This window comes from Neopoerus faecalis (assembly GCF_029218125.1).
In the GTDB taxonomy this organism is placed as follows: Bacteria; Bacillota; Clostridia; order Oscillospirales; family Oscillospiraceae; genus Oscillibacter; species Oscillibacter faecalis_A.
This window is the reverse complement of record NZ_JARFXX010000003.1, coordinates 1-230,686: the sequence shown is the minus strand read 5'-3', so window position 1 is coordinate 230,686 and position 230,686 is coordinate 1. Positions and strand designations below refer to the sequence as shown.

Genomic DNA, 230,686 nt, shown 5'->3' with positions numbered 1-230,686 from the left:
ATTGATGAGGATTTGAACAAATACTCCAACCTCACCACCGGCAAGGTGTACTGGAACGTTCTGAACAAGGAGCGCCGGGGGGAGTATCTGGGTTCCACCGTGCAGGTGATTCCCCACATCACCAATGAGATCAAGGAATTTGTCTATCGGGTGGGTAAACAAACGGACGCCGACGTGGTCATCACCGAGATCGGCGGCACCATCGGCGATATTGAGTCCCAGCCCTTTCTGGAGGCCGTCCGGCAGATCTCTCTGGAGGTGGGCCGGGAGAACAGCCTCTTTATCCATGTGACGCTGGTGCCGTTCCTGCGGGGCTCCGATGAGCATAAATCCAAGCCCACCCAGCATTCCGTCAAGGAGCTGCAGGGCATGGGCATTAACCCCAATCTCATCGTGCTGCGCTGTGATGAGCCGCTGGAGCCCTCTATTTTCCAGAAGATCGCCCTGTTCTGCAACGTAAAGCCCGACTGCGTCATTGAAAATATCACGCTGCCGTGCCTGTACGAAGCGCCGCTGATGCTGGAAAAATCCAATTTCTCCTCTGTGGTCTGCCGGGAACTGGGGCTGGAGGCCCCTGCGCCGGAGCTGACGGAATGGGAGCAGATGGTGGAGCGCATCAAGAGTGCGGACAAGCACGTAACCATCGGTCTTGTGGGAAAATATGTCCAGCTTCACGATGCCTACCTCTCTGTGGCGGAGGCACTGCGCCACGCTGGCTACGCACTGGGTGCGGAGGTCACGATTCAGTGGATCGATTCGGAGACCATCACTGAGGCAAACGCGGCGGATATTCTGGGCGGACTGGACGGTATCATTGTCCCCGGCGGCTTCGGCCAGCGGGGCATTAACGGTATGATTTTGGCGGCACAGTATGCCCGGGAGCATGGTGTACCTTATTTTGGTATCTGCCTTGGTATGCAGGTCGCTGTCATCGAGTATGCCCGCCATGTGGCCGGGATTGCCGATGCGGACTCCGGCGAGTTCAACGAGATCTGCAAGAACAAGGTCATCGACTTCGTGCCCGGCCAGAGCGATGAGATCGACAAGGGCGGCACGCTGCGGCTGGGGGCCTACCCCTGTGAGATCCAGAGCGGAACAACCATGGAGCGCTGCTACGGAAAGGCGGAGATCACGGAGCGCCACCGGCATCGCTATGAGTTCAACAACGCCTATCGGGAGACATTGACCTCCGCAGGGCTGACGCTCTCCGGCCTGTCCCCGGACGGGCGGCTGGTGGAGACGGTGGAGCTGACGGACCGGCCCTTCTACGTGGGCGTACAGTACCACCCGGAGTTCAAGTCCCGGCCCAATTATCCCCATCCGCTGTTCAAAGGATTCATAGAAGCTGCATTGAGGCATTGAAAAACGCGAAAAAGTGTGGTATCCTCTTTTTAACATTTGAAAACAGGAGGTCCCTATGGCTTCACAAATGATTCTTGTTCTGGATTTCGGCGGCCAGTATAACCAGCTCATTGCCCGCCGCGTCCGGGAATGCAGCGTATACTGCGAGGTCAAGCCCTATACCACATCCCTTGAGGAAATCAAGGCGCTGAACCCCATCGGCATTATCTTTACCGGCGGTCCCAACAGCGTGTATGATCCCGCGTCCCCGCAGGCGGACCCGGAGATTTTCAAGCTGGGGATTCCCATCCTCGGCATTTGCTACGGCTGCCAGCTCTTGGCCCACAATCTGGGCGGCCGCGTTGTGGCGGCCACGGAGGATTCCGCCCGGGAGTACGGCAAGACGGAGACGTATTTCAACACGGACTGCAAGCTGTTCCGTGGTCTGCCTGCCGAGAGCATTACGTGGATGAGCCACGGCGACTATATGGAAAAGGTGCCGGAGGGCTTTTCTCTGGTGGCCCATTCCGAGGCCTGCCCCAATGTGGCTATCTGCGATGAAAGCCGTGGCTTTTACGGCGTCCAGTTCCACCCGGAGGTCAACCATACCCAGCACGGCACGGATATGATTCGCAACTTCCTCTATGAAGTCTGCGGCGCCAAGGGCGAGTGGACCATGGGCGATTACAAGGATATTGCCATCCGCCAGATTCGGGAAAAGGTGGGCGATGGCAAGGTGCTGCTGGCTCTGTCCGGCGGCGTGGATTCCTCTGTAGCGGCGGCGCTGGTGGCTGAGGCTGTCGGCAGTCAGCTCACCTGTGTGTTCGTGGACCACGGCCTCATGCGGCTCAACGAGGGCGATGAGGTAGAGGAAGCCTTTAAAAAATGGGACATCAACTTCGTCCGCGCCAACGCGGAGGAGCTGTTTTTGAGCAAGCTGGCTGGCGTCAGCGAGCCGGAGCGCAAGCGCAAGATCATCGGCGAGGAGTTTATCCGGGTCTTTGAGGCGGAGGCCAAGAAGATCGGGCAGGTGGACTATTTGGTGCAGGGCACTATTTATCCCGATGTTATTGAGTCCGGTACCGGTGATGCTGCTGTCATCAAGAGCCATCACAATGTGGGCGGTCTGCCGGATTATGTGGATTTCAAGGAAATCATCGAGCCGCTGCGGATGCTCTTTAAAGATGAGGTGCGGCAGCTTGGCCGGGAGCTGGGCCTGCCGGAGTATCTGGTCATGCGCCAGCCGTTCCCCGGTCCGGGACTTGCCATCCGCGTCATCGGCGAGATCACCAAGGAAAAGCTGGATACGCTGCGCCTTGCGGACTTTATTTTCCGGGACGAGATCGCCAAGGCCCATCTGGAGGGCACCATGAACCAGTATTTCGCGGTGCTGACCAATATGCGCTCCGTGGGCGTTCAGGGCGATGGCCGGACGTATGACTATACGCTGGCCCTCCGCAGCGTCACCACCACGGACTTCATGACCGCCGACTGGACCCGTATCCCCTATGAGGTGCTGGACCGGGTCTCCGTCCGCATTGTCAATGAGGTGCCCCATATCAACCGCATTGTCTACGATATCACCTCCAAACCCCCCGCAACCATCGAGTGGGAATGAGAAGAAAGTGAATATGATGGGCTGAAAAGCCTTGAAAACACTCACTTTTTGACAACCTCATTTCCTGTTTGATAGCAAAATGATAGCAGATACCAAAGCCGTTTTGTTCGTTCTTGTTTTGGCGAGCGAATGGTTTGCAGGTTTGCTGTCGCATCCAATCTTATATTGAGAGCGAAAAAGGCTCTGCTGACTTTCTGTAAAAGAAAGCCAGCAGAGCCCTTTTTTATTTAGTCAAGAGTATTATTTCTTGCGCAAAACATTTGAAACGGTGGATTGCGAAATATCCAGCATTGCTGCAATGGTTTCTTGATTAATTTTTTGTTTGCAGAGATCTTTGATTACTTCATTTCTTTGAACTGTTGAGGTGATTTCGGGAAGTCGATGAATTGTTTCGGAAACAACTCCAGAAGCAGTTACGGTCTTTATTAAAGTTGTTCCATCATCTAATACAGCTCGTGCAATTTTAGCCCCTGTTTTTTTGTTTGGCTTAAACGCAAGAGAAACAATATTTGCAGCGGTTTTTCCAACTCCTTGAAGATCCACATTCTTGAATACGTTCATTAGATTAGTTGCCATGTATTATCCCTCCAAATTATCAAATTAATATTATAATAATATTAATTTGATAATTTGCCAAGAGCGTCTGAACATCATTTTCCCGTGTGTTCTTTGAGGTCGGCAAGGAGCAGGTCGCTCAATAAAGGACGATATTATAGAAACCCACCGCTAACCCTAATACAACAAAAGGTTGCCCTCTGCGTGGTATACAAAGGCGGAAACTGTAGTATCGATAAGAAGAAAAACCAGTTGTTTTGGACCGGTAAAATAAAGCCTACAGCTCTGTCTAAAGAATATACTGTGGTTTTAGTATATTATCCTGGCAAAAGCCCGAAAGTTTGGGTGGTTGGCGACGAATTGGAAAAACTGGATGATGCTAAGAATGATAAATCGTATTGACTTTATGTGAAGGTTCCTGTACGATAAAAAGAAAATAAGAATTTTGTTTAGGGCTGTTTTTAGCCCCAAGAGATCAGCCCTGTATTATACGGGGCTGATTTTGCTTTTTAGAAAGGGAGATAAAATGGAATACTACGCCCACGTTTCGAATGACGGTTTGCGGTACCAGACAGTTGCGGAGCATCTGAAGGGAACGGCTTCATTGTGCCGAGCGTTTGCGGCGGTGTTTGATGCGGGAGAATACGGCGAGCTGGCGGGCCTTGCTCATGACATGGGAAAATGCACAGAAGGGTTTCAGAATCGCTTGCTGCACGATGGGCCGAAGGTAGACCATGCCACGGCCGGGGCCCTATGCTGTGACAAGTTAAATTTCTTTGCAGCGGTTTGCGTTGCGGGGCACCACACCGGCCTGCCGGATGTTGGCAATCAAAAAATGGACGCCTCATCGGACAGCACCTTCTTCGGCAAGATGAAACGGGGTACAGAGCAGCACTATTTGGAGCAGTGCGGCGAGAGCGGCGTTGTACTTCCGCCGATGTCCCGGTCTGTTCCGCCTGTCAAAAGCAACTTGCAGGCGTCTTTTTGGATTCGGATGCTCTATTCCTGCTTGGTGGACGCCGATTTTCTGGATACCGAGGTATTTATGGATGGAGACCGCGGCCGGGGCGGGTACGATGATATGGGAACGCTTTTGGCGCGGCTGGAAGCCTATATTGCACCGTGGCGGAATCCGAAAACGGAGCTGAATCGTCTGCGGTGCGAAATTTTGAATACCTGTATGGAAGCCGGGAGCAAGCCGAAAGGAGTGTATACGCTGACGGTTCCTACGGGCGGAGGAAAGACTGTGGCCTCTTTGGCCTTTGCTCTACGCCATGCGGCGGCACATGGGATGCAGCGAGTGATTTATGTTATTCCCTATACCTCTATTATCGAGCAAAACGCCCAAGTATTCCGGGATATTTTAGGGGAGGGCAATGTGCTGGAGCACCACGCCAACATATCCTTTGACCTTTCGGACGGTGCGCCGCCGGAGGAGGTGCGCCGGGCGTTGGCCACAGAGAACTGGGATATGCCGGTGGTAGTGACAACAGCGGTGCAGTTGTTTGAATCCCTATATGCCAACCGGTCCTCTAAGTGCCGGAAGCTCCATAATCTGGCCAACAGCGTTATCATCTTCGATGAGGCGCAGATGCTTCCTCTGCCGCATTTGCGGCCCTGCGTGGCGGCCATGGCTTCTCTGGCAGAGCAGTTTCACTCCACTGTGGTGCTGTGCACTGCCACCCAGCCATCGCTGGACGATCTGCTGCGTACTTACGCCCCAAGCTGCCCGGTGACAGAGCTGTGCCCGCAAACGGCGGAGCTGCATGACCGTTTTCGTCGGGTGAAGTTCCGACAGGCGGGAACGCTGACAGACGAGGCGTTGGCGGAGCAGCTCAGCGGGCAGGAGCAGGTCTTGTGTATCGTCAACAGCCGCAAAGCGGCCCAGACAGTTTTTGTCCGGCTGCCAAAAGAGGGCAGCATTCACCTATCCACGCTGATGGTGCCGGCCCAGCGGCAGGCGCTGCTGAACGAAATACGGCGGAGACTGAAGGAGGGGCTGCCCTGCCGGGTGGTATCCACCTCTTTGATCGAAGCGGGCGTGGATGTGGATTTCCCGGCGGTGTACCGGGAGCTGGCAGGGCTGGATTCTGTTTTGCAGGCGGCGGGACGCTGCAACCGGGAAGGGAAGCGTCCGGCTGAGGAGAGCATCGTATCGGTTTTTGAGCGGACGGAGCTGCCGCCGCTGCTGTTCCGCACGGCGGTGGGGGCGGCGCGGGAGGCGCTTGCCGGAGAACGAGACCCCGGTGCGCCGGAGACCATGGACCGTTATTTTCGCAGTCTCCGGGACCTGACCGGAGACGCTATTGACAAACAGCATGTGGTGGAGTCTTTTGAAAAGGGTATTGCGGGCTGTGGACTGCCTTTCCGAACTGTGGCAGAAAAATTTCATCTTATCGATCAGAACACTTACACCGTTTATATACCGTTTGAAGAGGGGAAAGCCCTGCTGAATCAGCTTCAGACCCAAGGTGGCACAAGAGAGCTTTACCGCAAGCTGGGACGCTATGCTGTTTCCGTGTATGAGCAGCACTTTCAGGCATTGTATGTAGCCGGGGCTCTGCTGACGGCCAAAGAGGTCTCGGCTCTGGACCCGGACAGTGCTATTTTGAGCGACATGGATCTTTACGATGAGACCATGGGGCTTTCACTGGAACCGGAGACAGGGAAGGCGAAGTTTGCCTAAAAACGGCAGAAGGACGGGAAACCCGTCCTTCTGCCTGAGATCGAAACCGTTTATGATTATATTTCAATCCACACTGCTTGCAGTGACAAAAGTCACTGTATCATGGAACGTGATAATTGTCAAACTCCACGTAGCACTCTTAACTTTTTATAAACCATTTATAATTATGAACTTGACAATAGGCAGGACAAGGCTTATGATAAAGGCAGATGAAATAGAGAAAGGAGTGATCCGATGGCGATCCAAGTGGAGGTCTGGGGCGATTACGCCTGCTTCACGCGGCCCGAGATGAAAACGGAACGCGTCAGCTACGATGTGATGACGCCCTCGGCGGCGCGCGGACTGCTGGAGAGCATCTACTGGCATCCCGGTCTCAGATGGGTGATCGACCGCATCCATGTGTGCGCCCCTATCCGCTTTACCAATATCCGCCGCAACGAGGTAAAGGACACCATCAGCGCCCGCAGGGTAAAAACGGTGATGGAGCGGGGGTCAGGCGAACTGTATCTGGCTGCACCGGAGAGCATCCAGCAGCGGGCGGCCATGGTGCTGCGGGACGTGCATTACGTGATCGACGCCCATTTCGATATGACGAGAAACGCCGCCCTTAGCGACAACCACGGCAAATTCCAGGACATTATCAAGCGGCGGCTGGAACGGGGACAGTGCTACAGTATGCCCTATTTCGGCACCCGGGAATTTCCGGCCCGCTTCCGCCGCTGTACGGAACTGCCGCCCTGTCCTGAGGAGCTGAAGGGTACCCGGGACTTGGGGTGGATGCTGTGGGATATGGATTACAGTGACCCGGAGAACATCACGCCAAAGTTTTTCCGAGCCAATCTGGTGGATGGTGTGATGACCGTGCCGCTGCCGGATAGCGGGGAGGTGAGAGGATGATTTTGCAAGCGCTGACCCGATACTATGAGGACCTGCTGAGCCGGGGAGAGATCGCCGCTCCTGGCTGGAGCCCCGCTAAAATCAGCTATGCCCTGTGCCTGAATGGGGCAGGAGATCTGGAACAGGTCATTCCCACCATGGAAGAAGTGACCAAGGGTAAGAAAACCGTTTTGCAGCCCCAAACATTTTCGCTTCCGGCGGCGGTGAAGCGCACAGTCGGAATTGACGCCAACTTTCTTTGGGATAACTCTTCTTACCTTTTGGGTGTGGACCAAAAAGGCAAGCCGGAACGGAGCCGGGATTGCTTTGCTGCAGCGGCGCAGAAGCACCATGCGGTGCTGGACGGTGTGGATTCCCCGATAGCCCGGGCAATTTTGACATTCTTTGACACATGGCAGCCGGAGCACGCGGCGGAGCATCCTGCTTTGACCGGACAATTTGAGGAAGTGACTGCCGGGGCAAATCTGCTGTTCCGGGTGGATGGCTGTTATCCCCAAAAGGATGATGCCATCCGGGCAGCGTGGCAGAGCTGCCGGGAGAGCAGCGACCCGGACGCAGTACGGATGCAGTGCCTTGTGACCGGGCGAGAGGACGAAATCACAGCCACGCACCCGGCCATCAAGGGGGTGCGGAACGCTCAGTCCAGCGGCGCGGCGCTGGTATCGTTCAATGCCCCGGCCTTCTGCTCCTATGGCCGGGAGCAGAATTTCAACGCTCCGGTGGGAAAATACGCCGCCTTTGCCTATACGGCTGCTCTCAACCATCTGCTGGCGGATAGGAAGAATGTACAGCTCATCGGCGATACCACCGTGGTCTGCTGGGCGGAGGGAGCGGACCCGGCATACCAGAGCTTTTTCGGGACCGCCTGCTTTGGCGCGGAGACCGGCCTGTCGGATGATGATCTCCGGGCGGCCCTCAAGCGCTTGGCGGAATTAAAGCCCTGCGATGACCTTGGCATCGACCCGAACCGGCCCTTTTACATTCTTGGTTTATCACCCAACGCAGCCCGGCTTTCCGTCCGTTTCTTTCTGCGGGACAGCTTCGGTCGGTTGATGAAAAATGTAAATGCCCACTATGAGCGGCTGGAGATCGTTCGTCCGGCCTACGCGAAAACAAACATACTGCCTCTGTGGGCGATGCTGCGGGAGACTGTAAATCTCAACTCCCGGGATAAATCGCCCTCTCCCGCTATGGCGGGCGCCGCCACCCGGGCCGTTTTTTCCGGTGGACCCTATCCGGCGTCCCTGCTGGAGGCCGTGATGCTCCGCATCCGGGCAGAACGGAATATCACATGGGGCCGTGCGGCTATTATTAAGGCTTATTATCTGAAGAATCCACATAAGGACTGTCCAAAGGAGGTTTTGACTGTGAGCCTGAATGAAGCAAGCACCGATACCGCTTATACCCTCGGCCGTCTGTTCTCGGTCTACGAGGCCGTACAGCAGGCCGCAAATCCCGGTATCAACACCACCATCAAGGATAAATATTTCAACTCCGCGGCGGCGATGCCTGCCGGTATTTTCCCGGTGCTGAACAATCTTTGCCAGAAGCATCTGCGGAAGCTGGACGGGAGACAGCGCGTTTACTATGATAAGCAGATCATGACGCTGAAGGGAATTTTGGGGGAGAGCTATCCTATGCGGATGACCTTGGCCCAACAGGGGAGCTTTGATCTGGGATACTATCATCAGACCCAAAAGCGCTATACAAAGAAGGAGGACGAGAAAAATGTCTGAGCCCATTAAGAACCGTTATGAATTCGTGGTATTTTTCGATGTGGAGAACGGCAATCCCAACGGCGACCCCGATGCGGGCAATATGCCCCGAGTGGACCCGGAGACCGGCTACGGCCTTGTGACGGATGTGTGCCTCAAGCGCAAGATTCGTAATTACGTGGAGATGGCGAAGGAGGGGGAGCCGGGCTACCGAATTTACATTAAGGACGGCGTTCCACTGAACACCAGTGATAAGGAAGCCTGTGCCTATGTCGGCGTGGAGGCAGACAAGCTCAAGGAAGCGAAAAAGAAGGACGAGAAGCTGGATATAAAGCTCCGGGACTTTATGTGCTCCAACTTCTATGACATCCGCACCTTCGGCGCCGTGATGACCACCTTTGTCAAGGGAGCTTTGAACTGCGGTCAGGTCCGGGGGCCGGTGCAGCTTGGCTTTGCCCGCAGCGTGGACCCCGTTCTGCCGCAGGAGATCACCATTACCCGCGTGGCCATCACCACCGAGGCGGACGCGGAGAACAAGGGCACGGAAATGGGGCGGAAATACATTGTCCCCTATGGCCTTTACCGGGTGGAGGGCTATGTCTCCGCCAATCTTGCCCGCAAGACCACCGGCTTCTCGGAAGACGATCTGAAGCTGCTGTGGGAGGCCATTTTGAATATGTTTGAAAATGACCACTCCGCTGCCCGTGGCAAGATGGCCGTTCGGGAGCTGATCGTATTTAAGCACGATACGGAGCTGGGCTGCGCCCCGGCCCATAAGCTGTTTGATTTGGTGAAAGCCGTCCGCAAGGAGGGTGTCACTGCGCCCAGAGGCTATGAGGATTACACCGTGACTGTTGTGGAGGACGAATTGCCCGATGGCGTGACCTGCACGCGGATGGGGTGATCTATGGGGAGGAGGACTGCCTCCAGCTCTCCGGTTTGCAGCATTTCAAGTTCTGCCGCCGGCAGTGGGCCCTCATTCACATTGAGAACCAATGGGCGGAGAATTTCCGCACCACCGACGGGGCAATTCTCCACGAAAACGCCCATAACGGCGATTTTACCGAAAGCCGGGGAAATCTCATCATTACCCGGGATATGCGGATATTTTCCCGGACATTGGGTGTTTCCGGTGCCTGTGATGTGCTGGAATTTCACAGAGGTGAGAACGGAATTCCACTCAAGGGGAAGAAGGGCTTATGGCAGCCCTACCCGGTGGAATACAAGCGGGGACGGCCCAAAGAGACCAGCATGGACGCCCTTCAGCTCTGCGGTCAGGCCATGTGCTTAGAGGAGATGCTCTGCTGCGAGATTCCGAAAGGGGCTTTGTATTACGGTGAGCCCCGCCGCCGCACAGAGGTTGTTTTTACGCCGGAGCTGCGGCAGGAGGTACGGTCGCTCACATCTGAAATGCATGATCTCTACAACCGAGGCTATACGCCGAAGGTCAAACCTACCAAGAGCTGCAATGCCTGTTCATTAAAGGAGCTTTGCCTGCCGAAGCTGATGCGCAGCAGGTCCGTGACGGACTATCTGCGCCGGGAAATGGAGGCAGGGCCATGAAACAACTGCTCAATACCCTTTTTGTCACATCTGAGGATGTGTACCTTTCGTTGGACGGTGAAAACGTGGTGGCCAACCGGGAGGGGGAAGCGGTGGCCCGCTATCCGCTCCACACTTTGCAAAGCATTGTGACCTTTTCCTATTCCGGCGCGTCGCCCGCGCTGATGGGGGCTTGTGCTCGGCGGGAGATTGGATTGGCGTTCTGTACGCCCAGAGGGCGGTTTTTGGCTCGGGTCTCCGGTCCGGCGCAGGGAAATGTCCTGCTCCGCAGAATGCAGTACCGAACGGCAGATGACCCGGCCCAAAGCTGCCGTATCGCTCGGAACATGATTTTCGGCAAGGTCTATAACGCCCGCTGGAGCGTGGAGCGTACCCGCCGGGACCATGGGCCCCGGGTGGACAATGTCCGTTTCGGCGAGGTCTCTGCCCAATTACAGGGGTTGCTGCCGCAGATCGCAGCGGAGACGGATTTGGATAGCCTTCGAGGACTGGAGGGCAGCGGAGCTGCCGCTTATTTCAGTGTGCTGGACAACATGATTTTGCAGGGAAAAGAGACTTTCTATTTCCGGGAGCGGAGCCGCCGCCCGCCGCTGGACCCCTTTAATGCGCTTTTATCCTTTGCCTACAGCCTTTTAAGTCACGATTGTGCTTCTGCTTTAGAAAGCGTGGGACTGGACGCCTATGTGGGTTATCTTCATAGAGACCGCCCCGGTCGGGAATCTCTGGCGCTGGACCTGATGGAGGAGCTGCGGCCCTGCTTTGCCGACCGCTTTGTGCTGACGCTTATCAATAACCGGGTGGTGAAGGCGGCGGATTTCGATGTGCGGGAGAGCGGCGCGGTGTTCCTGACAGACGATGCCCGCAGGACCTTTCTGCAAAGGTGGCAGGAGCGGAAGAAAGAAACCGTTACCCATCCATTCTTAGAAGAAAAAATGGCTTGGGGGCTGGTGCCATACGTTCAGAGTCTGCTGCTGGCTCGGTATCTCCGGGGCGACTTGGAGGACTATCCGCCTTTTTTGTGGAAGTGAGGGGGGATATGCTGGTACTTATTACCTATGACGTCAATACAGAGGACGCTGCCGGGCGAAAGCGTCTGCGGCAAATTGCCAAGCAGTGCGTCAACTACGGACAGCGGGTGCAGAACTCTGTGTTTGAATGTCTGCTGGACACGGCCCAGTGCCGCAGCTTGCAGAACAAGCTCTGCAAAATTATGGACCCGGAACGGGACAGCCTGCGGTTTTATTACTTGGGAAAGAAGTACGAGAGCAAGATCGAGCACTTCGGCTGCAAGCAGACGTATCTGCCGGAGGATACGCTGATTGTGTAGTGCGGGGCGGCAGCGCACATGGTTTTGCAGGGAGGTTCGCACCGGATTTTATGAGAAAATCTGCCCGATAATTTCTTGCTAAGCGCGCTGACAGACGGTGTTTGACAAGAAAACGTATTTCTTTTGTGTGTTAGCGCAAATATGTACGTGATTTTTGTGCACATTTGCTGTCGCGCTCCGCGAGGGGCGCGTGGATTGAAATGCCAATGTCGAGCGCAAGATCGACAGTGTAAATCAGTCGCGCTCCGCGAGGGGCGCGTGGATTGAAATCTATTTATTACGCCCCTCTGCCAGAACAAAATGGTCGCGCTCCGCGAGGGGCGCGTGGATTGAAATATCAGGCCGATGGTCCGCCGTTTGTTTTCAAGGCGGTGTCGCGCTCCGCGAGGGGCGCGTGGATTGAAATATCAGGCCGATGGTCCGCCGTTTGTTTTCAAGGCGGTGTCGCGCTCCGCGAGGGGCGCGTGGATTGAAATCGTGCTTATGCTTTGGTGATGAATGAGTGGTTTCGTCGCGCTCCGCGAGGGGCGCGTGGATTGAAATCGTGCTTATGCTTTGGTGATGAATGAGTGGTTTCGTCGCGCTCCGCGAGGGGCGCGTGGATTGAAATAGATATTTCAGCCACGTATAGAAATCCGAATTGCGTCGCGCTCCGCGAGGGGCGCGTGGATTGAAATAACCGCCTTGCAAAGCCTCTCCGGGAGCAGGCAACGGTCGCGCCCCGCGAGGGGCGCGTGGATTGAAATTCACGGTGGTATGGGGCATTGTAAAGCCCCTGCTTGGTCGCGCCCCGCGAGGGGCGCGTGGATTGAAATGCACAGATCAACATCCAGACGAATGCTTTTTACAGTCGCGCCCCGCGAGGGGCGCGTGGATTGAAATTACGCCCCGGCTTTCCGACTGAAACGCCGCTCCAGTCGCGCCCCGCGAGGGGCGCGTGGATTGAAATGATTTTATCAATATTTCCACCAATAAAGGCGGTAAGTCGCGCCCCGCGAGGGGCGCGTGGATTGAAATTGTATCCTCCTCATCCGCGTTTTCTTTTCTGTGCTGTCGCGCCCCGCGAGGGGCGCGTGGGTGAAGAAGCGATAGACTGAAAAAGTTATCTGCTTTCTCGAATCAGCCAGATGTCTCTTTTTTATCGCTTATTACAGAAGCTGTCTTTAAAAATTTGCGTTTAATATGGATGTATGTTATACTCATTTTGAACTCTTCAATATGTGTAGTATGGCCTTGCTTTCTTATGACAATACAAAATACACTATTTATATTATAGAAGAGGAAGGATAGATGGACGTAGCTTTTGATCAAAATTTAATTGGTAATTATCATAGTAAGTCACAGATTATACGAGTACTCACCGAATCGTGGGTGTTGAATCATATTTACTATCCTCGCTGTGGGTATCACAAAATACTTCACTTTCCGAACAATAGCGCTGTTGCGGATTTTTACTGCCCAATGTGCAAAAGTGAATATGAACTAAAGAGCAAAAATGGCGCTATAGGTCATAAGATCGCAGGTGGAGCCTATGGTGCTTTCATTCAAAGAATTACAAGCGATAATAATCCTGACTTTTTGATTTAAGCTATAATGCAAGCACACTGAGCGTAGAGAATTTGTGGATTGTTCCAAAGCATTTCTTTGTTCCGGAGATTGTCGAGAAACGAAAACCGCTGTCAGCTACAGCAAGAAGGGCCGGATGGACAGGCAGCAACATTTTGTTTGATGAGATTCCGATACAAGGCCGAATCAGCATTATTCGAAACCGTGTGATGCTTGACAAAGAAGCTGTTATTTCTCAAGTGAAGAGGTCAACACTTTTAAGTGCGACCAGCGTTGAGACACGCAGCTGGCTATTTGACGTAGCTATTTGACGTATTAAACTGTGTTAACAAAATTCAAAGTCAAGTCTTTTCGTTACATGATGTTTACGCTTTTGAAGAATATTTATCTGAAAAGCATCCGCAGATCACAATATTCGTCCAAAAGTGCGGCAGCAGTTGCAGATATTGCGCAATCGGGGATTTCTTGAGTTTATTGGATGCGGAATGTATCAAAAAGCAACAAGACAACATCCACTTGAGGTCCTTTGATTTTACCTTAGAGTGGACTATTTGCTGGTGAGATTATTTTCAAAGCCCTATGACTAAAAGGCCCCGGTGAACTTCGTAGAAGTTCACCGAGGCCTTTTTGCCTCAATTTACATGGGCGATGCGTTTGCAAATCCGCTGAATCATATTAAATATCTTACTTTTCGGGCGCTTCCTCGCGGTAATGGGACAACTCTACAAGGTTACCGTCCGGGTCGCGGAGATAGAGGCTGTCCATTTTTCCCAGCGCGCCGGTACGCTCCACAATGCCCTCCAAAATGGGCCAGCCCTTTTCCAGCAGCTCGTCCCGGACCTGCGGGAGCGGCGTTTGGGTGAGAATACATAAATCAAGGCTTCCGTAAGTGGGAACGGCGGCAGCCGGCTGAAATTCGCCCTTTTGCGTGTGAATATTGATTTTCTGGCAGCCGAAGGCAAGCGCGTGGCGGCCGTTCTGCTCAATATGCCGCATCCCGAGAATGTCTATATAGAAATGCAGGCAGGCGTCCAGATTTTGTGTTGTCAGGACCAGATGATCCAGTGCTTTCAGCTCCATCAGGTGACCGCCTTCTGCCGCAGACTGCACAGTCCGGCACCGATGGCTGTGGCGAATGTGGCATTATCCGGAATGATGTAGTGGATTCCATAGAGCTTTTCAAAGGCTGCGAAGTTTGACTTGGCCTGATCCAGCGTGGTCATGGAGCCGGTGACGATTACCGTATCAGCCCTGCAGGCCTGACAGGCGAGGACGGTCATCGTGCCGATGGCCTGCAGCACCAGATTGACCGCGCCGGCGGCCAGATCGGCGGGGGAGGCGTCCTCGGAGAGATCGCCGAAATTGGCGGCGGTCATGTTGGGGTCCAGCGTAGCGGCGGGGTTACGGGCAATGTCCTTAATGGTCAAGTCAACATGATCCAGCTCGCCCCGCGCGGCCAGCTTTTTGATCTGATAGAAGCGCTCCATACCCACCAGTTTGTGGCACAGTCCGCCCAGCGTACCGCCGCCGATGCCGCTGCCGCAGAGATGGCGCACGTTTTTTCCGGCCTCCGCCCACAAAAAGGCGGTGCCAGTCCCCATGGTCACCACTACGCCGGAGGTTCGACCGGACAGCGCCAGCGCACCGGTGCCGCTGGCCTGAAACTCGTCCACCCGGCAGGTGGGGAGACCGAAGATGTCCCCGTCGATATAGCTGGCGCCTACGCCGGTGAGAACAACACGGCGGACGTCCTGCAGGGAAAGCCCATTGCTGCTGAGATAGTTGCCCAGTGCGCCGTACAGGCTGGTGACCTGATCCTCAGCCCGGACACGGAGCATGGAGACCACGCTGCCATCGGTTTTCAGTCCCACAATTTTGGTGGTGGAGCCGCCGATATCAATACCCAAGATTACATCCATGGCGATTTCCTTTCGCGTTGCACCGGAAAAGATTTTGATTCCGCGCGTCGATAAGGATTATGATAGGGGGGCGGGGGCGGCTTGTCAATGTTTATTTGGAAAATACAAACAAAAGAATTGCATTTACGGCAGGGGGACAGTATAATGATAAGCATCTTGACGGTGCGCTTGAGCGCATGGAGGAAACCGAAATGAATGTGACAGACCAGCTGAATATGACCATGCTCTGTGATTTCTATGAGCTGACGATGGGCAATGGCTATTTTGAGGCGGGACTACAGGACCGTATCACCTATTTTGACGTATTTTTCCGGGAGGTCCCCGACCACGGCGGCTACGCTGTCTGCGCGGGACTGGACCGAATCATTGAATATATTTTAGACCTGCATTTTTCGGAGGAGGATATCGCGTACCTTCGGAGCAAGCAGCTGTTCTCCGAGCGCTTTTTGGAGTATCTGCGGAATTTCAAGTTCACCGGGGACATCTGGGCCATTCCCGAGGGCACGCCCATTTTCCCCCACGAGCCGGTCATTACCGTCCGCGCTCCGGCTATTCAGGCGCAGCTTGTGGAGACGTTCCTGCTGCTGACCTTTAACCACCAGAGCCTTGTGGCCACAAAGGCCAATCGCATTACCCGCGCCGCGGAGGGGCGGACGGTGCTGGAGTTTGGCTCCCGCCGGGCACAGGGGACGGATGCCGCTATCTCCGGCGCCCGGGCCGCCTACATCGGCGGCTGTGCCGGAACGGCCTGTACCATTTCCGACCAGCTTTTCGGTGTCCCTGCCGGCGGCACTATGGCCCATGCGTGGGTGCAGATGTTCGATTCGGAATACGAGGCGTTCAAGACCTACTGCGAAGTGTTCCCCACCAACGCCACGCTGCTGGTGGATACCTACAATACGCTGAAGTCCGGCGTTCCCAATGCTATCCGGGCATTCAACGAGGTCTTGAAGCCCAAGGGCATCACCAAATGCGGCATTCGGCTGGATTCCGGCGATATTGCCTATCTTACCCGAGAGGCGCGGCGAATGCTGGACGCAGCGGGCTGGCAGAGCTGCAAAATTTCGGCTTCCAATTCTCTGGATGAGTACATCATTCAGGATATTCTCCGTCAGGGTGCCTGCGTGGATCTGTTCGGCGTGGGCGAGCGGATGATTACCGGCAAGAGCGACCCGGTGTTCGGCGGCGTTTATAAGCTGGCCGCTGTTGAAACGGCGGACGGTACCATCGTTCCGAAAATTAAGATCAGCGAAAATGTGGGAAAGATCACAACGCCCCATTTCAAGAAAGTCTATCGGATTTTTGATAAGGCTACCGGAAAGGCAGAGGCGGATTACATTACCCTCTGGAACGAAACGGTGGATGAGAGCAAGCCGCTGGAGCTGTTTGACCCGGAGGCCACATGGAAGCGGCGCGTCTATACGGACTTTACCGTAAAGGCTTTGCAGGTGCGTATTTTTGACCACGGTGAGCTGGTTTATAACCGGCCGACGCTGCCGGAGATCCAGCAGTATTGCCGGGAGCAGGTGGACACGCTTTGGGACGAGGTCAAGCGGTTTGAAAATCCCCACAATTACTATGTGGATTTGAGCCAGAAGCTCTGGGACATCAAGCAGGACCTTCTGCACAAGGGCGTAAATTAAAAAAACGGAGCACGGGAGCGGATAGATTCGCCGCCCGTGCTCCTGTACTTTTTGTGGGAATAGCAGTTGATGAACCGGGGAAAGTTTGCTATAATCGAAACAAATCTTGGAAAAGGGGTGCTGGTATGGCAAAAGGCATTTATAAAAACAGGGAGCGCACCGAGCGGAGAATTTCCGCCGCTACCAGCATCCTGCTGTGCGCGTTGACCGTTCTGGCGCAGATCGCGGTGACGCTGCTGCTGACCCATTTGCTGAAGGAAAAGGCCAGTTTCGTATACGGCGTTTTACAGTTTATCGGCGCCGTTGTGGCTATTCGGGTCTATCTGCGGACAGGAAGCCCATCCTATAAGTTGAGCTGGATGTGTCTGCTGCTGGCGCTGCCGGTGTCGGGCATGATTCTCTTTTGCGTCTGGGGTGGAACACATCAGGCCAAGCAGCTGAGCCTGAAGCCGGTGCCGCCCATTCCCCAGCGGGAGAGCCAGAGAATGCTCAGCGATATGAATCAGGCGGCCCTGAGCCGCCGCAGCCCTACATGGGGGCGGCTGTCGGCCTATCTTCAAAAACGGGAATTCTGGCTGTACCGGGATACCGCCGCTGCGTATTTCGGTGACGGAGAAGCGTTTTTCCGGGACCTGATTGAGCATCTGCGGCAGGCGGAAACGTATATTTTCATGGAGTATTACATTCTGGCGGAGGGGACTGTCTGGGATGAGATATTTGCCGTTTTAAAGGAGCGGGCGGCCCATGGCGTGGAAATTCACATCATTGTGGACGATTTCGGGACGCTGACCCGGCTTTCGGACGAAATGCTGCGCGCCATGCGGGAGGCCGGTATTGAGGTGGAGGTATTCAACCCGGTCCACAAATATATCAGCCGCATCTATTTTAACTACCGCGACCACCGGAAGATCACGGTCATTGATGGGTACGTGGCCTACACCGGCGGCATCAACATCGGGGACGAGTACGCCAACCGGGTGGAGCGCTTCGGACATTGGAAGGACAGCGCCGTGCGGCTGGAGGGAGACGGTGCGTGGGGACTTGCCGCCCTGTTTATGCAAATGTGGAAGATGCTGGGGCGGAGCTTTCCGAATGAGGATGATTTTTACCGCCCCCGGAGGGAGGGACCGAAGACCGAGGGCTTCTGCCAGCCCTTTGAGGACGGCCCGCTGAATAACCCGGATGACCCGGTGGAGGCGGCCTATGTGCAGCTCATTGCCTCCGCCAAGCGAATGGTGTACCTGACCACGCCTTATTATGCCGTGGAGGAGTCTGTGCAGGAGGCACTGTGCATCGCGGCTGACGCCGGTGTGGATGTGCGGCTGATGATTCCGGAGATTCCGGATAAGAAATTTGTCTATATGGTGGCGGAGACCTATTGGGGAGAGCTGCTGCGCCACGGTGTAAAAATCTATAAATATTCTCCCGGCTTTATCCATGCGAAAAGCGTGATGGCGGACCGAGAGGCGGCGCTGATTGGAACAACCAATATGGACTACCGCAGCTTCCAGCTCCACTATGAGGACGCTGTTCTGTTTTACCACGCGCCGGTGGTGGAGGAGCTACTGGAGGACATGGATAAAATCATGGACGAAAGCCGGCTCTATACGCTGGAGGAATGGGAAAAGCGGTCGTGGCTGCGGCGCACGGCGGCTTCGCTCTTGAAACTGGGCGCCATCTGGCTATAAAGTAAAACTGCTTAACGCACATTAAAAAACAACGCACAGGAGGAGCTATGTCCCGGGAATTGACACCGCAGGAGATTGCAGAGCGCAGTCTCATTAAAACCTATCGAAAATCTATTTGGAATCCGTTTATCGCTGCGGTAAAGCGGTATGAGCTGGTGTCTCCCGGCGATAAAATCGCCGTGTGCATTTCCGGCGGCAAGGATTCTGTTATGCTGGCAAAGCTGATGCAGGAGCTTCAGCGTCACACAGATCGTCCCTTTGAGCTGGTGTTTATGGTCATGGACCCCGGCTACAAGCCGGAAAACCGAAAGCTCATTGAAGATAATGCCGCGCTGCTGGGGATTCCCATTACGATTTTTGACAGCGATATTTTCAATGTCACCGTCAGCGTAGAGAAAAATCCCTGTTATCTCTGCGCACGGATGCGCCGGGGCTTCCTCTATGCCAAGGCACAGGAGCTTGGCTGCAACAAGATCGCACTGGGGCACCATTTTTCCGACGTTGTGGAAACAACGGTCATGGGCCTTTTTTACGGCGGACAGCTGCAGGCCATGCCGCCGAAGCTCCGCAGCAAAAACTTCCCCGGTATGGAGCTGATTCGGCCGCTGTACTGCGTACATGAGGACGCGGTCATCGCATGGAAGAATTACAACCACCTGCAATTTTTGCAGTGTGCCTGCCGCTTTACGGAGGAACGGGACGCCGCCGGTGACGGTGTGGGCCACAGCAAGCGTCAGGAAATCAAATTTCTGCTGCGGGAGCTGCGGAAAAACAATCCCAACATTGAAAAGAGTATTTTTCAGGGCATCAATGGTGTTCAGATCGACACGTTCCCCGGCTTCAAGCACCATGGGGTGTTCCACTCCTTTACAGAGCTCTATGAGCATCCGGACTGGTTTGCGGGCGAGGGGGAGAACGAGGAAAAAGAGCGGGAATTGTAAAAAAATCCTTGCAATTCGCTTGACTTTATGGTATTCTACTATGGCTTAACAAAGGGCGGTCCTCTGCCGTGCACGCGCAAAAGTGCGCCATTGTGCATAAAAAGCGGCATGAACGCCTATTAACAGGAGGAAAAATCCATGGATCTCATTAAGGAATTGAACAAGGAAGCCCTGCAGAAGGAGACCGCCAACGTTCAGGTGGGCGACACCGTCCGTGTCCACGTTAAGGTCAAGGAAGGTTCCCGCGAGCGTATTCAGGTGTTCGAGGGCACTGTCATTGCCAAGAAGCACGGCGGCATTGAGGAAACCATCACCGTCCGCCGCATTTCCTACGGCGTTGGCGTGGAGAAGGTGTTCCCCATTCATTCTCCCTCTATCGACCACATTGAGGTGGTCCGCAACGGTAAGGTCCGCCGTGCGAAGCTGTACTATCTGCGCAGCCGCGTCGGCAAGGGCGCCAAGGTCAAGGAGAAGCTGTAAGCAGCTTTTTGATTCAACAGAAAAGGAGAGGCTTTCGCCTCTCTTTTTTTGTTATAAAAATCCGCCGCAGCCCTTGTGATACGGTATTTTCTTTGCTATAATAACAAACTGAATCTATATGCATTTTGCAGGAACAGGGAAAGGAAGATTTGCCATGCAGGAACAGGAAAAGACCGTAGTCAGGGGCCGGGATATCTATGATTGGATACAGGCGCTTGTAGGGTCTGTGCTGGCAGTGGTGCTGCTGTTTACGTTTGTGATTCGGCTGGTGGGCGTGGATGGGCACTCCATGCTGGACACGCTGCAGGACAATGACCGCCTGCTGGTGGTTAATTCCTTGCTCTATCATAATTATCAATACGGCGATATTGTGATTTTGCGGAAGGACGGCGCCTTTGACAATGAGCCCATCGTAAAGCGGGTCATTGCCGTGGGCGGGCAGACAGTGGATATTGATTTTGATGAAGGTATCGTATATGTGGACGGTGCGGCGCTGGAGGAGCCTTACATCCGGGAGCCGACCTATACTGCTGAGGGAACGGAATTCCCGCTGACAGTGCCGGAGGGCTCTGTTTTTGTTATGGGTGATAACCGCAACGGCTCCAGCGACAGCCGGGATTACCGGCTGGGAACGGTGGATACCCGGTATGTTATCGGCAAGGCGGCGGTCCTGATTTTCCCGGGGCCGGATTCTGAGACGGAAAAACGTGATTTTAAGCGAATCGGAGTGATCTGGTAATGAATATTCAATGGTATCCCGGCCACATGACCAAGACCCGGCGGATGATCGCCGAGCAGATCAAAAATGTGGACGCGGTGTGCGAAATCTTAGACGCCCGCATTCCAATTTCCAGCCGGAACCCGGACGTGGACGAGCTGACGGCGGGCAAGCCCCGCATGGTGGTGCTGAACCGGGTGGATCAGGCGGACCCGGAGGGGACGAAGCGCTGGGCGGAGCATTTTAAGGCCAAGGGCTACGCCGTGCTGGAATCGGACGCCAAAAGCGGTGTCGGTACGGCAAAATTTGCCGGAGCCGTGCGGGAGTTGCTGGCGGATAAGCTCCGGGCCTACGCTGAGCGCGGCATGACCGGCCGTGTGGTGCGGGTGATGATTTTGGGAATCCCCAATGTAGGGAAATCCACGTTTATCAACAAGGTGGCAGGCCGCAAGACCGCAAAGACGGAGGACCGTCCCGGCGTCACCCGCTCGAAACAGTGGGTCCCCATTGACCGCAATTTGGAGCTGCTGGACACGCCGGGCATCCTCTGGCCGAAATTTGATGACCAGAGCGTCGGCATGAATCTGGCCTACACCGGCGCGGTGAAGGACGATATTTTAGATGTGGAAACGCTGGGCTGCCACCTGATGTGCTATCTGGGGCAGCATTATCCCGATGCGCTGAAGGGCGGCTATAAGCTGACTGCTCTGCCGGAGCGGGAGACAGAGGAAAATGACATTGCCTACGGCTACCGTCTGCTGGAGGCAGCGGGAAAAAAGCGGGGCTTTCTTATTTCAGGCGGCGAGGTAGACACGGAGCGCATGGCGAAGATCCTGCTGGACGAGTTCCGCTCCGGCAAGCTGGGACGCTTTACATTGGAGCTGCCGGAATAAAAAAGAGGGAAGACTGCCGCAGGGCAGCTATGGAGTATGGACATGGAGCTTTGGGAGTATGAACGGGCCGCGTGGCGCGAGAGCGCGGAGACGGTCTGCGGGGTGGACGAGGCCGGAGCCGGGCCGCTGATGGGGCCGGTATACGCCGCCGCTGTGATTCTGCCCCGGGAGCTGGACATTCCGGGACTGAACGATTCCAAGAAGCTGACGGAGAAAAAGCGGGAGGCACTGTACGAGATTATCACCGCACAGGCAGCGGCTTGGAGTGTGGCCCGGGTCGAGGCGGCGGAGATCGACGAAATGGACATTCTCAACGCCCGGATGCTGGTCATGCAGCGGGCCATCGACGGACTGTCCCTTCGGCCGGAGCTGGCCCTGATCGATGGGAACCGGGACCACGGCAGCCGGTACGCCATTGAAACGCCGCACTGCCTCATCGTAGGCGGCGACGGGAAAAGCGCCTCTATCGCGGCGGCCTCCATTCTGGCAAAGGTCAGCCGGGACCGCTATGTAGCTGAGGTGTTGGACAAGCAATATCCCCAGTACCAGTTTGCCAAGCACAAGGGCTACGGTACGAAGCTCCACTATCAAATGCTGGACCGGTATGGGCCATGCCCGGAGCATCGGGAAACATTCCTAAAAAAATGGGAGGCGAGGCGCCGTGGGTGAGACCAGCCGGGCCGGAAACCGGGGCGAGGCCGCAGTGGCCCGCTATCTGCGGCAAAGAGACTATACGCTGCTGGCAAGCCAGTGGCGCTGCCGGTTCGGGGAGTTGGATCTGGTGGCCAGGGACCGGCAGGGAACGCTGTGCTTTGTGGAAGTAAAGCTCCGGGGAAGCGGTGCTATCGCGCTGCCCCGGGAATTTGTGGACAGCCGCAAGCAGCAGCGCCTCCGCAGCGCTGCGGAGATGTATCTTTCCCAGCAGGAGTTGGACGCACCTGCCCGCTTTGATGTGGCGGAGGTCTACGAGGAGAACGGACAGCTTCGCATCAACTATATTGAAAATGCCTTTATTTAGTTCCTTGAAGGAGGAGAGCAATTTTATGGAGTATTTCAGCACGCGGGACAAGAGTGTGTCCCTTTCTGCGGCGGAGGCTGTGAAGATGGGGTTGAGCCGCGATGGCGGACTGCTGACGCCCAAGACTATCCCGCAGATCGACCGGGCCTTTTTGGAAAGCCTGATGCCGATGGATTATGCCCATCGGGCGGCAAAGGTCATGGCGCTGTATCTGACCGACTATACGGAGGAGGAGCTGCTGACCTTCGGACAGCGCGCCTACGGCCCGGAGCAGTTTGACGATCCCGCTGCGGCGCCGGTCAGGCGCGTGACGGAGAATACCTATTGTCTGGAGCTGTGGCACGGCCCTACGTCCGCGTTCAAGGATATGGCCCTGCAAATGCTGCCGCAGCTTTTGTCCGCCGCTTTGCGGAAGACCGGTGAAAAGCGAACAGCCTGCATTCTGGCGGCTACCTCCGGCGATACCGGCAAGGCCGCTATGGCCGGATTTGCGGATGTGCCCCAGACCCGGATTCAGGTCTATTACCCCAAGGACGGTGTTTCCCCGGTGCAGGAGGCCCAGATGGTGACGCAGGGGGGCGAAAACGTGGATGTCCGCGCGGTCATCGGCAACTTTGACGATGCACAGTCTGGTGTCAAGCGCATTTTTTCGGATGAGGCCTTGCGGGCGGAGCTGGACAAACGGGGGTATTTTCTGTCCTCCGCGAACTCGATTAACTGGGGAAGAATTTTGCCGCAGGTAGTCTATTATATCTCAGCCTACTGCGATTTGGCGCGGGACGGAGCCATCACCATAGGAGACAAGGTGAATTTCTGCGTCCCCACCGGCAACTTCGGGGATATTCTGGCGGCGTATTACGCTAAGCGCATGGGCCTGCCGGTGGGGAAGCTGATCTGCGCGTCCAACAGCAACAATGTGCTGACGGATTTCCTGCGTACCGGCATTTATGACCGAAACCGGCCGTTCCATACCACGGTCAGTCCCTCTATGGACATTCTGATATCCAGCAATCTGGAGCGGCTGCTGTTTTACTTCACCGGCGAGAACGATGAAGAAGTACGGGGCTATATGGAGGCTCTCGGCAAAACGGGACGCTATGAGGTATCCGATGCTGTCAAGACAAAGCTGGCGGAGGAATTCTGGGGCGGCTTCTGCGGCGAGGAGGAAACGGAGGCCACTGTCGGCGCGTATGAGCGGGAGTATGGCTATCTCATTGATACGCACACGGCTGTGGCGGCACAGGTCATGGAGCAGTACCGCCGCGCCTCCAGCGATAAAACGCTGACGGTGTTTGTTTCCACGGCGTCACCTTATAAATTCTGCGGCCCGGTGCTGACTGCCATCGGGAAAACGCCTGTCGGCAGCGGATTGGAGCTGCTGGACCAGCTTCACGAGGCCACCGGCGTGCCGGTGCCCCAGCGTCTGGCGGCGCTGCGGGGAAAGCCGCGCCGTTTTGATAAGACGGTGGAAAAGCAGGCCATGGAAACGGCGGTGCTGGACTTTTTAAAATAAGACGAACTCAAAATTGAAAGGAGGTGCGCCGTGGCGCTTTATGCCATGGGTGATCTGCACCTGTCCCTGAACAGCAACAAGTCCATGGAGGTGTTCGGCTCCGCTTGGGAAAACTATACGGAGCGAATACACGCCTCACTGAGCCGGCTGAAGGCCGAGGATGTGCTGGTGCTGGCGGGGGATACCTCTTGGGGCATGACACTGGAGGAATCGACAGAGGATTTTCGCTTTTTAGAGCAGTTTCCCTGTCAGAAATATCTCATCAAGGGAAATCATGATTACTGGTGGGCCACCGCGGCAAAGTTCCGCACGTTCTGCGAAAAGAACGGGTTTCACACGCTGTCGCTGCTGCACAATAACTGTGCCTTTTACGGCGACCACGCCATCTGCGGCACCCGCGGCTGGTTTTTGGAGGAGGAACAGAAGCCTCATGACGCGAAGGTGCTGAACCGGGAGCTTTTGCGGCTGGAGACCTCTTTAAAGGCGGCGGGAGACAAGCCTATCTACTGCTTTTTGCATTATCCGCCCATGTATCAGGGGTATCAATGCCCGGAAATACTGGCGCTGCTGGAGCAATACAATGTGGAGCTCTGCTACTACGGGCATCTGCACGGCCCTGTGATTCGCCGCCGGATGGAGGGAAAATACGGGAAAACAGTGTTTTCGCTCATCTCGGGGGACTATCTGGGCTTTGAACCGAAAAAAATTTGCGATTTATAGAAAAAAGACTGGTAATTTCAAAATATTTCTGGTAAAATACAAAAACGTATGGGTGAACACGCCCATGGATATGGGTCATACACCCATGATGAACGGAGGAATAAACAAACATGACTGTTAAGAGCTGCGAAAAACTTGAAAAGAGCATGGTAGCGCTGACCATCGAGGTGGACGCTGCCGCGTTTGAGGCTGCTGTTGAAAAGGCATATCAGAAGATGCGCCGGAAGATCAGTATTCCGGGCTTCCGCCCCGGCAAGGCCCCCCGCAAGATGATCGAGCGGATGTATGGCGCCGAGGTGTTTTTCGAGGAGGCCATCAATATTGCGTTCCCCGAGGCCTATGAGGCTGCTGTTGAGCAGGAGAAGCTGCAGGTTATCGGCTATCCCGCTGTTGAAATGGTGGGCGAGGTCACGAAGGACGGCTTTACGTTCAAGGCGACCGCTCCCGTGTATCCCGAGGTGACGCTGGGCGAGTACAAGGGCCTGAAGGCTGAGAAGCCCGAGGTGAAGGTCACTGCCGCCGATGTGGAAGAGCGCTTGAAGCAGTTGGCTGACCGCAATACCCGTCTTGTCAGTGTGGAGCGCGAGGCCAAGAGTGGCGATACTGCTGTCATCGACTTTGAGGGCTTCAAGGACGGTGTTCCCTTTGAGGGCGGTAAAGGCACCAATCACAGTCTGGAGCTGGGTTCCGGCAGCTTTGTGCCCGGCTTTGAGGATCAGGTCATCGGCATGAAGGCCGGTGAGGAGAAGGACATCGATATCACCTTCCCCGAGAATTACCACGCCGACCTTGCCGGCAAGTCCGTTGTGTTCAAGGTGAAGGTCCACGAGGTCAAGGAGAAGGAAGTCCCCGCCATGGACGATGAGTTCGCCAAGGACGTTTCAGAGTTTGATACCCTCAAGGAGCTCAAGGCCGATCTGAAGAAGAAGATCACCGAGGAGCGCCAGAAGGACGCCGACCGCGTGTTCGAGGAGAACCTGATGACGCAGGTGGCTGAGAATATCACCGCTGATATCCCCGATGTTATGGTGGAAAGTCAGGCACATCAGTATCTTGAGAATTTCAAGGCCCAGATCAGCCGCCAGTTCCCCTATGAGGAATACAAGAAGATGACCGGCATGGATGACGCCAAGCTGCTGGAGGATGCCAAGGAGCCTGCGCTGCGTCAGGTGAAGATGGATCTGGCCACCGCTGCCATCATCAAGGCCGAGAACATCGAGGCATCCGATGAGGATGTTGAGGCCGAGTTCAAGAAGCTGGCCGAGCAGTTCGGCATGGATGTGGACATGGTGAAGAAGTATCTTTCCAAGGAGCAGGTCCACGATCAGATTCTGACCCAGAAGGCCGTGGCCGTGGTGGTGGACAGCGCGACTGCCGAAAAGCCCAAGAAGGCCGCTGCCAAGAAGGAAGATGCTGCCGAGGGTGAGGAGAAGAAGCCCGCCAAGAAGACTGGCAAAAAGGCTGAGGCCGCCGAGGACGAGGAAAAGAAGCCTGCCAAGAAGACTGCCGCGAAGAAGACCGCCAAGAAAGACGCCGAATAAGGGCGAAACTTTTTCTCACAGGAATCACGGTACATTTTACAGATTCGACACATTCTCTCATGGTACCCGTGGTATCATGAGAGAATGGTTTATCAGGCACCTTTACAACCCCACTTGTATATGTGCCGCGTTACAAAAGGAGGTCATCTTTATGAGCTTAGTACCCTATGTTGTAGAGCAGACGAACCGCGGTGAGCGGTCCTATGACATTTTTTCCCGTTTGCTGAATGACCGCATCATCTTCTTGGGTGAGGAGGTCAATGCGACCACGGCAAGTCTGGTGGTGGCGCAGTTATTGTATCTGGAGGCGCAGGACCCGGATAAGGATATCCAGCTTTATATCAACAGCCCCGGCGGCTCCGTTACGGATGGCATGGCGATTTACGATACCATGCAGTATGTCAAGTGCGATGTGTCCACCATCTGCGTAGGCATGGCCGCGTCCATGGGCGCGTTTCTGCTGTCCTCCGGCGCCAAGGGCAAGCGCATTGCGCTGCCGAACGCCGAGATCATGATTCATCAGCCCTCTGCCGGTACACAGGGCAAGGTGACGGACATGGAAATCGATGTGGAGCATTTCCTCCGCATTAAGAAAAACCTGAATGAGATTCTGGCGTCCAACACCGGAAAGACCGCCGAGGAGGTCAAGGCTGCTTCCGAGCGGGACCACTGGATGACCGCGGAGGAAGCCAGGAGCTTCGGTCTGGTGGATAAGATCATCACTGCTAAGAGATAAAAGAGGTAATACCATGAGCGATGAAGGCAAGAAGGCCCTGCGCTGTTCCTTTTGCGGTAAGCGGGAGCAGCAGGTCCACCGTATGATTCAGGGCCCCGGTGTCCGCATCTGCGATGAGTGCGTGCAGCTTTGCATGAGCATTCTGGATGAGGGCTTTGATGGCCCGGAGACCGAACCACTGGAGAATATTCCCGACCAGCTGCCGACACCGAGGGAAATTCGGACGGTGCTGGATGAATATGTCATCGGGCAGGAGGCCGCGAAGGTGGCGCTGTCCGTGGCGGTGTACAACCACTACAAGCGCATTTATTTCGGCGGCGGGGACGATGTGGAGCTGCAAAAGAGCAACATCCTGATGCTGGGCCCCACCGGCTCCGGCAAGACGCTGTTTGCACAAACGCTGGCCCGAATTTTGAAGGTTCCCTTCGCTATTGCCGACGCCACAACCTTGACAGAGGCTGGCTATGTAGGCGATGATGTGGAAAATATCCTGCTGCGACTGCTGCAGGCGGCGGATTTTGATGTGGAGCGCGCGGAGCACGGCATCATTTATGTCGATGAGATCGACAAAATTGCCCGTAAGAGTGAGAACACCTCTATCACCCGGGATGTTTCCGGTGAGGGCGTACAGCAGGCGCTTTTGAAAATCGTGGAGGGTACGGTAGCCAACGTGCCGCCGCAGGGCGGACGCAAGCACCCCCATCAGGAGTTCATTCAGATGAACACCAAAAACATTCTGTTCATCTGCGGCGGTGCCTTTGACGGTCTTGAAAAGATCATTGAGCAGCGGTTGGACCAGAAAACCATGGGCTTTGGCGCGGATATCCAGAGCAAGAAGGAGAAGAACGTCAGCCAGCTTTTGGCGCAGGTCCAGCCCCATGACATTCTCAAGTTCGGTATCATTCCCGAGTTGGTGGGCCGCTTGCCGGTGATCGCGCCGCTGAACGCGCTGCAGCGGGAAGATTTGGTCCGCATTCTGACGGAGCCGAAGAACGCGCTGGTCAAACAGTATAAAAAGCTGATGGAATACGATGACGTTGATCTGGAGTTTACGGATGACGCGCTGAACGCCATTGCAGACAAGGCCATTGAGCGGAACATCGGCGCCCGGGGACTGCGGGCCGTGATGGAGGGTCTGCTGACGAAAATCATGTACGAAATTCCCTCTGACAAAACGGTGGTCAAGGCAGTTGTGACAAAGGACTGTGTGGAGGGGAAGGCGGAGCCGGAACTGACGCACGATTCCAATAAGATCAATTATTCCGTGAAGCTGAATACCGGAAAGTCCGAGGCGCGGAACGAGGCGGATACGCCGATGTCGGCATCTTAACCTGTGTGATACGCACAGCCAACAGGGGGAGGGCGTTGACACGCGGCTTCCCCTGCTTTATTCTCCTGAAAGGAGCGAACTATGGAACCCAATACTTTGAATATTCCCGTACTGGCCCTTCGGGGCCTGACGGTATTTCCACATACAAATCTCACCTTTGACGTAGAGCGCCGCATTTCCATTAAGGCGCTGGAGGTCGCCATGGAGACCGGACAGGAGATCTTTCTGGTGACACAGCGGGAGATCGGCGTGGAAAAGCCAACGGAAAAGGACCTCTACACCATGGGAACGGTCTCCCGTGTGACGCAGATATTGCGGCTGGGAAAAAGCTCTCTGCGGGTCATGGTGGAGGGTGGACGCCGTGCCTGCCTGCGCCGCCTGTGGCAGACGGAGCCGTATCTTCAGGGCCATGTAGAGCTGGTGGAGGAGAACGCCGGTGTAAGCAATACCCCCAGAACGGAGGCGCTGCTCCGGCAGACCTGCGGACTGTTTCAGGATTACGCCCAGCTTGCCGGTAATGTGGCGGAGGAGGTTACGGCAACGGTGCTGGACAGCCAGGACCCGGGCTTTTTAGCGGACTTTATCGCCCAGAACACGGCGCTGCGCTATGATGATAAGCAGGCTATTTTGGAGGAGCTGTCTCCGCTGGTGCGGCTACGGAAGCTCAACGGCTTCTTGGCCCGGGAGCGGGATGTGCTGAGCTATGAGCGGCAGATGGAGGGCAAGGTCCGGGACGAGCTTGCTCAGCAGCAGAAGGAGCAAATTCTGCGGACGCAGATTCGGGTCCTTCAGGGTGAGCTTGGCGAGGACGAGGACAGCGAGATCGACGAGTACCGTCAAAAGCTGGAGAGCCTGAAACTGGAGGACGAGACGCGGCAGCATCTTGAAAAGGAGATCAACAAGCTGGCAAAGCAGCCATACGTCAGTGCGGAGGCGTCTGTGATTCGCAATTATCTGGATGTATGTCTTGAGCTGCCGTGGGGTACATATACTAAGGAGCGCGTCAATGTGGACGCCGTTCGCAGGGCGCTGGACCGTGACCACTTCGGCATGGAGAAGGTGAAGGAGCGGATTTTAGAGAGCATTGCCGTTCGCCAGATGAACCCGGAGGGGAAGGGGCAGATCATCTGCCTTGTGGGCCCTCCGGGCGTGGGCAAGACCTCGATTGCTCTGTCTGTTGCCAAGGCATTGAACCGCAAGCTGGACAGAATCTCTCTTGGCGGCGTGCGGGATGAAGCGGATATCCGCGGCCACCGCAAGACCTATATCGGCGCCATGCCGGGACGTATCGTAGAGGGCATCAGTCGCAGCGGCACCATGAACCCGCTGCTGGTGCTGGATGAGATTGACAAGCTCAGCGGAGATTACCGGGGTGACCCGGCCTCGGCGCTGTTGGAGGTGCTGGACAGCGAGCAGAACCACGCTTTCCGGGATCATTTTCTGGAGGTGCCGCTGGACCTCTCGCAAGTGATGTTCATTACCACGGCTAACTCACTGGATACGATTCCACGGCCTCTGCTGGATCGGATGGAAGTCATTCAGCTTTCCAGCTACACCGATGAGGAGAAAATTCAAATCGCGAAGAATCATCTGCTGCCAAAGCAGATGAAGGAGCACGGACTGAAAAAGGGCGTACTGCGAATCGATGATGAAGCAGTTCGGGCGGTGATTCGGGACTATACTCGGGAGTCCGGTGTCCGTCAGTTGGAGCGGCGTCTGGCTGCATTGTGCCGAAAAGCGGATATGCAGCTTTTAACAAAAGCTGTAAAGCGAGTGACTGTTACAGAAAAAGACCTGCCGAAGCTGCTGAATATGCAGCCCTATCCGCCGACGGTCCATGTGGACCGGGAGGAAATCGGCGTGGTGAACGGCCTTGCATGGACAGAGGCCGGCGGCGAAATTCTGGAAGTAGAGGTCAATGTAATGGAGGGCTCCGGCAAGCTGGAGCTGACAGGAAACCTGGGCGATGTGATGAAGGAATCCGCTCAAGCGGCCTATAGCTGCCTGCGAAGCCGGGCAAAGGCATTGGGTATCGACCCGGATTTCTATAAGAACAGAGATATCCATGTCCATTTCCCGGAGGGGGCAGTTCCCAAGGACGGCCCCTCTGCCGGTATTGCCATGGCGACTGCCATGCTTTCAGTATTGACAGACCGTAAAATTAAGGCCGGAATTGCTATGACAGGCGAAATTACTTTACGAGGCCGCGTGCTCCCCATCGGCGGCCTGAAGGAAAAAACTATGGCGGCGAAGCGGTACGGCATCCGAACCGTACTGATTCCCCAGGACAATGTCCGCGATTTAGAGGAAATCGACCAGACGGTGCGCGCCGCCCTGCGGTTTGTGCCGGTAGAAACCGTGGATCAGGTATTTGACGAGGTATTCTGCCGAGAAGCGGAGAAGAAGGCAGAGGCGATACCGGCCTTCCTTCCGGTGGAAAGCGGCACAGAAGCGGCCCTGCGGCAGTAAGGAGAGGCGATGGCACTGAATTTCAATAAAGCGGAGTTTGTGCGCTCTGCGGGCGAGCCGAAAGATTTCCTGCGGGACGGTCTGCCGCAGTTTGCCTTTGCGGGACGGTCCAACGTGGGAAAATCCTCCGTTATCAACCGTCTTGTGGGCCGGAAAAATTTGGCCTATGTGGGTTCTTCCCCGGGAAAAACGACGCATATCAACTATTTCCGACTGGACGGAAGGGCATATCTTGTTGATCTGCCGGGCTATGGTTATGCAAAGGTGGCCCGCTCGGAAAAGGAGCGCTGGGCGCGGCTGATGGAAACGTATTTCCAGCGGGAGGCGGACGCCATCACCACAGGCGTTCTGATTGTGGACATCCGCCACAGGCCTACGGAAAACGATTTGACCATGCACGATTGGTTCCGCCAGACCGGCTGCCCGGAGATCGTGGTGGCCAATAAGCTGGACAAGCTGAAAAAAAGTCAGGTAGAACCGGCGCTGGCTCTGATTCGGGAAACGCTGGAGCTGACGGAGCGGGATATTCTGCTGCCGTTTTCTGCCGAAAAGGGCGAGGGTCGAGACCAGTTGCTTCGCCTGCTCTCGGATGCTGCTGAAGCGTGATAAAAGAAAAGAGGAACGCGGCTATGGGGCCGTGTTCCTCTTTTTTACCGCATCAATGCTGTAAAAGCAAATGACATTACAGGCTGTATTTTCCACGGGAAAGATACATTCCGGTGGGAGCGTCTTCCAAGACAGTGCCGTGCTCCACAACCTTGCGGCCCCGGAGCCAGACAGAGCGGATGCCGCCTGCGGTGACAAAGCCCTCATAGGGCGTGTAGCCGGCCTTGGAAATGCAGTCCTCGCCGCGAATCACATGGCTGTCGCCGGGATCATAGACCACAATATCACCGTCGCTGCCGGGGGCCAGAATGCCCTTGCGGGGATAGAGACCGTACAGCTTTGCGGGATTTTCGCAGAGAACTCTGCACATCTGCGAAAGCGACAGCTTTTTGGCCGCAACGCCGTAGGAGTAAATCAGCTCGCCGCGGGTTTCCACGCCGGGAAGTCCGCCGGGGATTTTTGTAAAATCCTCCCGGCCCATTTCCTTTTGTTCAAGCGTAAAGGAGCAGTGGTCCGTGGAAACGGTTTGAATCTCACCACGGCGCAGTCCTCGCCACAGCGCCTCCTGATTTTCCTTGCTGCGGATGGGGGGCGCGCAGACATATCGGGCGGCTTGCGAATAATCGGGGTTATAGTAAACGCTGTCATCCAAAAGCAGATATTGCGGGCAGGTCTCCACATACACGGTCTGTCCGCGCCGCCGCGCCTGCTGCACTTCCTTCAAAGCCTCCTCGTTGGTGAGGTGTACGATGACCACCGGGCAATCCGCTGCCTGCGCGATTCGCAGAAGGCGGCTTACGGCCTCGGCCTCCAGATAGGGCGGGCGGCTTTCCGGATGACTGGCGGGGCCAAGCAGCCCCGCCGTTTTTTTCTCGGCAATGATTCCGTCAATGACACCGGCATTTTCACAGTGGACACCGCAGATGCCGCCGAGGTGCTTCAGCTCCTTCAGCGCCCAGTACAGGTCCCGGTCACCCAGCATCATGGCGGGGTAGGTCATGTACATCTTGAAGGAGGAAATGCCTTGGCGGAACATTTCAGGCAACTCTGTGCGAATGGCTTCGTTCCAGTCATCAATGGTCATGTGGAAGCCATAGTCGCAGTACGTCCGGCCATCGGCCTTACTGTGCCAGAGCTCCAGTCCGTGCTGAAGGCTTTCACCCTTATTGGGACAGGCAAAGTCAATGACGGTGGTGGTGCCGCCCCGCAGCGCCGCACGGCTGCCGAAAGCAAAATCATCCGCTGTAGTGGTGCCGCAGACGTCCAGATCAAAGTGGGTATGCGCGTCAATAAAGCCGGGGAACAGGAGACAGCCCTCCACATCCTCAACGCGATCGGCCTTTCCCCAAATGAGGCGGCCAACCTGCTTGACACGGCCGTTTTCCAGAAGAACATCGGCCCGTCTGGTACCCCGGGCGGAAACAACGGTGCCGCCCTTCAGCAGTGTTCGCATAGCATCCCTTCCTTTCGGATTTAAGTGGTATCAGTTTACCACCTTTTTGCGAAAATTACCAGAAGCATTCACGGATATGCGTAAAATATCCGAAACTGCGGACACTATTCCGGAAAGCGAGGGATGCAGTTTGAAGCAGGAGTATCAGACACAGCCGACCGCACGGGATGACCGGGAAAGCGCCGCAGCACAGAACGTGGTGGATTTCGGGTCTGCCATGACAAAAACGCCCCACGGCACAGTCTATACCATGGCGATTATCGGCCAGATCGAGGGCCATACGGCAGCGCCGGCGGGAACGAAAACCACGCAGTATGAGCATATTTTGCCGCTGCTTGCCAAGCTGGAGGAGAGCCGTGAGGTGGATGGCGTGCTGTTTTTGCTGAACACGGTGGGGGGAGATGTAGAGGCGGGGCTTGCCATTGCGGAGCTGATTGCCGGGCTGACCAAGCCGACAGCCGCCATCGTTTTAGGCGGGAGCCACTCTATCGGCGTTCCGCTGGCGGTGGCGGCACAGCGGAGCTTTGCGGTGTCCTCCGCCGCCATGACGATTCATCCGGTGCGGATGAGCGGGACGGTCATTGCCGCGCCGCAGACCTACAGCTATTTTCAGCGGCTTCAGGAGCGCATTGTGGCCTTTGTGGCGAGGCACAGCAGTATTTCGACGGAGAAATTCCAAGCGCTGATGCTGGCAAAGGACGATATGGCGGCGGATGTCGGCAGTGTGCTGTACGGCGAGGAGGCAGTGCGCCTCGGCCTGATCGACCAACTGGGCGGTCTGCCGGAGGGGCTGCGGTGGCTGTATCGGAAAATGGAGGAAATGCGTTGAACGAAGAAAGTGCCCCTTGTCATTTGACAGGGGCATTTTTTCTGCATGAATCGTGTAAGGGGAGCCATGCAGACGCGGCTTTAGCGTCATCGTAAAAAAATATTAGACATTTTATGGAAAATCGGGTAGAATACAGGCGAATAGAGGGGAAGTCCGCAAGGACTGATTTGATAAAACCATGGAGGTATTGAATATGCACTGCACAAAGGATATTACATCCGACCTGATTTGGCTGGGCGGCTCTGACCGCCGACTGGCACTTTTTGAAAATGTCTATCCGATTCCCCGGGGCGTTTCCTATAACGCCTATCTGCTCCGGGATGAAAAGACCGCCCTGCTGGACACGGTGGACAGTGCCATCGCGGACCGCTTTTTTGAAAATCTGGAATACGCGCTGCAGGGCCGGGAACTGAACTATGTCATCGTGAACCACATGGAGCCGGATCACGCGGCAACGCTGGGCGCGGCGCTGGGGTGCCATCCCGAGGCGGTTGTTATCGGCAACGCTAAGACGCTGGGGATGATTCGTCAGTTTTTCCCTATGGAGCTGGAGGGGCGCTTTCAGACGGTGAGGGAGGGGGATACCCTGTCCCTTGGAAAGCATGAGCTGACCTTTGTCATGGCGCCGCTGGTCCACTGGCCGGAGGTCATGATGACCTATGACACAACGGATAAAATCCTGTTCTCCGCAGATGCCTTTGGAACCTTCGGCGCCATAAACGGCAATATTTTTGCCGACGAGGTGGATTTTGAACGGGACTGGCTGGATGATGCCCGCCGGTACTACACCAACATTGTCGGCAAATACGGCACGCCGGTGCAGAATGTGCTGAAAAAGGCGGCAGGGCTGGACATTCACTATCTCTGCCCGCTTCACGGCCCTATCTGGCGGGAGAATATCGGCTGGTTCATTGAAAAATATCAGCGCTGGAGCAGCTATACGCCGGAGGAGCAGGCCGTGGCGATCTTCTGCGGCTCGATTTACGGCCATACGGAAAATGCCTGCGAAATTCTGGCCTCCCGTCTGGCGGAGAAAGGGGTGCGGCACGTGCGGCTGTTCGATGTGTCCCACACCGATGTCTCCGAGCTGGTCAGCGAAGCGTTCCGGTGCAGCCATCTGGTGTTTGCCAGCGCCACGTATAACGGCGGCATTTATACACCGGTGGAAACGCTGCTGTTGGAGCTGAAGGCCCACGCACTCCAAAACCGCACGGTGGCCCTGATTGAAAACGGAAGCTGGGGTCCGGCCGCCGCCCGGCTCATGGCAAAGCATCTGGAGGAAATGAAGGGTATGGAGCAGATCGCGCCGCCCATCACCGTCAAGTCCGCGGTCAAGGAGGAGCAGTACCAACAGCTCCTGTCTTTGGCTGATGCCATTGCAGCGGATATTGCCGCAAAGGCATGAGAAGCGCAGTATGAAAAAATTCCCCGGCTTTTGTTATCAGCAAAAACCGGGGAATTTTTATATCAGTTAAGGTATGGGGCGAAACAGCGGTTTACAGCAGCGTGATTCCGGCGACCTCGCACTTGGCAACGGTCTCATCGTCCCAAAGGCTGGCCTGCACCTCACCGATGTGGCAGGTGCCGATCATCAGCATACAAAGCCGGCTCTGACCGATGCCGCCGCCGATGGTCAGGGGCAGCTCGCCGTTCAAAAGCATTTTGTGGAACGGCAGCTCCGCCCGATCTTCACACCCGGCCAGCTTGAGCTGGCGGGCCATGGATTCCTCATCCACACGGATACCCATGGAGGAAATTTCAAAGGAACGCTCCAGCACGGGGTTCCACATAAGAATATCGCCGTTGAGAGCCCAATCGTCATAATCGGGGGCGCGTCCGTCATGCTTCTGGCCGGACTTCAGCTTGCAGCCGATCTGCATGAGGAACACGGAATGGTGCTCGGCGCAGATAGCGTGCTCTCGCTCCTTGGGCGTCTTGTCGGGCCAGCGGTCCTCAAGCTCCTGCGTGGTGACGAAATACACCTCACGGTCCAGCTTGACCCGCAGGCTGGGGAAGGCCACGTTCAGTGCCTCGCTGGTCTCACACACGGCGGAAACGATGGACCGGACGGTGGACTTCAGATAAGTCTCATTCCGCTCCTCCCGGGAGATAATCTTCTCCCAGTCCCACTGGTCCACATAGACGGAATGGATGTTGTCCAGATCCTCCTCGTCCCGGCGGATGGCGTTCATGTCGGTGTAGAGACCCTTGCCCACATGGAAGCCGTAGCGCTTCAGTGCAAGGCGCTTCCACTTGGCAAGAGAGTGGACCACCTCACCGTCCTTTCCCACACCGGGAATATCGAACTTGACGGGGCGTTCCACGCCGTTGAGGTTGTCATTTAGGCCGGAATCGGAGGCGACGAACAGCGGGGCGGAGACACGGCGCAGGTTTAGGGCGTTGGCAAGGTTGCTCTGGAAGGATTCTTTGATAAAGGCAATAGCGCGCTGAAGTTCATAGTTAGGCAGGGGAGCGGTATACCCCTGCGGAATAACAAGACTGCTCATAGTAAAATTTTCCTCTCTCTCAATTCAGTTTTGCAAGGCCAAGGCACAGACGCCGCAGCGTTTCGTCCTTACCCAGCAGATGGCAGATTTCAACGGCACCGCCGGGGGTTACCAGCTTACCGGCAGCGGCAATGCGGACAGGCCACATCAGCGTGGCATTCTTAACCTCCAGCTTGGCGGCAAGGTCAATAAGGGTATCGTGGATGGCGTCTGCGGTCCAATCGGAGATGGCCTCCAGAGCGGGGATGGCGGCCTCCAGCATGGCCTTGGACACCTCGGGATTTGTTTTAGACTTTTTGTTGGTGAAAAATTCTGCGTCATAATCCGGCAGCGCATCGAAAAAGTCGATTTTTTCGGGGATGTCGGTCAGCTTTTCGCAGCGGGCCTGCAGCAGCGCGGCGATACCGGCGGCGTCAACGGCGGGGTTCTTTACAGCCTGACGGATATACGGCTCCGCAGCCTTGGCAAAGGCGGCAGGGGTCATGCTGCGGAGATAGGTGGCATTGAAATACGTGAGCTTTTCAATGTCGAAGATAGCAGGGGATTTGGAGATACCGGCAATATCGAAGACCTTGACCAACTCGTCTAAAGAGAAAATCTCCTGCTCTGCGTATTCACCCTTGGGCGCCCAACCCAGCAGCGCCACGTAATTCAAGATGGCATCTGTCAGGAAACCCTGCGCCTTCAGGTCCTCGTAGGAGGGGTCGCCGTGGCGCTTGGACATCTTATTGTGCTGGTCCCGCATGACGGGAGAGCAGTGGACATAGGTGGGAATTTCCCAGCCGAAGGCTTCATAAAGCAGATTGTACTTGGGGGCAGAGGACAAATATTCGCTGCCCCGGACCACATGGGTGATTCCCATGAGATGATCGTCCACCACATTGGCAAAATTATAGGTGGGAAGACCGTCCCGCTTCAAAAGGACCTGATCGTCCAGCGTTTTGTTTTCCACGGTGATATCACCGAAGGAAACATCGTGGAACGTTGTGGTGCCCTCGTGGGGGATGCGCTGACGGATGACATAGGGCTTACCGGCGGCCAGATTTGCGGCCACCTCCTCGGCGCTGAGGCACCGGCAGGGGTCCTCTCCGCGGTCAAAATCACCGGCGTCCTCCTCGGATTCCTCCTTCTCGCAGAAGCAGTAGTAGGCCGCGCCCTTTTCTACCAGGAGCTGTGCGTAGGGCAGATACAGGTCCCGGCGCTGGGACTGGATGTAGGGCCCGGTGGGACCGCCGATGTCCGGCCCCTCGTCATGGTCGAGGCCGCACTCCTTCATGGTGCGGTAAATGACGTCCGTGGCACCCTCCACAAGACGACCCTGATCCGTATCCTCAATGCGGAGGATAAACGTGCCGCCAGCGTGGCGGGCAATGAGCCATGTGTACAGCGCTGTCCGCAGATTGCCTACGTGCATATAGCCGGTAGGGGAGGGGGCAAACCGGGTGCGGACCTTCCCGTGGGGAATGCGGGCCTCCATGTCCTCAAAAAATTTCATATCCAGAGCCATGAATGTGACCTCCATGTTAAAATACGTAATTCTACAGTATATATTATCTCTGCTTTTGACAGGAAAGTCAAGAGGACGGATTGCAATTTTGAAAAGGAGATGCTATACTGTACCAGTTAATATGGAACAGCTTGTACATAGGCCCTTCCCCGATACGGGAACGGTGCTTAAATATAGAAAAAGCGAGGCTATGATTATGGAAAACGCAGTAGAGAAAAAGAGAATTTTAAGCGGTATCCAGCCCTCCGGCGACCTGACGCTGGGCTCTTATCTTGGAGCGATTCGCAACTGGGCGGCGATGTCTGATGAATATGACTGCTATTATATGCTGGCCGATATGCATACCATCACCGTGCGGCAGGTCCCGGCGGATTTGCGCCGCCATACGCTGACGCAGGTGGCGGCCTATATCGCCAGTGGTCTGGACCCGGAGAAGAACGTGCTGTTTGTGCAGTCCCATGTTCCGGCCCACGCCCAACTTGGCTGGGTGCTGGACTGCTACACCATGTTCGGTGAGCTGAGCCGTATGACGCAGTTCAAGGACAAGTCTGCCAAGAACGCGGACAATATCAACGCGGGCCTGTTTACCTATCCCGCGCTGATGGCGGCGGATATTCTGCTTTATCAGGCGGACCTTGTGCCGGTGGGCGGCGACCAGAAGCAGCACGTGGAGATCTGCCGGGATATCGCCACCCGCTTTAACGGCATTTACGGCGATACCTTCAAGCTGCCGGACCCGTATATTCCGCAGGTGGGCGCCCGCATCATGAGCCTGACAACCCCCACCAGCAAGATGAGTAAGTCCGATAAGGACCAGAACGGCTGCATCTATATGCTGGAAAAGCCGGAGGACATCATGCGGAAATTCAAGAAGGCTGTGACGGATTCCGATGCCCATGTGCATTTTGACCCGGTGAATAAGCCTGGCGTATCCAATATGATGCAGATTTACTCCGTTGCCACAGGCAAGGATTATGACGCCATCGAACAGGAATTTGACGGCCGGGGCTACGGCGATTTCAAGACGGCTGTGGGGGAATCCGTGGTAGAGCTGCTGCGGCCCATTCGGGAGGAGACGGAGCGGCTGTTGGCGGACAAGGCGTATCTGGAGAGCGTGTACCGCGCCGGCGCTGAAAAGGCGGCCTATGTTGCCAACCGCACGCTGTCCAAGGTCTATAAAAAAGTGGGCTTTCTTGCCCGGTAACAGCGGAGGAACGCATGAGATTTGATATGCAGCTCATGGGGCCGGTGGTGCTGGCGCTGCTGACCGCGTTGGTGGTCAGCTTCCTGATGACACCGGTGGTCAAGAGCTTTGCCTATAAGGTGGGCGCCATTGATGTGCCCAAGGACGCTCGTCGGATGCACCACAAGCCGATTCCCCGGCTGGGTGGGCTTGCCATCTTTGCAGGCTTTATGGTGAGCATTCTGCTGTTTGTGGATATCCGGCTGAACCCCCAGATGCAGAGCATTCTGCTGGGCGCGGTCATCATTGTTGTGCTGGGTGTGGTGGATGATATTATGGCGCTGCCGGCGAAGCTGAAGTTTGTGGTGCAGATCGCGGCGGCGCTGATACCGGCGCTGAACGGCGTTTCCATTCAGGCACTTTCCAATCCCAACATTTTTTCCGGCAATGCCTATTGGGTGCTGGACTGGCTGTCTATCCCCATTACGGTGCTTTGGATCGTAGGCATTACCAATGCCGTGAATCTTATTGACGGTCTGGACGGCCTTGCCAACGGCGTATCGGCCATCTCCGCCGCCACGGTGCTGGTCATCGCGCTGATCTGCTCCGAAACGCAGGTGGCCATCGTCATGGCGGCGCTGGTGGGGGCCTGTGTGGGCTTTCTGCCCTATAACCTGAATCCCGCCAAAATGTTCATGGGGGATACCGGCGCGACATTTTTAGGTTTTATTCTCGCGACCATGTCCATTCAGGGGCTTTTCAAGTTTTACGCGGTCATTTCCTTTGCGGTGCCGTTTTTAATCTTGGGCTTGCCGATTTTTGACACCGCCTTTGCCATGATTCGCCGTGTGGCTCACGGGCAAAGCCCCATGCACGCAGACCGAGGGCATATCCACCACCGGCTCATTGACATGGGCCTGAACCAGAAGCAGGCGGTGGCGACGCTGTATGTGATCTCCGGGATTTTGGGCCTGTCCGCCGTGGTGCTGACTACCGGGGGAGAGGCCAAGGCTATGCTGCTGCTGGTGGCGCTGTGCATCGTGGCGGTGGTGGCGGCCCGTGTGGTGTTTCCCAAGGAGGTCAAGGAGGAGCTGCACGAGGAGCTTGAGGAGCTGACAGAGCACCACCATAGCGAAAAAGAGGATGCGGAGCACGGGGAGGACGTAAATGGATAAACTGCGAATTATGAGCGTGTTCGGCACCCGGCCGGAGGCTATCAAAATGTGCCCGCTGGTCAAAGAGCTGGCTTCCCGGCCGGAGATCGAGAGCCTTTGCTGCGTCACTGCTCAGCACCGCCAAATGCTGGACAGCGTACTGGAGGTTTTTGACATCAAACCGGATTGGGATTTGGATATTATGACGCCCCGGCAGACGCTTTCCACCATCACCAGCAAGTGCCTCACCGGTATGGACGAGGCCATTGACAGCCTGAAGCCGGATATGATCCTTGTCCACGGAGATACCTCTACCACCTTTGCCGGCGCCCTGTCCGCCTTTTACCATCAGGTAAAGGTGGGACACGTAGAGGCTGGATTGCGAACATATGACAAGTATTCTCCCTTTCCGGAGGAAATGAACCGTAAGCTGGTATCCTCCATTGCGGACCTCTATTTTTGTCCCACGGTGAACAACAAAAATAATCTCCTGAAGGAGAACATTACGGAGGGCCTGTTCATCACCGGCAACACAGTGATCGATGCTCTGAAGACCACGGTGCGGGAGAATTATCGGTTTTCTACCGAGGAACTGAATCGCCTGCCCTATGGAGAAAAGAAAATTATTTTAGTTACCTGCCACCGCCGGGAAAATTACGGCGAGCCCATGAAAAACATCATGCTGGCCCTGCGGCAGATCGCGGAGCAGAACCGGGAGGTGGAGCTAATATATCCCGTTCACCTCAGCCCGGTGGTCCGGGAAGCGGTGGATACCTATCTCCGGGGCGCGCCCCGGGTGCACCTTATTGACCCGCTGCCCGCAGACGAGATGCACAATCTCATGGCCCGCTGCTATATGGTCATGACGGATTCCGGCGGCTTGCAGGAGGAGGCCCCGGCATTGGGGAAGCCTGTGCTGGTGATGCGCCGGGAAACGGAGCGGCCCGAGGCCGTGGAGGCCGGAACGGTCAAGCTCTGCGGCGTGGTGCAGGATGACATCGTGACCATGGCGGAGCGGCTGATTCGGGATAAAGCAGCCTACGAAAAAATGGCACATGCGGTCAATCCCTATGGGGATGGCGCGGCTTGCCGCCGCATTGCGGATGATATTTTGTGGTATTTCGGCAGACGGGAGCAGCCTGCTGAGGATTTGGCATAACTGGCAGACACCATCGGCAGAAGGAGGGGCATCGTGGATAAGCGGCGGCTGAAATTCATCACATGGGGCTTTGTGCTTCTCACTGCGGTGATCGTTGCGCTGATGCTGATGAGCAATCTGCGCCGTTCCTCCCGAGTGGAGCTGCCGGATACGGAGAATGACGCGCAGGGAAGTGAAAACGTTCCAACGGAGGGCAGCGCCCTGACGGTGGTGGAGGTCAGGCCGGAAACGGTGCAGGCCGCTATTGAAACGCTGCACCGTCCGCAGGCGTACCGCAGGAGTGTGACGGTGGAATATCTCTGGAACAGCGACAGCGGTACGGCGGAAATGACCACGGCTGTGCTGAATGGGTGGACCCGGGTGGACCGCACACTGGCGGACGGACAGACTCGGCACGTGATTACGGATGGAACGGTCAGCTATATCTGGTATAATGAGGAAAGTGATTTCCATACCGGCGCATCTGCGGATATTTCCGCCGATGCGGAGCAGGCAATCCCCACCTATGAGGAAATATTGGCGCTGCCGCCGGAAACCATCACGCAGGCGGATTACCGCACTGTGTCCGATGTCCGCTGTATCTATGTGGAAACGGCAGAGGATGAGTGGGGCTATACCCAGCGGTACTGGGTCAGCGTGGATACCGGTCTGCTGGTAGTGGCGGAGCGGCTGTATGACGGAGAGCCTGTGTACCGCATGGCGGCGTTGACTGTAGACCAGTCCATTCCCAGCACGTATGATTTTACTCTGCCGGACGGTACAATTCTGGTGGCTGAATAAAACGTAAAACGCTCCCCCGGAAGGTTATGCCTTCCGGGGGAGCGTTTTTGAAGATTGTTTTGGCGTTTTCGCTTAGCCGAACGGCGCGGGGATACCGTCCTCATACAGTGCCCGCTCCGTCAGGACCCATGGGACAGGGTAATCGTGGGGCTCTACGGGAATTTCCTGCCGCAGCAGTTGTTCCCGGCATAGTAGGACCGTTCCTCCCCGGTACTGAGAGAGAAAGTGGTCATAGTATCCACAGCCGTGTCCAAGACGCTGCCCCAGCACATTGCAGGTGACGCAGGGGAGAATGGCAAAGTCAATGGCATCCACCACTACCAACGGCGCATCGGCTGGCGGCTCCGGGATAGCGTGCGCGCCGGGGAGAAGCTGGTGCAGGTCGGTGATCTGCCGGGGCTCCATAATGCCGGGAGCGGTGCACAGCGGCACACAGAGCGTTTTCCCGGAAGATAAAATATGCTCCAATATGGGTCGGGTGTTGATCTCGTGCGCTGTGCCGATAAAGCAGAACACAGTCTGCGCCTCTTGATACTCCGGCATAGCCAGCAGCCGGTGCGCGATGGCTCGGTCGCTTTTTTCCTTGTAGGACGGGCTCAGCTTTTCCTCCAAGCGGCTAATCACAGAGCGAAGCTGCTGTTTTTCTTCCTGACGGGTCATGGCAGGGGATCTTCCTCCTTTTCAGGCTGAACAGCGCCGAAGACAATGGCGCTGCCGCCGTATTTTTTTCGGATGGCATCCATGGCGGACTCCAGCTTTTCCTGTCGGGCGCTCCGCTGCCCGGCGCCGGGGTCAAACAAATCTGCCTGCTCAAAGGTATCCGCCTCCGGGGAAAGGTGAATGGCCGTGACGGTCAGCGCTCGGATGGGATTGGGCGGCGTCCAGAGCGTGTCCGTCAGCGCCATGGCGGTATTGGTCAGGTCCCGGATAAGATGCGTGGGAGCAGAAAGTTGCTTTTGCCGGGAGCGGTCATGAAATTCCGGGTCCCGGACCGTCACATGGACGCCGCCGGCATACAGCCCCTCCCGCCGCAGCCGTGTGGCCACGGAATCCGCCAAAAGGGAAATGCCCGCCCGGACCTGTGCCCGCGTGGTAAGATTTTCCGGGAAGGTGAGCCCATTGCCAACGGATTTTACAGGCTCCGCCGCGAGCCTTGGGCGCACCGGGGCAGTATCGAGACCGTTGGCGTAATCGGAGAGCTGCGTTCCCAGCTTTCCCATCAGCAGTTCCAGTGTATCCCGGTCATAGGCGGCTAACTGGCCGATGGTCCGGACGCCATATTTTCCCAGCAGCTTTTGCGCGGCGCCGCCGACATACAAAAGGTCTCCCACCGGCAGGGGCCATACAATATCCCTCCAGTTTTCCCGGGAGATGACGGTGGTGGCGTCCGGCTTTTTATAGTCGCTGCCCAATTTGGCAAAGACCTTATTGAAGCTGACGCCCACGGACAGTGTTAGTCCAAGCTCCCGCTTTACCCGCTGCCGGATGGTGTCTGCCAGCGCTTTGGCGTCACCGCCGAACAGATGCAGCGTGTGGGTCACATCCAGCCAGCTCTCGTCAATGCCGAAGGACTCGGCAAGGTCTGTGTATTCATCATAAATGGCGTTGACCTTTTTGGAATATTCATGGTACAGCCTGCGGTGGGCGGGGAGGAGCACCAGATTGGGACATTTCTTTTTCGCCTGCCAAATGGTCTCAGCGGTTTTGACACCGCACCGCTTGGCCGGTTCGTTTTTGGCTAAAATGATACCGTGGCGGGAGGCGGGGTCGCCGCATACCGCCGTAGGCACCTCCCGCAGGTCCGGGCGGGAGAGCAGCTCCACCGAGGCGTAAAAGCAGTTCAGGTCGCAATGGAAAATCACGCGCTCCATGAATATCCCTCCTCCCGAATTTGTAAATCCAGTATAGCACATCTGTTCGGATTTGAAAAGAGAAAAAGGAACAGCGGGTTATCGCTGTTCCTTTGAGGTTGCCGATAAGATGATGAACTTCCCCAAACGGTAAGGAAGCGTGTGTGCGGGAAACCCAAGAAGGGTGTCCCGCACTATTTAAATCAGTAAATTTGAGAGCTTTGAAAAAGCTCTCAAATTTATTCAGCGGGGCGAAAAGAATTTTTCGACACGCAAAAAGGAACAGCGGGTTATCGCTGTTCCTTTTATATCTGTGCGAGCAAAACTGTAAGCCGGGTTCTGTATCTGACAGTCATCTATCTCGACGCACCGTTGCCGGTACGCTCAAGCCACCCCGGGAGCGGCCGGGCCGACCGTGGAGCGCGGGGCTCCTGCTCCCATACCGGTGTTGCTCCGAATAGAGTTTACAGCGATGGATACTTTCACGCACCATCGGGTGAGCTCTTACCTCGCCTTTCCACCCTTACCGCCAAGGCGCAGCCTTGGCGGCGGTATATCTCTGTTGCACTTTTCCTGAAGTCGCCTTCGGCGGGCGTTACCCGTTATCCTTGCCCTGTGGAGCCCGGACTTTCCTCACGGAAGGGCCTTTCGCCCCTTCCGCGCGACTGTCTGTTTTCCTCGCGGGTCTATTGTACGCAAAACAGCGGGAAAAGTCAATGGGAAGTCGATCAATAGGAGAGAATCAGTCCCTTGTCCATGGCGTAGAAGCTGGTGAGACCCCGGCAGGGCAGGACCTCCACAGCCTTTACCGGCAGACGGTCCAGGATCGCGTTCCGCAGCCGCTCGGCGCCCTCGGAGTTCTGGCAGTGGGTGATGATCACATGGCTGTCGGCGCAGTTCTTGGCGTCGGCCATCAACTGGGTGATGGCCTTGGCGGTGTGGGCCTCGCCGCGGGCCTTCTTGGCCACGCGAATCGTGCCCTCGGCCGTGGCCTCCGCGACGATGCGGATGCCCAGCGTCTGGAGCAGGGTGCCGGCCAGAGGCGGCATCCGTCCATTATTTACCAGATTATCAAAATGCTCCAGCGTGAAGCAGAGACGGATATTCTTCTGGCAGGATTGAAGCTCTGTGCACAATTCCTCAAAGGGCAGCCCCCGTTCCGCCAGCTCGGCGGCCTTGCGCAGCAGCAGGATCATAGCGCCGGAGGTGGCACGGGAATCCAGCACAAAGATCTTTTTTTCCGGGTGCTCCGCCAGAACCAGATCTCTTGCAGCCATGGCGGCGTTATAGGAGCCGGAAAGCTGAGAGGAGATGGTCACGCAGATCGTTTCCTCGCCCTGCTCGAAGGCCTCGGCATAGGCGGCGGGGGAGGGACAGGCGGAAGAGGAACGGTGATGGGCCAGCTTGCTCAGCAATGCCGGAATATCCAGCTCCGGCGTATCCAGATAGTCCTGACCGCCGACGTGCAGGCACATGGGCGCTACCGTCAGACGGGCGTAAGGGGAATTGAGTTCCCCGGAGATCAGATCACAGCTGCTGTCGCTGACAAGATTCAACATGGTTTGTTGCTCCTTTAAAAATAGTTTTGCAAACTATTTTTACTATATCGGAAATATGAGCGCTTGTCAAGTGCGGGAAGTCGAGGATAAGCGAAAAGTCAGGAATCGTCAGAGGCCGCAGCGGGCGGCGGAGAAGAAATTTTCCGAAAAAAGGCCCGAAGCGAAAATTCGGCGGTTGTACTTTTAAAGGAAATGTGATATAAAATACTGATGAAACTTTGACAGGCGAAAGGAAAGAGAAGCACCATGTCCCGGAACAGCAACGAAAGACGCAAGCAGGGCTTTACCCTGATGGAAATGCTCATTGTAGTGGCGGTGATCGCGGTTTTGATCGCGGTAGCCATCCCGGTTTTCAGCAGCAGCCTGCACAAGTCGCGGGTGGCAACGGATTGGGCGAATGTGAGAACAGCCTATGCACAATTACAAATGGAACTTGTAAACGGAGAGGTTGACCCGGATTATGACCCGAAAAATATCAGTACGGTGTTTACAAGTGTCAAGATAGATGGAGAACCAGTAAAATTGAAGGAGGGAATTTGCTATATTATCTATAGTGAAGGCGACCAGCGCAGAGGCACACATTATGAGATTGTATATGGCTGTAACAAGAGCCATCCTGATTGCATGCTTCAGCTTGGCATAGAGAGTTAAAAATATAAAAGCTGCAATAAATTAGGAGCGTTATATGGATTTTGAAGCATATTTGACCGCGCTGCGGGGGAAGACGGTGAGTGTCATCGGCATCGGCGTATCTAACCGGCCCCTCATCGAAAAGCTGCTGGAAAAGGGCGTGGCTGTGACCGCCCGGGATAAAAAGGAGAGTTTGGGCGAGTTGGGCGCAGAACTGGCCGCGCAGGGCTGCAAGCTGAAGCTGGGGGAGGACTATCTGAAGGACATTCATGAGGATGTCATCTTCCGCACCCCGGGCCTGCGGCCGGATGTGCCGGAGCTGGCCGCCGCCGTGGCAAGGGGCAGCGTCATCACCTCGGAAATGGAGGCGTTTTTTGAGGTCTGCCCCTGCCCGATTCTGGCCGTGACCGGCTCCGATGGAAAGACCACCACCACAACCATTATCTCCAAGCTGCTGGCGGCGGAGGGGAAAATTGTTCATGTGGGAGGCAACATCGGCCACCCGCTGCTGTGCGATACGCCGGAAATGGCGCCGGAGGACGCGGCGGTGCTGGAACTGAGTTCGTTCCAGCTCATGACCATGCAGAAAAGCCCTCATATCGCTGTGACAACGAATTTGGCGCCCAATCATCTGGATGTTCACAAGGACTATCAGGAATATATTGATGCAAAGGCAAATATCTTTACACACCAGTCACCAAAGGATATTGCCGTATTTAATGCCGATAACGCGGACAGCGTGACGCAGGCGGCGAAGGCCGTGGGGGAGGTTCGCTGGTTCTCCCGGAGAAAGCGGGTAGACAACGGCGTTTTCTGCGAAAACGGCGTGATCTACGAGGCGGCGGAGGGGCGCGTAACGCCCATCATGGAGACAAAGGATATTCTGCTGCCCGGCGCGCACAATGTTGAAAACTATATGGCGGCCTTTGCCGCCGTGCGGGGACAGGTGCGCTACGAGACCATGCGGGAGATCGCAAAGACTTTCGGCGGCGTGGAGCACCGCATTGAGCTGATTCGCACCCGGAACGGCGTGCGGTGGTATAATGACTCTATTGCCTCCAGTCCAAGCCGTACCATCGCGGGCCTGAACTCCTTCCCGGAAAAGGTCATCCTCATTGCCGGCGGCAAGGATAAGGGCATCAGCTATGCGCCCCTTGGGCCTGTGGTGAATGACCATGTGAAGCTGCTGCTGCTGTGCGGCAAAACGGCGGGCGTCATCCGGGAGGCCGTGGAGCAGGCGGAAAACTACAAGGGCTTGGAAATTCTGGATGTAGCGGACTACCACGAGGCGGTGTTCATTGCGGATGCGCGCTCCCAGCCGGGGGACGTGGTGATTTTGTCCCCGGCCAGCACCTCCTTTGACCGCTTTGCAAACTTCATGGAGCGGGGACAGGTGTTCAAGGCCATTGTCAACGAGCTGAAATAAAAGACAGCCTCTCCCGCATACGCTGAAAAAAAGCGTATGGGGGTGGGGCAGTGGGACCGGGCTTTTTCTATTACCACCGTGGGCCGGACCGGCGGCAGGTGCGTAAGGCGCTGATTTTTCTGGCGGTGTCCGGTCTGCTGGCTTTCCTTCTTTATGCGGGGGCGCAGCTGCGGCCCCTGCTGGGGAGCCTTGCCACCACCCGGGTCTCCAACGCCGTGAACCGCATTGTCTATCAGGCGGTGAACGAGGCCATCGACAGCGGCCAGATCGCCTATGAGGAGTTGGTGCGCTACGAAAAGGACAACGAGGGCCGCATTACCATGGTCCGCAGCAATATGGCGGCGTTCAACCGCTTACAGGCGCAGATATTGGAGCTGATTCTCGGCCGTATCGATCAGGTATCTGCTCGAGAGCTGTCCGTTCCGCTGGGGAGCCTCACCGGCTCGCCGCTGCTGGCGGGCCGTGGGCCGCGCATTTCCGTGCGGATGGAGTCGGTGGGGTCCTCGTCCGCCCGGTTTGAAAATCAGTTCGAGTCCGCCGGCATCAACCAGACGAAGCACCGCATCATTCTAAGAATCGATGTATACGTCAGCATTCTGCTGCCGGGCTATTCCACCGTGACCCAGGTTTCCAATGAGATCACGGTGGCGGAGACGGTGATCGTGGGTGCGGTGCCGGAGACCTATACCTATTTTTCCACAACGCCCGATGTTTACGAAGACGATGCCAAGGATTACATACTCAACAAAGACTAAGGAGGACGCTCCATGGAATTTCGCACGGAGTTTGCCGATTACAAGGACGAACTGGCCTTTCTGCGGGCCTATCTTACGGAACAGGGGTATCTTTATTATGTTTTAGACGCCCCGGTGATCCCGGACTATGAATATGACCGTTTGAACCGTCGGCTGGAGGATCTGGAGGCGGCGCACCCGGAGGAGATCACGCCGGATTCTCCCACCCAACGGGTAGGCGGCAAAATTCTGGATTCCTTCCAGCCCTACACCCATGAGGTGCCGCTGGAGAGCTTACAGGATGTATTCAACGAGGCGGAGGTCGCGTCTTTCTGCGAGCGGATGGAGGAGGCGCTGGGGCCCAACGCGGAATATTCCGTTGAGCCAAAGGTGGACGGATTGTCCGTGGCGCTGGAATACCGGGACGGTGTGTTTGTCCGTGGCGCTACCCGGGGCGATGGCCGGGTTGGCGAGGATGTGACGGAGAATCTCCGGACTATCCGCTCTATTCCCATGACGCTGCCGGAAAAGCTGCCCCGGCTTATTGTCCGGGGCGAGGTGTATATGGCCCGCTCTGTGTTTGAGACCATCAACGCCAAACGGGAGCTGGAGGGAAAGCCCCTGATGGCCAATCCCCGAAACGCCGCCGCCGGCTCTCTGCGGCAGCTTGACCCGAAAATCTGCGCCCAGCGGCAGTTGGATATTGCGGTATTCAATTTACAGTTGGCGGAGAGCCGGGAGTTCGTGTCCCACGCGGAGACCATTGACTATCTGGCCGCTCAGCGCTTCAAGGTCATTCCCCACAAAACGCTGTGCGGGACGTCAGACATTCAGGCGGAGATTTTCCGCATCAATGATAAGCGGATGGATTACCCCTTTGATATTGACGGTGCGGTTGTCAAGGTGAATAGCCTGTCGGACCGCACAGTTCTTGGCTCCACGGCGAAATTTCCCAAGTGGGCAGTGGCGTATAAGTATCCGCCGGAGAAGAAGTACGCCACGGTGACGGATATTGTGGTGCAGGTGGGCCGCACCGGTGTGCTGACACCCAAGGCGGTGCTGACCCCGGTGCGTCTGGCGGGCACCACCGTGACCAATGCCACCCTTCACAATCAGGATTTCATCACGGAAAAGGATATCCGAATCGGCGATACGGTTTTGGTGCAGAAAGCGGGTGAGATCATTCCGGAGATTTTGTCCGTGGACACGGCGAAGCGCCCGGAGGGGACAAAGCCCTATCTGCTGCCGGAAACCTGCCCGGTGTGCGGTGCGCCGGTGGCGCGGGACGAGGACGGAGCCGCCGTTCGCTGCACCGGCGCGGAATGTCCGGCGCAGCTTCAGCGAAATATCACTCATTTTGCGGGGCGGGATGCCATGGACATCGAGGGCCTCGGCCCCGCCGTGGTGGCACAGCTGTTGGAAAAGGGACTGATCGCCAATGTGGCGGACCTCTATGAGCTTCACGCGCAGGAGGTGGCCCAGCTGGACCGCATGGGGGCGAAGTCGGCGGAGAATCTGATACGGGCCATTGAAAAATCCAAGGCCAATGACCTCAGCAAGCTCATTTACGGCCTTGGTATCCGGCAGGTGGGCGAAAAGGCCGCCGCCGTTCTGGCGCAGCACTTTGGCTCACTGGACGCGCTGTGCGCTGCCTCCGTGGAGGAGCTGACCGCGATTCCGGATGTGGGCGAAATTACGGCCAGGTGCATTGTGAGCTATTTGAACCAACCGCAGGCCAAGGACCTCATCGCAAGGCTGAAGGCCGCGGGCGTCAATATGGAGAGCACAGTGCAGAAGGTGGATGACCGCTTTGCGGGCATGACCTTTGTGCTCACAGGCACCCTGACCCGATTTGACCGGAAAACGGCGGAGAACGAGATCGTCCTCCGGGGTGGCAAGGCCAGCGGCTCCGTGTCGAAAAAGACCACCTATGTGGTGGCGGGCGAGGCTGCGGGCAGCAAGCTGACAAAGGCCCAGCAGTTGGGCGTCCCCGTACTGACGGAGGACGAATTCGCGGAGTTGCTGAAATGAAGCGGCTGTACGCGACACTGAAGCTCTTTCTTGGATGCAGCATCGGTGTATTTTTAGGGAGATGTATCTACCTGTACTTTGATTTTAAGGCCCGCCCGGAGCTGTATGCCATGCAGCCGGCGCCTTGGTATCAGCCCTTGATATTTCAGGGGCTTTTTACGGCAGGGGCGGTTGCTGTGCTTCTGCTGATGATGCGATTGCTCAAGAATAAGGATAAAAAGGGGTGAAGGGGCCATGCGTTCCCTGTTTCGGAAAATACGAGAGGCGAACCGTCCGATCTGTGCCGCCATTGTGGCGGCGGCGGGCAGCTCAAGCCGCATGGGCGGCGTGGATAAGCTGATGGAATTTCTGGATGGGGTGCCGGTCCTGATTCGGACACTGACAGCGCTTCAGAGGGCGGAGTCGATCGACGAGATCGTGATTGCTGTCCGGGAGGACGCGCTGGTGGAGATCTCCGCGCTTTGCAAGACCTACGGCATTACAAAATGCAAAAAGGTGGTGCGGGGCGGAGAGAGCCGGTGCCACTCCGTTCTGCTGGCGGCGTTGGAGACCTCGCCGGATATTCGGCTTTTAGCGGTGCAGGACGGTGCGCGGCCCCTGGTAACGCCGGAGCTGATCGACCAAGTGGTGGCCGCCGCCGCAAAATGCGGCGCTGCGGCCCCGGCAGTGCCGGTGAAGGATACGATCAAGGTGGCAGCGGCAGACGGTGCGGTGCTGGAGACCCCGGACCGCAGTACGCTGCGGGCGGTGCAAACGCCGCAGGTCTTTGAAGCGGAGCTTTTAAAGGCGGCGCTGCAGTCGGCACTGGAGAACAATGTGCCTGTAACCGATGACTGCTCCGCTGTGGAACAACTGGGGAAGGTTGTTTATCTGGTAGAGGGCGACGAGGAGAACATGAAGATTACCACCCCCATTGACCTGACGGTAGCGGAGGCCATTTTGGCAGAGCGGGAGGCGCGGGCATGACAAAGCTGCGAATCGGACATGGCTATGATGTTCACCGGCTGACAGAGGGACGGAAACTGATTTTGGGCGGTGTGGACATACCCTATGAAAAGGGGCTGCTGGGGCACTCCGACGCCGATGTGCTGACCCATGCCGTGATGGACGCGCTGACAGGCGCGGCCCGGTTGGGTGACATCGGCAGACTGTTCCCGGACACGGACCCGGCCTACGCCGGTATTTCCAGCCTGAAGCTGCTGGCGGAGGTAGGACATCTGCTGGCGAAGCGCGGCTTTGCCGTGGTGAATATTGACGCGACGCTGCTGGCGCAGGCGCCAAAGGTTGGCCCCTACCGTGAGCGGATGGCGGAAAATCTGGCAGCGGCGTTGAATATCGACCTGGAGCTGGTGAATGTAAAGGCCACTACGGAGGAGGGCCTTGGCTTTACCGGGGACGGTTCCGGCATGGCGGCGCACGCCGTGGCGCTGCTGGAAATAATCAAATAGCCGCACAGGTGCATATATTGCAAGGAGACGTACATTCGGTACGTCTCCTTTTTTCCACACTGTCATCCAGCAAGGAGAGGAGGAGCAACTGTGGAATATGATTTGATTCTTGCCCGCTCCGTGACCTACGCACAGCGGATGCAGTCGGCTTTGAACCGTATCGGAATTCGCAGTCAGATTTTCCGGGCGCCAAGAGACCTGACGGATCTGGGCTGCGCCTATCTGGTGCGAATCAGTCCCAACGATCTGGCGGCGGCACTGCCGACGCTGCGGCGAGCGGGGCTTGGTCCGCTGCGTATTTATTTGCAGCGGGGCGGGGACTTTCAGGAGGTGAACCTGTGATCTATCTGGACAGTGCGGCCACAACCTTCCAAAAGCCGCCCACCGTAGCCCGGGCAATGACGGAAGCGCTTTCCACCATGGGCTCGCCGGGGCGGGGCGGACATCCGCTGGCCATGCGGGCGGCAGATACGGCGTTTCGGTGCCGCTCGGAGCTGGCGGCGCTATTTAACATGAAGGAACCGGAACGGGTAATATTCACTACAAACGCAACGCACGGGCTGAATATTGCCATCAAGAGCCTCGTTCCTCGCGGCGGGCGGGTGGTGGTTTCCGGCTATGAGCACAACGCCGTGACACGGCCGCTGGCGGCGCTGGGAGCCGATATATCCGCGGCGGATGCGCCGCCCTTTGACCGCGAGACGGCGGTGGCGGCCTTTGAGAGATTGATCGTTCCGGGCATCGACGCGGTGATCTGCAATCATGTATCCAACGTGTTCGGATGCATCCAGCCCATTGAGGCTGTAGCGGAGCTGTGCCGTGACAGGGGTGTACCGCTGATCGTGGATATCTCCCAGTCCGCCGGGATTCTGCCGCTGGACATGGAGCGTTTGGGAGCGGCGTTCATCGCCATGCCGGGGCACAAGGGACTTTATGGCCCGCAAGGCACCGGCATACTGCTGTGCGGCGGAGACGGATTGCCCGCAGCGCTGTTGGAGGGCGGCACCGGCAGCATTTCGCTCAGTCAGGAGATGCCGGATTTCCTGCCGGACCGGCTGGAGGCGGGGACCCACAATATGCCGGGAATTGCCGGACTGCTGGCGGGGGTACGGTTCGTCCGCCGCCGGGGAACGGATAGGATTCTCCGTCACGAGCAAATGCTGACCCGGCGCACGGCGGAGCTGCTGCGGACGCTGCCTGCGGTGGAGGTCTTTGCCGCGCCGGAGGGAAAGCAGCAGGCAGGCGTTTTGTCTTTCCGCGTTAGGGGCAGGGACCCGGAGCTGATCGGAGAAGCGCTGGCAGAGCGGGGAATCGCCGTTCGGGCGGGGCTTCACTGTGCGCCGCTGGCCCACCGCAGCGCCGGGACACTGAATACCGGGACTGTCCGCGTCAGCTTTTCGGCCTTCAACGCACCAGGGGACTGCGAAGGGCTGTATTACGCACTGCGGGAGGCAATCAAAAAATAAATTCTGAACGGAACGTGAATTTTTAACGGTTTTCCTTGAATTTTACAGGGATTTTCTCTATAATGTAAAATACGAATGCCTTATAAAGAGGTGAGGATGCGAAATGGAAGTAAGATTTGCTGAGGTCAGCGGGTGGATTCTTCGGTATCTGCTGTCCATTGAGATATCGGATATACTGGATATTGCCCTTATGGCGTTCATCCTGTATAAGATATTCACACTGGTGCAGAGTACAAAGGCGGCCAGTCTTGTAAAGGGCCTGATGATCTTTCTGGCGGCTCTGGTGGTTTCCTCCGCCCTGCACCTGAATGGCATCAACTATATCATGCGGAGCATGGCGAATTTGGGCTTGCTGGCGCTGATCGTCCTCTTTCAGCCGGAGATTCGGCGGGTTCTGGAGCAGGTGGGCAGCCGCCGCTTCACGGCGCTATTTATTCATGAGGAGACTGTGGGCGCGGTGGAGCAGGCCATCAGTCAGACGGTGCTGGCCTGTACGGAAATGTCACAGACTCGCACCGGCGCATTGATCGTTTTTGAGCGGGAAATGCAGCTGGATGATATGGTCCGCAGCGGCACGGTGCTGGATGCGGCGGTATCCGGCGAGCTGCTGAAGAATATTTTCTTCGTAAAGGCCCCCATGCATGACGGCGCTGTGATCGTGCGCCACGGACGGGTGCTGGGCGCGGGGTGTATGCTGCCGCTGAGCAAGAATGTAAATCTGTCCCGTGACCTTGGAATGCGCCACCGGGCGGGTATCGGCATGAGCGAAAACTCCGATGCCGTGGTGGTCATTGTCTCTGAGGAGACCGGTTCAATCTCCGTGGCCATCGGCGGAATGCTGAAGCGGCACCTTAAACCGGAAACTCTGGAGAACCTCCTGCGGAACGAGCTGCTTCCGCGGGAGGAGGACGATGCGGACAAGCCGAAATTCAATCTGTTGAATCTGCTGAATCTCCTGAAGCCCAGAAAGAACGGAGGTGCGGACGATGATGAATAAGGACCAGAGATTGCGGAATATTTTCTATTTGCTGCTCTCTATTATCGTGGCGGCCGGTATCTGGTATTATGTGGATGAGTCCAGCGGCCGAATCGTGTTTCAGACGGTATGGGATATTCCCATCGAGTATACCGGAGAGGCGACCTTAGCCGATAACGGACTGATGCTGGTGGAGGGAGATGACAGCGGCACCAGCACAACGGTGGATATCACCTATCGGGGCACCCGGCGGCATATTGTGCAGCTGGACCGCTCCAAGGTGCGGGTAACGGCAGACCTATCCGGCATTACCTCCGCCGGTGTGCAGACGGTGAATATCACACCCTCCTATACGGACCGGGGGTTCAACCAGTCCAATACCGCCATTGACAAGCAGAGCATTTATGTCGCCACTGTGAATATCTGTGAGCTGAGCCATAAGGAGGTAGAGCTCCGCTGTGAGCTGACCGGCAATGTGGCGGAGGGTTATTCCGCTGGAAAGGTGCAGCTATCCCAGACCATCATCCAGCTCCGTGGACAGGAGGCGGATATCGAGGCAGTCAGCTATGCCAAGGTGATCTTTGACATCGGCAAGAACGCCAAGGAGACTGTGACCTCCGAGCTGGAGTATCAGCTATATGATGAAAACGGGCAGATCATTGACAAGTCCTCGATTCACACCGAGGCAGGGCAGATTCAAGCCACGCTGCCGGTGTATGTCACGAAAGAGTTGAAGCTGACGGTAGATTTTCAGGAGGCCCCCGGTGCGCTGCTGAAGGATATGGTCTATGCCATCAAGCCGGACAGCATTATGGTTTCCGGTGACGCCACAGTGCTTAACGGTATGGATTCCATCGTGCTGGACAGCTTTGACCTTTTGAGCGTGACTACGGAGAATACAAGCCACAGCTATGCTATTCTGGTGCCGGATGGCTGTGAAAACCTCAGTGGTGTGACCCGTGCCACGCTGGAGATTGGCTATCCCGACAGAGTGACTCAGACATTGACCGCTACGCGGATTCAACTGGAAAACGTACCGTCCGGCCGGGACGTAGAGGTTCTGACCTCGGAGCTTTTGGTGCAGATATTCGGCACTGCGGAGGCGCTTCATCAGGTCTCGGCTGAGGATGTGATTGTTACGGCTGACCTCAGCGATTATGCGGTGGCGTCCGGGACCTACATGGTGCCGGCCAGCGTTAAGGTGGGAGATGGAACCTCTGTCGGTGTTTCCGGGACATATCAGGTGCAGGTCCGCATCCCCGAGGCTCAGAGCTGAGAAAATGTTTCATTCCGCCGCTTCGGACAGGCAATATGCCGCAGCGGAGCGCGCATCATTTAGGAGCGATATCATGACACAAATTGCAACAGTAGAAAAAATCCTTGACGATACCCATGCGGAGATCTCCGTGCCCCGGAAGTCTGCCTGCGGCCATGACTGCGAGGAGTGCGCCGGTTGCGGCGTCAGCGGCGTTTCCGTTTACGCGAAAGCGCTGAACACGGTGGGGGCACAGCCGGGACAGAAGGTGGTGGTGGAGAGCGACACGAAAAAAATGCTCAAGATCGTCAGCTTTGTTTACCTCATCCCGGTGGTACTGTTTCTGGCCGGATACCTTATCACGCTGGCGCTGACGCCCAGCGTGGCTGTGCAGTATACCGTGGCTGTTGCCGGCGCCGTACTGGGTGTTTTGCTGGCCGTGTGGTATGATCGCCGGGTGAAGGCCCGGGGTGGCCTATCCTTTACCATCGTGCGGGTATTTTAATGTTCGGGTATGTAAGGCCGCCGGTGAATGCGCTGCCGCAGGAGGAACTGGAACGGTTCCGGCGGATGTACTGCGGACTTTGCCATACCCTCTCCCGGCGGTACGGGCAGGCGGCCCGGTTCATCCTGAATTATGATTTTACCTACCTTGCCATTTTGCTGTCCTCCGGGGAGGAGGGCCGACGCTCCGAGGCCCGGTGCTATACAAGCCCACTGAAAAAGCGGGCGTATCTGGAACCGGACGCGGCCATGGAGCTGGCGGCGGATGAAAGCGTGATTCTTGCCTATTGGCAGCTGCGGGACGGAGTTGCGGATCACGGCTTGGTCTCCGGCCTGAAGTATCGGGCCGGGGCGGGGCTTTTGGAGCACGCTTATCGAAAGGCTGCCGCGCTGCGGCCGGACTTTGATGATGCCGTTTGCCGGCAGCTTGGGATTTTGAGCGAGCTGGAGCAGGAGAATGACCCCTCTATGGACAGGGCGGCGGACAGCTTTGCCGTGCTGCTGTCCCACGCGGCGGGAGAGGTGACCGACCCGGTGCGGCGGCGAATATTGGAACAGCTTTTATATCATCTTGGCCGCTGGGTTTATCTCATTGACGCCGCAGATGACATGAAAAAGGACATTGCCGAGGGCGGCTACAATCCGGTGAGCCTGCGCTATGGCCTCTCCGATGGCGTTTGGACGCCGGAGAGCCGCCGCGAATTTGCGCTGACGTTGGACCATTCGATTCATCAGATGGCGGCGGCCTTTGAACTGTGGGATTTCGGCGTATGGACGCCGATTTTGCAGGTCACGTTTTATCAGGGACTCTTTCAGGTGGGACGGGCTGTTCTGGACGGTACATTCCACCGGAAAAATATCAGAGAGATTGAGGAAGCTAAATGAACGATCCATATCAGGTTTTGGGCGTATCCAGAACCGCAACCGATGAGGAGATCAAAAAGGCATACCGGGATCTGGCCCGGAAATATCATCCCGATAACTACCATGACAGTCCCTTGGCGGATCTGGCACAGGAGAAAATGAAGGAGATCAACGCCGCCTACGAGGAGATCACCAAGGAGCGCAGCGGGCGGGGACGGTCTGCCGGGAGCACGCAGCAGAGCGGCTATGGCGGCTATGGGTACGGCGGACAGAGCTATTCCGGCAGCGCCACGGTTTTGCAGCAGGTGCGCTACGCAATTCAGCTCGGCGATTTGAACCGGGCAGAGGTGCTGCTGGCAAATTACAGTGACCACAACGCCGAGTGGAACTTCCTTAAGGGTGCTGTCTGTTATCGCCGGGGCTGGATGGACGAGGCAAAGCGCTATTACCAGACCGCCTGCCAGATGGACCCGGGCAACGCGGAGTACCGTCAGGCATTGGACTACATGGAAAACGGCCCCCGACAGGCTTACACGCCAGGCGGAACCACTTTTGGGACGGACCTGTGCGGCAGTAATCTGTGCCTGCCTATGTGCTGCCTGTGGTCACTTTGCAGCGGCAGTGTGCCAATCTGCTGCTACTGCTGATAAATAACGTGTAAAACCGGCGGAAACGTGCTCTGACAGGGAAGAATGACCGTTTGCGGAAGGCGTTTCCCCGTAAAATAGGAGGAATCAGCATGATCAAAAGCATGACCGGCTACGGTCGGGCGAGAGAAGTGCGGAACAAGCGGGATATCACTGTGGAGGTCCGCTCCGTCAACAACCGTTATCTGGACTGTACCGTGAAGATGCCCCGGATGTACAGCTTTGCGGAGGACGCTGTCAAGCAGTGCGTACAGCGGGCAATTTCCCGGGGCAAGGTGGATGTGTACATTACGGTGGATGCCTCTGCGGCGGATGTGGCCAAGGTCACGGTGAACCGGGAGCTGGCGGCCCAGTATGCCGCTGCGCTGGCAGAGCTGTCTGAGGTCTGCGGCACGGAGTCCAAGGTGACGCCGGAGCAGCTTTCCCGGTTCCCGGACGTCCTGACGGTGACGAAGGAGGACGAGGATCTGGAATCGGTGTCCGCGGACCTGTGCGCTGTAGCGGACGAAGCGTTGAAGGCGTATAACGAAATGCGGGCCGTGGAGGGCCGGAAGCTGGCTGAGGATATCGGCAACCGGCTGAGCTATATTGAGACCTATACCGGTCAGGTGGAAAAACGTTCCCCTGAAACGGTTGCTGAGTACCGGGCAAAGCTGACCGCCCGGATGGAGGAGGTTCTGCAAAGCACGGCCATTGACCCGCAGCGTATTTTGCAGGAGGCCGCTATCTATGCCGACAAGGTTGCCGTGGATGAGGAAACGGTGCGTCTTCGCAGCCATGTGGCCCAGCTTCGGACTATGCTGCTCTCCGATGAGCCGATGGGCCGGAAAATGGATTTCCTTATTCAAGAGGTGAACCGGGAATCCAATACCATTGGCTCCAAGTGCTGTGATGTGTCCATTGCACAGGTTGTGGTGGCACTGAAGGCAGAGGTGGAGAAGATGCGCGAGCAGGTCCAGAATGTGGAGTAAGCCATGAAACTCATCAATATCGGCTTTGGAAATTTAGTGTCTCAGGAGCGGCTGGTGGCCATTGTCAGTCCGGATTCGGCACCCATCAAGCGGATGGTGCAGGAGAGCCGGGAGCGCGGAATGCTCATTGACGCGACCTATGGGCGCAAGACCGCTTCCATATTCATTATGGACAGCGACCATGTAATATTATCGGCGCTGCCGCCCGAGCGGTTCAGCCCGAAGGAACAAGAGGGAGAGGTATGACAACAAAAGGGAAGACATTCATTGTGTCCGGCCCTTCCGGCGTGGGTAAGAGCACGGTACTGAAGGCTCTGCTGGAAAAGCGGCCCGACCTGTATTTTTCCGTGTCCGCAACGACCCGTTCACCGCGGCCGGGGGAGTTGGACGGAATCCACTATCACTTTATGGATGTGGACTCCTTCCGCAAATGGATTGCCATGGATCAGTTTTTGGAGTATGCCGAGTATGTAGGCAACTTTTACGGCACACCCAAGCGCTTTGTAGATCAGGCCATGGAAAACGGCCGGGATGTGATTTTGGATATCGAGGTGCAGGGCGCCCTGCAGGTTACCAGCAAGCGGCCGGATACCGTGCGTATCTTTATCGCACCGCCGAGCTGGAAGGAATTGGAGCGCCGCCTGAAGGACCGGGGAACCGATGACCCCGACAAGGTTCAGAAGCGTCTGCTTCGGGCAAAGGTGGAGTTTCAGACTGCCAACACCTATGATTACTTTGTCATCAATGATACGGTAGAGGAGGCTGTCCGGGAGCTGGACGCCATTATCACCGCCGAACACTGCAAGCCCAAGGAGCGAATGGCCATTTTAGGCGAATAACACTCCTTTGACTGATAAAAAAACGCCGCACAGCGGCAGATAGGAAGTAGATTATTATGATGCTGTATCCCGCTATGAGCAAGCTCAACAGTCACGTTCCCAATCGCTATATGCTGGTCAACGTGGTGGCGCGCCGCGCCCGCCAGATCGCCGATGACGCCGATGAGGCCGGTATTCAGTTGGATGAAAAGCCCGTGACGCTGGCGATTCATGAGGTTGCCGACGGCAAGATCGATGCCGGCGACATGGATCTGACGATCTCTGTTGATAACTGAAAAGGCTGATCGGGGGAGGGCGAGGCATGGAGACTGCTGACATTGTAAAGGTCGCGGTCAGCGCCGCGCCCTATTCCATTGATAAGCCCTACGATTATCTGGTCCCGGAGGCGCTTGCGGAGAGCGCGGCCCCCGGTGTGCGGGTTATGGTGCCCTTTGGCCGGGGAAACCGGGAGAGCGAGGGACTGATTCTGACCCGGAGCAGCGGGCCGAAGCTGCCAGGGATTAAAGCGCTTCGTAGTGTGCTTGACGCGGCGCCGGTGCTGGACCGGGCCGGAATTGATTTGGCGCTCTGGATGCGGAGCCGCTATTTCTGCACAATGTTTGAAGCGGTGCGGACAATTCTTCCTGCCGGACTCTGGTATGGCTTTCGGGAGGTCTGGTCGCTGGCTATGCCCCTTGACGCGGCATGGGAGGCGAGCCGGAGCATCCCGGACGCCGGACTGGTGCTGGACCAGTTAGAGAAAAACAAGGGGCGGGCCGAGATAAATCTTCTGCGGGAAGCGCTGGGGGAGCGGGTAGACAAGCCACTGAAGGCTATGAAAAAGGCCGGTATTCTTATCTGCGAAATGGGCGCCAAGCGGAAAATTGCCGATAAGTCTCACCGTATGGTAGAGTTGGCAGTCGATGCGGCAGATGCCCTTGCGCTGACGGAACCGAAGCGCCGCGCCGCGCCCGCGCGGTACGAGGTAGTTTGTCTGCTGGCAACGGCCGGACGGACTGCCGCCGCCGAGATATGCTACTATACCGGCGCATCCCAACGGACGCTGAAGGCCATGGAAAAAGCGGGGCTGATCGCATTTTCCGAGGAAGAGGAATTGCGCGTGCCGGAGGTGGGTGAGGTGGAGCCGGGAAAGCCCATCCGGCTCAACGAGGAGCAGGAGCGGGCGTTTTCCGATATTTGGAAGCGCATCCGCTCAGGGAAACCGTCTGTGACGCTTTTGCAGGGCGTAACGGGCAGCGGAAAAACGGAGGTTTATCTGCGGCTGGTGCAGGAAACACTGGCAATGGGGAAGACCGCTATTGTTCTGGTGCCGGAGATTGTTCTGACGCCTCAGATGATGCGAAAATTCACCTCCTACTTCGGCAATAAAGTGGTAATGCTTCACAGCTCTTTGCGGATGACGGAGCGCTATGACCAATGGAAGCGTATTCGCCGTGGCGAGGTCGAGGTAGTTTTGGGGACACGCTCCGCGATTTTTGCTCCCCTGAAAAATCCGGGCCTTATCATCATGGATGAGGAGCAGGAGGGGAGCTACCAGTCGGAAAACAGTCCCTGCTACCACGCCCGGGATATTGCAAAATATCTTTGCGCCCGGGAAAACGCCGCTCTCGTGTTAGGCTCCGCTACGCCCACGGTGGAAACCGCTTTTGCGGCGGAGAGGGGTATTTACCAAAAGGCGCTGCTTCGCAGACGCTACAACGAGGGCGCTTTGCCGGAGGTCCGCATCGCGGATATGCGGCAGGAGATTCGAGCCGGAAATCCCGGTATGATCAGTGAGCCGCTGCGGCTGGAGCTGGAAAAAAATCTGGCGGCCGGAGAGCAGAGTATTCTGTTTTTAAACCGCCGGGGCAACAGCCGCTACCTACTTTGCGGTGAATGCGGCTATGTACCGCAGTGTCCGCGGTGCAGCGTTGCCATGACGTACCACTCGGCCAATGGCCGTTTGATGTGCCACTACTGCGGCCACTCGCAACCGGAAACGGAAACCTGTCCGGAATGCGGCGGGCGGATGAAGCATATTGGCGCCGGTACGCAGAAGGTAGAGGAGGAACTGCGGGAGCTGTTCCCGGAAGCCGGGATTTTGCGGATGGACGCAGATACCACGGCCGGCGGACATGAGGCGATTTTACGGACCTTTGAACAGGAGCGCGTTCCGATTTTACTTGGAACGCAGATGGTTGCAAAGGGACTGGATTTTGAGAATGTGACACTGGTGGGCGTGCTTTCGGCGGATATTTCTCTATATGTGGATAATTACCGAGCGGCGGAGCGGACATTCAGTCTGCTGACGCAGGTAGTGGGCCGGGCAGGCCGGGGAAATAAGGCGGGACGGGCTGTGATTCAGACCTACACGCCGGAAAACGATGTAATTCAGTGCGCGGCGCGGCAGGACTATGACGCCTTTTACACAGGCGAAATTCGGATGCGCCGCCTGCGGCGCTATCCGCCCTTTGCAGCGCTGTTCACCGTTACGGTTTCAGGGATGGAGGAAAGCCGGGTGTTCCGCGCCGCCGCAGGAATTCGGGACACGCTGCGGCAGTTGTGTCAGCGGCCGGAGCTGTCAGGCGGAGAACCGGAGGTTCTGGGACCCGCTCCCGCGCCGGTGGTAAAGGTCAATAACCGCTTCCGCTATCGCTGTACGCTGGTGGGGCGGAATGATAGAGCAACACGGGAAATGCTTGCTTGGCTGCAAAAGGCATTCGCCAAGGACGGCGCAAACCGTGGACTGCACGTATTTGTAGACTATAACGCGGCAGACTGAGACCTGCCGTTATGAAAAACAGGAGGTGCCGAATCATGGCATTGCGGAAAATCATAGAACAGGGCGATGAATGTCTGACAAAGGTGTGCCGCCCGGTGGAAAAATTTGACCGGCGGCTGCACATTCTGCTGGATGATATGGCGGAGACATTGGCGGATGCCAACGGAGCCGGGCTGGCGGCACCTCAGGTGGGTGTGCTGCGCCGGGTATGTCTGGTGCTGGACGAGGAGAGCGAGGAATTTCTGGAGCTGATCAACCCGGAGATTATCGTGCAAAGCGGCGAGCAGACCGGACTGGAGGGGTGCCTCAGTGTTCCCGGCAAGTGGGGTATCGTGACCCGTCCCAACCGGGTACGTATTCGGGCACAGGACCGGGACGGTGCGTGGTTTGAGGCGGAGGCCGAGGGCCTGACTGCCCGCGCGTTCTGCCATGAGATCGAGCATCTGGACGGACATCTTTTTATTGAGCACATTGATCATTTCCTGACAGAAGAGGAATTGAAGGAATATCTGGAGGATGAGGAATAATGCGAATCCTGTTTATGGGTACGCCGGATTTCGCGGCCGTATCGCTGAAACGGCTGGTGGAGGACGGGCACGATATCTGCGGCGTATTCACGCAGCCGGACAAGCCGCGGAATCGAAACAAGGTCACATTTTCGCCTGTAAAGGAATATGCCCTGTCATGCGGCCTGAATGTTTACCAACCGGTGAAAATGCGGGATGGAACAGCGCTGGAGCTTGTAAAAACGCTGGCGCCGGAGCTGATTGTGGTGGTGGCCTATGGACGCATTCTTCCCCCGGATATTCTGGCGGTGCCGCCTCTTGGCTGCGTCAATGTGCACGCCTCGCTGCTGCCGAAATATCGGGGCGCGGCGCCCATCAACTGGGCCATGCTCAACGGCGATGCCGAGACCGGCGTTTCCATTATGTATATGGCGGAGGAACTGGACGCCGGTGATGTGATCTGTACGGCAAAAACGCCTATTGACCCGGAGGAGGACCTGCCGCAGCTTTGGGCGCGGCTGGCGGAGCTGGGCGCGGAGACCCTGTCGAAGACGTTGCCGCTGTTGGCTGCCGGTACGGCGCCCCGCACACCGCAGGACGGTACACAGGCCACATTTGCGCCGATGCTGTCCCGGGAGCTGTCGCCTATGGATTGGAGCAAGCCGGTAAGGGTTCTGCGCGATCAGGTGCGCGGACTGCTTCCGTGGCCCTGTGCGTCTGCGGAAATTGCCGGACAGTGGTTTAAAATTTATAAAACGGCCCCCGGCAGCGCAACGAGTCAGGCTCCCGGCACTGTGCTTTCCGCAGGGAAAAAGGGAATCGAGATTGCCTGCGGCGATGGGAGGAGCCTTGTAATTACCGAGCTTCAGGCGGAGAGCGGCAAACGTATGAGCGCGGCGGCCTATCTGCTGGGTCATCCCATGAAAATCTGATTGGAGGAGACTATGCCTTACGGTTATTATTACGGCGGTTACGGTGATTTTTTAGCGAACAATATCTACTGTATTTTGCTGATTCCCATTCTGCTTCTGTCCATTTGGGCACAGGCGCAGGTCAGCGGCAATTTCAAGCGCTACAGCGCAATCGCCAATAAACGGCACCTCACAGGCGCGCAGGCAGCGGAGGCGGTTTTGCGGGCGCATGGGATTTACAATGTTTCTATCCGGCCATGCGCCGGAAGCCTGACGGATCATTATGACCCGCGGGATAACAGTATTTCCCTGTCGCAGGACGTTTATAATTCCGCTACCATCGCGGCAGTGGGTGTGGCGGCTCACGAGGCGGGACACGCTGTACAGTACGCCGTGGGGTACGGCCCGGTGAAGCTGCGGACAGCAATCATTCCCGCAACGCAGCTTGGCTCCAAGTTTTCGTTCATTTTGCTGCTGCTGGGTATGATTTTGTATGTTCAGCCTTTGTTTTTGTTTGGAATCGTGCTGTTTTCCCTGACCACGATTTTTCAGCTCATCACGCTGCCGGTGGAATTCAACGCTTCTCACCGCGCGCTGGTCACGCTGGAGGAGCAGGGGATTCTGTATGACGATGAGCTGAACGGTGCGCGGAAGGTGCTGTGGGCAGCGGCGCTAACCTATGTGGCGGCGCTGCTGATGTCGGCCCTGCAGCTTTTGCGGTATGTCCTGATTTTTCTGGGACGGAGCAACAATCGGAGGCGTGACTGATGGGAGCAAGAGAAACGGCCTTGCGGGTCCTGGCCGCTTGCCGGAACAATAACGCATGGGCGGACGCCGCACTGAAGGCCCAACTGAACCGCGACGGTCTGGTGGGCGCGGATGCGGCGCTTTGCAGCCGCATGGTCTATGGCGTAATGCAAAATCAGCTCCTGCTGGATTTTTATCTGGCGGCCTATTGCTCCCAGAAGCCGGACCATCTTCAGCAGCCGTTGACAGAAATTCTGCGGCTGGGGGCCTATCAGATTTTGTTTTTGGATAGAGTGCCGGACAGCGCGGCAGTTAACACCTCTGTGGAGCTGGCGAAGCTGTCCGGGCGCGGACAGGCAGCAGGACTTGTCAACGCCGTGCTGCGTAAGGTATCGCAGAATAAGGAAAATCTGCCGGAAATCCCGCAGCGGGATGAGGTCAAATATCTTTCGATTCGTTATAGCCATCCAAAATGGCTGGTAAAGCGGCTGCTGTTACTGCTGGGACGGACGGAAACAGAAGCGCTTTTAGCGCTGGATAACGGAACACCGCCGCTGACGGTTCAAATCAATCCCCTGAAAACCACTGCGGAGGAGTTGACGCGAGAGCTATCGGCATGGGGCGTTACGGCGAAGCCCCACGCATGGGTCCCTGGCTGTCTGGAACTGACCGGCGTCGGCGACCTCACAACGCTGGAGCCCTTCCGGGAGGGAAAGCTGCTGGTGCAGGACCCGGCGGCCCGTTTGGTATCCCTGATCGCCGGCGTGCAGCCGGGGCAGCGGGTACTGGATGTCTGCGCCGCCCCGGGCGGCAAGTCCTTCAGCGCCGCGTTTGCTATGGGCGATAAAGGCCGAATTATTTCCTGTGATGTACATGGGAGCAAGCTGAAGCGAATCGAGGAGGGGGCCGCTCGGTTTGGACTGACTTCTATTGAGACCGCGGCGAGCGATGGGCGGGTTTTCCGGCCGGAGTGGGCGGACGCTTACGATACCGTACTGGTGGACGCGCCGTGCTCTGGACTTGGAATCATCCGTAAAAAGCCGGATGTTCGTTATAAGCGGGCAGATGATCTTTTTACGTTGCCGGTGGTACAGACCGCACTGCTGGATAGTGCGGCGCGGTACGTTGCCCCCGGCGGTGTGCTGGTTTACTCCACCTGTACGATTCTGCCGGAGGAAAACCAGGACGTTGCGGATGCCTTTCTATCAGAGCACCCGGATTTTGAAAGAACGCCCTTCCGCCTGCCGGAGCCGGTAGGGGAAACGGACGGACAACTGACTCTCTGGCCGCAGCGCCATGGGACGGATGGATTTTACATTTGCCGCATGAAACGGAAGGAACTATGATCGATTTAAAATCACTGACGCAGGAGGAACTGACGCAAGCTCTCAAGGAGATGGGCGAACCGGCGTTTCGGGGCAAGCAGGTGTTCACATGGCTCTATCGCGGTGTTACTTCCTTTGATGAGATGAGCAATCTGCCGAAGGCCCTCAGGGAAAAGCTGAAGGAGCAATGTATCCTGACGGTACCCACTGTGGCCCGGAAGCAGGTTTCAAAGTTGGATGGTACGATCAAATACCTTTGGGAGCTGGCGGACGGGAACTGCATTGAAACGGTTTTGATGCAGTACCACCATGGAAATACCGTATGTGTTTCCAGTCAGGTTGGCTGTCGGATGGGCTGCGCCTTTTGCGCATCTACAATTGCTGGCAAGGTAAGAGACCTTACACCATCAGAAATGTTGGATCAGGTCATTTTCACGCAGAAGGACGCAGGACTTCCAATCAGCAACATCGTACTTATGGGCATCGGCGAACCGATGGATAATTTGGATAACGTACTGCGTTTTTTGGAGCTTGTGAATCACCCGGACGGTTTGAATATCGGGATGCGCCACATCTCTCTTTCTACCTGCGGCGTGATTCCGGGCATTGAGCGGCTGGCGGAGCTGAATTTGCAGCTGACGCTGTCGGTATCTCTCCATGCGCCGGACAGCGAGACCCGGTCGAAGATCATGCCGGTGAACCGGGCCTACGATGTGGAGAAGCTGTTTGACGCCTGCCATCGGTATTTTGAAAAAACAGGGCGGCGGATTTCCTTTGAGTACGCCATGATCGACGGAGTCAATGACCATGACTGGCAGGCGGACCTCATTGCAAAAAAGCTGCGGGGAATGCCGGGACACGTAAACCTGATTCCTCTGAACGATGTGGAGGAAAGCCCGCTGAAGCCATCCCGGCGTGTGGCGGCGTTCCAAAAACGGCTGGAAGCCCATGGCTTGACTGCTACGGTGCGCCGGAGCCTTGGCGGCGATATTGACGCCTCCTGCGGGCAGCTTCGGCGAAAGGAAATGGAAGAACGAAAAAAAGGAGCGGCGGAAGCATGATGAAAACATGGGCCATCACCGATACGGGCCTTGTGCGAAAAGAAAATCAAGACACCTACCGCATTTCCGAAAGCAACCGGGTCTGTGTGGTGTGCGATGGGATGGGCGGCGCTGCCGGCGGGTGTGTTGCCAGCAATCTGGCGGCGGAAACCTATCTTTCGGAGCTTGAAAAGGTTTTGAAGGAGGATATGACGCCGGAGCAGCTGCGGGAGGCATCCGCTTACGCGGTGGCCATGGCGAATCATGCTGTGGAAAAGCGGGCAGAGGCCGATGCGGAGCTTTCCAATATGGGAACAACGCTGGTATCCGCCATTTCCTACTCCGATGGCGTTGTCATCTCCAATGTGGGAGACAGCCGGGCCTATTATGTGACGGAAACGGAAATCATCCGGGTCACAAAGGATCATTCTCTAGTAGAGACCATGGTGGATCACGGGGATATCACCGCGGATGAGGCGCGGCATCATCCCAGCCGCAATCTCATCACCCGAGCCTTGGGGCGGGACACCAATGCCGCCTGCGACAGCTTTATCCGTCCGATGGAAAGCGGCTCCTATATTTTGCTTTGTACGGACGGGCTGGTCAACACAGTCACGGATCAGGAAATGCTGTTTGAGATCATCCACGGCGATAATCAGGAGACCTGTCTGAAGCGTCTGCTGGAGATCGCTAAAAATCAGGGGGCGCCGGATAATGTAACGGCAGTCCTCATGCAGAAATTATAAGAGAGGGGGAGACAAATGGACCAATATATCGGAAAAATGCTGGATAACCGCTATGAAATTCTGGAGCGCATCGGCACCGGCGGCATGGCGGTGGTCTATAAGGCCAAATGTCACCGCCTCAACCGTCTGGTTGCAATCAAAATACTGAAAAGCGATCTGGCACAGAATGAAGAATTCCGCCGCAGATTTAACGCGGAATCTCAGGCGGTAGCGCAGTTGTCTCACCCCAATATCGTATCCGTGTACGATGTGTCCCGGGGCGGCGATACCGAATACATCGTGATGGAACTCATCGATGGCATCACGCTGAAGCAGTATATGGAAAAGCGGGGCCAATTGAACTGGCGTGAGTCTCTGCATTTCATTACGCAGATCATGCGCGGTCTCAGTCACGCCCACAGCCGGGGCATTATTCACCGGGATATCAAGCCGCAGAACATCATGGTCCTGCGGGACGGGAGTGTAAAGGTCGCCGATTTCGGCATTGCCTGCCTTGCGGATTCCGCGCAGACTATGACGCAGGAGGCACTTGGCTCCGTTCATTATATTTCCCCGGAGCAGGCCAGAGGTGACCGGCCAGATGCCCGCAGCGACATTTATTCTTCCGGCGTTGTGCTCTACGAGATGCTGACCGGACGCCTGCCCTTTGAGGGTGAATCCGCTGTATCTGTAGCGATTCAGCACCTCAGCTCGATTCCGCTGGCTCCCAGGGAAATCAATCCCGACATCCCGGAGCAGCTTGAGCTGATCTGCATGAAGGCGATGGCGCCGGATCTTGAGCACCGCTATCAGTCCGCAGACGCCATGATCGCGGATTTGGAGGCGTTTCGCAAGAACCCGGATGTTGAGATGAAGTTTGACCTATCCGACCTGCGGCCCGAGGAAACGGACGAGCCCACCCGGCCCATCCGCACGGTCAGCGGCCATACGGTGACGGTTCCGGTGCGGACAGCAGAGAAAAGCCATGTGCGTCGGAGTGAGGACGATGACGAATCCCCGGCTTCCGGCGGAAAGCGGACGGTGCTGATCGGCGCGGTTGTCATTGCCGCCCTCACGGTGGTATTCCTGCTGTTCAAGAGCATTTTAGGCTCCTTCAGCGCGCCGGCAGTGGATCAATATCAGGTGCCGAATGTGCTGGGGATGACCATTGAGGAGGCCGAGAATGACCCGCGGGTAAAGGGAATTTTTGAGATTGAAAAGGCCGGCTCGGGCTCCAGCGAGGAATATGCCGAAGGGCAGATCATGAAGCAGAGTCCTGATTCCGATGAAACACGGAAGGGCAGCCAGCTTGTGATTCAGGTCTGGGTCAGTGCCGGTGAGGAAACCGGTGAAATGCCGAAGCTGGAAAATAAATCCGAGCAGGACGCCCGCATTTTGCTGGAAAAGCTGAATAAGCAGTATAATCTGGATTTAACGGTGGAGGCGCCGGAGGACCAGCAGCGGTTTTCCGATGAGATCACGGCCGGCTATGTGATTGAGACGAAGCCTGCCGAGGGTGAAACACTGCGGAAGGGCGATACCGTCACGCTGATTATCAGCAAGGGGCCGGAGACAACACCGGTCACGGTACCGAAGTTTGTGGGCCTGAATATTGACGAGACACTGGCGCAGCTCAGCAGTTACGGCCTGACCTGCACGGCCTCGGATGTTGAGGTAGTGGACAGTGATAAGCCCGGCGGGCAGATCGTTTGGCAGAGCTTGGAGCCGACCTCCAAGGTGGATGAGTGGACAACGATTAAATTTCAGGTCAGTGCGGGACTTGCCAACAGCTCTCTGCCCATTACACTGGAGCTGCCGCAGGACGGTGGGGACGTTGTAGAGGTCAAAATCTATGTGGGAGACGAGCCGAACCCGCAGTACAACGAAACGGTTCGGGCCTCTGACGGAACAGTCAGCACAACGCTGTCCGGTACAGGAAAGAAAATGGTGAAGGTCTACTTTGACGGCGTTTTGGACCAGAAGCAGTCCTACGAGCGGACGTTTGGTTAAGCGATGATGACAGGACGGATTCAAAAGGCCCTGAGCGGGTTCTATTATGTGGATACCGGTGCGGAGATTGTTACCTGCCGGGCCAGAGGGAAGTTCCGCAAGGAGGGACTCTCCCCGCTGGTAGGAGATCGGGTAGAGCTGCGGGAGCTTGGAAACGGAGAGGGTTTCATTGAGCGTATTCTGCCGCGAAAAAACGAGTTTGCGCGGCCCGCTGTTGCCAATATTGATCAGTTGGTCATCATTGCTTCAGCAGCCATTCCCAAAACGGACCCGTTTCTGATTGACCGGGTAGCGGCCATCGCCGAGCTGAAGGGCTGTGATGTGACCGTATTGCTGAACAAGTGCGATTTGGACCCGGCGGAGGAGCTGTACGGTATTTATAGTGCTGCTGGGTTCCAAACACTGCGTATCAGCGCGGAAACAGGAGAGGGGTTGGATAAGCTGACTCCGTTGATAACTGGGAAGTTATCTGCCTTTACAGGTAATTCCGGCGTGGGAAAATCCAGCATCTTAAATGCGCTTGAGCCGGATTTTCAGCTCAAAACGGGAGAAATCAGCACTGCGCTGGGGCGCGGCCGCCATACAACGCGCCATGTGGAGCTGTTCCGGCTTAGTTGTGGGGCAGAGGTAGTGGATTCTCCGGGATTTTCCTCCTTTGAAACGGAGGAACTGAATATGGAGCTGAAGCAGCACTTGCCGGAGACCTTCCGGGAGTTCCGGCCATATCTGGGAAAATGCCGCTTTCTGGATTGCAGTCATACCCGGGAGCAGGGATGTGCTGTGCTGGACGCGCTGAAGGCCGGGAATATCCAGGCCAGCCGCCACCGCAGCTATCTGCGGCTTTATGAGGAGCTGAAGCCCTTGCGGGATTGGCAGGAAAAGCGCAGAAAATAAATGGTAAAAGAAGCGGGAGGTGTACAGCACCTCCCGCTTCTTTTATTGCCTGAACCACGGACAGGCATAGTGTATATACTGGCCTGTAAGGAAAGGAGGCGTGGCTGAATGTTTCGGGGCGGGCGGAACTGCATCATAAGCATTTTTGCCGTTTCCATGGGGGCAGGTATCCTGATCGCGGCGATTTTTCCCACGGGATTGCTGATGTTTCTGGTTGCAACGCTGCTGATTGCCAGCGGCTGCGCCTGTTGGCGGCGGTAGAAGGGAGGAGCATTTATGAACATTGTGGTATGGAAAGCACCGAAGGCGATGTGCGGCCTGCTGAGAAAGCTGTTCAAAATCCCGGCATAACGAAGCGGAGCGGTTCATAAAATGCAGTGAAACGCAATGAACAGGAAAGGAAGGGTCGCAATATGGAGCTGGAGCTGAAAAAGGAGTGTCTTGACGTATTTGAAGCGGGGGACCGGCAAACGCTGACGCAGGAGGAGACCGCGGAGACTATCGTGCCGGATTACTGCCCGGATATTGCCAGAATTATATCCGCAGAGGGCTGTGTCTACCTGTATGGGGCGGAACCGTCCGGGACATCCGGCACCGTTCGGGTAACGGTGCTCTATACGCCGGAGGGAGAGAGCGGTGTGCGGACGTTGGAATTTGCAATGCCATTTTCCGTGCAGGGAAGCGATATGGATGACTGTGTTCATGTTGCGGCGGAAACGGAAATCGAATTGCTGGAAAGCCGGATGCTGAACCCGCGAAAGCTGTTTACCCGCTGCAAGTTGGTGACCACGATAGTCGGGTATCGTAAGGCATCGCTGAATATTTCCGAAAATGCGGAGACGGCCCCGGAGCTTCAGGTAGAGCGGCGCTGCTGCGCTCAGCCTGTCTGTGTGCTGCGCCGAATCGAAGAGAAAAACCTGACCTTTTCGGAAACCATGTCGCTGTCCTTAGGCCGGGAGGGCGCGTCAGAGCTGCTTCACAGCCGTGCGTTCGGCACGGTAACAGAGGTAAAACTCGTTGGCAACAAGCTGATTTTCAAGGGTGTTTTCACTGTCAGTGTATTGTACCGCGCCACAGATGACCGTTTGTGCGCGGCTTCCTCGGAGCTGCCGTTTTCACAGATCATGGAGGTCGATTCGACCGGTGACGGGGCGATGGCCTCTGTATGCCTGCAGGTCACCGGTGTGGATGTTCAGATCGATTCCGACGATGACGAGGGGCGGCAGTTGGCGGTCACGCTGTATTATCATGCCATGGCCTTTTTGCGGGAAAATCGGGAGCTTACGCTGCTGACAGATTTATATTCCACGGCCTACGAACTCCGCTATCAGCCGCTACAACTGACGCTTTGCACGTTGTATGACCATACGGTCCGGCGTCAGACGGTCCGCGAGGTGCTGGAGGTAGGCGTGGAGGCGGAAACGCTGCTGTATCTTTATGCGGACTGCGGCGCGGTGTCTGTCAGCCGGGAGGGAGAGACAACGCTGCTGCGGACAGCCGTTACCGTCCGGGCACTGTATCTGGACGAAGGCGGCGCCTGCTTGTCGGCCGAGCGCTGCATAGATGTGAACTGTCCTGTGGAACTGCCCCGTGACTGCACAGTCACGGCCCGGGCAGTCTGCGCCGAGGAGGTGCAGGGTACGTTGGGTGAACGGGGGATTGAGGTGCGCTTCCCGGTGGATTTCCATGTGGAAGCCTTCTGCCGCTGTCAGCGCTCCTGTATTGCCTCTGCCGAGCTGGATGAGAGTACGCCGAAAAACCTCAACGGAGCACCATCGCTGATTTTGCGCTGTGTCGGAAAGCAGGAGTCGGCATGGGAGGTGGCGAAGCGCTACAACACCACCATCGGTGATATTCTCTCCGCAAACCGATTGGAAAAGGAGGCGGACATTCCCTGCGAACGGCTGCTGCTGATACCGAGAAAACGGACATAATATAAAGCAGGCAGCACATTTTGTGCTGCCTGTTTGCTTTTTAATTATTTTCGGAAAAGCGTGAAAGGAATTGCTGCGTCCGAAGCTCCTGCGGATGGTCGATGACCTGATGAGGATCGCCCTGTTCCACGATAAAGCCGCCATCCATAAAGATGACCTGATCCGCCACATCCCGTGCAAAGGCCATTTCGTGAGTGACGATGATCATGGTGGTTTTTTGCTCGGCAAGTCCCCGGATGACCTTCAGAACCTCGCCGGTCAGCTCCGGGTCCAGCGCAGAGGTCGGCTCATCAAAGCAGAGAATGTCCGGGTGCAGCGCCAAGGCCCGTGCAATGGCTACCCGCTGTTGCTGGCCGCCGGAGAGCTGATGCGGATAGTGATTTGCGCGGTCGGCAAGTCCCATCTGGGACAGCAACTCCATTCCGGCGGAGCGGATATCCTCGCGGCTTTCACCGTTGTTCTTTGCCATGAGCTCCCGGGCCAGCGTTACATTTTCAAGAGCCGTGTATTGCGGGAAAAGATTGAAGGACTGAAAGACCATTCCGAAATGGAGCCGCTTTTTCCGAATCTCGGCCTCGGACTGCGCTTGGCGGTCAGAGGCATCAAACAGTACCTCATTTTGCACAGTGATTGTCCCGGTGTCCGGTGTTTCCAGAAAATTAAGGCAGCGCAGCAGCGTTGTCTTTCCGCTGCCGGAGGAGCCGATGATAGACAATGCCTGCCCCTGTTCCAAGGAAAAGCTGATGTCATTGAGGACCTTTGTGTTATTGAAATGCTTCTCCAAATGCTGAACCGTCAGAATTGACATAGCGCGAAGCCTCCCTTATTTAAAGTAGCTGAGCTTGCGCTCAATAAAGCTGAACAGAATTGTCAGCACACCGACAAATGCCAAGTAAAATACAGCGGTGTAGAAAAGCGGCCATGTAATGCCTTTAGACTTCATGAACGCCTCACCGGCCATGGTGATCTCCGTAATGGCAATGACCCGGGCGAGGGAGGTATCCTTGACCAGCGTAATGATCTCGTTGGACATGGGCGGCACAACCCGCTTGACCATCTGCAAAAGCGTGATCTTGAAGAAAATCTGGCGCTTGGTGAGGCCCAAAACCTCACCGGCCTCCCGTTGTCCGGCAGGGACGCCCTCAATGCCGCCCCGGTAGATCACAGAGAAATAGCAGGCGTAATTGATGATAAAGGCCAGTGCACAGGCAAACATACGTCCGTTGCTGAAAACGTTCCATGGATTGTGGTCAAACCACAGGCCGGGGCCGTAAAAGATGATGATAAGCTGCAGCACCAGCGGCGTTCCGCGGATGACCCAGACGATCACATTGGTCAGGGCGCGAATGGGCTTTACCTCTGAAAGCCAGCGGGTAAAGCGTCCCATGGGCCGCTGCCCATAAGACAGGAAGCGGAAAGGGGCCCATTTGCTCATGGAGCCGAAGGCGATAGGCAATCCCAAGGGGAGGCCGAAAAGTAGCGTCAGAAAAAAGAGCTTTGCGGCCTCACCGCAGCCGCGCAGAATAGAAAGTGTGACGGTCCAGAACATGAGATGTATTCTCCTCTAAATTATAATCAGCGGGGAAGGCGAGAAAGCCACCGAAAGGCAGAGAGCATACGCTCTCTGCCTTTTTATGTAATGTGTGGGATCGTTTCCGTTACTTGGTCACAACAACCTGTGCGTTGTTGCAGTAGGCGTTGGAGCACTCCATGGTCTCCTGAACGGCGTCTGTGAGGGTCATGCCATTCCACACCACATCGATGTTTTTGCTGTTCAGCTCAAAGACCTTGTTGTCCCAGTTGATGACAACGAATTCAGGCGTCACGCCCAGCTTTTCAGCTACCAGCTTGGCAAGATCGGCGTCAAAGCCGATCCAGTTACCGTCGGCATCCTGATAATCCATGGGCTCAAATTCGGTGATGCCGATGACCAACGTGCCCTTATCCTTGATGTACTGCACATCGCTGTCGGTCTCGGAAGCAGTAAATTCAGAGGTGGGCTGCTCAACGAGCGCGGCCTGCACGCCATAGGTTTCGGCAATGGTTTGCAGCGTACCGTCGGCATAAGCGTCCGCCAGAACGGAATTGATAAAGGAGGCGAGGTCGCTGCCCTTGCGGCAGCCGACGCCGTACAGCTCCTCGGTGAGCTTCTGGTCGGTGACGGTCAAATTGGGATAGCTGGTTCCTTCGCCTACCATGGCGCCGGCCATCAGAGAGTCGATAATCGCGGCATCCGCCGTACCGGCCTGTACCTCCATCAGTGCCTTGGCCTGAGAGTCTACGGAAACGGTTTTGAAGCCGTTTTCACCGGCAACCTCCTCACCGGCGGAACCGGCCTCCACTGCATAGGTCAGATCGGTAATTTCAGTAGAGGTAGTGGAATCGGCGGCAGGAGCGTCCGTTTTGGCGCCGCAGGCGGCCAGAGACAAAACCATCATAGCCGAAAGAATAAAAGCAGTCAACTTTTTCATGTGTTTTTCCTCCAATTTTGTTGTTCGATTTATTATAGTAGTAGTTTACCATGGTAAATTGATAATGTAAAGAAGCAAGAGGAATAAATTGTGCTGAAAACCGCGATGCACATTTGTCTGATATGAACAAAGGGAGACGGGCTGACATACTTTTTACTGCTGGGACATAGACTGGAGCAAGACTATGGAGTGCGAAAAGGACGGGATGCTATGAATACCTCGATCTATCAAAATATTGCCACCCGCACCGCCGGGGATATTTATATCGGTGTTGTGGGGCCGGTGCGAACAGGAAAGTCCACCTTTATCAAGCGGTTCATGGAAACACAGATCATTCCCAGCATCGACAATGTTTACCGCAAGGAGCGGGCTCGGGATGAGCTGCCGCAGAGCGGCTCCGGCCGGACTGTCATGACAGCGGAGCCGAAGTTTGTGCCGGAGGAGGCAGTGCAGCTTCAGTTGGATGGCGGCGCGGCCTTTTCCGTCCGCCTTATCGACTGTGTCGGCTACATGGTCCCGGGGGCCCTGGGGCAGATGGAGGAGGACCAGCCCCGCATGGTGACAACACCGTGGTATGACCATCCGATTCCCATGACCGAGGCTGCCGAGATCGGAACGCGAAGGGTCATCACCGAGCACGCCACCATTGGCATTGTCATTACAACGGATGGAAGCATCTCAGATATTCCACGGGAGGACTATCTGGAGGCAGAGGAGCGGGTGATTCGGGAACTGCAGGAGATCGGCAAGCCGTTCATCGTTTTACTGAACTGCGTGGACCCAAAATCCGACCGCGCACAGGACATCGCGTTGGATATTGCCGGACGGTACGGAGTCAAGTGTGTGCCGGTGAATTGCCTTCAACTGGACGAGGAGGCTGTGAGCGAGCTTTTAAAGGCGGTGCTTTATGAATTTCCCATGCAGGAGCTGGATATTTTCCTGCCATCGTGGGTAGACGCATTGCCGGGAGACCATCCTCTGAAGGACGGACTGTATGAGGCCATCCGGCAGAGCACCACGGAGCTGCGGCATATCCGGGAAATCAGCAGCGCGGTCAAGCAATTAGGCGAGGACGAAAATATCCGTGAGGCGGCGATTTCGTCTATTGATCTTGGCACCGGCGTCGCAGCTATTCAAATCAGCCTGCCCCGGGAGCGGTTCTACCAAACGCTGTCCGAGCAGTCCGGCTTTGATGTGTCGGATGACGGAGACTTGATGAGCCTGCTGAGTACGCTGGCCGGCGTCAAGGCGGAGTATGATAAGGTAGCGGGGGCCCTGAAGGACGTCCGGGAAACGGGATACGGAATCGTAGTCCCCGGCATTGATGAGCTGAAGCTGGAGGAGCCGGAGATCATGAAGCAGGGAGGACGGTACGGCGTCCGCTTGAAGGCCAGCGCACCAAGCATACACATGCAAGACAGCAAACAGAAGTTTCAAAATCACCAGTCGGCAGAATGGCAGAGTGTTTCTGGTGGATGCTGTAGTTGTGGTATGAGAGTACGGAATCGCCATAGAGCAAGAGGGGCAATTGGCAGAGTGCTCTACCATATCCCAGTGCGGTCGGAATATTCAGATAGTGGGGCGGTTTCGTGAAAATATGGAGGGATCGGATGGATACATTACAAGAAAACAGCGTTATGTTACATATCAACGAGTGTCTGTACCGAAAGGGAATCATCAATGAAGTGCTTTATAATCACGCAAAGGCTGTGATTGTGAAGCGTAGATAGTGAGGAATAGATTCCAAAAAGACAGCAGAGGCGGTGTATCGGTTTGATACACTGCCTCTGTCTGCTTGTTTATTTTTTGTACAGCTACGTTTGTTTCACTTTGCCATTTTATATGCAGCCGTAGGCAACGCCTATAGAAAAGCCTGCCGTCCGGTAACAGGCGGCAGGCTCATATTTGCCGGAAAGAGGAATCAGCCGATAACCTTCAGTGCGCGACCCGCCAGAGCGGCGCTTTGGCCGCGGGTCACGTTGACGCCGAGGTTCAGCAGCCCATCGGCGGTGCCCTTCAGAATGCCGTTCTGCACGGCCCACAGCACCGCATTCAGTGCCTCACCGGGAACATTGGCGGCGTCTTTGAAGTGGCTGAGGTCCACGCTGACGTCCGAGGCAGGGGAACCGGCAGCGACATACAGCGCCAGAAGGACCTGCATTCTGGTAGCGGACTTATCGCCGGTGGCAAGGCCACGCTCAGCAGCCCATTCCAGACCAGCCTGATAGTTGTCCACGCTGACCGCGCCGCAGATACGGCCCGCCACGTTGGAGATTTGGTTTAGTGTCACGCCGCTGTAGAGGTCAAAGACCGTTTCGCTCCGGCCGACCATGATCTCCCGTGCGCTCATGGAGGCAATCTCATTGTAGAAGGTGCTACCGACAGGGACATCCACAAACGTCTTGGCATTGTCGATGATCTTCACATTGGTATCGCCGTTGAGCTTCAGCTCCACGCCGTTTTCCGTGACAACGGAGGTGGGGACAAGGGTCTCATTGCCCTTGCTGTCCACGATGACAGCCACAGCGCCGGGGGTGACCTTTTCCACAGGAATTTCCACCTTCACCGTAGTGTTGGAGGGGACGGTGATCTTCACAGTGGGGGCGTCCTTCGTGTTCTTTTCCATGGGGACCTCCACCGGTAGCGTCATGGAATCGCCGGTCTTATTAGCTTCTTTGGCATCTGCGGTGGACACGGAAGCGCTAATGCTGGTGATGTTGCCGCTCTTGTCGGTCACAGTGGTGCCAGTGGTGCCGCCGGAGGTCTTGTTCGTCTCAGTGACGGTGCCGTTCTTCTTGGTCTCAACAGTAGAGGTGGAACCATCGGTACGCTTCGTGGTCTCCGTCACGGTGCCGGTGGACTTATTGGTCACAGTGGTTGTGGTGGAACCGTCGGAGTTCTTCTTGGTGGTTGTGGTGGTGTTGCTGGAGGAGCCGGAGGAGTGAGACCCGCCGGAGCTGCCGGATGCCTCACGTTCAAGCGTTACTGTGATTTCGCCGGGAGCAGTGGCCGTACCACTCTTGGAAACATAGCCGGAGGCGGAAACGGTGTACTCATAGGTATAGGCAGTATTCAAGGTATAACTGCCATCAGCATTGGGTGTTACAGTGGCATTGGTAGTCTTGTTAATGACGCTTACAACCGCATTAGCGGGGGTTGTTTTGAATGTGATGGTATAATCCGTGAACTGACCCACCTTATAGGTGCCGTTGCCCATATCCTTTGCGGAATAACCGTCTTTCAAGTAAGAAGCGTCAGGCTCTGTGGAGAATGTACCGCCGGAGATGAATTTGTATGCTTCAGTTTTGCCCTCTGTTGCATAAGTTGCAACCGCCTTGGCATTTTTGCTCGTGATGGTAGCATTCTGGATGGAAACGGTAGAGGACCCATAGGGGTAATCGCAGGATTCGATTGCGAGGCCATCGCCGGTACTGTTCCAGCCATTACCGTTGTGCTCAAAATTGCTTTTAGCACCTGTTCCGCTGATCGTACCGCCGGTAATCGTCAGCTTGCCGCCCTTAGCAGCAACGCCGGTATCACCAGAAATGGTTCCGCCGCTGATTTCAAAAGTGCCAGCAGGAACGTACACGCCAACATTGCCGCCAGTTAACGTGCCCTCTGTGATCTTTAAAGCAGTACCGTTAGAAAAATTTTCTCCATTGGCAGAGCCGTTTGTAGAAACAGCGGCACTCTGCGCTGCGGTGATCGTGCCGCCATTGATTTCAACCTTAGCTGTGTCGAAAGCAGTGATTCCATAATAGACGCCATTTGCATCGATTGTGCTATTATTGAAAATCAACGTGCCGGTGTTCCATGCGGAAAGTAAGCCCCGTGCCGTTTCAGATGCGGTTCCGGTAAACTTACCATCGCCGGTCACGGTAACGATACCACTCTGGACGACCAGAACCGTTTGACCGTTTTCACTGGCGGTAACCGTTTTTCCGTTCATATCAATGGTAAAGTTTTTCCCGTCATTTGCAATGACTTGATTACTATTAAAATCATTCAGCAGGGTGATGGTCTCACCATCCTGAACGGCTGAGACAGCATCGGCCAGAGTGGCATACGTCTTGTTCCCAACCTGGGCAACAGGGTCGGTAACATCTGTACCGGTCTGGCCACCTTTGTAAGCAACGCCTGCAACGGGCTTGACCTTTATGTTGTTACCAGTACCATCCTTAGTAGAAATGTAAAGGTTCTCGATCGTGCCGCCGTTATAGGTAAATGCACCGCCATAGCCGCTATCATATTCCACATACAGGTTCGTGACTTCGCCGCCGGTCATCGTAAAGCCGCCGGGATTATTGGCAGACCACTCATTAGCATTGACAAAAATATTGCCGATGGTGCCGCCGTTGATAGCGGTCAGAGCGCCGTTAGCGTTTGCGCCAATCCACAGGTCGGCCGCATACTTCGTATAGCTGTTCTGCCAAGCATTGCCAACTTCATTGCCGGTAATAGAACCGGAGTTCATCTCAAATTGAGAGTTGCTGGTCATATAGACACCGGCAACATAGGTACTGGTCTTGCCGCCGGTAATAATTGCGCCGTTCACAATGACCTTACCTGCGTTACAATAGACCACAGCGCCATGCTTCTTTGCGTCCAGAGTGATTGCGCCCAGCGTCAGGGTTTTGTCCGCAGTTTCCAAATCCACCAGACTAAAGCCCTTAAACGCATCGGACGCAACAATAGAACCGCCAGTCAGGGACACCGTGTTCTTGATAACCAGCGGTGCGTCGATGGCGATTTCGCCAGAAACCGTGATGGTATCGCCGTCGCTTGCATTGTTGATTGCATTAACAAGCTCTTCAGAAGTGCTGATAGTTTTTTCAGCCTGTGCGACCAACACAACTTCGCCGTTTGCCTCCTGCGGAACAGCTTCGTCCTCTGTCTCCCGCGGCTCGGCCACCGTTTCCACGGCGGGCTTATCGTCCGACTCGTCCGCCGGAGCTTCCTCTGCCAGTGCTGCTGTCGGAAGCAGTGACAGCGCAAGAGAAAGCGCCAGCAAGACTGACAAAAATTTCCGTTTTATGAAAAGACTCCTCCCAAAATATTTTTCATACTTTTCTGCGAAAAGCATGAGCAGTCCATGGACTGCTATTCTCCCTCTCCTTAAATTGTAATAAAAAGAGGGGGCTGTCTATAGACCCATTCTGCATCGGATTTTTCCAAAAGCAAGGGACGTTCGATTTTTTCAGCACCATTTTAATAAAAAGTTAAAAATTCCCGGCATATCGGTGTTTTTTCGGAAAAGGGACCTTATGCGCTTTGGGTAGAGGAACATATCCAGTTGTTCAGCTCCACATTTATACACGATTCAAGGCCTCTACGAGTAAAAGCTCCCCAATCCTGACGGAGAAGGGAGCTTTTACATTTAAGCCACGGTGTTTACTTTTTCAATTTCATGCTGCCGATAGAGCTCCTATCAACGAAAATATCTATCGGACAATTCAGCCATCCATAATTTCATCCAAAATGGCGGCCACATGGATTTTTACGGTGTCCAAGCAAGGAACAGGCGAAATATTGTCATTGAGGATCAATGGCAATTCTGTACAGCCCAGTACCAATCCCTGAATCCCGCTTTCCTTTGCCATCTGCTCTGCGATAGATACCAAACGTGATTGTGTTTCGGGCAGGACTTTTTCATAAACCAATTCCTCGTAAATCTTTCCATGAATGAAATCCATGTCATCTTCGTTTGGAATCTCCACTTCAATGCCGCGCTTACGAAAAGCCGTTTTGAAAAACTCGTTTTTCATTGTGAAACCGGTGCCGAGAAGCCCCACCTTTTTATAGCCGCGCCGTGCGGCTTCCTGTGCTGTAGCTTCCACAATGCTGATCAACGGAATGGGGCTGCGGGCCTGTACTTGGTCGAAAATCAAATGCGCGGTGTTAGCGGTGAGTACGGCAAAGTCCGCGCCGCTGGCAGCCAATCTCTGAATAGGGGCCAGTGTAAAATCCACTAACTCATCGTAGCGTTTTTGGTCGCACAGTTCTACCCACTTAAATAAATCAATACTCTCAATTGACATATCGGGGAAGAAGTCACGCCCAACCCGCTTCTGTACGCCATATACAATATCGTGATAGTAGGAGATTGTAGATTCAGGGCCGATGCCTCCTACAAGGCCAACTTTTTTCATAATAATGCCTCCATTGAATTACTGTTCGTTGGATTTTTCCAGCATGGGATACGCCCCTTTACCAGAAGCCTTGACAATCACAGCGCCCACGATAAAGCCGATAATGCAGGGCAGCAGCCATGCAAATCCATAGGAGGACAGCGGCAATGCCGCGTACAAGGACTCCAGCGCAGGAATATGAATGTTCGTAATATTGCTGCCATTCATAGTAACAACAGCTTCATAGATGCCGATTAAGCTGGCCATCAGGACAGTGCCCTTCCATGCACCGTGATTGGGCACCAGTTTTCTGGCGCAGCCCAACAGGGTAAGAATGATTGCAATGGGATAGATCAGGACAAACACAGGGTAAGTATATGTGATAACCTTTGCAACACCCATGGTAGCCAGCAGGAAACCGAGCACATCGTAAATCAAAATACAGGTCTTGAGTTTCAGTTTGCCATGCGTTAATGTTTCCGTCAGCTGAGCAATGGTAGTAATGACACCAATGGTAGTGGTCAGGCAGGCCAGTAAAATTCCAACACCCAGAGCAGCGGTTCCAACGCGTCCGATACATTTTTCCACCAGAGCGACCAGCAGGGCAGTTTGATCCATAGAGGAATCAAACATACCGGAGCCGGTAGCACCTAAATACAGCAGACCGCCATAAACAATCAGCAAACCAATTAGCGCAACGATGGCAGCTTTTGTAACGGCCTTGGTGCGTGCAGACTTTTCTTCATAGCCTTTAGACTTAATGGAAGCAATGAAAGTACCTGCAATCACGATGCCAACAGCTACATCGCCGGTCTGATAGCCCTGCAAAAAGCCGTAAGTAAAATTGCCGGTGTGGCCGGTGTCAACCGGCGTACCGATAGGGGCAAATACAGATGCGGCCACAATGACTAACAGAATAACCAGAAGGAACGGCGTGAGATACTTGCCGATAATGTCAATAAACGAGGATTTGCGAGTGGTGAAAATCCATACCAGAACATAGTAGCACAGCAGCCCGATAAGCTGGGCCACTCGATTTCCCTGTAATATGGGGAATACGCTGAACAGGCCCGTTTCAATTCCAACACCGCCTTGACGGGGAATGCCGCAGGTTAGAATAAAAATTACGAAAAATACCATATAGGCACTACAAAACCAGCCTGATACGGGGCGGCACAGCTGTTCAAATCTACCGCCCATGTTATCCACAGCAACAATAGTAGCAATCGGCAGTAGAATACCTGACAGCATCAAGCCCATAATAGCAGCTGGCCATCCGCTGCCGGATACTACGCCAACTAACGGGGGAAAAATCAGATTGCCTGCCCCAAAGAACACTGCAAACAGTGCAAATCCGACCACAAGGGCATCTTTTGTTTTTTTACTCATACATGGTCCCTCCTCAATTTTCTCTTGATGTCCATTGAGCTTCTTGGCGCGCCTTTATTGTGAAGCTCTTTCTGTTTGTTACTCTATCATGACCATAATCCTGCTGTAACTGGAATATTTTTTTGAGTTTTCAGAAGATTTTAAGATACTCTGTCAAAACGCTTTTTTTCATGTATACTGTACTATGGTAAGATTTAAAATGCTTATGTGGAATAAAATGGGGAGGGTGAACTCATGTGTAGATCAGCGTCTCTTTTTACATTTTGTATTCAAGGTTGGCAGGGGAAGCTGCCTTGTATGCTGTATTCCGCTGGAACCGATCAAGACTACCCTACAATTATTTTTGCCCATGGCTTTCCGGGACATGAAAAGAACGCAGCCCTTGCTCAGCTATTGCGAAAAGCAGGCTTTCATGTTCTGATCTTCTATTATGGCGGCTCATGGGGCAGTGAGGGGGTGTTTTCTTTCGCCGGAAGCATTCGGGATACTTTGGCCGTAATTGATTACCTGATGGCAGATACGAACTATCATATTGATAGGCGTCATATCTTTCTTCTTGGACATAGCTATGGTGCTCCGGTGATTGCCCGCGCCATGGAGCAGCGTCCATCCATCTTTGGAGGCATTTTTTTAATGCCCTATGACCTTGGCAGGGCCTATCTGATGAGTCGAACAAACAGTAAGGTATCAAAGGGCTTAATGCAGCTCTTACAAGAGGGAGCTGAAATATTACCGGATACTTCCAGTGAGCAGCTTTATCAGGAAATACAAAAACAGCCCGATAATTATTCTTATTTTCCCATGGTTAAATTTCTCTCACAAAAGCCAATTTACTGGGCCAGCTGCAAGAATGATGAGCAAGCTCCGGAAAATGTTCATACCCGTCCTTTTATGGAGCTCCTGAAGAAATATCCCCGTAATCGCATTTTGTGGCACAGCTATGACACAGATCACTATTTTTCCGATATGCAGGAGCGTTTGGCACGTGAAATCGCCTGCTTTATCGAAAAAACGATGGAGCAGGAGGGCACTTCGTGGTTAGAGCCATCAGTGTTTCGGGAACGGTTATGCCAAATGATTGCCACAGAGTTTCAAACGATAACCAGCAGTCAGGCGGCATCGCGATTCCATATTAGTGAGCCTTATTTTTGTTCCATTGTGAAAAAATCTACCGGGACAACTTTCAGTGCACTTCTTTTAAAGCAGCGCATGAGTCTTGCGGTTCAACTTTTAGAAACCGGGGCTATGCCAGTCACAGCAATCGCAGAATATCTTGGCTACAGTGACCCGGCCTATTTTGAAAAAGTATTTAAAAAATATTATCAGCAGTCACCTTCGGACTTTCGGCGTGTTGATACCGAAGCAGCAAATGCTTTACTTAATTCTACTTCCTAATATTTGCAGGCTACAAAAGGCACCCATACTACTGAAAAAAGTCTTACCCTCCCAGCTTGTGTACTGGGAGGGTAAGACTTTTATGCGCCGCTAACTTTGGTAGTTACATTTAATGCTTACATTACAACTGCACAAGCAGTTTTTTCAGCGTATCCGGATGCATAGCCGGTGTATCCTTTAATGGAAACTCCAGACCGAGCTGTTCGTATTTTTCTATGCACAGCTTGTGGAACGGTAAAAATTCCAGTTTTTCAAAATTGGGATAGCTTTCCGCCATGGCTTTTATACGGCGCAGATGGTCAAGGCTATCAGTCAGTCCCGGAACAACCACATGGCGAATCCACAGCGGAATATTTTTTGTTGCAGTTAGCTGCAAAAAGCACTTGACTTGGTCAAAATCCGCTCGGCAGTTTTTAAGATAATCGGTTCTCGTGAGGAATTTCAAATCGCACAGCACCAAATCGGTATGTATGAGAACCTTTTCCGCCTGAACAAGATTGCATACACCGGAGGTATCTAATGCAGTATGTACACCGTGCTCGTGCAGCTTGGCGAAAAACTCTGCGACAAATTCCGCCTGCATCAGTGGTTCTCCACCTGTTACCGTCACACCGCCGCCGTTTTTCCAGTACGGTTGAAACCGCAGCGCTTTGCATACCAGTTCATCTACATTAGTCGGTGTGCCGCCCTCGGTCCGCCATGTGTCGGGATTGTGACAATACACGCACCGCAGCGGGCAGCCCTGCATAAACACCACATAGCGTACGCCGGGTCCGTCCACCGCTCCAAGGGACTGAATAGAATGAATGTTTCCAATCATTGTATGCCGATTTCCTTTCGTTGCATCAGGAAGGAGCGGGAGCATCCACGAGAGGGAATGGCCGTTCACTTCGTAAGCGAAAAATCAGATGGCCTCATGGAAGGTACGCGAAATGACCTCTCTTTGCTGCTCATGACTCAACTTATAGAAGTTCACTGCATAGCCGGAAACGCGGATGGTCAGGTTCGGGTACTGCTCCGGATGCTCGTAAGCCGCCAGCAGCATTTCACGGTTGAGTATGTTTACATTCAGGTGATGTGCATTTTGCGCGAAGTAGCCGCCCATGATGGCAACCAGATTGTTCACCTGCTCCTCACTGGTCTTGCCAAGGGCTCCCGGTGTGATGGAGAATGTGTTGGAGATACCATCGCGGCAGTAGGTGTAACTTAACTTTGCCACCGAATTCAGCGATGCCAGTGCGCCGGAAACATCACGTCCGCTCATCGGGTTTGCCCCTGGTGCCAACGGTTCGCCATGACGTCGGCCATCCGGCGTATTACCAGTCTTTTTACCGTACATGACGTTGGAGGTGATAGTCAGAATAGACAGTGTGTGGATCGCGTTGCGATACAAAGGGAACTGCGTGAGCACCTGATAGAATTTCTCTACCTGCTCACAGGCAATCTGATCCACACGATCATCATCGTTGCCGAACTTTGGGAAATCCCCATCAATCTCAAAATCGACGATGATACCGTTCTCTGGATTGCGGATGGGCTTTACCTTGGCATATTTGATTGCGGAGAGAGAATCTGCCATACAGCTCATGCCCGCAATGCCGAATGCCATCAAGCGGCGGACTTTGGTATCATGCAGTGCCATCTGGCTTTTCTCGTAAGCATACTTGTCATGCATATAGTGGATGGTGTTCATCGCGGAAACATAGGTTTTTGCCAGCCACGGACGGTAGATATCCATGCGGCGCAGAACTTCATTGTAATCCAGTATGTCGCCCTCCATGACGGGCATTTCAGGACCGACCTGATCAAACTTGTTCTCGTCACGGCCACCGTTAATTGCCATCATCAGCAGCTTTGCAATGTTGGCTCGTGCACCAAAGAACTGCATATCCTTGCCGACGCGCATTGCGGAAACGCAGCACGCGATAGCGTAATCATCGCCGTAGTACGGACGCATGACATCATCGTTTTCATACTGAAGCGCATCCGTGTCGATAGATACCTTTGCAGCGAACTTTTTCCAGTTCTCCGGCAGGTTTTCACTCCACAGAACAGTCAGATTGGGTTCTGGGGCAGCGTTGAGATTATATAGGGTATTCAGTATACGGTAGCTGTTTTTCGTGACCATGTGGCGGCCATCCTCACTAATACCGCCGACAGCTTCAGTGATCCACATCGGGTCGCCGCCGAACAGCTCGTTGTACTCTGGAGTACGCAGATGACGCGCCATACGCAGATGCAGCACGAAATCGTCCATGATTTCCTGCGCTTCACTCTCAGTCATCAAACCAGCTTTGATGTCGCGCTCGAAATAGATGTCGAGGAAAGTGGAGGTACGACCAAGGCTCATCGCGGCACCGTTCTGCTCCTTAATTCCAGCAAGGTATGCAAAGTAAAGCCATTGAACGGCTTCTTTGGCATTCTCTGCCGGATGGGTAATATCAAAGCCATAGGAAGCGGCCATTGTAATCATGTCATTGAGCGCCTTGATCTGGTCGCTCAGCTCCTCCGCACAGCGAATCTCTTTTTCGGTGGTGGGAACTACACCAAGAGAGTCTTTATCTTTTTGCTTTTCCTCAATTAAGCGGTTGACGCCGTACAGCGCCACACGGCGGTAGTCGCCGATGATGCGCCCACGGCCGTAGGCGTCCGGCAGGCCGGTCAGCAGACCGACATGACGGGCTTCACGAACATCCTTGGTGTAAGCTGAGAATACGCCATCATTGTGGGTCTTGTGGTACTTGAACTCCTCCTCAATTTTGGGAGAAACCTCATAGCCATACTGTTTGCAGGCATCACGTACCATACGCATACCGCCAAACGGATTGCACGCGCGCTTGAGCGGCTCGTCGGTCTGAAGGCCGACAATCACTTCATTGTCCTTATCAAGATAGCCCGGACCGAATGCCGTGATAGTAATAACGTTTTCGGTGTCGATATTGCGTACACCGCCCTTTTCACGCTCCTCAACAAGCAGCTTGTCAAACTTTTCACGTAGTGCGGTGGTACGTGCGGTAGCCGGAGCGAGAAAAGCACCGTCACCGTCATAGGGGGTATAGTTTTTCTGAATAAAGTCGCGGACATTGATCTCGTTTTGCCAATCTCCGCTGTTAAAATTGTTCCATGCGTTCATATATTTTCCTCCTATTTCGATTTCGGCTGTCCTCTTTTGGGTAACAAAAAAGGACAGCATCGCATAATTTGCGACACTGCCCAGACGGTCGGCATAGAGATGCAGTTACCCTGCATCTGATTACGAAACTCCCTGCTCCCCGGTGGTTTGCAATCCACCTTGCCCGTCAGTTGCAGGAAATATGTCTTTTTTAAAATAACATACTTTTGATAAAATACGCAACTGCCGAAAGTAACAAAAAGTTTGCCCCGAAATCCTATAGAAGCTGTAGCGTCTTTTTTATTTGCTCAAACGTGGAATAGAGGAAAGGTTAAACAGAGCGGAAATCACTGCACTTCTATCAAGCACAACATAGTATTATGGCTACGCTCCATTTTGAGCATTTCTTGACGCATGGCCAGCCCGGGACGCTGCAATTTCAGCATTGATTTCATCCAGCGACATATCCGCCGTGCCATTCTGCTGCGCGGCTTCACTTAGACTTTGCATGGCGCGGATCGCCCGGTCAGCTCTGCATTCCTGCTTGTGTAGCGTCATGGAAAAGGGAACACCATTTACCCACTCATACACTCAAAATTGCTTTTAAACTGATGATTTTGTAGTGAAGGGGAAATTTTCGCCATTTTGGCTTGACTTGAATAATTTTGCGATTATAAATCGCAAAATTATTGACTATTATATTTTTGCGCGATATGATGTAGCCAAATGGAGGTGGTCGAATGATTGACAGACCGACTTATACGGAAAAAATCATGGCCTACACGGATGCGCCCTTCGTGAAGATTCTGACTGGTGTGCGCCGCTGCGGAAAATCCACGATTTTGAAGATGATCATGGATAAGCTGCGGGAGCGTGGTGTGCCGACAGAGCAGATCGTCAGCTACCGCTTTGATTCCATGGAATATGAGGATATGACCGCAAGGCAGATGTATGCGGAGTTAAAAGGCCGCCTCAGCCCTAACGGAAAAACCTATTTCTTTCTGGACGAGGTACAGGAGCTCAAGGACTGGGAAAAGGTGGTCAACTCCCTGCAATCGGATTTTGATGTAGATTTGTATGTGACCGGCTCCAATTCCAGAATGATGTCCTCGGAGATCTCCACTTACCTGACCGGCCGATATGTGGCATTCCGCATTTTCACCCTGTCATTTGCGGAGTACCTTAAATTCAAGCGACAGTATGCCGAGGTTGGAAATCCCCGGCAGGAGTTAGCGGACTATATCCGCCTTGGCGGCTTTCCAGCGACCCATTTGCAGAACTACTCTCAGGACGAGATTTACACTATTGTCCGTGACATTTATAACTCCACCATTTTCTCTGACATTGTAAAGCGTAATCAGGTTCGCAAGATTGACCAGTTGGAGCGAGTGGTGAAATACACTTTCAACAATGTAGGGAATACCTTCTCTGCCAAATCCATTTCGGACTATTTGAAGGCGGAGCACCGCACACTGGACAATGAAACCGTATACAGCTACCTTGAGAAGCTGGAGAAAGCCTATTTGCTCCATCGCTGTTCCCGGTATGATTTACAAGGCAAGGAACTGCTGAAAACGCAGGAAAAATTCTATCTGGCAGATACTGCTCTGCGCTACAGCGTCTTGGGCTACAATCCGGACACAGTGGCCGCAAGCTTGGAGAATGTAGTTTATCTGGAGCTGTGCCGCCGGGGGTACGCGGTGAATATCGGTAAGACGAATGATGGTGAAATCGACTTCGTGGCTACCCGGCAGAACGAAAAGCTGTATGTGCAGGTCACGGAGCGAATCTCCACCGAAAGAACCGAGCGCCGGGAGTATGATCGCCTACTGGACATTCGGGATAATTACCCTAAGTATGTGCTTCGGACAGATGACTTTGCCGGCGGCAATTATGAGGGAATCCAAACCATGCATGTGGCAGATTTCCTTTTGTCGGATGCGTTTTGATATAATTTGATATAGCGGTAATACCGCCTACGAAAGTGATTATAAAGAGAAAAATAAGGGCCGCTTTGCGGCCCTTATTTGAGACTGTCGATAAAGTGGTAAATCCTCCGCAACGGTAAGGAAGGGTGTGCGCGGGAAACCCAAGAAGGGTGTCCTGCGCCATTGAAATCCTTAGTTTTCAGAACTTTTATGAAGTTCTGAAAACTTGTTCAGCGGGGAGAAAAGACTTTTTCGACACGCTGAAATAAGGGCCGCTTTGCGGCCCTTTATTTTTTTGATGGAGGAATGTCGAGCGTAGTTTTCATTTGTCCGGTAAGCTGGTACTTTTCGATATGTTTTAAGTACCGCATAAGACAATCCTCTTGCGGAGCTGATGGTGCAGCCTCTGATTGTGGGAAGGTTTCCGGCAGTTTCAACCCTATGTAACAATATGGGGATGGCCCTTTGCGCGAGCGGTGAGGGCGTTTGTAAATGAACTTAGACTTGGAAATTTCTCTGAATTTTTTGTTGAACTGAATTTTGCTGAATTCAGTTTTTCGGCCATTCTGCGTGACTGCAAGAAACTGGCAGTAGCTTTGATAGACTTCGTGCGTGTCACAACAGCAGTCATTCTGCTTCTGGCAGAGTTGGAAGAAAGCGCGAATACACGCGGTTTCTGCTAATGGGGGAGGCGTCCGCTGCACATCAAAGGGGGCGGGATCAGAGATTTTCTGGTCTTTGAGTGTCTTAAGTTTCAGACCATAGGGGATCAATGTATTATAAATCCAAGTCGCATCGGTAGAATTAAGCTCTATAGGTTGGGAGGCGGCTGACTCCGTAAGGGAGAAGTCAAGTATATGAGCCTTTAGTTCTTTTTTATGAAGATATTCCATCGTACTGCTTTTATCTGTAACACATACGATGCACAGCCGGTTATTGTAGTGTTGCAGCGGAGCAAAATCGGATTTGATGGAGATGTGCTTGCCATCAATCAGATTCTGAAGTGTTGGTAAATTACCATTAGAGGGAAGAACGTCGTCCACAAGGACTGTACATTTTCCAGTGCTCTGAGCAAGGAATAGAGAATGCAGATGCGTGGGCTTTGTGATTTGATTTAATGTGGGACAAATGCGCTGTTTGGATTTAGCATAGGGTTTGAAGCTGATATGGGATGCTGTGAAACTAAGTGTTTCAGAAAGGAAAGACTGTAGTGCTGCTTTGTGCGCTTTGGCGTACAGCACAAAAAAACGTATACCATCCGTTAGCGCGGCTTCGGTTAGAAAACTGCAAAACTGGTCTACCAGAGATAAGTTGTTCCCGCAAAGTATATTCAGAAAAGCAGTGATGGAGGGTGAAACTCGACAGGTTTCATCGAGGACAGAAGATGGGAGGCGTTTTGCCTGATAACCAACAGCGGCGTAAGAATTATATGAATCCACCTGCTTGAAGCGGTCTGAATGCGGGTCATAATAAATGGAATGCAGAGTGTAATGGCATTTAGATTGAAAATTCAGGGTATTAGATGGGATAACCTCCTCTGGTTTTACTGTGTGAATTTGAAATGCACTGTCTGGATTTGCTTTGTAGCGCCGCATTAAATCAGAAAAGTACTTCTTCAGAAGTTTCGTTGGAATAAGACTTGCAGATTCAAACAATACCGTCAAAGACGCCAGTTCCAGTACAGATTGAAATTCATTTAGCTCATTAAAAAAATAAAGGTTCTTTTCGGTAGATAACGTAAAAAAGTTCGGTTTTTCTAAATTAGCTGCAATACGCGGTGCATACATTTTAAGCTGATTCATGATGGTAGTAGTGCTATCGTAGGGGTATTTTTCAATCAAAGAGTGTAGGGCATAAAAGAGTTGCCTAAATTCAGGGCAGTCTATATAAGGAAGATTGCAGACATTTATAAGAAAATATCGAAATCCTTTTAGACTAAGTAGGTTGCTTTTTTTTGACAATTCATAGGGATATGAGTAGACGGTATGAATGCTGCCATTGGAAGGATGACGGTAAAAAAATAAAAAAGGATATTCGAGTGCTGGAGGGCAAAAACTGACTTGGCAGAGGGTCAAATAGTTATCGCGTGCATTACAAAAAGTTGTCCATAAATTTACTGCAAGTTCAAAGGCTTGCTGCGGGGTCATAATTGAAACGAAGTTCTTTTCAGGCTGTTTGTAAAAGGCATGTAGATCGTCCATCACAGAGAAAAAACGGTTGGTAAGCGACTGCCGGTTATCCATAAAATATCCTCCCCAAAGCGTGTACCATAAATATAAGTGTACCATAAAAAATGTAAAAGTAGATAGAAATATATGAATAGCTAAGTGGGAACATAATAAAATCAGTGGGCAGTTGGACTTTTTAGATAGTGTAAAAAAACCGAAACACGTGGCTTTTGTAAATTTGTACATCCCCATCAACAGGTCGATAACGCACGCACATGATGCGGCGAATCGATAGTCGAGGGGGCGCCCCATTTAATGGAAACCCATGAAAGAATAGCACTTGACCGTAATCAAAGAGTAGCGCTTCTGCTTCACGTTAATCAACGGCTCTACCAAAAGGGCGAGATTAGCAAGGCTGTTTATGAAGCGGCGAAAGAAAAAATATTGTCAATAAAATGATGAATGCAAGATTAGGTAAACTACAATGGAAAACAGAGCTATATAATTAGATACAAATAAATTAACAGTGTAGTAAAGAGAGGAAACGGATTGTCCGACAAATTCCTCTCTTGCTGTCAGCAACAAGGAGGATAAGAAATGAAGAAAGAAAAAGCGGACAGAAAAATCAGTGTAAGACTAAATGATGAAGCAAATAAGAAAGTGATTGATGCGGTTAATAAAGGCATCAGTAAAAGTGAATTTATAAACAATGCAATTATTGGATGCAATACAACCAATATAGGCGAGTTAAGAACAGCGATGACTCATATATGCAATATTCAAACAGAACTTGAACTGATTACCGATATGACTACCAAAAATGAGATTAGAAAGGAGCTTAATGGACTATGCCATGCCTTAAGATAGTCCCCGAAAGCTATGTAAACTCTGATGCTCTTGATTGCCTGGTACACAAGTACATTTATCCAAAATCCCATACGATCGGGGGCCTCTCTGTTGATCCTGCTCATGCAGCGGAGCAGATGAAACTGGTGAAGAAGCTTTGGCTTAAAGAAGATGGTTGCCAGCTCCTGCATTTCATCCTTGCCTTCAATCCTTGGGAATCTGAGCGGATCAAAAGCGCGGGTGAGTTGATGCCATTGGCTTACGAAGTTTGCGGCTATTTTGCCATTGATTTTCAAGTTATTTTCGGCATCCACTTTGGTAAGACCGGACTTTGGCACATCCATTTTGTTGTCAATTCGGTCAGTTTTGCAACAGGAGAGCGACTTTTGCGGAAAAATTCTATATATTTATCATATAAATACCATATTCAAAGCTGCCTGCCAGATGGTAGAAGCATCCCTATCTATTATAACTGAGTAGCATAGAATCTCTCTGTATAATTTATAAAACACCTCATTTTTTGATTTATAAGTTATATCTTATAAAAAGCTATAATTCAATTGAATTTTCATTTGTATTGTGCTAAAATTAAGACAATACAGAAGGGAGGTATACCCAATGATCAAACGAGAACTCTACATGAGCCGTATCCGGCCATTTATTGGCGGTGAATTGATTAAGGTGATGACTGGTATCCGACGCAGTGGAAAGTCTGTCATGCTGGATTTAATAAAAGAGGAATTGGTAGAGTCTGGAATTGATTCAGCGCAGTTTATTTCAATCAATTTTGAAGATATGCGCTATGCGTATCTGTGCAACGCTCAGGTGCTGCATGAGGAAATATTGCACCGTGCCGAAACAATTCAAGGCAAAGTCTATTTGTTCTTTGATGAAATCCAAGAGGTTAAGGACTGGGAAAAGTGCATTAACTCTCTGCGCGTTGCGCTGGATTGTGACATCTATATCACAGGTTCCAATGCCAAACTGCTATCCGGTGAACTGGCAACCTACTTGGGTGGACGGTATGTAGAGTTTGTAATCTACCCGTTTTCCTTTGCTGAATTTCTGGAACTGTATCGACCAATCGCACCACAGGCATCAATCCAACAGTGTTTTCAAAAGTACCTGCTTTCTGGAGGAATGCCATATCTCGCAAATCTCCGCTATGCAGAGGAACCGTCCCGTCAATATTTAACAGATGTGTTCAATTCCGTGCAACTCAAGGATATTGTCCAGCGCAATAAGGTACGGGATGTTGATTTGTTGGGGCGGATTTTGGCCTATGTGATGGCGAATGTGGGGACAACCTTTTCTGCTACATCGCTGTCCAAATTTTTCAAAAATGAGCAGCGTACCGTTGCCCCGGAAACGATCCTGAACTATATCAAATACTGCTGTGATGCGTTTCTATTCTATCAGGTAAAGAGACAGGACTTACAGGGCAAGCAGATCCTTGCTTCTAATGAGAAGTATTATATTGCCGATCATGGCATCCGCGAAGCTGTTTTTGGCGGCAATATGCGGGACATCAATCTCATTTTGGAAAATATCGTGTATCTGGAACTGCTGCGCCGGGGCTACACAGTAACGGTTGGAAAATATGGAGACAAAGAAGTTGATTTTGTTTGCGATAAACACGGCGAAAAGCTCTATGTGCAAGTGACCTATCTGCTGGCCTCAGAGGAAACAATCAATCGGGAGTTTGGCGTTTACGATAACATCAGAGATAACTACCCTAAATATGTTGTGTCTCTGGATGAGTTCGACATGAGCCGCAATGGGATTAAGCACCGGAATATTAGGGATTTTCTTCTGGCGGATAAATGGGAATAAAGAATGGACGCAGGGAACGTCCCTGCGTCCATTTCATTAACTTTGCGAATTGATTTGCCGCAGAATGAAGTCCTGCACGGCAACCTTTGGAATCCGCCATACCCTGCCATTCCGGTACGCTTTGAGCTTGCCGGTGCTCAGCAGTTCATACATGGCGTTGTATCCGATTCTAAGGATTTCGCAAGCCTCATCTACGGTGAGAATCTCCTGATACTCTTCCAGCATTTATTCTCCCTCCTGACAGCAGCAGCCACCACTGCGGAGGGGACACAACGCTGAATCAGCCACGCAGACTTCACATAAGCATTTGGAAGGCACAGAATTGTTCCTTTGCCGAGTCGGATACAACTTACGGTCATACAGATCTTGTTTTTCAATCTGCTGCATGATAGCAGTTTCCGAGCGTTGAAGGATTACGGCCATCTCTGTAATTCCCACGTTATCGAAAAACATTTCAGATAGCTTTCCCTTATCCTCTTCGCTCCAGCATTCTCCGCGCCGTTCCAATGAAGCAGGGGAGTGGCGCATATTGATGACAGCTTCTCTGAACTCGTCTTGATTCATCATAAATAAATCAACTCCTTTATCATTCTTGATTTATTATGATGTTCGTTGATTATTGCCGATTTTACCTCAGAGTTTCATTTGCCATGTGCATAGAAAAGCGCCAAATAATTCTCCCAAGAAACACGACCTGTCACTCAGCTATCAGAGTGAAATCGAGGTTGTTTTTCTGTTTAGTATAGAGATTCAAGGAATGCAGAAAGGGTACTGCTTACAACAGAAATATCATTTGTCTCGTGATCCCAAAACACGACGGATTTATCTTTCAAGGAATAGCAGATATAATTGCCAAATGGGTCAATTCCAAAAGGCACCAGATTGGTGTCAGAAATAACACTTAAAGCTACAAAAGCAGAATCCGTATCAGATTCGTTACGATTGAAAGAAAGTATAGCGCCAAGGACTTTTTCAACGCTTCCCACCATAAAATTATATTTTTCTGGAGTTGCTGCGTTTGCTTCAATGATAAGTTCTTTCAACTCGTTTGGAAAAGAAATATGACGTTCGTTTTCAATTTCGGTAAATACATTTGCGTCTGCTAATTCAATTTTATATTTCCATTGGATATTCATATTTATCCTCCTATCTACAATCTGAGCCGCCGCCCCAAATGCTTCGTCCTCCAGTATGACGACAGACACTGTGATCGTTTGCATCTACGAGTTGCATTTTACCAGGAATCTCATTGTGATGCCAGGTTAATCCAGAAACTCGAGGTTCGCCATTTTTTATTTGTTCCAACTGGCGAGGTGTAAATTGTTTTGCCAATTCAGGATCTTGTTCGATTCTCTTTGCCAACTGTTGTGTGCAGTATTTGAACTGCTCTGTATCAGATGCATTTCTCAATTCCTTTGGCAAGCGGGTATCGAATTTGCTATCAAATACAGGAAAAATACCTTCTACTTTTTCGCCATTAAGCATAAATGTATGTTTTCGATATGTGACATCTGTACCAGGGTATGTTTGCCCCTCCAATCCTTCGTTAATAGTTGGAATATGACAAGGCGATTTCACTTCTTTGCTGCTGTTTTCAAAGGCTTTCGTTTTATTATTTACTTCATTTGATGCCTTTGTCAATTCTTGGACTTCTTTAATTTCAAAGGGATTCATCACATCACCTCTCTCTTGAGAAATTTCCGCCACGTATCCAAATATTCTGATGGTTTGCCAAAGCGTTCAATTTGCTCACGCAAGATACACTCAACAGCAACATTTTGATCTTGTTCATTCAAGTCAGCCAGCGCAGAATTATTTGCATATACCAGCACATTCTTCCATTCTTCGATAGAATCTGCTTCTTCAGCCTCCTTTTCAACAGAAGGGGAGTAGATTAAATCGTATATTACAGGGCTGATATCACCTAAGGTACACGAGCCATTGAGTCTAAGGGCTTTAAGTGCAGAGATTTTCGTGTGAGACGGAATATCCATGCCGATTATCCATGCAGACAATTCGCTGAGATTCATGTCGAGTCTTTCGCCAGCGGTCTTATTTAGCAGGTTCTGAATAAGCGCCGTTGCTCTGTTACAAGAGAAAGTGGTGCAGTTTTGGGCTTCTCTCTGATAACGATGTTCCTCTCCACGGAATTTTCCTATCTTACAGAGAACTGGTTCAAGCCAGTCATTCTGGTAGACCACTGCAACCCCCTTCGGCAGCTTAGCGATTTCATCTAACTGATTGTCTCTAAGACCTGCGGATTTGCCAGCGAGTCTACGATCCTGCTCGTCAGGAAGTCGCATTATGATTTTGGTGTTAGTGTTTCTGATTGCAGAAATATCTACAGCACTCGGTGACTGATCTGCAATAATAAATCCCTCGCCGTAAGTCCTCATCTCTGCAATAGCATTGGAAAGCATTTCAACAGATTTGCCAGCAATATTGGATCCTTCGGGGTTTTGTTCAGTGGATGTCCTTTTAAGAATGTTATGTGCTTCTTCAAGAACCGTGACATGATGCAATGGAATATTCATGTCGTTACAAGTAGACATTCTATGCTCACTTAGCCTCATAATTAGGATTCCCATAATAAGAGACTTCGTTTCAGTAGAACCTACACGACTAATATCTATGATCACTTTTCCATCAAACAGTTCAGTATTATCAACTTCGTTTGCTGCGAAAATCTGTCCATTTAGTCCGTTGGTGAGTGACTTAATTCTTGTTACGAGAGAGCCGGTATAGTTGCTTTTCACTTCTTCTGAATATGCAGAGTGCTGAATTACATCTACAAGTTCTGTGAGCAGGTCGCCAAAAGTAGGGAACAAGTTATCCGAATATTGGTTAGTAGAATCTGAGAGTTCCCATCCGCAGGATTGGTATGCCTGAAGAATGGCATCCTTCAGGACAGCGGGCATCGCAGCGTACATTGACCAGCACACATTAAAAATTTCAACAAGACGGTCAATATGTTCAAGAATGTGGATGCCTTTAGGAAATTTAAATGGGTTAATCCGAAGCAAGTCTGTAAACTGCGGGTTGGTTCCCAGAACTCGGACATCAGGCGAATTTCCAAATACATTCTTATATTCGCCTTTTGCCGGCTCGATAATCAGATAGTTTATACCAGAGTTATCAAGTTGACGAACGATTTCATATACTGTGTTACTCTTACCAGAACCGGTAGATCCTGTAATAAATGTGTGCATTGCAAGGCTGTTTAGGTTCAACGATACCTTGTTGTTGCATACGTTACCCATATTGAAAATATTGCCAAGGTTAATGGCGGAAGATTGTTTCGTTCTATCGTAGGTTACAATCTCTTTTCCAAAATCAGTATGTTCAATAACAGGCAGACCACAAACAGAATGTCTTGGCAATCCCATGTGAATTGCCAACTCATTGCCACTGACCAAAGAACAAGGTGTTACTTCGATTTCTCCAGCGACTCCATTATAGCGAAAAACAGGGTGAATGAAATTCTTTACATACTGCCCAATTAACTGAGTTTTATCTTTTTGGTACTCGCCCCAGGAATTGATTGCAGCGATTTCTACGCCGGAGTTCTCACCACGCATCAATGCCTTATATGTCGATGCAGCCACTTCGGCGGCGTACTGATCATCAGAGAGGAAGTATGCCGCACACTCATACATGCCCAAACTCTCAAATTCATCAATACGCTTTAGTTGTTTATTGATTCTTTCAAGCGTATCTTCAATGGATTTGTCATGGAGCGTCAGCGTCATGCCCTCAGAGATCCCTTTGGTATAGCCCTCTGTCTTAGAAATCCCGTAATTTACGGTATCGGTAGTTCCATCACTGGAACCTTTGACTGTTGAAAAGCTATTTGTAACGGATTCGTTTGTAGAAGTAGAATCAGATACAGTTTTACTGATTGCAGAACTTAACATTCCGAGTCCGCCAGAAACAACGCCACCAACCGCCAAACTACTTAGACCACCTGTTGGTATGGCAAGAGCTGCACCAAGGATGGATGCGGCAGCTGCAACTCCCTTGATCGTTTTGCCAGCAACGTTTTCACTGGATACAGAATGGGATGTAGATGAACCGCTTGTCTCTGACTGAGTTTTCGATTCGGACCAGTTATCAGTATGTGTTTTGGCACTGCTGTTTCCCTTGGTCTCTGCCATGGAATAGTTAGAGGCATTATTGCTTACATAGTTGACTTGGGTGCTTGCAAACGCAGATAATTGCGTATAAACAGCTTCATAGCCCTTTCTCAGTTCTCTCAGTTGGGCTTGTGTGGTACTATTTGCAATGATGATCCCGGTGTATTTTTCACCCTGCATGGACAACACCAGTTTTTCAAGTCCCTGTACGAAGTTTTGGTTTGTGGCACCATCATGCGCCTTATTGTTAGCAACGCAAGAAACGGCAGAAATACTCTTGGCTTTGATTTTGTCAAGTATTGCTTCCATATCCTCGACAGTATAATCGTCAAAAGTTTTTATGCCGGGGAATTGACCCTTCATTGCGTTTTCTACGGTGTTTTTCAGGGAACTTATGGTTCTATATTCGTCCAGAGATCGAACACCCATATAGAAATCTGTTTTGACACCATCACTATCTATGATGATGAAAACCGCACTATCAGTAATGGACAATGCGTTGAATACGCTTGCAAATTTGTAAGTAGCCAATTCGTCTTTTTCATAAACCATTTCTGTGATTTTGAAAAAGCGAACATTGTCTCGTATATTTGATTCCAGTACGCTCTTGCTCAATGGAACGATTTCCATGTTGGAAAGTTCTGAAACATAATTCTTTAGAACCACATCATCGACGACTTTTAAGGCTGCTTGATAGCCATCGGCAATATTTGTATATGATGGAGTGGGGACAGACGGGCTATTATGTACGTTCTCTGGAAGATTCTCCATTATGCATCCCCCTTATCGCTGACAATCAGCGCGATACCGGCGGCTGCAACAATAACACCACCAATAGTCAAAACGGCATGAGAAGTGCAGATACCTGCAACTGCTGATACGGCGCCCACGGCGGTGACGCCCACTCCGATCTGCTTCTGAGTGATGTGGCTTTGATATGGAGTATGATTTGTCTCAGTACGAATTTTATTTGCCTTTTCTTTGTAAAGAAAACGTACCATACTCTTCAGCAAGTCGATTCGTTCTTTAGAAAAGCAATTTACAACAGTGACCATTTGCTGATTGAGATAATCTTCATTCCAAGAAGAAACATCAAAGTTTAGAACTTCTCCATCGTGGTCTGTATAGATGTTTCCCATCTTTTCGGTGGCGTAGCGTTCCATTTCATCGAACTGTGCCGCGGTAGGGTCTACTAACAGACTATCCTTCAGCATGATGCGGACACGCATCATTTTACCGGATTGGACCGCTTCCATAAATTCATTCGTTATAGCCATGACGAGCCTCCTGTCTATTATCCTTATAAACTTTTGCCGCTTTAAGAATTTCTCTTGCAGCACGTTCCATATCGTCAACATTAGTTGCTTTCCAAGTGCGTCGTGAACTGACCTCGACCATAATATCCTGAATTATACCACCTTCATTTTGGAGTACCCTCAATGCCTTTTGACGCGCTTCTTTGGCTTGAGGAGATACTCCTCTGTTAATCGATGGCGAGGCGGATCGTGATGAAGACAGCGGACGGGTAGATTGCTCTGTCCTCTTTTTCCGTATTTTTGCCGCTTCAGTTTCCAGAACTTTGGAGACAACTTTTTTCAAGTGATCGATCCGTGTCTTAGAAAAATTAGTGACCAACCGTACTAATTCTTCATTCATTACATCTCGATTCCACTTGGATATGTCATTTTCAAGATATTCGCCATCAAACTGGGTAAATAGATCCGGGAGATGACCGCTTGCGTAAGAAAGCATTTCATCGAACTGGGCGAGGGTCGGATCGACCACAAAGGAATCCTTGAGCATAATCCTTGTCCGTAGCAGATTTTTATCTGCTACGGATGCTTTGAATTCTTGTGATACCATATGATAACCTCATTAAATATCCAGAATCGATTTTGTCTTGCTCTGGATTTCTTCAAGCCATTTCAGCTTAGACTGGGATTCGCGGATTCTGCGCTCAACATCCTTTTGATCGTTAGCGCAATCTTCCAGTTCTTTTAATTTGCACTCCAGCACATTGTCAAGTTCGTCAAACTTCTTTGAAAATTCATTCTTGATTCTCTTAGTTTGCTCTTTTGCATATGCAACTGCGTTATTACTGTTTTCATAGAGCTGTTCCTGAATTGGAGCAAAGAAGCGTTGGGCGAGTTTTTCACCATCGATGTAGGTGTGTTCGACCCAATCGTAATCGTCAACGATATCGTAATCCACATTGAAATTTGTGCCAAATTTTTTGTTGACCCAACGTCTGAAGCCGAAGATTTCCTTATATTCCCTGTGATTTCCAACAACTTCCCAATTCTTTTCCGTTGTTTCAGCATCACTCAAGAGAACCTCGACATTGGACAAACCGGAAATGTCACCAGCCATCAATTCAAATGGATCGATGGAAATATTACCAACATTTACATCCTGAGCCAGTTCGGAGAGTTTCTTCCTATATTCTTCAAGAAGGTCCGCCGCACTCTTGTAAATATAGTTCCCAATTAGTTCTTCAAGTTTGACTTTGATCTCTGCCTGAAGGTTATCTGCAAATCTTGCGAACTGTCTGCACATTTCTTCAGCTTCGCGCTTGCTCATTTTGACATCACTGGAAGTAAGTTGCTTAGTTATTTTTTTCTGGGCAAACACGATTACATTATCTGCTCTCTTACAAATTTCGCTGTCATAGTTGATTTGCTCGATTCTGCTCTTAAAACGCTTCGCATCTTCGCCGCTGGCAAGTTTCTTCTTGATGATTTCGATATTGGCGAGAATTTCCTGCTGTTTGTCCTGGTTTGCAACAATTTCCTGCTTCGTGGTTTCAAAAGATTTGGCGCTTTCGAGACGCTTAGAGAAAGTATCAACGATGTTCTTGATTTTTGCGGTTTTAGCGTACTTCTGGACATACATCTTAATTGCCATTTCAATAGGAACAATACCGCAATGAATCAGAGCTTCTTCATTGATATCATGGTTGTTTCTTGCATTCGCAAGGCGGGTCTCCATTTCACCGCGCACGGAAGGGGTAAGCGGTGAAAATTTTTCAAAATGCATCTCAGGATTTCGATTGAACTTGCGGACCTTACCCTTAGCCTCATATACCTCATCATCGTCATCATCGTCGCTTTCAGCTAAAATGGTCCTGATGTTGAGTGCGGTGAGAGCAGAAGCGGGATAAATGTTTGCATTTTCAATGCCGTTATCGCGCAGGTAATCACGAACCTTTGTGATAGCCGCCTCAATGCTGTCTTCACCCTTTTTGAAGTCATCCAGCTTGTTTACTACAAAGATAAAGCGATCACGAGATTGCTTTCCGCCAACCTTCATGCTGTCAGCAACATGACTAAGCAGGTTGTAGTCATCATTTACAGCAAGCTGAGTTGCATTCAAGATATACAGAACGACAGTTTTGGAGGATTCGGAGAGCATACGGTAAGTTGCCGCTTTATGTTCCGGGTCTCTCGAATTGTTCGGACCGGGAGTATCTACAAGAACAAGAGAGACATCCTCAGCTGTGACAAATGGAATGTTACCTTCAACATGGATTTTAGAGACTTCAGGATTACTATTCAAGGAATCCATGATTTCAAAGGTCAGTTCCGGATGCGTCTGGATCAGATTACCGCTACTGTCATAGACTTTAGCCATAAAATGGTCAGCATCGTTGTCCTTGATTTCTGTAATGGTTGCAGTGCAGGCTTCCTGCTTTGCAGGCATAAGTTTCTGGCGGAGAAGCGCGTTGATTAAGGTGGATTTGCCGGCACTCATTGTTGCAACAACATTCACTTCAAAATCGCTGCTCTTTGCCATATTAAATGCTTTGACCACATCGGGTTGTTTAAGTTCATCAAAAGGTCCAGCCTGAATTTTATCGAAGATATCATCGATGGCAGCTTCTTTATCAGAGACTTCCTTGGCGGGGATGTGTTCCAGTTCAATGTTTAAGCCCTTTTTCTTTGCTTCACGAGCCATTGCTTCAACATCTTCATAGTCAAGAATCGTGCCGTGAAATTTGATTTTAAAATCACGACTGCTGCATTCCTCAAAGAGAATATCAGGCAATTCCTCAATCCATTCTTGGAGTCGGCGGTCGCCAAAATTCAGGCGGCTGTTCTGCTTTGGTGCCGCACCATCGATTGTAATGGAGGTTTCCAGACGATATGGGTTATACTTGATAAAAATTTCTCTCATTGTATAATCACCTCATACTGTTAATAATTTCTTCCAAATGTAAAATACCGGAATGGAGCAGGAGCTGATGGCTTTCCTCATCAGATTCGATGGTCACAGCGGCTTTTATTTTTTCGGGATAATATTTGTCGAGTTGGTATTCAGGCTTTTTCATTTTTCTGGACATCCGCTCAAGTTCATCCTGTTCATCTGCGTCAAGCGGCTCAGAAAAGATGTTCATCTTGGCAAGATATGCGGCGTAAGAAGACACGGGCACAACATACGGATTTTCAAAGCCAATGATCTTCAAGTCTTCGACGACTGCCTTTAGAGTCCCTTCAATAGAATCTTCATTTTTCCTGAAACGGTCCAACTTATTCACAACAAACAGAATATTGCCGTGATACTTTTCTGAGACGAACAGCAAATGCTTGCGATCATCATCGGTGCCGATATTTTCGCCGTTTAATAAATAAATTAGTAAGTCGCCGTTGGTGTCACAGATAATTCTATCGGTCAGCTGTTGGTGTTCAATGTTCTGAGAAGAATTCACACCCGGAGTATCAATAAGCCATATTCGCTTTGAAGATGTTTTTATTGTTCGGAAGTAAGTGCCTACCGTGATTTCAGAAGTCTGATTGTTGATATTATCATCCATTAGGGTATGGTAGTCAGCATCCAAGTCTAAAAGATAGTCCAATTCATAACATAAGTTGTCTTCAAAAGGCTTGTTGACAATCTTATGTATTTTGGCAGTGCAGGCGTCGTTTTGGGTCTTGTTTACCTTTTTCCCAACGAGTGCGTTAAGAAGCGTGGACTTACCGGCACTCATGTTTGCTGTGATAATAACTTTTATCGGTTCATTGGTAATGAACTTTCTATTCATATCCCAACAGGATTTCAAATACTGTATCTGTTCAATTCCTTCAGTAGAAATAGTGGGATCATACAGAGAATCGAAAACTTGACGGAGTTTCTTTTGATACCGCTTGTGATAAACGGCAGATAATTCGGAAAAAATCTTTTCACTTTTTTCCTTATCTCCGTATGCACAGATGAAAATACAATCAATAATCAGGCAGTAGCGATAGGAAAAGAACTTAAACGGGCGAAACTTCGTGGCTAATACAGGTTTTGTATTGCGCTGTAGATCGAAGTTATCATATTTGTAGCTGTTCTTAGTACCAAGAAACTTCTTGATATATAGCTGCAAGGTTTGATTAGCCCAAGGGTCATTGGCGGAATATTTCTGGGAGAAGTATTCCAGAACATTAAGGTATTTGACCTTGTAACTCTCTTTTTCAATTAAGAGAGGATGATTTTCAAGCATTTGTGACGTCTCTAACATGATTGAATTCAAAGTGTGTCACCTCGTGGTAATTACAATCTTTTTGTCTGATTCGTTTAGGGATTTTCTGAGAAGCGAACCATAATAAGCAAACCCAGCCATCGGGTGTTATACATCAGACGGTGATTATATACGCCCCCTGACTCCGCAACCACATTTCAACGCCCTTGCCGAACACCTCCGCTGAGATCGTCCAGCCATCTGCATCTTCGCTGATGACCTTAGCGGTAGGGAGGCGGTCAAGTACCGCTTCCAGAGACGGTCCAGTGTAACGGAACTTGATCCGCTCCAGCTTGCCGCCGTACATGAACTGTACCCGTTTACGGAACTCGCCCTCCTCAAACCGTCCGGCATAAGGGACATGAAAATGCTCGTCCAAGACCTTAAAACTGCGGATGCGGTCGATTCGATAAATCGTAGGAAAAAGGTCATCCGGATTTTCAAAATTATCTTTGTTTTCAAGGAAAGCAGTCAGATAGAAGTAATACTCAGAAAACATGATTCCGACCGGCTGTACTCTCCGAGTCACCAGTTTCGGTGCTTTCATGCGCTCGTACTCAATCTCCATGACCCGCTGTTCTTTCACAGCCTGTCCGATCTCCCATAAACCGTTCAAAATACTTTTGCCGTGATGTGGTTCAATATAGTGCAGCTTTTCATTACCTATCAGCAGCTTTACCGCCTGACGCTGCTCCGGAGGAACGGCACAGTCTACCAGCTTGTCCAGAATCGGCAGCATTTCATCCCGCCGCATGGAGCGGCTTTCCAACAGAATTTTGCAGACAGCCAAAATCTCGCTGTTCGTTAAGCCGGATGGAACGCTGCTCACCATCCGATAGCCGCCGTGTCTACGGTCATAGATAATCTCCTGCGACAACCCTTTTTCCATCAGGAAGCACCGCAGAGACTCCATATCCCGTTGGATACTCCGTGTTGTGACGCCGTACTCGCTGGCAAGGCCTTGCTTGTTCAGCGTCTGTCCGGATATGAACCTCGCATAGAGGTCTAATAAGAGGGCCGACTTTGCCTCGGCAGACTGCTGTTCCAAGGTCATTCACCCTCCCCATTGCACTTTTACTTAGTTTTTTATATCTGTTAAATATAATAATATGATTGTAAAATCATGTCAACTGCTGTCGCCATCGATTACCATATTACCGAGGTGACGGTATGAATAGCAAATTCGAGATGGAATATCTGCAAGTGGGTCTTAAAATTGCATATTATCGAAAGCTGCGTGGTTTGACACAGGAAGAACTTGCAGAGCGGATCGACCGTACCCCGGCATTTATCGGCCATGTAGAAGCGCCCAACATCAAGAAAGCTGTTTCCCTGGATACGCTCTTTGCGATTTCGTCCGTACTGGATGTTCCTGCCTATAAGTTTCTCATGTTTGATGATTGATCCTCCGCTCCGGCACCCATGCGAAGATACAGCGTCCACAATCGCCTTTTCGGGAGCGGCCCGGGCGGAGAATTTACCCGGTATTTTTCCCCGCGCAATCGCGCGTAGGCATGGGGCCGAAGTTTCTTGGAGGTTAGCTTCAGTATAGCAAGTCATGTGGACACTCAATGTCACTTTGCAAAAAAACTCGGAATTTTTAGAAAATCGTGTCGAAATTTGAACAAGATAGCCAGAAAGGACTTGATGGAAATGCCATCAAGTCCTTTTCACTATTAAAAAATGGTCATTCAACTAATTTGACAGAGGGATACTAATGGGTAGAACACGGCATTGCTTTTTCTATCATGAGGGCGATAGATATTAGCGGCGCCAGAAAGAAGCCTTGACTTATCATAGCTTGAGCCATTTAATCAGCATATCTTTTAAGTGTGGAAGGAGCATTTCACTATGAGCAAAACTAATACCCCTTTTCGCTATGACTATGTTGGCAGCTTTCTTCGCCCTGCCGAGTTGAAGCAGGCTCGGGCGGATTTTCAAGGCGGCAAGATTGGAGCCGATGAGCTGAAGGCGGTGGAGGATCAGGCAATCCGAGAACTGGTCGCTAAGCAGCAGGGAGCCGGATACCATGTAATCACCGATGGCGAGTTCCGCCGCGCTACATGGCACCTCGATTTCATGTGGGGTTTCCATGGTGTAGGCCACAGCCGCACGGAGAAGGGCCTGCCGTTCCATGGTGAAAACGCGATGCTTGATGATACTTACCTCACCGGAGAAGTCGGCGTAGACAGCCATCCCTTTGTGGAGCATTTCCGGTTTGTCAAGGCGCTGGAAGACGAGAACACTGTGGCCAAGCTGACGATCCCTGCACCCGCTCAGTTTCTGGAGCAGATGGTCATGCCCTTTGCAATGGAAAATACCAGCAAATACTATCCCAATACCGAAAAGCTGGTAGAGGATTTGGCAGCGGGCTATCGTAAGGTCATCGCTGATGTTTACGCTGCTGGCTGCCGTAACCTGCAATTCGATGATTGCAGTTGGGGAATGCTGGTGGCCCCCAAGGCTTGCATGATTTTTGATACGGATGAAAAGGGGCTGGAAGCAATCAAGGAACAAATGCTTACCGCTAACAATCTGGCTATTGAGGGTAAGCCGGAGGATATGGTGCTCAACACTCATGTCTGCCGGGGCAATTTCCATTCCACCTATGCCAGCTCTGGCGCTTATGACAGCGTGGCTAAGACCCTTCTGGCTCGTGAGAACGTGAACGCCTACTATCTGGAATTTGATGACGCTCGCAGCGGAGGCTTTGAGCCTTTGGCTGCTGTCAGCGGTGAGAAGAAGGTGGTGCTGGGCCTCATTACCACCAAGCGCCCCGAACTGGAGGACAAGGCTGCGGTGATTGCCCGTATCCATGAGGCGACCAAGTACATTCCTCTGGATCGTCTGTGCCTGAGTCCTCAGTGCGGTTTTGCCTCCTGCGAGATTGGCAACAAACTGACAGAGGCACAGCAGTGGGCTAAGCTGGCGTTGGTAAAGGAAATCGCCGAAGAGGTCTGGGGCTGATTTGCCATCCATGTTTCCAGCAGCATTGCATAACAAAAGGTCCGGCTGTGAGCAGTTGACCACAAAACGGATTTTGAAAAACAAATAATGGGGCAGTTGACAGACAAAGGCTGCTGAAAAAGAGGTATGTGTCTTAGGCACATACCTCTTTGACTTGATAGATGCGACATGGTAGATTTTTAGATTGAAAATTAAAAATTATTTCACCTGTGTGCAATGTGCAAGGATATAGGAGCACATATTGATTACCTATTTATTCTATGCAATGCAGATAACTGCGTTGATAGCTTGCATCAAATGCTCTGCATGATTCTCTTTGAGGATTTTTCCTGAATGCCTTTGGCGCTGGGGCTATGGATTGCTGCATTGTGCCAAAATATAAATTTGGCCTTTCACATAGGATTTTGAGCGATTATAATGATGCTTATTGAACCAACCGCAAAGCGGTTGATCTCTGTAACTGCTGCCGCAAAATTTCGACAACAGAATCGCACACAGATTCCACAGAAAAGAAAGGAAGCATATATTTGTGGATACGAAAACAGCAGCAAAAAAGACATTTCGAGGAGAACTGGCACTGGTGGTAGCGGTGCTTGTCAACAGCTTTGGCGTTGTGCTGATGCTGTACTCTGGGGCGGGAATCTCCGCCATTTCCAGCGTTCCCTACGCTTTTTCCGAGGTGTTCCCGGTGCTGACGCTGGGCACATGGACCTATCTCTTTCAGGGAGTACTGGTGTTGAGCCTTATGGTGCTCCGGCGGCAGTTTGTGCCCTCCTATCTTTGCAGCTTTGTAGTGGGCTTTGTGTTTGGAGAACTGCTGGATATCCACGAGGCTTGGATCGGCCTTCTTCCCACGGGGCTGCCATTTAAAATCATCTATTTTATCGTCAGCTATCTGCTCATCAGTCTTGGCATTGCCCTATCTAACCGCTGCGGACTCCCCATTGTCCCTACAGACCTTTTTCCTCGGGAGCTGGCTCAGATTACCCATATTTCCTATGCCAAAATCAAGATTGCCTTTGATGTGATCTGCCTTGCTACTACTGGAATTCTGACCCTTGGCTTTCTGGGGCATCTGGATGGCCTCGGTATTGGCACCATTCTCGCTGCTTTTACCATGGGGAAAATGGTGGCAGTGTGCGGTGATCTGTTTGACCAACGTTTTCAGTTCAAGACCTTCCCAGCGCTGGCTCGACTCCGTGGCGTGAAAGCGGAATAGTGGTTTCCACGCGTACAAAATTTTGAGCCTGTCCTGCATTGCCGCACTTCCGCAGGACAGGCCCTTTGTCTGTTCATGGGGAGTGTGTGGGATGACATCTTATGCACTTATGAGCAATGTGTAGACAAGAACCGCAGACATAGGAGATGATGTGAATATGACATTTCATGTCGAAAAGAGTACGTTTTATGCAAAACGGTTGAAAAGCTGGGGAAACATGGTATAATCAATAAAAATTCCACCATAGGGCTAAAGTGGTTTGCGCTTTAGTCTCTGAAGGACGAAAAAAGAGGGCAGCACCGTGAAAAAGGACTTGACAGCAGCTTTCTCGGCGCAATATACTGACAGCAGAGCAGAGCAGAGCAGAGCAGGGCAAGTAAAACTCTGCGCTTTTTTGCTGCCCGGAATTATTTTGTAATAAAAGACACCCACTGATATGGATATCCATGCCAGTGGGTGTCTTTTATTTATATTTTAGCCTGTGAAAACAGGCGGAACATAGGAGGTAAGAAGATGAAACGGAGAATATTGGCAAGCCTGCTTTCACTTGTCATGACACTAAGTCTACTACCAGCAACGGCGCTGGCTGAAGGCGAAATAATGACCGTTTCGGAGGACACGGAAGCAGTTGGGAAGCCAGAGGAAGTGACTGAGCCCACGCCGCAGGCTGGCGATGGGGGAAATACCATCGAGACTACGAGAAATGGGCAGCTTGATTTGGCTGAGGGCTCCATTGTCATCTCTGCGGACGGTTATACGCAGGGCGAGAGTGCTCTGGTTGAGTATGGTGGTGACTATACCATCACGCAGACGGATAGCACCACTGCGAACACGATCACCGTCATGGGTGGTACGCACACGATCACGCTGAACGGCGTGAATATCGACGTGTCCGGTATGCATGACGGTGCCAACGCGAAAAAGGAGAACGCCTGCGCATTTGGTATCCAAGGCGGCGATGTGACGCTGACTCTGGAAGGCGAGAATGTGTTGAAGTCCGGTTTCACATGTGAAGGCTATGTGGATAAATATAGTCTTCTTTGTGCGACTGGCTGGGTTTGCGCCGGACTGTCTGTGGCGGAAAACGCATCGGTTACCATCAAAGGTAACGGTTCTTTGGATGCTACAGCAGGTGGCAGTGACGGCATAAAAATTGACAACAAAACTATTTACTGGGCCAATGCTGGCAAAGCGGCCGGTATTGGTGTAAGCTGCCGCTATTCCAATTACTCGCTTTTGGAGGCAACTGCGGGTGACATTACCATCGATAGCGGTACAGTCAACGCTACCGGTTCCAGTTACTCCGGCGGATACGGCGGCCCCGGCATTGGCGGCGGCAGCAACGTCAGCAATATCACGATTAACGGCGGTACTGTTACAGCAACATCCAATGTTGTGGGTAGCGCCGGTATTGGCAGTTCGTATGGACACGCAGCAAAGAAGCATATTGTTATCACTGGTGGTAAAGTAACCGCTACCGGCGGCAGTGCCGGTATTGGCGGCGGTGCGTATGCTGCGGCAGATGTTACGATTAAAGGCGGCAACGTAACAGCCAAAAGTACGGTTTCCGGCGCAGGCATCGGCAGCGGCGGCGGTGCTTACAATGGCAGCGCTAATACGGAAAAAGAGACAACCGTCACTATTTCCGGCGGTACTGTTACAGCCACCGGCTCTGAGTATAGCGCAGGTATCGGCGGCGGCGGTACAAGCACGAATGCAGCTCCTGGCGGCGGCCGTCCCAGCGGTATTATCACCATTTCTGGCGGTACAATTACAGCCAAGGGCGGCAAGTATGCCCCCGGTATCGGCAGCGGCTCACTGGGCGAAAAGGCTGTGAAAAATGGGAGCACGATTGATACACTGCCGGTCAGCGGCAAAATGGAGACCATCACCATTTCCGGCGGTACGATCACTGCTGTGAATGGCACCGGTTATAGCGGAACACCGTACACGCTGAACGATGGCACGGGAGCAAAGTCTTTCGGTGTTGGCATGGGTGAGAACCCGAGTGAAGACGCCAAGTTCAAGTTCGCAAATTGGAAGCTCCAGACCGCTGACGGTGATGCCGTTCAGCTTATTGCAGTGGCGGAAACTTCCGGTCTGAAGCGCAACGGCAAGGATTATACGCCCGCAACGCTGAATATCAGCGGCACGGCATATTACCTGCTGCCGGAGGGCTGCTATAACACTGGTACGGGCAGTGCAGAAGTAGTCATTCCTTCTGATGCAGTGACCAGTACAGTGACGAACTTGATTACTGCTTTGAAGAACATTGATCCCAACGAGGGCAGTTTTACTCCGGAAGAAGTAGAAGCAGTTCGCGGCTATGCTGCAACCTACAACAGTTTGTCTGAATCTTTGCAGTATTATGTGGATCAGCAGACCGAGGGACACACGCTTGCTGAAATTCAGCAAGCATTCGAAGGTAAGGTCGATGCGAAAGTTACCCTTAAAAACGGTGACGAGACTTTTAAAACCGAGACGCTGAAGTACGGTGGAGAGTATGACCTCAGTGGTATTGTTCCGACCAAGGCAAACTACAAGTTTGCCGGTTGGTATTTTGGTGATACGGATATGACAAAGGGCGATAGCTGGCCGTATCTGTCCGACACCACGCTGGAAGCAAAGTGGGTCAGCGAGATTGAAGGCAGCGGTACGCAGAATGATCCGTATATCATCAAGTCCGGTGCAAACCTTGCTGCACTGTCTCACATTTCTCTGTATGTCTGGAACGGCACGAAAAACGTATGCTATGGCACAGCAGAAGAATTTGCTCTGTTCGGCAAAACCGGTGTTACAGAAGTAAACAGAACTGCTTTGATGTCAGCTTATTATAAGCTGGGTGACAATGTTACACTGACCACGGCAGACAAGTTCTATGGCATTTCCGGTTTTAAGGGCCATTTTAACGGCGACGGCCATACGATTACGCTGAAGATTGATACTACTAATATTGTTGAGAGTTCGGACAAGAATGAAAGCGGCAATGAAGTAGCCGTTGGTGCGTCCTCCAAGCGCGGCAAGCTGAAGCTGACTATTGGCGAAAGCACGGTATATGTCAATATCAACATGGGTGTTTTCAACAGTGCTACCGGTGCATGGATTGAAAACTTTACGACCAGCGGCTCGGCAAAGGTATTGACCAACAGTGCGTTTACCGGCGTTGTGATTGGTGAGTCCTACGGCTGCACCATTAAGAATATTACCAATGAAGCCACTCTCGAACTGGGCGCTACGGATAATACCTCGTGGGCCGGCGGTATCGCCGGTATGGTCGGCAGCGCCAATCCGACGAGTTTTGTGGATTGCCACAACACTGCTGCGATCAAGGGCGGCACATTCAACACGAGCATGGGCAACAGCTCTGCAGCCGGTATCTGCTCCTATCAGAACGCATCGGCAACTTATGAAAACTGCTCGAACAGCGGTGCGCTGATCGCAGAACGCAATATGGAAGCAAGCGGTCGTTACAGCAATGCAGGCGGCATCGTCGGCCTGGCTACCGGTGCGGTAACTGCAACTTTCAAGAATTGCAGCAATACTGGTGCGATCAGCTCTCAGGCACAGTCGAACAATGTGGCGGCTGGTATTATTGTGGTAAACGGCAGCAATACTGTAATTGCCCTGGACTCCTGCAGCAATACAGCTGTAATTACGGCTAAGCTCGGTTATACCGGTGCGCTGGTTTCGTGTAAGAGCGGTACCAGCGGTATGCCGACTTCCGCAGGGTATACGAATTGCACCCACGTCATGAAGGGCGCGGGTTCGACGGACTATACCTTTGGCAGCACCAAAGCAATGGCTGCCGAGGAAGGTCAAGTTGTCCTGACAATTCCGGTTGAGAACAATGCGGATAACTTCTACGCAGCAGACCACTATGTAAGTGCAAACGGTGAAAAGGTTGCAGATATTGCAAGTGCGGATTATCAGTATATTTACAACGATTTTTCCCATAACGGCAATATCATGGAAGACAGCTATCCGTTCCAGACGGAAGCCACCGCATATGTGATCAACACGGCTGAGGATTATACGAATCTTGTGAAAGCGCTTCAGGGCGATGCGGATGCACAGAACGCCGTACTGGGCAATCGTTTCGGCAACGAAAGCACGGACGCAAAGAAAGTGGCACTGTCCAACATCTATGTCAAGGTCAACAATAATATTACGTTGACCGATCTGGATGCAATGGGCATCGGTTCAGACGCGCGTACATTTGGTGGACACATTCTGGGTCAGGGCCATACGATCACGTATAATCTGTCCAGTGATGCACTTTCTGAAGCACAGAGCTCCAGCTTTGGCTTTGTTGGTGTGTCGGATGGTGCAGAAGTAAAGGATCTTAACTTTGCGGGTAATGTAAATATTACCGTTGCGCCTGAAAACAGCAAAAATGTTTATTTTGGTGCAGCAGTTGTGAGTGGCAGTGGTGCAACAATCACAAATTGCCATTCGACTGTGAACTATACGGTTTCGCGTACTTCTACCGTCATGAATGCAACCGGCGGCTTCCTTGAAGTTGGCGGCCTGCTGGGTATACAGGCTTCGGCAACGGTTGAAAATTCTACGTATACAGGCAGCATTACGGTTACCTCGCCGAAATTTGCTCGTGCTGGCGGCATCGCAGCTGAGTTTGCAGGTACGATGAAAAACTGTGTTGTCAAGGGTAATATTTCTGCAATGCTGCAATATGACTCGGCATTGCCGACCTTCGGTGAAAGTGCATATGCTGGCGGCATGGCAGGTCTGGTAAGCTCTAACAGTACTTTCGAAAACTGTGTTGCAGTCGGCAGTATGAAGGCTGAAAATACCTGTAATAGTGCAAACGTCGGGATCTATGGCTGTGCATATGCTGGCGGCCTGATTGGTAATGCAACAGCAGTGGTAACGGTTAAGGACAGCATGGCATTGACAACGCAGCAGGCTGATGCGGCTAAGGGTCCTGCATCGAAATATGCAGGCAGCTTTGCAGCTCAGATGACCGGTGCAGATTTGACACTTTCCGGCACTAACTGGTACGTCAAGACGGCTGATGCTGCCGAAGTTTCCGATGCGACGTCCATTGATACCACGGTGCTTAACGGCAAGACCTATGGCGACGAGACCACCATGAAAGTTCCCACTGGTGTGATCATGAAATCTGATTACACGGCTCTTGAGGGCTCCAAAGTTTCCTTCATCAAGGCTACTGAGGAAAGCAAGACCGGTACGGTTAAGCTGGTCTACGGCGGTCAGGAATTCTTCACCACGGAGATCACTGTCGCGAAGAAGGATTTGACCAATGACAGTAAGGTTGTCATCACCGGGATTAACAGCGTCTATCCCAACGCTGACGATGCTGCTGCCGCAAAGGATAACATCAGCGTGTTCTACAACGGCACAAAGCTGGTTGGAGGCACGGATTACACCGTGACACAGGATACGGCTAATAGTAAGTTTACCATCAGCTTTATCGGTAACTATACCGGTTCTGTGGAAAAGCCTTACACCGTTGACATTGGTGCGCTCGTAGTCACAGCCACGGATTACAACGGCACCTATGACGGTAAGACTCACAGCATCATCGTCAAGGCCTCTGAGGGCGTAACGGTAAAGTACGGCGAGGCAAAGGCTACTTATACTCAAGACAGCATTGCCAAGAAAGATGCTGGTACTTACGTTGTCTATTGGAAGGCAACTAAGGATGATAAGGAAATCACCGGCTCCGCTGTGATTACAATTAAAAAAGCTCTGCTGATAATTAAGGCCGATGATAAGTCAATGACCGTTGGCGGAACAATGCCCGAGTTTACTTACACGCAGACGGGTCTGGTTGACGATGATGGCTTGAAGGCACCCAAATTGACCTGCACGGCGGATGGTTCTGTCGCAGGCACCTATTCTATCGTTCCCAGCGGCGCGGATGCGGGAAGCAACTATGAGATTACCTATGTGAACGGTACGCTGACCATTTACAGCCGTTCTTCTGGCGGTGGTTCTTCTTCCAGTGGCAGCAGCTACACGGTGTCCGTTCCCAGCACCAAGAACGGCGATGTGACCGTCAGCCCCAAGAACGCCTCCAAGGGCGATACTGTGACCATTACCGTCAAGCCCGACAGCGGCTATGAGTTGGACACCCTGACTGTGAAGGACGCCAGCGGCAATAAACTCAAGCTGACCGATAAGGGCAATGGCAAGTATACCTTCACCATGCCCGGCGGCAAGGTTACTGTTTCCGCTGAGTTTGTCGAGGAGCAGGCGGCTTCCATCTTTGCAGACGTTCCCGCCGACGCTTATTATGCCAAGGCTGTGGAATGGGCTGTGAAGAAGGGCATCACCAACGGCAAGGCCAACGGCCTGTTCGGCTCCAACGATCCCTGCACCCGGGGCCAGATCGTGACCTTCCTGTGGCGCGCCGCCGGTTCCCCCGCGCCCAAGGGCACGGCCAAGGTCCCCGGCGACGTGCTCCCCGGCAGCTACTGCTACAACGCTGTTGCATGGGCTATTGAGAACGGCATTACCAACGGCTTCGCGGACGGTACGTTTGGTGTCAACAATACCTGCACCCGTGGACAGAGTGTGACGCTGCTGTACCGTGCGCTGGGTAAAGCACCCACCACGGTGAACGGTTTCACCGATGTGGCGGCTGACGCTTTCTGTGCCGATGCTGTGGCATGGGCAGTGGAGAGCGGCGTGACCAACGGTACGTCCGCCAACACGTTCAGCCCCAACAATGGCTGCACCCGCGCTCAGATCGTTACGTTCCTCTATCGCGCCAAGAACTGACTCTCCGCACAGGCAGCGGGAGACCTTACCCGAGGTCTCCCGCTGTTTTTCTGCTTTTTCGGACAGATTCATAGAAAATTTCCTATATTTACCCGGTAGGGTACTTGCATGTTCCGGGCGGGGGGAGTATGCTATAGGTATCAATCGGCCCTGCAGCGGTAGCGGGGCATATATTTTATACTAACGGGAGGATGTAGTATGAAACGAAAATTTCTATCAATTTTGCTGACGCTGGCAATGGCCTTGACGCTGCTGCCGACAGCGGCAATGGCGGAAGGAGAGACGGCGGAAGTGCCCGCGGGCGGCGAACCCACGCCGGTGGAAGCACCTGCGGCGACCAAGGTTGCCAAGGTTGGCGAGACCGAATATGCGACGCTGGCTGAGGCTGTTAATGCGGCGAAGGATGGCGAGACCGTCACGCTGCTGGCTGATGTGACCGAATTGGAAACAATTAGCATCACAGGCGGCAAAAATGTTGATTTAAATTTGAACGAGAAAAACATTACTTTTAAGGCGGACAATTACTTCCTTGTAGATAATGGTGCACTGAATGTTACTGGTAAAGGAAATATTACTTCCAGTCATGGTAATGATGATAACAAATGGCTGCCCACTATTTTTGCTTATGGCACTAGTACCGATACAGCGGACTATTCTGTTGTGACGATTGGAAAGGATGTAGTGATTGACAATCAGGGCAGTTACGGCCTTGCTATCTGGCATAAAGACTATAAGGCTTATGGCGCGAAGGTGATTGTGGAAGGAACGGTAAAATCCACTTATGGATTTACTGTGACCGGAAACGCTAAAGCCACGCAGGGTAATATTCCCGAAATCACGGTAACGGAAAGCGGTAAAATTGTGAGTGCGGATGGTGCTGCAATTTATGCTGCTGGCTATGGCACTTATAATATCGCCGGTACACTGTCTGGTACCGAGTTTGGCATTGAAATTCGTGCCGGTAAGTTAAATGTCGAAGATACAGCTAAAATTTCGGCTACCGGAAATTTCAGCGACCCTGTTCCCAATGGCAATGGTTCCACAGTTACGGGTGCAGCTATTGCTGTCTCGCAGCATACAACCAATCTGCCCATTGATGTGAACATTAAGGGGGGAGAGATTTCAGAGACTGGAACAAATGGCCATGCACTTTACGAAATAGATACTGTTAAGGACGAAAAGGCTGAGAATGTTGCAAAAGATGTTTCCATAACGGTTTCTGGCGGCTCTTTCAACGGTAACGTATATAGCACAAATAATAAACTCTCCATCACCGGCGGTGCGTTTACCGACCTTGCCAATGCGGTCAAGTATGCTGCTGACGGCGCGACCATCAAGCTGGCTGATGATGTGAACGGACAGGTGGTAATTCCGGCTGGAAAAAGCATTACGCTTGATTTGAATGGACATAAGGTTACAGCTCCAACAGATGGTAAATACGATGCTATCATTAACAATGGTACACTGACCGTCACAGATTCTAAAAAAACCGGTGAAATCTACTCTGGTAAGAATGCCGGTATCGGTGTTGGCGCTAACTCTACAACAACCATCGAATACGCAAAGGTTACCGGTCAAGAAGGCGCCATTGGAGGAGACAAAACCGTTGTTGGTGCAACTGTTACTATCAAGGATGGTGTATTTACCGGTATCGATAATGCAGTTGTAATTTTCAATGGTACAAAGAGAGAAGGTGGGGCCAATGAGATTACAATCAATGGTGGCACCTTCAACGGCACAATTCAATCTAGTGGTTATGTAGCTTGCGGTATCTATGCGCCGTGGAAAGATAATATCACGGTTAACGGCGGTACATTCAATATTACTGGCGGTGCCGGCATTGTTGCACGTGGTGGACAGGTGACCGTTAATGGCGGTGTGTTCAATACCACCGGTAACGTGACCGGTAAGGTCGGCGATTCCCGTGTTGTGGTTCCGTGCGCCGCACTTGTTTTTGATAGCGAAGCAGGTTACCCGGGTATGAGCGATGACTCTAAGATTTCTGTTACAGGCGGCAATTTCAAGTCTGATGTTGATGCCGTTCAGGTAATTCAAAAAGAGGACGACAGCAATAAACGCATTGCCATCTCTGGCGGTTATTTCACCTCCGACCCGACTGCATATCTGGCTGAGGGTAAGGGCCTTGTGACCAGCGATCAGAGTGCTTTCGCTTACAAGGTTGGTGACAGGGATACCGATGTTGAAACCGCTGTAACTGCCGGTGAGGCCACTGTGACGATCCCCGCTGGCGTTGCTGGCATTACTGAGAACACTGTGAAGAACGCTGCCAAGGCTGCTGATACCACCAAGACCTTGACCGACACGGTGGCTGCCTCTGGCATGACCAACGATCCTGCCGTAGTCGGCACCAAGAAAGTCGCTGAGGCTGCACTCACTGCAAAGGGCATTCCTGTAAATAGCGGTGACACCGTCACCGTTGTGGTTCAGCCCTATCTGGAAGTGAACGTCAAAAGTGCTGATGCTGGCAAGCTGACCCTCGAGATCAGTGCCAAGTACAATGTGGTAGCCACTACCGACGATCCCACAACTATTGCCACGGCCAGGACCGCCACACTCAAGTCCGGCGTACCGCTGTCCATCAATAAGCCCATTGAACTGACTATCGCTTTGCCTACCGACTTTGCCGAAGCAAACGGCAGCATTTATGTCCAACACAAGGGCTATGAGTACACTGCGACTGTCAATGCTTCTGGCACAACTGCTACCTTTATCAACCCCCACGGCTTCAGCACCTTTACGGTGACTTCGACGGCTTCCGCCATTGCTGAGGTTGACGGCACCAGCTACACCGATCTCCAGAAGGCTGTGGACGCTGTAGCCAATAATGGCACCATTACGCTTCTGAAAGATACCTCCGCAAACGCTGTTGTCAGCCGTGCGGTGAAGTTCACGCTCGATAAGAATAGCAAGTCTTTCACCGGCGCGATTACTGCTGGTTCTGGCTATAACCTGTCCGTGGACGGCGATGTCTATACCTTTACTGTCAGAAGCTCTTCCGGCAGTTCCAGCGGTTCCAGCTCCTCCTCCAGACGCTATGACGTCTCCGCGCCCTCTGTCAAGCACGGCGATGTGACCGTCAGCCCCAAGAGCGCCTCCAAGGGCGATACCGTGACCATCACCGTCAAGCCCGACAGCGGCTATGAGCTGGACACCCTGACCGTGAAGGACGCCAACGGCAGCAAGATCAAGGTGAAGGACAAGGGCGATGGCAAGTTTACCTTCACCATGCCCGCCTCCAAGGTGACGGTTTCCGCGGAATTTGCTGAGATCAAGACGCTGGACTTCGCGGACGTTTCCACCGACGCCTACTACTATGAGGCCGTGAAGTGGGCCGCCAAGAAGGGCATCACCGGCGGTACCGGCGACGGCACCTTCAACCCCAACGGCTCCTGCACCCGCGCCCACATCGTCACCTTCCTGTGGCGCGCCGCCGGCTCTCCCGCGCCTAAGAGCACGGTGAGCTTCGCGGATGTTCCCGCAGGCAGCTACTACGCCAAGGCTGTGGCCTGGGCTGTGGAGAATGGCATCACGCTGGGTACCGGCGACGGCACCTTCAGCCCCAACGCCACCTGCACCCGCGCGCAGAGCGTGACGTTCCTGTATCGCGCACTGGGCACCGCGCCCACCACGGTGAACGGCTTCACCGACGTGACGGCCGATGCTTTCTATGCTGACGCAGTGGCCTGGGCCGTGGAGAGCGGCGTGACCAACGGTACGTCCGCTTCCACCTTCAGCCCCAACAACGGCTGCACGAGAGCACAGATCGTTACGTTCCTCTATCGTGCCTATCAGGGCAAGTAAGAAATAAGCTTACAATCAACAAAGGGCCTCCCATTCGGGAGGCCCTTTGTTGATCTATATAAGTGTAAGTCAAATAATCAATCTCTGTTATTCTTTTTAGTCACAGTGTTTTCTGCAGTGTGAACAGTCCCCACAGCAGCCGTTTCTATCGTTGCAATTACAGCCTTTTTGCCAGCCTCGGAATGCCGCAACTGCCGCAGCGGCAATAACGAGGAGTAAAACCCAGTCACGTATCCGCATCACAGGATACCTGCCAGAGTATAGACAATAAAGGCCGTGATCCAAGCCACACAGCACTGCATAAGCACAACGCCTACCGTTTTCAGGGTAGAACCAAATTCCCGACGAATGGTAGCCACTGCTGCGATACAAGGAGTATACAGCAGCGTGAACACAAGAAAGCTGATGGCGGAACGGCTGGCAAACAACGTTGTAAGTGCCGCACCACCCAACAGGACTTTCAGCGTGCTGACAACGGATTCCTTGGCGATAAAGCCGGAGATCAAGGAAGTGGCGCAGCGCCAATCCGCAAAGCCAAGGGGAGCAAATGCCGGAGCAATCCATCGCCCAATCAAAGCAAGAAGGCTGTCGGCACTGTCGCTCACAACGTTCAGTCGGGTATCAAAGCTCTGAAGGAACCAGATGATGATCGTCGCCAGAAAAATTACGGTAAACGCCCGCTGCAAAAAATCCCGTGCCTTTTCCCAAAGCAGCAGAGCAACACTCTTGAGACTCGGGAGGCGATAATTGGGCAGTTCCATGACAAAGGGAACTGGCTTACCGCGAAATACTGTCTGATCCATGATAAGAGCGGCAACAATGCCGATCGTGATACCCAGCAAATACAGTGACATCATCACCAAGGCCTGATACTTCTGGCAAAAAGCAGCGGTGAAGAAGGCATAAATGGATATTTTGGCAGAACAGCTCATATAGGGTGTCAACAGAATTGTCATTTTCCGGTCCCGGTCTGAGGAAACAGTTCGGGTAGCCATGATGGCTGGTACAGAGCAGCCGAAGCCGATCAGCATTGGCACAATGCTGCGGCCGGACAATCCAATTTTTCGTAAGGGCTTGTCCATCACAAAGGCAACACGAGCCATATAACCTGTATCCTCCAGAATTGACAGGAAGAAGAACAGCGTCACAATAATGGGCAGAAATACCAGTACGCTGCCGACGCCGGCAAAAATACCATCGATAATCAGGCTATGTACCACAGGATTAATACCATAAGCCGTTAAAGCATGATCTGCCACAGTAGTTAAGGCACTGACTCCAACCTCTAACCAATCGGATAGCCGCTGCCCAATAACATGAAAGGTGAGATAGAAGGTCACGAGCATGATTGCCAGAAAGGTTGGAATAGCGGTATACCGACCGGTAAGGATCCGGTCAATTTTCATAGAACGGGCATGTTCCCGACTCTCGTGGCATTTTACAACGGATGCTTCTACTACTCCTTCAATAAAGCTATAACGCATATCCGCCAGAGCGGCATTGCGATCCAGACCCGTTTCGGCCTCCATCTGGACAATACAGTGCTCCAAAAGTTCCTTTTCGTTTTCATCCAATCCCAGTTGATCGGCTAAATCGTCACCGCCCTCAATCAGCTTGGCGGCACAAAACCGTGCTGGGATGCCGATACGGTCGGCATGATCTGCAATCAGATGCACGACCGCATGAATGCAGCGGTGGACAGCGGAAGTTTCTGAGCAAAAATCTGTAACTTTAGGAAAAACTTTCCTGCGGGCCACAGTTATTGCCTGATCTACCAGTTCACTAACGCCCTCGCCCTTAGCCGCAGCGATAGGCACCACGGGAATCCCGAGGGCACTGCTCATCTTTTGTACATCAATAGAGCCGCCGTTGGCGCGCACCTCGTCCATCATGTTCAGCGCCAGTACCATAGGGACTCGCAGTTCCAGCAATTGGAGCGTTAAGTACAGATTTCGCTCAATGTTGGTGGCATCCACGATGTTAATGATACCGTCTGGCTTCTGGTTAATGATGAAGTCCCGAGTAACGATTTCTTCCTGTGTATAAGGCCGCAAAGAATAGATGCCCGGCAAATCAACCACAGAGCAACCTTTTTCATCCCGCATTTCGCCCATTTTTTGATCGACTGTAACGCCGGGGAAGTTACCAACATGCTGATTAGAACCGGTAAGGGCGTTGAATAATGTGGTTTTTCCGCAATTTTGATTACCAACAAGTGCAAAGGTCATTTGGCATCCTCCTCCACTTCGATTTTTTGAGCCTCCTCTACCCGGAGAGTTAACTCATAGCCTCGGACCTGAATTTCAATCGGGTCACCCATAGGAGCAATTTTCTGTAAGGCCACTTTTGTGTGAGGAATCAGCCCCATATCCAACAACCGGCAGCGCAGAGCACCATCACCGCCTACTGCGGTAATGGTGCCGGAGGCGCCCACCTTTAATTGATTTAGCGTCATATATATTATTATCCCCCATCTGCTCGTTTTCGACATACTGATGGTATCATTCCTGCTATAGTATGTCAATACAACTTATGGTTCACTGCATTGTCACGGACATCAGGGAAATAATGAAATAAACACAAAGTAATGTGATGGCTGCGAGAACCAGCCTGATTGTATTGTCCCTGTTAACACCTCACTACTCTAATAGGTACGGGAATGGGCAACGATAACAGAACTTTATACGTATTACCCAGTTGAGAAAGTTTGGCATTCTCAACTGGGTATGTTTTTACCTTTACAACGTAAAAGCACCGGATTTCAATTAGATACTATCATAATGGCACCGGAGACGCTTCGGCGATCTTGCGTATCATAGGGCAGCGGATCGCAGGGCGTTTTCGGTGAAATTTTGAGAAAGAAGGTACTTAAAAATGGCAGCCAATGTCGAGACGATGATGTATGTGCGGGAGAAACCGTGGCACGGTCTGGGAGTGGAGGTATCCGAAGCACCCAACAGCGAGGATGCTTTGCGCTTTGCGGGATTGGATTGGAATGTCCGTCAGGAAAATGTGTTCAATTCCAGAGGCGGCGTCATCAAGGGCTTCAAAGCCAACGTGCGGGACAGTGATGACAGTGTGCTGGGTGTGGTGGGAGATCGTTACAAGGTGGTGCAGAACCGGGACGCTTTCAAGTTTACAGACGAACTGATTGGCACGGATGTCCGCTACGAAACCGCAGGCTCTCTCCGGGACGGTAAGCAGATCTGGCTTCTGGCTAAAATGCCGGAGCAGCAGATTGCCGGTGATGCCGTAGAACCCTATCTCTGCTTTACCAGCGCCCATGATGGCAGCAGCGGCGTCCGGGTCTGCATGACGCCGGTGCGGGTGGTTTGCAACAATACTCTGAACGTGGCGCTGGCAACCGCCAAGCGCACCTGGTCTATGCGGCATACGGAAAATGTGCATGAGCGCCTGAATGAAGCACGGGACTGCCTGTTCCGTGCGGAGGATTATATGGACGGGCTGGCGCAGTATGCGGATATGGCGGCCAATAAGACCATTCAGGATGATGAGATTAGGAAAATCCTGAACGAACTCTTTCCTGTTACGGACAAAACCTCCGAGCGGGAAAAGGCTACCATCGACAAAATCAAGGACGAGTTTATGGTCTGTTACTTCGCCCCGGATATCAGGAGGTTCCGTGGAACTGCTTGGGGTGCGATCAACGCCATCAGCGATCTGGTGACACACAGTATGCCCCACAGGAACACAAAGACCTATCAGGAAAATACTTGGAACAAGGTAATGAGCGGCCATGTCCTGTTGGACAGAATGGCCGCTCTTTGCATGAAATAAAGGAGGGAGCGCACTATGCGAGGAATCCAGAGAGTATCTACCAAAGGCATGAGCCGGGAAGAATGGCTCATGCGGCGCAGGAAAACAATCGGCGGCTCTGACGCTGCCGGGATCGTGGGCTTGTCCAGATGGACAAGCCCTTTTTCTGTCTGGGCAGATAAAACCGGACGGGCAGCGGAGAAAGAGGACACCGAAGCCATGCGGCAGGGCCGGGATTTGGAGGACTATGTGGCCCGCCGCTGGATGGAGGAAACCGGCAAGCGGGTCTACCGTCTGCCTGCCATGCTGTATCATCCGAAGTATCCCTTTGCACACGCTGACGTAGACCGGATGGTCATGGGCGAAAACGCAGGCTTGGAGTGCAAAACCACCTTTCCCTTAGACCTGAAACAGTTTAACGGTGTCGAGTTCCCGGTACAGTATTACGCGCAATGCGTTCACTATCTGGCAGTTACCGGGACAGACCGTTGGTATCTGGCAGTTCTGGCCTATGGCCGTGGGTTCTTTACCTTTACACTGGAACGCAATCAGGCGGAAATTGATGCGCTCATGGCTGCCGAGACAGACTTCTGGAAGCTGGTAGAGCAGGATACACCCCCGGATGCAGACGGTTCCGAAGCAACTTCCGCAGCGCTGCGGGAAGTCTATCCCATCAGCGAACAGACCACCGCAGACCTGTTCGGACGGGATACCGTTCTGAGGGAGTATATGCGGCTGAAAGAGGATAAAAAGGCACTGGATACCCGAATCGGAGAAATTGAGAATACCATCAAGGCAGACATGGGCGAAGCGGAAAGCGGTTCCTGCGGTCTGTTCCATATCAGTTGGAAGTCACAGTCAAGGCAGACTTTTCAGGCGAAGGCATTTGCCAAGGACCATCCCAGCATTGATTTGGCACCGTACTACAAAAATACAAACCTCCGTCCCTTTAAGGTAACGGAGGAGAAAGAGGCAGGTTAAAATTATGAGTAACGATATGATTCAGAAAGCCACGGCGCAGCCTGCGGCAAAAGCAGAAGCCAAGGCATCTATGCAAGCCTACATCAAGCAGATGCAGGGGGAGATCAAAAAAGCCCTCCCGGCAGTCATGACGCCGGAACGCTTTACCCGCATTGTACTTTCGGCCCTTTCCACCAATCCTAAGCTGGGGCAGACCACTCCGCAATCGTTCCTTGCCGCTATGATGACAGCGGCCCAGCTTGGCATGGAGCCAAACACGCCTTTGGGACAGGCGTATCTGATCCCATTTTATAACAATAAAACGCATTGCAGCGAATGCCAATTCCAGTTGGGCTACAAAGGGCTGATCGACTTGGCCTATCGCAGCGGAGAGGTCAGCATCATTCAGGCACAGGTGGTCTATGAACATGATAGCTTCAACTATTCCTTTGGCTTGGAACCAGTGCTGAAGCACATTCCAGCTGCCTCTGACCGTGGGGAGCCGACCTATGTCTATGCCATGTTCCGCACCAAGGAGGGCGGCTTCGGCTTTGATGTAATGAGCATGGATGCTGTCCGCACCTTTGCACAGCAGTACAGCAAGTCTTTTTCTTCCGGCCCATGGCAGACGAACTTTGAGGAGATGGCGAAAAAGACGGTTTTAAAGAAAGTCCTGAAATACGCCCCGCTGAAATCAGACTTTCAGCGGGGCTTGGCCTTGGATGGCACCATCAAAACGGATGTCGGGGAGGATATGTATGCTGTTCCCGGCACAGTGCTGGAGGTGGACAGCGAGACAGGCGAAGTCACAGAAGTTGGGCCGGAAGCATGATTCTGAAAAAAATCTCCAAAGAGACAATGCCTGTCCACAGCAGTTGCTACATTATACATAGGAAGGGGTGTCAGCGTTGAATTTGCCAGTACAAGTAGATCAGAAACAGCTTATGGATGTGCTGCTGAATGTGGCAACTGTCCGCCCGGTGTTTATCTGGGGCGCTCCCGGCATTGGGAAATCCGCCATTGTACGGCAGTTTGCGGCGGATGTGGGATTGGAGTGCGTTTCTCTGCTGGGCAGTCAGTTAGCCCCGGAGGACATCATCGGCGTGCCGCAGATCGTAGAGGGATGCAGCATATTTTGTCCGCCCCGGAGCATTGCAAGAGAGGAACCGTACTGTCTGTTTCTGGATGAGCTGAACGCCTGTTCCCACGAGGTACAGAAAGCATTTTATTCGCTCATTCTGGAACGCCGTATCGGAGAATACCGTCTGCCGGATGGATCTATCGTCATTGGCGCTGGCAACCGTGCACAGGACAATGCCATCACTCGGCCTATGTCCTCGGCGCTGGTGAACCGGATGTTCCATGTGGAGCTGACTGCCAATAGCCGTGTCTGGCTGGAATGGGCGGCGCAGAACGGTATTCACCGGTTCGTCTATGATTACATCTGCTCCCGCCCGGATCATCTGTGGGCACAGCCGCCCAAGACCGAGGAACCGTTCTCCACACCCCGAAGCTGGGAAATGCTCAGTGACATTCTGCACAGCTACGGAGAGGACATCCCGGAAAGCACCTTATCTCTGTGTGCTTATGGCTGCCTCACTGCCGCTCACGCTACGCAATTTATAGCTTATGTCCGGCAAGTCCGCAGCAAGTATTCCCTAAAGAAAATTCTGGATGGGACGCAAAAATGGCCCGGCAAGCCGGAGGAACGGGATGTGCTGTATTTTCTCGCTCAGAGCTTCCGCAGTCAGCTGATCAAGGAACTGCCGGAATCCCGTAGCAAACTGAGCGGGGAAAGTATGGCATTGGTGTTCCGGGCAAAAGAGCTGTTGATCGAATTGGCGGAGATCAGCTTGGAAATCGCCCAAATGACGATCACACCGGAGGACGGGACAGACCTGCCAAACTGGTTTGTAGTAGAGGCCGCTAAGGACATTCCCCGTCTTCTGAGAAAGCGGGAGTGATTTATGAAGCACCCCAAGCAATCCAATCAGGGCAGTGCCATAGACGCTGCTCTTGCGAAGATTGGGGCTTCTCCGCTGGTGGGTCTGGCGGAGGAGATCCCCCACATCCATATGGATAACAGCTGCCCCATGTCAAAGGATGATTGGGGGTATGTCACCAGCACCGGTCATATCTTCCTGAACCCGCGCAAGGATGGGACGATGGGGGAATGGACGTATGTGCTTGCACATCTCATGCTGCACTTAGGGTTGGGACATTTACAGGAAAACCGTATCCATGATCCGGTATGGCAGCAGACGTGTGACATTGCGGTGACACGGTTTTTACTGGACGGTAAAATCGGAACGCCGCCGATGGATGTCAGCGGTATTCTGAATACTGCTGCCGCAGATGAAGAAAAGCTGTATCATCGGCTGCTTGTGGAACCGGACAAGCGCCTCGGATCAAATCTGAGTCTCATGTCACATGGCAGGCCGGATATGGTCTGGGATGGGGTAAGCCGCTTCCGTGACTTTGAAGCCGCCTTTGCCGATTCCCTCAGACGTTCCCTGCGGGAATCCATTCAGTTAGCCGGTGGGGTGATGAAAGCGGAACAGAAAGCGCGGAAACACAACAGCACCGGCTACCATAGAGCAAAAGAGTGGTTTGTCAGCAGCTATCCGTTGCTGGGGGCCGTTGCCGCCGGTTTTCAACTGGTGGATGATCTGGCCGTTGTCCAGCGGATGCGTGTCCCCATTGCGGCAGTCAATGCACACTTGCAGGAGATTTACGTCAATCCCGGCTGTCGGCTGTCTTTTGAGGAATGGAAGTTTGTCCTCGCACACGAATTTCTCCACGCTGCCCTGCGGCATGATATACGACGGGAAGGACGTGATCCTATTTTATGGAATGTAGCCTGCGACTACATCATCAACGGCTGGCTGGTGGAAATGAACGTGGGGCAAATGCCGGAAGGCTTGCTGTACGATGAACACTTTAAAGGAATGTCCGCAGAAACGGTCTATGATAAGCTGTGTGAAAACATCCGCTATTACCTAAGCCTTGACCCCAAGGACATTATTTATAGCAGCGACAACGATTGGGAAACGCAGAACGGCGCGGAGGTCGATTCCTTTTACCGCTCCGCAATCCAGCGTGGCCTGGACTACCATCAACAGCACCGACGGGGGACGCTGCCCGGCAGCTTTGTAGAGGAAGTCCGGGCCATTCAGCAGCCGCCGATCCCATGGGATGTGCAGCTTGCCCGCTGGTTTGATGAACAGTTTCGGCCTTTGGAACCTCGGAGGACTTACGCCCGATTAAGCAGACGGCAGAGTGCGACACCGGACATTCCCCGTCCGGCGTGGTTTCTCCCTGAGGAGCAGGCAGAGCAGCGGATATTCGGTGTTCTGCTGGACACGTCTGGCTCTATGGAACGGGGGCTGCTGGCTGCGGCATTGGGCTCCATTGCCAGCTATGCAGAATCACGGGACGTACATCATGTTAGGGTACTGTTCTGCGACGCTGCCGCTTATGACCAGGGGATCATGGCCCCGGATGAAATTGCCGGAATGGTGAAAGTTCGGGGTCGAGGTGGGACAAAGCTGCAACCGGGAATCGATCTGCTGGATACGGATGCTGCTTTTCCGAAAGAAGCGCCGCTGCTTGTTATTACGGATGGGGCCTGTGACCGGCTGAACCTCCGTGGACGCAATCATGCTTTCCTGCTCCCCGCCGGAAACAGGCTGCCCTTTACGCCCCACGGACCGGTGTTCCGGCTGAAATAAATAATCTGCTGCGGCTCCGGGTCATACCGGGGCCGTTTTTATTAGGAGAATGAACTATGAGAAAAAACGCAAATGAGATCATCTTTGACGAAATCATCGTACTTGGCACACCGGCCCTGTTTACCGACTGGCGTGTGGACAGGGCCAGCGTTCCCACAGATATGAAGATGTATGAAGTCCGCCACGCGGACGAAGATTGGGGTGATCCCTGCCAGTTGGCAAGAGGCATCCTTGTTGACTTCTACGGAACCATCCTGACCTTGCAGCCGTTGGCCTTGCCCGCCTGCGGTTATCTGAACTTCGACAGCAGTAGGGATTGGGGCTACATAGATGATGATCCTTGTGCCACAGTTGCGGAGTTCCGCAGCAAATACGCCGGGAAGGCGGAATAAACCATGCACAGCACAATTTATGAATTTTCAGAGCAGCCGATTTCAGAGAGCCGGAGGGCTACCATAGACAGTCTGCCGGAATGGTTCTTCCAGACTGTGGCCGACTCGGCAGCGGATACGGACGAAATTACGAGAGCAGTCCAAATCCGTTGTTTGGAGCAGCACTTTGGCGACCTTTGTATAAGGGACGGAGATCAGCTGCGATTCGTCCACGATTTCAAGGCACGATATTTCCGAAACAGTTATCCCTATTTTATGGCGGCAGTACGGGCTTTGGCAAAGGCGTCCTACGATATGTTCAGCAGCATTATGCCTGCCCCGGCTTTCCATGCGGCGCTCAATAGTGTCACGGAAAGCTACGCAGACCGCTTCGGCTTCTACGTCTATGACTCTGACCACGCCGAACTGCTTCCTATGGATGCCTGGCTGCGGACGGCGGATTTGTCAAAACCATATTTTGTGGGCAGTGTGATAGATTACCATGGTTGGATGAATACAACCCATCAATGCGGATGAAAGAGAGAAATGCGTATGAACGTATGTCTGCCGAATATGGCGATACCTGTTGAGGAACAGCACCTTACAAATATGCCGCTTTTTGGTTCAGAGAAAAGAAATGCTGCAATGCTTGAAATTGATGGGAGGCTAACGGTGTTGATTTCGACAAAGAAGCATATTCATTTTTGATAAAGTGGATAGCAGGGGAGAGGTGATTGAAAAATTGCGTTTCTTATAGTATGATATATGAACAAACAGAAGTTACGGAGGCTACCTGTGGATATTTATGAAATACGAAATGCCTTAACTTCAGGAAAGACTATTTATGATCTTCCGCTGCGCGTTACATACTATGCCCGCGTTTCCACAGATAAGGACGAGCAATTACACTCGTTGTCTGCACAGGTCAGCTACTATACCGATTTTATCCAGCGTTGCCCAAACTGGACATTTGTTGAGGGGTATGTGGACGAAGGACTCAGCGGCACCAGTGTAAAAAAGCGGGAACGTTTTTTACGGATGATCGAAGATGCCCATGAAAAGAAATTCGACTTCATTGTGACAAAAGAGATCTCCCGATTTTCCCGCAATACGCTGGATAGCATCCGCTACACGCAGGAATTGCTTCAATGCGGTGTAGGCGTCTTTTTTCAGTCGGACAATATCAATACCTTGATGCCGGATGCGGAGCTGCGTTTAACTATCATGTCCAGTATCGCACAGGATGAAGTACGCAAGATTTCAGAGCGTGTGAAGTTCGGCTTCAAACGTGCCATTGAAAACGGTGTGGTGTTGGGAAGCAACCGAATTTGGGGCTATCGGAAGCAGGATGGAAAGTTGGTGATTGACGAGACAGAGGCGGAGATCGTCCGTTTGACTTTTGATCTGTACGCCAATCAGTATATGGGTGTCCGGGCGATCGCTAATTATCTGACAGACCACGGCTATAAAAACAGCAACGGCAGAGGCTTTTCCTTTAGTACAGTCCGGGGGATTCTCAGCAATCCAAAGTATAAAGGCTGGTACTGCGGAGGAAAAACCAGTAAGATTGATTACAAGCTGAAGAACGTCAAATATTTTTCACCGGATGAGTGGATCATGTATCGGGATGAAGAAAATGTGCCGCCTATTGTGACGGAAGAACTGTGGGACAAGGCGAATCGCCTGTTGATGCGCCGGTCAGAGAAGCAGAGTGCCAAGGATAAAAGCTGCTACCAGAACCAGTACCCATACAGTGGGAAGATTATCTGCGGCATCCACAAGACGCCTTACTATCGAAGCCTCTACCGCTACAAAAGCGGCAACAAAGAGGTGTGGCAGTGTCAGGAATATGTAAAAAACGGCAAGAGTGGCTGTGAAATGCCAATCCTTTACACAACTGAAATTGACGATATTTTGCGCCAATCGTTAGAGGAAGTTGCCAAGTACAAGTCAGAGATCGTAGAAGAACTGATCCGTATTTACAATTCCGTTGACACGAAAGATAAAATTGAAGCGGAAACTACGAAATGCAAGGCAGAGATGGACACTATTTTGCAGCGAAAGGACCGGCTGTTGGATTTAAGCATCAGTGGGAACCTGTCGAATGCGGAGTTTGCTGCCAGAAATGAACGTTTCAATGCGGAACTGAAAACATTGGAAGATCGTCTGGCAGAGCTGGAGAAACAGCGACAGGATGATCAGGACCGAGTTCAGTATACCAGAGCATTAAAGCAGATGATTTCCAGAGAGCTTGATTTCTCGGAAGGGTTTACAGTTGGCCTCGTAGATGCCTTGCTGGATTACATGGAGGTTATGGGGACAGAGGATAAGAAAGTGGTTCATGTTACTGTCTATCTGAAAGGTATGCCGGAGCAGCAGAATTACGTGATAAAAAGGTCCAAAGGAAAGACTTCGGTTTGTACCAGAGCATACACATGATTCGGGCAGATATTGAAACGGCGGTCAGCCCTATTATGGGGAATGAAAAGCAGTCCGAGGACATGGTGAACTATCTGCTGCAGGAGTTTGAGGGAGACACCAGTAAGATCTGGCAATCCAACATCTTCGGCCGCAGCTTTCACGAGGTCGTCAGCGACGATCTGCAGACCAAGTTGAAGCGAATGCCGGAGGACGCAAGAAAGAAGCTGCAGGAGACACTGACCCGCATTATCAACGAGGGCAGCGGCGGCCTAATCTGTATCATTCTGTAAATTTCAAGAGACGGGGGCGATGAGCTCCCGTCCTTTTTTTAACTTCATAACGTCATGGTCACAGATGGGAAAGCTGTTGACCGTAATGGGATTTCATGCTACAATAAAATCGTTTTATTATGAGTAAGTGCGTTCTGCCGAAGGCCGGGGAACGCGAGGGAGGAATCTTGATGTGGATTGCGGATCAATGGCAGGATTATGAGCTGCTGGACTGCGGCGGAGGAGAAAAGCTGGAACGCTGGGACAAGCAGTATTTGGTGCGCCCGGACCCGCAGGCCATCTGGGAAACGGATCATCGCCATCCCGCATGGAAAAAGGCAAACGCCAGATATCTCCGATCTCAGACCGGCGGCGGACACTGGGAGAAAAAAACACTGCCGGAAAGCTGGCAAATTCACTACGATGAGCTGACCTTTCAGGTAAAGCCCATGAACTTCAAGCATACGGGCCTGTTTCCCGAGCAGGCGGTGAACTGGGATTTTGCTATGAATAAGATTCGCAATGCCGGCCGGCCTATCCGGGTGCTGAACCTGTTTGCCTATACCGGCGGCGCTACCGTGGCCTGCGCCAAGGCAGGGGCCAGCGTGTGCCATGTGGATGCGGCAAAGGGTATGGTGGCATGGGCCAAGGACAATGCGCGTCTTTCCGGCCTGTCAGACGCACCGATTCGTTGGATCGTAGATGACTGCGCGAAATTTGTGGAGCGGGAGATTCGCCGCGGCAAGACCTATGACGCCATCATCATGGACCCGCCCAGCTATGGACGCGGCCCCGGCGGCGAGGTCTGGAAGTTGGAGGAGAGCCTGTATCCCTTTGTGAAGCTGTGCGCCGGTGTTTTGTCGGACAAGCCGCTGTTTGTCCTCATCAATTCCTATACAACAGGGCTGGCGCCCAGTGTACTTGGGTATCTGCTGCATCTGCTGGTAGCCGAAAAATACGGTGGCACGGTGAGCTGGGACGAATTGGGGCTGCCGGTGTCTGCTACCGGTATGGCGCTGCCCTGCGGCGCAACAGGAAGATGGTTCTCGGAGTAAGCGGATATCCTCGGAGAAAGGAGATGCTATGATAAAAATCAAGAACAAAAAGTTGAGGTTTGTCATCACGTTTTTGGCTGTGCTGCTTTCGGCCCTGCTGCAAACCTTTGTGATTGAGAGCTTTGTTCAGACTGCGGGCCTGCTTTCCGGCGGCTTCACGGGCGTTGCGATTTTAATTGACCGGGTGGCCGCGCTTTTTGGCGGCGCTATTTCGACTTCTGTGGCGCTGGTGGCCTTAAATCTGCCGGTGGCATTCCTTTGCTATCGCAGCATCAGTCCGCGCTTTACGCTTTTTTCCTGCCTTCAGGTCATACTGACCAGCTTGTTTCTAAAAATCCTGACCTTCCCGGCAATTTTTGATGACATTCTGCTGAACGCGGTCTTCGGCGGCTTTTTAATGGGTATCAGCGTTGTCCTTGCCCTGAAGGGCAATGCCTCCACCGGCGGCACGGACTTTATTGCCCTTTACGTTTCCAACAAAACGGGAAAGTCCATCTGGTCTTATGTATTTGTGTTCAACGCCTGCATCCTGTGCGTATTCGGCTTTTTGTTCGGCTGGCTGTATGCGGGATATTCCATTCTTTTCCAATTTATTTCCACGAAAACCGTGGAGGCGTTCCACCACCGCTATGAGCGCCTGACCCTGCAGGTCACGACCAGAAAAGCGGAGGAGATCATGGCGGCGTATATTAAGGCGTGCCGGCATGGCATTTCCTGCGTCAACGCCATCGGCGGCTACAGCCATGAGCCGATGAACGTACTGCATACGGTGATCTCCAGCTATGAAGAAAGCGACATCGTTCATCTGATTTTACAGGTGGACCCCCACGCTATTATCAACGTGCTGCGGACGGAAAATTTCTACGGCGGTTTTTACCGGGCTCCGCTGGATTAAATTATAATCAAATGAGGTATCCGCTTCATGGATATGATCGAAACAAAAAATTTGGCGTTCGCCTATCCGGCGGATGAGGGAGAAACACAGACCCTTGCGCTGCGCGACGTCAGCGTTACTATTGAAAAGGGCAGCTTTGTGGTGGTGCTTGGACACAACGGCTCCGGCAAATCCACATTTGCAAAATGCCTCAACGCGGTGCTGCTGCCCTGCGGCGGCAAGGTGTACGTAGAGGGCATGGACACGCAGGACGAAGCCCTGCTTTTGGAGATTCGCCGCCGGGTGGGAATGGTGTTCCAGAACCCGGATAACCAGATCGTTGCCAACGTTGTGGAGGAGGATGTAGCCTTTGCCCCCGAGAACTTAGGTGTCCCGACGGAGGAGATTCGCCGCCGGGTCGATGCGGCGTTGGCAGCGGTGGATATGACCGCGTTTACCACCCATGCGCCGCACCTGCTCTCCGGCGGTCAAAAGCAGCGGGTAGCTATTGCCGGCGTCATTGCAATGGAGCCTGCCTGCATCGTGCTGGATGAGGCCACGGCTATGCTGGACCCCGTTGGCCGGCAGGAGGTTCTCTCCGCCGTGCATAAGCTGAACCGCGAAAAGGGAATTACCGTGGTGCTTATTACTCACCACATCAACGAGGCGGAGGACGCCGACCGCGTGATCGTAATGGATGACGGTCAGGTGGTTTTGGACGGCGGGCCGCGGGAGGTTTTCACGAAGGTGGAGGCTCTGCGCTCCATGGGCCTGACGGTTCCCGACACCATTGACCTGCTGGACCGGCTGCGGCGGGATGGCGTTGCCGTTCCGCCGGATGCTCTGACCGTGGAGGAATGCGCGGATGCCATTGCGGCGGCGCTTGGGAAGAAGTAATGGAGGACAGGGCATTGGAACCGATCATTCAGGTAAAAAATCTGACACATACCTACGGCGCCGGAACACCCTTTCAGCGAAATGCCGTAGACCACATGAGCTTTGAGGTGCAGGAGGGCGAATTTTTAGGAATCATCGGACATACCGGCTCCGGAAAATCCACTCTGATTCAGCATTTGAACGGTCTGCTTCAGCCTACAGAGGGGCAGATATTGCTCCATGGGAAAGATATCTGGACAGAGCCGAAAAAGATTCGGGACGTTCGCTTCCGCGTGGGACTGGTTTTCCAGTACCCGGAATATCAGCTCTTTGAGGAGACAGTTTACAAGGATATCGCCTTCGGCCCTGCCAATCAGGGAAAAACCGGTGAGGAGCTGGACCATGCCGTGCGGGAGGCTGCTAAACTGGTGGGAATCCGAGATGAACAGCTTGAAAAATCCCCCTTTGAGCTTTCCGGCGGTCAGAAGCGCCGGGTCGCGCTGGCGGGCGTTTTGGCGATGGAGCCGGAGGTTCTGGTGCTGGACGAGCCCACTGCGGGTCTCGACCCGGCGGGCCGTGAAAATCTGATGGCAAATATCCGGGACTATCACCGCAATAAGGGTAAGACGATCATTCTGGTGAGCCACAGTATGGATGAGATTGCACAGAATGTTGATAGGATTTTAGTTCTGAAAAACGCTCATGTATTGATGCAGGGCACATCGGCAGAGGTATTTGCCAGAGGGCAGGAGCTGCTCTCCGCTGGTTTGGATGTGCCGCAGATCACGCGCATTGCCATGGAGCTGAAGGAACGCGGCCTGCCTGTTGACCCGGCCGTTTACACTGCCGATGCATTGGAACGGCAGCTTCTGGCTTTAAGAGGGGAGGGGGCGGAATGCTGAAGGACATTACACTGGGGCAATATTTCCCGGGCAATACCGTGGCACACCGGCTGGACCCCCGCACTAAAATTTTACTGGTCACGCTGTACATCATTGCGCTGTTCAGCGCCAAGGGCCTGCTTGGATACATGGTTATGGCGGCCACGCTGGCCGTGTGCGTGAAAATATCCAAGGTCGGCTTCAAGTCGCTGGTGCGCGGGCTGAAGCCGCTGGTGGTCATTATCGCCTTTACCGGTATCCTGAATATTTTCTTCACACCGGCTGAAACGTATCTTCTGGAATGGGGCATCCTTCGCATTTCGGAAAAGGGCATCCAGAATGCGCTTTTCATGGTTGTCCGCATTATGCTTCTGGTCATGGGTACGTTTTTGATGACCTACACCACCAGCCCCATTCGGCTGACGGACGGATTGGAGTCGCTGCTGGGGCCGTTGAAAAGGCTCCGGGTGCCGGTTCACGAGCTGGCCATGATGATGGCCATTGCTCTGCGCTTTATCCCGACCTTGATTGAGGAAACGGATAAGATCATGTCGGCACAGAAGGCACGAGGCGCGGATTTTGAAAGCGGAAATATCTTTCAAAAGGCCAAGGCCCTTGTTCCAATTTTAGTGCCGCTGTTTATCAGCGCATTCCGCAGGGCCGATGAGTTGGCAACGGCCATGGAATGCCGCTGCTATCATGGCGGCGATGGCCGCACAAAGCTGCACGTTCTGAAATACCAGCGGCGGGACTATATCGCTCTGGCGGGCGGCGCGGTCATTCTGGCGCTGGTGGTAGTCCTGCGGAGGCTGGGCGCCTAAAAACAGAAAAACTCTGTAAACACAAATTCTGTAAAGGGAAAATGCTTTGCGTGAAAGGAGCGGTCTTATGAAGAAAAACTGGTTTCAGATCCTATCTCTGGCACTGAATGTAGTGCTGCTGATCGCCCTGTTTGTGACCCGGGCGGAGCTGGTGAATACGCGGACGATCCTGAAAAGCAATTTGGACGGTATCGCGTGGCGGCTTTCCGATATGGATGATCGGATCACGAACCTGTCCGCAAAGCAGCGGGAGCAGACGGAGGATCTGTCGGATTTTTCCTTTGAACCCACCGGTCTTGACCCGGAAAACCATACGCTGCAAGCCGACATGAGCATCACCCTCCGCCGCTGGACGGCGGACACGGAGGTGGCGCTGCTGATCACCCAGAACGGCCAAACCGCGGAACTGCCCATGACCGGGGCGGACGGCGTGTTCACCGCCCCGGTGAGCCTGCCGGTGGAGCAGACCGGAGAAGTGTCCTTTGCGATGAACATCACCGCCGGCGGTCAGACCAGCCGGGAGGAGGTCACCAGTTACAGTGACCTTGCCATGCTGCTGCCGCTGATGAGCAACAGCAGCAGTCTGAGCGGTCATGTTTATGAAGATGGAATGTTCCGTATGGGCATGGATATTGATATAGGGCTTGAAAGACAGTATGGCGCGAGGGTAATTGATTCTGTCTTTCAGGTGCTGAAAAACGGAGAGACCGTCCAGACCTTTCCGGCAAAGATTTTGGAGTCCACCTTCAGCAGCGATCCCGATGTGGCCTACTATACTCCGGACACGGCGGATGAAAGACTGGAAATTTCCTGCCAACCCTCCGATACCGTTGAAATCCATCTGCTCTGCAAGGACAGCTTTGGTCTCTCCTATGATTTTACCGTCTGCACCTATGAGATCGATCAGGATGGGACGATGGCGGAAGAGGTCTGGCCGGTCACAGATCACAACGTGCGCGTTTTCTGGGAAAAATAACACGGCTGATGCCGCTAAAGGAGCCAATATGCGTAATATCGCACTGAAACTGATGTATAATGGGACTGCCTACCACGGCTGGCAGGTGCAGAAAAACGCGATTACCGTCTGTGAAACGCTGCAAAGGGCGCTGGAAAAAATCACCGGCGCGCCGGTGCACCTTACCGGCTGCGGCCGTACGGATGCCGGCGTTCACGCGGAGCGGTACATAGCAAATTTCCGGACGGAAAGCCGGATTCCGCTGGAGCGCCTGCCCTTTGCCATCAACACCCATACGCCGGAGGACATTGCTGTCAGTGAGGCGCTGGAGGTGGCGGAGGATTTCAATGCCATCGGCTCCTGTTTGAAAAAGGAATATACCTACCGCATTTATAATTCCCGAATCAAGAACCCATTTTATGTCAACCGTGCGTATTTTTATCCGAAGCGTCTGGACGAGGGATTTTTGAACCGTGCGGCCCATCAGTTTGTGGGGACGCATGATTTTGCCGCCGTTCGGTCTGTGGGAACGGAGACGAAGACCACCGTCCGCACGATTTACTGGTGTGATGTGAAGCGCAGCGGCGAGCTGCTGGAGCTGAAGGTCTGCGCGGACGGATTTTTGTATAACATGGTACGGGCCATCACCGGGACGGTGCTTTACGCCGCAGAGGGGAAATTTCTGCCGGAGGACATCCCGGCTATTCTGGAAAGCCGGGACAGGACGCTGGCGGGGCCGACTGTCCCGCCCGGCGGACTGTATTTAACGAGACTATGGTACGAGGATGAGCGACTCAATGGCTGATACAACGAATGATATCTGGAATGACCGTGACGGGGAGCGGGAGGCGCCACCGAAGCGGCACATTCTGCGAAATTTTCTGATATTTCTGCTGGTGCTGATTGTGGTGCTGGGCGTTGTGCTGGCAGCCGCATGGCGGGACGGTACAGGCTTTGACGTTCTGCGCCGGTATTTTGCCTATGGTACAGTGTCGGGAGCAGGAGATAAGACCGGTTTTCAGTTTGACGCTGACAACAGCAACCGCTTTGCGGAAATCGGAAACGGTGGACTTGTAATTCTATCCGACACCTCCATCCGCCTGTTAAGCGCGGATGGCAGCGAGCTTTGGAGCGCCAATATCCAGATGAGCGCCCCCGCGCTGACCAGCGGCGGCGGGCGTGTTGTAGCCTATGACGTAGGCGGAACGGAGTTGTTCGTCCTTGACGGAAGCGGCGTGCTGCTGGATCAGACCACAGAGGACCCAATCGTTGCCGCAAATCTCAACGGCAGCGGAATGCTTGCGCTGACAACTGAAGCCAGCGGTACGAAGGGCCATGTGGAGGTGTACAGTGCTGCTCTGCAAAAGCTGTTTGATTTTAACGCCCATCGCCGCTTTGTTGCGGATGCCTGTGTGACGGAGGACGGAAAATATCTGGCCGCTGTGACCATGGGACAGGCGGACAGCGTATTTGTCAGCAATGTTGTGATTTATGATCTGACACAGGAGGACCCCATAGCGGAGTACAGCGTTCAGGACGGCCTGGTTGCCGCCATGCGTGGAAAGGGGAGTCAAATCCTCACGGTTTCAGATACCTGTCTGACCGCCGGAAACGCGGCCGGAGAGATTATTGGGACCTACAGCTATGCCAATGAATTTCTACGGGAATACGATCTGGGCGGTGAGGATTTTGCGGTTCTGCTGCTGAACCGCTACCAGTCCGGCAGTGTAGGCCGGCTGGTCACGGTAGCATCTGACGGAGAGGAGATCGCCAGTCTGGATATTTCCGAGGAGGTCCGTGATATTTCCGCTAATGGCCGGTATCTCTCTGTGCTGTACGCGGACCGCCTTGTGGTTTACAACCGTGACCTTCAAATCTATGCAACGCTGCATGGCCCGGAGCGCACCCGTGATATTCTGACCCGTGATGACGGTTCTGTTTTAATGATTGCAGCGGACTCCGCAGAGCTGTTTTTGCCATAACAGGCAGAAATTTTCAGGAAGTTTACAAATTGTTTTCAAGCGGAAAGGTAGGCAAGACCCATGACTCCTGCTATAATAATTGACGTTATCATTGCGGCAATCCTGATTGCCGCAGTGTTGATTGGCGCCCGCAAGGGACTCTTTCTGTCATTGGCGGGAATCATGATTTTTCTGCTGGCTCTGGTGGGTGCAAATATCGGAGCCAAATCCCTGTCCGTTCCATTGGCAGATCAGCTTACACCCAAAATTCAGGAACGAATTGCAGTGCGCGTTGAGAATACGCTGCAGGAAAAAAATCAGCAAAGCAACGAGAGCTTGGAGCAAATGCTGCCTGACAGTCTGAAAAGCATTCTGGAGCATACCGGGCTGCTGAATAAGCTGAAAGATGTTCTTGGGCAGAGTGCCAAGGGGACGATTGCTGAGATCAGCAGTGCCATTGCCGCTGCAATAGCCCGTGAGCTTGCAGAGACATTTTTATATGGCATTTTGTTCCTGCTGCTGTTTTTGGCACTTTTAGTGCTTTTGTGGCTGGCGGCTCGGGGCATCAACCTGCTATTGAAGCTGCCGGTTCTCAGCGGCATGAACGCTCTGGGCGGCGGAATCGTGGGGCTGGTGCAGGGAGTGCTGATTGTTGGCCTTTTGATCTGGCTGGCGCCCAGATTGGGAATAGAGCTGCCGACAGACGGAAGCTATCTGCTGCGTTTGTTCTCGGCAGTGCTTCGGTAAAAAATACGCCGATTACGAAACATTTTCCGCCGGTTTGGTAGGGCGGTACGGAGGTAATTATGCAGCCTACACTTTGTTCCAGATGTAAAAAGAATATTGCCACGGTTTTTATTACCCGGATGGAGGGCGATAAGACCGTCAACGAGGGTCTGTGCCTGAAATGTGCGAAGAACCTTGGTCTGCCGCAGGTCAATGACATGATGCAGCGTATGGGCATCACGGACGACGACTTGGACAATTTGAATAACGAAATGATGCAGGCCATGGATTCCATCGAAAACGCGGAGGAGCTTCCCGGCGGCGATACGGATGAGGAAGATGCCGGAAAAACGGCGACGTTCCCATTTCTGAACCGCCTGTTCAATAACGGCGGCGAGCCGCCTGCACCCACCGGTGAGACCTCCACGGATGATCATGCCGACCGCCGGGAGAAGCGGGAGGGGAAGCCCTCCGGCAAGCGCAAATTTTTAGAGAGCTACTGTATCTCCCTGAACCGCAAGGCCAAGGAGGGAAAGCTGGACCCTGTTATCGGCCGCGCCGAGGAAATCGAGCGGGTCATCCAAATTCTGAATCGCCGGCAGAAGAACAATCCCTGCCTCATCGGCGAGCCGGGCGTTGGCAAGACCGCTATTGCCGAGGGTCTGGCCCAGCGCATCGTGGCGGGGGATGTGCCCTATAAGCTGCGGGAAAAGGAGGTCTATCTGCTGGACCTGACCGCGCTGGTGGCCGGAACGCAGTTCCGTGGCCAGTTTGAGCAGAGAATGAAGGGACTGATCGACGAGGTCAAAAAGCTGGGGAACATCATCCTCATGATTGATGAGATTCACAATATCGTGGGGGCCGGAGATGCCGAGGGCAGCATGAATGCCGCCAATATTCTCAAGCCGGCGCTGAGCCGCGGCGAGATTCAGGTCATCGGTGCGACAACGTTCAATGAGTATCGGAAGTCCATTGAAAAGGACAGCGCATTGGAGCGCCGTTTCCAGCCGGTAACGGTCAATGAGCCATCTATTGAAGATTCTATCAAGATTTTGAAGGGACTTGCCCCGAATTACGAGGCGTATCACGGTGTCAAAATCTCCGATGGGATTTTACGTCAGGCCGTGCTTCTGAGTGAACGCTACATCACGGACCGTTTCCTGCCGGACAAGGCCATCGACCTGATCGATGAAGCTTGCTCCGACCTGAACCTGAAGGACCCGGATATTTCCCGGCGTATGCAACTCCGGCGGGAGATCGACGATTTTGAAAAGGAACGCACTATGCTGGAGGAGCAGGGCGCACAGGATGGCATAGAGCCGGATTACGAGCAGATCGCGACCCTGAAAAGCAAAATTCTGCAGCGGCGCACGGAGCTGAATACACTGCTGCTGAAGGGTGACCCCCAGCTCAGCATGGACAATCTGGCCCATGTTATCGAGCTGTGGACCAAGATTCCCGCCTCCAAAATTCGTGAGGAGGAATTTCAACGGCTCAGCCAGTTGGAGCAGAGATTGAAATCCCATATCATCGGGCAGGATCAGGCCGTGGAAGCGGTGGCAGCCGCCGTGCGGCGTAATCGTGTGGGCATTTCTCCCAAGCATAAGCCCGTCAGCTTCATTTTTGTCGGCCCCACAGGCGTTGGCAAGACAGAGCTGGTCAAGCAGTTGGCTGTGGACCTGTTTAACACGCCGGATGCGCTGATTCGTCTGGATATGTCCGAGTTCATGGAAAAGCACTCCGTTTCAAGAATCGTAGGCTCTCCGCCGGGCTATGTCGGCTATGACGAGGCCGGACAGCTGACGGAAAAGATACGCCGCAAGCCCTATGCGGTCATTCTGTTTGACGAGATTGAAAAGGCGCATCCCGATGTATTGAATGTGCTGCTGCAAATTTTGGATGACGGTGAGATTACGGATTCTCACGGCCGCAGAGTGAATTTTGAAAATACCATCATCGTCATGACCTCCAATGCCGGCAGCGGCAATCAGGATGGCGGCACCGTCGGCTTTAACAGAAGCCAGACGCAGCAGGATGCCGATAAGGCTATGAAGGCGCTGCAGCAATTCCTGCGTCCGGAGTTTATTAACCGTGTAGACGGCGTTATCACGTTTAACCGTCTTTCCAAGGAGAATTTCAAGGCTATCGCAAAAATTATGCTGAACGAGTTGGTGACCTCTCTTGGAGATAAGGGCATCACCTTCACCTATGGTGACAGCTTGGTGGAGTTCCTTGTTGAAAAGTCCTATTCCATAACCTACGGTGCCCGCAACCTCCGCCGGACGATTCAAAAAAAGCTGGAAGACCCCATGGCTACCAAAATTATCGACAGCTATGAGCATCCTATATCCAAAATCCATGTGGCTGCGGAAAATGACGCAATTCAGTTAGACGCGCTGTAAGAAGGGGGAGAGCGGCGTGAAGCTGTTTCGGAAAAATATTGAACCAAGCTGCACCTATTGTCAGCGCGGCCAGCAGATCAATGAAACGGACGTTATGTGCGTGAAGCATGGCATTGTTGCGGCGGAACACCACTGCCGGAGCTTCAAGTATGATCCGCTGAAGCGTGTGCCGCCCCGTCCGGCGGTTCTGGATACGGCCAAGTTGAAGGAAGAAGATTTCTCATTGTAAAAGAACAGGCATCCGGTATGGATGCCTGTTTTTACAGAAAGGCGGCGTCATGAACATCACACGTATCTGCACGCTCTATTTCAGTGCCACCGGCAATACGGCCCGCGTTGTCAATTTGCTGGCTGAAACCATGGCAAAGCAAATGAATATTCCGCTTGCAAATTTTTCTTTTACAGGTGCTTCAGATCGTGAAAAGGATTACAGCTTTACAGAAAATGATGTGGCTATCATAGGTGCTCCCACCTATGCGGGGAAGCTCCCAAATAAAATCCTGCCGGATTTTCGAGATAAGCTGCACGGAAACGGCGCTTTTGGAATTGCGGTTGTGACCTTTGGCAACCGGGCCTACGATCATTCACTGGCAGAGCTGTGCTCCGTTATGGCGGAAAATGGCTTTCGCACTGTGGCGGCCGGGGCCTTTGTCGGACAGCACGCTTTTACTGATAAGTTTGCAGCGGGAAGGCCGAATTGGAGCGACCAAGCAGAAATCAAGGATTTTGCCAAGCGTATCGTTGAAAAGTTCAACTGCTTAACGGAGCCTGTCACGCCGATTACAGTTCCCGGTGATGCCGCAGCGCCGTATTATGTTCCAAAGGGGACGGACGGTCTGCCGGCAAAATTCCTGAAAGCAAAGCCGAAAACTGATCCCGCAAAATGCTCAAGCTGCGGTGCCTGTGCCCGGTTGTGCCCCATGGGGGCTATTGACCCTCATGATGTATTCAGCGTTCCGGGAACCTGCATTAAGTGCCAGCGCTGCGTCCGCAGGTGTACGAGACACGCCAAATATTTTGACGATCCAGCGTTCTTATCTCATGTAGCCATGTTGGAGCAAAATTACGCAGAGCCAAAGGAAAACGAGACGTTTCTGTAAAACTATAAAGGCTCTGACCGCACACTAAGCCGGTGTGCGGTTTTGCTTTTCCGTATATTCATTATAGGTGCACGAAATCGATACAAAACAATGTGACTTCCGGCAATTATTTTGGAAAAACCGAAAATATGGACCGTTTCGCTTACTCCCGCATAGCCTGAAAATGAAATCAATTCGGGAGGAATATTGCTATGGCACAGGTCACAAATTTCTTTTTAGGCGCCAACAGTGGAAGCGGCTTTCAAAATCTTTTTTCGGAAATCTTGGATGTAAATGACACGTTTGATCTGATGATTTTAAAGGGCGGCCCCGGTGTTGGAAAGAATACGTTCATGCGTGAGATCGGGCGGACAATGGAGGCCGCCGGGGCGGATGTGGAATACCTATGGTGCTCCGGGGACCCTGACTCTCTGGATGGTGTGGTGATTCCGTCCATTCGCTGCGGGGTCTGTGACGGTACCAGTCCGCACGTTATGGAGCCGCGGTTTCCGGCGGCAGTGGACCGCTATGTGGATTTGGGCCGCTTTTATGACATCTCCGCCGCAAAGGCGCAGGCAGAGGAGGTAAAGCGCCATACGCATGATTATAAGGAGGCATATATCCAGGCCTATCGCTGCCTGAAATCAGCACGGCAGGTCGAACTGGATACCCTGGCAGAGGTTGGAAAAATCGTTGACTGTCAGCGAATGCTGCGGCGGATGGCGGGCATTATTGCGCGGGAACTGCGAGGCCACGGAAGCGGAAGTGGAAAAATCACCAAACGCTTTTTGGGGAGTATTACCCACAAGGGTGCCATCTGGCGCTTTGACAGTGTTGATACGCTGTGCCCGCGTGTCTACGAGTTCGCGGACCGTTACGAAACGGCGGGCGGCTTACTGGAGATTATTCAGGCAGAAGCCGTGCGGCGAAACTACGATGTGATCGCCTGCATGGCCCCGGAGAATATCACACGGATGGAGCATTTGCTGATTCCTGAACTGGGTTTGGCGTTTGTTACTTCAAGACCGGGGATGGAATATGTGGGAAAGCCCTGCCGCCGGATCCGACTGGATGCGCTGGCACATCCAGAAAATAAGGCTCGTCTCCGCTTTCGCAGACGGATGGCCGATGTGCTCCGTGAAGAAGGCGTTGCCGCGCTTCAGGAGGCAAAGGCGGCCCATGACCGGCTGGAGAGCGTTTATAACCCCTATGTGGATTTTGACGGTGTCCGGGCACAGGCGGCGCTGGAGGCCGGACGTCTGCTGAGCTGGATGCAATAGGGGAGGGCATAACAGCGTTTATTTTCTCTTAATAACGAAAAGGCTGCACAGAAATAAATCTGTGGCAGCCTTCAGCGTGTCGAAAAAGTCTTTTCTCCCCGCTGAACAAGTTTTCAGAACTTCATAAAAGTTCTGAAAACTAAGGATTTCAATGGCGCAGGACACCCTTCTTGGGTTTCCCGCGCACACCCTTCCTTACCGTTGCGGAGGATTTACCACTTTATCGACAGTCTCAAGGCTGCACAGAAATAAATCTGTGCAGCCTTTTCAGCAGTATTTCAGTTCAGAAAATCCTTCAGCTTTTTGCTCCGGCTGGGATGGCGGAGCTTCCGCAGGGCCTTTGCCTCGATCTGGCGGATACGTTCGCGGGTCACGTTGAACTCCTTGCCGACCTCCTCCAGCGTGCGGGTTCGACCGTCCTCAATGCCAAAGCGCAGCTTCAGGACCTTTTCCTCACGGGGCGTCAGCGTGGAGAGGACGTCCATCAACTGCTCCTTCAGTAGCGTAAAGGAAGCGGCCTCACTGGGCTCACTGGCACCCTCATCGGGAATGAAGTCACCCAAATGGCTGTCCTCCTCCTCGCCGATAGGCGTCTCCAGAGATACCGGCTCCTGCGCAATCTTCAAAATCTCCCGTACCTTATCCACAGGCATATTCATCTCTGCGGCAATTTCGTTAGGCGTGGGATCGTGGCCCAGCTCCTGAAGGAGTTGCCGGCTGACGCGGATGACCTTATTGATCGTCTCTACCATGTGTACGGGAATGCGAATCGTCCGCGCCTGATCGGCAATGGCCCGGGTAATAGCCTGCCGAATCCACCATGTTGCATAGGTGGAGAACTTGTAGCCCTTTGTATAATCAAACTTCTCAACAGCCTTGATAAGGCCCAGATTGCCCTCCTGAATCAAATCAAGGAACAGCATTCCGCGGCCCACATACCGCTTTGCGATTGAAACAACCAGACGCAGGTTTGCCTCTGCCAGCTTTTGTTTTGCCTTTTCACCGGCCTTGCGGTCAGCCTTCCATGCGGCAATTTCTTCCTCTGTAGCAGAGACCGGCTCCCCGGCAGAGCGCTGCTTTTCTACTTCATCCAGCTTTTCGGCGGCTTCGGCGCCTTTGCTCATGGCCTGAGCCAGAACGATCTCCTCATCCGGGTTCAGCAGGGGGACCTTACCAATCTCCTTGAGATACATCCGCACGGGATCGTCAATGGAAAAGCTGCTGACAAGAGAATTGGGGTCAACCAGCTCTTCCTCCTCCACATCGGCGATTTCCTCAGCAGCAGGCTCGTCATCAGGGAGGTCCGGCAGCAGGTCTTCCTCCGTACCGATTTCGATATTCAGCGCTTCCAGAGAGTCATAGAGCTGATCCATCTGTTCGCTTTCCAAATTCAGATCGTCCACAGCCTCCATCAGCTCTGAGGAGTCCAGACGTCCCTTTTTCTTGCCCTGTGCCAAAAGCTCACGCAGCTTTTCCTGACCAGCCAGCCAGCTTGCAGCGGGAAGTGCTGCCACCTGCTTATCGTCCAAACGAAGAATACCGGCCTTCTTGGCCTCCTCATCCGTCATGAGCTGGGGGGGCTCCTGCTGAACAGCAGTGGATTTTGCTGCTTTGCCGCTCTTGCGGGCAGTGGGGGCCTTTGCGGCCTTTTTTCCATCGGCCGCGGCCAAAATGGCGTCCGCCTGAGCCTTCAGCTCCTTGGGCGTCAATACTTTTTCTTCAGACATATTGTGTTCCTCTCTTTTTGTTCTTGTATTTTTCGACAGCGGCCAAGAGGGGATCCTCCTGTGCCGTTCGTTTGTCAGCTTCTTCGTTGATAACGTTTATGTAATCCTTCAAGGCCTGCGCGGCATTGGAAAGCGACACCGGCTCCTGACAGACCGCAGTAAGATGCTCCGTTTCCTCCTGTGTAAATTCCTCTCCCAAGGAGGCAATCATCGGCCTCTTTCCAGCGGCATGGACCTCCCACAGCCTTTGAAATGCACGTCCCAGCAATGGGGAGGAAAAACGTTCGGGCACGAGCGGAATGTGATCGGAGAATAAGGTATCATCCCACAAAAGGAGGCGGAGCACACCTTCCTCTGCCCGGGCCGATCTCATGTTATCATAGTGGATTCTGCGCTCTCTCGGCTGAAGCGAGACAGCCGGATTCAAATCCTTGCGAAGCTCCGCCCGCTTTTCCTTGGAGGCCCGGCGCCGAAATGCCTGCTTTACCTCTAATGCCATGGCGTCCTTTGTGATTCCGGCAGCCTCCGCCGCCCTCGCCGTGTAGATTTCCCGCTCCACAGCGCCGGGGAGGGAAGCCAAGAGCTCACTGACCTCGCCGCAGTAGGCAATACGAGCTTCATCGCTGTGCAGATCATATTTTCCGGCAATTTGCGCCATGCGGAACTCAATTCCGTTTTCACTGCCGTTCAGCAGCCGCTCAAAGGCATCCGCGCCCTGAAATTTAATAAAATCATCTGCGTCCTGCTTGACGTATTCGCCATCGACCAGACGGCGGGGGAGCTGTAATACCTTGACGCTGAATTCGGAGCCGTTGAGCAGATCCAGCGCCCGCTGGGTGGCCAGTTTGCCCGCGTTATCGTTGTCATAGCAGAGAACAAGCTCCCTGGTAAAGCGGCTCAAAAGCCGTGTCTGCTCTATCGTCAGCGCCGTTCCCATGGAGGCCACGGCATTATCAAACCCGGCCTGATGCAGCGTTACGATATCCAGATTGCCCTCACAGAGAATAATATTGGGACGCTTTGACTTTTTTGCCAGATTCAGGCCATATAATACACGGCGTTTGGAGTACACCAGCGTTTCCGACGAGTTCATATATTTCGGCTCGGACTTGTCCAGCACACGGCTGCCGAAGGCGACCACATCGCCGCGGGTATCAATGACCGGCAGCATCAGGCGGTTGCGGAATTTATCATATAAGCCGCCCTTTTTATTCTGCACCACAAGTCCGGCACTCAAAAGCTCCGCCTTGGTGTAGCCCTTTTGCGTCATGGCGTTCAGCAGAACGTCCCATTCGTCCAGCGAGGCGCCCATGCCGAATTTCACGGCAGTGGATTTTCGTATTTGGCGCTTGTCAAGATACGCCTGTACCGCTTGACCCTCCGGCTGCTGCAATAGCTGATAATAAAATCTGGCGGCGTCCCGGTTCAAATCCAAAAGGCGCTGCCGCCTGCGGCCGGCCTCCCGGTCACCCTCTTCCTCGGGAACCTCCATACCGGCGCGCTTGGCCAAAAAGCGCACCGCCTCGGGGAAGGAGAGGTTTTCCTCCTCCATAATGAAGTTGATAACGCTGCCGCCCTTTTTGCAGCCAAAGCAATGGTACATCTGGCGGTCCGGCAAAACGTGAAAGGAGGGGGTCTTTTCATTGTGGAAGGGGCAGCAGCCCCAATAGCTCCCGCCCTTGGCAGTCAGCGGCACATAGCTGCCGACGATATCCACAATGTCGCTGCGAGCAACCAGCTCGTCCATAAAGCTCTGGGGAAAGGCCATGCCAGACCTCCTTTCTAAATCGTTTTCCCTGTGTTATTTCAACGGATATTAAGTTATACCCCTTGCACTTCAAAAATCCTCTTTTTTTTCGAAAATTTTTGACTGATTTTGAAATTTCCGCTTTACAGTGTGTCTTTTGGGGCTGTATGATAGGGATAAGTACCACGGCATAAAATGCGAAGGGGAACAGCACAATGGCAATCTGGCTTTGGCTTGCCAAAATGGACAGGCCGCTTTCGGAAAATGAATATCACGATATGCTGGAACTGCTTCCGGAGGACAGACGCCTGCGTTTGGAGCGTATCCCAAGGGAAAAGCATCAGGAGGTTCTGTGCGCCTATCTGCTGCTGCGGCTGGCCCTGCATGACCGCTATAGCTGGCGAACATTGCCTGTAATCTCAACGGAGGCGTCCGGGAAGCCGTACTTTCCTGCATACCCGGAGGTCCACTTCAGCCTCAGCCATACGGCGGGGGCGGCCGCTGTAGCCGTGGCCGACACACCGGTGGGAGTGGATATTGAGCATATCCGCCCTGTCAGCGTCCGCACGATGGAGCGCATTGCGGGGGTGCGGACACAGGAGGCTTTTTTTAGATGCTGGGTGCGGCGGGAGGCCCGGGTAAAGCGCGCAGGCGCTGGAATCGTGACGATGATGAAAACGGAAACACCGCTGAGAGCAGGGGAGTCTTACTATGAGATATCATCCTTTCCGGGATATGCCGCAGGCGTAGCCACAGGGGAACCGGCTCCGCCCCAAAAGATACAGCGTTTACATCTGGATGAGCTTCTTTGAAAGGTAGTATCTTGACTTTTGGACCGAACACGATATAATAAAACGGTAATTGATCGTGTATTCTCATAGACTTTGATAGGAACATGAGGGAGGTAGCATTGACATGACATATTCTCTTGAGGTAGCCGGTTTAAAACGGGAGCTTCCCATCTGTAAGGTAACAGATGATCTGTACATTGGCGCTTTTATCTGCTTTGGCGATGCCGAATTGACAGTAGCCTGTGCACGGGAGCTTTTGAAGCTGGTTCCCGCAGACAGCTATGATTATATGTTTACTGCGGAGGCAAAAAGCATTCCGCTGATTCACGAAATGGCCCGCCAGTCCGGCGCGAAGAAGTATTTCCTTGCCAGAAAAAGCTCCAAGGTTTATATGAAGGACTCGATTTGCGTGGAGGATCAGTCTATTACCACTGCCGGACTTCAGCGGCTGTATCTGGGGCGGGATGACGCCGCGCTGCTGCATGGAAAGCGGATTTTGCTCATGGATGATGTGATCTCCACCGGCGGGTCCCTGAAAGCAATGGAGGCACTGGTGGAAAAGGCCGGCGGCATTGTCACCGGCAGAATTGCCGTTCTTGCCGAAGGCGCAGCTGCCAAGCGCACGGATATCAAGTTCTTGGAAAAGCTGCCGGTCTTCAATGCGGACGGTACTATCAAGGAATAAAGCGCTTTGATAAAATAAAAGACTCTCCCGGAGCTTGATCCGGGAGAGTCTTTTGCTTATTTGGAGATACTCTTACAAGAGATAGCTGTATTCCTTCAGCACCGTGCGGATTAACAGGGCAATATCAGGCGGCAGGCGGTCATCCGAGGCAGGGTCTGCCTCGAATACCTTACCCTCCAGCCGAATCAGTACCTTTCCACCGCCCAGCGGCAGGAATCCCTGATTTTCCTGGCTCTCATCAAATCCGCTCCGGGTCAGGAACAGGGTGAATTTATCCCGATAGGGCGCGGAGTCATAGGGGCAGAATACCGCGCAGTTGCCGCACTCATTGCACATACGGTCCACATGGAGAATTTCGTGCCGCCCACCCGGGAGTTCGATGACCACATTGGCCCGGTTCGGGCACACATCAGCACAGACCTGACAGACGGTATTGCAGTGCAGACAGCGGTTTCCCTCGCAGCCCACTGTGGGCGGAGAAAGGATTCCTTTTTTGGAAATTGCTTCTTCCCGGGTCACGTGGGCGTTTTCCGGGACACTGAGCGTATGAGGTGCACCGATTACAATATCCGCAAAGCGCTGTGCATCGGCGATTCCCTCTACCACAGTGGCAGGGCCGCGCATGGCGTCACCGCCCACATAGACATTCTCCAAATTCGTACAGAAGCCGGGGATGTCCTTAGCGTTTACCGCGATTCCGTTTGCGGTAAACAGTTCGCCTTCGACCTGCTCACCAACGGCGGCAATTACCGTATCGCAGTCGAACTCCATGAGCTCGCCTGTCGGAAGCGGGCTGCGGCGGCCCTTTTCATCCGGTGCGCCCAAGGTCATCCGCTCACATTTCAGCCTGCCGTTTTCCTGTGCAACAGGAGCAGCCAGCTCTAAAAAACGAACGCCATCGGCCATTGTCAGTTCCAATTCCTCGGCATCGGCGGGCATATACCGTTTTGTGCGGCGGTAAACCAGCGTCGCGGACGCTGCCCCTGAGCGAATCGCCGCTCGGGCCGCATCCATCGCGGTATTGCCGCCGCCGATGACCGCCACATGGCCCAAGGAGACCTTTTTCCCGGCCTTTAAATCCCGCAGCCATTGAATGACAGGGACAACGTTGCCGGGGATATTCAGTCTCCCGGCCTTTCCGGCACCCACCGCAAAGAAAATGTGGGTATATCCGGCGACGTTCAGCTCCGCTACGGAGGGAGCCGGTGTATTCAGCCGAATTTCCGCACCGTAAAATTGCATCAGGGCAATATCCTTTTCAATGGCAGCCTCACTGATACGGAAGCCCGGAATCACCTGCATCGGCACACCGCCCAGCCTGCTGCTCTTTTCAAAGACCGTGACCGGGATTCCTGCTCGGCCCAGAAAATATGCTGCGGCAATACCAGTGGGACCACCGCCGATAATAGCGGCCTTCCGTCCGTCGGTGACCGGCGCAGGCTTTTTCAAAGAACGCATCAATGCGTCATATCCGTTTTCCGCCGCCACGAGCTTCGTTTCCCGAATATGAACGGATTCATCATAGTAATTTCGAGTACACTTTGTCTGGCAGCGGTGGGCACAAATGGTTCCTGTGGTGAAGGGGAGGGGATTTTTCTCCGTAATGAGCGTTAGCGCCTCCGTATAGCGGCCGGTACGGCACAGCTCTATATACTCCGGAATATCCTGCCGAATAGGGCAGCCGCCCTCACAGGGGGCAGTGAAGCAGTCCAGCAGAGGGACCTTCTCCGTCAGCTTCCGGCGGGGGAGAGGCTTGATGTCCTTCAGGTGGTATTTATCGTGCCGGGCTGAGCGGGCCAGTTCATTCACAGCCAGCGAATCCACGCCGCTGAACGGCTCGAACGGAAAACGTTCCAAAATTTCCCCGATTTGCGTAAAACGCTGGTAGCCGCCGGGCTTCAGCTCCGTTGTCGCCATGGTGATAGGCCAGATGCCGCATGCAAACAGCTTGTCAATGTTGAAAGCATCCGCACCACCGGCATAGGAAAGGCGGAGCTTTCCGTCAAACTCCCGGCTGATCCGCGCCGCCATAGCTGTTGTCAGCGGGTAGAGGCTCTTTCCGGCCATGTACATCTCTTCGCTTGGCAGCTCACCGGCCTTTACGTCCACCGGGAATGTATTGCTGAGCTTCAATCCAAACTCCAAGCCGCGTTCCGCAGCCAGCTTTTCCAATCGGCGGAACATGGGAACCGCATCCTCGTATTGCAGGTCCTCCTTGAAATGATGGTCATCAAAGGCGATATAGTCATAGCCCATTTCATCCAATATGGAGCGTGCCGTTTCATACCCCAGCAGGGTAGGATTGCACTTGACAAAGGTATGCAGTCCCTTTTCCGTGATGAGATAGCTCGCAATGCGCTCAATCTCCTCCGGCGGGCAGCCGTGGAGCGTGGAAAGGGTAACAGAGCGTGAAATATGGGGAGAGATCGTATCAATATAGTCACTATCCTCCGGGAACAGCTCATGGAGCACCGCAATGCACTCTTGAAAGACAGGCGTTTTGGCAGCGTCCATCATCCCGCTTAGGAACATATCGACCTTTTCACCCTTGATGCCCTCTAAATCATAGCCCACAGACATATTAAACACAAAGCCGTTGGCATCGCCCAAGCCGTATTGCTTGGCAAGCATTTTGCAGGCGCACCAAGCCTTGACATATTCCGCAAAGGCCTGTGGGACCGTCAACTCCGTGGACCACTCGCAGTTATAGCATTCGTCCTCTGCCAGAATGCAGGGGCGGTTGATGCAGGCGGCCAACTCCGCGCCATCCATTTTCTGAACGGTTTTCAGCTCAAAGAACCGGGCTCCTGCAAAATACCCCGCTATGATGTTCTGTGCCAGTTGGGTATTGGGACCGGCGGCAGGACCGAAGGGCGTTTCAATGGTCTCACCAAAAATGGGCAGCATTTTCCCGCTGGGATGAAATGGCCGCTGCACACCGAACACGGAACCGTCCCGGGCATATTCCGCAGATATCCATGTCATCAGTTGGCGAAAGGGAATTGGGGTCATTAACTCAGACATATTCACACCTCGTTTCGATTTTCAGTACGTGCGGTGGTTCAGCTCCCCCCAGAGCTTTTTGGCCGCCTCTAAAATATGCGCGTTTTCCACTTCCTCATCCACGCCCACAAGCTCCCGGTCCAGCATCAGGACCCTTCCGTTGGCGATGGTAGTCTGGCACTGCCGCCCCGTCATGCCGAAAATCATGTGACCGTCAATATTTTCATCGGAAAACGGCGTAAACGGCTTATAGTCCATCACGATGATGTCCGCCGCCGCGCCGGGCTTCAGCACACCGAGCGGCGTCTCAAAATACCGGGCGCCGATTTTGGCGTTGTTTTTGAACAGCATATCCGTGACCTCGCACCAGCCCACGTTGGGAAGACAGGCATTATGCCGCTGTGAGCAGAGGGCGACTTTCAGGGACTCCAGCATATCATTTGTATAGGCGTCCGTTCCCATTCCCAGCAGGATTCCGTGCCGGTAAAGCTGGAGTACCGGAGAAATGCCAACAGCATTTCCCATATTGCTCTCCGGATTATTTACAACCATGGTATCGGTCTCCCGGATGATCTCCATCTCGGCGGTGTTCACATGGATACAATGCCCCAAAATCGTTTTCGGACCTAAAATGCCGTGATCCTGCAAGCGCTGCACCGGGCGGCGGCCGTAATTTTGCAGACTGTCATAGACATCGTTCATACCCTCGGAAACATGGATATGATAGCCGGTGCGGCCGTTGTTGGCCTCTACCATGCGGTCGAAGGTCTTATCGGAAAGGGTAAACAGGGCGTGTCCTCCGAACATAGCAGCCAGCATGGGATTTTGTTCCTTTTCACATTCCGCGATAAAATCCGCATTTTCCTGTATCGCCTGCCGGCACTTTTCTTCTCCGTCCCGGTCGCTGACCTCATAGCATAGACACGAGCGCACGCCGAAGCGCTTTGCGCTTTCGGCAATGGTATGCAGGGAGCCGGGAATCTCGCCGTAGCTTGCATGGTGGTCGAAAATTGTTGTAACGCCCTGCTTGATGCAGTCCATATACAGGGCATTGGCGCTGGCACGGGTGCCCTCCAGCGTCAGGTGGCGGTCAATGGCCCACCATGTACCGTCCAGTACCTCATAGAAATTGTTGGGATTGTTGCCGGCAATGGAAAGCCCGCGGGCTAAAGCAGAGTAGATGTGCGTATGGGCGTTGATGAACGCCGGCATGATGACGCCGCCCTTGGCGTCAATGATCTCCGCCTGCGGGTACTTGGCGCGCAGCATAGTTTCCTCGCCGACCTCGGTGATTTTTGTACCCTCGTAGGCAACAGCGCCATGCTCATAATAGCCGAGGCTCTCCGAATCCCGGGTGATGAGCCTGCCGTTTGTGACCAGAGTCATTTGCTTTTCCCCCTTTTAAAAATTAACAGCAAATAAAAGAAAAGGGCGCTCCGATTTATAATTCGGAACACCCGCCGCACGCAAAGGAGACAGGTGTCAGCCCGTGCGCGAGGCACTCCGTTGCAGCCGTCATTCTTTGCTTCTTCACTTGTATTTTTATTGTAAGGGATGGATGGACAAAATGCAAGGAAAATCTGCTGGCAGCGCTGATAGCCCCCGGGAGCTATAGCTCCCGGGGGCTGTTTATGAAATTTTACATAGCAAAGTCTGCCATTGCTCTGTATCCAGCCCGTTTGTAAGCGATAAAGCGTAGGAATAGCCGCCCCGGCTCCAGATTGCTAATGTGAATACATTATTTTCACCCTTCAGTGTAGCGGTTCCGTCATCCAGCGTCAAGGCTTCAGTGTTCGGATAATCCGTGTAATCCCCGGAAACATCCTGCTCGCCGGCTGCCATGCGGAACAGGACCTTCTGCTCGCCGCAGGTATATTCCACCTGTGCCATTTCTCCCCAGTAGGCGCTGTAGATCACATCTTCCGGCACAAAGGGAAGGAGACCCGTCAGATCCGGCACGGCAAAGCCCAGAGTCTGGGATAGTTCTTCAAGGGAGGTGGCTTCTTCAATGCCGTTGACTGGGGAGGTGACTGCCGAGCCGGGGGCGGCAGATTCAGGCCGCCTTTGGGGCAGCGTATAAATACCGGTGATGAGCAGAGCAAAGCAGGCGGCTGCCGCCAGATATTGCTTCAGGTGATGGAGCCGCAACACCTTTTTATCGGGAGTCAGGTCGGCGGTTTCTATATTCTTTAAAATACGCTGCCGCATTTCCGGCGTCACTTCAATACGGTCCATAAGCTCATCATACTTCAAAGTCATACGCCTCCTTCAGCAGTTCCTTCAGCTTACCGCGCCCACGGCTGAGGTCAGAGCGGATCGTTGCCTCTTTTCGCCCCAGAATTTGACTGATCTCCCGGGTGGAGTAGCCCTCCCGGTAAAAAAGGTGGATAACCTCCCGGTACTGCACCGGCAATGCCTGCACAGCGTCCCAGATAAAGGAAAGGTCCTCCCGCTGCTCCGCTATCAGTTCCTCCCGCAGCTCATCCGTCTGCCGCAGGCTGTTGTATTTCAGACGATTTTTGCAAAGGTTGCCCGCTACCCGCAGCAGCCATGCCTTTTCGTGCTCGTCACTCTCAAATACCGGCCGGGTCTTCAAAAATTGAATCAGCGTATCCTGCAGGACCTCCTCGGTATCGCTCTGATTGTGAAGATAGGAGTAGGCATAACGGAGAATAGTATCGCCATAAGTGTCCAGAATTTGTGCCGCCTGCTGGCTGATAGAGACAGTTTCGACAGGCTTTGCATCCTCCTTCGGTGCAAACAGTCGGGCAGCGGCCATTCGGAACAGAGAAAGCCAATCAATAGCAGGGAACAGGGGGAGACAACCCTCCACAGCATTCACTCCTTTGCGCTTGCGGCGAACCGTAAGCCGCTCACTGAATTTGTGCGGCCAGCTCAGACATTCCCTCGGCAGAGAGACCGGCACTGGCAGATACAGCGTAAGTATATCTGTCTTTTGCCCAAATAGCAAGATTCACGGCATCGTCATTACCCTTCAGCGTGACCTCCCTATCGCTGACAGTGATGGTATCGGATTGAGCGTAGTCATTGTAGTCGCCGCTGATGTCCCCATCACCGGGAGCCTTGCGAATCGAAAGCTCATCGCCGCTTTCGTTTTCATAGGTGATCTCCAGCAGTCCTCTCTCCGTCAGGGCCTGAATATAGGAGAGGGCATACCCGTCGGGAAGCTCCGGCAGCGTCACATCAAAGCCGACAGTGGCCTCGGCATCTTCAATAGAAGCATATTCCGTCCAAGTCCAAGGATTCGGAATCTGGGCGTTTTCTCCGCCGATTACAGTATCCTCAGCTTCTGTCTGCTGGGTATCCTTTGTGCTGTCCTGAGCAGGGGCCTTGCTGCCGCAGGCAGCCAGAGACAACGCCATGGCGGCGCAGAGAGCAAGGGTCATCCAATACTTCGTGTGTTTCATGTTCAAAATTCCTTTCTGATATTCAGTGGCGGTGTTTTCGCCGTTCTGCTCTATAAACAACCGGACAACCCAAAATGTTGCAGGGAATTTTAAAAAATTTAAACCCGGGAGCAACAGCTCCCGGGTTTCATAGCCTTGAGATAGAAGAACAGATTTTTACTTTGTACCGAAGATGCGGTCTCCGGCATCGCCGAGGCCGGGAACAATATAGCCCTTTTCGTTCAGATGATCGTCCAGCGCGCCGGCGTAAATGTCCACATCGGGGAAAAGCTCCTGAATGTGCTTGATGCCCTCGGGAGCCGCCACCAGAACCATGAGCTTGATGTGCTTGCAGCCCCGCTTCTTCATTTCGCCGATGGCCTCAGCCGCAGAGCCGCCGGTGGCCAGCATGGGGTCCACGATCAGCACGTCGCGCTCGGCAACGTCCTTGGGCATTTTGCAGAAATAGGGATGGGGCTCCAGCGTTTCCTCATCGCGGTACATACCGATATGGCCGACACGGGCGGAGGGGACCATCCGCAGCACACCGTCCACCAGACCGAGACCGGCCCGCAGGATGGGGACCACCACGAATTTGCGGCCCGCCAGCGTGGGGGCCTCCATCTCGCAGATCGGTGTTTCGATGTGCTTGGTGGTCATGGGCAGATCGCGGGTGGCCTCATAGGTGATGAGCATACCGATCTCGCTGACCAGTTCCCGGAAATCCTTGACGCTGGTGTTTTTGTCCCGCATAATTGTCAACTTGTGCGCGACAAGGGGATGATCCATAATGACTACTTTACCCATAATTCTGTTCTCCTCTATATAAAAATTATGAAATCACTGTATAGTGACAGGCTTCTTTTTCAACATATCCGCCTGCGGTGGGCGGAGATAAAAAACCGCAAGCTCCTGTGCGGATACCATTTTCCCCTGCGACGCCAGTGCTTTGGCCTCCAGCGCTACAGAGACAGCGTTTTGGAGCAGCAGATGGGGCGGGGCCAACCGGCAGGGAAGTCCATTCTCCGTAAAGCATGTATGTGCAAGGCACGCACCGTCACCCACAAGCGTAATAGAACGCTCCGCGCCGCGCAGCTCCTCTGCAAGCTCACTGAGAGAAATCGCGCGGTCAGGCGTTAGACGGGTAAGTACGCCGCCCTCGGCGGAAAAGGTCGCATTGTAGACCTGTGACCGGCGGGCATCCATGGCACAAACTACCAATCCATCGGCAAAGGCCACATTCCGCGCCATAGCTGCCAGCGTGGATACGCCAATGGCAGGCTTGTCCAGTGCCAGCGCCAGTCCCTTTGCGGCAGCCACGCCAATGCGGATGCCGGTAAAGGAGCCCGGCCCCACCGCCACGGCAATAGCATCCATATCCGTCGGCTTCAAATCGGCATTTTTTAAAATATGCTCCACAATCGGCATCAGCGTCCGGCTGTGAGTCAGCCCGGTATCCTGATAACCGGAGGTTAGAATGCGTCCATTCTCGGAAACGGCGGCAGACACCGCCCGGGCCGAGGTTTCCAGCGCCAATATTTTCACAGAAGCTCCACTCCTTCAACGGTAATGCGCCGGGTCATATCATCCACACGCTCAATGCGGACCTGAATGGCGTCAGCAGGCAGGGCGTCCGCAATGTTCTCGCTCCATTCCACCGCGCAGACACCGCCCCGGGACAGATAATCCTCCCAGCCGATGTCAAATAAATCCTCCGCACTGGTCAAGCGGTACATATCAAAGTGGAACAGCGGCAGCCGCCCACCCTCGTATTCATTTACAATGGTAAATGTGGGACTTGTGACCCGCCCCTGATAACCAAGCCCGGCGGCAAGCCCGCGGGTAAACGCGGTTTTTCCCATGCCCAGTCCGCCAAAATAGGCAACAACGGAGCCGGGAGAGAGTGCGGAGCCAAGGCGGGCGCCGACAGCCTCCGTTTCTTTCGGGCTGTGCGTGTAAAATTCCATAAGCGTCCTCCTCTGCATAAGCTATTATATTATAGCACACTTCCGTAAATAAGCAAAACAATTTTCTCAAAGTTTACACGCCTGCTTTTGTGTGGTATACTAATAAAAATTTACGGACAATCACAGAACTGTACACGCAGACTGTAAACGGCACAAGGAGAAACGAATGCTCAAGCGAATAAAAGAATCAATCATAGAGGTCATACAGGGCGCAGACCTGATTTTGCTGGGTCTTTGCTGCACCGCGTCGCTCTATGGCATCGCTATGATCTTCAGCGCTACGCGGTACAACGAGGATAACCGTAAAGTCCTCGTCCAGACAGCGGCGCTGCTCATCGGTATCGTGGTGTATTTTGCCATATCCATGATCGATCTGGAGCTTTTGATGAAGCGCTGGAAGTGGATCGCGGCCTTCAACGCCGGTTTTATTCTCCTGCTGCTGACACCCTTTGGCCGGGAGCAGGACGGCAACCGGGCATGGCTGAAATTTCCATTCCTGCCGGTCAGCATCGGCCCGGCAGAGGTGGTTAAAATCACGTTTATTATTCTTCTGGCTTGGCAGTTTCAATGGCTGTTAGAGGAAAAACGCGATTTGAAGTCCTTCTCATCGGCTTTTATGGCGGCGGGACACGCCTTTGGCATGGCCGGACTGTATTTCATCGTATCCCGCGACATGGGAAACGCCATGATGTTTGTATTGATTTTCGTGGTGATGGCGTTTGTCTCTGGCTTTGCCCTGCGCTGGTTCGTTTTGCTGGGGGCGGCCGGAACGATTGGCGGTATTGCGGTCTGGACGCTGGACCTGCTGCCAAGCTATATGAAAAACCGTTTTCTTGTTCTTTTTGACCACAGCTACGATGTTCAAAATCAGGGCTACCAGCAGACCCGCAGCCTTTTGACTATCGGCGGCGGCGGCTTCTGGGGACAGGGGTATCTCCACGGCACACAGACACAGGCGGGAACCGGCTCTATTCCCGCACGGCACACGGACCTGATTTTCGCCGTGATTGGAGAGGAGCTTGGCTTTGTCGGCGCCACGCTGGCGATTTTGATTTTGGTGTCCATCATCATTCGCGTAGTGATCGTGGGGCGGCGGTCAGGCTCTATGTTCCACACCTGTGTCTGCGTGGGAATTGCCTCCATGCTGGCCTTTCAAATGATCATCAACATCGGGATGTGTCTGTTCATCATGCCGGTCATCGGTCTGACGCTGCCGTTTTTCAGCTATGGTGGCTCCTCCATCGTTACGCTATTTGCTGCCATGGGTTTTGTCTCCGGTATCAAAATGCGTACCGTGGTCCGGCGGAGGCCAGGGCGTCCCATCGGTTCAGCCTATTGAATCAAGCCGGAACAGGTTGTCCTGTTCCGGGTTTTACCATCTGTGTCTTCGGCGTAAGCGCGCATAATTTCCATTTGCCAGAAAACACTATTCCCGTATCAATCTGACAGGAGGTATACGGGAGCATGAAGCAATACGCACAGCGCGGCACCGCCTTATCCTTGGCGGTACTGCTTTTGGCCGGCAGCGCACAAGCACTGTTTGGCAGGGGAAAGGAAAAAACGGAGCCGGTGGCGCCGGAAAATGCGCCGGCAGCACGGGATTTGGAAATTCAGACCTATCGCGGCATTCCGTATCAGGGACGTCTGGAGGCAACTGCTCCTAATGGAGATGACTTAATCTATTCCGTTGCGGCACAGCCGAAAAAGGGAACTGTGATGATAGACGGAGCGGATTTTGTCTATACACCGAAGGAAAACGCTCTCGGTGCCGACAGTTTCACCTATACCGCCGCCGATTCACAGGGCGCGGTTTCCCAGCCGGCAACCGTAACGGTGACCATCGAGCGTTCCCGCTCCGGCGTTACCTATGCAGATACGGACGCATCCACTGCCGCCGCCGCGCAGTATCTTGCGGAGCAGGGAATCTTCACTGGGGCAAAAATCGGAGAGAATTGGTATTTTGAGCCGGATCGCACCGTCAGCCGGGAGGAATTTCTGGCCATGGTCATGGAAACCTCTGGAGCAGAGGTCACGGACGTTACTATGACCGGCTTTCAGGATGACGCGGCGATTCCCACTTGGGCAAAGGGCTATGCCGCTGCCGGTGTGGCAGATGGCATCATCAAGGGAAAGACCTCCGCAGGCGGGGCAGTGTTCTCCGGCGCTTCTCCGATTTCTTACAGCGAAGCGGCAACTGTCCTCAACCGCGTTTTGAACCGTGGGGACATCGAGCTTGAGGTGTGGTACGCAGATCGGGAAGCAGTTCCTTCATGGGCGGCGCAGGCCGTTGGAAACATGGAGGCGCTGAACGTCCTCAACACAGGCAGCTTCGGAAGCAGTGCATTGGAGGAACCGGTCACTCGCGGGGCCGCCGCACAGATGCTCACGGCCACCAGCACCTTGCTTCAGGGAGAAAAGTCTGACGGAATTTTAGGCTGGCTGAAATAAGACGGTATACCGGTTTTCAACAGGGGATAGCAGCTGCTTCCCTTGGCGAAAACCGGCTTCTTTTTCCAGATATGGGATTGTATTCGTGCGAAGATTGTGCTAAACTATTACGGCTTATAATAAAATTTATCACTTCCACTGTCATCCGAGCGGAAGCATGAAATTGAAAGGTTCTGGTTTTCAATGAAGATTGTTGTTTTGGCCGGCGGTATTTCCACAGAGCGCACCGTCTCTCTGGTTTCCGGCACCTGTGTGTGTCAGGCTTTGCGCCGGAAAGGACATCAGGCGATTTTGGTGGATATGTTCATGGGACTTGAAAATGCCCCAGCGGATTTGAGTACGTTATTTGACGCTCCGGATGGTCTTTGCCCCGATGTGAAGATCGCAGTGGAGGCTCCTGACTTGGAGGCTGTCCGGCGCGGGCGGCCGGATCAGAGTCCCAGCCGACTTGGCCCTCACGTACTGGATATCTGCCGCTTGGCGGATATCGTCTTTTTGGGACTTCACGGGCAGGACGGGGAGGACGGCCGCATTCAGGCCACACTGGACCTGCTGGGCGTACCATATACGGGTGCTGGGTACTTAAGCTCTGCTATTGCCATGGATAAAATTGTCGCGAAAGAGATGATGGACGCCAACGGTATTCCGAATCCGAAGTGGCAGGTGTTGACATATACAGAGGACGAGATTTCTCATCTGGCCAAAATACTGCCGATGCCCTGCGTGGTAAAGGCGCCTACCGGCGGTTCCTCCTTAGGCGTGTATTTGCCGAAGGACCGCACCGAACTGGCGGACGCGCTGCGGCAGGTCCGCGCTTACTGCGCCCGTGTGCTGGTGGAGGAACGGATCTATGGCCGAGAGGTGACGGACGCCGTGCTGGGTGAACGTTATCTGCCGGCAGTTGAGTCTTTCCCCGCAGTCGGAAATTTCGATTACACGGCAAAATATCAGGTTGGCGGTGCCAAGGAGGTCTGTCCGGCAGAACTGACAGAGGCCGAGGCAAAGGCTGTCGGTGAAATGGCAATGCGTGTCCATAAGGCGCTGGGCCTTTCCGTTTATTCCCGGACGGATATGATTTTGGATAAGAATGGACAGATTTGGTGTCTGGAGGCCAACTCTCTGCCTGGAATGACGCCCAACAGCTTTGTCCCCAAGGAGGCGGCGGCTGTCGGGATTTCCTACGATAACCTGTGCGAAGAGATCGTTGAGCAGTCTTTGAAGATCAAGAGGAGATAAGCTATGCAGCCAATGACAGTAACGGAAATCGCAGCCGTGGTCAGCGGCGTATGGTGGAACCCGTGTGAGCAGGTGCCTGCCATATCCGCCGTTTCCACAGACAGCCGGAATATCACGCCGGGGTGCTTATTTCTGCCATGGGTCGGTGAGCAATTTGACGGTCACAATTTTATTGACGCGGCGCTGGACGCCGGCGCTGCCGGCTGTCTGTGCGCCAAACTGCCGCAGGATATCCGCCCGGATAAATTTTACATCAAGGTGGCGGATACCCGCCTTGCGCTGCGGGACATGGCCTCCGCTTATCGGGACAAATTCGATATTCCCTTTGTTCAAATTACCGGCAGCGTCGGAAAAACCACAACAAAGGAAATGATTGCCGCTGTCCTTGGCGCAAAGCTCAACGTACTGAAAACGCCGGAGAACTTCAACAACGATATCGGTACGCCCCTGACGCTGTTCGGGCTGTCTCCCGAGCATCAGGCGGCGGTCATTGAAACGGGCATGAACCACTTCGGTGAAATTGAATATTTAGGCGCTATGGTGCGCCCGGACATTGCCGTCATCTCCAATATTGGAGATGCCCATATTGAATATCTCGGCAGCCGTGGGGGCATTTTAAAGGCAAAATGTGAGATTTTTGAGCACCTGAAGGACGATGGCATCGCCATTCTCAACGGGGATGACGCCCTGCTGGATACCGTGACCCTGCCGCAGAGGATCATCCGCTGCGGGCAGAGCGAGCATTGTCAGGTCCGTATCAGCGACATTTTAGACCACGGCGTCAATGGCATCACCTGCACTGTGACCTCGGAAAAGGATGTGTACCACCTGAATATTCCCGCCCCCGGCGAGCACATGGCTTATGCGGCCTCCATCGCTGTTGCCGTGGGAGAGGCGCTGGGGCTCAGTAAGGAAGAAATCATCCGGGGCGTTGCGGCATATGCGCCCATTGGCTCCCGGATGCACATTCTCCGTCTATCCGATGGCCGGGTCCTGCTGGATGACTGCTACAACGCCAACCCGCAGTCCGTATCGGCGGCGCTGGAGGTTCTGGCAAGAACAGAATGTGAGCGCCGTGTGGCGGTCCTTGGTGATATGGGCGAGTTGGGAGACCTGACAGAGCAGGCGCATTTCAATGCCGGAGCTCTGGCGGCTATGCTGGGAATCGATTTTGTGGTGGCCATCGGCTCAAAGGCGGTCAAAATAGCGGACGGTGCCGCCATGGGCGGTGCGGAGGTCCTGCATTTTGCCACCCGTGAGGAGGCTATGCCGACACTGCGTGAGCAGCTTCAGCCCCATACCACTATGCTGATCAAGGCCTCCCACGCCATGCACTTTGAAGAAATCGTGAAAGAATTACAGATGATATGATCGATATACAAGTAAATGGTTTGGTAAAGTCCTTCGAGGTCGGCCAAAATATTTTAGACGGAATCACCTTTCAAATCGATCAGGGCCAGCGTGTCGGCCTATTGGGCAAAAACGGAGCGGGAAAGTCCACGCTGTTCAAGATACTGACCGGGGAGCTGGAGTATGATGAGGGAACGGTGACCATTGCACCGGGCCGCAGAATCGGTCTGATCTCTCAGATTCCGGTCTATCCTGATGGCTATACGGTAGAAGATGTGCTTCGCTCCGCCTTTGATCGGCTGCATACGCTGGCCGCCGAAATGGAAAGCCTTGCGGAGCGGATGGCGGCAGGGAAGAACGATCCCGCGCTTTTGAAGCGCTACGGAAGTCTGGCGGAGCGCTTTGAGGTTTTTGGCGGCTATGATACGGACGTTGCCATCAGCAAAATCGCCAACGGCCTCTCCATCCCGGACGATATGCGGGGACGTTTATTCGACCGCCTTTCCGGCGGTGAAAAGACCCGCGTCAATCTGGGGCGTCTGATTTTGGAGGATACGGACATTTTGTTGCTGGATGAGCCCACGAACCACTTGGACCTCCACGCAACGGAATGGCTGGAAAATTACATTCAGAAGTTTCACGGCACCGTTGTGGCAATCTCCCATGACCGGTATTTCTTGGACCGATCCGTGACCCGCGTTATTGAAATTGAAAACGGCAAGGCGGAATTTTATTCTGGGAATTACAGCTTTTACGCCGTGGAAAAGGAGCGCCGCTATCAGGAGCGGATGAAGCAATACGAAAAGGAACAGGCCAAGATCGCCCAGTTGGAAAAATCAGCGGAGCAACTTCGGTTGTGGGCGTTTCAGGGTATGGACAAGACCTACCGCCGTGCAATTTCCATGGAGCGCCGCATTGAGCGGATGCGTACAACGGCAAAGCCCACAAAGGCCCGTAAAATGGATGCCCGCTTTACCGCCGCTGAGTTCCACGGCGACGAGGTTTTGGGAATCCGGAACCTTTCCAAGTCCTTTGGGGCAAAGAAACTCTTTGAGGGCATTTCCTTAAAGGTAGAGGGCGGAGAACGCATTGCCCTCATCGGTGACAACGGCACGGGTAAATCCACGCTCATCAAAATGATCGTGGATGAAACCTACCCGGACAGCGGCCGTATCCGGCTTGGCCCACAGGTCAAGCTGGCCTATCTGCCGCAGATCATCCACTTTGACCACCCGGACTGGAATTTGGTGGAAAATATGATGGCGGCCAAGCGGGGGCTTTCGGCGCAATCGGCCCGGAATCGGCTTGCGGCCTATGATTTTAAGGGTGAGGATGTTCTCAAGCCGGTATCCGTTTTGTCCGGCGGTGAGCAGAGCCGCCTGCAGCTGTGTATGCTCATGGACGATGAGATCAACTTCCTGATTTTGGACGAGCCTACAAACCACTTGGATATTGCCTCACGGGAGTGGATCGAGGAGGCGGTGGAGGCCTATGACGGAACGCTTTTGTTCGTCAGCCATGACCGCTATTTTATCAATCGCTTCGCCACCCGTATCTGGGAGGTGGCAGATGGAACCATTACCGATTATCCCATGGGCTTTACGCAGTACCGGCAGGTAAAGGCACAGGAGGCAGCAGAAAAACAGGAAACTCAAAAGCCTGTAAAGGAAAAAACAAATACGGAAAGGCCTGCCCGCGGCGACCGTGCACAGCAGGCGGCAAAGAAGCAGCTTACCATCTGTGAGCGGGAAATTGCCAAGGCTGAGGAAAAAATCGCGGCCTTGGACGCTGAAATGGAGGCCAACGCCTGCGATTATGAGAAGCTGAACACGCTTGTAGCGGATAAGGACGCCGCGCAGGCGGAGTTGGACGCGCTGTATCAGCGCTGGGAGGAATTGAGCGAAGCGGCTGGTGAAGTCTGAGAGCAAAAGGAGTGAAGATATGCGGGATGTTCTCTGCATTTATTATTCCCGAACCGGGAATACCAAAAAGGTAATGAAAGCCATCGCGTCCGAAATGGACGCGGAGCTGGTGGAGCTGACCGACGGAATTGAGCGCTCCGGTTTGCGCGGCTGGCTTCGCAGCGGTCTGGATGCAGTTAAAAAGGATTGCCCGGAGGCCGCTGCCATTGAAACGGAACGAAAGTTGGAAAATTACCGGCTGGTCATTATCGGCACGCCGGTATGGGCCGGACGGTGCAGCAGCGTTGTCCGCAGCTTTTTAAAGCAGCACGGAAAGGAGCTGAACCGGGTCGCATACGTGCTGACCCGCAGCAGCGACCGCAAAAGCGAGGATGTTTACCGTCAGATGGACCTTTACACGGCACAGCCGCATCGGGTGGCAACATCACTCCGAGTAGGCCATGTGGGCCATACGTTCTGGCAGGAGGAATTTTTGCGGCAGCTCCGGGAGCTGTTGGAGTCAAACGGATAGCCGCTCTCTTTTTCCTGATTTAAAATTTGAGAAAAGGAGAGCACACTATGCTGGAAAAATTAAAGGCACTGGAGCTGCGCTATGAGGACCTGCAAAATCAGTTGGGAGACCCAAAGGTTTACAGTGATTCCGAACGGCTGCGGCAGGTAAACCGGGAGCTGAAGGAGCTGTCGCCGATTGCGGAGACCTACCGGGCTTATATCGCGGCTGACAGCCGCAAGAAAGAATCCGAGGAACTGCTCCACGATCCCGATTTGAAGGAAATGGCACAAGAAGAACTGTTAGAGGCCAAAGCCGAGCTGGAGAGCCTGAAGGAAAAGCTTACCATTCTTTTACTGCCGAAAGACCCGGATGACGGACGGAATGTTGTTTTGGAAATCCGGGCTGGGACCGGTGGGGAGGAAGCGGCGCTGTTCGCGCACTCCCTTTTGCGGATGTACACCATGTATGCCGAAAGCCGTGGCTGGAAGCTGGAAATCGCCAGCATCAATGAAACGGAGCTTGGCGGAGTAAAGGACTGCTCCGCTGTGATTGAGGGTGAGGACGTATATTCCAGACTGAAATTCGAATCCGGTACGCACCGCGTCCAGCGGGTACCGGTAACGGAGTCAAACGGAAAGCTCCAGACCAGTGCCGCCACGGTGGCGGTACTCCCGGAAATGGAGCCGGTGGACGTTGAGCTTAATCCGGCCGATATTGAGATGCAGGTCTACCGCGCCAGCGGAGCTGGCGGACAGCACGTAAATAAGACTTCCTCCGCCGTGCGGCTTATTCATAAGCCCACCGGCATGATTGCCGAATGTCAGGAGGAACGCAGCCAGTTCCAGAACCGTGAAAAGGCCATGCGGCTGCTGGCCTCCCGGCTGTATGAGGCGGAGCGGGAAAAGCGGGAGAGTGCCTATGATGCGGAGCGCCGCAGTCAGGTTGGCAGCGGTGACCGTTCTCAGCGGATACGCACATATAATTTTCCGCAGGGCCGGGTCACGGATCATCGAATTGGCCTGACGTTATATAAAATCGATTCCATCATGGATGGCGCACTTGACGAGCTGATCGACGCTCTGGTCACAGCCAATCAGGCTGAGAAGCTGAAGCGCGGACAGCAGGATACTATTTGATAGATATACAAATTGATTCGAGGCGATTGATATGCATACACGGTATTTTGACCTGCGGGACACCAAGGGTCAGCAAAAGGTCATTGAGGATCAGATCTCAGCGGCAGCCGACATTTTGCGGCAGGGAGGCTTGATCGGTATTCCGACGGAAACCGTCTACGGTCTGGGTGCAAACGCTCTGGACGAGGACGCTGTCCGCAAAATCTTTGAAGCCAAGGGACGTCCGCAGGATAATCCCCTGATTATCCACATTCCGGGGCCGCAGTGGCTTCCGCGCTACTGCGAGGATGTTCCTCCGCTTGCCTATACGCTGGCGCGTAAATTCTGGCCCGGACCGCTGACAATGATTTTAAAGCGGAAAAAAATCATTCCGGATGCTACCACGGCTGGGCTTGATACCGTAGGCGTCCGCTGCCCGGACCATCAGGTAACACTGGCGATCATTCGGGAGTCCGGCGTCCCGATTGCGGCGCCCAGCGCCAATACCTCCGGCCGCCCAAGCTGCACCACTGCGGCGGACGTCATGGAGGATATGGAGGGCAAAATCGACGCCGTGGTGGATGGCGGCCCCTGTCAGGTGGGCGTGGAATCCACCATTATCGACTTGACCTGTGAGCCGCCCCGCCTCCTGAGACCCGGCGGACTGCCGCTGGAGGCGTTGGAGGATGTGGCCGGTCCTATCGCAGTGGATCGCGCCGTGACCCAGCAACTAAAGGAGGGTGAGCAGCCGAAGGCACCAGGCATGAAGTACCGTCACTATGCGCCCAAGGCCCCGGTCACCGTTGTTACCGGCCCGGCAGCCTCCTCGGCCCGAACGATTCAGCATCTGGCACAGCCGGGAGATGGCGTCATCTGCTTTGACGAATTTGCGACGCTTTTTGACCAGCAGGTTGTGGAGCATCTTGGCCCCAGTCAGGACAAGCGTATTCAGGCACAGCGTGTTTTTGATGCCCTGCGTGCCTTTGACAGCAAGGATGTGCCGCAAATTTACGCGCAGTGCCCGGACAGTCAAGGGCTTGGCCTTGCCATCAGCAACCGTTTGAAAAAGGCGGCTGGCTTCAAAACCATCGCTGCTGAGGAACGGAAGGTCATTCTGGGCATTACCGGCGGCACCGGCTCCGGAAAGACCAGCGCTCTGAACGCAATTCGCGATTTGGGCGGTACGGTCATTGATTGTGACGCCGTATATCATAAGATGGTGGCCGAAAATCAGGAGCTCCGCCATGCCATTGAGGTCAAGTTCCACGGCGTGTTCAATTCTGATGGTTCCCTGAACCGTAAAAAACTGGGTGAGCTGGTCTTTGAAAACAAAGAGCGGATGGAGCAACTCAACGAGGTCATTTATCGTTTTCTTGTCCCCGAGGTCCAGCGCTTGTGTCAGGAGGGCGGCGATCTGGTAGCAATCGATGCCATCAACCTGGTGGAAAGTGGTGCAGATTCAATCTGTGACAAGACGATTGCCATTACAGCGCCCATGGAGCTGCGCGTTCGGAGAATCACGGCGCGGGACGGTATTGATGAGCGGTATGCCAGGATGCGGATATCCGCGCAGAAATCCGACGAGTTCTACCGCGGAAAATGCGACTATGAGCTCAGCAATACTGCCGAAACCGCCGAAGCGTTCCAGAGTGCGGCACAGATATTCTTCCAGCGTTTGATTGAGGAGCTGCGCGAGGAAAAGGACGATTGAGCTTAACAAGGAGGATTCGATATGTCTGATACCAATAAGGAATTGAAGGAGCGGCTGCTGAGCAGTCGCAAAAACGGCTTTGACCGTATTGACGCCGCGGAGCTGGCAGCGGTCAACGCATACTGTAAGGACTATATGGCGTTTCTGGACGCCGGAAAAACGGAGCGGCTCTGTGCGGCCGAGGCTGTTCATCTTGCAGAGCAGGCGGGGTATCGTCCCCTCAAGCGGGGCGAGGCACTGAAGCCCGGAGACAAGGTGTATGTCTGCAATCGTGGAAAAAGTGTGCTGCTGGCCCACATAGGTACGAAGCCCATCAGCAAGGGTGCACAGATCACAGCGGCCCACATCGATTCTCCCCGGCTGGACTTGAAGCCCAATCCGCTGTATGAGGATACGGAGCTTGCGTATTTCAAGACGCACTATTACGGCGGTATCCGCAAATACCAGTGGGTTACGATTCCCATGGAGCTTCACGGCGTTGTTGCCCTGACGGATGGACGCACGGTTACGGTCAACATCGGCGGCGATGACGGTGATCCAAAGCTGGTCATCACCGATCTGCTGCCCCATCTCGGTCAGGAGCAGAACAAGAAAACGCTGGCTGAGGGCATCATGGGTGAGCAGCTCAATCTGCTGCTGGGGAGCAAGCCGATATCCGGCGAGGGCTCTGACCGCGTCAAGCTATCGGTCATGCAGCTTTTGAATGAAAAGTATGGCATCACCGAGGATGATTTCACCTCTGCCGAGCTGGAGGCCGTTCCCGCCGTGAAGGCAACGGAAATCGGCCTTGACCGTTCCATGATCGGTGCTTACGGCCATGATGACCGCGTCTGCGGCTACGCCGCGCTGCGGGCACTGCTGGACATGGATAAAACGCCTGTCAAGACATCTGTATGCGTTCTGGCGGACAAAGAGGAGATTGGCTCTGACGGTGTAACCGGTATGCAGTCCGCCGCCTTCGATACCTTTATGGAGGACCTGTGCGAAGCGCAGGGGGCGGCGCTCCGCGTGTGCCTTGAAAATTCCTTCTGCCTCAGCGCGGATGTAACGGCGGCGTATGACCCGAATTTCGGCGATGTTTACGAGAAGAAAAACGCCGCCTATTTGAACTACGGCATCGGCCTTTGCAAATACACCGGCGCCCGGGGCAAATCCGGTGCCAGCGACGCCAGCGCCGAGACCGTGGGATATGTGCGGGGCATTTTTGAGCGGGCAAACGTGATCTGGCAGATTGCGGAGCTTGGTAAGGTAGACGCCGGCGGCGGCGGCACCGTGGCGATGTATATGGCAAACCGCAACATTACAACGCTGGACGCCGGCGTGCCGGTGCTGGCCATGCACGCCCCCTTTGAGGTTGTCTCCAAGCTGGACTGCTATGAGACCTACAAGGGTATGAAGGCAATTTACGAGGCTGAATAAAATAGTTTTTTATAAACAAGCAAACAGGAGGGAGTTTCCCTCCTGTTTGCTGTATAAAGACGGTTTTGAGCAATCTGCCCATATCAAAAGAACAGATGGAAAAATTTTCAAGCAAAGGAACGAGAGATTATTCAAATATTGTAGTTGCAAGTCCTCGAAAAAGCTGGTAAAATAAAATCCGTCGAAGACAAATGGCCATAGGAGGCGGACGAAATGGCAAGAAAAATCAAATATTATCTGGTTGCGGCAGATGCGCTCCCCGAAATTTTTATTCGTGTGGCAGAAGCAAAGTGCATGATGCAGACGGGCGAGGCGGATACGGTGGGAGCAGCCACCAAAATGGCTGGCATCAGCCGCAGCGCTTTTTACAAGTATAAGGACGCGGTCCAGCCCTTCAATGATATGAAATCCGAGCACATCATCACCTTTTATACGCTGTTGAAGGATGTCTCCGGTACGCTTTCAGGTGTGCTGGGAATCTTTGCCGATTCCGGAGCAAATATTTTGACTATCAACCAGAGTATCCCGACAAACGGCTGTGCCGCTGTTACAATCTCAGCCGAGACCTCGGATATGGAAAAATCTCTGGAGCAGTTGATCGCAGAGGTTTCCGGGCTTGAGAACGTGATCAAATTTGAGGTTTTGGCCGGATAAGGGGAGAACGATTGGGGAGAACGATTTATGATCAAGATTGCAATTCTGGGACTCGGTACAGTCGGTACCGGCGTTGTAAAGGTGGTGGAAGCCAACGCCGACTCCATTCAGCATAAGCTGGGGCAGCCAATGGCAGTTAAAACGGCACTGGTCCGCCGTTTTCGCAGCGGCCCTTATCAGGAGCTTATGACGGATAACTTCCGTGAGATCGAGTCAGACAGTGAAATTCAGGTGGTTGTGGAGACCATTGGCGGCGTGGACGCAGCCTATGACTATACCCGCCGGTGCCTTATGGCCGGGAAGCACGTTGTTACCGCCAACAAGCAGCTGGTAGCCGAGCATGGCTGTGAGCTGCTGGAACTGGCACGGCAAAATCATGTCAACTATTTGTTCGAGGCCAGTGTTGGCGGCGGCATTCCCATTCTGCACCCGCTGACGCAGTGCATGGCCGCAAACCGCATTGATGAGATTTACGGCATTTTGAATGGCACCACAAACTTTATCCTTACCAAGATGGTCAAGGAGGGCGCGCCGTTTTCCGAGGTTTTGAAGCTGGCTCAGGAAAAGGGCTATGCCGAAGCAGACCCCACCGCCGATGTTGAGGGCGTTGATGCCGGACGGAAGATCTGCATTCTGGCCGACCTTGCCTTCGGTCATCAGGTAAGTCCCAATCAGGTCCCGATGGAGGGCATCACCAAGCTGGATCTGAAGGATGTGGAAATTGCGCAGCGCCACGGTTATCAAATTAAGCTGCTGGGCCGCTGCCTGCGGCTGGAGGGTGGCCATCGGACCGCTTATGTGGCGCCTCACCTCATTTCTCAGGAAAATCCCGTGTCCGATGTCAATGACGTTTTCAACGCAGTTGTTGTGCGCGGCAACGCCACCGGCGATGTCATGTTCTGCGGCAAGGGCGCCGGTGAACTGCCGACGGCTTCTGCCTGTGTAGCCGATGTTATGGAATGCATTCAGGAGCAGCGGCATCGCCCGGAGATTGGCTGGAGTCCCGATGAATCGGGCTTTGTCTCTCCTTTGGAGTTGAAGGACCGCTGGTATTTCCGCACAGATATGACCCTTTCTCAGCAGGAGCTTCCTCACGGTGCTCAGGTGTTGGAGAGCAGTGCCGGTACCGCTTTCATCACAGATTACATAACAGGCCATGAGGCACAGGCGCTGAAAGCAAAGCTGTCTGCACCGGCCTGTCTGCGGGTGCTGGACTGATTCCCCAATTTGCCTGATTTGGCGTATGATGGGGTGGACCCTGCCCTTCGGGGCAATCTGAAGCTGAGAGGGAACAACCATGAGTTTGATCGTACAAAAATTCGGCGGCAGCAGTGTGCGGGACGCGGAGCGTATCCGCAATGTTGCCGGTATTATTGCAGAAACCTATTTGCAGGGCAATGATGTGATTGTTGTCCTGTCTGCTCAGGGCGACACAACAGATGACCTGATTGCCAAGGCGAAGGAGGTCAATCTCCATCCATCCAAGCGGGAAATGGATATGCTGCTTTCCACCGGGGAGCAGATATCCGTTGCCCTGTGCGCCATGGCGCTTGAAGCAATGGGATTGCCGTGTGTATCCTTGACCGCGTGGCAGGTCGGGATTCAAACCACGAAGGTCCATTCCGATGCCAGAATCAAGAAAATCGACACGGAGCGAATCAAATCGGAGCTTGACCAACATCGAATCGTACTGGTGACGGGCTTTCAGGGCGTTGACCGCCTTGGCGATGTGACAACGCTGGGACGCGGCGGCAGCGATACCAGCGCCGTGGCACTGGCAGCGGCCTTTCGGGCCGATTTGTGCCAAATTTACACGGATGTGGACGGCGTTTATACCACCGACCCGCGCATCGTCCCCAACGCGAGAAAGCTGGATGAGATCACCTATGACGAGATGCTGGAGCTGGCATCACAGGGCGCAGGCGTGCTCCACAACCGCAGCGTGGAGCTTGCAAAAAAGTTCCGGGTAGATTTGGAGGTTCTTTCCAGTCTGGAAAGGAAACCCGGAACAAAAGTGAAGGAGGTCACAAAAGTGGAAAAAACCACTATTGCCGGTGTGGCAAAGGATACAAGTATTGCCCGGGTCGCTCTGATCGGTTTGCAGCATAATCCGGGCGTTGCGTTTCAGGTGTTTGATCTGCTGAGCAAGCACAATATCAATGTGGACATCATTCTTCAGTCCATCGGCCGCGAGGATACCAAGGATATTTCCTTTACCGTTCATAAAAAGGACCTTGAAGAGGCCGAAAGCATCCTGAATGAAAACAAGGAGGCTCTGCGCTTTGACCATATCGAAACCGACAGCCATATCGGAAAGGTTTCCATCGTCGGCGCGGGTCTTATGACCAACTGCGGCATGGCGGCCCGTATGTTCGAGGCGCTGTATGAGGCCGGAATCAACATTCAGATGATCAACACCTCTGAAATTCGCGTTTCCGTTCTTCTGGATGAGGATGACATTGATTTGGCCGTGCGGGCGATTCACGCGAAATTTTTCGATGATATCTGATAAAATCAAAAGAACACGGGGAGAACACATAGCCTCCCCGTGTCTCTTTAAGTTACAATATATGCCGCTAAGCGGCGGAACGGAGGAACGTATGAACGCGATCGTAACGGTAATCGGTAAGGATAAGGTGGGAATCATTGCCACCGTGTGTATCAAACTGGCGGAGCTGAATGTCAATGTATTGGACATTTCCCAGACGATTCTCAACAATAAATTTACAATGGTCATGGCAGTGGACGCCGGTGCAGCGAACGTCAGCTTTGATAAGCTGTCTGAGGCATTGAAGGCTCTTGGCGATGATATGGAGCTGTCTATCCGGATTCAGCGGGAAGAAATTTTTGACGCCATGCACAGAATTTAAGGAGGGAAGATCATGCTCAATCAAAAGGAAATTCTCTCCACCATTGCCATGATCGACCAGCAGCATTTGGATATCCGCACGATCACCATGGGCATTTCACTTTTGAGCTGCTGCGATCCCGACGCCAAAAGGGCCTGTGATAAGATTTATGAAAAAATCACCCGGTACGCGGAAAAGCTCGTAAAAACGGGTGAGGACATTCAGCGGGAATTTGGGATTCCCATCGTCAATAAGCGTATCTCCGTAACACCGATTGCATTGGTTGCCGGGGCCAGCGAGGCAGAGGACTATGTTCCGTTTGCACTGGCGCTGGACCGTGCGGCCAAGACCTGTGGCGTCAACTTCATCGGCGGCTATTCGGCTCTGGTGCAGAAGGGGATGACACTGGCGGATGAAAAGCTGCTTCGTTCTATTCCCGAGGCTTTGGACCGCACGGAGTTGGTCTGTTCCAGTATCAATGTCGGTTCCACTCGGGCCGGTATCAATATGGACGCGGTGAAGCTCATGGGCCAGATCATCAAAGAGACCGCCGCACGAACGGCTGACCGGGACGGATTAGGCTGCGCCAAGCTGGTGGTATTCTGCAATGCTGTGGAGGACAATCCCTTTATGGCCGGTGCTTTTCACGGTGTAGGCGAAGCGGAAAAGGTTATCAACGTGGGCGTTTCCGGCCCCGGTGTTGTATACCACGCCTTGCAGTCCGTCAAGGGAGAGCCGCTGGATGTGGTGGCGGAAACCGTCAAGAAAACCGCATTTCAGGTCACCCGTATGGGCCAGCTCGTTGCCAAGGAGGCCAGCCGGCGGCTGGATACGCCGTTTGGAATTGTTGATTTGAGCTTGGCGCCTACTCCGGCTGTTGGAGATTCCGTTGCCCGGATCTTAGAGGAAATGGGATTGGAGGTCTGCGGCACCCACGGCACCACGGCGGCGCTGGCACTGCTGAATGACGCTGTGAAAAAGGGCGGTGTTATGGCGTCTTCCTCCGTTGGCGGTCTTTCCGGCGCGTTTATCCCCGTCAGCGAAGACGAGGGCATGATCGCCGCTGCCAATGCGGGGACGCTCTGTGTGGACAAGCTGGAGGCCATGACCTGTGTCTGCTCTGTGGGCCTTGATATGATTGCTGTTCCCGGCGATACGCCTGCCGAAACCATCTCCGCCATCATCGCTGACGAAGCGGCCATCGGCATGGTGAATAATAAGACCACCGCTGTCCGTCTGCTGCCGACGCCCGGCAAGAAAGTGGGGGATACCGTGGAAATGGGCGGCCTGCTGGGCAGCGCGCCGGTCATGCCGGTGCACAAGGAGTCCAGCACTGAATTTGTCAATCGCGGCGGACGTATCCCGGCTCCGCTCCACAGCCTGAAAAACTGAAGACTGAAGTAAATATGGAAAGCAGCGGCGGTATGAAGTCTCATACCGCCGCTGCTTTTGAGATGTGTTTCTTCGAAAGACAGGGGAGTGATAACCCCCAATTTATACTTGTTTGCAGCAATTATTTCGTACAGCAGAAATACGCGATTGACCCATCAACATGAAAATCGATTGCTTTATATAGGCGGTTCAAAATATTCCGCAGTTGTTCTTCTGTTTGAAAAGGAGGCGTAAACCAGCCCTTCTTTGAAAAAATATTTCCTACAAGCCAATCGGTAATCCTGGATTTGCCTTTTATATAAAAGCAAGCGATGAATTTCCCTTCGGGCTTCAAAACACGCCATGTTTCACGGAATGCTGCTTCCTTATTGGGAAATGCGTGAAAACCGTTCATGCTGACAATGACATCAAAGGCTGCATCATCCATTTGCAGATCTCCAACATCCCCCTGAACACACCTGATATGCCCACAGCCGTTCAACCTTTTTTCAGCTTGCTCAAGCATATCGGTGCTGTAATCAAGGCAGGTAATATGAGCGTTTTTGAGGGAGGCTCATTTTTGCTCCGTGAACACGGCTGTTCCAACGGGCACATCTAAAATTGTTCCATCAAAATCATCCGGTATGTATGAAAGAACTTTATGTGCGATTTCATTATCATCCGTTCCGCTCCAAAATACCTTTGCATATAATCTGCTAAAAAAATTTCTCTGTGTAAGAACGTTATCATATATATTTTTCGACGATTGATACGCTTCTTTTATTTGATCTGCCATATAGCTCTCCATCAAAACCGATTTGTTTGAGCAGACTGCGAAATATAAATTCTTACACCTGCTGTTCCGTAAATTTCTGTTTGTCCCGATTGATCTGCTTTTGATAGCGGTCCTGCTCGGAAAAAACGCAGCCGCAATACTTCTGCATATAGAAGCCAAGCTCCCGGGCCCGCTGATTGCCAACCCGGAAATTCGGGCGGAAATCCCGATAGAGAAATTCCACGCCATATTGCTTTGCAAACGCCTCTGCCGCAGCCTTAATACCATCATGGTCCTGATAGAGACTGGCCAGCAGGGTAGAGGTAAAAGCCTCATAGCCATGCTCTGCGGCAAATCGCGCAGTTTTCTCAAGGCGATGCCGATAGCAGTATGTGCAGCGATGGTCGATGTCATCGGCCACGTGCTCTACAAACGTCCGCAGACCGTATTCCTCATCTACAATGACACGCATTCCGATGGTGGGCGCATACGTGAGCAGGCAGTCCCGCCGGGCCTCGTACTCCTTCCACGGGTGAATATTGGGATTATACCAGAACGCGACAGGCTCAATTCCCTCAGCGCGGAGGGGATCAATACAGCTCAAAGAGCAAGGTGCACAGCAGGTGTGCATTAAGATGGTTTTCATGCTTTTTTCTCCTTTGTACAGGTTCTTTTTTTCACAGTATAGCATAGTTTTTTATCAGTGAAAACCCCCATAAAACCGATTTCTTAACGGAAAATTCACAAAAATTCAATATTTTTTACATTGCGGATTCTGCCGAAAAAACGTAACATAGTATTATTGAAAATTTACTCTGGGGCAGGGTGCCCCGGTTCTGAGGGGGTCTCTTTTTGCGTTTGGGGCTGGATGTTGGCTCCACTACCATTAAGTGCGTGGTATTGGATGACCAAAACAACTTGCTATACAGTACATATGAACGGCATTATAGCCATATTGTAGAAAAATCAGCGGAGCTGCTGCGGCGTGTTGCGGAGCGCTTTGGCCCGAAGGCCATATTTGCCGTTTCCGGCTCTGCCGGAATGGGCATGGCGGACAGCGTGAAGGTTCCTTTTGTGCAGGAGGTATTTGCTACCCGTGTGGCCGCAAACCGCTTGGCACCGGGGACGGACGTCATCATTGAATTAGGCGGCGAAGACGCTAAGATTCTTTTCCTGACACATGGTCTGGAGGTCCGTATGAACGGCTCCTGTGCCGGCGGCACCGGCGCATTTATTGACCAGATGGCGACCCTCCTGAAAATGGGTGCCGATGAAATGGACGCCGCCGCGCAGACAGCCGAAAAGACCTATACTATCGCGTCCCGCTGCGGTGTATTTGCAAAAAGCGATATTCAGCCGCTTATCAATCAAGGGGCAAAGCCTGCCGATATTGCAAAGAGCATCTATCAGGCTGTTGTCAACCAGACGATTGCGGGACTTGCTCAGGGACGTCCTATTCAGGGAAATGTCCTGTATCTGGGCGGTCCGCTGACCTTTTCAAAATGTCTGCGTCAGAGTTTTGATGAGACGCTGAACATCACAGGTACCTGCCCGGAAAACAGTCTGCTGTTCGTTGCCATGGGCGCGGCGTTTTACGCAGAGCAGAGCATTGACCTGCTGAAAACAGCCGAACTGCTGGAGAAAAAAGGCGTATCCGAGACCTATCGCTCCCAGCCGCCGCTTTTTAAAAGCAAAGCGGAGTATGACGAATTTCAGGCCCGCCATGCCAAGGCGGCAGTACCGCAGGCCACATTTCCTGCAGAGTATGACCGGCCTGTACACATCGGTATCGATTCCGGCTCTACAACAGTGAAGGTTGTTGTTATTGACGAAGCCGCCAATCTCCTGTTCACGGATTACCAACCCAATCAGGGCGATCCCATTTCACTACTGCAAGCGGTTTTACTGCGGCTCTACGAGCAGCATCCGCACCTGAATGTTGCCTCTGTCACCACTACCGGATACGGCGAGGACTTGGCAAAGGCCGCATTCCACGCCGATTTCGGTGTTGTAGAGACGGTCGCGCATTTCACGGCTGCCAAGCATTTTCTGCCGGAGGTGGATTTCATCATCGACATCGGCGGACAGGACATGAAGTGCTTCAAAATTGAAAATGGCGCTATCAGCGATATTTTTCTGAATGAAGCCTGTTCCTCCGGCTGCGGCAGCTTTTTACAGACCTTTGCACAGGCATTGGGCTATGACGTAAAGGAATTTACAAAGCTGGGGCTGTTTGCCGACCGGCCCGTTGACCTTGGCAGCCGGTGTACGGTATTCATGAACTCCAGTGTGAAGCAGGCACAGAAGGATGGCGCCTCCGTTGAAAATATTTCGGCGGGATTGTCGATTTCCGTTGTAAAAAATGCCATTTATAAGGTCATTCGGGCATCTTCTCCCGAAGAGCTTGGCCGCCATGTTGTAGTGCAGGGCGGAACCTTCTACAATGAAGCCGTACTCCGGGCCTTTGAAAAGGAAATGGGGCTGGAGGTCATCCGCCCGAACATCGCCGGATTGATGGGTGCCTACGGTGCCGCACTCTATGGTGCCCAAAAATCCGTAAAGGGAAAGTGCAGTACATTATTGACGCCGGAAGAGCTTCAGAGCTTTCACCGCGAGACTGAAAGCCGCGCCTGCGGCCAATGCGGCAACAACTGCCAGTTGACCATCAATACCTTCTCCGATGGCGGCCGCCTTATCAGCGGCAACCGCTGTGAGCGCCCCATCACCGGAAAAAAAGAGCAGGGCGAATGGAATCTTTACGAGTATAAGCGGAATCTGATTTTGGGTTATAAGCCCGGTGAAAACCGGCGGGGACGTATTGGTCTGCCGCTATGCCTGAATTTCTGGGAGCTGTATCCGTTCTGGTACACGCTTTTCACCAAGCTGGGCTTTCAGGTGGTACACAGCCCCATGTCTTCCCGGAAGCTGTATCTGGAGGGGCAGGGCAGTATTCCCAGCGACACGGCCTGTTTTCCGGCCAAACTGGCCCACGGGCATATCGAATTTTTGTCCAAACTGGGAGTAGATGCCATTTTCTATCCCTGCATGACCTACAATATTGATGAGGAGCTGGGGCAAAATCATTACAACTGCCCGGTGGTCGCCTATTACCCTGAGGTACTGGCCGGTAACTGCGATTGCCTGAAGAATACACGGTTCATTTATGACTATGTGGGCATTCACCGTCCGAGAGACTTTGAAAAGAAAATCACCGCTATTTTAGAGCGGGAGTTCGGTCCCATCCCTCACGGCGAGATCAAAACGGCGGTAAAGGCTGCCTACGCGGAATACGCTCACCATATGGAGCAAATTCGGCAGAAGGGTGCGGAAATCATTGCCGCCGCCCGGAAAGAGGGCCGGCGAATCATCGTTCTGGCAGGCCGGCCCTACCACGTGGACCCGGAGGTAAACCACGGCATTGACACGCTTATCACACAATTCGGCGCGGCGGTCATCACGGAGGATTCCATCTCGCAGTTGGAAAAGCCGTTTCAGACTACAGTGCTCAACCAATGGACCTACCACGCCCGGCTGTACGCGGCGGCGAAGTACTGCTGCTCCCAGCCGGATATGGACTTGGTACAGCTCGTCAGCTTCGGCTGCGGCGTGGACGCCATTACAACGGATGAGACGCGGGAGATTCTGCGGCAGGGTGGCAAGCTGTATACCCAACTGAAAATTGATGAAATCACAAACCTCGGCGCAGTGCGGATTCGCCTGCGGAGCCTGTTCGCGGCACTGGATGAGCATAAGGAGACCTGACATGGAGCAGAAATATCCCCGGTTTACGCCGGAAATGAAAAAAACACATAAAATTCTGATTCCCAATATGGCACCGGTACAGTTCCGCATTCTGGCGGCCAGCATGGAAAACCACGGCTATCAGGTAGAGCTTTTGGGAAACTGCGGTGAACGGGTCGCGGAGCTTGGACTGAAATACGTCCATAACGATACCTGCTATCCGGCGCTACTGGTCATCGGCCAGTTTTTGGACGCACTGGATTCTGGCAAGTATGATCTGGACCACACCGCCCTCATCATCACTCAGACCGGCGGCGGCTGCCGGGCCTCTAATTACATCTTTCTGCTACGAAAGGCGCTGGAAAAAGCCGGTTATGGAAATATTCCCGTTCTCAGCCTGAATTTTTCCGGGTTGGAAAAGGACAGCAGTATGCCGATGGATGTGAAATTCATGCGGCAGGCATTGTCCGCCATTTACTATGGCGATCTGCTGATGACGCTCCGCGCGCAGACAGAACCGTATGAGCTGGAAAAGGGTGCAGCCGAACGGCTGCAAAACAAATGGCTGGACATTCTTTGCGACCGTGTCCGCCATGGCAGCGGCTACTCCGGCCGGGAAATGCGGAGCACCATGCCGAAAATTGCGTCTGAGTTTGCGGCAATTCCCGTCAAGCGGATTCCAAAAGTGAAGGTCGGTGTGGTAGGGGAGATTTATGTCAAATACTCGCCGCTTGGAAACAATGACCTTGAAAAGTTTCTGGCCGCTCAGGGCTGCGAGGTAAATTTGCCGGGACTGATGGGCTTTGTGCAGTATTGTGCCTATAATATGGCGGAGACTGTCCGGCTTTACGGCGGATCGATAATAGAGAAGACTGCCGCAGAAGCGGCTCTATCGGTGATTGCCGGAATGGAAAAGGTCATTATCAAAACGCTGAAGGACTATGGCTACCATGCGCCGCTGCCATTCAAGGAGTTAATTCGTCTGCCGGAGCAGTCCCACACTATTGGCATGGGCTGTAAAATGGGCGAGGGCTGGCTGCTGACAGCAGAAATGCTGGAGCTTGTACAGTCCGGATATGAGAATATTGTCTGTGCACAGCCATTCGGCTGTCTGCCAAATCATATCTGCGGAAAGGGTATGGTGAATAAGATTCGGGAGCTGTACCCGGAGGCCAACATCACGCCCATTGATTATGACCCCAGCGCCACGCGCGTTAATCAGGAAAACCGTATCAAGCTGATGCTGGCAGTGGCCCGGGAACGGCTGCCAAAATTTACAGGCGGATCCCCGAAGGCCGCTAAGGAGGATACTGCGGCAGAAAGGCAGCTTCAAAAACCGCTCTGCGCCAATGTATAAGAAAAACACACCGCCTGATAACAGGTGGTGTGTTTTTTATAAGGGATCGAATACCATAAATTACAGGGCAGTCCCTTTCTTCGGCGTATACAATTTTTGCATATCTACGCCCTCCAGCGTCAATAAAAAGCGCTTTTTATCCACGCCGCCGGCATAGCCGGTAAGGCTCCCATCCGCCCCCACAACACGGTGGCAGGGGATGATAATGGAGATTGGATTGTGGCCTACCGCTCCGCCAACAGCCTGTGCCGCGGCAGAAACACCCTGTGCCTGTAAGGCGTGCGCCAGTTCCCCATAGGTAGTCACCTCACCATAAGGAATTTGCAGCAGCAGCTTCCAGACTGCCTGCCGGAAATCGCTCCCCTTGGGAGCCAACGGAGGCAGGGCAGGGAGGGGACGTTTTTCAAAATATGCGTCTAACCAATCCATGATCTGGCGAAACACCGGCAACTCCGCATTTTTAGTTACATCAGCGCCTAATGTGGCGGCAAAATATTTTTGCCCCTCCATCCAAAGCCCTACTAAAGCAGTTCCATCAGACGCCAGAAAAATGCTGCCGAGGGGAGAGGAATATTCCGTCAAATACATAGGTGTTCCTCCTGAATAGAATATTTGTTCGATTTTCATTATAAGTGATATGAGCGACACTTGCAAGAGGAAAAAATGCGTGATAAGATAAAAATGTAAAAATATTTTTGAACAGGGAGGACATCCTATGCTGCTGGCAGTCGATATTGGCAATTCGACCATTTCAATCGGTCTTTTTGATTCAAAGGGTATCTTGCAATTTCTATCGTCACTGGATACGGACCCGCGCAAAACGGCAGATCAGATCTGCGTGGATTTGATGAATCTATTTCAATTATACCGTTTCCGTTATGAGGACGTTACCGATTCCATTTTGTGCAGCGTTGTCCCGCCGCTGAATTTTATGACTGCCAAGGCTCTGACTCGGCTGCTTGGAAAGCCGCCTATGGTCATCGGCCCCGGCGTTAAAACCGGGTTAAATATCCGGCTTGCAGTGCAAAGTCAAGTGGGCGCTGATATTGTTGCGGACGCCGTTGCCGCATTGGAGAGCTTTCAAGCGCCGATCATCACCATTGACATGGGAACGGCTACCACCATCGGTGTAATTTCAGAAGGACGAACCTATGAGGGAGGAATGCTGCTGCCGGGGGTCAACGTCTCCTTGGAGGCACTGAGCCGCCGTGCTGCCCAGCTTCCCGCCATCTCTCTGCAGGCACCCAAATCGCTGATAGGGAAGTCAACAGAGGATTGTATGCGTTCAGGCATCGTTTATGGAACCGCCTCCATGCTGGATGGAATCATTGACCGTATCCGTGAGGAATTTCATGGAAAAGAGGTCAGCATCGTGGCCACAGGCGGCAGTGCGCCGTTTATCGTGAAGTTCTGTCATAACCCGATCGTTTATGATAAAACCTTGCTGATGAAGGGTCTCTGGGCGATTTATAAAAAGAATCAATAAAAGCCAAACGCCCCATTTATCATGGGGCGTTTGGCTTTTATCTCATTGTTCCTTTTGCCGCTTTTTATCAAGCTCCTGAATATGTGACAAGGGGTTTGCCTTTGCGGCAACACGCAGAGCCTCATTGTCAATGTGCGTATATATCTCCGTAGTGTTCAAGTGATCGTGTCCCAAAACCTCCTGAACCGCACGGACATCTACGCCGTTTTGCAGCATCAATGTGGCGGCCGTGTGACGCAGCTTATGCGAGGAATACTGCGAAGCGTCCAATCCTGCTTCCAGCAGCCGCTTTTTCACCATCGCGTGCACATTAGAGCGGCTGATGCGCTCGTTTCTGGTAGAGAGAAACAGGGCATTGGCATCTCGACCGCTAATGGGCCTCCGTACCGCCAGATAGCGATTCAATGCGTCCTGACAGGCTTCATTCAAATATAGAATACGCACCTTATTGCCCTTACCCAAAACGCGCAGCGTCTCGCCTTGGATATCCTGTATATTCAATCCGACCAATTCGGAAATACGCAGGCCGCAATTCAGAAACAGCGTTAAAATCGCATAATCCCGCTCCTGATTTTTGCCATCAACAGCCTTGAGCAAATCAATACTTTGGTCTAAGGTCAGATACCGCGGGAGTTCCTTTTTCAGCTTCGGAGAATCCATGTCCTTGACTGGATTTTCACGAAGCTGGTGTGTTTTATTGGTCAAATACACATAAAATGACCGAATTGTGGCAATTTTACGGGCTCTGGATGCCGCATTCAGGCCATAATCAGATTTCTGACTGTTCTGAAACCGAATGCGATCTCGGCTGAGGTACGTCATATAGCTGTAAATATCCGTCAGAGTGATACTGCCGACAAAGGCCAAATCAATATCCAAAATATCAATTTCATCCAATGGTTTTCCCGCAAGCGACGGATTGCGAAGCTGCTTCATATAGCGAAAAAAATTGCGAAGGTCCAGATAATATTCATCAACGGTGCGCTGTGAGTGTGCCTTGATGTTCTCATGATAAGAAAGAAAATCCCGTAAAATCTGTGGTGCGTCTGCGCGATAGTCTGACATATTTATTGGCAGATAAGCCAGAGGTGTGTTTCTCCTCTTTTAAATTGAACAAAATTTTTATTTTGTTCAATTATTGAATAGCTTATCTGCGGCCTCCCTCTGTGGTTTCTTAAAATAAATTTTAGCCGCTTCAGCTCTGAATATGATCCGGCAATGCTCCGCCCTTCAATTCCTGTAGCATTTCCTCCACGATTTCCACAGCCGTAACAATCATAATGTCGCAATGCCCAGTCAACTGAAGTACCTTTGCAGACGGTGTTGTATCATCCGGAATAAATTTCTTTTTCAGCAGCTCCGCACACCGCAGCGCATCAAAACGCCCCGAAAATCGCTTTTGCAGCTCCTTTGCCTGCGCCATAGCGCGCTTCTTGGCCTCCACCGCATTTTCCGTATCGGTCTGTGTCAGCAGGTCAAGCACCATGATTGCACCGGTCAGTGCGCCGCAAAGCTCACCCGTCCCGGCACCGGCTCCAAACCCGCTTGCAATCGCCAGACATTGCTTCTCAGATAAACCCGCAACATCTTGAAATGACATCAAGACGGACTGTGCGCAATTATAGCCCTTTTTGTGATACTGATACGCCAATTCACAACGATTCATATAGGTTCCCTCTCTTTTTCTCAAACTCTCAAGCTAATCCGACAGCTTTCGTGCCAGCTCCATCAATTTACGCAGACGGTGATTTAAGCACGATTTGCTGATGGGCGGGTCAAATTCCTCCGCCAGCTCCGAAAGGCTCAGTTCGGGATATTCAAGGCGCAAGGCCGCTGTCTCCTGCAGCTTGTCCGGTAATTGTTCCAACAGGTCGCACGCTTGCAGCCGCCGGATTGCCTCTAATTGCTCCTGCGCTGCCTCCACCGCCTTATCCAGATTGGCGCTGTCACAGTTGAGCCGCCGATTCACGCTGTTGCGTAGATCCTTTTCCAGCTTTGCAGACATAATATTCATCGCCGCCACAGGCGCACCAATCATCGTTAAAAAATCTTCAATTTGGTCGCTCTGCTTAAAATATGTAATTGAACTGCCATTTCGGCTCAGACTTTTCGGCGGATAACCGCATTCCACCAAAAGAGATTCGATTTCCCGGCTCACCTGCAAATGTGAGGTTGTCAACTCCAGATGATAGCGCTTCTGCGGGTCTGTGATGCTGCCGCCGGCAAAAAATGCTCCTCGTAAAAATGCCGCCTGATCGCACGCCTCCTCCATAAACGCAAAATTGATATGCAATACCAAATTCTGCTGCGGATCGTATCCCAATACATTGATGATATGGTTCAGCTTTCGCGGGTCTGTGATTTGAAAGATTCGCTTCCCCTCTGTCTGCTCCTTGTCCGGCTGGCGGTCAAAGCTCAACCCGAATGCCCGCCGGAACAGCTTCGGCAGCCGCTCGGCAAAATTGGGATTCTCCGTAATAACTCGCACCTCTGTTGCGCTGAACGTGTTGCAGTACAGCAAAATGCCATAAGCTTCCGCACGGGCGCAGCACAATTTTTGTACCGGCAGGCGGCAAAGCTCGTTTTTTGTCTCATAGGAAAAGGACATAGCAGCTCCTTCAGTCTTATCGGTTCATATCCCGGTGGTTTTCCCGGACACGATAGCCCAATTTCTGAATATTTTCAGCCAACGCATGAGTCATTGCAACAGAGCGGTGATGACCGCCTGTGCAGCCGACCGCAATCACAAGCTCGGTCTTCCCCTCCTCCGCGTAGAGCGGTAAGGAAAACACCAGCAGCTCCTGCAGCTTTTCCATGTACTCCTTCGTTTGCTGGAAGGAAAATATATAGTCCGCGACCTCACGGTCCAAACCGGTTTTTTCTCTCAGCTCCGGGATGTAATAGGGATTTGGCATACAGCGGACATCAAATACCAGATCGGCCTCCATAGGCAGACCGTATTTAAATCCAAAGGAAATGATGCTGATGTTCATTCCGCCCTTTTCCGATGTGCCGTTTCCGAAATTCCGCAGCAGCTCCCCCCGGAGCTGCGCTGTGGAAAGATGCGTGGTATCTATGATATAATCCGCACGCTGGCGCAGCGGCTTCATCAGCTCACATTCCGCCAGAACAGCCGCCTCCAAGGAAGCGGTCTGCTTCATCAGTGGATGGCGCCGACGGGTCTCCTTATAGCGCTTGATGATCGTTTCCGGGGATGCCTCCAAAAACAGCAGGCTGCACACACTGCTGCTGTGCTTGAGCGAATCCAGAACGGCAAACAGCTCCGTTGGGCTATTGGCCGTGCGGACATCGTATACCAGCGCCACCCTGTCATAGCGGCGACTGCCCCCGGCGCAGAACTCTGCAAATTTCAAAATCATGGCGGCGGGCATATTGTCCACAATATAAAAGCCCATATCCTCTAAAAAAGAGGCGGCTCGGCTTTTTCCCGCACCGGAAAGGCCCGAAATAATCAGAATCTCCATAAAACCACCGCTTATCCTACGATCTTTACCTCGGGCTCCAAATGCACCCCGGTCTGCTCGAATACACGCTGCTGGACTTGGGAAATCAACTCTGTCATATCCGCAAAGCTGGCGCCGCCGCGATTTATCAGAAAGCCTGCGTGCTTTTCGGACACCTGCGCGCCGCCGACCGTCAGGCCCTTCAGCCCGCATTGGTCGATCAGCGTCCCGGCAAAGTACCCCTCCGGCCGCTTAAACGTGCTTCCGGCGCTGGGCCACTCCAACGGCTGACTGCCTTTCCGCTTACGCATCAGTTCCCGCATGGTATCCCGAATCGTTTTTTCCTTGTCCGGACGCAGCCGCATGGTCGCGGACAGCACAACGGCCTCCGGGCATTCTGACAGAATGCTGTGCCGATAGCCGAGCTTCAGTTCCTCGTTCGTCAGCGTCTTGACGCCTTCCTCCGGGAACAAAATCCGCACACAGGTCAACACCTGCTTCATTTCTCCACCATAGGCGCCGGCGTTCATGCATACGCCGCCGCCGACAGTTCCCGGAATGCCATGCGCGAATTCCAAGCCTGACAGCCCTGCCTTGCAGGCAAAATCTGCGGTTTTTGCCAATGTTGCGCCTGCCTCCGCCGTAATGGTGTTTGGTTCGTTTCCCAACTGAGCCTTGTTCATATACGCGGAGGTGTCAATCACCAGCCTGTCCAGCCCTTCGTCTGGGACAAGCAGATTAGAGCCATTACCGATAATCAAAGGCTTTGTACCGCACTCCATCGCAAAATTCACCAGCAGCACCATTTGCGCGCCATCGCTGGGAAACGCCATTCGCTTTGCCGGCCCGCCGATGCGAAACGTTGTATGCCGGCTCATCGGCTCCTCAGCAATGACCTTCATCTGCGGTATATATTTTTGAAGCAGATCATCCAGCTTTTCTGCCCAGTCCATAAAATTGCCTCCTTAAATCGCATTTCCCAATGAAGCCGCTCCGATCATCCCGGCCTGCCCGCCAAGCGCCGCTGTTACAATCTGCGGATAGCGCCCTGCATGGCCTGTATAGCATTTTTGCCTTACCGCTTCGCGGACAGGCATCAGCAGTAAATGCTCAGGTGCGCCGGAAATTCCGCCGCCAATGGCGATAACCTCCGGGTCAAATAAATTTGCCAGATTGGTCAGCCCCTCGGCAAGATAATTTCCATAGGTTCTGCACAGCTCCAATGCTGTCGAATCCCCCATCTCTGCCGCCTGAAATACTGCACGGCCATCCATGCCGCCACTTTTTCCGGACAGCTCATGCAGGATGCTGTCCGGATGTTTCTCCATAGCGGCGTATGCCATCCGAATTAGTGCCGGAGCCGAGCTGTACGCCTCCCAGCACCCACAGCGGCCACAGCTACAGGGAAAACCGCCTGCCTCAATTACCATGTGTCCGATTTCCCCGGCCATGCCGCTGCCAGAATAGAGTCTTCCATTCAGGATAAAGCCGCCGCCAATGCCCGTTCCCAGTGTCACCATGATAAAGTTCTGCGTTTCGCGGCCGCTGCCGTAGAGCCATTCCCCTACCGCGGCGCAGTTGGCGTCATTTTCAAGATAGATAGGCAAATCAAAATACAGGCGAAGCATCGCCGCCAGCGGAACACCCGTCAAAGGCAGATTGCAGGTATAAAGAATTTCTCCGTTTTTTACGGCTCCGGGAATACCGATACCAATGGAACCGATGTCCGATACCGCAGCATGGGCGGCATCCAACGCCCTTTCAATCAAAGCTGCCAGCTTGCGGACAAATGCCTCCGGGCTTTCAAAATTCCCCACGGGTATCTGCTCCTGTGACAGCAATCGGGCGCTCTCGTCTACGATTCCGGCGCGGAGATTGGTCCCTCCGACATCAATTCCGATATTCAACGAGGAACACCTCACATCACTGCTTTTCCTGTGTTGCCTGACTTCCCATATCCGCCCGCAGATCGACCCGGCGGGCCAATTCCTCCGCAGCATTATAACCGTAACGGCGGTGGCGGTTATTCATGGCCGCCACCTCAACAATACTGGCCAGGTTCCGTCCGGGACGGATCGGCACCGTCACGCAGGCCACCTGCTGTTCCAGAATATCAATGAACCGATCCTCAATTCCAAGGCGGTCATAGAACTTTGTGCTGTCCCATTGCTCGAATTCCACCACAAGATCGATCTGGGACTCTGGCATAACAGCCCGCATACCAAATAGCTGCCGGACGTCAATTACGCCGATACCGCGAAGCTCAATGTAGTTACGAATTACCTCCGGCGCCGTTCCAATCAGTTGGTCGGAAATTCTGCGAATCTCCACTGCGTCATCCGCCACCAAGCGGTGTCCGCGCATGATAAGCTCAATGGCCGCCTCGCTTTTGCCAACGCCGGAATCGCCGGTAATCATAACACCCTCGCCGTAAATGTCCAGCAGAACACCGTGCCGCGTAATGCAGGGGGCCAGCTCTTTGCTGAGATATTCCATAGCATGACTGGTGAAATCCGCAGTCCGCTCCTTTGTCCGAAGAAGCGTCCTGCCGTGATTTTGAGCATATTCCAGACACTCCTGTGGGCATTCAAGGTTGCGCGCCAAAACGAAGGCCGGAATCGTATAGGAGAACAAATCGTCAAACACCTTGGCTCTGCGCGTTTCACTCATTTTCATGATGTACGTCAGCTCTGCCTTGCCCATGACCTGAATGCGGCGGGCATCAAAATAATCAAACAGCCCGAGAATCTGCAGATCCGGCCGGTTGATATTGGTAGACTCTATCCGGTCCGTGTCATAGGTATCACCCTTATTTAAAATCTCCAGACCGAAATGCTCCACAAATCTTGCAAGGCTGGTGCCCTTCTCACTCATAGCGCTTAATTCCTTTCTTCTCTATGCTCAGATAATAAAATATGCCCCTGCACGGCAGTATGAATTAACTGCTTATATTATAAACGATTTCTCTTTACTGTGCAACACCTGTACATGGTTCATTCCCTTTCAAAAAAATCGATTTTTTTGAAAATTTTCCTTGCATTTTCATTTCATATCTGCTATGATACTACTTGTGCTTGTATGTGAAGCATTCAATACGCAACAGCAAGGAGGTGCAACGGATGGCAAAGTGTGAGTTCTGCGATAAGGGTGTAACGTTCGGTATTCAGGTCTCCCACTCTCATCGGCGTTCCAATCGTACATGGAAGCCCAATGTGAAGCGTGTGAAGGCAATCGTAAACGGTTCCCCCCGCCATGTTTATGTTTGTACCCGGTGTATGCGTTCCGGTAAGGTCACCAGAGCGATCTAATGTACGGATAAAGCGCCCGGACTTTTGTCCGGGTGTTTTTCTATTTTAAGGTATTATCATGAATCATTTTTGCCCCTGCAAAAATACAAGCTGCCGCTGTCACCCCTCCAATCATATATATGGTTGCTCCCCATGTATCGAAAAGGAACTGCGAAAGCACGAAATTCCAAGCTGCTTTTTCGACCTCGTCATTTCCCCCGGCGAACAGGTCAGTGATTGCTCCATGGAGGCTTTTGCCGAGCGCGTGCTGACATTCAATAAAAATAAGACCACCGAAAGCGAATAAATCGCTTCGGTGGTCCTTTTATTACAGCCAAGTTGTTTCTGTCAGCTCATCCTTCTTTGCCCGGCACATCAGGCTGCTCACCACATCCTGAACCACTCTGCCGTGGTATAGAACCTCATAAATACTGCGGCAAATCGGCATCTCCACGCCCTCGCGCTCTGCCAACTGGTGAATGCTTTCAGCCGCATAGTAGCCTTCTACCACTGCGCCGATCTCCGTCATGGCCTCCTGCGCGGATTTACCTTCGCCAATCAGAATACCCGCCCTTCGATTCCGGGAATGCATGGACGTACAAGTAACGATCAGATCACCCATACCGGCAAGACCGCCGAAGGTCTGGCGGGTGCCGCCCAGTTTTTCTCCCAGCCGGGTCAGCTCTGCCATAGCCCGCGTCATCAGCAGCGCTTTAGTGTTGTCCTGATAGCCCATGCCATCGCAAACGCCGCAGGCGAGAGCGACCACATTTTTCATAGCGCCGGACAGCTCTACACCCACGATATCCTCACTGGTATAGACTCGGAAATATGGATTCATAAAGGCGTCTTGTACCATTCTGGCAGTGGGCATATCCCTACAAGCGGACACGCAGCCAGTAGGCTGCCGAATACTTACCTCCTCTGCGTGAGAAGGGCCGGAAAGCGCAGCTACTTTACAGATATTTTGCGTGACATCCTCCAATATCTGACTCATCCGCAGATTGGTGTCCCGCTCAATGCCCTTGGAAACGCTGACCAGAACCGTTTTCTCCGTCAAATAGGGCGCGATTTTTTTTCCGGTCTCCCGTACCGCGAAGGATGGTGCCGCACATACAACCAGCTCCGCTCCAATCAGGCAATCAAGGTCTCCGCCGATGTGCAGCGCGTCCGGAAGCCGAACGCCCTTCAGCTTGGAATTTTCCCGGCTCTCCGCCATTTGCGCAGCCTTTGCCGGATCATGGGACCACAGGGTCACGTCATGTCCGTTGTCGCAAAGCACCATGCTCAGAGCCGTACCCCATCCGCCGCTGCCAACTACAACCGCTTTCATATTCGCCCTCCTACGTCTTCTTCCGATGAAAACTGAGCTTATTCTCATTTCCTGCCAACAGACGCCGGATATTGGCCCGGTGCATCCAGATAATCAGGCCGCCAAGAATAAACCCAAGCACCACGATCATGGGGACCGGATAACAATACCAGCTAATAAACGGAAAGCTCGCCCCGGCCCAAAGAGAGCCGAGGGAAACATAGCGTGTCAGCAGCGTCAGCAGCAAAAAGCCGCCCCAGACCACAATCGCTACCCGCCAGTCGATCATAATAGCGATAGTACCGCCGGAAAGAATGCCCTTACCGCCCTTGAAATGAAACATACATGGGAACACATGACCCAGCAGGCAGAAAAGTCCGCTCCAATACTTCGCAAAGGTCAGCCAGAGTATCGTTGTATCCTCGGCCGAAATGAAATCTGTATAGCCATGGCGAAACAGCCATTGCCCCACCAGTAGTGCAATGACCGCCTTCAGGACATCACACAAAATCACCACAAGAGTCAGCGGCCCGCCGAAGGTACGGAAAAAGTTCGTCAGTCCCGCATTGCCGCTGCCGTGGTTCCGCACATCATCCCGCAAAATGTATTTGGAAACGATCACCGCTCCATTGAAGCAGCCGCAGAAGTATGCGAATACTGCGGTCAGGAGCAGTAAAAGCGGAAAGGGCATTATTCCATTTTGAAACAATCCCGGCATCGTTACTCCTCCTTGTCGCCCTTTTCCCGGATGGACAGAATAATCGGCGTTCCCTCAAGGCTGAAGGTACTTCGAATGCAGTTTTCAAGATACCGCTGATAGGAGAAATGGAACAGCCGCCGGTCATTGCAGAACACCACAAAATGCGGCGGCTTTACGCCGACCTGCGTCATGTAATAGATTTTCAGGCGGCGGCCCTTATCCGTGGGGGGCTGCACCCGGGTCTGTGCGTCTGCCAGAACCGTATTCAGCATACCCGTGGTCACGCGGAAGGCCGACTGATTTGCCACGTAATCAATCAAATCAAACAGCTTTTCCACCCGCTGCCCGGTCTTGGCAGAGATGAACAAAATCGGCGCATAGGTCATGTAGGCCAAATCCCGACGGATGTCCTCTGTCATCCGGGCCATGGTCTTGTCATCCTTTTCCACAAGGTCCCACTTATTCACAACGATGATGCTGGCCTTGCCCGCCTCGTGGGCCATACCGGCTACCTTTGTATCCTGCTCCGTGACGCCCTCGGTGGCGTCGATCAGGATGAGACATACATCCGCACGGTCAATGGCCATTGTGGCCCGCAGAATGCTGTATTTTTCAATGTCCTCATCCACCTTGGAGCGCTTTCTCATGCCGGCGGTATCAATAAATACAAAGCTCCCTTTTTCGTTGGTAAAGCGGGAGTCAATGGCATCCCGGGTTGTTCCGGCCACATTGGAAACAATGACCCGTTCCTCGCCCAAAATCTTATTCACCAGAGAGGATTTTCCCGCGTTAGGCTTGCCGATGACAGCCACCTTGATGGCGTCATCATCTTCCTCCACTTCCTCCTCCGGAGGGAAATATTCCACACAGGCATCCAGCAAATCGCCGGTGCCATGTCCGTGGACCGCCGAGACCGCAATGGGGTCGCCCAGTCCCAGATTGTAAAATTCATAAATATCCGGGCTCTGGCCCTGATCCACCTTATTGACCGCCAGCACCACAGGCTTTCCGCAGCGGCGGAGCATGGAGGCAACCTCCTGATCCGAAGCGGTCATGCCCGTCTTAACATCACAGAGGAACACAATGACCGTTGCGTTGTCAATGGCAATCTGAGCCTGCTCCCGCATGAACGCCAAAATCTGATTGTCCGTCCGGGGTTCAATACCGCCGGTATCGATCAGCGTGAATTTCCGTCCGCGCCAATCGCTCTCACCGTAGATTCGGTCTCGTGTAACGCCCGGAGTATCCTCCACGATAGATAAACGGCGCCCAATGATTTTATTGAACAGCATGGATTTTCCCACATTGGGACGCCCCACAATGGCAATAATAGGCTTTGACATAAGCTACTCCTTCTTCGGTCCCTCAAAATGGTGCCAGCGCATACAATGCGCCGCACCGCTAATGAAAGTCCGTGCTTTTAACTACTGTTATATGATATATTATATCCGCGCCGCACAAAGATAGCAAGCAAAACAAGCGCTCTTGTGCAGCAGGATTTATCCGATCAAGGTCTTCAAAAATTCCAAACGCAAAAGTAAAGGAGGGAAGAAACCTCTTCCCTCCTAAAGCAAGCATTTTGGCTTTTACTTCGCCGCTACAGACTTGACAACCTTGACCTCACGGCCGTTGTAGCTGCCGCACTCCTGGCACATTCTGTGAGGCAGATGCAGAGCACCGCACTTGGGGCAGGCAACGAGGCCGGGGACTGCCAGCTTCCACACGGAGCTACGTCTCTTATCGCGTCTTGCTTTGGATACTTTTCCCTTAGGTACTGCCATTGTGACACCTCCTTGATCTACAAAGGCCGCGGCCTTATTTATACTTTATTTGTTCTCTAAAAGCTTTGCAAGGACCGCTAAACGCGGGTCTACTTCCTTTTTGCAGGAACACGGCCCGACATTCAGGTCGGCGCCACAGCGAGGACAGAGTCCCTTACAATCTTCAGAACACAGAGTCTTCGTGTCCATTCCAAGGATAAACGCCTCGCGGGCCAGCTCACCGGCATCCACCTGACCATTCTCTAATAGAACAATCTCGTCATTTTCCTCATTCTGAAGTTCCTCTGCTAAAATGCACGTATAAGGAACTGTTTTCTCCTGAAGAAAGGACTTGCCGCAGCGGTCGCAGACAGCATCCAGTGTTGTATGCGCCGCAAGCTCCAGATAAAGAACCTCCGCTCGGTTTCGTACCGCGCCTTCCACAATGACGGGCCGACTGATCGGATATCTGCCTCCGAAATTCAAATCGGACAAATCCAATTCAAATCGGAAATTCAGTTCCCCTCCGGGCGTATGCAGAATGGATTTAACGTCAATGAGCATAAGTCACCTCGTAATGACACGTTTAGTATTATAATGGATTGTCTGAGCAATGTCAAACATTTTTTTCTTTTTTCTTCATTTTTTTACCCTGATGCAAAGAGCCGCTTTTCCCCGCTTCACATTCTCGGCTCGAATGCTTTACAACCATATCCGATTTGAGTAAAATAGAAGAAAAATCGTTCAGAACACGGAGGCCCTGTATGCAGGAATTTGTAATCGGAAAAAATGACGCCGGACAGCGGTTGGATCGCTTTGTCGCAAAAAACCTGCCGCTGCTCCCCCCCGCCCTGCTGCAAAAGTACATTCGCTTAAAGCGCATCAAGGTCAACGGTAAGGGCTCCAAGCGGGACGTCCGTCTGGAGACCGGGGATACCCTGCAATTATACATTAATGACGAGTTTTTTGACAAGCCCAATGAGGAAAATTTGTTTCTCACCGTATTCAAGCCGCAGTTGAATATTGTCTACGAGGACGAAAATCTGCTGCTGGCGGATAAGCGGCCCGGTATGTCCGTCCACGCGGATGAAACGGAGAAGGTCAACACCCTCATTAACCACATTCAGGCTTATCTATACCAAAAGAAAGAATGGAATCCCAAGCGGGAGAACGCTTTTGCCCCGGCCCTGTGCAACCGCATTGACCGCAATACCGGCGGAATCGTCATCGCCGCAAAAAATGCGGAAACACTTCGCATTATCAACGAAAAAATCAGAAACCATGAGCTTGAAAAAACCTACCTCTGTATCACAGTGGGACGCCCCAAACGCGCAGAAGGAAAAATCGAAGGCTTTCTTTTGAAGGACGAAGAAAAAAAAGAGGTCCGCTTTTTCCATAAGCCGGTCCCCGGCGGAAAAACCGCCGTGACGCTGTATCGGACCCTTGCAAGCTACGGTGAGCTATCCTTGGTGGAGTGCCGTCTCTTAACGGGGAGAACGCATCAGATTCGCGTTTCCATGGCGGAAATCGGCTGTCCGCTGCTGGGTGACGGGAAATATGGCCGCGGCGATGTAAATAAGCGGTATCACGAGACCCGGCAGGCGCTTTACTCCTATAAGCTCCGCTTTGCGTTCCAGACAGACGCCGGTATTTTGAACTATTTGCAGGGAAAGGAATTTACCGTAGAGAACGTTCCCTTCGTCGAAAAATATTTTCCGCAAAGCACCTGAAAAACTTTTTTGTGAAAACGCCTGACAAAATCAGGCGTTTTCCTTGACATTTCAAGGTTTTTCTTATATCATTCTGAAGTGCCGAATTTCAAAGAAACAGGGTCCCCCCTTAACAGAGAGAAGAGGCGGAATTTTTCTGGCCGCAATGCTGAAAATAAAGCGGAAGCGGTCGATAGAAATGGGGGAGGATACATGTCCAAAGAGTTGATTCGCCTGCGGGATCTCTGCATGGCTTTCGACAACGAGCAGGTTCTCGATCACATCAATCTGTACATCAATGATAAGGAGTTCCTCACGCTTCTCGGACCCAGCGGGTGCGGAAAAACCACCACGCTGCGTATTATCGGAGGTTTCGCGATGCCTACATCGGGAGACGTCCTGTTCGATGGCGTGAGGATTAATGACGTTCCGCCCTATAAGCGGCAGATCAATACGGTTTTCCAGAAATACGCCCTGTTCCCGCACCTGAATGTATTTGAAAATATTGCTTTCGGCCTGCGGATGCAAAAGCTGCCGGAGGCTGAAATCAAGCAGCGGGTCATGGAAATGCTGGAAACCGTGAGCCTGAAGGGCTTTGAGCACCGCCGCCCCGATGCCCTCTCCGGCGGCCAGCAGCAGCGGGTGGCCATCGCCCGGGCACTGGTGAACCGTCCGAAGGTACTGCTGCTGGACGAGCCGCTGGCCGCTCTGGATCTGAAGCTCCGCAAGGATATGCAGATCGAGCTGAAGCGGATTCAGCAACAGGTGGGAATCACGTTTATTTATGTGACCCACGATCAGGAGGAGGCCCTCACTATGTCCGATACCATTGTGGTCATGGACAAGGGCTCCATTCAGCAGATCGGAACGCCCGAAGATATTTATAACGAGCCGAAAAACGCTTTTGTGGCGGACTTTATCGGCGAATCCAATATTATTGACGGTATCATGCTTCAGGATGATCTGGTGCAAATGTACAGCAAGACTTTCCCCTGTCTCGATGGCGGCTTTGCTCCCAACGAACCGGTGGATGTAGTTATCCGTCCAGAGGATATTGATATTGTCCCTGTGGAGCAGGGGCAGCTCACTGGCACGGTTACCAGCGTGACCTTCAAGGGGATGCAGTATGACATCATCGTTGACTTCAAGGGCTTCAAATGGCTGATTCAAACAACGGACCACTCCCCTGTCGGCTCCCGCATCGGCATCAAAATCGACCCTGACGGTATCCATGTTATGAAGAAAAGCGCCTATTCCGGTATGTTTGGCGATTACTCCTCCTTCTCCGAGGAATATGATGAGTTGGACGACGCAAGTCTTGCGTCGGATGAAGAGGAGAGCGGGGATGAAGAATAACCGTCTTTCCCGCTTCGCCATCCCCTATGTGATCTGGATGGCGCTGTTCGTGGTGGCCCCCATCATCATGGTGGTCATTTACGCGTTTTCCGCCTCTGTCGGCGGTTTTACGCTGGATAACTTCGCCAAAATGGGCACCTACACCGTGGTGTTCACCCGCTCCTTCAAGCTGGCCCTCATCGCCACCGCCATCTGCGTGCTCATCGGCTACCCGGTCTCCTACATGATGAGCAAGGAAGGCCCCCGCTTTCAGCGGTTGGCCATGGTGCTGATTATGCTGCCGATGTGGATGAATTTTCTGCTGCGGACCTATTCATGGATGGCTATTCTCGAAAACAACGGCCTTTTAAATCAGTTATTCCGCAAAATCGGCGTTATTGCACTTTATAACAGCATCTTCGGTACGGACATCAGCTTCTTTCGCATGATCAATACACAGGGGGCTGTTGTGCTGGGCATGGTATATAACTACCTCCCTTTCATGATTTTGCCCATTTATTCCGTAATCGTAAAGCTGGACCGCAATCTCATTGAGGCAGCCCGGGATTTGGGCGCCAACTCCGTTCAGGTGTTCCGACGGGTGATCCTGCCCCTGTCCCTCCCCGGTGTGCTCTCCGGCATCACCATGGTATTCGTCCCCTCCGTGTCCACCTTTGCCATCAGCAAAATGCTGGGCGGCGGCACGGAAATGCTGCTGGGTGACCTCATCGAACAGCAGTATATGGGCGGCGCGTACAATCCCTATCTGGGCGCGGCCATCTCCCTTGTGATGATGGTGATCGTGGTCATCTGCATGGTGGTCATGAACCGCTTCGGCGAGGGCGAAGAACAGGCGGTGATGATGTGAAGAAGAATAATAATTCGTTTCTGGACCGCCTGTTTATGGCGCTGGTGTTCGTGTTCCTCTACGCGCCCATCGTGCTGCTGATCGTCTTTTCCTTTAACTCCGGCAACAGCAACATGGTCTGGAAGGGCTTCTCCCTCCATTGGTACACGAAGCTCTTCCGCAACCGGATCATCATGCAGAGCGTGTACACCACCCTGCTGGTGTCCCTGCTGGCCACCATCATCGCCACTGTGGCCGGGACCTTCGCCGCCATCGGCTTCTACGCCATGCGCCGCCGGGTCCGGAATCCGCTGATGACCGTCAACAACATCCCCATGATGAACGCGGATATCGTCACCGGTGTTTCCATGTGCCTGCTGTTCGTGGCGTTTTTCAGCGGTTGGGGCAGCTTTGCCTCCTGGTTCAACACGTTGGGGCTGTTCCGGCTCCCCACCCACCTGACCATGGGCTTCGGGACGCTGCTCATCGCCCATATCACGTTCAACATTCCCTATGTGATTCTCTCTGTCGGTCCCAAGCTGCGGCAGATGGACCGCAATCTGGTGGACGCGGCTATGGACCTCGGCTGCACATGGATGCAGGCTTTCCAAAAGGTCATCATCCCGGAGATCAAGCCCGGCATCGTCTCCGGCGCGCTGACTGCCTTTACCATGAGCATTGATGATTTCGTCATCAGCTATTTTACTGCCGGTTCCTCTGCCTCTACACTGGCTATGACCATTTATGGTATGACCAAAAAGAAGGTAACGCCTGAGATCAACGCTATTTCGACACTCTTATTTGTCACGGTGCTGATCCTACTGGCGGTCATCAATCTGCGAGAGGCCCGGCAGGAGCGCAAACGCATAGCCGAAGCGGCCCACAAATAAAATTTCATGGCAGACGCCTTGAAATATAAATAATTTACTGGAGGAATGATCAATTGAAAAAAGCATTAGCCTTGACTTGTGCCATGACCATGGCGGCAAGCCTGTTCCTGACCGGATGCGGCGGTAATAGCAACAGCTTTACCAGCAGCACAGATTCCAATTCGGATTCCAATTCCGGCGGCAGTAACGGCAGCGGCAAGCGTGTTGTGAATGTTTGTAGCTGGGGTGAATACATTGACGAGGACTTGATCTACAAATTCGAGGACGAGACCGGCATCAAGGTCAACTACCAGACCGCCGAGAGCAATGAAGCCCTGTACTCCCTGCTCAGCATCGGCGGCGCGGATTACGATGTCATCGTCCCTTCTGACTATATGATCGCCCGTCTCATTGACGAAGGTATGCTGGCAGAGCTGAACTACGACAACATCCCCAACTATGAAAAGATCGGCGAGCAGTACAAGAGCCTGAGCTTCGATCCCGAGAACAAGTACACCGTTCCCTACACCTGGGGCACCCTGGGCATCATCTACAATTCCACCATGGTGGACGGCGACATCGACAGCTGGGACGCCATGTTCGACGAGAAGTACGCCGACAACGTCCTGATGATCCGCAACTCCCGGGACGCTTTGGCTGCGGCACTGCTGGACCTCGGCTATGATATCAACACCACCGATGAAGCTCAGATTCGAGAAGCCTATGAGCTGTTGGCAGACGCCAAGAGCAAGGGCGTATACCAGTCCTTTGTCATGGATGAGGTGTTCGGCAAAATGGAGGGCGGCAACGCCGCTATCGCCATGTACTATGCCGGTGACTACCTGACCATGCTGGACAACAACCCCGATCTAAAGTTCGTGGTTCCCAAGGAGGGCAGCAACTGGTTTGTGGACGCTATGTGCGTTCTGAAAACCGCTCAGCACAAGGAGGAGGCCGAGGCGTGGATCAACTTCATCGCCTCTACGGAATCCAATCTGGCCAACATGGACTACATTGGCTATGCTTCCCCCAATCTGGAGGCTCTGGAGGGTTATCCCGCTTACTACGAGGAGACCTACGGCGAGCCTCTGGACGAGGAGCGCTATGAGATCATGGCCGCTCCCGATGACGTGCTGGCCCGCTGCGAGCTGTATACCAACCTCCCCGCCGACACGCTGACGCTGTACAACGATCTCTGGACGGAGCTGGGTATTTAACAGAAACCGCAGTCCCGCCGACGCGGGACGGAAAGGAACTAAGTATGATTGAAATTGGCGCGAAGCTGACCGTTGAAAAGACGGTCACCCCGGAGCTCACCGCACAGGTGGCCGGTTCCGGCTTGCTGCCGGTGTTCGGCACCCCCTTTATGACGGCTATGATGGAAAATGCCGCAGCCGGCGTCCTCCAGCAGTATCTGGAGGAGGGCAAGGGCAGCGTGGGCACCCATCTGAATGTCTCCCATGACGCCCCCACCCCCGTGGGTATGAAGGTCTGGGCGGAGGCTGAGATCACCGCCGTTTCCGAAAACGGCAAGATGATCGACTTCGCCGTAAAGGCGTGGGACGAGAAGGGTCCCATCGGCGCAGGCACCCACACCCGGGCGATCATCACCAATGACCGCTTCCTCAGCAAGTGCAACAGCAAGCTGGATAAATAAACAAATTAAAAAAATCAGCCCCGTAATCCACTAAGGATACGGGGCTGATTTTTTATTGATTCAACGAAAAAAAATTGTATCAGAACAGTGTGATCTGACTGGTATCTGCCATACCGGCAAAGGCGCCAAGCGCCTTTAGCTGCTCAATATGCGTTTTGGAGAGCTTATTGCAGCACATGGAAAATTCTTCGATGGAGATGAACTCCTTCCCTTTCCGCTTCTCCACTGTGTCAATGGCCGCCGCTTCACCTAAACCATGTACGGTGACAAAGGGCGGCAGCAGTCCGTTTTCCGTTACGATAAACTTTGTTGCATCGGACTTGTAGATATTGATGGTGTCAAAGTGGAAGCCCCGGAGATAAAACTCATAGCACACCTCCAGCGTGGTCAGCAGATTCTGCTCAACAGCCGTGGCATCCTTATTGTTTTCAATTTCCCGAATCTTCTTTTTAACCGCCGCCATACCGGCGCAGCAGTATTCCGCGTCAAAGGCCTTGGCTCGCACGGAAAAGAACGTCGCATAAAACGCCAGCGGCTCATGGACCTTGTACCACGCAATGCGGAACGCCATCATTACATAGGCGACTGCGTGAGCCTTGGGGAACAGATAGCCGATTTTGGCAAGGGATTCGATGTACCACTCCGGCACCTCATGTTCTCGCATGGCGTCCTCCCAGCCCTCGTCAAAGCCGCCCTTCTTTACCTTTCCCTTTCGGACCTTTTCCATGATCTTAAAGCTCATTTTGGGGTCCAGTCCCTTGGATATAAGGTAAAGCATGATATCGTCACGGCAGCCCACCGTTTCCAGAACGCTGGCGGTGCCGCTCAAAATCAGTTCCCGTGCATTTCCCATCCACACATCGGTGCCGTGAGAGAAGCCGGACAGCCGCACCAGCGTATTGAAGTCCTTCGGCTGCGTGTCCATCAGCATCTGCCGGGTGAAGCGCGTGTTGAACTCCGGAATTGCCACAGCGCCAGTAGGCCCGAGAATTTCATCATTTTCATATCCCAGCACCTTACTGGAGGTGAAAATTGACATGGTATCCGGGTCATCCAGCGGAATCTCGTGTGGGTCCACGCCGGTAAGGTCCTGCATCATACGCACCATGGTCGGGTCATCGTGTCCCAGCATATCCAGCTTCAGGATATTTGCCTCCATGGAGTGATATTCAAAGTGCGTTGTAATGGTATCGGAATCATCCGCATCCGCCGGGTGCTGAACCGGGCAGAAATCCTCCATATCCTTGTCATCCGGGACAACCACCAGACCGCCGGGGTGCTGGCCGGTCGTCCGGCGCACACCTACACAGCCAAGGGTCAGGCGGTTTTCCTCTGCCCGGCTTGCCACAATGCCGTTTTCCTCCAGATACTTCTTGACAAAGCCATACGCCGTTTTTTCCGCCAACGTACCGATGGTTCCTGCCCGGAACACCTGTGTCTCACCAAACATTTCAATGGCATGTCGGTGCGCCCGCGCCTGATATTCGCCGGAGAAGTTCAGATCGATATCCGGCACCTTGCCGCCGCCGAAGCCCAAGAAAGTTTCAAACGGGATATCAAAGCCGTCCTTTACGTACTTTGTGCCGCACACCGGGCACTCCTTATCCGGCATATCTGCTCCGCAGCCGTAGCTGCCATCCAAAATAAACTCACTGTTTTTGCAGTTAGGGCAGCGGTAATGGGGCGGCAGCGAATTGACCTCAGTAATGCCGGACATATAAGCCACCAACGAGGAACCGACGGAGCCACGGGAGCCCACCAGATAGCCGCACTCATTGCTGCGCTGCACCAGCTTTTGCGCAGACATATACACCACATCGTATTTTCCAAGAATGCCGCCCAGCTCCACGTTCAAGCGGTCCACAATCAACTGCGGCGGATTCTCGCCGTAAAGCCGATGGACCTTCTCCCATACCAGACGGTTCAAATCCTCCTCTGAATTTTCAAGGCGCGGCGGGAACAGCTCCGCCGGCAGCAGCTCAAAGGTCTCGATCTGATCCGCAACCAGACGGGTATTGGTGATCACCACCTCATACGCCTTTTCCTCACCCAGATAGCTGAACTCCTCCAGCATCTCCTGTGTGGTTTTGAAATAGATTGGCAGCGGCTCATTGGCGTCCGGGAATTTTTTAGAGGCCAGCAGGATATGCCGGTACACCTCGTCCTCCGGCTCCCGGAAATGAACGTCGCCCGTAGCACAGACCGGCTTTCCAAGCTCCTCACCCAGCCGGACAATGGTGCGGTTAAACTCCCGCAGGTCCTCCTCGCTTCTGGCATCGCCATTGCGAAGCATGAATGCATTATTGCAAAGAGGCTGAATTTCCAAATAATCATAAAACGAGGCGATGCGTTTCAGCTCATCCCAATCCTTATGGTCCGTCACCGCCCGGAACAGCTCCCCGGCCTCACAGGCAGAGCCGATGATTAAGCCTTCCCGGTGCGCTATCAGTTCGCTCTTGGGAATAGTGGGTACCCGTTTAAAATACTTCAGGTTGGACGCTGAAATTAACTGGTAAAGATTTTTCAATCCCACCTTGTTCCGCGCCAAAATGATGATATGCTTCGGGAACCGGTTTGACTTACTGCCAAGGGGCCGCAGCTTCTCCATTTCCTGATTGATGGCCTGCAAACTATGGATTCCCCGCTCATGGAGCATTTTCCAGAACGGAATCAACATATACCCCACTGTTGCGGCATCGTCGCTGGCACGGTGGTGGTTAAAAGCGGGCAAGTCAAGGTGCTCCGCCACAATATCCAGCTTATATTTAGAGAGCTCCGGCAGCAGATTTTGCGCTAAAATCAAGGAGTCCACATAGGTCGGCTCAAAGTCCAGACCAACCTTTTTACACCCCGCACGGATAAAGCCGATATCAAATTCCGCGTTATGCGCCGCCAGCGGCCGCCCGTTGACAAATTTCAGGAAATCCGTCAATGCCTCCTTCAGCTGCGGCGCGTCCTTCAGCATTTCGTCTGTGATGCCGGTCAGGCCGATGATTTCCGGCGTTAAGCGGCGGTTGGGATTTACAAAGGTCTGGAAGCGTTCGGCGATCTCACCGTTTTTCAGCACCACCGCACCGATCTCCGTGATAGCCTCCCGGTCTACCTTGAGACCTGTTGTTTCAATATCGAAGCAGACGAACTCGTCCTCCAATTTGCAGTCCTGATGCCCGTGCACAGCGATTCGGTCATCCACATTATTGATAAAATAGCCTTCTACGCCGTAAAGTATTTTTATTTTATCCCCTGCTGCGTGCCACGCATCCGGGAAGGATTGGGCCACGCCGTGATCCGTAATGGCAATGGCGGGATGTCCCCAGCGAATCGCCTCCTTGATGACCTCCTTTGTATCCGTCAGCGCGTCCATATTACTCATTTTGGTGTGCAGGTGCAGCTCCACACGCTTGACCGGCGCCGTGTCCTGACGCTCCTCATGCTGGATGATATTGATATGATAAGGATTGAGCTGAATGTCCTTACCGTCCCATGTTGGCTCCATCTTCCCCTGAACGCACAGCCACATTCCCGGATTGATTTTCCCGTCCAGCGCCTTTGCGTCCTTATCTGTCAAATTTTTATGAATCGCAACTGAACTGGTGTAGTCTGTCATTTCCACATGAAGACGCCACATTCCCGGCCGGCGGGTCTCCGTACATTCGGCAGAGAACACCTTCCCTGCCACCGTGGCGTTGCCCATTTTCAGGTCCAGTGTTTTCATCTCTACAGGCCGCGTTTTAATGGTATTCCCCATTAAAACCGCCCCCACCGCGGCTCCCCCGCCGTGACTCCCGGACGCCGGTGCCGCTTTCTGCCGGTCTGCGGGAGCTGCTTCTTTCAGTGTTGCATGAATATCGACTGCGTTGAAGCTATAGTCATTGCGAATCGCGGAAATCAGCTCATCAATATCCGAAGCCTCCAAAGCGGTCTTTACTGTCACCGCCAAATCAATGGCCCGTGTTTCTCTTTGGATGCAGGCTGTGGTGATTGCTGCGCCCAGCAGCTTGAGCCGCAGCTCTGAGGACAGCTTCAGCTGCGAAAATAATTCAAAAAACGGTATCTCTTTCGACATGGGGACCTCTTTCGTTTACAGCTTCTCAATTTCTTTCATTAAGGCATCTACAAGCTGCTCCTGCGGCACCTTGTAAAGTATTTCTCCCTTTCGGAATATCAGACCCTCACCGTCTCCGCCGGCAATGCCGACATCGGCGGCAGACGCCTCTCCCGGGCCATTGACCGCGCAGCCCATCACCGCGACTGTAATATTCTTCTTGCAGCCCGTAAGGCGCCGCTCGACCTCCTCCGCCATGGGAATCAAATCAATTCGTGTGCGGCCGCAGGTCGGGCAGGCAATCAGATTGACGCCATCTCTCCGCAGTCCGGCAGCCCGGAGTATCCTCTGCGCGGCGTAAACCTCCTCAACGGGGTCCGCCGTCAGCGTGACACGCATCGTGTCTCCGATGCCCATACACAGTAATCCGCCAATTCCCATGGCGGATTTTATCATGCCCATAGCCGGCGTACCGGCCTCGGTAACGCCTAAGTGCAGGGGATAATCTGTCTGCTGGCTCAAAAGCGTGTAGGACCGCATGGTCAAAGGCACATCGGAGCATTTGACCGAAATGCAGATATCATCAAAGTCATAGCGGTTCAGCAGCTTTACATGGCCCATGGCGCTCTCCACCAGTGCCTCCGCAGTAACGCCGCCATACTTGGCCCGCAGGCTCTTTTCCAGAGAACCGCCATTGACACCGATACGAATGGGAATCCGCTTTCGGCGGCAAGCCTCCGCCACAGCCTTGACCCGCTCCTCCCCACCGATGTTGCCGGGGTTGATGCGCAGTGCATCGATTCCCCGCTCGGCGCACATGATCGCCAGCTTATAATTAAAGTGGATGTCCGCAATCAGCGGAATCGTGATTTGCTCCTTGATACGGTCCACCGCCATAGCCGCTGCCTCATCCGGCACCGCAATGCGGATGATCTCGCATCCGGCGGCCTCCAGCGCGTGAATCTGCGCCACGGTAGCATCAACCTGATCCGTTTTCGTATTGCACATGGACTGGATGGTAACCGGAGTACCGCCGCCCACCGGCACGGACCCCACCATCAGCTTCTTTGTCATCTTGAATATCCTCTTTTCAGTCATTTCAACAGCCTGAATACATCATGAAATGTTACCAGCAGCATAAAGCCCAGCAAAAGCGCCATGCCCGCCGCATTGACAGCCGCCTGAAATCTCTCGGGTATTTTTCTATGGAAGACTTTGATAGCAACAGCATCCACCAGCAGGAACAGAATCCGCCCGCCATCCAGCGCCGGCAGCGGGAGAAGATTCATCACCGACAGGTTTACCGCAATCAACGCCGCAAAATAGGCAATACTCTCCGCCGCGGCTAAGAGTCCATTTTCATTATTGCTCTCCGCCTCCTGCTGCGCCTCTGAGCCGACATTTTGAATGGTTGTCACGATGCCCACCGGGCCGCTGAGGTCATTCAGTCCGGCATTTCCCTGAACGAGTTGTACGAGACTGAACCAAACCAACTGAACAAAGTCCTTCGCCTGATTCCAACTATACGAAAGCTTGTTCCACGCGGTCGCAGTGATCGCCTGACGTCCCACATACAGTCCAAAGCCCTGATAGGGCTTGCCCTGCTGGTCCGTACAGGTCTGCCGGAGAAGTTCCTGCACCGTGATATGCTGGCCGTCCCGAATGACCTCAATATCGGCCGTATCGCCGGAATAGCCCAAAAACATCTGCGCGTCGCCGCTGAAATAAGTGCGCCAGCCGTTGACCTTGTAAATCTGATCTCCGGGCATCAGTCCGGACGCACCGGTCTGCGTGACCTCCGGCGCCAAGTTCGCTATGCTGTCTACCCAAAACACCTGCGCGCTGCTGAACAGAATTGCGATAATCAGCAGTCCGGCAATGAAATTCATAAAAGCACCGGCGGCCAAAATCACCAGCTTTTTTAAAAAGCCTTGCCGGACAAAGGAGCGGGTGTTACCGGTATCCTCATCCTCGCCCTCCATGGCGCAGTAGCCGCCGATGGGCAGAAGCCGAAGCGAATATAGGGTCTCGCCCTTTTGCCTTTTCCACAGTGCGGGACCCATGCCGATGGAAAACTCATTGACCTGCACGCCGCAGAACTTCGCAGCCAGAAAATGTCCCAACTCGTGCACGGCAATTAAAATTCCAAAAATCAGAATTGCTGCAAGGATATAGACAATGCTCATGCATGACTCCTTGAATACGCGGATTTCAAGGCAGCTCGTGCCTCCCTGTCCGCTGTCAGAATATCCTCCAAAGAGGGGCTTTGCACCGTAGGAACCATCGCCCTGACCTCAGCCACCAAATCGGAAATATCGTAAAAGCCGATTTTTTGCTCAAGGAACAGGCGAACAGCCTCCTCATTGGCGCCATTCAAAATCGCGCAGGCTGTACCGCCCTGTTCCGCCGCTTCCTCTGCCAGACGAAGACACGGAAACACCTCCCTGTCCGGCTCCATGAAGGTCAGCGGCGGGCTGTTCAGCAAATCCAGCGGCGGCGCCGGATTTTCTCCCCGCTTCGGATAGGTCATAGCATAACGAATCGGCAAACGCATATCCGGCGTCCCCAACTGCGCCAAAACCACTCCGTCACAAAATTCAACCATGGAGTGAACAATGCTCTGCGGATGCACCACAACGGAGACCTGACGCAAGGGCAGGCGGTACAGCCGCATGGCCTCAATGACCTCCAGCCCCTTATTCATCAATGTGGCGCAATCAACGGTGATTTTCGGCCCCATGGTCCAATTCGGATGCCGCAGAGCATCCTCACGGGTCTTTACTGCCGCTTCCTCCCGCTTCATGCCCCGGAACGGTCCGCCGGAGCAGGTCAATATCAGCCGCTTGATCTCACTGCGCTCCGCGCAGCCCTGCAAGCACTGAAAAATAGCGGAATGCTCGCTGTCCACCGGCACGATTTCCGCGCCGCAGCGCTCCGCCTCATCCATAACCAGCTCTCCGGCACAAACCAGTGTCTCCTTATTTGCCAGCGCGATACGCTTTCCCGCATGAATTGCCGCCAGCGTTGGCTTCAGACCCACAACGCCCACCACTGCGGTCACGACCGTGTCCGCCTCCGGCAGTGCGGCAGCCTCAGATAGCGCCTCCAAGCCGCCCCGTACCTTGATGTCAGTATCCGCCAGGCGCATAGTTAGCTCTCTTGACGCGCCTTCGTCTGTCATTACCGCCAGCTTTGGGCGAAATTTCCGGCACTGCGCCTCCATTCGCTCCACATTGGTATTAGCGGTCAGGGCCGCAACACGCAGGCCGAGCTGTTCCGCTACATCCAGACTTTGACGTCCAATGGAGCCGGTGGAGCCGAGTATTGTAATCGTATTTGTCATAGCTTATCCCCTATGCCTTACAGTCCGCCCGCGCAAACAAACAGATAGAGCCACGGAGCAATAAACAGCGTGGAATCAAAGCGATCCAGCATTCCGCCGTGGGTCAAAAACAGGTGGCTGAAATCCTTGATACCGGCCTCGCGCTTGATGAGGGACATGGAAAGATCACCCAACTGCCCCACCACGTTTGCCAGCGCACCATACTGCGCCAACTGCAAATAATTCGGCGCGTAGCTAAGCCATGCATGGGCCACTGCGCCCCAAAGCACCAGCCCCAGCGCGCCGCCCAGCACACCGGCAATGGCACCCGCCCATGTTTTGTGCGGGCTGACCGCCGGCGCCATTTTGCGCTTTCCGAACAGCATTCCGCCATACATGGAAAGGCTGTCCCCGATAAACGCCACGCAAAACGGCAGCAGCACGTACATTCTGCCATATTCCGGATCCATCCGCAGTAGAAAAATGCTGCTGTACATCATGGGGAATACAATGCCGCCCACAATGGCGGTGGCCACATCAGCAAAGGGCATAGCGTTTGGCTTTCCATATCCCTTGACCGCAATGAAAAACAGGAACGTTACCAGCGTCAGCGGCTCACACAGAATGCGGATCATCCCGATGGACTGATACCCGTCATAAAACTGCCATGTATGTTCATCGTAAATGACCCATTCCAGAACAACAGCCGCCAGAATGGTGGCCGCATAGACGCACTTCGGCACCTTCTTTCCTGCCGTGTGCAGCAGCTCATAGGCGGCGGCGGCAGAAATGCCGCATACCACGATCAGCGTGGCCCAGCTTGGACACAGCAGAAACGCCGCCAGCAGCAGCGGCAGACCAACAATGACAACCAGCCATCTTTGCAACATTGAAAATCAGTCCTTTCAACGCCTGTAAGGGCTTATTTCTTCACACCGCCAAAGCGGCGGTCACGGCTCTGATAGGCCGCAATGGCCCGATCCAGCTCCGCCTCGTCAAAATCCGGCCACAGCGTATCTGTATAATAAAATTCCGAGTAGGCGCATTGCCAGAGCAGGAAATTGCTCAGCCGCTCCTCTCCGCTGGGCCTGATGATCAGCTCCGGGTCCGGGATGCCGGCAGAGTCCAGATAGGAAGAAAATACCGCCTCATCAAGCTCCTCCGGCTTCCGCGTCCCTGCCGTGCACTCGGCGGCAAACCGCCGAACCGCCCGCAGAATCTCATCCCGGCCACCGTAATTCAGGCAGACATTCGCCTGAAAATCATCGCGGGACAGATGCTCTGTAATTTCATCCGTCTCATGGGCCAGCGCCCGCAGCTCCGGAGCAATGGGTGTCATATCTCCGAAGAAATGGAGCCGGATATGGTCACGCTCCATGGTATCCACCGCCTCCAGCAGATACTTTTTCAAAAGCGCCATAATGGTGGAGACCTCCGTTTCGGAGCGCTTCCAGTTTTCCGTGGAAAAGGCGTATACCGTCAGATACTTGACGCCGATATTCTTGCAGTAGGTAGCTATTTTGCGGAATGTCTCCGCTCCCGCCTTATGACCAGCGGTACGGGGCAGTCCGCGCTTCGTGGCCCAGCGGCCGTTGCCATCCATAATGATAGCGATATGGCGAGGTGGGTCACCAACCCACCCCGCCGTATGTGTTCCAGTTCGTACCTCAGCCATCAGATCTCCATCAGTTCCTTTTCCTTGCGGGCAAGAAGCTCGTCGATTTTCTTGCTGCTCTCATCCGTCAGCTTCTGGAGGTCCTTCTCCATCTGCTTCAGATCGTCCTCCGTGATTTCGGACGCCTTTTCCATTTTCTTGAAGGCATCCATAGCGTCCCGGCGGATATTGCGAATCGCCACCTTGCCGTTTTCGGCATATTTGCGAATCTGCTTAACCAGTTCCTTACGGCGCTCCTCCGTCAACTGCGGGAAATTCAGGCGGATATTGCGTCCGTCATTCTGCGGGTTGATACCGAGGTCGGAGTTCAGAATTGCCTTTTCAATGGATTTCAGCGCGGAATTATCCCAAGGGGAAATTTGCAGAATACGGGGGTCCGGCGTGGAAATCGCGGCGATCTGCTGAATGGGCGTCGGCGTGCCGTAATAGTCCACCGTAATGCGGTCCAGCACAGCGGCGTTGGCCCGGCCAGCCCGGACAGATGCAAAATCCGCAGCGGCAGAGTCGATGCTCTTGCTCATCTTTTCCTCATAAATCTTGTATTCGTCCTTCAACATGGCGTGTTCCTTCCTTTCTCATTCCTTTACGATGGTTCCGACCTTTTCGCCGCATACTGCCCGGATAATATTTTCCGGGTCCTTCAGAGCAAACAAAAGTACGGGAATATGGTTGTCCATAGAAAGCGATGTCGCAGTTGTATCCATGACCATCAAATGCTGTGCCAGCACATCGTCATAGGAGATGCTGTCATACTTCACCGCAGTGGGGTCCTTGACCGGGTCGGCGCTGTAAACACCGTCTACGTTTTTGGCAAGCAGAATCACATCTGCGTCAATTTCCGCAGCCCGCAGCACAGCCGCCGTGTCTGTGGAGAAATAGGGATTGCCGGTGCCAGCGCCGAAAATGACCACGCGGCCCTTTTCCAGATGCCGGATAGCCTTGGAGCGGATGTACGGCTCCGCGATGGAGCGCATTTCAATGGCGGTCTGCACCCGGACGGGGATTCCCTTCTGCTCGCAGACATCCGCCACGGCCAGACAGTTCATAACGGTCGCCAGCATTCCGATATGGTCAGCGCGGCTGCGCTCCATTTTGCCGCCGCCGCTGTTCTTGGCGCCCCGCCAAAAATTGCCGCCACCGACAACAAGGCCCACCTGAACGCCCATGTCCAGACATCTCTTGATCGCATCGCACACCTGACCGATCACCTCAAAATCCAGACCGGAGTGCTTATCTCCCGCCAGCGCCTCGCCGCTGATTTTCAGCAAAACACGATGATAAACCGGTTTTTCCATATTGCCCTCCTATGGCATATAATCTTATCGTTTATTTTACCTTATTTTCCGCCGTTTGGAAAGGGGGTAACGGAAGATTTTCACAGGAAAATTAAAAAGTGCTTTTTCCTTGAAATTCCGCCTTTTTTCACGCCGCAACCGATAGTTGACAATCGGGTGGTAGCAAAGCACAGCCCTGTATGGTATACTGAGGGCAGAATTTCACCTGACATTCCGATACAAGGAGGACCCTATTATGACGTTGGGACAGCGCATCTGCCAATATCGAAAACAATTAAATATCTCTCAGGAGGAGCTTGGTGACCGGCTGGGCGTCAGCCGCCAAGCAGTCAGTAAATGGGAAACGGACCTATCCGTCCCGGACATGAATAATCTCTTAGCGCTTGCCCGTGAGTTCGGCATTTCTGTGGCAGAGCTGACGGAAACGCCGGAGAAAACCGATACGGATGAAGCTGACAGTGTACCGCCTCTGCCGATTCAAGCCCCTGCCAAAGGCCGTTCCACATGGAAAAAGGTCCTAATTGCTATTTTCGTTCTCTTTATTTTATTCTTGGCTGGGTTTTTACTAAATCCCCGAAACACCGAGCAGTTCACTGCGGGCACCGCTGAAGAAACCACGAACATTGCAGATCTGGTAAAAAGCCCGACCACAGACTTCGCTCTGGTTTTGGATTGGACGGAAACCGGGGACTTTTTACAGCTTGGTGAGCAAACCGGTACCTATCCATTTGAAACGCCGCTCCCACAGGACGCGAAAATGGTTGTCACAAAGGAGGACAACGGAGCAGAGCTCCACACTGTTGACTGTCTGGACGAGGCCGGTATCCGTTTGACCTACTCTCATCTGGATGGCCAGCCGGACACAATTTTAAAACTGGAAACCGATTACAAGGAACTTTCCACACCCCGGGGCATCCATGTAGGCAGTACCAAGGCAGAGGTTGTGGGCGCCTACGGAACCGACTTAGTATACTGTGTCAAGGAAGATGGAAGTAACCTTCTCGCAGCGCACAATTACTTTTACGCCTATCAGCCCAAGGATGCCTATTCCAATAGCATCTGCTTTTTCATGGAAGATGGTCTGGTAGCGGGTATCCGGGTGGAGAATATGCTGGATGCCGGGAACGAGGCCTACTCCGTCAACAACATTACCCGCTTCCCTATCCAAAGCAGCGGCGACCCGGATTACTCCAACCGTCAGGATATCTATCAGGAACCGATTGACACCACCCGAAGGGTCTATATCGCGTGGAACCAGCTTGTGACCAATGAAAACCTCTCTGCCGAGGAACAATATGCCTATCGTCGAGATGTCTTTACCAACCTGCCGGATATGGATTGGCAGGAGTTCGGGGAACTGGGCAGTACGATCGATAATTTTACCACATCGGAGGCCTTCATGTCATGGCTGGCTGGCCAGGAGAGCTATTCTGACTCCGAAATACTTCGCATTCAATGGGGCTGTACCGCGAAGGGATTGGATGGAGCCTATTCAGAAAGCTATGATGAAATTCTCTGCAGCGCCCTTTTCTATGATCCAGTTACTTACGCAAAGATGCTGGCCTATCCGAATGTGATGGATGATAAAACCAGATGGCATGCCATTACAGGAGCCGTTTTTTACGGAGAGCTATTTCCGGAAAAAGAAGCAGATGCCGCAGAGACTCTGGACGCTGTGATTGACACCAACGCCCTGACTGCGGAAGAAAACGCTTGGGCTAAGCTACTGCGGTACTATCTGGCTACCCCCAGTAAAGATGGCGGCTTCGGAGATTATCCCAAAACACCGGCAGAACTGGAAAGCCTGCAAAATGGGTAACACACAATAGGTCCTTTCAGCGCAGGGCCAATAAACAGGGAGCAGAAGATAAAATCTTCCGCTCCCTTGTTTATTTTATATAAATCCTACAGTGACATCAAAACGCTCTTGTTTTTGGCTATCTCGATAACGTCCCTGTCCCGCAAGCTGTTCAAATATGTCTGGGTGATTTGGATATTCTCGTGACCCAAAAGGCGTGAAATCGTATAGAGGTCAGTTCCCATCTTGATTTGCTGTTGCGCGAAAAAATGCCTGCAAGTATGGGGTGATGTCCGAATACCCTCTATCCCCTCTCCATAACGCTTTACGATATGCTCAACAGCGCTATTCGTCAACTGCCGTCCATGCGCAGAAAAGAAATAATCCTCCCTGTTTTTCAGGGTAAAATAATCCTCTGTCACAGCGTCATATTTCATCAGAGCCTTGCGGAGGATTGGCGTAATAGGAACTACCCGCTGCTTGTGATTCTTCCCCTGAATAATAATGAAATCCTCATGAATGTCCGGCTTCTGGATACAGCAGAGTTCCCAACAGCGTATCCCGGTTTCAAACAGGGTGGTCAAAATCGCCTTGTCCCTCACATGGAGGAAATCATAGCCCCGGCATGATTGAAGCATAGAGCGTACATCAGCAGGGTCAAAAGCCATAATGACCGCCTTATCCTGCTTGCACCATTTGAAATTCTTCTTCGTATTAAAGCCGCCGTATCCTTCCTCATAGCAGTATTGGATAAACGCCTTTGCTACTTTCAACAGGCCATTGATATAGCTTCCCTTTTTCCCTTTGCCGCTCAGATAGAGAGAAAAACGCCGAACAACTGCAAGGGACACATCTTCTATCTCTGAAATCTTCGCTTCTTCCTCACAAAAACGCAGAAAGAGATTGAGGTTATTTCGGTAACTCCTAATGGTCTTAGGGGTATACTTCCGAACCTCAATCTCTATCAGATATTCCTTTGCCGCCACACCGATTTCCATACGGATTCCTCCTCATGTATATCGCAACTGGAGGATGAATGTATGTCACAGCTCAGGTCCTGTATGTCACAACTGGCAAATATGCAAATCCGTCAATCCGCTGCGGCGCAACGGTTTCAGTCATTCTCCCAGTTATGCCAGACGTTCTGGACATCGTCATTGTCCTCCAGCATATCAATGAGCTTCTGCATATTCTTCAGGTCGCCCTCATCCGTGAGGGTGATGTAGTTCTGGGGCACCATGGCAATGTCGGCGGAAAGGAACGTATAGCCCTTATCCTCCAGCGCCTTGACCACCGCATTGAAATCGTCCGGCTCACAGCGGACCTCCATAACCGGACCATCCGCCTCAAAGTCACCGGCACCAGCCTCCAGCGCATCCATCATGACGGTGTCCTCGTCCAACTCCTGATCCTCGTTGTCAATGACGACGACGCCCTTCTTGTCAAAGCTCCAAGACACACAGCCCTGCGCGCCCAAATTGCCGTTGCACTTATCGAAAGCATGACGGACCTCGGGGGCGGTACGCTGACGGTTATCAGTCAGTGCGTCCACAATGACAGCCACGCCGCCGGGGCCATAGCCCTCGTAGGTGACGGACTCAAAGTTCTCCGTGCTGCCGGCGCCCAGTGCCTTGTCGATGGTACGCTTGATATTGTCATTAGGCATATTAACAGCCTTTGCCTTGGCAATCACCGTCGCCAGACGGGAGTTGTTGGCGGGATCGCCGGAGCCGCCGCCCTCCTTCACAGCCACAATGATTTCCTTGGCAATTTTGGTAAATGCGGCAGAGCGCTTGGCATCGGCAGCGCCCTTGGTCTTTTGAATATTATGCCATTTAGAATGTCCGGACATGGTTAATTTTCTCCTTTAACAATGTATTGAATGACTTCCTTATGGGAAGTGGATTTAAAAACAGCAAGCTGTGAAAATTCGTTTTTCAAGTAAGCAACCAGCTTGGCACAAACCGGGTCCTCTGTTGGGAAATGGCCTGCATCGATTAGGTTGATACCCTTGGGTACAGCGTCCAAAAACTGGTGATACGTCAAATCCGATGTAACAAAGGTATCACACCCGGCGGCGATCACCGTATCAATATAATCACCGCAGGCACCGCCGCCTACCGCTACACATTGAACGGGCCTGCTCCCGGCATAGCGAACGCCGTTTGCCCCCAGTGCCTCACACACCGTATCTGCAAAGTCTGATAACTTTATAGCATTCTGCAAATGTCCCATGCGGCATAGATGGTCCGCATCTCCCGGCAGAGGTCCGGGGTCCTCGATTCGCAGCGCCTCGGCCAGCGCATCGTTTACGCCACCGGGGGCAATATCCAGATTTGTATGCATGGATATAACGGAAATATCTGCCTTGACCAATCTTCGCAGCAAATGCCCCAGATAGCGGTCCGGCCGCAGGGATTGCAGCTCCTTCTCATGCCAGCGGACATTCATCAACGGATGGTGAGAAACGATCAATTGACAGCCCTTTTCCTCTGCCTCGGATACAACTGCCTCCGTAACGTCAAGCGCAACCAAAAGCCGCTGCACACTCTGTTTCGGATTCCCCTCCAGATGACCCACATTATCCCACGCCATCGCAAGTTCCTTCGGCGCAAGGCGGAACAGCGCTTGTTCAATTTCACTTACAGTTGGCACAGCGCCACTCCTCTCTTGCACGAAGCAAAGCCGCCAAAATCTCCCGCAGCTCTCTCGTCTTTTTCGCATCAGCACGGCCGGAGCGCTTTGCACCGGCCAACGCCATCAGCGTCCGCACGATTCTTTCGATCAGATACCGATCTGCCAGCGGATCGTGCAGCAAGCAAGCGCCGCCCCATATCTGACTGAAGGACAACTCCATTTTCCCTGCCTTCGCTTCCATCACCGTATATAGGGTGCCGCGATCCTGCACCAGCGCCTCCCGCGTAATCATAAAACCGTTATTCGCAAGATAGGCGCGCACAAGCTCCTCGTGTGTCTGAGGCTGTAACAGCAGTGTGTGCTGTCCGTCCGCAGTCCATGGAGCCCCCTTTAAAACGGAGAGCATGGTCTCGCCCCCCATTCCTGCGATGACAACGGTATCCACTTCAGTCCGCCGGATGCCGGAAAGGCCATCACATAAGCGGTAGTCAATCCGCTCCACGCCGTAAAGCGCCCCGGTGGCCTTCGCACGCTCCAAGGGGCCCTTTCGCAGATCACTGGCAATAGCGCCGCGAATACTCCCTCTTAAAAGGAGCCATGTGGGAAGATAGCCATGGTCGGTGCCGACATCCGCAAGATAGGCGCCCTCCGGCACCCAATCAGCGATTAAGCGGAGCCGGGGCGGCAGTCCCAATGCGCGCACGACGTTCCTCCCCTTTCTCTGATTGCACAGTTACAGGACGCATACGGTCTCTCCCGTATGCGTCCCAAGCAGCGCAAAAATTACTGTGCCTTATTGGCTTCCTCGTTCACCAGCGCCAGCAGTTTATCCACATCAATGCCGTGGACCATGCAGGCCTCCTCAACAGTCTCGCCGCGGGAAGAGGGGCAGCCCAGACAATGCATACCAATAGACAGGAAAATGGGTGCGGTCTGGGGTGCAACATCCAGAATATCACCAATAATGGTGTCCTTCGTTATGCTGATCATAAAATGATCCTCCTATCGTGAAAATTAGCAAAAATATTATAAACAATTTTCTCGTGAAATTCAATAGAAAATTACAGAAAAAATAAGCAATTCAGAAAATTTCACTTCAAAATCCGGCAACGTGCAAGCAAAATTTGAAAAAATCAGTAAAGGAACATCGCGTCGCCGAAGCTGAAAAAGCGATACCTTTCCCGAACGGCCTCCTCGTAAGCGGCTAAAATGTGCTCCCGCCCGGCAAAGGCCGACACCAGCATGATGAGCGTACTCTCCGGCAGATGGAAATTCGTTATCAGCCCATCCATCACTTTAAAGCGGTAGCCCGGATAAATATAGATATTTGTCCAGCCGGCTTTGGCCTCCATGTGTCCGTCCTCTGCCGCCCACGATTCCAGCGTCCGGCACGATGTCGTTCCCACGCAGATGCAGCGCCCGCCGTTTGCCTTTGTGCGGTTGATGAGGTCCGCCGTTTCCTGCGAAATCACACAGTATTCACTGTGCATTTCATGGTCGGTGATCTCATCCTCCTTTACCGGACGGAACGTCCCCAATCCGACATGAAGCGTCACATAGCCGATGCCAACGCCCTGCGCCGCGATTTTTTCCAACAGCTCCGGTGTAAAATGCAGTCCCGCCGTGGGGGCCGCTGCGCTGCCAAGCACCTTGGAATACACAGTCTGATACCGCTCCTGATCCTGAAGCTCCTCCTTGATGTACGGCGGCAGAGGCATCTTACCAAGGTGTTCTAAAACCTCAAGAAAAATTCCCTCATAATCAAAGCGCACCAGCCGGTTGCCGTCCGGCAGAACCTTTGTGACTTCCGCAGTCAGCTCACCGTTGCCAAAGGATAGCCGTGCTCCCTCGCGCAGATGCCGCCCGGGCCGCACCAGACATTCCCAAGTCTTATCCCCCCGGTCAATGAGCAGCAGAATCTCGCACGCACCGCCGCCGGGCATCCGCTGGCCCAGCAAGCGGGCCGGCAGCACTCTGGAATTATTCAAAATCAGGCAGTCGCCGGATCTCAGAAAATCCGGCAACTCATAAAAATGATGATGCTCCCATGCGCCGGTATTCCGATCCAGCGTCATAAGTCTTGAGCCGTCCCGCCGCTCCAGAGGTGTCTGTGCAATCAGTTCCTGCGGCAGTTCATAATTAAAATCACTTGTTTTCATCGTTTCACTCCTCACTCAATGGTGATATCCGTATAATAAAATTTCAGAATTTCCCGATAGGAATAGCCCTGTTCCGCCATGGCCTTTGCTCCGTACTGGCTCATGCCGAGATTATGGCCGCTGCCGGTACCTGTAATGGTAAACAAACCGGCGGCGGAGGTCTTTGCTGTTGTTTCGCCGCTGACCTCAGAGACACCGGATGCCGACAGAACTGCCGCCTGCTTTTCCAGCTCGGAGGTTGTTCCGCTGCCGCTGAGCACATTGACCCCCTCCAAGGAATCAAGGCGCGTACTGCTATTATTCACATAAATACCGCTGTTTACCGCGCCGCCGCCATTGATCGTAAAGCGCTGGCTTTTTACGGATTTATTGTAGGTACTGGAATAAAAAACCGTCCGGCACACTTCGCCCTTTACGGTCACATCGCCCTGACTGCCCTCAAACGTTACCTTGCTGACATTTCCAAGCGGGGTGAATTCCGCCACATAAACATTCTTCACTGTGCCAATGGAATATCCCTTTTGCTCCAATATCCATGTCAGCTCATCCGCAGTGTAGGTCACAGACCAATTATAATTGGGAATATTAGTCAGCGCTTCGTAGGGGTCCTGCTTCCCTCTCAGATACGGAATGTCCGCGTTCCAGACATTCCCCGCATCCTCGGAAGCGCCGCCATTGGATGCACAGTAAACCGCCGTATCAACGGGCGTACCGTTGTAGTACAGCATCTCTCCCTCCGTATTTTCCACGGCCTCGTCCGTCTGCGCCGTGGCCCGGTTGCGTCCGTAATAGACCTGACAGTCCGTTCCGGCGCAGACATCAAAGCCCAATGACGGATGCCGCGTCTTTGCGGCATAGGTACGGGCGCAGACAGCCTGCGCTTCCAGTGCCTCCAAGGGCCAATCCTTATCCATTTCGTAGGGCACAACACCCTTCACGTAATCTTCGATATCCACTACGTTAATTACCGTCAGTGTGCCGTTGTCATTGCAGCGGTACTCAAACCCGCCGGGATATTTATAGCCCTTGCACCATGTCTCTGTGTCCCGCCCCTTGGGACGGACACCAAAGCAATAGCCGCTTTCATCAAACCGAAACAGCACACTTCCGCTGCCGGTCTCCGTCACAACAACGCCATTCCCCGAGCCGGTCACCCGCATGGTAATGGTGGTCTCATCCGTTTCATCCAAATAGACAAAATGCCTACTTTCATCGTAATAGCCAAACTCATAGCCGGAACCCACCGCGTTTTCCAAATTCGCCGCCTCAAGCGCCGTGGAACCCCAGCGAATACCGACTTTCAGAATATTGTTCATCAGCGCCGAAGCGGAAACCGCCGATGCACTGAACAATGTGATGACGAAAAGCAGGGATAGCAACCGTTTTTTCATAAAACCTCCCAATGGTGAATATCTTGACGATAGATAAGGCAAGTGTTAGTATATAGACAAACGTCCACGTGTCAAACACACGCAGAATTTTAAATCATAAGTATTATAATACAGCTTTGCCCTATATTCAACCGCATTCGCTGATTTTTGAACAGGCATCGGAAGGGAGCTTTTTATGACAAACAAAGAAAAATTTAAAGTAGGCGTCATTGGCGCCACCGGTATGGTGGGTCAGCGCTTTGTCACACTGCTGGAAAACCATCCGTGGTTCCGGCTCACCGCTGTTGCCGCCAGCGCCAAAAGCGCTGGCAAAACCTATTGGGAGGCCGTTGGCAGCCGCTGGTCTCTGGACATCCCCTGTCCGGAGGAGGCAAAGGACATTCGGGTACTGGACGCCGAGGCCGATGCGGAAAAGCTGGCTGCCTCCGTGGATTTCTGTTTCTGCGCCGTGGATATGAAAAAGGAAGAGATCCGGGCATTGGAGGAGCGCTACGCCAAGCTGGAATGTCCCATTGTTTCCAATAATTCCGCCCATCGCTGGACTGATGACGTTCCTATGGTCGTGCCGGAGATCAATGCCGACCACATCGCTATTATTGACGCGCAGCGCAGACGCCTTGGCACAAAGCGCGGATTTATCGCGGTGAAGTCCAACTGCTCCCTGCAAAGCTATGTCCCCGCGCTCCACCCCTTGATGAAATACGGGCTTGACCGCGCTCTGGTCTGTACCTATCAGGCCATTTCCGGTGCCGGTAAAACCTTTGCCACTTGGCCGGAAATGGTGGATAATGTGATTCCGTACATCGGCGGTGAGGAGGAAAAAAGTGAGCTGGAGCCGCTGAAGCTCTGGGGACATATCGAGGGAGATAAAATCGTCAAGGCGCAGGGTCCTTCTATCACCGCCCAGTGCTTCCGGGTCGCCTGTCAGGACGGGCACATGGCCGCGGTCTTTATGAAATTCAAGGACGGTCACACGCCCTCCATGGAGCAGATCAAAGCCGATTGGGCCGCCTTCCGCGGCCCGGCACAGGAGCTGGAGCTCCCCTCCGCCCCCAAGCAGTTCCTGCACTATTTTGCGGAAGAAAACCGTCCGCAGACCAGACTGGACCGTAATCTGGAGCACGGCATGGCCGTATCCATCGGGCGCCTGCGGCCTGACACGCAGTATGACTATAAATTTGTCTGCCTCTCTCACAACACGCTGCGCGGCGCTGCCGGCGGAGCGGTACTGTTGGCTGAGCTTCTCTGTGCAAAATGTTATATTCAAAAGCTGTAAAGGAAAAGAACTATATAGCTACAAAAGCGGATGTCAAGGTGTTGACATCCGCTTTTTATAGGATCATCAGTGATTGGAAGGAGATTGAACGCTATGAAGCAAGCTCTCTTTACAGGTGTTGGAACCGCCATTGTCACGCCCTTTAAAAACGGTGCGGTCAACTTCCCCGCTTTCGGCAGGCTGATCGACCGCCAGCTTGCGGGAGGTGTCCACGCCATCATTGTCTGCGGCACTACCGGAGAGGCGGCCACTATGACACAAAAGGAGCGGCTGGAAACGATACAATACTGTATCGACCGTGTTGCAGGCCGCATCCCCGTCATTGCGGGTGCCGGGGCCAATTCCACAGAAGTCGCCCGTGAAAACGCCAAGGCTGCGGAACGCTTGGGGGCAGACGGGCTGCTGATGGTGACCCCCTACTATAATAAGGCTACCCAGCAGGGCCTTCTGCGGCATTACCAGGCCATTGCCGATTCTGTTTCCACGCCTATGATCCTTTATAATGTACCCTCCCGCACCGGGGTCAATATTCAGCCGGAGACCTATGCGGAGTTGGCGCAGCATCCTAATATTGCCGGTGCAAAAGAAGCCTCCGGCAGCCTCAGTCAACTGCAAAAGACCATGCGGCTCTGCCCGGAGGATTTTTCCATCTGGTCCGGCAACGATGATGAGACCGCCGCCATCTGTATGCTGGGCGGTGCCGGTGTTATCTCCGTGGCGTCCAATGTCCTCCCTGCCGAAATGTGCCGCCTGACAGCACTCTGCCTCGCTAACGACTTTGCCTCCGCCGGAAAGCTGCAACTAAAGCTGAAGCCCCTCTGCGACGCACTGTTCTGCGAGGTAAATCCCATTCCTGTCAAGACTGCGCTGAATCTCATGGGACTGGAGGCCGGAGAACTCCGCCTGCCGCTTTGTCCTCCCACGGCTGCCAGCACCGAAAAAATCAAGCTGGCACTTTCCGCATGGAATTTGCTGCCTGAAAGCAATTAGCCTTATTTTTTCCCAGGAAAACCGCCCTGCCCGATAACGGGCAGGGCGGTTTTTGCAACATTTTTCTGTTTTTTGTCAAATCAAGCGGTATAGGCCCGATGGAATACCTTTTTACCCTTTTTGATGACCACACCGTCACCGGCAAACTGCTCCTGGTCAAATGTCACATCAATGGAGGTCACCTTCTGATCGTTGACCGCTGCGCCGCCCTGCTGAATCAGACGCCGTGCCTCACCATTGGAGCTGCACAGCCCGCAGGCCACCAGCAAATCAATGGCGTTAATTTTTCCATTGGTAAACCGTGCCTCCGGCAACTGGGTCGCAGGCATATTCTCACTGCTGCCGCTGCCGCCGAACAGAGCACGGGCAGCCTCCTGTGCCTTGTCAGCCTCAGCCTCGCCGTGGACCAGCTTCGTCAGCTCATAGGCCAAAAGCTCCTTGGCCTGATTCAGTTGACTGCCCTCCCACTTGTCCATGGCGTCAATCTGCTCCAGAGGCAGGAACGTCAGCATCCGGATGCACTTGAGCACGTCGGCATCGCCCACATTCCGCCAATACTGGTAAAAATCAAAGGGCGTGGTCTTGTTGGGGTCCAGCCAAACGGCGCCGCTGGCGGTCTTGCCCATCTTCTTGCCCTCGCTGTTCAGCAGAAGCGTGATGGTCATGGCGTAGGCATCCTTGCCCAGCTTGCGGCGAATCAGCTCCGTGCCGCCCAGCATATTGCTCCACTGGTCATCACCGCCGAACTGCATATTGCAGCCAACCGTCTGGAACATATGATAAAAGTCATAGGACTGCATAATCATATAGTTGAACTCCAAAAAGCTGAGGCCCTTTTCCATCCGCTGCTCATAGCACTTGGCCCGGAGCATATTGTTCACAGAGAAGCAGGCGCCCACCTCCCGCAGCAGGTCGATATAGTTCAGCTTCAGCAGCCAGTCCGCATTATTGAGCATCATAGCCTTGCCGTCGCCAAACTCAATGAACCGTTCCATCTGCTTTTTGAAACAGTCACAGTTGTGCTGAATCGTCTCCGGGGTCATCATGGAACGCATATCCGTCCGGCCGGAGGGGTCGCCGATATAGCCGGTGCCGCCGCCAATCAATGCGATCGGGCGGTTGCCCGCCATCTGGAGCCGCTTCATCAGGCACAGCGCCATAAAGTGTCCCACATGGAGAGAATCGGCCGTGGGGTCAAAGCCAATGTAAAACACGGCTTTGCCGTTGTTCACCAGCTCCCGAATTTCCTCCTCATCCGTGACCTGAGCAATCAGCTTGCGGGCCTTCAGTTCCTCATAAATCTGCATTGTTTTTCTCCTTTTCCAATTTCATTTCGGACAGAGATAAAATAAAGCCCCCTGTCCCTTGGGACAGAGGGCGTAAATACGCGGTACCACCTCTGATTCGCCGTTTCCTCACGGAAACCGGCCTCACGCCGTGCCAACACACGGCAGCGCGGTAACGGGCGCACCCGGAGCACGCCTACTTGGCCATAGCCGTTCAGGTGCCAGCTCCACGGTGTATTTCAGCGGCCGCTCTCTCCCCTTTCCACCATCAACAGGGGCTCTCTTGGCAGAACGTATCCGCATACTTCTCCGTTTCATTGCTGTAATGTGCTCATTGTAGCGTATCGCTGCGGAAATGTCAACCCATTTTCCCCGCTTACGGCTTCCAGACGCCGTATATCTTCAAGAAGCGGATGTCCTTATATTCATAGGTGGATAGAGGCCGGTCATCCGCATCATAGCTGTGGGCCGCGATGAGGATATTCTCCGCCGATGCCGGACGCCCCACAGCCACAACCACCGGTGTATGGCGAAAGCTCTCCCCATCAAAGGAAAGCTGTATCACGTCGCCGGGACGCACATCTTCCATGTCACAGGGGCGGGCCACCGGTCCCGCAGAGCGCTCTCCGCGCGTAAGAAAATTATAGAGGTACGGCACGCCGGTCCATGCCGGCGCTTTTTGGCTCGAGTCAATGTAATACCACCCAAAGGTCGGCGTAAAGTTCATCACACCGCTGCCGGCATAAATGCACTGGGATGCAAAATTGGTACAGTCTCCCCCTAATCCCTCGTAGTCATAAAAGGCCGGATTTCTGCCATACGCCCAGCGGTGCGCGTACAATACGGCGGCCCGCCGGTCATAGAGCGCAAAGCGCAAGGCGGACGCCCCCTTTCCTTTCCAGCCTATGCGGCTCGGTAAAAAGCGTGCGCGGATAACCGCGCACGCTTTCGTTTATTCATTTGATGACTATCTCTGCGGTGCTGTCGGTGATCCGGGTCCAGCAGGGCTCCAGCCACACGCAGTCCGCCGCGCAGTCCTTCAGGCCAAAGGTCTCAAAGTACCGCCCCTCCTCTTTCGCGGCTTTTTCGGCGGCCTCGTAAGATTCCAGCTCCGCGCCGGAGATTTCGCCCAAGATCATGGGCGAGCTGGATACTCCCCGCTGATTGATGTCATGGGCCGTGCCGTCCTCGTCATAGAAGCAGCTTTTCCAGATCTGGTAATGCATCGTTTTCTCCCAGCGATACCCGGCGCTGAAAGACACCACCCAGCCGGCATTTCGCTTCTCCGCCCATTCCAGTCGGACGCCTTGGGGTGGGTTCTCGATCGTGCCCTTTGCCAGATCTACCTTCACCCGCTCCTGTCCCTTGTCGATCCAGGAAGCCCCGGTGACGTGGAGGGTCAGGTGTTCCCCTGTAGAGAAATAGGGGCTGTCCAGCCAGACGGAATCCGTGGAGGGATCGTCCGGGTTTCCGGTGGCGGAAATGCCGTTGACGATGCCGTTGAACCTCTCTCCCCGCTCGTTTTCCAGATAGAAATTCAGCTCCGTCAGCCATGCGGTGTTGGCGGGGTCATAGTCGAAGTTCAGCCGCAGGTGGGTGGGATAGATCTCCGCCTCCGTCAGCGTTACGGATTGGCCGTCCAACAGGAATGTCTCTCCCACATTAATGACCGTACCCTTGGCAGTATATGTGGGATCAAATTCCAGTTCAAAGGTAAAGGTGGCCAGAATTTCATGCTTTTCTTTCTGGCTGTCAGACAGCAATTCATCGCCGTAATCTCCGAAAGCCTGTTCCGGTATAGGCGCGCCGCTTTCATCATATTGGTCCTTTTCATCGTACACGCCGAAGGTCATGGTCAAATGGTCCGGCACATCCCGGTCTACAAAGTTGATTTGAAAATCGATTAGGTCACCGTTTTCCACACCGTAGCTGCTGAGGGCTGTGGAATATCCTCCCTGTTCCCCCGGCACCGTCAGCTTCGGATGGTCCAAGTCCAGATGTTGATATTCATCGGACGCGATAGAGAAAAACACATCCACCTGCTTTCGATCCACAATCAGATACTCGACACGGGCAGTAATCCCGTTTTGAAACTGTGACAGCTCCATGGGCTGTACATAATCGTTTTCCACGGCGGCGGACAGACTGGGCGACCAGCTTACCGCCTTTGCCAAGGCCGAAAGGACCGGAATACGGCCGCAGGCTCTTGCAAACGGCATCGACAGGTTCACCAGCAGCACAAACGCCGCAAAGCAAGCCGCAAAACCGCCAAGGGAGGTCCTTAAAATCCGCCGTTTTTTCTGTAAAGCATTTTTCCTATCCAGTGCTTTGCTTACCGTATCATTCAGTGCTTCCGGGGTCTGTTCCAGCTCCGCCAACAGGGCGGTGTACTCATCCATGCGGTTCATGCCTGTCCCTCCTCTCCCAGTTCCAATTTCAGCAAGGCCAGCGCCCGTTTCTGGCGGGTGGCCGCGGTTCCCTGCGGAATGTTCAGCGCGGCGGCGGTCTCCGCCTGCGTATATCCGGAGAAAAAGCGCAGAATCACCACGCTTCGTAGCTCCTCCGGCAAGCGGCGTATCGCCTCCTTCAGCGGCAGATGCTCATAGGCGTCCGGCCCGGCAGAATCCGGCAGCGCGTCCTCTCCGCCGAGATGAAAAAAGCTCCGGCGGCGCAACTCGCTGCTGCAGGTGTTGATCAGGATACGGGTAATCCATGTTTCAAACAGCTCCGGCTGCCGCAGGTGCTTGAGTCCTTGCAACGCACGGCAGATTGCTTCGGAAACCGCGTCCAGCGCGTCTGCCTCGCTTCCCAGATACAAGTAAGCCGTTCGGTACAGCCGCGCCTTGATTGCTTCCGCCCGGGTAGCAAATTCCTGTTGGTCCACAGCCTCCCCTCCTTTACTCTCTTTTATCTATTAGACGCAGGAGCTTGTCATTTTGTTTTCCCATAACAATAATTTTTTTAAAAGAGCGCAAAAAACCGGCAGCGCCATCAGCCTGCCGGTTTTTACGCTCTTGGATGCGCCTTCTGATATACATCCTTCAGTTGGTTTTTGATCACATGGGTATAGATCTGGGTGGAAGAAATATCCGCATGACCCAGCATTTCCTGAATGGCCCGGAGGTCTGCACCGTTTTCCAACAGATGCACCGCAAATGAATGGCGCAGGGTGTGGGGCGTAATATCCTTTTGAATGCCTGCCTTCTCCTGATAGTGCTTAATGATCTTCCAGAAGCCCTGCCGGCTCATGCGTTCACCGTTCATATTGACGAACAGCGCCGTTTCCTCGGTGTCCGCGATGAGCTGGGGCCGAATCCCCTTGATATAATCCTGAAGCGCTCGAATCGCCCCGTGATAGAGCGGGATAATGCGCTCCTTTTTGCCATTGGAGCAACGGACAAAGCCCGCCGCCAAATTTAAATCGCCGATGTTTAGGGCAATAAGCTCACTGACCCGGATGCCTGTGGCATACAGCAGCTCAAGCATGGCATGATCCCGAAAGCCCTTGGCGTCCACACATTCCGGCTGCTCCAAAAACAGCTCTACCTCTCTGGCCGTTAAAATCTCCGGATATTTCCGCTCCACCTTGGCAGCGGCCACACCCTGCGCGGGACTGCTTTTCATCTCACCGCTGGCCACCATATAACTATAGAAAGATTTGATTGAGGCCAAAAAGCGCGTTACAGACGCGGCCGATTTTCCCCGGCCCAGCATCCAGTCCATATAGCCCTGTACGTGCTCACGCTCCGCCTGACGAAGATTTTTCCCATAACGGTTATGGAGGTACTCGGCAAACTGAGTCGTGTCCCGCAGATAAGAGCTGACCGTATTTTGTGAGGACTTCTTTTCGTCGGACAAATACGCCCCGAACGCAGCGATGTCATCCATACCTGTCAACTCCTCTCTCCCTAAATTCCGTTTGCCAACAGCAAACGGAGCAGCCCCGACGACAATCGGATATCCAAAAGAATCCCAAAGCAGATTGCCCCGGCCACACACGCCAAACGAAGCCACCAGCGATGGCCATAAACCGCCGTAAAGGAATGCCCTCTCCCAAAGGACATTTGAAACAGCTCTACTGAGGACTGCCACGCCGGAACGGCCAGCAAAAAAAAGCAGGTGACTGTTACAAAGCAGCGCAGTCCGAAAAGCCCCAGTGCCAGCAAAATCCCTTGTCCGCCGAACGCGGCAAACAGGCAGCCCGCCGCATATCCCGGAAAGAACCCGGTCAGCAGTGCCCCTATCGGCAAAAGTCCGGTTCCAACCCAACTGAAGCCGCAAAGCAAAGCAAATAAGGGACTGCGTACATATGCCGCCGACATGGAACAAATGCCAGAAGCAGTTAATGTATGCCGGCCTGCAAGGGACAAATAATCCTTCAGATACACAGACAACTCCGAACCCGTTTTTCCGGCGGTTTGTCCCGCATACAGACAGCCCGCCGCCGTTCCTAACAGGAAAAAGACTGTCAGCAGCAAGCTGTATCGCCAGTTGGGCGTTTTCTCTGCCCGTAGCCGTTTCAACCCGCATCACCTCATCCCAAGGTATGCACATGGGACAAGATTTATGTTTGGTTGACGTAAAACTCTTCTTCTAAACTATAGTTCAAATTACAGAATTTCGCAAGGCGTTTTCCTTAAAAAGCCTCTTTTTGTAAATTATGCCAAAATGTTATGTAAACCGCATTATGTAAACTTCGTAAAATCGAGTGGTAAGTGCCCGCTTTGACAACAAGAACTGCAAGATATAGTGTCTATACAGCATCATACCGCGCTACATTTGCGTGCCGCCGCTATTCGACGCCGTTTTCCTTCCTTTTCGCCCATTTCAGTGTGGGCGCTTCTTTTTGTTAGATTTTACCAATCGCTTTCCGCTGCGTTTTTTCCGGCCGCGATTTGGCAGGGCTGCCAGTACACCGCCCAGCAGGACTGCGCCCAGCAAAATGATACCCTTCCCTGTCGGACCCTCCCAGTTGAGCAGGCAGAGCAGCAATAACACAACCACGGTCAGCCCCGCATTCAGCAGGCTGCCTGCAGCGCCGACTCGCTTCCCTGCCATCATGCCGCCAATAAGCGAGGCGCAAGCCGCCCCAATCGCCAACGTTAAAAATAGTTGTTCCTCGCCCAGAACACCGCGCACCGTCAACAGCGTCAGCAGCAAAATTCCGCCTCCATAGAGCGCAAGTGTCAGGCACAGACTCAGCAATATTCCCTTCCATTGCAGTGGTCTTTTTTCGGACATAAAATAATCCCTCCTCCGAAATATGCTTCACTAACAGCATATTCCGGTGGAGGGATCGCTTATGACGTTGTTTGGACTTTCTTTAGTCTTTCTTTTCCTCGGCAGCCTCAGCCGTGGGAGCCTCCACAGCAGGAGTCTCGTCCTTCTTCTCAGCCTTTTCAGCTTTCTTGTCCTTCTTCTCGGCAGCAGGCATATCGCCGGTCTGGACACCCACCTGAGACACTGCCCACTTGGTCAGCTCCATGCGGACCCGATCCTCGCTGGTCTCAATGATGATGGTGTTGGGATTGACCATTACGATCTTACCGACAATGCCGCCGATGCTGGTGATCACATCGCCCTTCTTCAGTCCGTCACGCATAGCCTGTGCCTGCTTTTTACGCTTGTTCTCCGGGCGAATCATAAAGAAATACAGCGCCGCGAACATCACTACCAGCAGAATAATGCTTTGATCCATGTCCTCAAAATCTCCTTCGAAAAAATCAGATAATGCTATTATACCAAAGATACCACTATTTGCAAGTCTTTTTCGCTCAGCCGCAGATCATGCCCGCTTTTCCAGCTTTCCGCTGTACCGCTCCCGGAACTGTGCAAAGCAGCCCTGATCCAATGCCTCCCGAATTTTGGCCATCAGTTCATTATAAAACCAGAGGTTATGCAGCACCGCAAGCCGCAGTGCCAGAACCTCATCCGCCTTGAACAGATGCCGCAGATAGGCTCTGGAATGGCTGCGGCACACCGGGCAGCCGCAGCTCTCGCTGATAGGGCGTTCATCCGTGATATACTTTTCATTCATGATATTTACGGTGCCTTCCCACGTAAACAGCTTGCCATGGCGGCCATTGCGGGAGGGCATCACACAGTCGAAGAAATCCACGCCCCGGCTCACCGCCTCGATAATGTTGCTGGGCGTACCGACGCCCATCAGATAGCGAGGTTTTTCCTTGGGAGCATACGGCTCCACAACATCGATCATCTCATACATGACCTCCGCAGGCTCCCCTACTGCCAATCCGCCGATGGCGTAGCCATCGCAGTCCAGCTTGGCGATCTCCTGCATATGCCATGCCCGGAGGTCGGCAAAGGTTGCGCCCTGATTGATGCCAAACAGCATTTGCTGTGGATTAACGGTATCTGGCAGGCTGTTGAGCCGGTCATGCTCCACCTTGCAGCGCTGGAGCCATCGAAGCGTCCGCGCTACCGACGCCTTGGCGTACTCGTAACGAGCCGGATTTTCCACACATTCATCAAAGGCCATGGCAATGTCGCTGCCAAGATTCGATTGAATCTGCATGGACTCCTCCGGTCCCATGAAAATACGATGTCCGTCAATATGGCTGGCAAAGGTGACGCCCTCCTCCTTGATCTTCCGCAGAGAGGCCAGCGAAAACACCTGAAAGCCGCCGGAGTCCGTCAGAATCGGGCCATCCCAATTCATAAATTTATGGAGGCCGCCCATCTGGCGCACCACCTTGTCGCCGGGCCGCAGATGAAGGTGATAGGTGTTAGACAGCTCGATTTGACAGCCGACCGCCTTCAGGTCCAGTGCCGACACGCCGCCCTTGATAGCCGCCTGTGTACCGACATTCATGAATACCGGTGTCTGCACCGTGCCGCCGTGGGCACAGGAAAATTCGCCGCGCCGCGCTTTCCCCTCTGTTTTCAATACCTTGAACATGGTCACGTTCCTTTACTTTTTTACATAGTATTTTTATTATAATATAATTCTAACCGCTATGCAAGCAAGACCTGATTCATTCCAATAGGAAAAGCCCCTTTCGGCATAACCGAAAGGGCCTTTTTGTTTGATAAGTCGGAGCAGTGCGCCGCACAACCTTTACGCATTCGCAAGATAATCCAACGCGAACTGCGCCTCAAAGGCCGCGCCGCGAACCAGAATATCCTCATCCACAGTATACTGAGCCTGATGGTTGGTATGCGTAATGCCCTTTTCGGCATTGCGGCTGCCGATAAAGGCAAAGAATGTCGGCGTACCCGCCGGCACCAGTTGTGCAAAGTCCTCGCCGCCCATCATCGGCGGCAGATTGCCAAGGGCCTCGTTTCCAAAGAGCTTGACTACCGTGTCATGGGCCACGCGGTTCATCAGCGAATCGCTGTTGACCACGGCGGGAGACTTATACTCATAATTCAGCGTTGCCTCCGCGCCGAAGGATGCCGCTGTCTGCTCAATGATTCGGCGCATCTGGCCCTCGATCTGAGGCGTTCTGGTAAAGTAACGGGTTGTGCCCTGCATCCATACGTGGTCAGAGATCACGTTGAACTGGGGACCACCGGCAAACTCACCGATGGTCAGCACCTCCGGGTGCAGCGGATCGTTCATTCTGGAAACGCACTGCTGCAAATTGTTGACGATGGCGCAGCCAATGGAGATCGCGTCCATTCCCAGATGCGGCTCACCGCCGTGGGAGGAACGACCATTGACATCAATGGAAAATAAATCCGCACCCGCCATGCGGTTCCCCGCGCTCACATCAATGAGCGGCGCGTCCAGCGTCCCCCATACGTGAGCGCCCAGCAGGGCGTCCACATCGTCTGCCGCGTGCTCGGCCGCCATCCACTTTGCCCCGCTGGCATTTTCCTCGGATGGCTGGAAAATCAGCTTCACGCCGCCGCAGAGCTCATCGCGGTGGGCCTGCAATATTTTGGCCGCACCCAGCAAAATCGCCATGTGGGAATCGTGACCGCAGGCGTGCATAACGCCCTCGTTCTGAGAAGCAAACGGCAGGCCCGTCTCTTCACGAATTGGCAGTGCGTCCATATCAGAGCGGATTCCCAGCAGCTTGCCCGGCTTGCTGCCGCGAATCACCGCAGTCAGTCCATAGCAGTTCTTCATGTGGTGAATCTCCGTGATGCCAAGGGCTTCCAAATCCCGTACCAACTGCTCACTGGTGTTCTTTTCCTGCCCGGAAAGCTCCGGGTGCTGATGATAATAGCGCCGGCGGTCAAGGATATAGCCCTCCGCCTGTTTTGCTGTTTCTAAAACATTCATAGGTATCCCTCAAATAAAGCAGGAGCGGCATCGGTAGGATGCCGCTCCTGACAGTCAAATTACTTCGCGTTCGCAGCCAGATAGTCAACGGCAAACTGCGCCATCAAAGCGGTACCCTTAGGCAGCAGCGTTTCGTTTACATCGAATTTCTCGTGGTGGTTGCAGTACACCATGCCATTCGCCTCGTCCCGGCAGCCGATAAAGCCAAACACAGCGGGAATCTCTGCGGCATAGTTTGCAAAATCCTCGCTGCCCATCATCGGCGGCATATGGTAGAGCGTTTCCTCGCCAAAGAGCTTCTTCACGGCGTTCTGTGCAATCTCCGTCAGGTCATCGTCATCATTGATGACTGGGTTCACCACATGAGCATACTTCAGCTCCGCAGTCATGCCGAGGCCCTTGGCGGTATTCTCCACGATGCGGCGCATGGCCTCCTCGTGCTTATCGAGGAAGTACGCCCGGGTGACGCCCTCCATCGTCACATAGTTGGCGATGGCATTGTAGCGGTTACCGCCAGAAATGGTGCCAATGGTCAGCACCACAGGATCCAGCGGATCACTCTCGCGGGAAACATACTGCTGCAGATTATTGATGATGGCAGCAGCGCCGGTGATGGCATCCTTGCCCATGTGCGGTGCAGAAGCGTGGGAGGACTCACCGTGGACCTCCACTGTGAAGCGGCCGGAATAGGCCATACGGGGACCGGCAGTCACATCAATATAGGGCATATCCAACGTGCCCCAAACGTGCTGGCCGAAAATAGCGTCCACGCCCTCCAGTGCGCCCTCTGCGATCATCTGCTTGGAGCCCATCACGTGCTCCTCGGCAGGCTGAACGATCAAACGGACATCGCCGCAGAGCTCGTCCCGGTGCTCCTGCAAAATCTTCGCAGCACCCAGCAGCATGGCGATATGCGTATCGTGGCCGCAGGCGTGCATCTTTCCCGGCTCACAGGAGGCAAACGGCAGGCCCGTCTCCTCCTGAAAGCTCAGCGCGTCGGTATCGGTCCGCAGGCCAATGGTCTTGCCGGGCTTGCCGCCGTGAATGGTGGCCACGAGGCCATAGCAGGTCTTCATATCCCGAATATCGGTGATTCCCATGTCCACCAGATCCTGATGGATATGCGCCCGGGTCTCCTTTTCCTCGCAGGTCAGCTCCGGGTGCTGGTGATAATAGTGGCGGCGATCCACAATATAGGGCGCTGCCTCCTGTGCCAATGCTTTGATATCCATAGAGCTACTCCCCTGCCCTTACTGCGCGGTCTCGGTCAGATAGTCAACAGCGAACTGGGCCGCCACGGCAGCACCGCGATGCAGGATATCCTCCACAACATCGTACTTCTCGTGGTGGTTGCTGTACATATAGTCCCAATCCTTGTTGTGGCTGGCGACGAAGCCATAAATATAAGGCAGACCGTCCTTGCCGAACCAAGAGAAGTCCTCGCTGCCCATCATCGGCGGGATTTCAACAAGGGTATCCTTGCCGTACAGCTTAGTAACAGCCTCGCGTGCGATGCGGTTGAGCTGCTCATTATCATTGATAACAGGCTCGGTCATGTAGGTATAGGTCATGGTAGCCTTGGCGCCGAACGCGGCAGCGGTGCACTCCACGAGCTTACGCAGCTCGTCCTCCACCTGCGTGCCCTTCAGGAAGGTACGGACAGTTCCCTCCAGCGTGGCATGACCGGCCAGCACGTTCCAGCGGTTGCCGGCGTTGACCGTGCCCACCGTGATGACCAGAGGATTGAGCGGATCATTCATACGGGAAACAAGCTGCTGAATGGACTGCAGAATGGAACTGGACACCATCACGGCGTCAATGCCGTTGTGGGGAGCGGAGGCGTGAGAGGACTTGCCCTCCACCTCAATGACAAACTTGTGGCAGCAGGCCATGATGTTGCCAATGGGGAACGCAATGTGGGGCGCATCATAGGCACCCCAGACATGGACACCGTAAATGGCGCTCACACCGTCCATGGCGTTTTCCTTCATCATATCCAGAGCGCCGGTAGCAACCTCCTCTGCGGGCTGGAACACCAGACGCACATCACCACAGAGCTCGTCCTTCACATCGTTGAGAATCTTTGCGGTGCCCAGCAGCATGGCCATGTGGTTATCATGACCGCAGGCGTGCATCTTGCCCTCATGCTTGGAAGCAAAAGGCAGGCCGGTTTCCTCTTTCACGGAGAGGCCATCAATATCGGCGCGCAGAGCAACCGTCTTACCCGGCTTGCCGCCGTGGATGGTGGCGATCATGCCGTAGCAGTGTTCCATTTCCTTGATGTCCGTGATGCCCATAGCCTCGAGGTCCTTATGCAGAGAAGCACGGGTCTCCTTCTCCTCATTGGACAGCTCCGGGCAGGTATGGTAATAGCGGCGGCGCTCAATGATGTAGTCATTATACTTGTCAGCCAATGCTTTGATATCCATAATGCAGGTTCCTTTCTAAATTTTATAAATCAATTATACCTGTCATCTCACAAGATGCAAGGCTTTTTTAAAAAAACTGCTCAGCGAATCGCCGAGCAGCTTTTGCAGGGAAAACTATTTTTTACAGCATTCCAGCGAAGACACCGGCGATAATCACGGACGTGATCGTGACCGTGGTGAAGCCGCCGACGATCATGGGCGGGAACATCTTGCTCATCAGGAACTCCTTCTCCTCGGGAGTCTTGGCCAGAGCGGTGCAGGTAGCCTCCGTGATGACGGCGTTGGGCGGGAAGCCGTACAGAGCGGTCAGTGCAGTGGCAAAAGAGAGCAGGAAGGACATCTTCAGGACCTTTGCAACAATGAAGCACAGGACAGCCATGCCGGCAACACCCACAACGATCAGGAGGATCATGGGGCCGATGATGCTGGCCAGCATATCGGGGGTGCAGTCCTTCAGACCATCGAACACATACATCATCAGAGCGAACATGATGATGCCGTAGGAGTTGCCTTTGTTCAGAACGTTCTCATCAAGGAAGCCGATCGTAGTGAAGATAATACCCAGAATCAGGGCATACACAGCGCCGCTGATCTTCATGTTGATAACGGGGATCACGATGGAACCCAACTGCGTGGCGAGCCAGCCAACGAAGCCCAGCTTCATCAGCATGACGACGGTGCTGTTCCAGTTAGCGGGAACCGGGGGCAGCAACTTCTTCTTGGCAGCCTTGGCGGTGCCATCCTCCAGCTTGCCGTTGACAGCGTCAACGCCGTCGGCAGCACCCTCGATCTTCAGCTCGCCGGAACGATAGCCCTTCAGCAGCTTCTTGCCCTCCAACTGGAGGCAGACAGCGGTGAGGGGATAACCGGCAAAGCCCTGCACGCAGTACATGGTGATGGCGAACACGGCAGCCTCGGTAAGGCCCTTTTCGTTTGCAGCATTCATCATAGTCGTAGCAGCCACGATGCCGCCGGTCAGAGGAGGCAGACCGGCAATGACGAAGTCACGGCCAATGATGCCGGGCAGGATGCCCAAGCAGAGGGCGCACATACCGGCAAGGCCGGCAAGGCAGACCACGATGGTCTTCCACTGAGCGACCAACTGCTTAACGGAAATAACGGTACCCATGTGGGTGATCAGCAGGTAAATACCAACGGTGCTGCCGAAAGGAATCAGCATAGAATCGCTGACCAGCGTGGTAGGAAAGATCGTCCAATAGCCTACCAGCATTACGGCTGCGGTGACGAAAACAGAGGGGACCCATGCCTTCGTCAGGTTCGAAACTGCTTCACCGATGAAATACACGATGCCGCAGATAACGAACGCGAGCATAAAGTTGTACATTAACATTCTCCCTTTCTCTAAATCGTTTAAGCCAACAAAGCTCCTCCTCAAGAACTCTATCAGTTTAATGTTCAAAAGATACCACAAAATATGCCATCCGTCAATATGTATATTAACAATTTATGAACACGGGCATTCCATTTTTTTGATAACTGCATCCATACCGCCCTCTTCACATAATATGTATGCGCGGCCTATATAAAAATGCGGTCCCGCTATTGTGCGGGACCGCATTTTCTTGTATTGTCTTGACAAAGGCAACCCCCGGCTATGCCGGGGGAGAAAAAGAGCTTATAGCGAGGGGCGGAGTAGACAAGAAAAAGTCTCCAAGTTAGAGTGAATGAAAGGTTTGCCGACCAAATTCACAAAA

Annotated in this window: 207 protein-coding genes, 1 other RNA gene, 4 pseudogenes, 1 CRISPR repeat array, 1 riboswitch and 1 other annotated feature (1 of these 215 cut by a window edge); of the genes and pseudogenes, 127 read left to right on the top strand and 85 right to left on the bottom strand. The window is 53.3% G+C overall.

All coding sequences use genetic code 11. The annotated features are described in order from the left end of the window. Window positions 1-1,362: the 3' portion of a CTP synthase gene (gene pyrG, locus PY311_RS05370; RefSeq protein WP_286147651.1), read on the top strand. Its footprint begins 234 nt before the window's first position; the window shows 1,362 of its 1,596 coding nt (coding positions 235-1,596); the start codon falls outside the window, past its left edge; it ends in the stop codon at window positions 1,360-1,362. A gap of 55 nt (window positions 1,363-1,417) precedes the next feature. Beyond that, window positions 1,418-2,959 (top strand): glutamine-hydrolyzing GMP synthase, encoded by a 1,542-nt coding sequence (gene guaA, locus PY311_RS05365; protein WP_286147649.1) that lies wholly within the window; start codon window positions 1,418-1,420, stop codon window positions 2,957-2,959. Window positions 2,960-3,199: 240 nt separating this feature from the next. Here the strand turns inward: guaA and PY311_RS05360 are convergent, their stop codons facing one another. Next, complete coding sequence (locus tag PY311_RS05360) at window positions 3,200-3,535, bottom strand: hypothetical protein (protein ID WP_286147648.1); 336 nt, start codon at window positions 3,533-3,535, stop codon at window positions 3,200-3,202. 84 nt (window positions 3,536-3,619) lie between these two features. Here PY311_RS05360 and PY311_RS12775 point away from each other — a divergent pair, with 84 nt between their 5' ends. From PY311_RS12775 to PY311_RS12625, 10 genes and pseudogenes are all read left to right on the top strand, one after another. Next, window positions 3,620-3,916, top strand: coding sequence for a type II CBASS E2 protein (locus PY311_RS12775; protein WP_491066565.1), 297 nt, complete (start codon window positions 3,620-3,622; stop codon window positions 3,914-3,916). 124 nt (window positions 3,917-4,040) lie between these two features. Next, window positions 4,041-6,200, top strand: a complete 2,160-nt coding sequence (gene cas3, locus PY311_RS05355) for a CRISPR-associated helicase Cas3' (RefSeq protein ID WP_286147646.1) — start codon at window positions 4,041-4,043, stop codon at window positions 6,198-6,200. 234 nt (window positions 6,201-6,434) lie between these two features. Continuing rightward, the gene (gene cas5c, locus PY311_RS05350; RefSeq protein WP_286147644.1) at window positions 6,435-7,097 is read left to right on the top strand and encodes a type I-C CRISPR-associated protein Cas5c; all 663 of its coding nucleotides are present in this window, start codon (window positions 6,435-6,437) and stop codon (window positions 7,095-7,097) included. After that, window positions 7,094-8,833, top strand: a complete 1,740-nt coding sequence (gene cas8c, locus PY311_RS05345; protein ID WP_286147643.1) for a type I-C CRISPR-associated protein Cas8c/Csd1 — start codon at window positions 7,094-7,096, stop codon at window positions 8,831-8,833. Before cas5c ends, cas8c begins: the two co-directional genes overlap by 4 nt. Beyond that, window positions 8,826-9,716, top strand: coding sequence for a type I-C CRISPR-associated protein Cas7/Csd2 (gene cas7c, locus PY311_RS05340; protein ID WP_286147642.1), 891 nt, complete (start codon window positions 8,826-8,828; stop codon window positions 9,714-9,716). Before cas8c ends, cas7c begins: the two co-directional genes overlap by 8 nt. Continuing rightward, on the top strand, window positions 9,713-10,375 hold the full coding sequence (gene cas4 / locus PY311_RS05335; protein WP_286147641.1) for a CRISPR-associated protein Cas4: 663 nt from the start codon (window positions 9,713-9,715) through the stop codon (window positions 10,373-10,375). The genes cas7c and cas4 overlap by 4 nt, the downstream gene beginning before the upstream one ends. Next, window positions 10,372-11,403, top strand: a complete 1,032-nt coding sequence (gene cas1c / locus PY311_RS05330) for a type I-C CRISPR-associated endonuclease Cas1c (protein ID WP_286147640.1) — start codon at window positions 10,372-10,374, stop codon at window positions 11,401-11,403. Before cas4 ends, cas1c begins: the two co-directional genes overlap by 4 nt. Before the next feature lie 8 nt (window positions 11,404-11,411). Beyond that, complete coding sequence (gene cas2, locus PY311_RS05325) at window positions 11,412-11,702, top strand: CRISPR-associated endonuclease Cas2 (RefSeq protein WP_286147639.1); 291 nt, start codon at window positions 11,412-11,414, stop codon at window positions 11,700-11,702. Between the two features lie 169 nt (window positions 11,703-11,871). Continuing rightward, window positions 11,872-12,787: a CRISPR direct-repeat array (repeat unit 33 nt; unit sequence GTCGCGCTCCGCGAGGGGCGCGTGGATTGAAAT). Between the two features lie 205 nt (window positions 12,788-12,992). Beyond that, window positions 12,993-13,579, top strand: a pseudogene (locus PY311_RS12630) (DpnI domain-containing protein). Between the two features lie 4 nt (window positions 13,580-13,583). After that, window positions 13,584-13,798, top strand: a pseudogene (locus PY311_RS12625) (hypothetical protein); the annotation flags it as partial. Between the two features lie 154 nt (window positions 13,799-13,952). Here PY311_RS12625 and PY311_RS05315 read toward each other — a convergent pair. Then, window positions 13,953-14,348, bottom strand: coding sequence for a VOC family protein (locus PY311_RS05315; RefSeq protein ID WP_286147636.1), 396 nt, complete (start codon window positions 14,346-14,348; stop codon window positions 13,953-13,955). Further along, entirely contained in the window at window positions 14,348-15,187 is an 840-nt protein-coding gene (locus PY311_RS05310) for a BadF/BadG/BcrA/BcrD ATPase family protein (protein ID WP_286147635.1), read from the bottom strand. Before PY311_RS05310 ends, PY311_RS05315 begins: the two co-directional genes overlap by 1 nt. A 191-nt stretch (window positions 15,188-15,378) precedes the next feature. Here PY311_RS05310 and PY311_RS05305 point away from each other — a divergent pair, with 191 nt between their 5' ends. From PY311_RS05305 to yihA, 15 genes are all read left to right on the top strand, one after another. Beyond that, a complete protein-coding gene (locus PY311_RS05305) occupies window positions 15,379-16,830 on the top strand; it encodes a nicotinate phosphoribosyltransferase (RefSeq protein ID WP_286147634.1) in 1,452 nt (483 codons plus the stop codon). Window positions 16,831-16,955: 125 nt separating this feature from the next. Further along, on the top strand, window positions 16,956-18,518 hold the full coding sequence (cls, locus tag PY311_RS05300; protein ID WP_286147633.1) for a cardiolipin synthase: 1,563 nt from the start codon (window positions 16,956-16,958) through the stop codon (window positions 18,516-18,518). Window positions 18,519-18,565: 47 nt separating this feature from the next. Beyond that, window positions 18,566-19,459 carry a tRNA 2-thiocytidine biosynthesis TtcA family protein gene (locus tag PY311_RS05295; RefSeq protein ID WP_286147631.1) on the top strand — a complete coding sequence of 298 codons (894 nt, stop codon included), beginning with the start codon at window positions 18,566-18,568 and terminating at the stop codon, window positions 19,457-19,459. Window positions 19,460-19,597: 138 nt separating this feature from the next. Further along, window positions 19,598-19,939 carry a 50S ribosomal protein L19 gene (rplS, locus tag PY311_RS05290; RefSeq protein WP_286147630.1) on the top strand — a complete coding sequence of 114 codons (342 nt, stop codon included), beginning with the start codon at window positions 19,598-19,600 and terminating at the stop codon, window positions 19,937-19,939. Window positions 19,940-20,093: 154 nt separating this feature from the next. Continuing rightward, the gene (gene lepB, locus PY311_RS05285) at window positions 20,094-20,678 is read left to right on the top strand and encodes a signal peptidase I (protein WP_286147629.1); all 585 of its coding nucleotides are present in this window, start codon (window positions 20,094-20,096) and stop codon (window positions 20,676-20,678) included. Then, window positions 20,678-21,550: a ribosome biogenesis GTPase YlqF gene (gene ylqF, locus PY311_RS05280; protein ID WP_286147627.1), complete on the top strand. Its 873-nt coding sequence runs from the start codon at window positions 20,678-20,680 to the stop codon at window positions 21,548-21,550. The genes lepB and ylqF overlap by 1 nt, the downstream gene beginning before the upstream one ends. Before the next feature lie 42 nt (window positions 21,551-21,592). Beyond that, on the top strand, window positions 21,593-22,219 hold the full coding sequence (rnhB, locus tag PY311_RS05275) for a ribonuclease HII (RefSeq protein ID WP_286147626.1): 627 nt from the start codon (window positions 21,593-21,595) through the stop codon (window positions 22,217-22,219). Next, window positions 22,212-22,568: a YraN family protein gene (locus tag PY311_RS05270; RefSeq protein WP_286147625.1), complete on the top strand. Its 357-nt coding sequence runs from the start codon at window positions 22,212-22,214 to the stop codon at window positions 22,566-22,568. Before rnhB ends, PY311_RS05270 begins: the two co-directional genes overlap by 8 nt. A 25-nt stretch (window positions 22,569-22,593) precedes the next feature. Beyond that, on the top strand, window positions 22,594-24,081 hold the full coding sequence (gene thrC / locus PY311_RS05265) for a threonine synthase (protein ID WP_286147624.1): 1,488 nt from the start codon (window positions 22,594-22,596) through the stop codon (window positions 24,079-24,081). 30 nt (window positions 24,082-24,111) lie between these two features. After that, the gene (locus tag PY311_RS05260; protein ID WP_286147623.1) at window positions 24,112-24,801 is read left to right on the top strand and encodes a metallophosphoesterase; all 690 of its coding nucleotides are present in this window, start codon (window positions 24,112-24,114) and stop codon (window positions 24,799-24,801) included. A 110-nt stretch (window positions 24,802-24,911) separates the two neighbouring features. Next, on the top strand, window positions 24,912-26,342 hold the full coding sequence (gene tig / locus PY311_RS05255) for a trigger factor (protein WP_286147622.1): 1,431 nt from the start codon (window positions 24,912-24,914) through the stop codon (window positions 26,340-26,342). Between the two features lie 151 nt (window positions 26,343-26,493). Then, window positions 26,494-27,078: an ATP-dependent Clp protease proteolytic subunit gene (locus tag PY311_RS05250; protein ID WP_286147621.1), complete on the top strand. Its 585-nt coding sequence runs from the start codon at window positions 26,494-26,496 to the stop codon at window positions 27,076-27,078. Window positions 27,079-27,091: 13 nt separating this feature from the next. Then, window positions 27,092-28,408 (top strand): ATP-dependent Clp protease ATP-binding subunit ClpX, encoded by a 1,317-nt coding sequence (gene clpX / locus PY311_RS05245; RefSeq protein ID WP_286147620.1) that lies wholly within the window; start codon window positions 27,092-27,094, stop codon window positions 28,406-28,408. 81 nt (window positions 28,409-28,489) lie between these two features. Beyond that, window positions 28,490-30,877: an endopeptidase La gene (gene lon, locus PY311_RS05240; RefSeq protein ID WP_286147619.1), complete on the top strand. Its 2,388-nt coding sequence runs from the start codon at window positions 28,490-28,492 to the stop codon at window positions 30,875-30,877. 9 nt (window positions 30,878-30,886) lie between these two features. After that, the gene (gene yihA / locus PY311_RS05235; RefSeq protein WP_286147618.1) at window positions 30,887-31,483 is read left to right on the top strand and encodes a ribosome biogenesis GTP-binding protein YihA/YsxC; all 597 of its coding nucleotides are present in this window, start codon (window positions 30,887-30,889) and stop codon (window positions 31,481-31,483) included. Window positions 31,484-31,559: 76 nt separating this feature from the next. Here the strand turns inward: yihA and hydA are convergent, their stop codons facing one another. After that, window positions 31,560-32,936 (bottom strand): dihydropyrimidinase, encoded by a 1,377-nt coding sequence (gene hydA, locus PY311_RS05230; protein ID WP_286147617.1) that lies wholly within the window; start codon window positions 32,934-32,936, stop codon window positions 31,560-31,562. Window positions 32,937-33,012: 76 nt separating this feature from the next. Here hydA and PY311_RS05225 point away from each other — a divergent pair, with 76 nt between their 5' ends. After that, complete coding sequence (locus PY311_RS05225; protein WP_286147616.1) at window positions 33,013-33,765, top strand: ClpP family protease; 753 nt, start codon at window positions 33,013-33,015, stop codon at window positions 33,763-33,765. Window positions 33,766-33,958: 193 nt separating this feature from the next. Further along, window positions 33,959-35,170: an FprA family A-type flavoprotein gene (locus tag PY311_RS05220; protein ID WP_286147615.1), complete on the top strand. Its 1,212-nt coding sequence runs from the start codon at window positions 33,959-33,961 to the stop codon at window positions 35,168-35,170. A 91-nt stretch (window positions 35,171-35,261) separates the two neighbouring features. Here PY311_RS05220 and asnA read toward each other — a convergent pair whose 3' ends face one another. Further along, a complete protein-coding gene (asnA, locus tag PY311_RS05215; protein ID WP_286147614.1) occupies window positions 35,262-36,272 on the bottom strand; it encodes an aspartate--ammonia ligase in 1,011 nt (336 codons plus the stop codon). A 19-nt stretch (window positions 36,273-36,291) separates the two neighbouring features. Further along, the gene (gene gltX, locus PY311_RS05210; RefSeq protein WP_286147613.1) at window positions 36,292-37,779 is read right to left on the bottom strand and encodes a glutamate--tRNA ligase; all 1,488 of its coding nucleotides are present in this window, start codon (window positions 37,777-37,779) and stop codon (window positions 36,292-36,294) included. A 196-nt stretch (window positions 37,780-37,975) separates the two neighbouring features. On the opposite strand from gltX, the gene trpS reads away from it, so the two are divergent. The 4 genes from trpS to PY311_RS05190 are packed head-to-tail and all read left to right on the top strand — an operon-like array spanning window position 37,976 to window position 42,055. Then, window positions 37,976-38,983, top strand: coding sequence for a tryptophan--tRNA ligase (trpS, locus tag PY311_RS05205; RefSeq protein ID WP_286147612.1), 1,008 nt, complete (start codon window positions 37,976-37,978; stop codon window positions 38,981-38,983). 14 nt (window positions 38,984-38,997) lie between these two features. Beyond that, window positions 38,998-40,137, top strand: coding sequence for an MraY family glycosyltransferase (locus PY311_RS05200; RefSeq protein WP_286147611.1), 1,140 nt, complete (start codon window positions 38,998-39,000; stop codon window positions 40,135-40,137). Continuing rightward, window positions 40,130-41,275: a non-hydrolyzing UDP-N-acetylglucosamine 2-epimerase gene (gene wecB / locus PY311_RS05195; RefSeq protein WP_286147610.1), complete on the top strand. Its 1,146-nt coding sequence runs from the start codon at window positions 40,130-40,132 to the stop codon at window positions 41,273-41,275. Before PY311_RS05200 ends, wecB begins: the two co-directional genes overlap by 8 nt. A gap of 33 nt (window positions 41,276-41,308) precedes the next feature. Beyond that, a complete protein-coding gene (locus PY311_RS05190) occupies window positions 41,309-42,055 on the top strand; it encodes a hypothetical protein (protein ID WP_286147609.1) in 747 nt (248 codons plus the stop codon). 72 nt (window positions 42,056-42,127) lie between these two features. Here the strand turns inward: PY311_RS05190 and PY311_RS05185 are convergent, their stop codons facing one another. From PY311_RS05185 to PY311_RS05170, 4 genes are all read right to left on the bottom strand, one after another. Continuing rightward, entirely contained in the window at window positions 42,128-42,715 is a 588-nt protein-coding gene (locus PY311_RS05185) for a 5-formyltetrahydrofolate cyclo-ligase (RefSeq protein WP_286147608.1), read from the bottom strand. Further along, window positions 42,712-43,926, bottom strand: a complete 1,215-nt coding sequence (locus tag PY311_RS05180) for a DNA polymerase Y family protein (protein WP_286147607.1) — start codon at window positions 43,924-43,926, stop codon at window positions 42,712-42,714. Before PY311_RS05180 ends, PY311_RS05185 begins: the two co-directional genes overlap by 4 nt. A gap of 291 nt (window positions 43,927-44,217) precedes the next feature. After that, window positions 44,218-44,586, bottom strand: an RNA gene (gene rnpB / locus PY311_RS05175) — RNase P RNA component class A. Between the two features lie 47 nt (window positions 44,587-44,633). After that, window positions 44,634-45,464: a DegV family protein gene (locus PY311_RS05170; RefSeq protein WP_286147606.1), complete on the bottom strand. Its 831-nt coding sequence runs from the start codon at window positions 45,462-45,464 to the stop codon at window positions 44,634-44,636. Window positions 45,465-45,710: 246 nt separating this feature from the next. Between PY311_RS05170 and PY311_RS05165 the strand changes: the two genes are divergently transcribed. The 29 genes from PY311_RS05165 to PY311_RS05025 all read left to right on the top strand — a co-directional run bounded on the left by PY311_RS05165 (window position 45,711) and on the right by PY311_RS05025 (window position 72,108). Continuing rightward, window positions 45,711-46,115: a type II secretion system protein gene (locus PY311_RS05165; protein ID WP_286147605.1), complete on the top strand. Its 405-nt coding sequence runs from the start codon at window positions 45,711-45,713 to the stop codon at window positions 46,113-46,115. Window positions 46,116-46,149: 34 nt separating this feature from the next. Then, window positions 46,150-47,520 carry a UDP-N-acetylmuramoyl-L-alanine--D-glutamate ligase gene (gene murD / locus PY311_RS05160; RefSeq protein ID WP_286147604.1) on the top strand — a complete coding sequence of 457 codons (1,371 nt, stop codon included), beginning with the start codon at window positions 46,150-46,152 and terminating at the stop codon, window positions 47,518-47,520. A 50-nt stretch (window positions 47,521-47,570) separates the two neighbouring features. After that, window positions 47,571-48,275: a sporulation protein YunB gene (yunB, locus tag PY311_RS05155; protein ID WP_286147603.1), complete on the top strand. Its 705-nt coding sequence runs from the start codon at window positions 47,571-47,573 to the stop codon at window positions 48,273-48,275. 12 nt (window positions 48,276-48,287) lie between these two features. Next, window positions 48,288-50,285: an NAD-dependent DNA ligase LigA gene (gene ligA / locus PY311_RS05150; RefSeq protein ID WP_286147602.1), complete on the top strand. Its 1,998-nt coding sequence runs from the start codon at window positions 48,288-48,290 to the stop codon at window positions 50,283-50,285. Continuing rightward, on the top strand, window positions 50,282-50,512 hold the full coding sequence (locus PY311_RS05145) for a hypothetical protein (protein ID WP_286147601.1): 231 nt from the start codon (window positions 50,282-50,284) through the stop codon (window positions 50,510-50,512). Before ligA ends, PY311_RS05145 begins: the two co-directional genes overlap by 4 nt. Window positions 50,513-50,519: 7 nt before the next feature. After that, window positions 50,520-51,251, top strand: coding sequence for a 2-C-methyl-D-erythritol 4-phosphate cytidylyltransferase (gene ispD / locus PY311_RS05140; protein WP_286147600.1), 732 nt, complete (start codon window positions 50,520-50,522; stop codon window positions 51,249-51,251). Then, entirely contained in the window at window positions 51,248-51,733 is a 486-nt protein-coding gene (gene ispF, locus PY311_RS05135) for a 2-C-methyl-D-erythritol 2,4-cyclodiphosphate synthase (RefSeq protein ID WP_434059929.1), read from the top strand. Before ispD ends, ispF begins: the two co-directional genes overlap by 4 nt. Before the next feature lie 90 nt (window positions 51,734-51,823). Next, entirely contained in the window at window positions 51,824-52,075 is a 252-nt protein-coding gene (locus PY311_RS05130) for a putative Se/S carrier protein (RefSeq protein WP_286147599.1), read from the top strand. Then, window positions 52,072-53,199 carry an aminotransferase class V-fold PLP-dependent enzyme gene (locus PY311_RS05125; protein WP_286147598.1) on the top strand — a complete coding sequence of 376 codons (1,128 nt, stop codon included), beginning with the start codon at window positions 52,072-52,074 and terminating at the stop codon, window positions 53,197-53,199. Before PY311_RS05130 ends, PY311_RS05125 begins: the two co-directional genes overlap by 4 nt. Window positions 53,200-53,302: 103 nt before the next feature. Next, complete coding sequence (gene cdaA, locus PY311_RS05120; protein WP_286147597.1) at window positions 53,303-54,196, top strand: diadenylate cyclase CdaA; 894 nt, start codon at window positions 53,303-53,305, stop codon at window positions 54,194-54,196. Continuing rightward, complete coding sequence (locus tag PY311_RS05115; protein WP_286147596.1) at window positions 54,186-55,451, top strand: CdaR family protein; 1,266 nt, start codon at window positions 54,186-54,188, stop codon at window positions 55,449-55,451. Before cdaA ends, PY311_RS05115 begins: the two co-directional genes overlap by 11 nt. 73 nt (window positions 55,452-55,524) lie before the next feature. Then, window positions 55,525-55,935: a SoxR reducing system RseC family protein gene (locus tag PY311_RS05110; protein WP_286147595.1), complete on the top strand. Its 411-nt coding sequence runs from the start codon at window positions 55,525-55,527 to the stop codon at window positions 55,933-55,935. After that, entirely contained in the window at window positions 55,935-56,819 is an 885-nt protein-coding gene (locus PY311_RS05105) for a DUF5685 family protein (RefSeq protein ID WP_286147594.1), read from the top strand. Before PY311_RS05110 ends, PY311_RS05105 begins: the two co-directional genes overlap by 1 nt. Next, window positions 56,816-57,445, top strand: a complete 630-nt coding sequence (locus PY311_RS05100; RefSeq protein WP_286147593.1) for a J domain-containing protein — start codon at window positions 56,816-56,818, stop codon at window positions 57,443-57,445. Before PY311_RS05105 ends, PY311_RS05100 begins: the two co-directional genes overlap by 4 nt. A 92-nt stretch (window positions 57,446-57,537) precedes the next feature. Then, window positions 57,538-58,416: a YicC/YloC family endoribonuclease gene (locus PY311_RS05095; protein ID WP_286147592.1), complete on the top strand. Its 879-nt coding sequence runs from the start codon at window positions 57,538-57,540 to the stop codon at window positions 58,414-58,416. Window positions 58,417-58,419: 3 nt separating this feature from the next. After that, window positions 58,420-58,662: a DUF370 domain-containing protein gene (locus PY311_RS05090; RefSeq protein WP_286147591.1), complete on the top strand. Its 243-nt coding sequence runs from the start codon at window positions 58,420-58,422 to the stop codon at window positions 58,660-58,662. Next, window positions 58,659-59,255 (top strand): guanylate kinase, encoded by a 597-nt coding sequence (gene gmk, locus PY311_RS05085; protein WP_286147590.1) that lies wholly within the window; start codon window positions 58,659-58,661, stop codon window positions 59,253-59,255. Before PY311_RS05090 ends, gmk begins: the two co-directional genes overlap by 4 nt. A 56-nt stretch (window positions 59,256-59,311) precedes the next feature. Next, window positions 59,312-59,530 carry a DNA-directed RNA polymerase subunit omega gene (gene rpoZ / locus PY311_RS05080; protein WP_286147589.1) on the top strand — a complete coding sequence of 73 codons (219 nt, stop codon included), beginning with the start codon at window positions 59,312-59,314 and terminating at the stop codon, window positions 59,528-59,530. Window positions 59,531-59,556: 26 nt separating this feature from the next. After that, window positions 59,557-62,016, top strand: a complete 2,460-nt coding sequence (priA, locus tag PY311_RS05075) for a replication restart helicase PriA (protein WP_286147588.1) — start codon at window positions 59,557-59,559, stop codon at window positions 62,014-62,016. 35 nt (window positions 62,017-62,051) lie between these two features. After that, complete coding sequence (gene def / locus PY311_RS05070; RefSeq protein ID WP_286147587.1) at window positions 62,052-62,543, top strand: peptide deformylase; 492 nt, start codon at window positions 62,052-62,054, stop codon at window positions 62,541-62,543. Next, the gene (gene fmt / locus PY311_RS05065; protein ID WP_286147586.1) at window positions 62,543-63,454 is read left to right on the top strand and encodes a methionyl-tRNA formyltransferase; all 912 of its coding nucleotides are present in this window, start codon (window positions 62,543-62,545) and stop codon (window positions 63,452-63,454) included. Before def ends, fmt begins: the two co-directional genes overlap by 1 nt. Before the next feature lie 12 nt (window positions 63,455-63,466). Beyond that, window positions 63,467-64,201, top strand: a complete 735-nt coding sequence (locus tag PY311_RS05060; protein ID WP_286147585.1) for a zinc metallopeptidase — start codon at window positions 63,467-63,469, stop codon at window positions 64,199-64,201. Continuing rightward, the gene (gene rsmB / locus PY311_RS05055) at window positions 64,201-65,526 is read left to right on the top strand and encodes a 16S rRNA (cytosine(967)-C(5))-methyltransferase RsmB (protein WP_286147584.1); all 1,326 of its coding nucleotides are present in this window, start codon (window positions 64,201-64,203) and stop codon (window positions 65,524-65,526) included. The genes PY311_RS05060 and rsmB overlap by 1 nt, the downstream gene beginning before the upstream one ends. Further along, window positions 65,523-66,566, top strand: a complete 1,044-nt coding sequence (rlmN, locus tag PY311_RS05050) for a dual-specificity RNA methyltransferase RlmN (RefSeq protein WP_286147583.1) — start codon at window positions 65,523-65,525, stop codon at window positions 66,564-66,566. Before rsmB ends, rlmN begins: the two co-directional genes overlap by 4 nt. Next, window positions 66,563-67,291, top strand: coding sequence for a Stp1/IreP family PP2C-type Ser/Thr phosphatase (locus PY311_RS05045; protein WP_286147582.1), 729 nt, complete (start codon window positions 66,563-66,565; stop codon window positions 67,289-67,291). Before rlmN ends, PY311_RS05045 begins: the two co-directional genes overlap by 4 nt. Window positions 67,292-67,306: 15 nt before the next feature. Continuing rightward, window positions 67,307-69,280: a Stk1 family PASTA domain-containing Ser/Thr kinase gene (gene pknB / locus PY311_RS05040; RefSeq protein WP_286147581.1), complete on the top strand. Its 1,974-nt coding sequence runs from the start codon at window positions 67,307-67,309 to the stop codon at window positions 69,278-69,280. Window positions 69,281-69,283: 3 nt separating this feature from the next. Further along, the gene (rsgA, locus tag PY311_RS05035; protein ID WP_286147580.1) at window positions 69,284-70,174 is read left to right on the top strand and encodes a ribosome small subunit-dependent GTPase A; all 891 of its coding nucleotides are present in this window, start codon (window positions 69,284-69,286) and stop codon (window positions 70,172-70,174) included. 108 nt (window positions 70,175-70,282) lie between these two features. Beyond that, complete coding sequence (locus PY311_RS05030; RefSeq protein WP_286147578.1) at window positions 70,283-70,435, top strand: hypothetical protein; 153 nt, start codon at window positions 70,283-70,285, stop codon at window positions 70,433-70,435. Between the two features lie 152 nt (window positions 70,436-70,587). Then, window positions 70,588-72,108, top strand: a complete 1,521-nt coding sequence (locus PY311_RS05025) for a DUF3794 domain-containing protein (RefSeq protein WP_286147576.1) — start codon at window positions 70,588-70,590, stop codon at window positions 72,106-72,108. A gap of 40 nt (window positions 72,109-72,148) precedes the next feature. On the opposite strand, the gene PY311_RS05020 is transcribed toward PY311_RS05025, so the two are convergent. From PY311_RS05020 to PY311_RS05010, 3 genes are all read right to left on the bottom strand, one after another. After that, complete coding sequence (locus PY311_RS05020) at window positions 72,149-72,916, bottom strand: amino acid ABC transporter ATP-binding protein (protein ID WP_286147574.1); 768 nt, start codon at window positions 72,914-72,916, stop codon at window positions 72,149-72,151. 15 nt (window positions 72,917-72,931) lie between these two features. Continuing rightward, the gene (locus PY311_RS05015) at window positions 72,932-73,657 is read right to left on the bottom strand and encodes an amino acid ABC transporter permease (RefSeq protein WP_286147572.1); all 726 of its coding nucleotides are present in this window, start codon (window positions 73,655-73,657) and stop codon (window positions 72,932-72,934) included. Between the two features lie 109 nt (window positions 73,658-73,766). After that, window positions 73,767-74,579 (bottom strand): transporter substrate-binding domain-containing protein, encoded by an 813-nt coding sequence (locus PY311_RS05010; protein WP_286147571.1) that lies wholly within the window; start codon window positions 74,577-74,579, stop codon window positions 73,767-73,769. A gap of 210 nt (window positions 74,580-74,789) precedes the next feature. Here PY311_RS05010 and spoIVA point away from each other — a divergent pair, with 210 nt between their 5' ends. Continuing rightward, on the top strand, window positions 74,790-76,172 hold the full coding sequence (gene spoIVA, locus PY311_RS05005) for a stage IV sporulation protein A (protein ID WP_286147570.1): 1,383 nt from the start codon (window positions 74,790-74,792) through the stop codon (window positions 76,170-76,172). Window positions 76,173-76,500: 328 nt separating this feature from the next. Here spoIVA and PY311_RS05000 read toward each other — a convergent pair whose 3' ends face one another. The 3 genes from PY311_RS05000 to PY311_RS04990 all read right to left on the bottom strand — a co-directional run bounded on the left by PY311_RS05000 (window position 76,501) and on the right by PY311_RS04990 (window position 82,096). Further along, window positions 76,501-79,590 carry an S-layer homology domain-containing protein gene (locus PY311_RS05000; protein WP_286147569.1) on the bottom strand — a complete coding sequence of 1,030 codons (3,090 nt, stop codon included), beginning with the start codon at window positions 79,588-79,590 and terminating at the stop codon, window positions 76,501-76,503. A 442-nt stretch (window positions 79,591-80,032) separates the two neighbouring features. Then, window positions 80,033-80,728 carry an aspartate/glutamate racemase family protein gene (locus PY311_RS04995; protein WP_286147568.1) on the bottom strand — a complete coding sequence of 232 codons (696 nt, stop codon included), beginning with the start codon at window positions 80,726-80,728 and terminating at the stop codon, window positions 80,033-80,035. 18 nt (window positions 80,729-80,746) lie between these two features. After that, the gene (locus PY311_RS04990) at window positions 80,747-82,096 is read right to left on the bottom strand and encodes a branched-chain amino acid transport system II carrier protein (RefSeq protein WP_286147567.1); all 1,350 of its coding nucleotides are present in this window, start codon (window positions 82,094-82,096) and stop codon (window positions 80,747-80,749) included. Between the two features lie 297 nt (window positions 82,097-82,393). Here PY311_RS04990 and PY311_RS04985 point away from each other — a divergent pair, with 297 nt between their 5' ends. Continuing rightward, the gene (locus PY311_RS04985) at window positions 82,394-83,491 is read left to right on the top strand and encodes an alpha/beta fold hydrolase (RefSeq protein WP_286147566.1); all 1,098 of its coding nucleotides are present in this window, start codon (window positions 82,394-82,396) and stop codon (window positions 83,489-83,491) included. 121 nt (window positions 83,492-83,612) lie between these two features. Here PY311_RS04985 and pflA read toward each other — a convergent pair whose 3' ends face one another. Next, window positions 83,613-84,311 carry a pyruvate formate-lyase-activating protein gene (gene pflA, locus PY311_RS04980; RefSeq protein WP_286147564.1) on the bottom strand — a complete coding sequence of 233 codons (699 nt, stop codon included), beginning with the start codon at window positions 84,309-84,311 and terminating at the stop codon, window positions 83,613-83,615. Between the two features lie 84 nt (window positions 84,312-84,395). After that, window positions 84,396-86,624: a formate C-acetyltransferase gene (gene pflB, locus PY311_RS04975; protein WP_286147562.1), complete on the bottom strand. Its 2,229-nt coding sequence runs from the start codon at window positions 86,622-86,624 to the stop codon at window positions 84,396-84,398. A gap of 71 nt (window positions 86,625-86,695) precedes the next feature. Beyond that, window positions 86,696-86,808, bottom strand: a riboswitch (ZMP/ZTP riboswitch). Window positions 86,809-87,343: 535 nt separating this feature from the next. Here pflB and PY311_RS04970 point away from each other — a divergent pair. Then, window positions 87,344-88,552 carry an ATP-binding protein gene (locus tag PY311_RS04970; protein ID WP_286147561.1) on the top strand — a complete coding sequence of 403 codons (1,209 nt, stop codon included), beginning with the start codon at window positions 87,344-87,346 and terminating at the stop codon, window positions 88,550-88,552. Window positions 88,553-88,818: 266 nt separating this feature from the next. Here PY311_RS04970 and PY311_RS04965 read toward each other — a convergent pair whose 3' ends face one another. After that, window positions 88,819-90,774, bottom strand: coding sequence for a hypothetical protein (locus PY311_RS04965; protein ID WP_286147559.1), 1,956 nt, complete (start codon window positions 90,772-90,774; stop codon window positions 88,819-88,821). Between the two features lie 240 nt (window positions 90,775-91,014). On the opposite strand from PY311_RS04965, the gene PY311_RS04960 reads away from it, so the two are divergent. The 4 genes from PY311_RS04960 to PY311_RS04945 all read left to right on the top strand — a co-directional run bounded on the left by PY311_RS04960 (window position 91,015) and on the right by PY311_RS04945 (window position 93,378). Further along, window positions 91,015-91,158, top strand: coding sequence for a hypothetical protein (locus tag PY311_RS04960; protein ID WP_286147558.1), 144 nt, complete (start codon window positions 91,015-91,017; stop codon window positions 91,156-91,158). Window positions 91,159-91,296: 138 nt separating this feature from the next. Further along, entirely contained in the window at window positions 91,297-91,566 is a 270-nt protein-coding gene (locus PY311_RS04955; protein WP_286147557.1) for a hypothetical protein, read from the top strand. Continuing rightward, window positions 91,548-92,021: a relaxase/mobilization nuclease domain-containing protein gene (locus tag PY311_RS04950; RefSeq protein ID WP_286147556.1), complete on the top strand. Its 474-nt coding sequence runs from the start codon at window positions 91,548-91,550 to the stop codon at window positions 92,019-92,021. The genes PY311_RS04955 and PY311_RS04950 overlap by 19 nt, the downstream gene beginning before the upstream one ends. 142 nt (window positions 92,022-92,163) lie before the next feature. Then, entirely contained in the window at window positions 92,164-93,378 is a 1,215-nt protein-coding gene (locus tag PY311_RS04945) for an ATP-binding protein (protein WP_286147555.1), read from the top strand. Between the two features lie 36 nt (window positions 93,379-93,414). Here PY311_RS04945 and PY311_RS04940 read toward each other — a convergent pair whose 3' ends face one another. From PY311_RS04940 to PY311_RS04895, 10 genes are all read right to left on the bottom strand, one after another. Continuing rightward, window positions 93,415-93,603 (bottom strand): helix-turn-helix domain-containing protein, encoded by a 189-nt coding sequence (locus PY311_RS04940; RefSeq protein ID WP_286147553.1) that lies wholly within the window; start codon window positions 93,601-93,603, stop codon window positions 93,415-93,417. Further along, on the bottom strand, window positions 93,604-93,945 hold the full coding sequence (locus PY311_RS04935) for a hypothetical protein (RefSeq protein ID WP_286147552.1): 342 nt from the start codon (window positions 93,943-93,945) through the stop codon (window positions 93,604-93,606). It lies immediately after the preceding gene. Window positions 93,946-94,115: 170 nt separating this feature from the next. After that, the gene (locus PY311_RS04930) at window positions 94,116-94,514 is read right to left on the bottom strand and encodes an SMI1/KNR4 family protein (protein ID WP_286147551.1); all 399 of its coding nucleotides are present in this window, start codon (window positions 94,512-94,514) and stop codon (window positions 94,116-94,118) included. A 10-nt stretch (window positions 94,515-94,524) separates the two neighbouring features. After that, window positions 94,525-95,052 carry an HNH endonuclease gene (locus PY311_RS04925; protein WP_286147550.1) on the bottom strand — a complete coding sequence of 176 codons (528 nt, stop codon included), beginning with the start codon at window positions 95,050-95,052 and terminating at the stop codon, window positions 94,525-94,527. Then, on the bottom strand, window positions 95,052-98,282 hold the full coding sequence (locus PY311_RS04920) for an ATP-binding protein (RefSeq protein ID WP_286147549.1): 3,231 nt from the start codon (window positions 98,280-98,282) through the stop codon (window positions 95,052-95,054). Before PY311_RS04920 ends, PY311_RS04925 begins: the two co-directional genes overlap by 1 nt. Beyond that, the gene (locus PY311_RS04915) at window positions 98,282-98,788 is read right to left on the bottom strand and encodes a hypothetical protein (protein ID WP_286147548.1); all 507 of its coding nucleotides are present in this window, start codon (window positions 98,786-98,788) and stop codon (window positions 98,282-98,284) included. The genes PY311_RS04920 and PY311_RS04915 overlap by 1 nt, the downstream gene beginning before the upstream one ends. Further along, window positions 98,772-99,374 carry a hypothetical protein gene (locus tag PY311_RS04910; protein ID WP_286147547.1) on the bottom strand — a complete coding sequence of 201 codons (603 nt, stop codon included), beginning with the start codon at window positions 99,372-99,374 and terminating at the stop codon, window positions 98,772-98,774. Before PY311_RS04910 ends, PY311_RS04915 begins: the two co-directional genes overlap by 17 nt. A 12-nt stretch (window positions 99,375-99,386) precedes the next feature. Beyond that, window positions 99,387-101,684 carry a dynamin family protein gene (locus PY311_RS04905; protein WP_286147545.1) on the bottom strand — a complete coding sequence of 766 codons (2,298 nt, stop codon included), beginning with the start codon at window positions 101,682-101,684 and terminating at the stop codon, window positions 99,387-99,389. A gap of 7 nt (window positions 101,685-101,691) precedes the next feature. Further along, the gene (locus PY311_RS04900; RefSeq protein WP_286147544.1) at window positions 101,692-103,023 is read right to left on the bottom strand and encodes a dynamin family protein; all 1,332 of its coding nucleotides are present in this window, start codon (window positions 103,021-103,023) and stop codon (window positions 101,692-101,694) included. 103 nt (window positions 103,024-103,126) lie between these two features. Beyond that, window positions 103,127-104,065, bottom strand: a complete 939-nt coding sequence (locus PY311_RS04895) for a helix-turn-helix transcriptional regulator (protein ID WP_286147543.1) — start codon at window positions 104,063-104,065, stop codon at window positions 103,127-103,129. 116 nt (window positions 104,066-104,181) lie between these two features. Here PY311_RS04895 and PY311_RS04890 point away from each other — a divergent pair, with 116 nt between their 5' ends. From PY311_RS04890 to PY311_RS04870, 5 genes are all read left to right on the top strand, one after another. Beyond that, window positions 104,182-104,415: a helix-turn-helix domain-containing protein gene (locus PY311_RS04890; RefSeq protein ID WP_187013406.1), complete on the top strand. Its 234-nt coding sequence runs from the start codon at window positions 104,182-104,184 to the stop codon at window positions 104,413-104,415. Between the two features lie 447 nt (window positions 104,416-104,862). Further along, the gene (locus PY311_RS04885; protein WP_286147542.1) at window positions 104,863-105,978 is read left to right on the top strand and encodes a 5-methyltetrahydropteroyltriglutamate--homocysteine S-methyltransferase; all 1,116 of its coding nucleotides are present in this window, start codon (window positions 104,863-104,865) and stop codon (window positions 105,976-105,978) included. A gap of 529 nt (window positions 105,979-106,507) precedes the next feature. Then, window positions 106,508-107,197 (top strand): DUF6198 family protein, encoded by a 690-nt coding sequence (locus PY311_RS04880; protein WP_286147541.1) that lies wholly within the window; start codon window positions 106,508-106,510, stop codon window positions 107,195-107,197. A gap of 513 nt (window positions 107,198-107,710) precedes the next feature. Continuing rightward, on the top strand, window positions 107,711-113,962 hold the full coding sequence (locus PY311_RS04875) for an S-layer homology domain-containing protein (protein ID WP_286147540.1): 6,252 nt from the start codon (window positions 107,711-107,713) through the stop codon (window positions 113,960-113,962). A 198-nt stretch (window positions 113,963-114,160) separates the two neighbouring features. Next, complete coding sequence (locus tag PY311_RS04870; RefSeq protein ID WP_286147539.1) at window positions 114,161-117,784, top strand: S-layer homology domain-containing protein; 3,624 nt, start codon at window positions 114,161-114,163, stop codon at window positions 117,782-117,784. A 239-nt stretch (window positions 117,785-118,023) separates the two neighbouring features. Here the strand turns inward: PY311_RS04870 and feoB are convergent, their stop codons facing one another. Then, on the bottom strand, window positions 118,024-120,012 hold the full coding sequence (gene feoB / locus PY311_RS04865) for a ferrous iron transport protein B (RefSeq protein WP_286147538.1): 1,989 nt from the start codon (window positions 120,010-120,012) through the stop codon (window positions 118,024-118,026). Beyond that, the gene (locus PY311_RS04860) at window positions 120,009-120,239 is read right to left on the bottom strand and encodes a FeoA family protein (protein WP_286147537.1); all 231 of its coding nucleotides are present in this window, start codon (window positions 120,237-120,239) and stop codon (window positions 120,009-120,011) included. Before PY311_RS04860 ends, feoB begins: the two co-directional genes overlap by 4 nt. Before the next feature lie 419 nt (window positions 120,240-120,658). On the opposite strand from PY311_RS04860, the gene PY311_RS04855 reads away from it, so the two are divergent. The 23 genes and pseudogenes from PY311_RS04855 to PY311_RS04745 all read left to right on the top strand — a co-directional run bounded on the left by PY311_RS04855 (window position 120,659) and on the right by PY311_RS04745 (window position 142,223). Further along, entirely contained in the window at window positions 120,659-121,582 is a 924-nt protein-coding gene (locus PY311_RS04855) for a DUF932 domain-containing protein (RefSeq protein ID WP_286147536.1), read from the top strand. 15 nt (window positions 121,583-121,597) lie between these two features. Beyond that, window positions 121,598-122,542 carry a YqaJ viral recombinase family nuclease gene (locus tag PY311_RS04850; protein ID WP_286147535.1) on the top strand — a complete coding sequence of 315 codons (945 nt, stop codon included), beginning with the start codon at window positions 121,598-121,600 and terminating at the stop codon, window positions 122,540-122,542. Window positions 122,543-122,546: 4 nt separating this feature from the next. Further along, window positions 122,547-123,353, top strand: coding sequence for a recombinase RecT (locus PY311_RS04845; RefSeq protein WP_286147534.1), 807 nt, complete (start codon window positions 122,547-122,549; stop codon window positions 123,351-123,353). A gap of 82 nt (window positions 123,354-123,435) precedes the next feature. After that, entirely contained in the window at window positions 123,436-124,485 is a 1,050-nt protein-coding gene (locus PY311_RS04840) for an AAA family ATPase (RefSeq protein ID WP_286147533.1), read from the top strand. Between the two features lie 3 nt (window positions 124,486-124,488). Further along, complete coding sequence (locus PY311_RS04835; RefSeq protein WP_286147532.1) at window positions 124,489-126,252, top strand: vWA domain-containing protein; 1,764 nt, start codon at window positions 124,489-124,491, stop codon at window positions 126,250-126,252. A gap of 56 nt (window positions 126,253-126,308) precedes the next feature. Next, window positions 126,309-126,644 carry an LPD28 domain-containing protein gene (locus PY311_RS04830; protein WP_286147531.1) on the top strand — a complete coding sequence of 112 codons (336 nt, stop codon included), beginning with the start codon at window positions 126,309-126,311 and terminating at the stop codon, window positions 126,642-126,644. Between the two features lie 3 nt (window positions 126,645-126,647). Beyond that, complete coding sequence (locus PY311_RS04825) at window positions 126,648-127,160, top strand: hypothetical protein (RefSeq protein ID WP_286147530.1); 513 nt, start codon at window positions 126,648-126,650, stop codon at window positions 127,158-127,160. 15 nt (window positions 127,161-127,175) lie between these two features. Continuing rightward, window positions 127,176-127,331, top strand: coding sequence for a hypothetical protein (locus tag PY311_RS04820; RefSeq protein ID WP_286147529.1), 156 nt, complete (start codon window positions 127,176-127,178; stop codon window positions 127,329-127,331). An 87-nt stretch (window positions 127,332-127,418) separates the two neighbouring features. Then, on the top strand, window positions 127,419-129,062 hold the full coding sequence (locus PY311_RS04815) for a recombinase family protein (RefSeq protein ID WP_286147528.1): 1,644 nt from the start codon (window positions 127,419-127,421) through the stop codon (window positions 129,060-129,062). Continuing rightward, window positions 129,050-129,334: pseudogene (locus PY311_RS04810) on the top strand (sporulation stage IV protein A); the annotation flags it as partial. The gene PY311_RS04815 and the pseudogene PY311_RS04810, both read left to right, overlap by 13 nt. Window positions 129,335-129,504: 170 nt before the next feature. Continuing rightward, a complete protein-coding gene (locus PY311_RS04805) occupies window positions 129,505-130,368 on the top strand; it encodes a class I SAM-dependent methyltransferase (protein WP_286147527.1) in 864 nt (287 codons plus the stop codon). Between the two features lie 28 nt (window positions 130,369-130,396). Next, the gene (locus PY311_RS04800; protein ID WP_286147526.1) at window positions 130,397-131,263 is read left to right on the top strand and encodes a YitT family protein; all 867 of its coding nucleotides are present in this window, start codon (window positions 130,397-130,399) and stop codon (window positions 131,261-131,263) included. A gap of 27 nt (window positions 131,264-131,290) precedes the next feature. Next, on the top strand, window positions 131,291-132,139 hold the full coding sequence (locus PY311_RS04795; RefSeq protein ID WP_286147525.1) for an energy-coupling factor transporter ATPase: 849 nt from the start codon (window positions 131,291-131,293) through the stop codon (window positions 132,137-132,139). Window positions 132,140-132,153: 14 nt separating this feature from the next. Then, a complete protein-coding gene (locus PY311_RS04790) occupies window positions 132,154-133,020 on the top strand; it encodes an energy-coupling factor transporter ATPase (protein WP_286147524.1) in 867 nt (288 codons plus the stop codon). Beyond that, window positions 133,014-133,820 (top strand): energy-coupling factor transporter transmembrane component T family protein, encoded by an 807-nt coding sequence (locus tag PY311_RS04785; protein ID WP_286147523.1) that lies wholly within the window; start codon window positions 133,014-133,016, stop codon window positions 133,818-133,820. The genes PY311_RS04790 and PY311_RS04785 overlap by 7 nt, the downstream gene beginning before the upstream one ends. 67 nt (window positions 133,821-133,887) lie before the next feature. Then, complete coding sequence (locus PY311_RS04780; protein ID WP_286147522.1) at window positions 133,888-134,796, top strand: hypothetical protein; 909 nt, start codon at window positions 133,888-133,890, stop codon at window positions 134,794-134,796. A gap of 28 nt (window positions 134,797-134,824) precedes the next feature. Beyond that, window positions 134,825-135,580 carry a tRNA pseudouridine(38-40) synthase TruA gene (truA, locus tag PY311_RS04775; protein ID WP_286147521.1) on the top strand — a complete coding sequence of 252 codons (756 nt, stop codon included), beginning with the start codon at window positions 134,825-134,827 and terminating at the stop codon, window positions 135,578-135,580. Next, window positions 135,573-136,757, top strand: a complete 1,185-nt coding sequence (locus tag PY311_RS04770) for a DUF5711 family protein (RefSeq protein ID WP_286147520.1) — start codon at window positions 135,573-135,575, stop codon at window positions 136,755-136,757. Before truA ends, PY311_RS04770 begins: the two co-directional genes overlap by 8 nt. A 60-nt stretch (window positions 136,758-136,817) precedes the next feature. After that, entirely contained in the window at window positions 136,818-137,483 is a 666-nt protein-coding gene (locus PY311_RS04765; RefSeq protein WP_286147519.1) for a CvpA family protein, read from the top strand. 59 nt (window positions 137,484-137,542) lie between these two features. Further along, window positions 137,543-139,864 carry an ATP-dependent Clp protease ATP-binding subunit gene (locus PY311_RS04760; protein WP_286147518.1) on the top strand — a complete coding sequence of 774 codons (2,322 nt, stop codon included), beginning with the start codon at window positions 137,543-137,545 and terminating at the stop codon, window positions 139,862-139,864. Window positions 139,865-139,880: 16 nt separating this feature from the next. Continuing rightward, a complete protein-coding gene (locus tag PY311_RS04755; protein WP_286147517.1) occupies window positions 139,881-140,093 on the top strand; it encodes a hypothetical protein in 213 nt (70 codons plus the stop codon). 49 nt (window positions 140,094-140,142) lie between these two features. After that, a complete protein-coding gene (locus PY311_RS04750) occupies window positions 140,143-140,964 on the top strand; it encodes an EFR1 family ferrodoxin (protein ID WP_286147516.1) in 822 nt (273 codons plus the stop codon). A 191-nt stretch (window positions 140,965-141,155) separates the two neighbouring features. Continuing rightward, window positions 141,156-142,223, top strand: coding sequence for a hypothetical protein (locus PY311_RS04745; protein ID WP_286147515.1), 1,068 nt, complete (start codon window positions 141,156-141,158; stop codon window positions 142,221-142,223). 278 nt (window positions 142,224-142,501) lie between these two features. Here PY311_RS04745 and rpoD read toward each other — a convergent pair whose 3' ends face one another. Together rpoD and dnaG are read right to left on the bottom strand one after the other, a co-directional pair. Next, on the bottom strand, window positions 142,502-143,950 hold the full coding sequence (rpoD, locus tag PY311_RS04740) for an RNA polymerase sigma factor RpoD (RefSeq protein WP_286147514.1): 1,449 nt from the start codon (window positions 143,948-143,950) through the stop codon (window positions 142,502-142,504). Continuing rightward, the gene (gene dnaG, locus PY311_RS04735) at window positions 143,943-145,718 is read right to left on the bottom strand and encodes a DNA primase (RefSeq protein WP_286147513.1); all 1,776 of its coding nucleotides are present in this window, start codon (window positions 145,716-145,718) and stop codon (window positions 143,943-143,945) included. Before dnaG ends, rpoD begins: the two co-directional genes overlap by 8 nt. 194 nt (window positions 145,719-145,912) lie before the next feature. Here dnaG and PY311_RS04730 point away from each other — a divergent pair, with 194 nt between their 5' ends. Beyond that, window positions 145,913-146,509, top strand: a complete 597-nt coding sequence (locus PY311_RS04730; protein ID WP_286147512.1) for a 4'-phosphopantetheinyl transferase family protein — start codon at window positions 145,913-145,915, stop codon at window positions 146,507-146,509. A gap of 103 nt (window positions 146,510-146,612) precedes the next feature. Then, window positions 146,613-147,173, top strand: a complete 561-nt coding sequence (locus PY311_RS04725) for a phosphoribosyltransferase family protein (protein WP_286147511.1) — start codon at window positions 146,613-146,615, stop codon at window positions 147,171-147,173. 72 nt (window positions 147,174-147,245) lie between these two features. On the opposite strand, the gene ygfK is transcribed toward PY311_RS04725, so the two are convergent. From ygfK to tsaE, 8 genes are all read right to left on the bottom strand, one after another. Continuing rightward, window positions 147,246-150,197 (bottom strand): putative selenate reductase subunit YgfK, encoded by a 2,952-nt coding sequence (gene ygfK, locus PY311_RS04720; RefSeq protein ID WP_286147510.1) that lies wholly within the window; start codon window positions 150,195-150,197, stop codon window positions 147,246-147,248. 21 nt (window positions 150,198-150,218) lie between these two features. Further along, complete coding sequence (gene ssnA, locus PY311_RS04715) at window positions 150,219-151,562, bottom strand: putative aminohydrolase SsnA (protein WP_286147509.1); 1,344 nt, start codon at window positions 151,560-151,562, stop codon at window positions 150,219-150,221. A gap of 243 nt (window positions 151,563-151,805) precedes the next feature. After that, window positions 151,806-152,429 (bottom strand): hypothetical protein, encoded by a 624-nt coding sequence (locus PY311_RS04710; protein ID WP_286147508.1) that lies wholly within the window; start codon window positions 152,427-152,429, stop codon window positions 151,806-151,808. Beyond that, entirely contained in the window at window positions 152,419-153,009 is a 591-nt protein-coding gene (locus PY311_RS04705) for an RNA polymerase sigma factor (RefSeq protein ID WP_286147507.1), read from the bottom strand. The genes PY311_RS04710 and PY311_RS04705 overlap by 11 nt, the downstream gene beginning before the upstream one ends. A gap of 40 nt (window positions 153,010-153,049) precedes the next feature. Further along, a complete protein-coding gene (locus PY311_RS04700) occupies window positions 153,050-153,604 on the bottom strand; it encodes an LptM family lipoprotein (protein ID WP_286147506.1) in 555 nt (184 codons plus the stop codon). 156 nt (window positions 153,605-153,760) lie between these two features. Next, window positions 153,761-154,390, bottom strand: a complete 630-nt coding sequence (upp, locus tag PY311_RS04695) for a uracil phosphoribosyltransferase (RefSeq protein WP_286147505.1) — start codon at window positions 154,388-154,390, stop codon at window positions 153,761-153,763. A 33-nt stretch (window positions 154,391-154,423) separates the two neighbouring features. Beyond that, a complete protein-coding gene (gene tsaB, locus PY311_RS04690; protein WP_286147504.1) occupies window positions 154,424-155,128 on the bottom strand; it encodes a tRNA (adenosine(37)-N6)-threonylcarbamoyltransferase complex dimerization subunit type 1 TsaB in 705 nt (234 codons plus the stop codon). Continuing rightward, entirely contained in the window at window positions 155,125-155,550 is a 426-nt protein-coding gene (gene tsaE, locus PY311_RS04685; protein ID WP_286147503.1) for a tRNA (adenosine(37)-N6)-threonylcarbamoyltransferase complex ATPase subunit type 1 TsaE, read from the bottom strand. The genes tsaB and tsaE overlap by 4 nt, the downstream gene beginning before the upstream one ends. 166 nt (window positions 155,551-155,716) lie before the next feature. On the opposite strand from tsaE, the gene PY311_RS04680 reads away from it, so the two are divergent. The 14 genes from PY311_RS04680 to PY311_RS04615 all read left to right on the top strand — a co-directional run bounded on the left by PY311_RS04680 (window position 155,717) and on the right by PY311_RS04615 (window position 172,139). Beyond that, a complete protein-coding gene (locus PY311_RS04680) occupies window positions 155,717-156,889 on the top strand; it encodes an FtsW/RodA/SpoVE family cell cycle protein (protein WP_286147502.1) in 1,173 nt (390 codons plus the stop codon). Window positions 156,890-157,014: 125 nt separating this feature from the next. Next, a complete protein-coding gene (locus PY311_RS04675) occupies window positions 157,015-157,998 on the top strand; it encodes a cadherin-like domain-containing protein (protein WP_286147501.1) in 984 nt (327 codons plus the stop codon). A 183-nt stretch (window positions 157,999-158,181) separates the two neighbouring features. Continuing rightward, window positions 158,182-159,234 (top strand): D-alanine--D-alanine ligase family protein, encoded by a 1,053-nt coding sequence (locus PY311_RS04670; protein ID WP_286147500.1) that lies wholly within the window; start codon window positions 158,182-158,184, stop codon window positions 159,232-159,234. Window positions 159,235-159,237: 3 nt separating this feature from the next. Then, on the top strand, window positions 159,238-160,605 hold the full coding sequence (locus tag PY311_RS04665) for a UDP-N-acetylmuramoyl-tripeptide--D-alanyl-D-alanine ligase (protein ID WP_286147498.1): 1,368 nt from the start codon (window positions 159,238-159,240) through the stop codon (window positions 160,603-160,605). Continuing rightward, complete coding sequence (abc-f, locus tag PY311_RS04660) at window positions 160,602-162,506, top strand: ribosomal protection-like ABC-F family protein (RefSeq protein ID WP_286147497.1); 1,905 nt, start codon at window positions 160,602-160,604, stop codon at window positions 162,504-162,506. Before PY311_RS04665 ends, abc-f begins: the two co-directional genes overlap by 4 nt. A gap of 19 nt (window positions 162,507-162,525) precedes the next feature. Then, complete coding sequence (locus PY311_RS04655) at window positions 162,526-163,017, top strand: flavodoxin family protein (protein WP_286147496.1); 492 nt, start codon at window positions 162,526-162,528, stop codon at window positions 163,015-163,017. A gap of 47 nt (window positions 163,018-163,064) precedes the next feature. Continuing rightward, window positions 163,065-164,135, top strand: coding sequence for a peptide chain release factor 1 (gene prfA, locus PY311_RS04650; RefSeq protein WP_286147495.1), 1,071 nt, complete (start codon window positions 163,065-163,067; stop codon window positions 164,133-164,135). A 31-nt stretch (window positions 164,136-164,166) separates the two neighbouring features. Further along, complete coding sequence (locus tag PY311_RS04645; protein ID WP_286147494.1) at window positions 164,167-165,825, top strand: L-threonylcarbamoyladenylate synthase; 1,659 nt, start codon at window positions 164,167-164,169, stop codon at window positions 165,823-165,825. 21 nt (window positions 165,826-165,846) lie between these two features. Next, window positions 165,847-167,244 carry an aminopeptidase gene (locus tag PY311_RS04640; protein ID WP_286147493.1) on the top strand — a complete coding sequence of 466 codons (1,398 nt, stop codon included), beginning with the start codon at window positions 165,847-165,849 and terminating at the stop codon, window positions 167,242-167,244. 213 nt (window positions 167,245-167,457) lie between these two features. After that, window positions 167,458-167,898: an ACT domain-containing protein gene (locus tag PY311_RS04635; RefSeq protein WP_286147492.1), complete on the top strand. Its 441-nt coding sequence runs from the start codon at window positions 167,458-167,460 to the stop codon at window positions 167,896-167,898. Window positions 167,899-167,925: 27 nt separating this feature from the next. Then, a complete protein-coding gene (locus PY311_RS04630) occupies window positions 167,926-169,116 on the top strand; it encodes a homoserine dehydrogenase (protein ID WP_286147491.1) in 1,191 nt (396 codons plus the stop codon). A gap of 79 nt (window positions 169,117-169,195) precedes the next feature. Next, entirely contained in the window at window positions 169,196-170,407 is a 1,212-nt protein-coding gene (locus PY311_RS04625) for an aspartate kinase (protein WP_286147490.1), read from the top strand. Window positions 170,408-170,498: 91 nt separating this feature from the next. Then, window positions 170,499-170,768 (top strand): ACT domain-containing protein, encoded by a 270-nt coding sequence (locus tag PY311_RS04620; protein ID WP_286147489.1) that lies wholly within the window; start codon window positions 170,499-170,501, stop codon window positions 170,766-170,768. Between the two features lie 12 nt (window positions 170,769-170,780). After that, window positions 170,781-172,139: a PFL family protein gene (locus PY311_RS04615; RefSeq protein ID WP_286147488.1), complete on the top strand. Its 1,359-nt coding sequence runs from the start codon at window positions 170,781-170,783 to the stop codon at window positions 172,137-172,139. Between the two features lie 121 nt (window positions 172,140-172,260). Here the strand turns inward: PY311_RS04615 and PY311_RS04610 are convergent. The 3 genes and pseudogenes from PY311_RS04610 to PY311_RS04600 form a co-directional block, all read right to left on the bottom strand. Further along, window positions 172,261-172,674 (bottom strand): annotated as a pseudogene (locus PY311_RS04610) (class I SAM-dependent methyltransferase); the annotation flags it as partial. An 18-nt stretch (window positions 172,675-172,692) separates the two neighbouring features. Further along, the gene (locus tag PY311_RS04605) at window positions 172,693-172,914 is read right to left on the bottom strand and encodes a hypothetical protein (RefSeq protein ID WP_286147487.1); all 222 of its coding nucleotides are present in this window, start codon (window positions 172,912-172,914) and stop codon (window positions 172,693-172,695) included. 52 nt (window positions 172,915-172,966) lie between these two features. Beyond that, a complete protein-coding gene (locus tag PY311_RS04600) occupies window positions 172,967-173,539 on the bottom strand; it encodes an epoxyqueuosine reductase QueH (RefSeq protein ID WP_286147486.1) in 573 nt (190 codons plus the stop codon). Window positions 173,540-173,745: 206 nt separating this feature from the next. Between PY311_RS04600 and PY311_RS04595 the strand changes: the two genes are divergently transcribed. Next, complete coding sequence (locus PY311_RS04595) at window positions 173,746-176,655, top strand: acyl-CoA dehydratase activase (RefSeq protein ID WP_286147484.1); 2,910 nt, start codon at window positions 173,746-173,748, stop codon at window positions 176,653-176,655. Window position 176,656: 1 nt separating this feature from the next. Next, a complete protein-coding gene (locus PY311_RS04590) occupies window positions 176,657-177,991 on the top strand; it encodes a 2-hydroxyacyl-CoA dehydratase (protein ID WP_286147483.1) in 1,335 nt (444 codons plus the stop codon). Window positions 177,992-178,051: 60 nt separating this feature from the next. Here the strand turns inward: PY311_RS04590 and PY311_RS04585 are convergent, their stop codons facing one another. After that, window positions 178,052-178,579 (bottom strand): methylated-DNA--[protein]-cysteine S-methyltransferase, encoded by a 528-nt coding sequence (locus tag PY311_RS04585; RefSeq protein ID WP_286147482.1) that lies wholly within the window; start codon window positions 178,577-178,579, stop codon window positions 178,052-178,054. 127 nt (window positions 178,580-178,706) lie between these two features. Here PY311_RS04585 and PY311_RS04580 point away from each other — a divergent pair, with 127 nt between their 5' ends. After that, entirely contained in the window at window positions 178,707-179,477 is a 771-nt protein-coding gene (locus tag PY311_RS04580; protein ID WP_286147481.1) for a type III pantothenate kinase, read from the top strand. A gap of 42 nt (window positions 179,478-179,519) precedes the next feature. Here the strand turns inward: PY311_RS04580 and PY311_RS04575 are convergent, their stop codons facing one another. From PY311_RS04575 to hprK, 7 genes are all read right to left on the bottom strand, one after another. Continuing rightward, window positions 179,520-180,374: a tyrosine-type recombinase/integrase gene (locus PY311_RS04575; protein ID WP_491066564.1), complete on the bottom strand. Its 855-nt coding sequence runs from the start codon at window positions 180,372-180,374 to the stop codon at window positions 179,520-179,522. Window positions 180,375-180,672: 298 nt separating this feature from the next. After that, a complete protein-coding gene (locus tag PY311_RS04570) occupies window positions 180,673-181,143 on the bottom strand; it encodes a C-GCAxxG-C-C family protein (RefSeq protein ID WP_286147479.1) in 471 nt (156 codons plus the stop codon). Between the two features lie 33 nt (window positions 181,144-181,176). Beyond that, window positions 181,177-182,085 carry a DNA-binding protein WhiA gene (whiA, locus tag PY311_RS04565; protein WP_286147478.1) on the bottom strand — a complete coding sequence of 303 codons (909 nt, stop codon included), beginning with the start codon at window positions 182,083-182,085 and terminating at the stop codon, window positions 181,177-181,179. Window positions 182,086-182,101: 16 nt separating this feature from the next. Further along, window positions 182,102-182,962, bottom strand: coding sequence for an RNase adapter RapZ (gene rapZ, locus PY311_RS04560; RefSeq protein WP_286147477.1), 861 nt, complete (start codon window positions 182,960-182,962; stop codon window positions 182,102-182,104). An 11-nt stretch (window positions 182,963-182,973) separates the two neighbouring features. Next, on the bottom strand, window positions 182,974-183,894 hold the full coding sequence (murB, locus tag PY311_RS04555; protein ID WP_286147476.1) for a UDP-N-acetylmuramate dehydrogenase: 921 nt from the start codon (window positions 183,892-183,894) through the stop codon (window positions 182,974-182,976). A 12-nt stretch (window positions 183,895-183,906) separates the two neighbouring features. Continuing rightward, entirely contained in the window at window positions 183,907-184,848 is a 942-nt protein-coding gene (locus tag PY311_RS04550) for an ROK family protein (protein WP_286147475.1), read from the bottom strand. A gap of 16 nt (window positions 184,849-184,864) precedes the next feature. Beyond that, on the bottom strand, window positions 184,865-185,815 hold the full coding sequence (gene hprK / locus PY311_RS04545) for an HPr(Ser) kinase/phosphatase (RefSeq protein ID WP_286147474.1): 951 nt from the start codon (window positions 185,813-185,815) through the stop codon (window positions 184,865-184,867). Between the two features lie 245 nt (window positions 185,816-186,060). On the opposite strand from hprK, the gene rpmB reads away from it, so the two are divergent. Both rpmB and PY311_RS12620 read left to right on the top strand, forming a co-directional pair. Then, entirely contained in the window at window positions 186,061-186,249 is a 189-nt protein-coding gene (rpmB, locus tag PY311_RS04540) for a 50S ribosomal protein L28 (protein ID WP_286147473.1), read from the top strand. Window positions 186,250-186,307: 58 nt separating this feature from the next. After that, window positions 186,308-186,535, top strand: coding sequence for a DUF6485 family protein (locus PY311_RS12620; RefSeq protein ID WP_350309698.1), 228 nt, complete (start codon window positions 186,308-186,310; stop codon window positions 186,533-186,535). 21 nt (window positions 186,536-186,556) lie between these two features. Here the strand turns inward: PY311_RS12620 and PY311_RS04535 are convergent, their stop codons facing one another. The 5 genes from PY311_RS04535 to PY311_RS04515 all read right to left on the bottom strand — a co-directional run bounded on the left by PY311_RS04535 (window position 186,557) and on the right by PY311_RS04515 (window position 190,564). Further along, window positions 186,557-187,561: an NAD(P)H-dependent glycerol-3-phosphate dehydrogenase gene (locus tag PY311_RS04535; RefSeq protein ID WP_286147472.1), complete on the bottom strand. Its 1,005-nt coding sequence runs from the start codon at window positions 187,559-187,561 to the stop codon at window positions 186,557-186,559. Window positions 187,562-187,571: 10 nt separating this feature from the next. Next, window positions 187,572-188,258 carry a glycerol-3-phosphate 1-O-acyltransferase PlsY gene (gene plsY, locus PY311_RS04530; protein ID WP_286147471.1) on the bottom strand — a complete coding sequence of 229 codons (687 nt, stop codon included), beginning with the start codon at window positions 188,256-188,258 and terminating at the stop codon, window positions 187,572-187,574. 2 nt (window positions 188,259-188,260) lie between these two features. Beyond that, entirely contained in the window at window positions 188,261-189,583 is a 1,323-nt protein-coding gene (gene der / locus PY311_RS04525; RefSeq protein ID WP_286147470.1) for a ribosome biogenesis GTPase Der, read from the bottom strand. A gap of 243 nt (window positions 189,584-189,826) precedes the next feature. Then, entirely contained in the window at window positions 189,827-190,021 is a 195-nt protein-coding gene (rpmF, locus tag PY311_RS04520; RefSeq protein ID WP_286147469.1) for a 50S ribosomal protein L32, read from the bottom strand. A gap of 45 nt (window positions 190,022-190,066) precedes the next feature. Further along, on the bottom strand, window positions 190,067-190,564 hold the full coding sequence (locus PY311_RS04515; protein ID WP_286147468.1) for a YceD family protein: 498 nt from the start codon (window positions 190,562-190,564) through the stop codon (window positions 190,067-190,069). A 200-nt stretch (window positions 190,565-190,764) separates the two neighbouring features. Here PY311_RS04515 and PY311_RS04510 point away from each other — a divergent pair, with 200 nt between their 5' ends. The 6 genes from PY311_RS04510 to PY311_RS04485 all read left to right on the top strand — a co-directional run bounded on the left by PY311_RS04510 (window position 190,765) and on the right by PY311_RS04485 (window position 196,417). After that, on the top strand, window positions 190,765-191,730 hold the full coding sequence (locus PY311_RS04510) for an RluA family pseudouridine synthase (protein WP_286147467.1): 966 nt from the start codon (window positions 190,765-190,767) through the stop codon (window positions 191,728-191,730). Window positions 191,731-191,922: 192 nt separating this feature from the next. Further along, a complete protein-coding gene (gene potA, locus PY311_RS04505) occupies window positions 191,923-193,065 on the top strand; it encodes a spermidine/putrescine ABC transporter ATP-binding protein (RefSeq protein WP_286147466.1) in 1,143 nt (380 codons plus the stop codon). After that, the gene (locus PY311_RS04500; protein ID WP_286147465.1) at window positions 193,055-193,912 is read left to right on the top strand and encodes an ABC transporter permease; all 858 of its coding nucleotides are present in this window, start codon (window positions 193,055-193,057) and stop codon (window positions 193,910-193,912) included. The genes potA and PY311_RS04500 overlap by 11 nt, the downstream gene beginning before the upstream one ends. Window positions 193,913-193,947: 35 nt before the next feature. After that, entirely contained in the window at window positions 193,948-194,781 is an 834-nt protein-coding gene (locus PY311_RS04495; protein ID WP_350309700.1) for an ABC transporter permease, read from the top strand. 53 nt (window positions 194,782-194,834) lie between these two features. Next, window positions 194,835-195,977 (top strand): ABC transporter substrate-binding protein, encoded by a 1,143-nt coding sequence (locus PY311_RS04490; protein WP_286147463.1) that lies wholly within the window; start codon window positions 194,835-194,837, stop codon window positions 195,975-195,977. Window positions 195,978-196,021: 44 nt separating this feature from the next. Next, window positions 196,022-196,417 carry a thioesterase family protein gene (locus PY311_RS04485; RefSeq protein WP_286147462.1) on the top strand — a complete coding sequence of 132 codons (396 nt, stop codon included), beginning with the start codon at window positions 196,022-196,024 and terminating at the stop codon, window positions 196,415-196,417. A gap of 79 nt (window positions 196,418-196,496) precedes the next feature. On the opposite strand, the gene PY311_RS04480 is transcribed toward PY311_RS04485, so the two are convergent. The 8 genes from PY311_RS04480 to pyrH are packed head-to-tail and all read right to left on the bottom strand — an operon-like array spanning window position 196,497 to window position 206,754. Further along, window positions 196,497-200,483 (bottom strand): PolC-type DNA polymerase III, encoded by a 3,987-nt coding sequence (locus PY311_RS04480; protein WP_286147461.1) that lies wholly within the window; start codon window positions 200,481-200,483, stop codon window positions 196,497-196,499. A 15-nt stretch (window positions 200,484-200,498) separates the two neighbouring features. Then, entirely contained in the window at window positions 200,499-201,560 is a 1,062-nt protein-coding gene (gene ispG, locus PY311_RS04475) for a flavodoxin-dependent (E)-4-hydroxy-3-methylbut-2-enyl-diphosphate synthase (protein ID WP_286147460.1), read from the bottom strand. Further along, window positions 201,557-202,648, bottom strand: coding sequence for a M50 family metallopeptidase (locus PY311_RS04470; protein ID WP_286147459.1), 1,092 nt, complete (start codon window positions 202,646-202,648; stop codon window positions 201,557-201,559). The genes ispG and PY311_RS04470 overlap by 4 nt, the downstream gene beginning before the upstream one ends. Next, entirely contained in the window at window positions 202,645-203,805 is a 1,161-nt protein-coding gene (locus PY311_RS04465; RefSeq protein WP_286147458.1) for a 1-deoxy-D-xylulose-5-phosphate reductoisomerase, read from the bottom strand. The genes PY311_RS04470 and PY311_RS04465 overlap by 4 nt, the downstream gene beginning before the upstream one ends. Window positions 203,806-203,822: 17 nt before the next feature. Next, window positions 203,823-204,674 carry a phosphatidate cytidylyltransferase gene (locus PY311_RS04460; RefSeq protein ID WP_286147457.1) on the bottom strand — a complete coding sequence of 284 codons (852 nt, stop codon included), beginning with the start codon at window positions 204,672-204,674 and terminating at the stop codon, window positions 203,823-203,825. A 32-nt stretch (window positions 204,675-204,706) separates the two neighbouring features. Continuing rightward, entirely contained in the window at window positions 204,707-205,459 is a 753-nt protein-coding gene (gene uppS / locus PY311_RS04455) for a polyprenyl diphosphate synthase (RefSeq protein ID WP_286147456.1), read from the bottom strand. Continuing rightward, a complete protein-coding gene (gene frr / locus PY311_RS04450; RefSeq protein WP_286147455.1) occupies window positions 205,459-206,016 on the bottom strand; it encodes a ribosome recycling factor in 558 nt (185 codons plus the stop codon). Before frr ends, uppS begins: the two co-directional genes overlap by 1 nt. 18 nt (window positions 206,017-206,034) lie before the next feature. Next, window positions 206,035-206,754 (bottom strand): UMP kinase, encoded by a 720-nt coding sequence (gene pyrH, locus PY311_RS04445; protein WP_286147454.1) that lies wholly within the window; start codon window positions 206,752-206,754, stop codon window positions 206,035-206,037. Between the two features lie 235 nt (window positions 206,755-206,989). On the opposite strand from pyrH, the gene PY311_RS04440 reads away from it, so the two are divergent. Then, on the top strand, window positions 206,990-208,573 hold the full coding sequence (locus PY311_RS04440) for a helix-turn-helix domain-containing protein (RefSeq protein WP_286147453.1): 1,584 nt from the start codon (window positions 206,990-206,992) through the stop codon (window positions 208,571-208,573). Between the two features lie 86 nt (window positions 208,574-208,659). On the opposite strand, the gene PY311_RS04435 is transcribed toward PY311_RS04440, so the two are convergent. The 7 genes from PY311_RS04435 to PY311_RS04405 all read right to left on the bottom strand — a co-directional run bounded on the left by PY311_RS04435 (window position 208,660) and on the right by PY311_RS04405 (window position 214,739). Then, complete coding sequence (locus PY311_RS04435) at window positions 208,660-209,550, bottom strand: tyrosine-type recombinase/integrase (protein WP_286147451.1); 891 nt, start codon at window positions 209,548-209,550, stop codon at window positions 208,660-208,662. A 116-nt stretch (window positions 209,551-209,666) separates the two neighbouring features. After that, window positions 209,667-210,404 (bottom strand): YebC/PmpR family DNA-binding transcriptional regulator, encoded by a 738-nt coding sequence (locus tag PY311_RS04430; protein ID WP_286147450.1) that lies wholly within the window; start codon window positions 210,402-210,404, stop codon window positions 209,667-209,669. Between the two features lie 2 nt (window positions 210,405-210,406). Next, on the bottom strand, window positions 210,407-211,207 hold the full coding sequence (locus PY311_RS04425) for a Nif3-like dinuclear metal center hexameric protein (protein ID WP_286147449.1): 801 nt from the start codon (window positions 211,205-211,207) through the stop codon (window positions 210,407-210,409). Then, complete coding sequence (locus tag PY311_RS04420) at window positions 211,191-211,892, bottom strand: tRNA (adenine(22)-N(1))-methyltransferase (RefSeq protein ID WP_286147448.1); 702 nt, start codon at window positions 211,890-211,892, stop codon at window positions 211,191-211,193. The genes PY311_RS04425 and PY311_RS04420 overlap by 17 nt, the downstream gene beginning before the upstream one ends. An 80-nt stretch (window positions 211,893-211,972) precedes the next feature. Next, window positions 211,973-212,179, bottom strand: coding sequence for a DUF1858 domain-containing protein (locus PY311_RS04415; RefSeq protein ID WP_286147447.1), 207 nt, complete (start codon window positions 212,177-212,179; stop codon window positions 211,973-211,975). 143 nt (window positions 212,180-212,322) lie between these two features. Beyond that, the gene (gene queA, locus PY311_RS04410) at window positions 212,323-213,348 is read right to left on the bottom strand and encodes a tRNA preQ1(34) S-adenosylmethionine ribosyltransferase-isomerase QueA (RefSeq protein WP_286147446.1); all 1,026 of its coding nucleotides are present in this window, start codon (window positions 213,346-213,348) and stop codon (window positions 212,323-212,325) included. 11 nt (window positions 213,349-213,359) lie between these two features. Further along, entirely contained in the window at window positions 213,360-214,739 is a 1,380-nt protein-coding gene (locus tag PY311_RS04405; protein ID WP_286147445.1) for a SpoIID/LytB domain-containing protein, read from the bottom strand. A gap of 175 nt (window positions 214,740-214,914) precedes the next feature. Here PY311_RS04405 and asd point away from each other — a divergent pair, with 175 nt between their 5' ends. Both asd and dapA read left to right on the top strand, forming a co-directional pair. Next, window positions 214,915-216,015, top strand: a complete 1,101-nt coding sequence (gene asd, locus PY311_RS04400; RefSeq protein WP_286147444.1) for an aspartate-semialdehyde dehydrogenase — start codon at window positions 214,915-214,917, stop codon at window positions 216,013-216,015. A gap of 93 nt (window positions 216,016-216,108) precedes the next feature. Further along, window positions 216,109-217,005 (top strand): 4-hydroxy-tetrahydrodipicolinate synthase, encoded by an 897-nt coding sequence (gene dapA / locus PY311_RS04395; protein WP_286147443.1) that lies wholly within the window; start codon window positions 216,109-216,111, stop codon window positions 217,003-217,005. An 80-nt stretch (window positions 217,006-217,085) separates the two neighbouring features. Here dapA and tyrS read toward each other — a convergent pair whose 3' ends face one another. The 13 genes from tyrS to PY311_RS04330 form a co-directional block, all read right to left on the bottom strand. Further along, window positions 217,086-218,312, bottom strand: coding sequence for a tyrosine--tRNA ligase (gene tyrS, locus PY311_RS04390; protein WP_286147442.1), 1,227 nt, complete (start codon window positions 218,310-218,312; stop codon window positions 217,086-217,088). Window positions 218,313-218,375: 63 nt separating this feature from the next. Further along, window positions 218,376-218,618: a binding site (T-box leader), on the bottom strand. Window positions 218,619-218,667: 49 nt separating this feature from the next. Further along, complete coding sequence (locus PY311_RS04385; protein ID WP_286147441.1) at window positions 218,668-219,168, bottom strand: amidase domain-containing protein; 501 nt, start codon at window positions 219,166-219,168, stop codon at window positions 218,668-218,670. A 79-nt stretch (window positions 219,169-219,247) separates the two neighbouring features. Further along, on the bottom strand, window positions 219,248-220,699 hold the full coding sequence (locus PY311_RS04380) for a DUF4179 domain-containing protein (RefSeq protein WP_286147440.1): 1,452 nt from the start codon (window positions 220,697-220,699) through the stop codon (window positions 219,248-219,250). Beyond that, the gene (locus PY311_RS04375; RefSeq protein WP_286147439.1) at window positions 220,696-221,175 is read right to left on the bottom strand and encodes a sigma-70 family RNA polymerase sigma factor; all 480 of its coding nucleotides are present in this window, start codon (window positions 221,173-221,175) and stop codon (window positions 220,696-220,698) included. Before PY311_RS04375 ends, PY311_RS04380 begins: the two co-directional genes overlap by 4 nt. 122 nt (window positions 221,176-221,297) lie before the next feature. Beyond that, window positions 221,298-222,179 carry a site-specific tyrosine recombinase XerD gene (gene xerD, locus PY311_RS04370; protein WP_273482392.1) on the bottom strand — a complete coding sequence of 294 codons (882 nt, stop codon included), beginning with the start codon at window positions 222,177-222,179 and terminating at the stop codon, window positions 221,298-221,300. Window positions 222,180-222,199: 20 nt separating this feature from the next. Beyond that, window positions 222,200-222,769 carry a hypothetical protein gene (locus tag PY311_RS04365; protein ID WP_286147438.1) on the bottom strand — a complete coding sequence of 190 codons (570 nt, stop codon included), beginning with the start codon at window positions 222,767-222,769 and terminating at the stop codon, window positions 222,200-222,202. Between the two features lie 349 nt (window positions 222,770-223,118). Continuing rightward, on the bottom strand, window positions 223,119-223,451 hold the full coding sequence (locus PY311_RS04360) for a hypothetical protein (protein WP_286147437.1): 333 nt from the start codon (window positions 223,449-223,451) through the stop codon (window positions 223,119-223,121). Window positions 223,452-223,614: 163 nt separating this feature from the next. Continuing rightward, window positions 223,615-223,989, bottom strand: coding sequence for a preprotein translocase subunit YajC (gene yajC / locus PY311_RS04355; protein WP_273482344.1), 375 nt, complete (start codon window positions 223,987-223,989; stop codon window positions 223,615-223,617). 87 nt (window positions 223,990-224,076) lie between these two features. Then, a complete protein-coding gene (gene tgt, locus PY311_RS04350) occupies window positions 224,077-225,210 on the bottom strand; it encodes a tRNA guanosine(34) transglycosylase Tgt (protein WP_286147436.1) in 1,134 nt (377 codons plus the stop codon). A 159-nt stretch (window positions 225,211-225,369) separates the two neighbouring features. Then, the gene (locus tag PY311_RS04345) at window positions 225,370-226,542 is read right to left on the bottom strand and encodes an amidohydrolase (RefSeq protein WP_286147435.1); all 1,173 of its coding nucleotides are present in this window, start codon (window positions 226,540-226,542) and stop codon (window positions 225,370-225,372) included. Between the two features lie 59 nt (window positions 226,543-226,601). After that, window positions 226,602-227,774 (bottom strand): amidohydrolase, encoded by a 1,173-nt coding sequence (locus PY311_RS04340; RefSeq protein WP_286147434.1) that lies wholly within the window; start codon window positions 227,772-227,774, stop codon window positions 226,602-226,604. 18 nt (window positions 227,775-227,792) lie between these two features. Next, window positions 227,793-228,971 carry an amidohydrolase gene (locus tag PY311_RS04335; protein ID WP_286147433.1) on the bottom strand — a complete coding sequence of 393 codons (1,179 nt, stop codon included), beginning with the start codon at window positions 228,969-228,971 and terminating at the stop codon, window positions 227,793-227,795. Window positions 228,972-229,092: 121 nt separating this feature from the next. Further along, window positions 229,093-230,316 (bottom strand): hypothetical protein, encoded by a 1,224-nt coding sequence (locus PY311_RS04330; RefSeq protein ID WP_286147432.1) that lies wholly within the window; start codon window positions 230,314-230,316, stop codon window positions 229,093-229,095. Window positions 230,317-230,686 lie beyond the last annotated feature (370 nt).

What these genes read in the sequence shown, in the direction of transcription:
- PY311_RS04655 (WP_286147496.1), top strand. Translation starts at nt 162,526, where the DNA reads ATGCGGGATGTTCTCTGCATTTATTATTCCCGAACCGGGAATACCAAA.
- PY311_RS04825 (WP_286147530.1), top strand. Translation starts at nt 126,648, where the DNA reads ATGCACAGCACAATTTATGAATTTTCAGAGCAGCCGATTTCAGAGAGC.
- ssnA (WP_286147509.1), bottom strand. Translation starts at nt 151,562, where the DNA reads ATGACTCTGGTCACAAACGGCAGGCTCATCACCCGGGATTCGGAGAGC.
- PY311_RS05090 (WP_286147591.1), top strand. Translation starts at nt 58,420, where the DNA reads ATGAAACTCATCAATATCGGCTTTGGAAATTTAGTGTCTCAGGAGCGG.
- rpmB (WP_286147473.1), top strand. Translation starts at nt 186,061, where the DNA reads ATGGCAAAGTGTGAGTTCTGCGATAAGGGTGTAACGTTCGGTATTCAG.
- hprK (WP_286147474.1), bottom strand. Translation starts at nt 185,815, where the DNA reads ATGAGTGAGAAGGGCACCAGCCTTGCAAGATTTGTGGAGCATTTCGGT.
- PY311_RS05360 (WP_286147648.1), bottom strand. Translation starts at nt 3,535, where the DNA reads ATGGCAACTAATCTAATGAACGTATTCAAGAATGTGGATCTTCAAGGA.
- PY311_RS04870 (WP_286147539.1), top strand. Translation starts at nt 114,161, where the DNA reads ATGAAACGAAAATTTCTATCAATTTTGCTGACGCTGGCAATGGCCTTG.
- PY311_RS05180 (WP_286147607.1), bottom strand. Translation starts at nt 43,926, where the DNA reads ATGGAGCGCGTGATTTTCCATTGCGACCTGAACTGCTTTTACGCCTCG.
- PY311_RS05305 (WP_286147634.1), top strand. Translation starts at nt 15,379, where the DNA reads ATGAATGTGACAGACCAGCTGAATATGACCATGCTCTGTGATTTCTAT.
- PY311_RS04430 (WP_286147450.1), bottom strand. Translation starts at nt 210,404, where the DNA reads ATGTCCGGACATTCTAAATGGCATAATATTCAAAAGACCAAGGGCGCT.
- cas2 (WP_286147639.1), top strand. Translation starts at nt 11,412, where the DNA reads ATGCTGGTACTTATTACCTATGACGTCAATACAGAGGACGCTGCCGGG.
- PY311_RS05095 (WP_286147592.1), top strand. Translation starts at nt 57,538, where the DNA reads ATGATCAAAAGCATGACCGGCTACGGTCGGGCGAGAGAAGTGCGGAAC.
- PY311_RS04510 (WP_286147467.1), top strand. Translation starts at nt 190,765, where the DNA reads ATGCAGGAATTTGTAATCGGAAAAAATGACGCCGGACAGCGGTTGGAT.
- potA (WP_286147466.1), top strand. Translation starts at nt 191,923, where the DNA reads ATGTCCAAAGAGTTGATTCGCCTGCGGGATCTCTGCATGGCTTTCGAC.
- gmk (WP_286147590.1), top strand. Translation starts at nt 58,659, where the DNA reads ATGACAACAAAAGGGAAGACATTCATTGTGTCCGGCCCTTCCGGCGTG.
- PY311_RS04440 (WP_286147453.1), top strand. Translation starts at nt 206,990, where the DNA reads ATGACGTTGGGACAGCGCATCTGCCAATATCGAAAACAATTAAATATC.
- lepB (WP_286147629.1), top strand. Translation starts at nt 20,094, where the DNA reads ATGCAGGAACAGGAAAAGACCGTAGTCAGGGGCCGGGATATCTATGAT.
- PY311_RS05060 (WP_286147585.1), top strand. Translation starts at nt 63,467, where the DNA reads ATGCCTTACGGTTATTATTACGGCGGTTACGGTGATTTTTTAGCGAAC.
- def (WP_286147587.1), top strand. Translation starts at nt 62,052, where the DNA reads ATGGCATTGCGGAAAATCATAGAACAGGGCGATGAATGTCTGACAAAG.
- PY311_RS04875 (WP_286147540.1), top strand. Translation starts at nt 107,711, where the DNA reads ATGAAACGGAGAATATTGGCAAGCCTGCTTTCACTTGTCATGACACTA.
- PY311_RS05030 (WP_286147578.1), top strand. Translation starts at nt 70,283, where the DNA reads ATGTTTCGGGGCGGGCGGAACTGCATCATAAGCATTTTTGCCGTTTCC.
- PY311_RS05045 (WP_286147582.1), top strand. Translation starts at nt 66,563, where the DNA reads ATGATGAAAACATGGGCCATCACCGATACGGGCCTTGTGCGAAAAGAA.
- PY311_RS04645 (WP_286147494.1), top strand. Translation starts at nt 164,167, where the DNA reads ATGCATACACGGTATTTTGACCTGCGGGACACCAAGGGTCAGCAAAAG.
- PY311_RS04805 (WP_286147527.1), top strand. Translation starts at nt 129,505, where the DNA reads ATGTGGATTGCGGATCAATGGCAGGATTATGAGCTGCTGGACTGCGGC.
- PY311_RS04495 (WP_350309700.1), top strand. Translation starts at nt 193,948, where the DNA reads ATGGCGCTGGTGTTCGTGTTCCTCTACGCGCCCATCGTGCTGCTGATC.
- PY311_RS04515 (WP_286147468.1), bottom strand. Translation starts at nt 190,564, where the DNA reads ATGCTCATTGACGTTAAATCCATTCTGCATACGCCCGGAGGGGAACTG.
- PY311_RS04965 (WP_286147559.1), bottom strand. Translation starts at nt 90,774, where the DNA reads ATGGATAACCGGCAGTCGCTTACCAACCGTTTTTTCTCTGTGATGGAC.
- PY311_RS05315 (WP_286147636.1), bottom strand. Translation starts at nt 14,348, where the DNA reads ATGGAGCTGAAAGCACTGGATCATCTGGTCCTGACAACACAAAATCTG.
- PY311_RS04855 (WP_286147536.1), top strand. Translation starts at nt 120,659, where the DNA reads ATGGCAGCCAATGTCGAGACGATGATGTATGTGCGGGAGAAACCGTGG.
- thrC (WP_286147624.1), top strand. Translation starts at nt 22,594, where the DNA reads ATGGAGTATTTCAGCACGCGGGACAAGAGTGTGTCCCTTTCTGCGGCG.
- PY311_RS04985 (WP_286147566.1), top strand. Translation starts at nt 82,394, where the DNA reads ATGCTGTATTCCGCTGGAACCGATCAAGACTACCCTACAATTATTTTT.
- rpoZ (WP_286147589.1), top strand. Translation starts at nt 59,312, where the DNA reads ATGATGCTGTATCCCGCTATGAGCAAGCTCAACAGTCACGTTCCCAAT.
- ylqF (WP_286147627.1), top strand. Translation starts at nt 20,678, where the DNA reads ATGAATATTCAATGGTATCCCGGCCACATGACCAAGACCCGGCGGATG.
- PY311_RS04470 (WP_286147459.1), bottom strand. Translation starts at nt 202,648, where the DNA reads ATGAGCATTGTCTATATCCTTGCAGCAATTCTGATTTTTGGAATTTTA.
- PY311_RS05310 (WP_286147635.1), bottom strand. Translation starts at nt 15,187, where the DNA reads ATGGATGTAATCTTGGGTATTGATATCGGCGGCTCCACCACCAAAATT.
- PY311_RS05145 (WP_286147601.1), top strand. Translation starts at nt 50,282, where the DNA reads ATGAAGCGGCTGTACGCGACACTGAAGCTCTTTCTTGGATGCAGCATC.
- PY311_RS04725 (WP_286147511.1), top strand. Translation starts at nt 146,613, where the DNA reads ATGACATATTCTCTTGAGGTAGCCGGTTTAAAACGGGAGCTTCCCATC.
- PY311_RS04850 (WP_286147535.1), top strand. Translation starts at nt 121,598, where the DNA reads ATGCGAGGAATCCAGAGAGTATCTACCAAAGGCATGAGCCGGGAAGAA.
- frr (WP_286147455.1), bottom strand. Translation starts at nt 206,016, where the DNA reads ATGTTGAAGGACGAATACAAGATTTATGAGGAAAAGATGAGCAAGAGC.
- PY311_RS04920 (WP_286147549.1), bottom strand. Translation starts at nt 98,282, where the DNA reads ATGGAGAATCTTCCAGAGAACGTACATAATAGCCCGTCTGTCCCCACT.
- rpoD (WP_286147514.1), bottom strand. Translation starts at nt 143,950, where the DNA reads ATGTCTGAAGAAAAAGTATTGACGCCCAAGGAGCTGAAGGCTCAGGCG.
- whiA (WP_286147478.1), bottom strand. Translation starts at nt 182,085, where the DNA reads ATGTCCTTTTCCTATGAGACAAAAAACGAGCTTTGCCGCCTGCCGGTA.
- cdaA (WP_286147597.1), top strand. Translation starts at nt 53,303, where the DNA reads ATGGAAGTAAGATTTGCTGAGGTCAGCGGGTGGATTCTTCGGTATCTG.
- PY311_RS05110 (WP_286147595.1), top strand. Translation starts at nt 55,525, where the DNA reads ATGACACAAATTGCAACAGTAGAAAAAATCCTTGACGATACCCATGCG.
- pflB (WP_286147562.1), bottom strand. Translation starts at nt 86,624, where the DNA reads ATGAACGCATGGAACAATTTTAACAGCGGAGATTGGCAAAACGAGATC.
- PY311_RS04625 (WP_286147490.1), top strand. Translation starts at nt 169,196, where the DNA reads ATGAGTTTGATCGTACAAAAATTCGGCGGCAGCAGTGTGCGGGACGCG.
- PY311_RS04380 (WP_286147440.1), bottom strand. Translation starts at nt 220,699, where the DNA reads ATGAACCGCATGGATGAGTACACCGCCCTGTTGGCGGAGCTGGAACAG.
- PY311_RS04835 (WP_286147532.1), top strand. Translation starts at nt 124,489, where the DNA reads ATGAAGCACCCCAAGCAATCCAATCAGGGCAGTGCCATAGACGCTGCT.
- PY311_RS12620 (WP_350309698.1), top strand. Translation starts at nt 186,308, where the DNA reads ATGAATCATTTTTGCCCCTGCAAAAATACAAGCTGCCGCTGTCACCCC.
- murB (WP_286147476.1), bottom strand. Translation starts at nt 183,894, where the DNA reads ATGGACTGGGCAGAAAAGCTGGATGATCTGCTTCAAAAATATATACCG.
- PY311_RS04615 (WP_286147488.1), top strand. Translation starts at nt 170,781, where the DNA reads ATGCTCAATCAAAAGGAAATTCTCTCCACCATTGCCATGATCGACCAG.
- PY311_RS04745 (WP_286147515.1), top strand. Translation starts at nt 141,156, where the DNA reads ATGGCACAGGTCACAAATTTCTTTTTAGGCGCCAACAGTGGAAGCGGC.
- cas7c (WP_286147642.1), top strand. Translation starts at nt 8,826, where the DNA reads ATGTCTGAGCCCATTAAGAACCGTTATGAATTCGTGGTATTTTTCGAT.
- rplS (WP_286147630.1), top strand. Translation starts at nt 19,598, where the DNA reads ATGGATCTCATTAAGGAATTGAACAAGGAAGCCCTGCAGAAGGAGACC.
- upp (WP_286147505.1), bottom strand. Translation starts at nt 154,390, where the DNA reads ATGGGTAAAGTAGTCATTATGGATCATCCCCTTGTCGCGCACAAGTTG.
- PY311_RS04460 (WP_286147457.1), bottom strand. Translation starts at nt 204,674, where the DNA reads ATGTTGCAAAGATGGCTGGTTGTCATTGTTGGTCTGCCGCTGCTGCTG.
- PY311_RS04580 (WP_286147481.1), top strand. Translation starts at nt 178,707, where the DNA reads ATGCTGCTGGCAGTCGATATTGGCAATTCGACCATTTCAATCGGTCTT.
- PY311_RS04700 (WP_286147506.1), bottom strand. Translation starts at nt 153,604, where the DNA reads ATGAAACACACGAAGTATTGGATGACCCTTGCTCTCTGCGCCGCCATG.
- PY311_RS04340 (WP_286147434.1), bottom strand. Translation starts at nt 227,774, where the DNA reads ATGGATATCAAAGCATTGGCACAGGAGGCAGCGCCCTATATTGTGGAT.
- PY311_RS04620 (WP_286147489.1), top strand. Translation starts at nt 170,499, where the DNA reads ATGAACGCGATCGTAACGGTAATCGGTAAGGATAAGGTGGGAATCATT.
- PY311_RS05165 (WP_286147605.1), top strand. Translation starts at nt 45,711, where the DNA reads ATGTCCCGGAACAGCAACGAAAGACGCAAGCAGGGCTTTACCCTGATG.
- PY311_RS05170 (WP_286147606.1), bottom strand. Translation starts at nt 45,464, where the DNA reads ATGTTGAATCTTGTCAGCGACAGCAGCTGTGATCTGATCTCCGGGGAA.
- PY311_RS04640 (WP_286147493.1), top strand. Translation starts at nt 165,847, where the DNA reads ATGTCTGATACCAATAAGGAATTGAAGGAGCGGCTGCTGAGCAGTCGC.
- PY311_RS04940 (WP_286147553.1), bottom strand. Translation starts at nt 93,603, where the DNA reads ATGCTGGAAGAGTATCAGGAGATTCTCACCGTAGATGAGGCTTGCGAA.
- ligA (WP_286147602.1), top strand. Translation starts at nt 48,288, where the DNA reads ATGGAATTTCGCACGGAGTTTGCCGATTACAAGGACGAACTGGCCTTT.
- PY311_RS04910 (WP_286147547.1), bottom strand. Translation starts at nt 99,374, where the DNA reads ATGGTATCACAAGAATTCAAAGCATCCGTAGCAGATAAAAATCTGCTA.
- hydA (WP_286147617.1), bottom strand. Translation starts at nt 32,936, where the DNA reads ATGCGAACACTGCTGAAGGGCGGCACCGTTGTTTCCGCCCGGGGTACC.
- ispD (WP_286147600.1), top strand. Translation starts at nt 50,520, where the DNA reads ATGCGTTCCCTGTTTCGGAAAATACGAGAGGCGAACCGTCCGATCTGT.
- PY311_RS04730 (WP_286147512.1), top strand. Translation starts at nt 145,913, where the DNA reads ATGGCAATCTGGCTTTGGCTTGCCAAAATGGACAGGCCGCTTTCGGAA.
- ispG (WP_286147460.1), bottom strand. Translation starts at nt 201,560, where the DNA reads ATGACTGAAAAGAGGATATTCAAGATGACAAAGAAGCTGATGGTGGGG.
- PY311_RS04770 (WP_286147520.1), top strand. Translation starts at nt 135,573, where the DNA reads ATGGCTGATACAACGAATGATATCTGGAATGACCGTGACGGGGAGCGG.
- PY311_RS05025 (WP_286147576.1), top strand. Translation starts at nt 70,588, where the DNA reads ATGGAGCTGGAGCTGAAAAAGGAGTGTCTTGACGTATTTGAAGCGGGG.
- clpX (WP_286147620.1), top strand. Translation starts at nt 27,092, where the DNA reads ATGAGCGATGAAGGCAAGAAGGCCCTGCGCTGTTCCTTTTGCGGTAAG.
- PY311_RS04970 (WP_286147561.1), top strand. Translation starts at nt 87,344, where the DNA reads ATGATTGACAGACCGACTTATACGGAAAAAATCATGGCCTACACGGAT.
- cas8c (WP_286147643.1), top strand. Translation starts at nt 7,094, where the DNA reads ATGATTTTGCAAGCGCTGACCCGATACTATGAGGACCTGCTGAGCCGG.
- PY311_RS05015 (WP_286147572.1), bottom strand. Translation starts at nt 73,657, where the DNA reads ATGTTCTGGACCGTCACACTTTCTATTCTGCGCGGCTGCGGTGAGGCC.
- PY311_RS05115 (WP_286147596.1), top strand. Translation starts at nt 54,186, where the DNA reads ATGATGAATAAGGACCAGAGATTGCGGAATATTTTCTATTTGCTGCTC.
- yajC (WP_273482344.1), bottom strand. Translation starts at nt 223,989, where the DNA reads ATGGATCAAAGCATTATTCTGCTGGTAGTGATGTTCGCGGCGCTGTAT.
- asnA (WP_286147614.1), bottom strand. Translation starts at nt 36,272, where the DNA reads ATGAGCAGTCTTGTTATTCCGCAGGGGTATACCGCTCCCCTGCCTAAC.
- cas3 (WP_286147646.1), top strand. Translation starts at nt 4,041, where the DNA reads ATGGAATACTACGCCCACGTTTCGAATGACGGTTTGCGGTACCAGACA.
- rsmB (WP_286147584.1), top strand. Translation starts at nt 64,201, where the DNA reads ATGGGAGCAAGAGAAACGGCCTTGCGGGTCCTGGCCGCTTGCCGGAAC.
- PY311_RS04765 (WP_286147519.1), top strand. Translation starts at nt 136,818, where the DNA reads ATGACTCCTGCTATAATAATTGACGTTATCATTGCGGCAATCCTGATT.
- PY311_RS04950 (WP_286147556.1), top strand. Translation starts at nt 91,548, where the DNA reads ATGCCATGCCTTAAGATAGTCCCCGAAAGCTATGTAAACTCTGATGCT.
- der (WP_286147470.1), bottom strand. Translation starts at nt 189,583, where the DNA reads ATGTCAAAGCCTATTATTGCCATTGTGGGGCGTCCCAATGTGGGAAAA.
- truA (WP_286147521.1), top strand. Translation starts at nt 134,825, where the DNA reads ATGCGTAATATCGCACTGAAACTGATGTATAATGGGACTGCCTACCAC.
- PY311_RS04630 (WP_286147491.1), top strand. Translation starts at nt 167,926, where the DNA reads ATGATCAAGATTGCAATTCTGGGACTCGGTACAGTCGGTACCGGCGTT.
- PY311_RS04995 (WP_286147568.1), bottom strand. Translation starts at nt 80,728, where the DNA reads ATGAAAAAAGTTGGCCTTGTAGGAGGCATCGGCCCTGAATCTACAATC.
- PY311_RS04820 (WP_286147529.1), top strand. Translation starts at nt 127,176, where the DNA reads ATGAACGTATGTCTGCCGAATATGGCGATACCTGTTGAGGAACAGCAC.
- PY311_RS05220 (WP_286147615.1), top strand. Translation starts at nt 33,959, where the DNA reads ATGCACTGCACAAAGGATATTACATCCGACCTGATTTGGCTGGGCGGC.
- PY311_RS04570 (WP_286147479.1), bottom strand. Translation starts at nt 181,143, where the DNA reads ATGAATCGTTGTGAATTGGCGTATCAGTATCACAAAAAGGGCTATAAT.
- cas5c (WP_286147644.1), top strand. Translation starts at nt 6,435, where the DNA reads ATGGCGATCCAAGTGGAGGTCTGGGGCGATTACGCCTGCTTCACGCGG.
- PY311_RS04465 (WP_286147458.1), bottom strand. Translation starts at nt 203,805, where the DNA reads ATGACAAATACGATTACAATACTCGGCTCCACCGGCTCCATTGGACGT.
- cas1c (WP_286147640.1), top strand. Translation starts at nt 10,372, where the DNA reads ATGAAACAACTGCTCAATACCCTTTTTGTCACATCTGAGGATGTGTAC.
- PY311_RS04535 (WP_286147472.1), bottom strand. Translation starts at nt 187,561, where the DNA reads ATGAAAGCGGTTGTAGTTGGCAGCGGCGGATGGGGTACGGCTCTGAGC.
- PY311_RS04675 (WP_286147501.1), top strand. Translation starts at nt 157,015, where the DNA reads ATGAAGCAATACGCACAGCGCGGCACCGCCTTATCCTTGGCGGTACTG.
- PY311_RS04925 (WP_286147550.1), bottom strand. Translation starts at nt 95,052, where the DNA reads ATGAATCCCTTTGAAATTAAAGAAGTCCAAGAATTGACAAAGGCATCA.
- ygfK (WP_286147510.1), bottom strand. Translation starts at nt 150,197, where the DNA reads ATGTCTGAGTTAATGACCCCAATTCCCTTTCGCCAACTGATGACATGG.
- spoIVA (WP_286147570.1), top strand. Translation starts at nt 74,790, where the DNA reads ATGAATACCTCGATCTATCAAAATATTGCCACCCGCACCGCCGGGGAT.
- PY311_RS05100 (WP_286147593.1), top strand. Translation starts at nt 56,816, where the DNA reads ATGAACGATCCATATCAGGTTTTGGGCGTATCCAGAACCGCAACCGAT.
- rnhB (WP_286147626.1), top strand. Translation starts at nt 21,593, where the DNA reads ATGGAGCTTTGGGAGTATGAACGGGCCGCGTGGCGCGAGAGCGCGGAG.
- PY311_RS04830 (WP_286147531.1), top strand. Translation starts at nt 126,309, where the DNA reads ATGAGAAAAAACGCAAATGAGATCATCTTTGACGAAATCATCGTACTT.
- asd (WP_286147444.1), top strand. Translation starts at nt 214,915, where the DNA reads ATGACAAACAAAGAAAAATTTAAAGTAGGCGTCATTGGCGCCACCGGT.
- PY311_RS04405 (WP_286147445.1), bottom strand. Translation starts at nt 214,739, where the DNA reads ATGAAAAAACGGTTGCTATCCCTGCTTTTCGTCATCACATTGTTCAGT.
- dapA (WP_286147443.1), top strand. Translation starts at nt 216,109, where the DNA reads ATGAAGCAAGCTCTCTTTACAGGTGTTGGAACCGCCATTGTCACGCCC.
- PY311_RS04415 (WP_286147447.1), bottom strand. Translation starts at nt 212,179, where the DNA reads ATGATCAGCATAACGAAGGACACCATTATTGGTGATATTCTGGATGTT.
- PY311_RS04885 (WP_286147542.1), top strand. Translation starts at nt 104,863, where the DNA reads ATGAGCAAAACTAATACCCCTTTTCGCTATGACTATGTTGGCAGCTTT.
- pflA (WP_286147564.1), bottom strand. Translation starts at nt 84,311, where the DNA reads ATGATTGGAAACATTCATTCTATTCAGTCCCTTGGAGCGGTGGACGGA.
- priA (WP_286147588.1), top strand. Translation starts at nt 59,557, where the DNA reads ATGGAGACTGCTGACATTGTAAAGGTCGCGGTCAGCGCCGCGCCCTAT.
- abc-f (WP_286147497.1), top strand. Translation starts at nt 160,602, where the DNA reads ATGATCGATATACAAGTAAATGGTTTGGTAAAGTCCTTCGAGGTCGGC.
- PY311_RS04670 (WP_286147500.1), top strand. Translation starts at nt 158,182, where the DNA reads ATGAAGATTGTTGTTTTGGCCGGCGGTATTTCCACAGAGCGCACCGTC.
- PY311_RS04895 (WP_286147543.1), bottom strand. Translation starts at nt 104,065, where the DNA reads ATGACCTTGGAACAGCAGTCTGCCGAGGCAAAGTCGGCCCTCTTATTA.
- PY311_RS04500 (WP_286147465.1), top strand. Translation starts at nt 193,055, where the DNA reads ATGAAGAATAACCGTCTTTCCCGCTTCGCCATCCCCTATGTGATCTGG.
- PY311_RS04960 (WP_286147558.1), top strand. Translation starts at nt 91,015, where the DNA reads ATGGAAACCCATGAAAGAATAGCACTTGACCGTAATCAAAGAGTAGCG.
- tsaE (WP_286147503.1), bottom strand. Translation starts at nt 155,550, where the DNA reads ATGGAATTTTACACGCACAGCCCGAAAGAAACGGAGGCTGTCGGCGCC.
- ispF (WP_434059929.1), top strand. Translation starts at nt 51,248, where the DNA reads ATGACAAAGCTGCGAATCGGACATGGCTATGATGTTCACCGGCTGACA.
- PY311_RS05250 (WP_286147621.1), top strand. Translation starts at nt 26,494, where the DNA reads ATGAGCTTAGTACCCTATGTTGTAGAGCAGACGAACCGCGGTGAGCGG.
- PY311_RS04860 (WP_286147537.1), bottom strand. Translation starts at nt 120,239, where the DNA reads ATGACGCTAAATCAATTAAAGGTGGGCGCCTCCGGCACCATTACCGCA.
- PY311_RS04590 (WP_286147483.1), top strand. Translation starts at nt 176,657, where the DNA reads ATGGAGCAGAAATATCCCCGGTTTACGCCGGAAATGAAAAAAACACAT.
- PY311_RS04345 (WP_286147435.1), bottom strand. Translation starts at nt 226,542, where the DNA reads ATGAATGTTTTAGAAACAGCAAAACAGGCGGAGGGCTATATCCTTGAC.
- PY311_RS05105 (WP_286147594.1), top strand. Translation starts at nt 55,935, where the DNA reads ATGTTCGGGTATGTAAGGCCGCCGGTGAATGCGCTGCCGCAGGAGGAA.
- xerD (WP_273482392.1), bottom strand. Translation starts at nt 222,179, where the DNA reads ATGGATGACATCGCTGCGTTCGGGGCGTATTTGTCCGACGAAAAGAAG.
- murD (WP_286147604.1), top strand. Translation starts at nt 46,150, where the DNA reads ATGGATTTTGAAGCATATTTGACCGCGCTGCGGGGGAAGACGGTGAGT.
- PY311_RS05200 (WP_286147611.1), top strand. Translation starts at nt 38,998, where the DNA reads ATGAGATTTGATATGCAGCTCATGGGGCCGGTGGTGCTGGCGCTGCTG.
- PY311_RS04585 (WP_286147482.1), bottom strand. Translation starts at nt 178,579, where the DNA reads ATGTATTTGACGGAATATTCCTCTCCCCTCGGCAGCATTTTTCTGGCG.
- uppS (WP_286147456.1), bottom strand. Translation starts at nt 205,459, where the DNA reads ATGGCTGAGGTACGAACTGGAACACATACGGCGGGGTGGGTTGGTGAC.
- rapZ (WP_286147477.1), bottom strand. Translation starts at nt 182,962, where the DNA reads ATGGAGATTCTGATTATTTCGGGCCTTTCCGGTGCGGGAAAAAGCCGA.
- PY311_RS04795 (WP_286147525.1), top strand. Translation starts at nt 131,291, where the DNA reads ATGGATATGATCGAAACAAAAAATTTGGCGTTCGCCTATCCGGCGGAT.
- pknB (WP_286147581.1), top strand. Translation starts at nt 67,307, where the DNA reads ATGGACCAATATATCGGAAAAATGCTGGATAACCGCTATGAAATTCTG.
- PY311_RS04845 (WP_286147534.1), top strand. Translation starts at nt 122,547, where the DNA reads ATGAGTAACGATATGATTCAGAAAGCCACGGCGCAGCCTGCGGCAAAA.
- lon (WP_286147619.1), top strand. Translation starts at nt 28,490, where the DNA reads ATGGAACCCAATACTTTGAATATTCCCGTACTGGCCCTTCGGGGCCTG.
- PY311_RS04330 (WP_286147432.1), bottom strand. Translation starts at nt 230,316, where the DNA reads ATGTACAACTTTATGCTCGCGTTCGTTATCTGCGGCATCGTGTATTTC.
- PY311_RS04930 (WP_286147551.1), bottom strand. Translation starts at nt 94,514, where the DNA reads ATGAATATCCAATGGAAATATAAAATTGAATTAGCAGACGCAAATGTA.
- pyrH (WP_286147454.1), bottom strand. Translation starts at nt 206,754, where the DNA reads ATGGAAAAACCGGTTTATCATCGTGTTTTGCTGAAAATCAGCGGCGAG.
- PY311_RS04435 (WP_286147451.1), bottom strand. Translation starts at nt 209,550, where the DNA reads ATGGAAATCGGTGTGGCGGCAAAGGAATATCTGATAGAGATTGAGGTT.
- PY311_RS05020 (WP_286147574.1), bottom strand. Translation starts at nt 72,916, where the DNA reads ATGTCAATTCTGACGGTTCAGCATTTGGAGAAGCATTTCAATAACACA.
- fmt (WP_286147586.1), top strand. Translation starts at nt 62,543, where the DNA reads ATGCGAATCCTGTTTATGGGTACGCCGGATTTCGCGGCCGTATCGCTG.
- trpS (WP_286147612.1), top strand. Translation starts at nt 37,976, where the DNA reads ATGGAAAACGCAGTAGAGAAAAAGAGAATTTTAAGCGGTATCCAGCCC.
- PY311_RS04990 (WP_286147567.1), bottom strand. Translation starts at nt 82,096, where the DNA reads ATGAGTAAAAAAACAAAAGATGCCCTTGTGGTCGGATTTGCACTGTTT.
- plsY (WP_286147471.1), bottom strand. Translation starts at nt 188,258, where the DNA reads ATGCCGGGATTGTTTCAAAATGGAATAATGCCCTTTCCGCTTTTACTG.
- queA (WP_286147446.1), bottom strand. Translation starts at nt 213,348, where the DNA reads ATGAAAACAAGTGATTTTAATTATGAACTGCCGCAGGAACTGATTGCA.
- yihA (WP_286147618.1), top strand. Translation starts at nt 30,887, where the DNA reads ATGGCACTGAATTTCAATAAAGCGGAGTTTGTGCGCTCTGCGGGCGAG.
- PY311_RS04750 (WP_286147516.1), top strand. Translation starts at nt 140,143, where the DNA reads ATGAACATCACACGTATCTGCACGCTCTATTTCAGTGCCACCGGCAAT.
- tig (WP_286147622.1), top strand. Translation starts at nt 24,912, where the DNA reads ATGACTGTTAAGAGCTGCGAAAAACTTGAAAAGAGCATGGTAGCGCTG.
- wecB (WP_286147610.1), top strand. Translation starts at nt 40,130, where the DNA reads ATGGATAAACTGCGAATTATGAGCGTGTTCGGCACCCGGCCGGAGGCT.
- PY311_RS05225 (WP_286147616.1), top strand. Translation starts at nt 33,013, where the DNA reads ATGCGTAAAATATCCGAAACTGCGGACACTATTCCGGAAAGCGAGGGA.
- PY311_RS04935 (WP_286147552.1), bottom strand. Translation starts at nt 93,945, where the DNA reads ATGATGAATCAAGACGAGTTCAGAGAAGCTGTCATCAATATGCGCCAC.
- PY311_RS04680 (WP_286147502.1), top strand. Translation starts at nt 155,717, where the DNA reads ATGCTCAAGCGAATAAAAGAATCAATCATAGAGGTCATACAGGGCGCA.
- PY311_RS04600 (WP_286147486.1), bottom strand. Translation starts at nt 173,539, where the DNA reads ATGAAAACCATCTTAATGCACACCTGCTGTGCACCTTGCTCTTTGAGC.
- PY311_RS04335 (WP_286147433.1), bottom strand. Translation starts at nt 228,971, where the DNA reads ATGGATATCAAAGCATTGGCTGACAAGTATAATGACTACATCATTGAG.
- dnaG (WP_286147513.1), bottom strand. Translation starts at nt 145,718, where the DNA reads ATGGCCTTTCCCCAGAGCTTTATGGACGAGCTGGTTGCTCGCAGCGAC.
- PY311_RS04480 (WP_286147461.1), bottom strand. Translation starts at nt 200,483, where the DNA reads ATGTCGAAAGAGATACCGTTTTTTGAATTATTTTCGCAGCTGAAGCTG.
- PY311_RS04780 (WP_286147522.1), top strand. Translation starts at nt 133,888, where the DNA reads ATGAAGAAAAACTGGTTTCAGATCCTATCTCTGGCACTGAATGTAGTG.
- PY311_RS04905 (WP_286147545.1), bottom strand. Translation starts at nt 101,684, where the DNA reads ATGAGAGAAATTTTTATCAAGTATAACCCATATCGTCTGGAAACCTCC.
- cls (WP_286147633.1), top strand. Translation starts at nt 16,956, where the DNA reads ATGGCAAAAGGCATTTATAAAAACAGGGAGCGCACCGAGCGGAGAATT.
- rlmN (WP_286147583.1), top strand. Translation starts at nt 65,523, where the DNA reads ATGATCGATTTAAAATCACTGACGCAGGAGGAACTGACGCAAGCTCTC.
- PY311_RS04915 (WP_286147548.1), bottom strand. Translation starts at nt 98,788, where the DNA reads ATGGCTATAACGAATGAATTTATGGAAGCGGTCCAATCCGGTAAAATG.
- gltX (WP_286147613.1), bottom strand. Translation starts at nt 37,779, where the DNA reads ATGGCTCTGGATATGAAATTTTTTGAGGACATGGAGGCCCGCATTCCC.
- PY311_RS05295 (WP_286147631.1), top strand. Translation starts at nt 18,566, where the DNA reads ATGTCCCGGGAATTGACACCGCAGGAGATTGCAGAGCGCAGTCTCATT.
- rpmF (WP_286147469.1), bottom strand. Translation starts at nt 190,021, where the DNA reads ATGGCAGTACCTAAGGGAAAAGTATCCAAAGCAAGACGCGATAAGAGA.
- rsgA (WP_286147580.1), top strand. Translation starts at nt 69,284, where the DNA reads ATGATGACAGGACGGATTCAAAAGGCCCTGAGCGGGTTCTATTATGTG.
- PY311_RS04635 (WP_286147492.1), top strand. Translation starts at nt 167,458, where the DNA reads ATGGCAAGAAAAATCAAATATTATCTGGTTGCGGCAGATGCGCTCCCC.
- PY311_RS04665 (WP_286147498.1), top strand. Translation starts at nt 159,238, where the DNA reads ATGCAGCCAATGACAGTAACGGAAATCGCAGCCGTGGTCAGCGGCGTA.
- PY311_RS04760 (WP_286147518.1), top strand. Translation starts at nt 137,543, where the DNA reads ATGCAGCCTACACTTTGTTCCAGATGTAAAAAGAATATTGCCACGGTT.
- PY311_RS05010 (WP_286147571.1), bottom strand. Translation starts at nt 74,579, where the DNA reads ATGAAAAAGTTGACTGCTTTTATTCTTTCGGCTATGATGGTTTTGTCT.
- tyrS (WP_286147442.1), bottom strand. Translation starts at nt 218,312, where the DNA reads ATGCAGATTTATGAGGAACTGAAGGCCCGCAAGCTGATTGCTCAGGTC.
- PY311_RS04945 (WP_286147555.1), top strand. Translation starts at nt 92,164, where the DNA reads ATGATCAAACGAGAACTCTACATGAGCCGTATCCGGCCATTTATTGGC.
- PY311_RS04890 (WP_187013406.1), top strand. Translation starts at nt 104,182, where the DNA reads ATGAATAGCAAATTCGAGATGGAATATCTGCAAGTGGGTCTTAAAATT.
- PY311_RS04800 (WP_286147526.1), top strand. Translation starts at nt 130,397, where the DNA reads ATGATAAAAATCAAGAACAAAAAGTTGAGGTTTGTCATCACGTTTTTG.
- tgt (WP_286147436.1), bottom strand. Translation starts at nt 225,210, where the DNA reads ATGTTCAAGGTATTGAAAACAGAGGGGAAAGCGCGGCGCGGCGAATTT.
- guaA (WP_286147649.1), top strand. Translation starts at nt 1,418, where the DNA reads ATGGCTTCACAAATGATTCTTGTTCTGGATTTCGGCGGCCAGTATAAC.
- PY311_RS04605 (WP_286147487.1), bottom strand. Translation starts at nt 172,914, where the DNA reads ATGGCAGATCAAATAAAAGAAGCGTATCAATCGTCGAAAAATATATAT.
- feoB (WP_286147538.1), bottom strand. Translation starts at nt 120,012, where the DNA reads ATGACCTTTGCACTTGTTGGTAATCAAAATTGCGGAAAAACCACATTA.
- PY311_RS04485 (WP_286147462.1), top strand. Translation starts at nt 196,022, where the DNA reads ATGATTGAAATTGGCGCGAAGCTGACCGTTGAAAAGACGGTCACCCCG.
- prfA (WP_286147495.1), top strand. Translation starts at nt 163,065, where the DNA reads ATGCTGGAAAAATTAAAGGCACTGGAGCTGCGCTATGAGGACCTGCAA.
- PY311_RS04955 (WP_286147557.1), top strand. Translation starts at nt 91,297, where the DNA reads ATGAAGAAAGAAAAAGCGGACAGAAAAATCAGTGTAAGACTAAATGAT.
- PY311_RS05185 (WP_286147608.1), bottom strand. Translation starts at nt 42,715, where the DNA reads ATGACCCGTCAGGAAGAAAAACAGCAGCTTCGCTCTGTGATTAGCCGC.
- PY311_RS04785 (WP_286147523.1), top strand. Translation starts at nt 133,014, where the DNA reads ATGCTGAAGGACATTACACTGGGGCAATATTTCCCGGGCAATACCGTG.